The organism is Klebsiella grimontii, assembly GCF_042137965.1.
GTDB lineage: Bacteria > Pseudomonadota > Gammaproteobacteria > Enterobacterales > Enterobacteriaceae > Klebsiella > Klebsiella grimontii.
In genome coordinates, this window is the sequence record NZ_CP169721.1 from 791,131 (window position 1) to 1,020,770 (window position 229,640).

The following is a 229,640-nucleotide window of genomic DNA, read 5'->3' on the forward strand; positions in this document are numbered from 1 at the left end:
TCCAGCGGTTTGAGGATGATATCGCCGTGTTTTTCCCAGAAGGCTTTCAGCTGCGCCTTATTACGGGTGACCAGCGTTTCCGGGGTCAGCTCGGAGAACCAGGCGGTAAACAGCTTTTCGTTACAGTCGCGCAAGCTCTGCGGCTTATTGACGATAAGCGTGCCTTGTTCTTCGGCGCGTTCGAGGATGTAGGTCGCGTAGATAAACTCGGTATCGAATGGCGGATCTTTACGCATCAGAATGACGTCAAGGTCCGCGAGAGGCAGATCCTGCTCGCCGTTGAACGCGTACCATTTGTCGTAGTTCTGCTCGACGCTCAGCTTGCGCGTACGGGCGCGGGCTTCGCCGTTGATTAAGTACAGATCGTTCATCTCCATATAATGGAGTTCATAGCCGCGACGCTGCGCTTCCAGCAACATGGCGAAGCTGGTGTCTTTCTTGATGTTGATGGTTGCGATGGGGTCCATCACGATGCCGAGCTTAATCATTGTTCTTCTCCGTTAACGCTTCAACCTAAGTCGCCAAAACGCACCTGCAGGGCGGTTATGGCAGTGAGCGCAGTTGTCTCTGTACGCAGAACGCGCGGTCCCAACAGGATATCAGTAAACTGGTAGCGAGCGGTCATCGCTATCTCTTCTGCCGACAGGCCGCCTTCCGGGCCAATCAGCAGCCGGATGCGTTCGACCGGCAGGGGCAGCGTGTTAATGCTGGCGCTGGCGCGAGGGTGCAAATTAAGCTTCAGACCTTCGTCCTGCTCCGCACACCAGGCTTCAAGCTGCATGGCCGGGCGGATCTCCGGCACCACGTTGCGGCCGCTTTGCTCGCAGGCGGCAATGGCGATTTTCTGCCACTGCTGGATCTTTTTCTGCAAACGTTCGGCGTCCAGTTTAACGCCACAACGCTCGGAAAACAGTGGCGTTATGAGGCTTACACCAAGTTCGATCGATTTCTGGATGGTGAATTCCATTTTTTCGCCGCGGGACATCACCTGGCCCAAATGGATATGCAGCGGGGATTCACGGTTATCAACTTTGCTGCTCTGTACTTCAACCAGAACATTTTTCTTACCGGCCTCGACAATGACCGCCTCGAAGATCTGATTGCTGCCGTCAAAAAGCTCTATTGCCTGGCCTTTACCCATCCGTAAAACGCGACCGACATGGTTGGCCGCGTCGTCGGAAAGCGCTATCTGGCTACCCGTGGTAATACGTTCCGGGTGATGGATGCGAGGAATGCGCATGCTTGATGTTCCGTTCTTAGCGCAGATATCTCTTCCCCCAGTCAAGGGGGAGGAGTGAAGCTGCAAATTAACAATTGCCGCTAGTGTAGGTTAGCTCTTTTGCGCCTGGCAAGCCTGCAGGACATAAGGATTATGGTTGCCCTGAACTTTGGCAATACGCGCGTCGCGTTCGCACTCCCAGGTCGTGACCGGGTACATCTTATCCCAGGCGGTAAACAGCTGGGTTTGCTGGCGGGAAAGATTGAGCTGGTAGCGGTCGCGCATATAGAAGTAGGTACGGGCGATGGCGCCACGCGCGCGCGCCGGCGGCTCGGCAACTTTATCTTTAAAATCAACCTTCATTGCGCACTGGCCGTACTGGCCTTCGCCGCCGTTCCACTGGCTGTACATAAAGTTGGCGCGGTCGCCGTTGACCTCGCCGACCGCCGGCTGCAGGTTATGCATGTCGCTTTCCATCTTGCGGTATTCCGGATCTTTGGCGCAGTTTTTGCGCCCGCCGTCCTGCCAGCACTGCCGCTGATGGCCAAACTGCCATGCGGGAACCACATGCTCCCACTCGACCCGGCTGGCGCGATTTTCATTTTTACGCACTTTATAGCCACAAGATTCCAGGTCGATAACCCCCTTTTTTCCCTGCCAGTTGATTTTACAGCCGCAGTAGAAATCGCCAGGGGCGTCGGCATTGACCTTGACCCCAGCGGTCTTGGCCTGAGAAAAACTGTTGATTCCTTCCGCTGCAAGCGGGGCGCATACCGCCGCGCTAAGAAACGCGGCAGCAAAAGTATGAATACGGGACATCGTTAACTCCGTGTCAAAACGAGCCCGCAACGTAACGAATGTGATTGCCAGACGCAATCAGTCAGATCAGAAAATTTCCAATTATTTCCGGAGATTACTTTTCCGCCACCAGAACATCTCCGCAGCGCACGCAGCGATAGGTGGCCTCCCCGCGCATCACGCGATTGTGGCGGCGGACGGTAAGCTGGTGCTGCTGGCATTGGCAGCGGTAGGGGAAGGTATTTTTACGGACTGAATCGAGTTCGAAACGATGGGTGCGCAGAGCCGGAACGCCCAGCACGCTTTCCATCATCCATTTCCACTCTTTACCGTGCGGCGCGACGCGGCCAAAGTGTTTCCACACCAGCAGGTGGGCCAGCTCGTGCGGCACGACTTCATCAATAAACGCCTGCTGGTTTTCCAGCAGCAGCACCGGGTTAAGGCGGATTTCGTTTTTCTCCAGCCAGGCGGTACCGGCGGAGGTTCCCCGCTGCTGATAAACCAGCGCCGGTTCAGGGTAATGGCGTCCCAGCTTGAGGTTCGCTTTGGCCAGATTCTCCCGCAGGCTGCGCATAACGGCCTGTTGAAGGGCAATGGGAATTCGGGGTGTTTTCATAGCGCCAGAGGATAGTGCGGCGGGGTGAGGAGAGCAAGAAGAAGCTTCCTCCCGGGCGGGAGGAAGCGTATCAGGCTAGTCGCGCGCGCCGATTTCGCGCAGCTTGCGGCCTTTCATCAGGTTACGTTCGATATGCTCCAGCGAAACGTTTTTGGTTTCCGGGATCAGCCACAGGGTCAGGAAGATGAACAGGATGTTCAGGCCGCCATAGACCCAGAAGGTGTTGGCGCTGCCCAGCGAGTTCAGCATGGTGAGGAACGTCGCGCCGACGATCATGTTGGCAATCCAGTTGGTGGCCGTCGAACAGGTGATACCGAAATCACGCCCTTTCAGCGGCTGGATTTCGGAACACAGCACCCAAATCAGCGGGCCGGCGCTCATGGCAAAGCCAACGATAAACATCAGCAGCATCAGGACGGCAAAGTACTGCGCCGTGGCGGAGTGGATGCCGATATGCATCATGCTGCCCAGAATGCCCATGCCGAGCGCCATGACGATAAAGCCGAGGATCAGCGTCGGCTTGCGACCCCAGCGGTCGACCAGCCCGATGGCGATAAAGGTCGCCAGCACGTTGGTCAGACCGACGATGACGGTGCCCCACATCTGTTCGGTGGTGTTGGCATAGCCTGCCAGTTCAAAAATCTTCGGCGCGTAGTACATGATGACGTTCATACCGGTGAACTGTTGCATCACCTGCAGCAGAACGCCGAGGAATACCGCGCGGCGGAAGTTGCTGTTTTCTTTAAACAGCGACCAGCCGGACTGTTTTACCTTCAGGCTTTCGCGGATCTCATCCAGCTCGCGTTTCGCTTCAGCGCTGGTGTCACGCAGGCGCAGCAGAACGCGTTCAGCATCGACAAAGCGGCGCTTGGCGGCAAACCAGCGCGGGCTGTCCGGCAGGAAAACCACGCCAATCAGCAGCAGCACCGCCGGGATAATAATCACCCCGAGCATCCAGCGCCAGGCGCCGCTGTAGCTGAATGCCGTATCGGAAAGATAGGCGCCGAGAATACCAATGGTAATCATCAGCTGGTACATCGAAATCATGCTGCCGCGGATTTTTTCCGGTGCGATTTCAGACAGATACAGCGGGGCGGTGTAGGAGGCGACGCCCACGGCCAGGCCGAGCAGCACGCGGGAGATCAGCAGCACTTCTACGTTCGGCGCGGCGGCGGAGAACAGCGAGCCGGCAACGAACAGGATGGCGCCAATCATCAGGCTTTTTTTACGCCCGAGTTTGAAGGAGAGCCAGCCGCTGCCCACCGCGCCGACGGCGGCGCCGAACATCATAGAGCTGACCACCCATTCCTGAGTGTGGGCGCTTATCTGGAACTCATTGGCAATAAAGGGTAAGGCACCCGCAATAACACCGATATCAAGGCCGAACAGCAGGCCAGCCAGTGCGGCGAGGAAGCAGACAAAGAACGTCATCGTCTTGTTCGAACGCCCTTGTTTTTTGTTGTCAGGCATAACGCCCTCCGGTTGAGTTATTGATCCTGTCGATGCGTAGGGTAGGTAAATACGTAGTAAAAAAATGTGATAGTAATCACGGCTGTGTAATCGGTTACACTAGAGTAAAGAAACGTAATTACTATAAATGTATTTAAATCAGTGCATTAATTGAGTTTAGCTTAAGAAATTAAAAGCGCTAATCAGACTTTGCTGAAATATTGTGTAACAAAGTGAAGCGTTATTACATTTCGCACGTATTTAAGGGAAATATTTGCTCTGTATATGATGTAATCGCTTCCATTTTGAGCGGGCGTAGGCAGGATTCGGCGTCAGCGAAGGGGAGCTAAAGTAAAAAGGCCAGCGCGGGGCTGGCCTTGAAATCGAGGGAGTGCGGAGATTATTTCAGACCGGACGCTTCGCGCAGCTGGGCTGCCTTGTCGGTTTTTTCCCATGGGAAATGTTCGCGACCGAAGTGACCGTATGCCGCCGTCTCTTTGTAGATCGGGTGCAGCAGATCCAGCATCTGAATCAGGCCGTACGGACGCAGGTCAAAGAACTCACGCACCAGCAGGGTCAGCTGCTCAGAAGGCACTTTTTCGGTACCGAAGGTTTCAACCATGATTGAAGTCGGCTCTGCCACGCCGATGGCGTAGGAAACCTGAATTTCACAACGATCGGCCAGGCCAGCGGCAACGATATTTTTCGCTACATAGCGCGCCGCGTAGGCCGCGGAACGGTCCACTTTAGATGGATCTTTACCGGAGAACGCGCCGCCGCCGTGACGAGCCATGCCGCCGTAGGTGTCAACGATGATTTTACGCCCGGTCAGGCCGCAGTCGCCCATTGGTCCGCCGATAACAAAACGGCCGGTTGGGTTGATAAAGAATTTTGTGGCGCTGTTCAGCCACTCGGTCGGCAAGACCGGTTTGATGATCTCTTCCATCACTGCTTCCTGCAGCGATTTCTGGTCGATATCTTCCGCGTGCTGGGTCGACAGGACTACCGCGTCAATCCCGACGATTTTACCGTCGTCGTACTGGAAGGTGACCTGGCTTTTCGCATCCGGGCGCAGCCACGGCAGGGTGCCGTTTTTGCGTACTTCGGCCTGACGCTGCACCAGACGGTGGGCATAGGTGATCGGCGCCGGCATCAGCACGTCGGTTTCGTTGGTGGCATAGCCAAACATCAGGCCCTGGTCGCCCGCGCCCTGTTCCAGCGGATCGGCGCGGTCAACGCCCTGGTTGATGTCCGGAGACTGTTTACCGATAGCGCTCAGGACCGCGCAGGAGTTGGCGTCAAAGCCCATGTCGGAATGCACGTAGCCAATTTCACGGACCGTGTTGCGGGTGATCTCTTCAATATCAACCCATGCGCTGGTGGTGATCTCGCCACCGACCAGAACCATGCCGGTTTTGACGTAGGTTTCACAAGCTACGCGCGCCTTCGGATCCTGTTCGAGGATCGCATCCAGCACGGCGTCGGAGATTTGGTCAGCAATTTTGTCGGGATGCCCTTCTGATACGGACTCTGACGTAAAGAGGTGTTTTGCCATGTTTTATTTCACCTGTGGACGATTCGGGTAGCTCATACTGTTGTGTAGAATGGCTTTGACGGATGACTCTACCAAAGCTTGCAGGTAGCGACACGAGCAGTCTGAGTGTTAATCAGTATAGATGGATTAACTTCTGGACGGCTATTTTAGGGCAGTTCTTGACCCCATTTCCAGCCTTTTTTGATATTCGTCGCATTTATAGAAAAAGGGCGGTGGCAATTTTTCCTGACAATCCCCGGCAACGCGCATATTTTTATTTTGCTTTTTACCCCGCTTCTCGGTATAAAACGCCGCGCGCGGCTCATTAAAACAGCGCACGAGCATTTGCTTCGTGACGCCACTTCCAGCCGGGTTAAGCAGTCTGTATTGACAGAGTCCCGCGGCGGCGTTTTCGCTGGCTGTCTGGAACGTATAGCTTTGGCTTGTCGCTGGCCCGTCTCGGGGCAGTGTGGAGGTGATACCAGATAATGAACCCACGTTTTTCGCCTGATTCGTCGCGTCGTTCCGTCGCGCGTCACTATCCCGCAACCCGCATCTCTCTCATGCAAACCAGCCGATGTTCTACCCATCTCGGCGCTTCTCAGGATTCCCGGGCCGGCAGGCTGCTGGAACACTGAACAAGGGCGCTCTTGCGATAGCAAGGGTTTTCTCGTGGTTTCTCCGGACTGTCATACTCCGTTCGGGTACGTGTTTTACGATGATATGAATAAGAAACCGGTCGCTCAGCCGCAAGACCAGCACTATCTACTGGGATTTCGGACTGTTTATGGGTTGTTATCGCTTCTTCGGATTGCGATAGTAGTCAACTGTTTTACACTTGTTACTAAAATTTGAGGTTCGCTATGTCTGACGACATGTCTTTATCTTCGCCTTCGTCAGCAGGCGATCACGGTGTACTACGTTCCATGCAGGAGGTTGCGATGAGCTCCCAGGAAGCCAGCAAGATGCTACGTACTTACAATATTGCCTGGTGGGGTAATAACTACTACGACGTTAACGAACTGGGCCATATTAGCGTCTGCCCGGATCCTGACGTCCCGGAAGCGCGCGTTGACCTTGCCGAGCTGGTGAAAGCGCGTGAAGCTCAGGGGCAGCGCCTGCCTGCACTGTTCTGCTTCCCGCAGATTTTGCAGCACCGCCTGCGTTCGATTAACGCCGCCTTTAAACGGGCGCGCGAATCTTATGGCTATAACGGCGACTACTTCCTGGTTTATCCGATCAAGGTTAACCAGCATCGCCGCGTGATTGAATCGCTGATCCACTCCGGCGAACCGCTGGGTCTGGAAGCCGGCTCGAAGGCCGAGCTGATGGCGGTACTGGCGCACGCCGGTATGACCCGCAGCGTGATTGTTTGTAACGGTTATAAAGACCGTGAATATATCCGCCTGGCGCTGGTGGGCGAAAAAATGGGCCACAAGGTCTATCTGGTCATCGAGAAGATGTCGGAAATCGCCATCGTGCTCGAAGAAGCCGAGCGGCTGAACGTGGTGCCGCGTCTTGGCGTGCGTGCGCGTCTGGCTTCGCAGGGCTCTGGCAAATGGCAGTCCTCCGGCGGCGAAAAATCCAAATTCGGTCTCGCGGCGACCCAGGTTCTGCAACTGGTTGAAATTCTGCGCTCAGCCGGGCATCTGGACAGCCTGCAGCTGCTGCACTTCCACCTTGGCTCGCAGATGGCCAATATTCGCGATATCGCCACCGGCGTGCGTGAATCGTCGCGCTTCTACGTGGAGCTGCATAAGCTGGGCGTGAATATTCAGTGCTTCGACGTTGGCGGTGGTCTCGGCGTTGATTATGAAGGCACCCGCTCCCAGTCCGACTGTTCGGTGAACTACGGCCTGAACGAATATGCCAACAACATCATCTGGGCGATTGGCGATGCCTGCGAAGAGAACGGTCTGCCGCATCCGACGGTGATCACCGAATCCGGTCGTGCGGTCACGGCGCACCACACCGTGCTGGTATCGAACATTATCGGCGTTGAGCGTAACGAATATACCGAGGCGACTCCGCCTGCGGAAGACGCCGCGCGTCCGCTGCAAAGCATGTGGGAAACCTGGCTGGAGATGCAGGAAACCGGCAACCGCCGCTCGCTGCGCGAATGGCTGCACGACAGCCAGATGGATCTGCACGATATCCACATCGGCTACTCCTCCGGCACCTTTAATCTTCAGGAGCGCGCCTGGGCCGAGCAGCTGTATCTGAATATGTGCCATGAAGTGCAGAAACAGCTCGACCCCAGCAACCGCGCGCATCGTCCGATTATCGATGAGCTGCAGGAGCGCATGGCGGATAAGATTTACGTCAACTTTTCCCTGTTCCAGTCGATGCCGGATGCATGGGGTATCGATCAGCTGTTCCCGGTGATGCCGCTGGAAGGGCTGAACATGGTGCCGGAACGCCGCGCGGTGCTGCTGGATATCACCTGTGATTCCGATGGCGCGATTGACCACTATGTGGATGGCGACGGTATTGCGACCACCATGCCGATGCCGGAATACGATCCGGAGAATCCGCCTATGCTGGGCTTCTTTATGGTGGGCGCCTACCAGGAGATCCTCGGCAATATGCACAACCTGTTCGGCGATACGGAAGCCGTAGACGTGTTTGTCTTCCCTGACGGCAGCGTGGAAGTTGAGCTGTCTGATGAAGGGGATACCGTTGCGGACATGCTGCAGTACGTGCAGCTCGATCCGAACACGCTGTTGACCCAATTCCGCGATCAGGTGAAAAATACGGACCTGGACGCCGCCCTGCAGCAGCAGTTCCTTGAAGAGTTCGAAGCGGGTTTATACGGCTACACTTATCTGGAAGACGAGTGATATACGCCCTCTCCGTAATGGAGAGGGAAGAGGAAGGCGAAGCCGATTGCGCCATTCGCCAAACTTGCTTGAACCCGTAGAAATTTGCGGCGATAATTCGCCCAATTAAGCAGTAAACTCATTCAAAACCCTTCCTCGTCGGGCCTAACGACGCGGAGGGGTTTTTTTATATTTGTATTTCAATACAACGACGGTAAAAGAGGTCATATCCATGAGCACCTTAGGTCATCAATACGATAACTCCCTGGTATCCAACGCATTTGGTTTTCTGCGTCTACCGATGAATTTCATGCCGTATGACAGCGATGCGGACTGGGTCATCACCGGCGTACCGTTTGATATGGCGACCTCCGGACGCGCGGGCGGCCGTCATGGCCCGGCGGCGATCCGTCAGGTGTCGACGAACCTTGCGTGGGAGCATAACCGCTTCCCGTGGAATTTTGACATGCGCGAGCGCCTGAACGTCGTGGACTGCGGCGATCTGGTTTATGCCTTCGGCGACGCGCGTGAAATGAGTGAAAAGCTGCAGGCCCACGCGGAAAAACTGCTGGCGGCAGGTAAACGCATGCTCTCCTTCGGCGGCGACCATTTTGTGACGCTACCGCTGCTGCGCGCGCATGCTAAGCACTTCGGCAAAATGGCGCTGGTACATTTCGATGCCCACACCGATACCTACGCTAACGGCTGCGAATTTGACCATGGCACCATGTTCTACACCGCGCCGAACGAAGGCCTGATCGATCCGCATCATTCGGTGCAGATCGGTATCCGTACCGAGTTTGATAAGGACAACGGCTTCACGGTGCTGGATGCGGGCCAGGTCAACGATCGCAGCGTTGACGACGTGATCGCTCAGGTGAAACAGATCGTCGGCGATATGCCGGTGTATCTGACCTTTGATATTGACTGTCTGGATCCGGCGTTTGCCCCGGGTACCGGTACGCCGGTGATCGGCGGGCTGACCTCCGATCGGGCGATCAAGCTGGTGCGTGGCCTCAAGGATCTGAACATCGTCGGCATGGACGTGGTGGAAGTCGCTCCGGCCTACGACCAGTCTGAAATCACCGCCCTGGCGGCGGCGACCCTGGCGCTGGAAATGCTGTATATCCAGGCGGCGAAAAAAGGCGAGTAAGCGGACTATTTTACTCGCCATTTTGCAGCCGGGCAGCGCTCGCTATCCTTACGTACGACGTGTACGCTCCGGTGGCGGTGCGCTGTCCGGAGCCCGCCCATAACGTCCGATTTGTTACAAACCGGGGCGAGAATTATTTGATGCCGTCCGCCGCCATGCGATCGCGGATATGCTGAGCGCGTGCTTCCGATGCCGGGTGATCGTCAAACATTGAGCTTTGGCGTCCGGCTTCCAGCTTCGCCAGTTTCTCGAAGCTGGTGGCGAGACCCGCCGGATTGATTCCGCGCTTGCGCAGCAGATCGTACGAGTAGTCGTCCGCTTCCGATTCCTGACGCTGGGAGAACTGCGAGTTCACCAGCTTCTCGCCCAGATCGCCCAGCTGCGATTGCGACAGACTGCCGACGATGCCACCCGCGGAGGCCGCCGCCGCGCGTACCGCGTTAGTGCCCAGCGCTACCTGCATCCCTTTCTTCACGTGGCCCAGCGCGACGTGACCCATTTCGTGGCCGATGACCGCTTCAACTTCATTATCATTCATCAAATCCATCAGCCCGCTGTAAACGCGGATGCAGCCGTTAGCCATGGCGAAGGCGTTAACGTCTTTGGTCTGGTATACCTTATAGTTCACCGGCTGGCCGTTGATGTTGTCCCCCAGCGCGGCGGCGATTTTACTCAGACGTTTGCTGTATTCACTGCTGGCAGGCGCGATAGTCGCCTTCGCATCCATCTCCTGACAGGCTTTGTCGCTTAAGGCTTTCACCTGCTCGTCGCTGAGCGAGTAAGCCTGGAAGGCCTCCGCGCCGGAGCTAAGCAGGCCGTTGGAATCCATGTTCTGGCATCCGGTTAGCGTTGCTGCGATCCCAAGGGCAAGAATAGCTGAACGAAATTTCATTTTTTATCTTCCACAATCTTATGGTTATTTATCCGAAAAAACGGCGATGGCTGCCTGCCGTATCCTGTGCAAATTATAAATACTATATGAGAATGCGGGCGAGAGGATTACGCCGTAGCACAACGTGTTCCAGAGATTTCTTAAACGGCAAAAGGATGCTCCATGTACATGCTTTGCCGCTTAGGTTACATTGTTCACACTTTTTTCCGGCGTAGCCCAAAACGCGCTGTCGTCAAGTCGTTGCGGGCATGGCCTTCATTATCCGATCTGGAGTCAAAATGTCCTCACGTAAAGAGCTTGCTAACGCTATTCGTGCGCTGAGCATGGACGCAGTACAGAAAGCCAAATCCGGCCACCCGGGTGCCCCGATGGGTATGGCTGACATTGCCGAAGTCCTGTGGCGTGATTTCCTGAATCATAACCCGCAGAACCCGTCCTGGGCCGACCGCGACCGCTTCGTGCTGTCCAACGGTCACGGCTCCATGCTGATTTACAGCCTGCTGCACCTCACCGGTTATGATCTGCCGATTGAAGAGCTGAAGAACTTCCGTCAACTGCACTCTAAAACGCCGGGTCACCCGGAAGTCGGCTACACCGCGGGCGTGGAAACCACCACCGGCCCGCTGGGTCAGGGTATTGCGAATGCGGTCGGTATGGCCATTGCGGAGAAAACTCTGGCGGCGCAGTTCAACCGTCCGGGCCACGACATTGTTGACCACTTCACCTACGCGTTCATGGGCGACGGCTGCATGATGGAAGGTATCTCCCACGAGGTATGCTCCCTGGCCGGTACCCTGAAGCTGGGCAAGCTTGTTGCGTTCTATGACGACAACGGCATCTCCATCGACGGTCATGTAGAAGGCTGGTTCACCGATGACACCGCGAAGCGCTTTGAAGCCTACGGCTGGCACGTGGTGCGCGGCGTTGACGGTCACGATGCTGACTCGATTAAACGCGCGGTAGAAGAAGCGCGTGCGGTCACCGACAAACCGTCCCTGCTGATGTGCAAAACCATTATCGGTTTCGGTTCGCCGAACAAAGCCGGTACCCACGACTCCCACGGCGCGCCGCTGGGCGACGCGGAAATCGCGCTGACCCGCGAAGCGCTCGGCTGGAAACATCCGGCGTTTGAAATCCCGTCTGAAATCTATGCCCAGTGGGATGCCAAAGAAGCCGGCCAGGCGAAAGAGTCTGCGTGGAACGAGAAATTTGCCGCCTACGCCAAAGCCTTCCCGCAGGAAGCCGCTGAGTTTACTCGTCGTATGAAAGGCGACATGCCGGCTGACTTCGACGCGAAAGCGAACGAGTTCATCGCTAAGCTGCAGGCTAACCCGGCGAAAATCGCCAGCCGTAAAGCGTCCCAGAACGCCATTGAAGCCTTCGGCCCGCTGCTGCCGGAATTCCTCGGCGGCTCCGCTGACCTGGCGCCAAGTAACCTGACCCTGTGGTCCGGTTCTAAAGCGATCAACGAAGACACTGCCGGTAACTACATTCACTACGGCGTGCGCGAATTCGGTATGACCGCGATTGCCAACGGCATCGCCCTGCACGGCGGTTTCCTGCCGTATACCTCCACCTTCCTGATGTTCGTCGAGTACGCGCGTAACGCGGTACGTATGGCGGCGCTGATGAAACAGCGTCAGGTGATGGTCTACACCCACGACTCCATCGGTCTGGGCGAAGACGGCCCGACTCACCAGCCGGTAGAGCAGGTGGCTTCCCTGCGCGTCACCCCGAACATGTCCACATGGCGCCCGTGCGACCAGGTGGAATCCGCCATCGCGTGGAAATACGGCGTAGAGCGTCAGGACGGCCCGACCGCGCTGATTCTGTCCCGTCAGAACCTGGCGCAGCAGGAGCGTACCGAAGAGCAGCTGGCGAACGTTGCCCGCGGCGGCTACGTGCTGAAGGATTGTGCCGGTCAGCCGGAACTGATCTTCATCGCCACCGGCTCTGAAGTTGAGCTGGCGGTCGCCGCTTACGAAAAACTGACTGCCGAAGGCGTGAAGGCGCGCGTGGTTTCCATGCCGTCCACCGACGCGTTCGACAAGCAGGATGCCGCTTACCGTGAAGCCGTGCTGCCGAAAGCCGTCTCTGCGCGCGTGGCTATCGAAGCGGGTATCGCTGACTACTGGTTCAAATATGTGGGCCTGAACGGCGCGATCGTCGGCATGACCACCTTCGGTGAGTCTGCGCCGGCGGAGCTGCTGTTTGAAGAGTTTGGCTTCACCGTGGACAACGTGGTCGCGAAAGCGAAAGCGCTGCTGTAGTCCATTCACTCTTCCGGCGCGGTAAAGCCGCGCCTTGTCCGAGCTACGGGGCCTGTGCGGTCGGGTAGCCCGGCCAGGTGCGCAGCACCGCCTCCGGGTAAAGACTTTAGTTGTCACCGTAAAAAACGGGTCGCTCAGGCGGCCCGTTTCTTTTTCAGGAAATACTCAGTAGCCTTCCCTTTTCCAGGCGCACCATGCGGGAAAAGTTGCGCTGTATAAAAGCCGGGTCATGGCTGATAGCCACTACGCTGGTCCCCCTTTTGCGGCAAACCGCAAGCCACTCCTCAAATATCGTCAGCCAGTGCTGGTCAAAATCGCGGCTGGGTTCGTCGAGCAGCAGAACTGCTGGCGCCATCGCTTCCAGACAGGCGACGGCCACCATGCGGCGCTGGGCGGTATGCAAATCCAGCGGATGCGCATCGGCGACGTCCTCTAACTGGCAAAGCTGCAGCGCTGCCGCGGTGCGTTGCGCAACCTCTGCGGCAGACCGTTTCTGTAGCCGCAGCCCGAAGGCGACTTCTTCAGCCACCTTGCTGTGAAAGATTTGATTTTCAGCTTCCTGAAACAGGACGCCGAGCATACCGGCGCGATGGCGATTTTTATAATGCGCCATCGGCTTATCCAGCAAATTGACGGTACCGGACGTGGCGGGTAGCAGTCCGGCCATCACCCGCAGCAGGGTGGATTTCCCCGCGCCGTTATCGCCGGTGAGCGCCAGCCATTCGTTTTCACCGAGGTTTAGCGAGATGTTTTGCAAACAGTCTGCCGCCGCGCCGGGCCAGCGATAAGTCACCTGATTCAACGTCAGCATAGCGGGGAAAGCGCTCCATCATGCAGTCGCCATCCCTGCTGACACCAGGCAAGAAAAGGCGAGGGAGTTCGTTCAAAAAGGATAATCAAGGAACGCTGCGCCTGCGCCCAGTGCCGCAAGCGCTCCAGAAGCATGGCGCTAGCCTGCGCCGTCAAACGGCTAAACGCTTCATCCAGTATCAATATCCTGGGCTGCATGGCAAGCGCGCTGGCAATGACTACCCGCTGGGTTTCTCCGCCGGAGAGCGTGGCCGGGTGGCGATGACGTAACGCCTGGCATACCGTCAGCGTCAGCGCTTCATCAATACGACGCATAATCTCGTCTTCGCTGAGGCAGAGATTTTCAGGACCAAAAGCGACCTCTTCTTCGACGCTGAATGTACAGCCGGAAAGCTGGAGATAGGGGGATTGTTGAACCAACTGGACGGTGCTCGCCTGTTCGACGAGCGACAACTGTCCGATAGGGTTCCCGAGTAACGTTCCTTTACCTTCAATTTCTCCGGGGAGGAAATCCGGATACCAGCCCGCCATCAACTGCGCAAGCGTACTTTTTCCGCTGCCGTTATCGCCAAAAATCGCCACCATACCGGGCTCGGCGTAGTGAAAATCGAAGCAGGCAGGTGGGCGCGTGGCATGGGTTGGAAGATAGCGAAACTGTTCTAATGTAACCATATCCAGACTCCGGTCTCGGTGACTATCAGCGCCACCATGGCGTAGCGTGCCCAACGCTGTAAGGTGCTGTCCGGTGGTGCCCACAGCGTGGTGCGTGTCCGATGCAGGCGAAATCCTCGCATATCCAACGCCGCACCGCGTACGGCTAAATCGTTGAGCGCATTATGGGTAAGCGGCACAATCAATGCAGGCATCGCGCGTAAACGATGATACCAGGCCTCATCCAGCGGGACGCCCCGTGCGCACTGGGCCTCATGAATAATCGCCAGCTGGCGTTTGAGCTGCTCGACAACCAGCAACGGGCCGGCAAACAGATAGGCGAGACCCGGCGGCAAGCGGGAGGCAAACAGGGCGCGCATAAACCGCGAAACCGACACGTAGTGCATCCACAGCTGCGATGTTGATACGATGGCCAGGATCCGCAGCCAGAGCGTGACGGCATTGGCCCAACGTTCAGGTTCACGCGCTTGTCCAGCGATCCATTCGCTCAACCAGCCGCCGTGCACCAGCCACAGGCCTAACCCTAAAGGGATCATCAGCCAGAGTACGTATTTTGCCCGTGGTCGCGTGGCCTTGATTCCCAGTAAACAGATGAAAGTCAGCGCGCTGTAAAGGCTTAAGGGCGCACCCGCGGGTAGCAGGAGCGTGGAGCAGGCGGCGAGCGCCCACAGGCTTAATGAGGTAAAGGGATGCATTTAGCGTACAGCAGACATGGTTGGGAAATGGCGCGTTGTGCGTAGCGGAAGCTGGCGCAACAGGACCCAGACGATGGCCGCCGTCAGGATTTTATCGACCAGGTTCGCGCCCAGCACGGTGATCGCGACGGACTCCACCAGATTCTGGCCGACCGAGTGCATCCAGGCGACAAAGAGATCGGCACCGCTGCCGGTGACGCCGCCAAACAACGTAGTGCGAATAGGCACGGCGACAAGCGTGACGGCGAGAGTAATGATGACACCGCTGGCCACCACTTTCGGTAAGGTGCGAAACCATCCCGCCCGCGCCAGCCATCCAGCCACCAGCCCGATAACCATCGCCACCGGAGCGAAGGCGGCGGCGATAGGATCGGTCAATAACCCCCACAGCAGGTTAGTGAGTAGGCCAGTCAGCATTCCGACCACCGGGCCTAACAGCACCGCGCTGATTAAGGTGCCAATAGAGTCGAGAAAAATCGGTAATTTCAGCATGCTGATCAGCTGACCGCCGACCATATTGATGGCGATAGCAATGACAATCAGGACCAGAGACTGGCTGGAAAATTGGCGACGCGCCATAGAAGACCTCGTTTAAGTGAAACGTTAGCGGGATGAAATGACCAATTCGTCATAGCCGGACACCGCACACGGCTGACGGCTAAACGCCACGGAGGTCAGTTCGCCGATCACCAGCTCAAGGGTGGTGCGGACGGTACAGCCGGGCATCATATGGCCGCCGAGCATGGCGCCTTGCGGATCGGATAGGGATAAATGGAGATGTTCTCCGGCTAATTCCAGCGTGCCATTCAGAGAAATCACCTCATATATTCCGTTCAATAAGGCGGTTTGATCCTGACCGGCAAAGCGTAACGCTACGTTGCTTAGGCTGCCGGTGCAGCCAGCTATCCAGCCGGCCTGAATATGGTGTTGCTGCACAAACGCGCGCAGGCGGGAAAAAACCTCCTCGCCCGGAAGTAAGCGAAGCGCATAGTAACGTGCCGCAGAGGGCTGAATGTGGGGAATTGTCATGATTTTAGAGGGACTCCGAAACTCGGACGTAACGGTAATAATATCGCCGCTCTTCAGTATAGTTTCTGATATAAATCAGTATTAGCGGTCCGGCAACGAAAAGATATTGCTACGCTTATTCGTCATTCTGGAATATGGAATAAATTCCCCAGCAGATAGCGTGAAAGTGTGATGTAAGTCAGATAAATGCTTTCTCCAGCTGGACAATCATTCCTTTTATTCCTTGTTTGGCTTATTCTAGCTGAAGCGTTTCAGTCGTCTAAATGTTCGACAATTAATCAATCAGTCGCAGTTTGCGACAGGTAAGGTTTCCCTTAGAGCGTTGCTGCATTACTCTGTCAGCCACCTCTTATCATGGACAGCCTTGCAGGAGACCTATGACCATACGCATTGCGATTAATGGCTTCGGTCGCATCGGGCGTAACGTGGTTCGTGCTTTGTATGAATCCGGGCGTCGTGCGGAAATTACCGTGGTGGCAATCAATGAACTGGCGGATGCTGCCGGCATCGCGCATTTATTGAAATATGACACCAGCCATGGGCGCTTTGCCTGGGATGTGCGTCAGGAGAGAGAGCAGCTGTTTGTTGGCGATGATGCCATCCGTCTGCTGCATGAACCTTCCCTTGAGGCGTTGCCCTGGCGGGAACTGGCGGTTGATGTGGTACTTGACTGTACCGGCGTTTACGGCAGCCGCGAACATGGCGAAGCCCATCTTCAGGCCGGCGCCAGGAAAGTGCTTTTTTCACATCCTGGCGGCAACGATCTCGACGCGACGATCGTTTTTGGTGTAAACCATGACGAATTAAGAACCGAGCACCGTATCGTCTCCAACGCCTCCTGCACCACCAACTGCATTATTCCGGTCATTAAGCTGTTAGATGATGCCTATGGCATTGAGTCGGGTACGGTAACGACGATCCACTCATCAATGAACGATCAGCAGGTCATTGATTCCTGGCATCCGGATTTACGCCGGACGCGAGCGGCCAGCCAGTCGATCATCCCGGTTGATACTAAGCTTGCTGCGGGGATCACGCGTATTTTCCCTCAGTTTAACGATCGTTTTGAAGCGATTGCGGTCCGGGTACCGACGATTAATGTGACGGCAATCGACCTTAGCGTCACGGTGAAAAAACCGGTAAAAGCAAGTGAAGTCAACCAGTTGCTGCAAAAAGCAGCGCAGGGTGTATTTCATGGTATAGTTGACTATACGGAATTGCCGTTAGTCTCGATAGATTTCAACCACGATCCCCATAGCGCCATCGTCGATGGCACGCAAACGCGGGTAAGTGGCGCGCATTTGATCAAAACGCTGGTCTGGTGCGATAACGAATGGGGCTTTGCTAACCGGATGCTCGACACCACGTTAGCGATGGCCGCACAAGGTTTCAGGTAAGGCGCGCAGGCGCCTGCAAAACTTTATCAAGAATCAACGAGAGGATTCACCATGTCTGTAATTAAGATGACCGATCTGGATCTGGCTGGTAAACGCGTTTTTATCCGTGCGGATCTGAACGTACCGGTTAAAGAAGGGAAAGTAACCAGCGACGCGCGTATCCGCGCTTCTCTGCCGACCATCGAACTGGCCCTGAAGCAGGGTGCGAAAGTGATGGTCACTTCCCACCTGGGTCGTCCTACCGAAGGCGAGTACAACGAAGAATTCTCTCTGCTGCCGGTTGTTAACTACCTGAAAGACAAACTGTCTAACCCGGTACGTCTGGTTAAAGATTACCTGGACGGCGTAGAAGTCGCTGCCGGTGAGCTGGTGGTTCTGGAAAACGTTCGCTTTAACAAAGGCGAGAAGAAAGACGACGAAGCGCTGTCGAAAAAATACGCTGCGCTGTGCGATGTATTCGTCATGGACGCGTTCGGTACCGCTCACCGCGCGCAGGCTTCTACTCACGGTATCGGCAAATTCGCTGACGTCGCTTGCGCAGGTCCGCTGCTGGCCGCTGAGCTGGACGCCCTGGGTAAAGCGCTGAAAGAACCGGCCCGTCCGATGGTCGCTATCGTGGGCGGTTCTAAAGTTTCCACTAAGCTGACCGTTCTGGATTCCCTGTCTAAAATCGCTGACCAGCTGATCGTTGGCGGCGGCATCGCCAACACCTTCGTTGCCGCTCAGGGCCACAACGTGGGTAAATCCCTGTACGAAGCCGATCTGGTTGACGAAGCGAAACGTCTGCTGACGACCTGCGATATCCCGGTTCCGACTGACGTTCGCGTGGCAACCGAGTTCTCTGAAACCGCAACCGCGACCCTGAAATCTGTTAACGACATCAAAGATGAAGAGCAGATTCTGGACCTGGGCGATGCTTCCGCAGAGAAACTGGCTGAAATCCTGAAAAATGCGAAAACCATCCTGTGGAACGGCCCGGTCGGCGTGTTCGAATTCCCGAACTTCCGCAAAGGGACTGAAATCGTGGCTAACGCCATCGCAGACAGCGAAGCGTTCTCTATCGCCGGCGGCGGCGACACTCTGGCAGCAATCGACCTGTTCGGCATTGCTGACAAAATCTCCTACATCTCCACTGGCGGCGGCGCATTCCTCGAATTCGTGGAAGGTAAAGTTCTGCCGGCAGTAGCTATGCTCGAAGAGCGCGCTAAGCAGTAATTCAGTTCAGGCGGGGAGACCCGCCTGTTTTTCAGCGCGCGTAAAAGCTCGCGAACCTTCTTCAACGGTCGAAGATACAGATACAGGACTACGTAACATGTCTAAAATTTTTGATTTCGTAAAACCGGGCGTCATCACTGGCGACGACGTTCAGAAAGTGTTCCAGGTCGCTAAAGAAAACCAATTTGCTCTGCCAGCGGTAAACTGCGTGGGTACTGATTCCATCAACGCCGTTCTGGAAGCAGCTGCAAAAGTTCGTTCTCCGGTTATCGTTCAGTTCTCTAACGGCGGCGCTGCGTTCATCGCGGGTAAAGGCGTGAAAACTGACGTTCCTCAGGGCGCAGCCATCCTGGGCGCTATCTCTGGCGCGCATCACGTTCATCAGATGGCTGAGCACTACGGTGTTCCGGTTATCCTGCACACCGACCACTGCGCGAAGAAACTGCTGCCGTGGATCGATGGTCTGCTGGACGCCGGTGAAAAACACTTCGCTGCAACCGGCAAACCGCTGTTCTCTTCTCACATGATCGACCTGTCTGAAGAGTCCCTGCACGAAAACATCGAGATCTGTTCTAAGTACCTGGCGCGTATGGCCAAAATGGACATGACTCTGGAAATCGAACTGGGCTGCACCGGCGGCGAAGAAGACGGCGTGGACAACAGCCACATGGACGCTTCTGCGCTGTACACCCAGCCGGAAGACGTTGATTACGCGTACACCGAGCTGAGCAAAATCAGCCCGCGTTTCACCATCGCCGCTTCCTTCGGTAACGTACACGGCGTTTACAAGCCGGGCAACGTAGTACTGACCCCGACTATCCTGCGCGACTCTCAGGAATACGTTTCTAAGAAACACAACCTGCCGCACAACAGCCTGAACTTCGTATTCCACGGTGGTTCCGGTTCTTCCGCTCAGGAAATCAAAGACTCCGTAAGCTACGGCGTGATCAAAATGAACATCGATACCGATACCCAATGGGCAACCTGGGACGGTATCCTGCAGTACTACAAAACTAACGAAGCTTACCTGCAGGGCCAGCTGGGCAACCCGAAAGGCGAAGACCAGCCGAACAAGAAATACTACGATCCGCGCGTATGGCTGCGCGCTGCACAGACTTCCATGGTGACGCGTCTGGAGCAGGCATTTAAAGAGCTGAACGCGATCGACGTTCTGTAAGAAAATTTCGTTTCTTACCCGGAAGCCCGCAGAAATGCGGGCTTTTTTATTATCTGAACAATATGAAATGTTGCTAAATAAATGTGATCAATTTGGCAAAACGCACTGTTATTGTTTACCCTTAACCAGGCTGACATTACAGGTTTGGTTATTTTATTTCCCGTCCGGGTATCCATAAGGAAAGTTGAATGGAAGATTTGAACGTTGTCGATAGCATAAATAACGCCGGTTCATGGCTGGTGCGCAATCAGGCATTACTGCTGAGCTATGCCGTCAACATCGTCGCGGCTCTCGCGATTATTATTGTCGGTTTGATCGTGGCGCGCATTGTTTCCAATACTGTGAATCGCCTGATGCGGGCGCGGCATATTGATGCCACCGTTGCCGATTTTCTTTCTGCGCTGGTGCGCTATGCCGTTATTGCTTTTACGCTGATAGCCGCTCTGGGCCGCGTGGGCGTGCAAACCGCCTCGGTCATTGCCGTCCTCGGCGCCGCGGGTTTAGCCGTTGGTCTGGCGCTGCAGGGCTCGCTGTCTAACCTTGCCGCTGGCGTTCTGCTGGTGGTCTTCCGCCCGTTCCGCGCCGGTGAATACGTTGACCTTGGCGGCATCGCGGGAACCGTGCTGAATGTGCAGATATTCTCCACGACCCTGCGCAGCGCGGATGGCAAAATCGTGGTGGTGCCGAACGGCAAAATCATCGCCGGGAATATCATCAACTTCTCCCGCGAGCCAGTGCGCCGCAACGAGTTTATCATCGGCGTGGCCTACGATGCTGATATCGATAAAGTGAAGCAGCTGCTCACCAATATTATCGAATCGGATGAACGTATCCTCAAAGATCGTGAAATGACCGTTCGTCTGAATGAACTGGGCGCGTCATCGGTGAACTACGTGGTACGCGTATGGAGTAAAAGCAGCGATCTGCAAAGCGTTTACTGGGATGTTCTGGAGCGCATTAAGCGCGACTTTGACGCCAACGGCATCGGCTTCCCGTATCCGCAGATGGATGTGCATGTGATTCGTCCGCAGGAAAAAGCAGAGTAGTTTCCCCTCTAAAAGGCCGGTACGCCCGGCTTTTTTTCGAATCTGATCATTAGATTGGCTTATTAATGATTAATATTTTAAATTTCCTCTAATGATATTTGCGAGCTATATTCCCCGGCATTGACTCTTTCAGTGGAAATCACTCCCCATGTTATCTTATTACTTTCAGGGCCTTGCTCTGGGAGCGGCCATGATTTTGCCGCTTGGCCCGCAAAACGCCTTTGTGATGAATCAGGGCATTCGCCGTCAGTACCATCTGATGATCGCGCTGCTGTGCGCCATCAGCGATCTGCTGCTGATCTGCGCCGGGATTTTTGGCGGCAGCGCGCTGCTGATGCAGTCGCCGTGGCTGCTGGCGCTGGTGACCTGGGGCGGCGTCGTTTTTTTATTGTGGTACGGTTTTGGCGCGCTGAAAACGGCTTTTAGCAGCAATCTGGAGCTGGCCAGCGCGGAAGTGATGAAGCAGGGGCGCTGGAAAATTATCGTCACCATGCTGGCGGTGACCTGGCTGAATCCCCACGTCTATCTGGATACGTTTGTGGTTCTTGGTAGTCTCGGCGGCCAGCTGGCGATGGAGCCAAAGCGCTGGTTTGCGTTAGGCACCATCAGCGCGTCGTTCTTATGGTTCTTTGGCCTGGCCCTGCTGGCCGCCTGGCTGGCCCCGCGCCTGCGTACGGCGAAGGCGCAGCGAATAATTAACATGCTGGTGGGTCTGGTGATGTGGATCATTGCTCTGCAACTGGCGAAAGATGGCCTGGCCCACGTGCAGGCGCTGCTTAACTAAGCCTTGTCCGATGGACTTTCTCCGCGTAAGCGCTAAGCTTGCTGGCATGCGTCTGTGTATAGACGACCAATGTAATATGGAGAAACGACAGTGAAGTTAAAAGTCATGGCCCTGGCGGCGGCACTCGGATTTAGCGCAATGGCAGCTCAGGCAAATGAGTTGCCGAACGGCCCACATATTGTCACTTCAGGTACCGCCAGCGTTGCGGCGGTTCCTGATATCGCTACGCTGGCGATTGAAGTTAACGTCTCCGCGAAAGACGCAGCATCCGCTAAAAAACAGGCCGATGAGCGCGTGGCCCAGTATCTCTCCTTCCTGGAGAAGAGCGGTATTGCGAAGAAAGACATTAACTCTGCCAACCTGCGTACCCAGCCTGATTACGACTATCAGAACGGCAAAAGCATTCTTAAGGGCTACCGCGCGGTGCGTAGCGTTGAAGTGACGCTGCGCCAGCTGGATAAGCTCAACGGTCTGTTAGATGGCGCGCTTAAAGCCGGTCTGAATGAGATCCGTTCCGTCTCACTGGGCGTGGCGCAGCCGGACGCTTATAAAGATAAAGCGCGTAAAGCGGCGATTGATGATGCCATTCACCAGGCTCAGGAGCTGGCTACCGGCTTCCACGGCAAACTGGGGCCCGTCTATAGCGTTCGCTATCATGTCTCCAACTACCAGCCAAGCCCGATGGTGCGGATGATGAAAGCCGATGCGGCGCCGGTTTCTGCCCAGGAAACCTACGAGCAGGCGACCATTCAGTTTGATGACCAGGTGGACGTGGTGTTTGAGCTGCAGTCGACCCAGCCTGCGCCAGCAGCTGCGGAGCCGGCGAAACCCGCCGAACAACCCAAAGCGGCGCAGTAATCCTATCGCCCGGCCTTCGCGCCGGGCTTTTTTCTGTGACTATCTGTAAAAGTGAGAGCGCGACACAAGTCTTTTCCCTGAATGAGGTAAGGATATATCCCTGTTCTACTATGAGGTGAGCATGGATATCTTTATTTCGAAAAAGATGCGCAATTTCATTTTGTTGGCGCAGACTAACAACATCGCCAGAGCGGCGGAAAAAATTCATATGACCGCGTCTCCCTTCGGCAAAAGCATTGCTGCGCTCGAGGATCGGATAGGCTATACGCTATTTACCCGCAAAGATAACAGCATCAGCCTCAATAAAGCGGGGCAGGAGCTCTATCAGAAGCTGTTTCCCATTTATCAGCGCTTATCGGCCATCGATAACGAAATTCACTTTTCCGCGCGCCGCTCGCGCAACGTTGTTATCGGCATCGATAATACCTATCCGACGATTATTTTCGATCAGCTCATCAGCCTGGGCGATAAATACGATGGGGTGACCACCCAGGCCGTGGAGTTCAGCGAGAACGGGGTGATTGATAATCTGTTCGACCGTCAGCTCGATTTTATTATCTCGCCGCAGCACGTTTCGGCCCGCGTGCAGGAGCTGGAAAATTTGACCATTAGCGAACTCGCGCCGCTGCGGCTTGGGTTTCTGGTTTCCCGCCGTTATGAAGATAGGCCGCCGCAGGAACTTTTACGTGAGCTGCCCTGGCTGCAGATGCGCTTCCAGAACCGGGCCAATTTTGAGGCGATGCTGGACGCGTATATGCGCCCCAGCGGGATCAACCCGACGATTATCTATCGTCCCTACAGCTTTATGGCCAAAATTAGCGCCGTAGAGCGGGGGCAGTTTTTGACGGTTATTCCCTACTTCGCCTGGCGTCTGGTCAACCCGGCGAAGCTGAAGTACTTCGATGCGCCCGGCAGCGCGATGTATATGCAGGAGTATCTCTATTCGCTGAAAAACCATCGCTATACCGCCACGATGCTTCAGCACATTACGGAAGATCGCGACGGTACGGAGGGCTAGCCGAGCATGGAGCCGTGCTCAAGCAGATTACGATGCAGGTCGAACGCGTGGGTGAGGTCGTGATGAATATGCCCGCCGGGCGCGTTATCCAGGTAGCGGTGTAAATAGTCCCGATAGAGCGGGTGCGCGCAGTTATCAATGATGACGCGGGCGCGTTGCAGCGGCGATAGCCCGCGCAGGTCGGCGATCCCCTGCTCGGTCACGATCACCTTCACGCTGTGCTCGCTGTGATCGACGTGGCTGCACATCGGCACGATGGTGGAGATTTTCCCCTCTTTGGCGATGGAGGGGGCCATAAAGATGGAGAGCCAGGCGTTGCGCTCAAAATCGCCGCTGCCGCCGATACCGTTCATCAGATTCACCCCGGCCACGTGGGTGGAATTGGCGTGGCCGTAGATATCAAACTCCAGCCCCACGTTGAGGGCGATAACCCCGAGGCGGCGGATAATTTCTGGATTATTGGAGATCTCCTGCGGGCGCAGGACAATACGGCTGGCGAAGAAATCCATATTGTCGTAAATCTTGCGCAAAGCATCGGCGGATACCGTCAGGCTGGAGGCGCTGACGCCGGTAATTTTCCCGCTTTCCAGCAGATGGACCACCGACTCCTGCAATACCTCCGAATACATCATAAAAGCGGGAATATCCGGATTCTCACCCAGCCGCGCCATGACCGCGTTATTGATATTGCCCACGCCGCTTTGCAGCGGCAGAAATTCAGGCGGGATGCGCCCGCGAGCCATCTCATCCAGCAGAAAGGTGACCACGTTATCGGCGATTTGCTGGCACACGGGATTGATTTTATCAAGCGCGTTGCCGGCGTCGGGCAGTTCGGTCTCCACGACCGCGACAATCTTTTGCGGATCGATTTGCACGTACCGGCTGCCCACGCGATCCATGGTATGAAAGATGGCGATGCTGTTGCGCCGCGGCGGCGCGCCGGGGATCATGATATCAGCCAGCTCGGCGACGCGCGGATTGTGGTAGTGATTCAGCTCGATGATCACTTTCTTCGCCCGCAGCAGCCAGGTTGGGGCGTTGCCGATGCCGCTGGTGAGCCAGACCCGTCCATCCGGCGCGAGCGCCGAGGCTTCGATCACCGCGACATCAATCTCGCCAAAGAAGCCGTAGTTGACCATTTGCGCCACTTCGCTCAGGTGCAGGTCGACAAAATTCACCTTCCCCTGGTTGATTTTTTGCCGCAGGCCGGAGGCGGTCTGATACGGCGCGCGCCACGAGACGGCATCGGCCGCCGAGAGCGCATCATCGGCGGCAGCGCTGATGGAGGCGCCGGTCAGCAGGCGGATCTGGAATGGCTGCTGCGCCTGATGTAATTCACCGGCGCGGCGAGCGATGGCCGCGGGCAGCGCTTTAGGCGAACCGGCGGGCGTGAACCCGCTGAACGCCACCATCTGGTCATGCTGGATAATCTCCGCCGCTTCATCGGCGCTCATCCGTTTCATTTTGCACTCCTTAACCCGGCGTGATTAATGGCCGACGAACTCAGGTTTACGTTTTTCCATAAACGCGCTCATGCCTTCCTGATAATCCTCGCTGTCGTAGACGGCGCGGCGCATCCCCTGAATACGTTCGAACTCATCGGAATTCATGGTGTGCGCTTCGCCAAGCACGCGCAGCTCTTCCTTAATGACCGCAATCGCCAGCGGCGCCTTCTCGGAGATGTGGTGCGCCATCTGTAAGGTAAAATCCTCCAGTTCGTCGGCGTCCACCACATGATTGAGAATACCGACCGCCAGCGCGCGCTGGGCGGTAATCGGCAGGGCGGTGAAAATCAGCTCTTTGACGATGTGAAAACCGGCGTCGCGGGTCAGGTTGTGAATGCCGACCAGATTGTAGGGCACGCCGAGATTCACCGGCGTCATGGAGAAAGTGGACGTGCTGGCGGCGATGATCAGATCGGAACTCATGATCATCTCAAACGCGCCGCCCCAGACGCTTCCTTCGACCATGGAGATCACCGGTTTCGGATATTTTTGGATCATGCGGGTGATCTGACGCAGCGGATCGTCATAGGAGAGCGGATCGCGGCGCCCACCGGGCAGTTCATGGATATCATGGCCGGCGGAGAAGACTTTTGCGCCCCCGGGCGCGCGTAAAATAACGCAGCGTATTTCCGGCCGGTTGAGGTCGCTCAGCGCCTGCATCAGATCGTCGATGAACACCTTGCTTAAGGCGTTGAGCTTGCGGCTATAGTTGAACTCAATGACCGCAACCTTCCGGATAATTTCGACATTAACATATTGATAAGACATAAATATCCTTTTACGCAAAGTAATGATTCTGAAGGAATTCGCTAATCTGCCGCAGGCCGGTGCGCGGCGAGAGGCCGTTGTTTTTCACCGCCTGTAGCGTTTGCTGGAAGTAGCGCTCGAAGTCGGTTCGGGCAAACAGCAGGTGCAGCGCCTCGGTTTCGGTCTGCTTTTGCAGCCACTCCAGCGCCTGGCGCTGGCGCAGTTTTTCAAGATCGCCGCTGTCAGTCAGGGTTGTTTTGAAATCCAGAACAGCGAGCCAGATGGCTTCGATGCCGCGCCGCTCCAGCGCGCTACAGCTCAAAACGCGCGGCTGCCACGCGGCGTGCTTGCGGCGCAGAATATGCAGGGCGGATTCATACATATGCCGGGTGATGGCGACGCTGGCGCGGTTCTCGCCATCATCCTTATTGATGACGACGATATCCGCCATCTCCATGATCCCTTTCTTGATGCCCTGCAGATCGTCACCGCCGCCGGCGATCTGCAGCGAGATAAAGCAGTCCACCAGGCGGGATACCTCCGTTTCCGACTGGCCGACGCCGACGGTTTCGACAATCACCACGTCGTAGCCCGCCGCTTCGCACAGCAGTATCAGCTCCCGCGCGCGCAGGCTGGTGCCGCCGAGATGGCCGCTGGAGGGCACCGGGCGGATAAAGGCCGAATCCGATCGCGCCAGGTCGATCATGCGCGTTTTGTCGCCAAGGATGCTGCCGCCGCTGACCGGGCTGCTCGGATCGACCGCGATCACCGCAACCCGCAGGCCATGGCGAATCAGCAGCATGCCGAAGGCTTCCAGAAAGGTACTCTTTCCGGCTCCCGGCGTGCCGGTGACGCCGAGGCGCAGGGCGTTGCCGGTGAAGGGCATAATCGCATCCAGCAGCTGGGCGCTCAGCGCCTGGTGGCGAGGATGCTGACTCTCTACCAGCGTCATGGCCTGGGCGAGCGTGGCCCGCTCGCCCAAACGTAATCGCCGAACGGCGTCGCTCAGGGTGGATGAGTTAATCATGATGCTGGCTAATCCTCGTCAGGACGTCGCGCACGCTCTCCAGCATCGGCGTGCCGGGGCCGTAAATGGCGGCCACGCCGCGCGCCTGCAGAAAGGCGTAATCCTGCGGCGGGATGACGCCGCCGGCGATGACGCAGATATCTTCCCGCCCCCATTTTTTCAGCGCGGCGACCAGTTCGGGGATCAGGGTTTTGTGGCCTGCCGCCAGCGATGAGGCGCCAACCACGTGCACGTCGTTTTCTATCGCCAGACGAGCAATCTCTTCCGGCGTGGAAAACATCGGGCTCAGGTCAACGTCGAAGCCGAGATCGGAATAGGCGCTGGCGATCACCTTGGCGCCGCGATCGTGGCCATCCTGGCCCATTTTGGCGATCAGAATGCGCGGGCGGCGGCCGTTATCCATCAGGAACCGTTCGGTTTGCGCAACGATGGCGTCAAATTCGCCGGCGGCTGTGTCTGACTGATGGTAGCTTTGCGCAATCACGCCGGTGACGCACTGGCTGGGTACCAGATAGCGGTCAAACGCCGCCTCCAGCGCGTCGGAGATTTCCCCCAGGGTGGCGCGAACGCGGGCGGCGTTGATCGCGGCGGCCAGCAGATTTTCATGATGCTGCGCGGCGTGGGTGAGGGCGTTCAGCGCGGCTTTTACCGTCACATCGTCACGCTGAGCGCGGATTTTTTCCAGCGAGGCGATCTGCTCGTTGCGCACCTTGACGTTGTCGATCTCCAGCACCGCCGTTTCATCCTCTTTTTCCAGCTTGTACTTATTAACGCCGACGATGACGCGCTTGCCCTGATCGATCAGCGACTGTTCGCGGGCGGAGGCCTCTTCGATCATCCGTTTCGGCAGCCCGGCCTCGATCGCCTTAGCCATTCCGCCCGCCTCGGCGATCTGTTGAATAATGGCCCGCGCCTGCTTGACGATTTGATCGGTCAGCGACTCCACATAATACGATCCGGCCAGCGGATCCACGGTGCGGCAGATCTCCGACTCCTCCTGAATGATGATCTGCGTATTACGCGCGATGCGGGCGGAAAAGTCGGTGGGCAAGCCGAGCGCCTCGTCAAAGGCGTTGGTGTGCAGCGACTGGGTGCCGCCAAGCGTGGCGCCGAGGGCTTCGATGGTGGTACGGATCACGTTGTTATACGGATCCTGCTCGGTGAGGCTCCAGCCGGAGGTCTGGCAGTGGGTGCGCAGGGCTAAGGATTTCGGATTGGTGGCGCCGAAGCCGCTCACCGCTTCGCTCCACAGGTAGCGTGCGGCGCGCAGCATCGCAACGTTCATAAACAGATCCATGCCGATGCCGAAGAAAAACGACAGGCGCGGAGCGAAGTCGTCAATTTTCAGCCCGGCGCAGAGCGCGGCCTTGATATATTCGATACCGTCCGCCAGCGTAAAGGCGACCTGCTGCACGCAGTTAGCCCCCGCCTCACCCATGTGGTAGCCGCTGATGCTGATGGTGTTAAAGCGCGGCATGTAGTCCGAACACCAGGCAATGATGTCGGCGATAATGCGCATGGAGGGCTTCGGCGGATAAATGTAGGTGTTACGGCACAGGTACTCTTTCAGAATATCGTTCTGGATTGTCCCGGTGAGCTGCTCCGACGCAACCCCTTGTTCTTCCGCCGCGACGATATAAAACGCCATCACCGGTAGCACCGCGCCGTTCATGGTCATCGACACGGACATCTTATCCAGCGGGATCCGATCGAACAGAATTTTCATATCTTCGACGGTATCGATCGCCACGCCCGCTTTACCGACGTCGCCCGCCACGCGCGGGTTATCGGAGTCATAGCCCCGATGGGTCGCGAGGTCGAAGGCGACGGAAAGCCCTTTCTGCCCGGCGGCGAGGTTGCGGCGATAGAAGGCGTTGGACTCTTTGGCGGTAGAGAAACCGGCGTACTGGCGGATGGTCCACGGCTGTGCGGTGTACATGGTGGCGCGCGGGCCGCGAACGTAAGGCGGCAGGCCGGGCAGGGTGCCGGTCACTTCCAGATTATCAAGATCGGCTTCGGTATACAGCGGCTTAACGGCAATGCCCTCTGCCGTCTGTTTGACCAGGTCGTCGACGGTTTTTTCTCGCCGGCTAAGCTCTTTGTTGGCGAGCGTTTGCCACTCCTGCAACTCAGACATGTTGTGCTCCGTATTCGCAATAAAATGGGGTATTGCGAATACGGTGAGCTTTTTCATCGGCCCTGTCGCCAGCAAAAAACAGCCATCGATGCGTCGTTTTTTGCCGGATAGAATGTTTTATTTTGTGATGTATTTCAAAGATATGAGAAGAGGATAGTGGGTCACACGGGCCGGATGACTCCGGCCTGCTTGCGGGGGTTAATCTTGCCTCAACACCTTGTGGCCGTAATCGATCAGCGCATCGGTCACCCGGCGCATCATGCGGCTTTCCGGCGCAAAACGGTGCCAGTAGAGCATCCGGCGCTGGAACAGGCCCGGCGTGAGGTTGATAAGCTCGCCGCTGTTCAGCTCTCTTTCAATTTGCAGATGCGGGATCATACAGCAGGTCGTTCCCTGGCGGGCCAGCTGCACGAAGGCTTCAGACGAGTTGACGATATGGCAGGGCACGCTGCCCGGCGGCAAATCGAAGTTCTGCTGCAAAAAGGCCTGATGCATATCATCGAGATGATCGAATGCCACCACCGGCGCTTTCAACAGCGCCGAGCGGGTCACCCCATTAGGGAAATAGCGTTGGGCAAACTCCTTCGAGGCGACGAACAGATAGTCGAGGGCGCCGAGCTGATCGACCAGGCAGCTTGGCAATGCCTGCGGCTGGATACTGACCGCGCCGACCACTTCACCGCGGCGCAGGCGTTCCTGGGTCCGGGTCTCGTCTTCCACCTGCAGGTTCAGGCGAATCGGGGAGTCGGAAAGCACGCTTGAGAGCGCGGGCAGCAGCCAGGTGGCCAGACTGTCGGCGTTGACCGCCAGCGATAGCAGCAGCGGCGTGGAGCCGGTTTGCTCATCGCCCAGCCACTCCTCTTCCAGCAGCTCAACCTGACGCAGCAGGGCCAGCAGCTTTTGCCCCTGTTCGGTGGGACGCGGCGGTACGGTTCGCACCAGCAGCGGTTGTCCAAACATGTTTTCCAGCTGTTTGATGCGCTGAGAGACGGCGGACTGCGTAATACAAAGCTTCTGCGCGGCGCGCTCAAACCCTCGTTCCCTGATTACCGCGTCCAGCGCCTGTAGTGTTCTGTAGTCCGGTCGTTTCATTGCTCTGGCGTGCCCCCTAATACTTTTCGTTAACTCGCACTATGACATAAATTTGTTTTTGATGAAGATGAAAAATTGGCGACTGCGTTGTGTGATCGTCGTCGCAGGGACAATGGCACCCCGGATGTTCTATAATGCGCCACAGGAATTCACATCTCGGACCATAATCATGACGCAAGATGAACTGAAAAAAGCAGTAGGCTGGGCGGCATTGCAGTATGTACAACCGGGCACCATCGTTGGGGTCGGCACGGGCTCGACGGCGGCGCACTTTATTGATGCGCTGGGTACCATGAAAGGGCAGATTGAAGGAGCGGTTTCCAGCTCCGACGCCTCTACTGAAAAACTGAAAAGCCTCGGTATTACGGTTTTTGATCTGAACAGCGTTGACCGTCTTGGTATTTATGTGGACGGCGCTGATGAAATCAACGGCCATATGCAGATGATCAAGGGCGGCGGCGCCGCGCTGACGCGCGAGAAAATTATCGCCTCGGTCGCCGATAAATTTATCTGCATCGCCGATGCTTCCAAGCAGGTGGATATTTTAGGTAAATTCCCGCTGCCGGTAGAGGTGATTCCGATGGCGCGCAGCGCCGTAGCGCGTCAGCTGGTTAAGCTGGGCGGCCGTCCGGAGTATCGTCAGGGCGTCGTGACCGATAACGGTAACGTGATCCTCGATGTGTTTGGTCTGGAAATTCTGGACGCTATTGCGCTGGAAAATACCATTAACGGTATTCCGGGCGTCGTGACCGTCGGCCTGTTTGCGAATCGCGGTGCGGACGTCGCGCTGATTGGTACCGCTGATGGTGTAAAAACTATCACTAAATAGTCTGATCCGAGGGAGCGAATCGCTCCCTCGCAAATATTTTTTCTCCAGGCCTATTTTGGTGACTTCTGTCACATTTATGCGCCTTGTCTCAGTAACAATCTACCTTTCTTTTACTTTCTGGTGTTTTGTCCTGCTATTTCCCGCTGATTGATATTTCTTCAGGATGCCGACGCAAACGTTCATATTGCCGCAATAGTTTTTTTTGATATGTTGCTGAGAAGAACTTTCGTTCCGCACGACATCAGTTAAGACAAAAACAGGACGGGGAAATGGCTAAGGTATCACTGGAAAAAGACAAGATTAAATTTCTGCTGGTTGAAGGTGTGCACCAAAAAGCGGTGGACAGCCTCCGCGCAGCGGGCTACACCAATATCGAATTTCATAAAGGCGCGCTGGATAGCGAAGAGCTGAAAGCGTCCATCCGTGATGCCCATTTCATCGGCCTGCGTTCCCGTACTCATCTGACGGAAGAGATCTTCGCGGCGGCGGAGAAGCTGGTCGCGGTCGGCTGCTTCTGTATCGGCACCAACCAGGTTGATTTAAACGCGGCGGCAAAACGCGGTATCCCGGTGTTTAACGCCCCGTTCTCCAATACCCGTTCCGTTGCTGAACTGGTAATCGGCGAGCTGCTGCTTATGCTGCGCGGCGTACCGGCGGCAAACGCTAAAGCGCACCGCGGCGTATGGAACAAGCTGGCGGTCGGCAGCTTTGAAGCGCGCGGTAAAAAGCTGGGTATCATCGGCTATGGTCATATCGGCACGCAGCTGGGGATTCTGGCTGAATCGCTGGGGATGCACGTCTATTTCTACGATATTGAAAGCAAGCTGCCGTTAGGTAACGCGACTCAGGTCCAGCATCTTTCTGATTTGTTGAACATGAGCGATGTGGTGAGCCTGCACGTGCCGGAAAACGCCTCGACGAAGAACATGATCGGCGCGGAAGAGCTGGCGCTGATGAAGCCCGGCGCTCTGCTGATCAACGCCTCTCGCGGCACCGTGGTGGATATCCCGGCGCTGTGCGATGCGCTGGCGAGCAAGCACCTGGCGGGCGCGGCGATCGACGTATTCCCGACCGAGCCGGCCACCAACAGCGATCCGTTCAACTCTCCGCTGTGCGAGTTCGACAACGTTATCCTGACCCCACACATTGGCGGCTCAACTCAGGAAGCGCAGGAGAACATCGGCCTGGAAGTGGCGGGCAAGCTGGCGAAATACTCGGATAATGGTTCAACGCTCTCTGCGGTTAACTTCCCGGAAGTGTCGCTGCCGCTGCACGGCGGGCGCCGTCTGCTGCATATCCATGAAAACCGTCCGGGCGTTCTGACCGCGATTAACCAGATTTTCGCCGCGCAGGGCATTAACATCGCGGCGCAGTATCTGCAGACCACTCCGCAAATGGGCTACGTGGTCATTGATATCGAAGCCGAAGAAGATGTGGCGCAGGCTGCGCTGCAGGCGATGAAGGCTATTCCTGGCACCATCCGCGCCCGTCTGCTGTTCTAACTCCTTTTATGCCAGCGGGCAGGTCATCGACCTGCCCCTTTTCTCCTGATAGACCCTTCTGCAATTTCCCGTCGCCACCCAAACGCTTTGCGAGGCTTGCCGCAAACGACGATTAAAACCGTCGGATGTCGTTGTGCCTGAAAGAAAGGGATTTACGATAAAGACTCAGCGTGGGGCTGAAACGGGAAAGCCCCTACCGAGGCAGGGGCTCTAAAAGGAAAGGGACGATGATGAGACTCTTCATCATGCTGCTTATCCTGTTAATCATCGCCTGGCCAGCATATTAACAGAGAGAATGCAGGAGGGAGGTTCGCCTCCCTCACCCTTTACCCAGGAATTTAGGTGAAAAAATCAGCAATGTCAATTGTTCGGACGTTTTACCAGAGCCAGGTTTTTGACGGCGTGATGACCGCAGGCAGCGGGATATCCCACTGCTCCGTCGGCAGCGCGTCGACCTGCTGGCAATCATGGGCGTAGCCGACCGGCTGCAGGCGATGCTGCCGCCAGTTTTGCAGCGTCCGGTCGTAAAATCCGCCGCCCATTCCCAGACGCTGTCCGGCGGCATCAAACGCGACCAGCGGCGTAACCAGTACATCCAGCTGGCTAAGCGGGAGAACATCGCGCACGTCGAGCTTCGGTTCGCGGATTTTCAGGCGATTCACCACCAGATCGCTGCTCGGGTGGTAGTGGAGAAACAGAAGATTGCCGGGGCTGAACGGATGCAGCACGGGGAGATACACCCGTTTGCCCGCCCGCCAGAGCTGATCAATCAGCGGCCGCGTATCCAGCTCGCCATCAAACGACAGAAATACCGCGACCGTATGCGCGAGCAGAACCGGCGGGTACGCCATCATTCTGTCCGCCGCCAGGAGGGCGAACTGCGTTTGCTGCTCCGGCGTTAACGCGCGTCGGCGCAGGCGGATCTGCTGGCGAATTTGCTGTCTGGTATAGGGGGGATCTGACAGTAGAGTCATACCTGAGTCTCATCGGTAAGCAAACGATACAAACAGGCGTAGTTTAATACACGATGGCAAAAGCCGAAAATTAACTTAGAGGGGATGAAACGAAAAAGGAAGGGAATCTCCGAGATGCCGCCGCAGGCTGTAACCCTTGAACCCTTGGTTCAAGGTGAATGTGTCGTCACAGTTTTAAGGCTTCTCGGACGGGCCGAGCATGCTCACCAACCGTGGAGCGCCACATTCTTGTGGTATGAAATATCGGCTCAGGGGACTGGCCCGCTTGCAAACATCTCAGAGAAATTTTGTTCTTGCAATTACTCTAACACAGTTAAATGCAAAGTGTTATTCAAACTTCTGCCCGGGTCTTTCGCTTATGCGACCTTGCTCAAGCAACGCTTGTTCGATGGTCTGCTGAAGCATCCGAATACGCTGCTCCATGCTGGCGGCGTAGTCGCGGGTTTTCGCTTTTTCCTGAGTCAACTCATAGCTGATGTTCAACGCGGCGATGAAGACCAGCTGCTCAGTATTTGTGACTCTAGTGCGTTCTTTTAAATCTTGCAACCGCTGATTCAGGTCGTCAGCTGCCTGGTTTAAGGCATCCCTTTGTTCAGGCGGGCAATTCACTCGTAGTGAACGGCCAAAAATTTGGAGATCTACGGGTTGTGCAGACATGCCACCTTCCTGCTGATTGACTGCGCGGCCTTCACGCCCTGGGAGGGTCTGCGAAGGGGCGACACTATAGCTACCCTGGTTTTAAGATACAAGCCCTATTCTGGTTCACCAGGGTCCAAAGTGGTAGCATATCATGAATATTCCTCCCAACGATGACGAATGCGCATGTCTATACAGAACGAAATGCCTGGCTACAACGCTGTAGACCAGTTACTGAACCAACAAGGGGTGGGATTAACCCCTGCCGAAATGCACGGTTTGATCAGCGGGATCCTGTGCGGCGGCAACAAAGACAGCAGCTGGCAGCCGTTGGTGCACGATCTGACCAACGAAGGTTTGGCCTTTGGTCACGAGCTGGCGCAGGCGCTGCGTAACATGCATTCCGCCACTAGCGATTCGCTGGAGGATGACGGTTTCTTATTCCAGCTCTACCTGCCGGATGGCGACGAGGTGAGCGTGTTCGATCGCGCCGATGCGCTGGCGGGTTGGGTAAACCATTTCCTGCTGGGGCTGGGCGTGACGCAGCCCAAGCTGGATAAAGTCAAAGACGAAACCGGCGAAGCTATCGACGACCTGCGCAATATTGCTCAGCTTGGGTATGACGAAGACGAGGATCAGGAAGAGCTCGAAATGTCTCTGGAGGAGATTATCGAATACGTACGCGTTGCCGCGCTACTGTGTCACGACACCTTCTCTCTTCAGAAACCCACTGCGCCGGAAGTGCAAAAGCCGACGCTACATTAATTATTCATTAAATCGTTCAGGGGGCGTCATGACTCAGCAGGAATTTCTCTCTCGTCGCCAGGCTCTACTGGCGCAGATGCAGCCGGGCAGCGCAGCGCTTATTTTCGCCGCGCCGGAAGCGGTACGCAGCGCAGATTCGGAATATCCCTACCGGCAGAGCAGCGACTTTTGGTACTTCACCGGCTTTAATGAGCCCGAAGCGCTGCTGGTATTGATTAAAAGCGATGAGACGCATAACCACAGCGTGTTGTTTAACCGCGTGCGCGATCTGACCGCTGAAATCTGGTTTGGCCGCCGCCTTGGGCAGGAAGCTGCCCCCGCGAAGCTGGGCGTCGATCGCGCGCTGGCGTTTAGTGAAATTAATCAGCAGCTGTTCCAGCTCCTTAACGGCCTCGACGCTATCTACTTTGCGCAAGGCGAATATGCCTACGCCGACGAAATTGTGTTTAACGCGCTGGAAAAACTGCGCAAAGGCGTGCGGCAGAATCTGCAGGCGCCGAACTCGGTCATTGACTGGCGGCCGATGGTGCATGAGATGCGCCTGTTTAAGTCGCCAGAAGAGCTGGCGGTGATGCGCCGCGCAGGTGAGATTTCCGCGCTGGCCCACACCCGCGCTATGGAAAAATGCCGTCCTGGAATGTTCGAATATCATCTGGAAGGCGAGATCCTCCATGAGTTCAACCGTCACGGCGCGCGCTTCCCTTCTTATAACACTATCGTGGGCGGCGGCGAAAATGGCTGCATCCTGCACTACACCGAAAACGAATGCGAGCTGCGCGACGGCGATCTGGTGTTGATTGACGCAGGCTGCGAATACCGCGGCTACGCGGGCGATATCACCCGAACCTTCCCGGTTAACGGCAAGTTCAGCCCGGCGCAGCGCGAGATTTACGACATCGTCCTTGAATCTCTGGAAACCTCACTGAAGCTCTATCGCCCCGGAACCTCGATCAACGAGGTTAACCAGCAGGTGGTGCGGATTATGATTACCGGCCTCGTGCGCCTGGGGATCCTGAAAGGCGAAATTGATGAGCTGATTGCTAATAACGCCCATCGTCCTTTCTTTATGCATGGCCTGAGCCACTGGCTGGGGCTCGACGTGCATGATGTCGGCAGCTATGACGTTGAACGTTCGCGTATTCTCGAACCGGGAATGGTGCTGACCGTTGAGCCCGGGCTGTATATCGCCACGGATGCTGACGTTCCGGCCCAGTACCGCGGCATTGGCATTCGTATTGAAGACGACATTGTCATTACCGAGGACGGCAACGAGAACCTCACCGCCGGGGTAGTGAAAAAGGCTGATGATATTGAGGCGCTGATGGCGGCGGCGCGCCAGCTATGATCGTCCTGATCGTTGGCGGCGGAATGACCGGCGCGACGCTGGCGTTAGCGATATCTCGCTTAACCGGCGGTAAGCTGCCGGTGCATCTGGTTGAAGCATCCGCGCCGGAGTCCGCGCAGCATCCGGGCTTCGACGCGCGCGCCATCGCCCTGGCCGCCGGTACCTGCCAGCAGCTGGCGCGCGTGGATATCTGGCAAGAGATAGCCGACTGCGCCACGGCCATTCGGCGCGTGCACGTTAGCGATCGCGGCCATGCGGGGTTTGTCACCCTCGAGGCTGAGGACTATGGGCTGGCGGCGCTGGGTCAGGTGGTTGAGCTGCACGATGTCGGCCAGCGCCTGTTTGCGCAACTGCGTAAAGCGCCGGGCGTGACGCTGCACTGCCCGGCCAGGGTAGAAAATGTCAGCCGCAGCGAAGAGAGCGTGAGCCTGCAGCTGGATAACGGCGAAACGCTCCGCGGTAAGCTGCTGGTCGCCGCCGACGGTTCGCGCTCCACTCTGGGAGCCCGCTGTGGTATCAGCTGGCAGCAGCAACCCTATGAACAGCTGGCGATTATCGCTAACGTTAGTACCGCTCAGCCGCATAGCGGGCGCGCATTTGAACGCTTTACCCCACACGGCCCGCTGGCGATGCTGCCCATGTCGCAGGGCCGCTGCTCGCTGGTGTGGTGTCATTCGCAGTCGCGGCACGAAGAGGTTCTGAGCTGGTCGGATGAACGCTTCTGTCATGAACTTCAGCAGGCGTTTGGCTGGCGTCTTGGCCGGATCGTTCAGGCCGGAAAGCGCAGCGTCTATCCGCTGTCGCTGACCTCGGCTGCCCGCACGGTTGCGCATCGGCTGGCATTGGTCGGCAACGCGGCGCAAACGCTGCATCCTATCGCCGGACAGGGGTTTAACCTCGGTCTGCGGGACGTGATGAGCCTGGCGGAAATGCTGGCGCAGGCGCATGCTGACGAAGAGGATCCGGGTAGCTATTCGCTTTTAAGTCGCTATCAGGCCCGGCGCGCCGAAGATAAGGCCGCCACTATCGGCGTCACCGACGGGCTGGTGCATCTGTTTGCCAATCGCTGGGCGCCGCTGGTGGCGGGGCGCAACCTGGGCCTGATGGCGATGGAATTATTTACCCCGGCGCGCGATGCGCTGGCGCAGCGTACCCTCGGTTGGGTTCCCCGTTAAGGAGTGAAACGTGCAAAGTGTTGATGTCGCTATTGTTGGCGGTGGAATGGTGGGGCTGGCGGTTGCCTGCGGTTTACAGGGCAGCGGGCTGCGCGTTGCGGTGCTGGAACAGGCCGCGCCTCAGCCTTTGAGCGAGGATGCGCCGCCGGCGCTGCGGGTGTCGGCGATTAACGCCGCCAGCGAGAAGCTGCTGAACAAACTGGGCGTCTGGCAGGATATTATCGCCCAGCGCGCCAGCTGCTACCACGGTATGGAGGTGTGGGACAAAGACAGTTTTGGCCGCATCAGCTTTGATGACCAGAGCATGGGCTTTAGCCACCTTGGGCACATTATTGAAAACGCCGTGGTGCATCATGCTCTGTGGCAAAAAGCGCAGCGCTGCGCGGACGTCACCCTGCTGGCTCCGGCGCAGCTGCAGCAGGTCGCGTGGGGAGAGAATGAGGCCTTTCTTAGCCTGCAGGACGGCGGCATGTTAACCGCCCGGCTGGTGGTTGGCGCCGATGGGGCCAATTCGTGGCTGCGCAACAAAGCCGATATTCCGCTGACCTATTGGGATTATCACCATCATGCGCTGGTTGCCACTATTCGCACCGAAGAGCCGCACGAAGCGGTGGCGCGTCAGGCGTTCCACGGCGAAGGGATCCTCGCGTTCCTGCCGCTGAGCGATCCGCACCTTTGCTCTATCGTCTGGTCGCTCTCTCCTGAAGAGGCGGAGCGGATGCGGGCGGCGGACGATGCCGCTTTCAACCAGGCGCTGAATATTGCTTTCGATAACCGCCTGGGTTTGTGCGCCGTGGAGAGCGAGCGTCAGGTTTTCCCGCTGACCGGCCGCTACGCGCGGCAGTTTGCCGCCCATCGTCTGGCGCTGGTTGGCGATGCCGCCCATACCATTCATCCGCTGGCCGGGCAGGGCGTCAATCTTGGCTTTATGGATGCTGCTGAGCTGATCGAGGAGCTCAAACGCCTGCATGCGCAGGGCAAGGATATCGGTCAGCATCTGTATCTGCGTCGCTATGAGCGCAGCCGCAAGCATAGCGCCGCGGTGATGCTGGCGGGGATGCAGGGCTTTCGCGACATGTTCTCCGGCAGCCATCCTGCGAAAAAACTGCTGCGCGATATCGGCCTTAAGCTGGCGGATACATTGCCCGGCGTGAAGCCGCAGCTTATTCGTCAGGCGATGGGGCTCCACGACCTGCCTGCCTGGTTACGTTAAGTCCATCACACTTCTCTCACCCGGCCTCGCGCCGGGTTTTCTCCTCTCATTTGAAATAATCTAATTTCACCTCGTTTTTCGCATTAGTTTTATTAATGTTACCTTTTTTTTGTTATAGAAATTAGGCTCGTCATTTCGCAGAAAATATCATCATGCGCTGCTTTTTTACCTTATTTGTTTAATTTTATGCGGCTTAACTCGCTTTATTGTAGCTAAAAACTCTGTAGGCTCTTCGGCTGATTTTAGTCATAAGCTAATGTGATGTCCTGACCGGGCTTATGGTTTAGTGCGGATATCGGTGGTAAGTTCAGGCCAAAGAGAACGTTTGCGTCGGTGTCCGTTAGCGATGCCGGCGGCGTTTTTCGCGGCGCAAAAACGCCAAAAATAGTGGCTGGTTCCGTTTTATTCGATGAGGAAAAGATGGCTCAACAGACTCCGTTGTTTGAACAACACACGCTATGCGGCGCGCGCATGGTGGATTTCCATGGCTGGATGATGCCGCTGCATTACGGATCCCAGATTGATGAGCATCATGCGGTGCGCGGCGATGCCGGAATGTTCGATGTGTCGCACATGACCATCGTCGATTTCCACGGCAGCCGAATCCGCGAGTTTCTGCGCTATTTGCTGGCTAACGACGTAGCGAAGCTCACCGTGCCAGGCAAAGCGCTCTATAGCGGCATGCTGACCGCCTCCGGCGGCGTCATTGATGACCTGATTGTTTATTTCCTTTCTGAAGACTATTTCCGCCTCGTTGTTAACTCCGCCACCCGTGAAAAAGATCTCGCCTGGATCGCCCAGCAGTCTGAATCTTATGGTCTTGAAATAACCGTGCGCGACGATCTTTCCCTGATCGCAGTCCAGGGGCCCAGGGCGAAAGAGAAAGCGGCGACGCTGTTTACCGACGCGCAGCGTCAGGCCGTGGAAGGCATGAAGCCTTTCTTTGGCGTGCAGGCGGGCGATCTGTTTATTGCGACCACCGGCTATACCGGCGAAGCGGGTTATGAAATCGCGCTGCCGAACGAGCAGGCGGTAGATTTCTGGCGCGGCCTGCTCGATGCGGGCGTTAAGCCATGCGGCCTCGGCGCGCGCGATACGCTGCGCCTGGAAGCGGGCATGAACCTTTACGGCCAGGAGATGGACGAAGGCGTCTCTCCGCTGGCGGCTAATATGGGCTGGACCATTGCCTGGGAACCGACTGACCGTGACTTCATCGGGCGTGAAGCGCTGGAAATGCAGCGCGAAAAGGGCACCGAGCAGCTGGTGGGCCTGGTCATGACCGAGAAAGGCGTTCTGCGTGGCGGCCTGCCGGTGCGCTTTAGCGATGCCGACGGCAATCAGAAAGAAGGCATTATCACCAGCGGCACCTTCTCCCCGACGCTGGGCTACAGTATTGCGTTAGCGCGCGTACCGGAAGGCATCGGTGAAACCGCCGTAGTGCAGATTCGCAACCGCGAAATGCCGGTCAAAGTGACTAAACCTGTTTTTGTACGCAACGGCAAAGCCGTGGTGTGATTTCCCTTTTGGAGATGAATTGATGAGCAACGTACCAGCAGAACTGAAATACAGCAAAGAACACGAATGGCTGCGTAAAGAAGCGGACGGCACTTATACCGTTGGTATCACCGAGCACGCGCAAGAGCTGCTTGGCGATATGGTTTTCGTCGACCTGCCGGAAGTGGGCGCCGCCGTTGAAGCGGGCGCAGACTGCGCGGTTGCCGAATCCGTCAAAGCGGCTTCCGATATCTACGCGCCGATCAGCGGCGAAATCGTTGCCGTCAATGACGAGCTGAACGACTCCCCCGAGCTGGTCAACAGCGAGCCGTACGCCGGTGGCTGGATCTTTAAAATCAAAGCCAGCGACGAAGCTCAGGTTGACGCGCTGCTGGATGCGACCGCATATGAAGCTCTGTTAGAAGACGAATAAATACGCTTCATCCTTCACGCTGCAGGGGCGTTAGCTTCCTGCAACGCCAATGATTTTGCGTATTCTGGCCCGGCAAGCATCAGCGCTCGCCGGGCAAACCAGTCAGACAATCACGATTCACCGCACGTTCAGGAACCATCGCTCATGACCCAGACTTTAGGCCAGCTTGAAAACCGTGACGCCTTTATTGAACGTCACATCGGCCCGGACGCCCTGCAGCAGCAGGAGATGCTGAAAACCGTTGGCGCCGATTCGCTTAACGCCCTGATTGGCCAGATTGTGCCGCAGGATATCCAGCTGGCGACGCCGCCGCAGGTGGGCGAGGCAACCACGGAATTCGCCGCGCTGGCGGAACTGAAAGCGATCGCCGGTCGTAACAAGCGCTTCAAGTCGTACATTGGCATGGGCTACACCGCCGTGCAGCTGCCGCCGGTGATTCAGCGCAACATGCTGGAAAATCCGGGCTGGTATACTGCCTATACGCCTTATCAGCCGGAGGTTTCTCAGGGCCGTCTGGAATCGCTGCTGAACTTCCAGCAGGTGACCCTCGACCTGACCGGTCTCGATATCGCCTCAGCCTCGCTGCTGGACGAAGCTACCGCCGCCGCGGAAGCGATGGCGATGGCCAAACGCGTAAGCAAACTGAAAAACGCCAACCGTTTCTTCGTCGCCGCCGACGTTCACCCGCAGACCCTGGACGTAGTGCGCACCCGCGCGGAGACCTTCGGTTTCGATGTGATTGTCGATGATGCGGAAAAAGCGCTCGACCATCAGGACGTCTTCGGCGTACTGCTGCAGCAGGTGGGCACCACCGGCGAGGTTCATGATTACAGCAAACTGATTGCTGACCTGAAAGCGCGCAAAGTGATTGTCAGCGTCGCCGCCGATTTTATGGCGCTGGTTCTGCTGACCGCACCGGGTAAGCAGGGCGCGGACATCGTTTTTGGCTCCGCCCAGCGCTTTGGCGTACCGATGGGCTACGGCGGCCCGCACGCGGCTTTCTTTGCCGCCAAAGATGAATTCAAACGCTCCATGCCGGGCCGTATTATCGGCGTATCGAAAGATGCGGCGGGCAATACCGCGCTGCGCATGGCGATGCAGACGCGCGAGCAGCATATTCGCCGCGAGAAAGCGAACTCCAATATCTGTACTTCTCAGGTGCTGCTGGCCAACATTGCCAGCCTGTACGCGGTATTCCACGGTCCGGCTGGCCTGAAGCGTATCGCCAGCCGTATTCACCGTCTGACCGATATTCTGGCCGATGGTCTGCAGAAAAAAGGCCTTAAGCTCCGCCATGCGCACTACTTCGATACCCTGTGCGTTGAGGTTGCCGATAAAGCCGCTGTGCTGGCGCGGGCGGAAGCGCTGCGCATTAACCTGCGCAGCGATATTCATCATGCCGTCGGGATCACCCTTGACGAAGCCACCACGCGTGAAGACGTCCTGAACCTGTTCCGCGCCATCCTTGGCGACGATCATGGCCTGGATATCGACACCCTGGATAAAGACGTGGCCCTCGATAGCCGCTCGATCCCTGCCAGCATGCTGCGCGACGATGCGATCCTTACTCATCCGGTGTTTAACCGCTACCACAGCGAAACCGAGATGATGCGCTATATGCACGCGCTGGAGCGTAAGGATCTGGCGTTGAACCAGGCGATGATCCCGCTGGGCTCCTGCACCATGAAGCTGAATGCCGCCGCCGAGATGATCCCGATCACCTGGCCGGAATTCGCCGAACTGCATCCGTTCTGTCCGGTCGATCAGGCTGAAGGCTATCATCAGATGATCGCTCAGCTCTCCGACTGGCTGGTTAAGCTGACCGGCTACGATGCGGTCTGCATGCAGCCGAACTCCGGCGCGCAGGGCGAATACGCGGGCCTGCTGGCGATTCGTCATTACCACGAAAGCCGCAACGAGGGGCATCGCGATATCTGCCTGATCCCAAGCTCCGCTCACGGCACCAACCCGGCTTCCGCGCAGATGGCGGGAATGCAGGTGGTGGTGGTGGCCTGCGATAAAAACGGCAATATCGATCTTGCGGACCTGCGGGCGAAAGCCGAGCAGCATGCGGCGAACCTCTCCTGCATCATGGTGACCTATCCGTCCACCCACGGCGTTTACGAAGAGACCATTCGCGAAGTGTGCGAAGTGGTGCATCAGTTTGGCGGCCAGGTTTACCTCGATGGCGCGAACATGAACGCCCAGGTCGGCATTACCTCTCCGGGCTTTATCGGCGCGGACGTCTCGCACCTTAACCTGCATAAGACCTTCTGTATTCCGCACGGCGGCGGCGGCCCGGGTATGGGGCCGATTGGCGTGAAATCGCACCTGGCGCCGTTTGTGCCGGGCCACAGCGTGGTGCAAATTGAAGGCATGCTGACCCGCCAGGGCGCGGTTTCCGCCGCGCCGTTCGGCAGCGCCTCCATCCTGCCAATCAGCTGGATGTATATCCGAATGATGGGCGCAGAAGGGCTGAAACAGGCGAGCCAGATGGCGATTCTGAACGCCAACTACATCGCTACCCGTTTGAAAGACGCGTTTCCGGTGCTGTATACCGGCCGCGACGGTCGCGTGGCGCACGAATGCATTCTGGATATTCGTCCGCTGAAAGAAGAGACCGGCATCAGCGAGCTGGATATTGCTAAGCGACTGATTGATTTTGGTTTCCATGCTCCAACCATGTCCTTCCCGGTCGCCGGTACGCTGATGGTTGAACCGACCGAATCGGAAAGCAAAGTGGAGCTGGACCGCTTTATCGATGCGATGCTGGCGATTCGCGGCGAGATCGACCGCGTGAAAGCCGGCGAGTGGCCGCTGGAGGATAACCCGCTGGTGAACGCGCCGCATACCCAGGGTGAACTGGTGAGCGCGTGGAACCATCCGTACGCCCGCGAACTGGCGGTCTTCCCGGCAGGGCTGAACAACAAATACTGGCCGACCGTTAAGCGTCTGGACGATGTTTACGGCGACCGTAACCTGTTCTGCTCCTGCGTACCGATGAGCGAATACCAGTAATCTGCTGATTAGACTATCTTTTAAAGGCGCTGCGGCGCCTTTATATTTTGGGAGAATGGTATGACGATAGCATTGGTGACGGGCGGCAGCCGGGGAATAGGTAAAGCGACGGCGCTGCTGCTGGCGCAGGAAGGCTATACCGTGGCGGTGAATTACCACCAGAATAGCGCCGCGGCGACCGGCGTGGTGAACGAGATTATCGCCAGCGGCGGCAAAGCCGTTGCGTTACGGGCGGACGTCAGCGATGAAGCGCAGGTGATGGCGATGTTTGCCTCGATCGACCGTCTCGGCGAACCGCTCTCCGCGCTGGTCAATAACGCCGGGATTTTATTTACTCAGGGGACGATTGAAAGCCTTAGCGCCGACCGGATTAACCGGGTGCTGGCCACCAATGTGACCGGTTACTTCCTCTGCTGCCGGGAGGCGGTAAAGCGGATGTCGCACAAGCACGGCGGTAAGGGTGGGGCGATTGTGAATGTGTCGTCCGCGGCATCGCGCCTCGGGGCGCCGGGGGAGTATGTGGATTACGCCGCGTCGAAAGGTGCGGTTGATACCCTGACCACCGGCCTGTCGCTGGAAGTGGCGGCGCAGGGGATTCGGGTCAACGGCGTGCGCCCCGGCTTAATCTATACCGATATGCACGCCAGCGGCGGTGAGCCCGGGCGCGTGGATCGCGTCAAGTCGATGCTGCCGATGCGGCGCGGCGGGCAGCCGGAGGAGGTGGCTCAGGCCATCGTCTGGCTGCTAAGCGATAAGGCTTCCTACGTTACCGGCAGCTTCCTCGAGCTGGCGGGCGGGAAGTAATCCGTAAATCTTTCCCGGAGGCGGCGCTGCGCACCTGTCCGGGCTACCAGCCCGCAGACAACTGTGAACTTGTAGCCAGGTCAGCGCAGCGCCACCGGGAGTTTTGTGATCCATTACACTGTGGATTTCCGGGTTACCAGACCTTTAGACCGCATCGACCCGTAGCTCAGCAAGCAGGGAAATTCCCTACGACGCCATCCACAGCCGCAGGCGCATTCCCCAGTTGCTGGTCCAGCCGGTGGTGACTGACTTCACCTCGCCGCGCGAGATAACGATAAGGGTCGGCGTGACCTGTACCTCCCACCGTTGGGATAGCTGACCGCTGGCGTCATTAATCGTCGGCAGCGCCGTTTTTTTATGCGCCAGCCAGCGCGTCAGGGTGGCGTTATCGCCCGAACGTAACGCTACCGTCATAACATTACCGCCATCGTCGGCTAAAGCAGCCACCGACGGGGTGGTATAGCGGCATACGCTGCACCAGGTCGCCCAGACGTACAGCAGCAAGGGGCGTTCGTGGCTCATGGCCGCCAGATCGACCGTTCGGCCATCAAGCGTTTGCAGCGGCGTGCTGGAGAAATTCTGCGGCAGCGCCGGTTTGCGCAGATAATCCACAGCCAGGCTGACGGCGGCAACGATCAGCAGCCATGTCAGGATCTGTCTAAAGACGTTTAGCATCATTTTTCTACATGGTGATGCGCCGGAAAAGCCGGCAGCGTGCGGCGTTGATTTGCGGAGTAAGGGTCAGCGGCTCAACGATTGATGGGGTTTATCTTATCGGCTGAGCGCGCGTTAGCAATGCTAAAGCTGTAAAGAAGTGTCTGTTTTGTGGGAAGTTTTACCCCCTTCCGACTGAAAAGGGGCAAGATGCTTACAGTTTCTCGCCGTTGCTGGCGATAACGTCTTTGTACCAGTTAAAGCTCTTCTTGCGCGAGCGGGACATATCGCCGGTACCATCGTCATGTTTGTTGACGTAGATAAAGCCGTAGCGCTTGCTGTATTGACCGGTAGTGAAGGAGACGCAGTCGATGCAGCCCCACGGGGTATAGCCCATTAGCTCAACGCCGTCGTAAGTCACCGCTTTGATCATCTCTTCGACGTGAGCGCGCAGATAGTCGATGCGGTAGTCGTCGTTGATGCTGCCGTCTTCTTCGACTTTATCGTACGCGCCGAAGCCGTTTTCGACGATAAACAGCGGTTTCTGATAGCGCTCATACAGTTCGCACAGCGCATAGCGCAGGCCCACCGGGTCAATCTGCCAACCCCAATCGGACGCTTTAACGTGCGGGTTGGGCACGCTGCCCTCGAAGCCGGAAATTGCGTCGCCGCTGCCGCCTTCCGCTTTCACCGCGTTGGTCATGTAGTAGCTGAAGCCGAGATACGCGCAGGTGCCTTCGCGCAGGATTTGCGCATCGCCATCCTCCATTTTGATACTGAAGCCGCGGCGCTCCCACTCGTTCAGGACGTAGCTCGGGTAGTAGCCGCGCAGCTGGACGTCGGTAAAGACGTAGCGTTCGCGCATCGATTCCTGGGCAAACATCACGTCTTCCGGCTTACAGGAGTACGGATAGAGAGGGACCATTGCCAGCATGCAGCCAACCTGCATCTGCGGATTGATTTGACGTGCCGCCTTCACCGCCAGCGCGCTGGCGACAAACTGATGATGCAGCACCTGGTACATGGTCTCTTCCGGGTTTTCATGCTCGGTATAGACCACGCCGGAGCAGCAGTAGCCAAACAGCGGCGCGCGCCAGTTACGCTGGTTATTGATCTCGTTAAAGGTCATCCAGTATTTCACTTTGTGCTCATAGCGCTCGAAGACCACTTCGGCGAAGCGCACAAAGAAATCGACCACTTTGCGGTTGGTCCAGCCGCCGTACTGCTGAACCAGATGCAGCGGCATCTCAAAGTGGGAGAGGGTGATTACCGGCTCGATGTTGTACTTCAGCAGTTCATCGAACATATCATCGTAGAATTTCAGCCCCTTTTCATTCGGCTGGCTTTCGTCGCCCAGCGGGAAAATGCGCGTCCAGGCGATGGAGGTGCGGAAGCACTTGAAGCCCATCTCGGCGAACAGCTTGATGTCTTCTTTGTAGCGGCCATGGAAGTCGATGGCTTCGTGGTTTGGATAGTACTTGCCCGGCTCTACCTGCTGGGTTATCTCGCGCGGCACGCCGTGCGCGCCGCCGGTAAGCACGTCGCAGATGCTCGGACCTTTACCGTCTTTATTCCAGCCACCTTCAACCTGGTGCGCGGCGACGGCGCCGCCCCATAAAAAGTCTTTTGGTAAAGAAATTTTCTTCATCTTTGCTCATCTCGTCATAATTACTTGTTGGTTTCGAGTCTAACAAAGGCGATATAAATGTCACGATATAACAATTTGTCCTGGATGGAATTTGTTACATCGAAAAAACATCCTGTTATTTTCAGCGGAGTTTGCGCGCTAATTTACGCCCCAGCGTTTCCAGAATATAAATGACCGGGATCTGGGTGGTAATGTCGTAGACGCCGCCGATGCGCGTTTGCGGAACGTGCCAGGAGAGATTGAAGTCGGCAAGCTTTGCCAGCCGCGAGTGCTCGTGGCTGGTGATGGACATCACTTTACAGCGATGCAGGCTGAACTGGCTGGCAAAGCGCAGGATCTCTTCCGTTTCACCGGAGACCGACAGTACAATCGCCAGCGCATTACGCGCCATATCATTGGTCACCGGGAAATAAGGATCGTCGATATGATTGCTGAATTTCCCGACGTTAGAAAAGAAGCGTGCGCCATATTTTGCCAGCGCGCCGGAAGTGCCGGCGCCGACGAAAATAATACGTTCTGACGACAGAATAATATCGACCGCCTGCTCGAGCAGTTGGTCAAATTCATCGTTATTAACGCTTTTAAAAAAGCTCATTATTTCGCTGGCGCCGATATTTGCCTGTTGAGGCTCATTCTGCTCCAGATATAATTTAAAGCGTACGCGAAACTCCGAGTAGCCTTCGCACTGCAGCTTGCGGCAGAAGCGCAGGACGGTGGTCGTGGAGACTCCGGCCGCTTCCGCCAGTTCGCGGATGGTCATGTACATCACTTTGTCGCGATTTTTAATGACATAGTGATAGACCATCATCTCAAGATTATTGAGACTGGCGATAGCGGCGTGGGAGAAGATACTCACAGTGGCAAACTCACAATTCATAATGACCAGGACGGAATGATATCATGCAGCCAAATAACATAACCTTTTTTCAGCGTTTTCAGGACGACATCCTCGCCGGACGCAAAACCATTACCATCCGCGATGCTGCGGAATCGCACTTTAAAGCTGGCGATGTACTGCGCGTTGGTCGCTATGAAGATGACGGCTATTTTTGCACCATTCGCGTAGTCGCAACCTCGACGGTGACGCTGGATACGCTGAACGAACGGCACGCGCAGCAGGAGAATATGACCCTGCCGCAGCTGCGCGAAGTGATAGCGGAAATCTACCCTGAAGAAAAGCTGTTTTATGTTATTGAATTCGAAAGGCTTTAATAAAATAATGAACGAGTGTAAGTTGAAATTTTAATTTAACTTATTGATTTTATTATATTCATAAATATTCATCCTTTTATTTTAGCTAACAGGTGTTCACTGGAATCATTCTCAGTTAACCTAAGTGTGCTATTGAAAGCGTACTTGTTTTCGGAGTCAAATATGGTTCGCAAATCGTTAATCACGCAGGGATATTCTCTGGCAGAGGAAATTGCCAACAGCATCAGCCACGGGATTGGGCTGGTGTTCGGTATTGTCGGTCTGGTGCTGTTGCTAGTACAGGCGGTGGATAGTAACGCCGGCGCAACGGCCATCACCAGCTACAGCCTGTACGGCGGGAGCATGATTCTGCTGTTCCTCGCCTCTACGCTCTATCACGCCATTCCGCATCAGCGGGCAAAGCTGTGGCTGAAAAAATTCGACCACTGCGCGATCTACCTGCTGATTGCCGGGACCTATACGCCGTTTCTGCTGGTAGGGCTAAATTCGCCGCTGTCGCGCGGGTTGATGATCGTCATCTGGAGCCTGGCGCTGCTGGGGATCCTGTTTAAGCTGACGATTGCGCATCGTTTTAAGATCCTCTCTTTAGTGACCTACCTGACGATGGGCTGGCTGTCGCTGATTGTGGTTTATCAACTGGCGATTAAGCTGGCGGTGGGCGGCGTAACGCTGTTAGCCGTTGGCGGGATTATTTATTCGCTGGGGGTTATTTTCTACGTCTGCAAACGTATTCCATACAACCACGCTATCTGGCACGGTTTTGTCCTGGGCGGCAGCGTGTGCCACTTCCTGGCCATTTATTTGTACGTCGGGCAGGTTTAAATTTTGAGAAATCTCCCGGCTCGCGCTACGCTTAGCCGGGCTACAGGTTCACCGTCGTCTGCGGGCTGGTAGCCCGGACAGGCGAGTCGCGCCGCCTCCGGGGAGAAGGCGGGCGGGAATATCGCTTTAACGCTCTTCCAGCGTATACGGCAGCGGCTCGATGCTCAGGCTACCGGCATCGTCGCGCACGCGGAACACGCTGTCCGGTTCCATATCATTATTCATCACCACCTGCACCAGCAGACGGCCGTCGTCCAGCTGTACGGCGGCTAAAACGGTGCCGGTACGGCGCCAGTTTTCACCCATTTTCAGCTCCAGGTCTTCCCCGGCTTCCGGCACGCGGCTGGCGGTCCCGGCCAGATACCACAGGGCGCGCTTGTTGGCGCCGCGGAATTTAGCGCGGGCCACCATCTCCTGGCCGGTATAGCAGCCTTTTTTGAAGCTGATGCCGCCCAGCGCCTGCAGGTTGGTGGCTTGCGGAATAAACTGCGCGCTGTTGGCGCTGTCGATAACCGGCAGACCGGCTTCAATATTCAGCGCCAGCCACTGCTGACTATTGTTAAGCTGCGCTTCGCCGCGCAGGGCATCGGTGATGCGGGTGGCGGTTGCCGCATCGGTCACCAGCAGGAAGCGCTCGGCCGGATGCTCAAACCACAGCACGCTGGTAGCGCCTTCGCTGACCACCTGTTTCTCGGCGTTCGGCAGTTCGCCCAACAGCGGCGTCAGCGCGGCGCGCGCCTGGAAACCGGCAACGCCCAGCAGCACGGATTCATCATCGGCGGCGATCGTCACCTTAGAGAACACCGCGTACTTTTTCAGTTCGGTCAGCTGCGCATCACGCAGGCTGCGGCGTTCAATCCATGCAAAACCCTCATTGCGGCGGAAAACGCGCAGGTTGCTCCACATCTTGCCCTTGGCGTCACAGTGCGCGGCAAGCAGATGCTGCTCGTCGGTCAGGTGGCTGACGTCGGCGGTGATCTGCCCCTGCAGATATTTTTCGCCATCCGGACCGGTAATCGTCGCCAGCGCCCAGTCGTCCAGCGTCATCAGCGTTAACGGCAGACGAGCGGAAGAGGAGGGCTGACGCGGAGGAAAAGGTGTAAAAGCCATAGTCATATCCTGAATAGCTTAACGCAGAGTGTGTGACTAATGGTAAAAGAGCTATGGTGCAATGCAAGCGCTTTTGACAGGCCATTCGTGCCCTAAAAAACGGGGAGCTAAAACGAGCGAAATAACCAATAACCTGATTATTTTAAGGATTTCATGGAATAGCGCTCGCGAATCTTGATATTCCAGTGAAGTCAGCGCCGAAAACGGGTTAAACTAAGAGATATTTATAAGCAGGAAGTAAAACATGGACATTAACAATAAAGCCCGTATCCATTGGGCATGTCGTCGAGGTATGCGTGAACTCGATATATCCATCATGCCGTTTTTCGAGCATGAGTACGATACGCTAAGCGATGGCGATAAGGCGTTATTCATCCGCCTGCTGGAAAACGACGATCCGGATCTCTTCAACTGGTTGATGAATCATGGCGAGCCGGCTGATGCTGAACTGCAGCGGATGGTAAAATTAATTCAGACTCGGAATCGGGAACGTGGTCCTGTGGCAATCTGATTTACGCATCTCATGGCGCGCGCAGTGGTTTTCACTGCTGATGCACGGCGTGGTGGCGGCGCTGGTGCTGCTGATGCCCTGGCCGCTGAGCTATACCCCGCTGTGGCTGATACTGCTGTCGCTGGTAGTGTTCGACTGCGTACGCAGCCAGCGGCGGATCCACGCCCGTCAGGGCGAAATAAAGCTGCTGATCGATTCGCGTCTGCGCTGGCAAAAGGCGGAGTGGGAGATTATCGGTACGCCGTGGGTAATCAACAGCGGCATGCTGCTGCGCCTGCGGAATACGGAAAACCAACGTACCCAGCATTTATGGGTCGCGGCGGATAGCATGGACGCGGGAGAATGGCGCGACCTGCGTCGGCTGGTGTTACAGAAACCGACGCAAGAGTAGGCAAAGGCTCAGGAGAACTGCTCAGCCATTTCACCGAGGATTTGCTCGCACCAGTTCTGAATGCGCTCATCGCTCAGATCGTACTGGTTCGTTTCGTCAAGCGCCAGGCCAACGAACAGCTGGCCGTCGGCGATGACCGGTTTCGGGCTGGTGAATTCATAGCCTTCGGTAGGCCAGTAGCCAATGAACTTAACCCCTTTGGTCGCCAGCTTATCGTGCAGCATACCGAGCGCGTCGAGGAACCATTCGCCGTAGCCGAGCTGGTCGCCCATGCCGTACAGCGCGACGATTTTATCCTGCAGATCCAGCGTATCAAGCTGCTGCCAGACGGCTTCCCAATCTTCCTGGATCTCGCCGAAATCCCAGGTCGGAATGCCGAGGATCAGCACGTCATACTGCGTCATCAGGGCAGGGGAATCATCTTTCAGGTTGTGCAGCGTGACCAGTTCAGGGCCGATAATATCGCGGATTTTTTCCGCCGCCATTTCGGTGTAGCAGGTGCTGGAACCGTAAAAAAGACCTATGTTCATCGCGGAAACGTCTCAATTCTTGCTGTGACTTTGCGCTTAGTGTACCAGAAAGGCCGCGCCCGCCTGCAACTCGAATTATTTAGGGTATAATGGCGCCGTTTTAATAAGCAAAGAGGCCGGAGTGGAACAGGATCTCGCACGAATCGAGCAGTTTCTTGATGCCTTATGGCTGGAGCGTAATCTGGCGGAGAACACGCTAAGCGCCTACCGCCGGGACCTGACGATGGTGGTGGAATGGCTGCATCATCGTGGCCTGTCGCTTGCCAGCGTCAGCGGCGAAGATCTCCAGTCGCTGCTGGCGGAGCGGCAAACCGGCGGCTACAAGGCCACCAGCACCGCGCGCCTGCTAAGCGCCGTGCGACGCTTCTTCCAGCATCTTTACCGGGAGAAAATTCGTCCGGACGATCCCAGCGCGCTGCTGGCCTCGCCAAAGCTGCCGCAGCGGCTGCCGAAGGATCTGAGTGAGGCGCAGGTGGAGCGGCTACTCCAGGCTCCGCTGGTTGAACAGCCGCTGGAGCTGCGCGATAAAGCGATGCTGGAAGTGCTGTACGCCACCGGTCTGCGCGTTTCCGAGCTGGTGGGCCTGACCATGAGCGACATTAGCCTGCGCCAGGGCGTGCTGCGCGTGATTGGTAAAGGAAATAAAGAACGTCTGGTACCGTTAGGCGAAGAGGCGGTGCTGTGGGTTGAGAATTACCTTGAATACGGCCGCCCCTGGCTGCTGAACGGCGTGGCGTCCGATGTGCTTTTCCCCAGCCAGCGCGCGCAGCAGATGACGCGCCAGACCTTCTGGCATCGAATTAAGCACTATGCCGTACTGGCGGGGATTGATAGCGAAAAGCTCTCCCCGCACGTGTTACGCCATGCGTTTGCTACACATTTACTTAACCATGGCGCCGACTTACGCGTGGTGCAGATGCTGTTAGGACACAGCGATCTCTCCACGACGCAGATCTACACCCACGTGGCGACCGAGCGTCTGCGACAACTCCATCAACAGCATCACCCGCGTGCGTGAGTGCTGAAAAAAAGGACTGAGTATGAAAAAAGGTTTACTGATGTTCACTCTGCTGGCGACCACCTTATCCGGTGCGGCGCATGCGGATAGCGCGGCGATTAAGCAACTGCTGGCGAAGCTGGGTGTGCAGAGTTCGGACGTGCAACCTTCGCCGATCAAAGGCATCAGCACCGCATTGACGGACAGCGGCGTGATATACGTTACCGATGACGGTAAGCACATTATCCAGGGGCCGATGTACGACGTCAGCGGCGCGCAGCCGGTAAACGTCACCAATACGCTGCTGGCCGGTAAGCTGAACGCGCTGGAAAAAGAGATGATCGTCTATAAGGCGCCGCAGGAAAAACACGTCATCACCGTCTTCACCGATATTACCTGCGGCTACTGCCATAAACTGCACGAACAGATGAGCGACTACAACGCGCTGGGGATTACCGTGCGCTATCTGGCCTTCCCGCGCCAGGGGCTGCAAAGCGAAGCCGAGCAGAACATGAAGGCTATCTGGTGCGCCAAAGATCGCAACAAAGCCCTGGATAACGCGATGAGCGGCAAAGGCGTGCAGCCGGCCAGCTGCGATGTTGATATCGCTAAACACTACACGCTGGGCGTGCAGCTTGGCGTTAACGGCACGCCGGCGATGGTGCTGAGCGACGGCACCCTTATGCCCGGCTATCGCGATCCGAAAGACCTGAAAGCGCTCCTCGATGAGCATCAAAAACAGACAAGCGGTAACTGATTCGCGTGAAACAACAGATACAACTACGCCGCCGCGAGGCGGTTGACGGCGTCGATTTACCTGCCGATCTCCCGCCGCTGCTGCAGCGGCTGTACGCCAGCCGCGGCGTGCGCAGCGCGCAGGAGCTGGAGCGCGGGGTGAAAGGCATGCTGCCGTGGTCGCAGCTGACCGGCGTCGAAAAAGCGGTAGAGATACTTTACGGCGCATTTAAGCAGGGGCTGCATATCGTGGTGGTCGGCGACTTTGACGCTGACGGTGCCACCAGCACCGCGCTGAGCGTGCTGGCTCTGCGCGCGCTGGGTTACGGCAACGTTTCGTACCTGGTGCCAAACCGTTTTGAAGATGGCTACGGCCTGAGTCCGGAAGTAGTCGATCAGGCTCACGCCCGCGGCGCGCAGCTGATTATGACCGTCGACAACGGCATTTCTTCGCACGCTGGCGTCGATCATGCCCACGCGCTGGGTATTCCGGTGCTGGTAACCGATCACCACCTGCCGGGGGATTCGCTGCCCGCGGCGGAAGCGATTATTAACCCGAACCTGCGCGACTGTGAGTTCCCGTCGAAATCGCTGGCCGGGGTGGGCGTAGCTTTTTATCTGATGCTGGCGCTGCGCACTTTTCTGCGCGATAAAGGCTGGTTTGAGGAGCGCGGCATCGCGCCGCCGAATCTGGCTGATTTACTCGATCTGGTGGCGCTTGGCACCGTGGCGGACGTCGTACCGCTGGATGCCAACAACCGGATCCTGACCTGGCAGGGGCTGAGCCGCATTCGGGCGGGGAAATGCCGTCCGGGCATTAAAGCGCTGCTGGAAATCGCCAACCGCGATCCGCAAAAGCTGGCGGCAAGCGATCTCGGCTTTGCGCTCGGCCCGCGTCTGAACGCGGCGGGGCGGCTGGACGATATGTCCGTCGGCGTGGCGCTGCTGCTGTGCGACAACACCGGCGAAGCCCGGATGCTGGCCAATGAGCTGGACGCGCTGAACCAGACGCGTAAAGAGATAGAACAGGGGATGCAGGCGGAAGCGCTGACCCTGTGTGAAAAGCTGGAACGCAGCGGCGAGACGCTGCCCGGCGGCCTGGCGATGTACCACCCGCAGTGGCATCAGGGCGTCGTCGGCATTCTGGCCTCGCGTATCAAAGAGCGCTTCCATCGCCCGGTTATCGCCTTTGCGCCCACCGGCGACGGTACGCTCAAAGGCTCCGGTCGGTCGATTCAGGGGCTGCATATGCGCGATGCGCTGGAGCGTCTGGATACGCTCTATCCGGGGCTGATTATGAAGTTTGGCGGCCATGCCATGGCGGCAGGGCTATCGCTGGAAGAGGCGCGCTTTGAAGAGTTCCAGCAGCGCTTTGGCGAGCTGGTGACCGAGTGGCTCGATCCGGCGCTGCTGCAGGGCGAAGTGGTCTCCGACGGTCCGCTGACGGCGGCAGAAATGAGCATGGAGGTCGCGCAGATGCTGCGCGACGCCGGGCCGTGGGGGCAGATGTTCCCCGAGCCGCTGTTTGACGGGCGTTTTCGTCTGCTGCAGCAGCGGCTGGTCGGTGAGCGTCATCTGAAGGTGATGGTTGAACCGGTCGGCGGCGGCCCGCTGCTGGACGGTATCGCGTTCAATGTTGATACTTCCCTTTGGCCGGATAACGGCGTTCGCGAAGTTCAGCTTGCCTATAAGCTGGATATCAATGAGTTCCGCGGCAACCGCAGCCTGCAGCTGATCATTGACCACCTCTGGCCAAATTGACAACAGTATATTAATGAGAGCGCGAATCCGGTAGAATTCCGCTCTTATCACCGCATTTTGACGAATCCATTAAAAGAAACCGACCATGTTTGAAATAAATCCGGTAAAAAACCGCATTCAGGACCTCACGGAGCGCTCGGGCGTTCTTAGGGGGTATCTTTGACTACGATGCTAAGAAAGAGCGTCTCGAAGAAGTAAACGCCGAGCTGGAGCAGCCGGACGTCTGGAACGAACCCGAGCGCGCACAGGCGCTGGGCAAAGAGCGTTCCTCGCTGGAAGCCATCGTTGATACGCTGGATCAGATGTCTCAGGGGCTGGAGGACGTATCCGGCCTGCTGGAGCTGGCCGTTGAAGCCGACGACGAAGAGACCTTCAACGAAGCCGTCGCTGAGCTCGATGTGCTGGAAGAGAAGCTGGCACAGCTGGAATTCCGCCGCATGTTCTCCGGGGAATACGACAGCGCCGATTGCTACCTCGATATCCAGGCCGGTTCCGGCGGTACGGAAGCGCAAGACTGGGCCAGCATGCTGACGCGCATGTATCTGCGCTGGGCTGAAGCGCGCGGCTTCAAGACCGAGATCATTGAAGAGTCTGAAGGCGAAGTGGCGGGCATTAAGTCCGTGACCATCAAGATTATCGGTGACTACGCCTACGGCTGGCTGCGTACTGAAACCGGCGTTCATCGCCTGGTGCGTAAGAGCCCGTTCGATTCCGGCGGCCGCCGCCACACCTCTTTCAGCTCCGCGTTCGTTTACCCGGAAGTGGATGACGATATCGATATCGACATCAACCCGGCGGATCTGCGCATTGACGTTTACCGCGCCTCCGGCGCGGGCGGCCAGCACGTTAACCGTACGGAATCCGCGGTGCGTATCACCCACATTCCGACCGGCTTAGTGACCCAGTGCCAGAACGACCGTTCGCAGCACAAGAACAAAGACCAGGCCATGAAGCAGATGAAAGCGAAGCTTTATGAGCTGGAAATGCAGAAGAAAAATGCCGAGAAGCAGGCGATGGAAGATACCAAATCCGACATCGGCTGGGGCAGCCAGATCCGTTCTTACGTGCTGGATGACTCCCGCATTAAAGATCTGCGCACCGGGGTAGAAACCCGCAACACTCAGGCGGTGCTGGACGGCAGCCTGGATCAATTTATCGAAGCAAGTTTGAAAGCAGGGTTATGAGGAACCAACATGTCTGAACAACAAGCACAGGGCGCTGACGCGGCAATTGACCTTAATAATGAACTGAAAGCCCGTCGTGAAAAGCTGGCTGCGCTGCGTGAGCAGGGTATCCCGTTCCCGAATGATTTCCGTCGTGACCACACCTCAGACCAACTGCACGCTGACTTCGATGCTAAAGAAAACGAAGAGCTGGAAGCGCTGAATGTTGAAGTCGCCGTCGCTGGCCGCATGATGACCCGTCGTATCATGGGTAAAGCCTCCTTCGTTACGCTGCAGGATGTTGGCGGCCGCATTCAGCTGTACGTCGCCCGTGACGATCTGGCGGAAGGCGTCTACAACGAGCAGTTCAAAAAGTGGGACCTTGGCGACATCATTGCCGCGCGCGGTAAGCTGTTCAAAACCAAGACCGGCGAGCTCTCTATCCACTGCACCGAACTGCGTCTGCTGACCAAAGCCCTGCGCCCGCTGCCGGACAAATTCCACGGCCTGCAGGATCAGGAAGCGCGCTATCGTCAGCGCTATCTGGACCTGATCTCCAATGATGAATCGCGCAACACCTTTAAAGTGCGTTCGCAGATCCTGGCGGGCATCCGTCAGTTCATGGTCGGCCGCGGCTTTATGGAAGTTGAAACCCCGATGATGCAGGTGATCCCCGGCGGCGCTTCCGCGCGGCCGTTCATCACCCATCACAACGCGCTCGATCTGGACATGTACCTGCGTATCGCGCCGGAGCTGTACCTGAAGCGTCTGGTAGTCGGCGGCTTCGAGCGCGTGTTCGAAATCAACCGTAACTTCCGTAACGAAGGCATCTCCGTTCGCCATAACCCAGAGTTCACCATGATGGAACTCTATATGGCCTATGCGGACTACAAAGATCTGATTGATCTGACCGAATCCCTGTTCCGCACCCTGGCGCAGGACGTTCTGGGCCACACTGAAGTGCCTTACGGCGATCAGACCTTCGATTTCGGCAAGCCGTTTGAAAAGCTGACCATGCGCGAAGCGATCAAGAAATACCGTCCGGAAACCGAGATGGCCGATCTGGATAACTTCGATTCTGCAAAAGCCATTGCGGAAAGCATCGGCATTCACGTTGAGAAGAGCTGGGGTCTGGGCCGCATCGTGACCGAGATCTTCGAAGAAGTGGCGGAAGCGCATCTGATTCAGCCAACCTTTATCACCGAATATCCGGCAGAAGTCTCTCCGCTGGCGCGCCGTAACGACGAGAACCCGGAAATCACCGACCGTTTTGAATTCTTCATCGGCGGGCGTGAAATCGGTAACGGCTTTAGCGAGCTGAACGATGCGGAAGACCAGGCGCAGCGCTTCCTCGATCAGGTTAACGCGAAAGCCGCCGGTGATGACGAAGCGATGTTCTATGACGAAGACTACGTTACCGCGCTGGAGCACGGCCTGCCGCCGACCGCGGGCCTCGGTATCGGTATCGATCGTATGGTGATGCTGTTTACCAACAGCCACACCATCCGCGACGTGATCCTGTTCCCGGCGATGCGTCCGGTAAAATAAGCATTACGCGAATAAACGAAACCCCAGCGCTGCTGGGGTTTTTTATGCCTGACGGCTAAAGTTTATCAACGCATTACGCGCATTGTCGTCCGCTGCCTGCATCACCATCCACGGGCTAAACGCCCACGGCGTCGCGCGAATCCCGCTCAGAACATCCGCAAGATTGCTCCACTGAACATCCATCACTTCGTCAGGATTTATCCGTAACGCGCTGGCTATTCGTGCCGCATAGACCGGACAGACCTCGTTTTCGACGATGCCATTCGGCGCGACGGCCCGATAGCGAAATGCCGGAAAGACTGGGGCGATGCGGGTAATCTCAACGCCAAGCTCAAAGCGGCAGCGGCGCTCAACGGCCTGTTCGAAGGTTTCGTCGGTTTGCGGATGCCCGCAGACTGAGTTCGTCCACACGCCAGGCCAGGCTTTTTTGCCCAACGAGCGGCGCGTGACCAGCAGTTGGCCTTGTTCATTGAACAACCAGCAGGAAAACGCGAGATGCAAAGGGGTATCGAGGGTGTGAGCGGCATACTTCTCCAGCATACCTGAAGGCTTATCTTGCTTGTCCAGCAAAATGACATGTTCCCCGGCCATGACAACTCCTGAAATGAAAAATGACCCGGCACAAACCCGCCGGGTCATGTACTCAGGCCACTAGGGTAGCCCATAAATGGGACAAAGGCATTACCAAAACAAGCCCTGGCAACATGTTGGCCACTGGAAAGAGCTTAATGTTACAGATGCGCAGCCCGGTCGCCACCATCAGCAGTCCGCCGGCGCAGGAGAAATCCGCCATCATATCAGGCGAGATCGACGGCAGAATAACCACCGCCAGCATCGCCAGCGCAATCTGAATAATGACCTGCGGGATAGCAATGGCCATCACCGCGTAGCCCAGCAGCGTCGCGAAAATCCCGGCGGTAAACAGATCGAGAATCGTTTTGATATACAGAATTGACGGATCGCCGCTCATGCCTTCGGTCATCGCGCCGAAAATACCGGTGCCGCTGGCGCAAAACAGAACCAGGATGGCGACAAATTTCTCGGTAAACTCTTCATGGCCAAGGCCATTGACCGGCGGCAGCACTTTGTTGATCAAACCGCGCGTGGAGCCTGCGGCTTTACCGATGCCCTTTTCCAGATGCAGCAGTTCGCCGAGGATGGCGCCAATCACCATTGCCAGCACGACGGCGGGCATATATTTCACTTTGAGCACCAGCGTAATACCAAGACCAACGGAGCACAGGCCGAAGGTCATCGGCAGCGCCGTTTTGACGCGCTCGGGGAGCTTGCCGCCCGCCGCAGCGCCGATGAGTCCGCCGATAATCACGGCGGCTCCGTTTACATATGGGCCGATTAACATTGAATGATTTCCGGTTAATTAAAACGTAGCTCGCCTTCACCCCAGCGGGGGATGTTGTTGACCTGCAGGTCAAACAGATCGAGCGCGCGATTGACGCTATGGGTAACGATGTCGTCCGCCGTTTGCGGACGCTGGTAAAGCGCCGGGACCGGCGGAAAGATAATCCCGCCCATTTCGGTTACAGCGGCCATATTGCGGATGTGGCCGAGGTTCAGCGGCGTTTCCCGGGCCAGCAGCACCAGGCGACGACGTTCTTTCAGCACCACGTCCGCCGCGCGGGTGAGCAGGTTGTCGGTCAGGCAGTGGGCGATGGCGCCCAAAGAACGCATTGAACACGGTGCGACCAGCATCCCCAGCGTTTTAAATGAACCGCTGGAGATAGCTGCGCCAAGATTGGCGATGGGATGCACCACGTCGGCCAGCGCCATCACCTCGTCCAGGCGGTAATCCGTCTCCAGCTCGCAGGTTTTTTCCGCGCCTTTAGAGACGACCAGGTGGACTTCAACGGGATGCGGGCGCAGTAGCTCCAGCGCCTTAACGCCGTACTGAAACCCGGATGCGCCGCTGATACCAATGATGATGCGTGCCGTCATGAGGTTCTCCTTTTATTCGAAATCTGCCAGGAAGCGCTTCACGTCCACTTCTTTAAATCTGGATCGCTGGAAGTTGTGCTTCAGATGGAACGGCACCGTGCAGTCGAATATCGTTTTGCAGGACATTCCCTGCTGCAGGATGCTCGGGCTGTATTCCGGTACCTGCGACGGATCGAGCGGATGGCAGCGAACGCCGGGAATAGTGATTGTATCGACATCGCCCTGATAGCGGGTTTGCATGGCCCAAAGCACGTCGTCGCTGTCGAAAATATCGACGTCTTCATCAACCAGAATGACGTGCTTCAGTTCCGGGAAGGCCGAGAACGCCAGCAGAGCAGCCTGACGCTGACGCCCTTCGTCCGCCGGGGAGGACTTTTTGAACTGCAGCACCGCCAGCAGCTTGCCGCCGCCCGCCGAATGGGCAAAGACGTTCAGCAGCTTGCCCGGCATCGCGCGTTCGACCATATCCAGGATGCTGGCTTCGGTCGGGATACCGGCCATATTGACGTGTTCTTCGCCTGGCCCTACGGTGGTGCGCCAGATAGGGTTAATGCGATGGGTGACGGCTTTCACCTTGATAACCGGAATGGCTTCTTTCGCTTCGCCGGTATAGCCGGGGAATTCCGGCATCGCGCGCCCTGTATCGGTGTTCTGGTCTTCGCGTACGCGGGCGTGGGGCAGCAGTTCGCCTTCAATCACGATCTCAGCGTGGGCGATCGCTTTCTCGTTGATGGTTTTACACTGCGTCATCTCCACCGCTTTGCCGCGCAGCGCGCCGGCGATACTTAACTCGTTGAAGCCCAGCGGGGTGGTCGGCGGCTCAAAGCAGGCGGCAATTTCAATCGCCGGATCGACGCCGATGCTGATTGAAATCGGCAGCGGCTGGCCTGCGGCTTCCGCCTTCATGCGAAATGCGTCGATGTGGCGGCCGGGCGTTAGCCACATGGAGAGTTCGTCGCGGCTCTGGACGCACAGGCGATGAATGGTGATATCGGACTCATGGGTTTCTGGATCGGAGGCGTAGCACAGGCCCATCGTAATATAGGGGCCGGCGTCTTCTTCGGTATTCGTCGGCGCCGGCAGCAGCTTGCGCAGATCGAAATCGGCATCGCTCGCCAGATGAATCACTTCCTGGCAAACCGCTGTGCCCTGGGTCATCACCGGGGCTATCGCCTTCTCCACTGAATCCTTCAGCAGGTGCCCCAGTTTTGCCGGTTCACACTGGAGAAAATGGCTGACGCGCTGGCGGGAGCCATTCAGGCCAATCGCCACGCTGATATTTTCAAAGCCTTTGATTTTCTTGAAGACCATGACCGGGCCATTCTTGCGGGTTGGACGCTGGCAGGTGCCGCCGGCGCCTACGTAACGATAGACGCCGGAGAGTTCGGCGTGCGGGTCGACTTCGGTATCGGTTTCAACATACTCGCCGGGTAGGGTTTTCAGTAGTTCCAGCGCGGAGCGTAAATCATGTACCGATGAGGGTGTTTTGTTATCACTATTTGCCATGGGATGTTCCTTCGGAAAAGAAGTTTTGCTCCCAGCACAATATTTTTACTGCGGCGGATAAACAAATACCGTTTACCGGATGGTCAGTAGATCAAAAAAGTTTATTTTAAAAAGGTGTTAAATAATGATTAATTAATATGAGGAGCAACGCTGCGGCTTTTTATTTCTCCGTCTAAGTGTGATACTGGTGATAAATTACACTGCGGATAATGATGATGGATTTAAAGCGCTTACGCTATTTTTGTCGGGTGGTGGAACAAGGTTCGGTTAGCCAGGCGGCGAAGTCTCTGAACATGGCGCAGCCGCCGCTCAGCAAGCGAATTCAGGAGCTGGAAGAGGAGCTTCAGGTATCGCTTTTTGTTCGCCGGGGAAACCGCATTGAGCCTACGGAAGCCGGTTTTTTTCTCTATCGAAAAGCGTGTGAAATATTACGCCAGGTAGAGGATACGGCGCGGGAAACGACGGATATTGCGCACAAAAACAGAACTGAATTGAGAATCGGCTTAACTCATCTCTATCAGAATTATTTTAAAGCATTGCTGATGGAGGTATATCGACGTCATCCCGACACTTCCATAAATATTTCCGTTACCGACTCCAGCCACCTCGAGACGTTATTAACCGAGGGCGCAATTGATTTAGCCTTAATCCAGCGCCCCTACCGTAGCGAAGGTTTTGATTATGTCTCTTTTGATCCGATTAAGCTGGTCGCGGTGATCAATAAAAAATGCTTGCCGGAGCCGCCGTCTAATCCCTATAGCTACACGTCGCTGGCGGCGCTGCCATTAGTGTTGTTGCATCGTGCAAAAGATTCAGGGACTTACGAGATGCTGATGGATCTATTTCGTAAATCTGGGGTCAATGCGAAGGTTATCATGCATATCACGCAGCCAGGGGTTATCCTCGACTGGCTGGACTCCGGCCTTGAGGCTGCGACGTTACTACCGTCTTCAGAAGTGGATGCCGATAAACTTAGCCACTGCTACGTGGTCGATGTTTTTCCCTCGCCGCAAATATTCTACCCGGCGCTGGTAAAATTGCCGTCTATGCCTTATCTGCCCGCGCTGATGGATATTATTACGCATGGCTATCCGTTTAATACTTCTGTATGAAGGGTAGCGATTGGGGATTGCCTTACGGGCTGGTATGATAATCGCCCCTGGTTTTGAGGTGAATGTTTGTGTTAAGCGCAGGACGCCTGATGAGAAAACGCTTTGTTATCGCAATAATGTTGCTGAGCAGCCTGATCGTCGCGGGGTGTTCCAGCTCATCCGATTCCGGTTCCACCTATACCGTGAAGCGCGGCGACACGCTGTACGCTATTTCACGTTCCACTGGCACCAGCGTCAGGGATCTTGCCCGTCTCAATAATATTTCACCTCCCTATACCATCGAAGTCGGGCAAAAGCTGAAGCTGAACAGCGGTTCAGGAACCACGGCGAAGGCGGGGGCATCCGGCAAGAAATCGTCAGCGAAACGTACCGCCGCCGTGACGCCCTCTTCGGCGGTGCCGCAGTCCTCCTGGCCGCCGGTCGGGCAACGCTGCTGGCGCTGGCCAACCAGCGGTAAAGTCGTGCTGCCATACTCCACCAGCGATGGCGGCAATAAAGGTATCGATATCGCCGGTAAGCGCGGCCAGCCGGTGTATGCGGCAGGGGCGGGCAAAGTGGTGTACGTGGGCAACCAGCTGCGCGGCTACGGCAACCTGATTATGATTAAACATAATGAGGACTATATCAGCGCCTATGCGCACAACGACAAGCTGATGGTGAACAACGGCCAGAGCGTGAAGATTGGCCAGCAGATCGCCACCATGGGCAGTTCGGACGCGGATTCCGTGCGCCTGCACTTCCAGATCCGCTACCGGGCGACGGCGATCGACCCGCTACGCTATTTGCCGCCACAAGGCAGTAAGCCTAAGTGCTAAAAGGTTATTTTATCGGCAGTTAGCCCGGTTTGGGCTTGTCAGCGGGTGCGTAAGGTCTATAATGACACACGCACCTCTTCGCGGGCGTAGTTCAATGGTAGAACGAGAGCTTCCCAAGCTCTATACGAGGGTTCGATTCCCTTCGCCCGCTCCAAACTCAAGTCTCCTGAAGTCTATCAAACTCAATTTTCCCTTGATAAATCAGCAGTTATAGCATCCTATTAGTCTATTGAACTCAATTGTACTCCCCCAGGGTCAAGCTCAATGTGGGGGTATGGATGGGGGTATAATTGTACCCCCTGCTGAGAGGTACCCCCAATGAAGCTGACTGCTCGTCAGGTTGAAACTGCGAAACCCAAAGAGAAGCCCTACAAACTGGCCGATGGTGGTGGGCTTTACCTGCTGGTTAATCCCAATGGTAAAAGATACTGGCGTCTCAAATACCGTTCGTTAGGTAAAGAGAAGCTGCTCGCTATTGGCGTTTACCCCGATGTTTCTTTAGCTGAAGCCAGAAGCAAGCGAGAGGATGCTAAAAGGACATTAGCGGCTGGCAACGATCCTTCTCTTGAACGGAAAATTGAGAAACTTAGTCGTCAACAAGACGCAGAAAACTCTTTTGAGGCTATCACGCGGGAGTGGTATCAGCGTCGCTATGACCGCTGGTCTGTCTCCTACCGCGAAGAGATGCTGAGAACCTTCGAAAAGGATGTGTTCCCTTATATCGGTCACCGGCCAATCAAAGATATCAAGCCGATGGAGTTGCTTGCTGTTCTTTCAAAAATAGAAGCACGAGGAGCAACTGAGAAGGTCCGTAAGGTTCGCCAGCGTTGTGGAGAAGTCTGGAAGTATGCCGTGGTGACTGGCAGGGCCGAGTACAATCCAGCACCAGATCTAGCCAGCGCCGTGACTCCTCATGAGAAAGAGCACTATGCTTTTTTAACCCAGGATGAATTGCCAGAGTTTCTTCGGACTCTGAACACCTATGCCGGTAGTGTGCTTGTTAAGATTGCGATGCAATTGCTTATTTTAACGGGAGTAAGGCCTGGGGAGTTGAGGCAAGCGGAGTGGCAGGAATTTGATTTTGAGAAAAAGGTTTGGAATGTACCAGCGGAACGCATGAAAATGCGCCGCCCTCATCTGGTTCCGTTATCAAGCCAGGCAATTGACCTACTTAATCAGCTTAAACCCATGACGGGAGCAGGAGCGTTGCTGTTCCCAGGACGTAATAATCCTAAGAAACCGATGAGTGATATGGCATTGACTGTGTTGGTCAGGCGTATCGGCTATGCCGGGCGCGTTACAGGGCATGGATTCCGCCACACGATGAGTACCATTTTGCATGAGCAGGGTTTCAATTCGGCCTGGATTGAGTTACAGCTGGCTCACGTCGATAAGAACTCAATTCGTGGGACGTATAACCATGCGCAGTATCTGGACGGGAGGAGGGAGATGATGCAGTGGTATGGCGAGTTGTTATCTTTTATGTGTGATGTAAGCACATAAAAATAATATATTTAGAATGTACAATGTCTTTTTATTTGTCTGCGAAAAAATTTTCGCAGACAAATCTAAAAGGATATTCATCTTTAAAAGTTAAATAGGGATGTTGTATGAAAAAATATGATCAGGTTGATAAGGCTTTTGATTTTTTAGTAGGAAAGGAAAATCGGCAAGAATTTTTTACTATTGCTGATTTAGCAGTGGCTACTGGTTGGAAAGTTCAGACATGTAAAACATATCCAACTAAAAGATGGAGTAAATATATATCAAGGGATGGCGCTCAATATACCACACTTGGATTAAAATACTTAAGTAAGGAAGACTTCAGAAATCTTCATAGTCAGAAGAGCGTTGAACCGGCCAAAAGTGAGCGAAGCATTAATTTAAAAAAAGCAAGAGAGTTCGCTATGCTTGCTGTTTCTGTTTACAATAATCCATTTACAGAGTTTAAAACTCATGGTTTTATAGTTAATGTAGTTATAGCATATACATCATTATTTCATGCTATATTCGCAAAAAGAGGTGTTGATTATTTTTACTTGAATGATGATGGCTCTCATAAAATTGTTGATGGTGACAAAAAAGCGTGGGAACTGAAAACCTGCTGTGAAAAATATTGGCTTGGAAGAAATACCCCAGAAAAATCGAATGTATTTTTTTTAATAGGTTTACGTAATATCATTGAACACCGAGGTCTCCCTGAAATAGATACACTAACTTTTGGTGAGTGCCAGGCTTCAATAAATAACTTTGAAGATATTCTCATTAACGAATTTGGTGATGAAAATGCTTTAATGGTAAACTTATCTCTTGCAATGCAACTTACAAGGATGTCTCAGCAAGCGCAGATCGACGCTTTGAAGAAAGTCCAATCAAAAAATTTCACTATTGTTAAGAAATATATCGAGGATTATAAAAGAGACTTGGAGCAAGAAATATTAGAAAGTCAACAATATCGACTCAGAGCTTTGTTAGTCCCCTTGATTGGTAAAAAGGCATCAAGTTCTGATATTTCTATAGAGTTTATCAATGTTAATAATCTCACCGAAGATGAACTTGAGAAATTTGATACTGGAATTGCTTTCATCAAAGGAGTGGAAAATCAATTTAAGTTGAAACCTAAAAAGGTAGTTGAGTTGGTTCAAAAAAAACATAAGTCTTTTAATCTTAGTACTCATGCAAAGTTTTGGAAGCATTTTGATGTCAGACCATCTCATGTAGATAAAACTCTAAAAGGGAAGTACTGTGGTTATATCGAAGGTTTTGATGGGTATTTATATAATCAGGAATGGGTGCGTAAAATACTAAGTGTTTATTCTGATAGTAAAGAGTTGGATAAGGTTTTAGGCTGACATTAAAATAATATTTTTTTGGATTTTGCATTTAACTTCAGCGAGGCTTTTTATGAAAGATGATTATTATTGGTGGGATCTGGAGGGGACTGCTTTCAAAGGGGTACTTTATGATTCGATTAATACATATTTTCTGTATGATCATTCCTACGCTGATTGGAATGAGTTCTCTAAAGCAGATCCCCATATGGCATATGCGCATTTGACCTATATTAGATTTAACGCATTAGAACAACAATTCGTAGATTTAAGAGTCATCCCTCAAATGCTAGGGGTTAATAATTTGCCATTGGTTTCAAAAGTAAGAAATATAAATCGATATGATTGGCTTAAGGCAATTGTTGATTTGGCATTATTTAGATTTTCAAGCCTTCGCGATATAACCTTTCATTTTGTTAATGAGGTTTTAGAACTTAATATCCCAGATTACTCTTTAAATATTAAACAATTCGGTAAGATTATTAAAGACACTCATTCTGATATTTTGAGTAACTTAAAAATAATTGATTCCTCTGGTGGTCCTCTACGTACAGATAGAAATACAAGAGCTCATAAGGGATTCTGTAATTTATACACCGATGATGATGAGATGTTTAAGAATATGTCGTGGATAGAGGGCTATGGTTCACACTTAGAAGGATATGATTTAAATGTAATATATGAAAAATCAAGAGATAAAATATACGATCTTGTAGTTAATGAAATACAAAGTGCTCTCTCTTCTTGTAAAAATATTGTCGATGAGCTTTATTTTTATTATAGAGATAGGCATGAAGAGCTATCTATAAATTCCAGGAGTGGTGTATCTGCACATTTCTATAATTATCATGGAAAGAAGGAGTAAATAAATTATTTCACCTGCACAAAAATCCGCTGAAGATGCCACCTGGAGTATCCTGCCCGCGCAGCAACATCCTCTATCTTCAGCGGTTTATGTAAGTTTGAATCAATCCATTGAGTTATCTCATCGATGATGTCTTCTCTTCTGAACATAGAACGACGCTCACTATAAGAGGGCTGTGACACATCCTGTCGGGATGCTAATGATTTACTTATAGATTTCAGCAACCCCGTGCAGTCGATTATTCCCCGTGGTTGACAGAATTTTGAACGACGTTGCTCCTTGCTCATCAGCCTTACGAGAGAGCGCATCCGATAACTCATCAAGTGTATAGGCATTGCTTGCCGAGACGACACCGATCTTTTCTTTCCCATCTGCATGATTAATTTCTTGAGCAGCAGAAACGGAATTCACAGAAATAAACCCCATGACCAATGTAGTAATAAGTAGTGTTTTCATATCTAGTACCTCTTTAACAATATGCTTGAAACTGGATTTGTATCAGGAGTAACTTCCTCCATCTGTGTATTCAAATATACAGACTTAAACTGTCATGAGGCTGACGGCTATATGACAAAATTGTCAGGGTTGTCGATTGGTTAATTTTTTTGAATACAAATTCAGCTCGTTAATAATGCAGTCAGGTTCTTCACGGAGAGGCATATTGTCTATGTCCAGAACCCCATCACTTTTTTGTGGATCATCAGCCTGCAGGTCTGCAAACAGTGGGTTAAGATCCTGCTGTGCTTCACCTCGTTCAGCCACCAGCTCGAACGTTTTATTTTTTGCCTCGTCGTGGGTCAGTGCACTGACCAGAACCTGGGCGATTTGCTCCCGGGATATCACACCATCTTCCGGTGTTCCTGCATGGCGACGATCTCCCTGAAGCATAACGATTCGGTGTTCATCATCATTGTTGTAATCAAACCAGCCGGGCCTGACGATGGTATAGGGGTGACCAGTGGCCCTGACCAGACGCTCGGCACGTCTTTTCCAGTCATGAACCTCAGTGCGTTGATTCCAGGTGCTGAGTCGTTCAGTCACGCCAATCGTGGTCATCAGGCTGATACGAACAGACACATCCCTGAATATTCGTAAAATATTGCGCACTCCGCCATAATCTATCGCCCTGGCACCAATACGACCCTGACCATCGGAACCGAGAGTGAAGATGATGGCATCAATATCTTTCGGTAATTCGGTGAGTGTTTCAGGCAATGAAACATCGCCGTAAAAAATATCTGTTTCCCGGGGAAGCAATTTTACTTTGCGTTTATTTCTGACTAGCGCCACGGGCTGATGGCCCATTTTGATAGCGGTATTGACGACATGAAGGCCAATACTTCCTGTCGCCCCTGCAACGAGTATTCTCATGATAAACCTACTGATAATTCAGACTTATTTTCGATACGGTCAGAATATCAATTATCATTAATGTCAGTAATGGGGCTAAAATGATTGTGTCTATGAACACCCTTCATGAGTGTGCGATGAAGGGAATGCCTCCATAAGGAAATCGCCGATGCTCAAAGAAAATTTCAACGAACTGCAAATCTTTCTTGTGGTGGCAAGGGAGCGAAGTTTTACCAAAGCAGCGGGCAAACTGGGCGTTTCTCAGTCTGCACTCAGCCACGCGATGAAGGCTCTGGAGGAAAGGCTGAATATCCGCCTCTTGACCCGCACGACCCGAAGCGTTGCCCCTACGGAAGCCGGTGAGCGAATTATTGCCTGCCTTGAACCCCGTATTGCCGATCTCGAGCAGGAACTGGAATCGCTGGTTCAGCTGAACGGCACTGCCTCAGGTAATATCCGTTTATCTGCCGGGGAGCATGCCGTGCGAAGTCTAGTATGGCCGAAGCTAAAACCCTTCCTCAGGGAATACCCGGAAATCAATGTTGAACTGGTCGTTGATAACGGCTTTGTCGATATTGTTGAGGGGCGTTTTGATGCCGGGATCCGTCTGGGGGAAAGCGTGGATAAAGACATGATTGCGGTAAGAATTGGGCCGGACATGAGAATGGCCGTCGTAGGAGCGCCGTCTTATTTCGCTGCAAACCCGGCCCCTGAAACGCCGCACGAGCTACAAAATCATCGGTGTATCAATATGCGCCTGCCGACAGCCGGTGGGCTTTACCACTGGGAGTTTGAGAAGGAAGGGAAACCGTTAAGGGTCAGAGTGGAAGGGCAGGTAACGTTTAATCTGCAGGCGGAAAGAATTGATGCGGCGTTATCCGGTTTTGGCATCGCCTGTATACCTGAAGATAGAGTGCAGGATTATATAAAGTCAGGAGAGCTTATTCAGGTTTTGCAGGACTGGTGCCCATCTTTCCCCGGATATTACCTCTACTACCCGAGCCGCAAGCAGCATCCGCCAGCTTTTGCGCTGATGATCGATGCACTTCGCTACCAGGAATAACGGGTCCCCCATTCGCAGAGGGCCCGTTCGAGTGTTAACGGCCCACGCGAGCCTGATGCTCAGGAGAGTAACGCTCGCCGACGATTTTAATCGTTTCAAGCGCCTGGGTTATCTGCCATGAGTCATCCTGCGAAAGAATGATGTCGGCAGCCCTCAGGTTTTCCTCCAGCCGATGTAGTTTGGTGGTGCCAGGGATAGGAACAATCCACGGCTTTTGTGCCAGCAACCATGCCAGCGCGATTTGTGCAGACGTCACGCCTTTCTCTGCCGCCAGTTCACCCAGCAATGAGACCAGCTTTTCATTGGCTTCAATCGCCTGCCCGGCGAAACGCGGTACGGTGCTGCGATAATCATCTTTCCCAAAAGTAGTTCCTGGCTTAATCGAGCCCGTCAGGAAGCCTTTGCCTAATGGGCTGAAGGGCACAAAACCAATACCCAGTTCCTCCAGCAACGGCAGGATCTCCTGCTCAGGCTCGCGCCACCACATTGAATATTCGCTTTGCAGGGCAGTGACAGGTTGTACGGCATGCGCACGACGAATGGTTTGCGCGCCCGCTTCGGACAGACCGAAATGTTTAACTTTACCTTCAGCGATCAGGTCCTTCACTGTTCCCGCAACATCTTCAATCGGGACGTCCGGATCGACACGGTGTTGATATAGCAGGTCAATGACATCAGTGTTAAGACGGCGTAATGATCCTTCCACCGCTTCACGGATATGCTCCGGACGGCTGTTTAAAATCTGCTGCTTGTTGTCGTCGCCAAAAGTAAAACCAAACTTGGTGGCGATGACTACGCGGTCACGAAATGGTTTTAAGGCTTCACCGACAACCTCTTCATTGAGGAAGGGGCCATACACTTCAGCGGTATCGAAGAAGGTGACGCCACGTTCAACCGCAGCGCGAATGAGCTCGATAGCCTGACGGGTATCGGTGGCCGGGCCATAGCCGTGGCTTAAACCCATGCAGCCGAGCCCAAGCGCGGAGACTTCGAGTCCGGATTGACCCAGATAACGTTTTTGCATTGAATGAATACCTCTTTTATCGTGACTTAAACATCCAGTTTGCGGCCAGTCAGCCATTCCACCATTGCCGGGTCACGGTGAGAGAAGAAGGCGCTGGTAGCGGTGTCGAGGGCGGCAATTTGCAGCATATCTTCAGCGCTGAGTTCAAAATCGAGTATGTTGATGTTCTCTTCCATGCGTTCTTTGCGCACCGATTTCGCCAGCGAAACGATACCTCGCTGGAAGATCCAACGCAGCACAACCTGGCCCACGCTTTTGCCGTACTTCTGGCCTATTGCCGTTAACACGGGATGCTGGAACAGACCATTTTTTCCCTCAGCAAACGGTGCCCAGGCTTCCGGCTGAATGTTACGGCTCTGGTTCCATGGAACGGCATGCAGCTGCTGATTGAAGGGGTTAACCTCAATCTGGTTCACCGCAGGGGCCACTGTGTTGAAGGCGATAAGGTCGGCCAGTCGGTCAGGATGGAAATTGCTGACACCAATGGCGCGAATTTTGCCTGCCTGCTGCAGTTCTTCCATAGCACGCCATGCTCCATGGACATCGCCATAAGGCTGGTGAATCAGATACAGGTCGACGTAATCAAGTTGCAGCCGATTCAGGGAACGTTCGAACTGGGCTTTAGCGCCTTCGTAATTGGTATCCTGTAGCCAAAGTTTGGTCGTTACAAAGAGCTCGTTACGGGCGATACCGCTTTGTTTTAGGGCATTCCCGACCTGGGTTTCATTCTGGTAAGACGCGGCGGTATCGATCAGGCGATATCCCGTATTGATGGCATCAATAACTGCTCTTTCGCATTCAGCGGCATCAGACATCTGAAATACACCAAAGCCCAGCAGGGGCATTTCAATCCCGTTGTTCAGTTTTACAGTTTGCATGACGTTATCCTTCAGCTGTTGTGTAGGAAAAGCATAACGCAAAGTGATTTATTCGATTAGATGGGGTAATTAGCTAGGGTTTATTAGATGTGTTCATTAATTTGGAGGGAGGTTGATGGTCAGCTTTGTGCCAAGAACGGAATTTAGACTCTTTGTATGGACTCAAGTTCATGGAAAATGGATAAGGTTATCAATTCAAAGTAAATAATTGATTTTATTTGATATTTTTTGTTTTGGTCATCCATGTTAGAAAACAGGTAGATACTTTTTTGTGACCTTAGGCTCAAATTTTAACGACGCAGGTTGCGTTATTTATGTGGTTAGGGGTAACTTTCAAACAAGTTGAATATAGTTGTACATAGACAAGTATACCTGTCATCTGTTTGCATATTTAAACATTGACAGCCATTATGAGGCCAACTGTTATGTTTTTGAATTCTAGACTTGAACCTGAACTCATTCTCCTGAATGAGCCCCCCCTGGATAGAAACATTCTTTTCAATTCTGTCAGTAAGTTATTGCTTTCAAAAAACTATGTTGAACAAAGTTACCCCGAGGCATTAATCGCCCGGGAAGAAAATCATCCCACGGCAATGCAGTTGGAAAAAATGGGGGTCGCGATCCCTCACGTCGATGTTGAGCATGTCCGGGAAGAGAAACTGGTTGTGGTCACCTGTCCTGAGGGGATCGTATTTAATCAAGCAGAGGATCCCGACTCCACCATGAAGGTGAATGTCATTTTCTTTTTACTGCTGAAAGAAAAAAATGCGCATCTGGAATTTCTGATGAAGCTCATTTCGCTTTTTCAGCGCAGCAATGAAATGGATCAAATTCTTTGGGCGAAATCAAAGGATGACGTTATGGAACTTCTGGCAAAGAATCTTTATTAAAAACCCTAAGCATGAATTTTTTCTTACCTCATTACCCTCATTAATATCTGGAGTCTGAAATGAACAAAAAAATCATCTTCGCTTGTACTAGTGGTATTGCGACTTCTGCGGTAGCAACTGAAAAAGTAGTTCAGTACTGCAAAACTCAGGGAATTAATGTTGAACCGATGCAGTCGAATATTGGCACCATTGGTAAACAGGATGGCATGGCTGATTTAATTATCGTGACATCAGCGGTTAAAACGGAACTGAAGACACCTGTTCTTAATGGTCTTCCTCTGCTGACTGGATTTGGCGAAGAAGAGTTACTTGAAAAAATCGTAGCCATCCTTAAACAATAAAGGTAAGCATGATGGATAAAGTATTTTCCGCCATCCAGTATATTCTGGGGCTTGGTCCGACGGTCATGTTGCCGATAATTATATTTATCATGGCAATGTGTCTTCAGACAGGTTTTAGCCGGGCAATACGCTCGGCGCTGACCATCGGTATGGGTTTCATCGGTATCTTTCTGGTCTTTGGCTTACTGGTCGACAGTCTGGGGCCAGCAGCCAAGGAAATGGTCAACCATACTGGAATCGATTTGCCGGTTGTAGACCTGGGCTGGACTCCGCTGGCAGCCATTGCATGGGCTTCTCAGATCGCGCCATTTGTTGTGCCGATGACTATCGGTATTAACGTGTTAATGCTAACCCTGAACTGGACTAAGACGGTTGATATTGATGTCTGGAACTTCTGGCATTTCTCGATGGTTGGGGCGATGGTTTACGGGGTAACCGGTAACTTCTTCTTTGGGTTGCTGATTGCAGGTGTCACCGCTGCGATCACGTTTGTGATGGCAGACTGGTGTGCCCCGATGATTCAGAAGTACTTCAATCTACCAGGTATTTCGCTGCCAACGCTATCGTCGGTTATTTTCTTCCCGATAGGTGTGTTGGGAAATATGGTGCTTGATAAAGTTCCCGGCATTAACAAACTGAATGCCGATCCAGATCAGATTCAGAAGCGTTTTGGTGTCTTTGGCGAACCGATGATGTTAGGAGTCATTCTGGGGGCGGGGATTGGTCTGCTGGCAGAATATGATCTCAAAGGCGTTCTTAACCTGGCGATGAGCCTTGGTGCGGTGATGCTGATTATGCCTCGCATGGTTAAGTTGCTGATGGAAGGTTTACTTCCATTGTCAGACGCGGTGCGTAGTTTCCTTAAAAAACGTTATCCTGACCGCCACGACTTATACATTGGACTGGACATCGCGGTTGCAGTGGGGCATCCGTCAGTATTGTCCACTGCACTCTTGCTGATCCCGGTTGCTGTATTGCTCTCGGTAGTTCTGCCGGGTAACCGCTTGCTGCCACTGGGTGACCTGGCGAATATCTGGGTACCAATTTCCATGGTAGTGCTGGCTTGTCGTGGCAATATTGTCAGAGCGTTTATCATTGGCATTCCATGCCTGGCAGTGAATCTGTATGTGGCTTCAGCTGCAGCGCCGATTCTGACGAAAATTGCCAAAGATATGAATTTCCCAGTAAAAACTGGCGGTGAAATTTCCAGCCTGCTGGATGGCGGTAATCCGTATCGTTTCTGGGCAGTCAAGATCTTTGAAGGAAATAGTATTGCCCTGGTGCTTATTCCTGTCATCTTCCTGCTGTGTCTGTGGCTATATCGTGTGACTAAAAAACAGCTGAAAGCAGAAGAGGCAGCAGAAAATGAAGTTACTTCGGCAGATATTCCAGTAGCAAAATAATCCTGTCTATTCAGAAGCAGAGAGATCTGCTTCTGAATTAAACAAACGTAGTCCCTTGCAAAAAGGGGAGAGTGATGTATACGATCGGAATCGATATTGGTACGACCAATTGTAAGGTGTGTTTGTTTACAATTCCTTCTCTGGAGTTAATTAATCAGTATAGTTTTGGAACGCCCAAAATTGAGGACGGAGAAAATACTGATTTTGATGTTCACCTCATCTGGGACGGGGTACTTCATGGTCTCAAAACGATAACGAATAATCTGGATAATGCTGAGCAAATCAGCGCAGTGGCGGTTGCCAGCGTGGGAGAATCTGGTGTCTTACTTGATAATAATGATAATGTCGTTGGCCCAGTTCTAACCTGGTATGACACGCGCCCCAAACAGCAGTTGGAAAATATTATTTCCGCAATGGATATTGAACATATCTATGAAATAACAGGTATTCCTGCTCATTCTAATTACAGCGTCAATAAAATTAAGTGGTTGCAGGAGAATAATAGTAATGCCCGTGAAGGCTGTAAATGGTTATGCCTTGCGGAATTCATTGCTTTCAAATTATCGGGCGTGAAACGCTCAGAATATTCTCTGGCATCACGGACGATGGCATTAAACATCGCTGAAATGGACTGGGATGAACAGCTCATACATGCGGCTGAACTTTCTCCATCTTTGTTCAGTCCGCTGGTCCAGGCCGGTGTTGCGATTGGTACCGTTACGTCTGATGTTTCTGAACGGACCGGATTGACAATGGATACCCGTGTCGCCATTGCAGGGCATGATCATATGTGCGGCTCCGTGGCTGTCGGTCTGACCCGTGAAGATCAAATCCTGAATTCCACTGGGACGACCGAAGGATTACTGGTAGTCACCGAAGCGGTCAATAACACCGGGCGTTTTTTCCGCGCCAGAGTGTCAAATGGCGTGCATGTGCTTCCGGGGCTTCATTCCCTGTATGCCTCACTGCCTTCTGCCGGGTATGCCATCGAATGGTTCAGAAACCTCTTTGAACTCGATATGCCTGGATTTCTGCGAATGGTGGATACCCTGCGTAACGAGCGAGACATGGCAGTGGCAAGTGCGCTTGACGGCATCTTCATTCCCCATCTGCGGGGTAGTGGCCCTCCGGACAGAAATACCTGGTCCCGTGCATTAATTTACGGTCTTGATGATAAGTCACGACCGGAGGATGTTCTGCGCTTTGTGTTCCAGGGATTGTGTTTCGAACTTCGCAATCTGCTGGATTTATACGAAACGCTGACAGGGAATAATTATCCGGTTGTGAATGTGATTGGCGCTGCCTGCAAAAACCCATACTGGTTACAGCTTAAGGCCAATATTCTTAACCGGGAAATCGTGGCATGTAATGTCAATGAGGCCGTGAGCAAAGGGGCCGCCATGCTGGCTGCGAAAGCTGTCGGTGTGGAAGTGGAGTGTCTGTCCGGAACAAGTGAAGAACAGACCCGACGCTACCTGCCGGAGAGTGATGCCGTGACCCACTATCAGGCAATTTACACTCAGGTCTACAAACCGCTTTATGAATCCAAGATGCGTACTGAGCGTCTCTGCAATGGAGTTAACTAATGAAAGCCAGCGTTTACTACAGTAAAAATGATATCCGATATGAAGATGTTGAGGAGCCAGAAATTGGCGACGGTGACATACTCATCAAAATGCATTCCTGTGGCCTGTGCGGTACTGACATTCATAAAGCGCAGCACCAGACGGTGACCGGCCCGATAATCCTCGGCCATGAAGTGTCGGGGGAAGTGGTGAAAGTTGGCAAGGATGTTACCCGCTACCGGGTTGGTGAGCGTGTGGTAACCGCTATTCATGTTCCCTGCTTTAACTGCCATTACTGCGACCGGGGGTTCTTCACCCTGTGCGATCAGTTCAAGCAAACAAATCTGGAACCCGGTGGGTTTAGTGAGTTTATTCGTATCCCGCGCCAGCATGTTGAACATCTGACGCACCGAATTATTGACAGTCTTGATTGGGACCGGGCGGCAATGATTGAGCCTGTCGCCTGCTGCTTACATGGACTGAAATCATCCAATATTCACCCAAAAGATACGGTACTGGTTCTGGGATCCGGAACCATTGGCCTGGTCAGCGCACAGCTGGCGGCGCTGAAAGGTGCCTCGACTGTGATTGTTTCCGACCTTTCCCGGTTCAAGCGTGAACTGGCGCTGAAGGTAGGGGTAACCCACGCAATCGACCCGGCAAACGAAGATGTTGAAACCCGCGTGGCAGAAATCACGCAGGGGAAAGGACCTGATGTGGTGATCATTGCCGCCGGGGTCTCGTCCCTGGTTTCTCAGGCAGTGAATGTTGTACGTCGCGGGGGAAGAATTGTTGTGTTCTCGCCATTTGATAAAAATCCGGTGGTGGAAATTGATGCAGGCAGACTGTTCCGGGATGAAATTTCAATCGTTGGCACCTACTCATTGACTCCTTATGACATGAAAGAAGCGATTGAGATTGTGGAAAAAGACAAAATCAATACGAAGGACATGATCACCCATACCTGGCCGCTGTCTCGGATGGCTGAAGCGATTGAATTTGCTTCCAATCCAGATAATGACGTACTGAAAGTCATCATTAAATCTGACGTATAAAGGTTGTGCCCCCGCTTTCTATGCGGGGGCCCTCTTGAGCATGGGAAGCGTTGCCGTACGAGCATCAGTATGTGGGGCTGAAACTGTGAAGTTGGTCATATAGTTTAATTTTTGAAAACGCTGTATTATCAAGAGTTGTTCATACTTGTATACAGATGATCCACACAGGAGAAGCATCACATGAGTACCATACTGCAAGACTCTGAAATTCCTTTATATATGCAAGTTTCTGAGTGGGTTCGCGGAAAAATTTATAAAGGCGAATTGAGTAAAGGAGACAGGATTCCCTCTGAAAATCAGATCATGGAAATCCTACAGGTCAGTCGTGGCACGGTAAAGAAAGGTGTCACCATGCTGGTAAATGAGGGTTTGCTGGTTCAGGTTCAGGGAAAGGGGACCTTTGTGAAAAAAGAGAATATCTCTTACTCACTGGGGGAAGGGTTGCTTTCTTTCGCAGAGTCGCTTGAAAGTCAGCACTTATCTTTTACAACCGAGGTGATTGACTCCTATATCGAGAAGGCCTCAAAAGGAGTGGCGGAAAAGTTGCAGATCGATCCCGGTACACCCATTTTTTTCCTTAAACGGATCCGTAGTGTGGATGGGGAAAGAGTCATGTTAATTGAAAACAGAATCAATATGGCGCTGTGTCCGGGAATAACCGAGGTTGATTTTAATAAGCATAACCTGTTTCAGACCGTCGAAACCATGACGGGAAGAACAATTGAATACTCTGAAAGTCGCTATGCCGCGAAAATTGTGGGTAGTGAACGGGGACACTATCTGGAAGTAAATGAAGAAGCACCGGTGCTTCATCTGGAACAGCTGGTTTTCCTCGATAATCATATGCCATTTGATTTTGGCAATGTCTGGCTGAAATCAGATAAATATTATTTGGGTACAGTACTTCAACGAAGAAAGAGGTAAATATCATGCCATTAGTAAACGGTAATATCCTGCTCGATCGTATCCGTGAAAAACGTGTCCTGGCGGGTGCCTTCAACACCACTAACCTGGAAACCACTATCTCGATTCTGGACGCGATTGAGCGTTCAGGATTGCCTAACTTTATTCAGATAGCACCGACAAACGCAAAACTGTCGGGTTATGACTATATCTATGAAATCGTGCGTAAACGCGCTGCGACCATGGATGTGCCGGTCAGTCTCCATCTTGATCATGGTAAAGAGCTGGATGATGTTAAGCGAGCTGTTCGTGCAGGCTTCACCTCAGTGATGATTGACGGTGCAGAGTTGCCGTATGAAGAAAATATTGCGTTTACTAAAGAAGCTGTAGATTTCTGTAAATCGTTTGGCGTACCTGTAGAAGCGGAACTTGGCGCGATTCTGGGTAAAGAAGATGACCACGTCAGTGAGGCTGACTGTAAGACGGATGTCAATCAGGTGCGTCGTTTTGTGGAAGAGACTGGATGTAGCATGCTGGCAGTTTCCGTCGGCAACGTTCACGGCCTTGAAGATATTCCGCGCATTGATATCCCTTTATTACAAGAGATCGCTAAAGTATGTCCGTGTCCGCTGGTTATCCATGGAGGGTCCGGGATCGATGAAGCTATCATCCGTAGTTTTGTGAACTATAACGTCGTGAAACTTAATATTGCCAGCGACCTGCGTAAGGCATTTATTACTACCGTCGGACAGGCATGGACTAAAAATAACAATGAAGCAAACCTGGCAAAAGTAATGTCGGGAGCGAAAGATGCGGTGGAAGCTGACGTCTATAGTAAAATTCTGATGATGAACAAGGCCTCCTGATTTATATTTTACTTTTATTCATTATTCAGAGTTGGATATAAAAATGATTCGAGAAAATATTCGTGTTGTAAATAGCACAGGCCTGCACGCACGTCCTGCAGCCACGTTTATTAAAACGCTAAAAAAATATGAGTCTTCTGTTACGCTTATCAATAATGGCAAAGAGACTGCTATTAAAGGCCTGATGAGTGTATTGGGAGCCGGAGTTAAAGGAAACTCCAGTATAGAGATAATCTGCGAAGGACCTGACGAACAGGTTCTGATGGATGAAATTAAAGGGTTATTTGCCAGCGGCTTTGGCGAGAAAGAAGAATAATCCATTTTATTCCCGGTAAGTTATATATCCTGGACTGGTCTTTATTTATCCCTGAAAGGGAGGTAATCCTGTGGCTCAAAAATGGTTACAACGAATCTTACTTGTCAATGATGACGGTATTGACGCGCCGGGAATTAAATTGCTTGAGGATGTGGCACAACAGCTTGCCGATGAAGTCTGGGTCGTGGCACCTGCAACTGATAAAAGCGGCGTGGCTAACTCTGTTAGCCTCAGAGAACCGGTTCGAGTGGAACAGCGGGAGGAGCGCCGATATGCCGTGCATGGTACTCCGGCTGATTGTGTCACGATGGCTGTTCAGCATTTAATGAAGGAGCAACTTCCGCAACTGATACTGTCAGGCATTAACAATGGTTCCAATATCGGTTTTGAAACCGTGCTTTCTGGAACTGTGGGAGCGGCCATCACTGGCCTCTTGCTTGGCGTTCCGTCGGTCGCCCTGAGTCAGGACAAGCGACCTGAAGATCCGGTGAACTGGCGAACCGCAGAAACATTTTGCCTGCCCGTCCTGGACACGTTAATCAGTCGAGGATTACCAACTGATTGCTGCCTTAGCATTAATTTTCCTGACTTGCCTGCGGACAAGATTAAGGGAATTAAAGCCACGCGTCAGGGGATTGGCAAAGTGAAAGGATTACAGGTTATTCCCACAACAGACCCACACGGAGAAGATTATTACTGGATCCGTGTGGAGCATGGGATCGCCGAGTTTCCTGAGCATAGCGAGGCAGGGGCGGTTTCAGAGGGATATATCTCTGTCACGCCTTTAATGTTTGAGAGAACGGCCACGGAAAGCTGGCATCAGCTTTCCGTGGATCTGAGTGCGTCGCCCTTGTGAGGGCGACATTTTTTCACATTCGAGTTTTCAACCCTGATGCCGAAGAGTGAGGTTACGATGAAGGCACTGAATTTGTATGGTGTACAGGATGTCCGCTATGAAGATGTGCAGAAGCCTGAAATTGAAAATGCAAATGATGTTCTGATTAAAGTACATACGGCGGGTATATGTGGGTCGGATATATCGCGCTTTGGTAAAATTGGATCATATAACCCCGGTCTGACCTGGGGGCACGAGTTTTCCGGCACCGTAGAGAGTACGGGGAGTGGGGTCACCTCGGTAAGTAAAGGCGATCGCGTCACGGCTTGTAACTGCTTCCCCTGTTTTCATTGTGACTACTGTAAACAGGGAAATTATGCCCGATGTACGCATATGAAGGTGCTGGGAGGCCAGGTCAACGGTGCTTTTGCTGAATACATTCGGATGCCAGCTGAGAATGTCCTCAAGTTACCCGACTCTATGGACTTTGCGACAGCAAGCTTTATTGAGCCATCCAGCGTGGTTGTGCATGGCATGCGGCAAGTTGATATCAAGCCTGGTAGCAGTGTGGCCATTGTTGGGTGCGGTACTATTGGCTTACTTGCCGTTCAATGGGCAAAAATCTGCGGAGCGGGGGACGTATTTGCCTTTGATACCGACGAAGATAAACTCGCAGTAGCGACGAAAACAGGGGCAACGGCAACCTTCTGCGTCAAAGATGAAAACTATTTATCCCGGTTCCATGAAATCACCTATGACAAAGGTGTCGATATCGTTTTTGAATCATCTGGTAATGCTGCAGGGATCGGCTCATCCCTGCTTCTGGCGGCGAAAGGCGGCGCGGTGGTTCTCATGGGTATCCCGTACGGTGATGTCGCTTTACCCCGGTTGAATTTTGAAAAAATTGTGCGTAATGAATTGAACGTCATTGGTTCCTGGAACTCGATTTCTGCACCGTTTCCTGGAAAAGAATGGCAGACATCCATCCATTATCTCAGTTCTGGAAAGATTGATGTCTCTCCACTGATAACCCGGCAGGTTCGAATGGAAGATGTTCCGTCGCTTTTGCCAGATCTTTATAACCGAAAAGCGTTTTTCGTTAAGGTTCTGATCAACGTCGAAGCGTTGCCCTGAGGAATGTATGGAAGATTGTGTTTCTTATCATCACTCTTGTTTTACCTGGGAGTATCATGAAATCGTTGCATGAACTTCTTATTCTGAATCATTTTTATTACTGCTTTCTTCTGGCTATTAAACTTAACAAATTCAATCTTCCCTCTGTGAATAGTATCAATCAGAAAGTATTTATAAAACAGTGGCTTTGTTCTGCGCAGAAAAAAAGACTATTTGACAAATTGGTCTATGAAGAAATTCAGTGGTTACTTGAAATCCTTTCGGATAAGGCAACAACCCTTCAACAATTCGAGTTTAATATTGAGCTGATTTACCATCGCTCTTTCGAAATGATTAAAGAAAAGGAAGTTATGGTGCCCCCTGTTAGTTGTATTAGTGCTAACCGAACGGACTCGCCATTTTTACCTTCATAAAATTGATAAGTCTATGCACTTTCTCTGGTAACAAGCTACTTTCGGCCACTGTTCATACATACTGAAGGCATCATGCCATTCCAGGGACGCTTCAACTACTTCATATTAGAGAATGTCCTTATAAATAAGATATTGGATCTGAGCCCTCAGTATTGAGGGCCCACATTTTCTTATGCTACTGTAGATTCTTATCTTTCAAAAATTGACTCACCAAATCAGCAATCTGCACATTATTTAAATCAGAGAACGGGAAGTGGGTATTCCCTTTGATTCCCACTTCAGGCAGATGCGTCACAGTCACATCCCCGCCATGCTTGTTCACCACATCACGCCACTCGCGAGCCATCGCCAGACGTACGCGCCAGCTGTCCTGCGCGGGCATGGCGACAGGTTGATCAGGTATGTTATCGCCGTAGATAATCAGAATCGGGATTTTGGTCAGTGCCATAAACTGCTCCATCGGCACAGGCTCACCCTTCAGCGTGTCAAACGCGCTTGGCATAGGGGCTGGGAGTTCTTTTTCAGGGAAGACAAAGCTGCTGCCAGGCTCGAAGGCGATAATGGCTTTGACCTTGTTGTTTTTCATCGCCGTGTACCAGCCTGGTCCGCCGCCCTGAGAGTGGGTGAAGAGGATTGCCGGGCCGGATTTATCCACGACGGCGGACATCGCATCAGAGATAACATTGATATCAAACGGCCCGGTATTTGGGGTCATCTGACGGAAATACTGATTCAGTGTTTCTTGGTCGTGAGAGAACTGAACGCCCTTAAAATACTCTGGCCACACGCCAACGCGGAACTGGTTGAACCACATCTGTTCATCCGGTTTAGGCGTAACAGTACCTTCTACAGTCGTGCGTCCGGCGCTGCCCCGACGCGGCTGATCGACAAGATAAGTTGAGAACCCGCGACGCAGGAAGATGTTCTGGAACCCTTCGCGACCATCCGGGGTACTTTCCCAGGTACGGGAGAACTGACCTGCGCCGTGCAGCATGACGATAGGGTATTTATGCGGATTCTCCGGGATTTGGTAGAACACTGAGGCATGATCGCCATGCCAGGTTTGGCCAGCTGAATCCAGCGGCTTTTTCGCATCAAATGTTCCTGGTGCGGTGATGATAGTGCCACCAGCAGAAAAGCTTCCCTGTTCCTGAATGACCAGCGGCTCGGCATAGACCGACTGAGCCACCAGGCCACCCGCCATTACGCAGATGGCCAGCGTTTTTAAGATTGTCTTCAAGATTACATCCTCTGTTATGTTTGCCGTTCAATCATATCTGAGTAGTCAGCGTTAATTATTTAGCACCCCTGATTGCCCTTATTGGGCAGACTCATGAATGCGGACGATTAACTGCGTATTGTCTCTAACCAACTTGTTACCGTTTCAGTGGTTCTTCGCTCCTGGTCGCATTCAATAACCAGCGGTTTTTCCCGACGCGCAGTTGGGGCGAGACTGGCAAGGATGTCGTCGCTGTCTCCTTTACCGTAGCCACCGTGAGTAATAAAGGGGATGAGTAATTTGCCCGCAAGGTTGTGGCTGCTGAGAAATGCTTGCACTACAGGCGGCACGCTGGTCCCCCAGATCGGAAAGCCTAAATACACGGTCTCGTAGCGTGAGATATCTGCAACGCTATTTTTTAATGCCGGTTTTACGCCTCGCTCACGCTCTTTTTTCGCCTGTTCAACGGTCTGAAAATAGTCTTCCGGATAAGGCGTAGCCGGTTCGATTTCAAACAGATCGGTATTCAGGCTGCGGTGAATGACGCCCGCAATCACCCGTGTATTTCCGCTGCGGGAAAAGTACGCCACCAGAACACGGCTTTTACCCTGCACGTTTGCGGTTCCGGTCGCAGCTGAGGCAAAAGAAACGTTCGCCAGCGTCAGCCCGGCAAGTGCGGTGATTAACATTCTGCGGTTGGGATCATGCTCCATAATCCACTCCTAATTGTTTGCGAGCGCCTGCTGCAGCGCCTTTTCAGCTCGCGTTGCTGCATCACTTTCGCCATGTTCACGCAGAACCTGTGCCAGCTGGCGCAGCTGCGACGCCGTCAGGCCGACCCGCATGCTTGCTCGCGTATGCGACAGCAGTTGTGATTCGACGCCCGGCGTGGCCGCTAATGCGCCAACCGTTGCCAGCTCGCGGCTTTGCCAGTCGAGGTTATCACGGGCGAAAATGTCGCCGAAAAGGTGCGTTTGCAGGAACTGGTTAATCACCGGGGCAAAATCAAACAGTGGGCCCTGGACGGGAGCGCCTGAGATTTTTGTCTGGTTTGCGGTACCGACACGGCGAAGCTCATCCCCGACAGGGATCGGGGCAACCGGTTCTTTACCCTTAACGTCTTTGATACCACGTTGTTTACGTGCTTCGACGACCTTCATCAGTTCACTAAGCGCATTCAGGCTACGGGGGAAGCCCGTATAGGCATAAAGCTGGACGAGAATCTCTTTGGTTTCGTTTATCGTGAGCCCTGCGTCAAGACCCTGATTCAGGGCTGCATTCAGCTTATCCATCTGGCTGCTGGCCATCGATGCCGCAATCAACGGGATGGCCTGTTGGCTGGCTGACAGCGTATCTGAAACCGTTTGTTCGTGGTTCATTTCTGAGGCTCCTTTATTGACGGACGCAGCATGTGCCGCGAGACCAAAACCAAAGGTCAGCAGTACCGCTGCCGCTAATGTTTTAATGGGCGTGGTATTGTTCATCTGTCACTTTCTCCATCCAGTTAACGCTTTTGCCATCCACAATCCCAGTTATCGCCAGATGCGTCATCGCGCTGCCGGGGGCCGCCCCGTGCCAGTGTTTGACGCCCGCCGGGCAAGAGACAACGTCACCAGCGCGGATAACCTGCACCGGCTGGCCTTCTTGCTGGGTGAGCCCAACACCCGAGGTCACAATCAGCCGCTGACCTGCCGGATGCGTATGCCAGGCGGAACGAGCGCCGGGTTCAAACGTGACATAAGCCCCGGAAACAGGGATGTCGTTATCCGGTTTGAAGAGAGGATCAACCCTGACAAGACCGGTAAAGTTCTCGGCTGGCCCGAACACCGCATTCTGACTTCCTGCGGGGGCGATATGGACAGCGGGATTTTGTTCCGCTGCCCAGGATGAAAATGTGAAGAAGGGCAGTAACAGCCCGAGGTAACGTAAATGTCCGATCATGCAAAGCGTCCTTATCAATGAAGAGGGGATTGCCTGCGATGATTTTATCGGGAGGGTAATGACGTCAGGCTGACGCCCCCCTGACAATTCTGTCAGCTAACCCGGGTCCCGGCTCAGTACCGGATTGAGCATTGTCTGCCGCTTTATCCGCTTGTAGCGCAAAGGTGAGGCCAAAAGTATTGATGCCTCCTTCACTACGGGCAAAGACATCTCCCCGGTGCATAATGGCGACGGCACGCACGATCGACAGGCCCAGCCCATGATGGGTATCACTCCTGGCCCGGGAGGTGTCAACGCGATAGAACCGCTCGAAAAGCCGGTGTAAGTGCTCTGGTGCTATTGGATCGCCCGGGTTTGACACTTCAACACAGGCCTGATGACCGGTTTCGCTTAACCGCACCGTAACCGTACTGTTGGAGGGGGAGTGTTTTGCGCTGTTTTCCAGTAAATTGGCCAGTGAACGGTGGAACAGTCGTCGGTCGATGTCCGCGGTGACGTCGCCCTGAACATCGAGAGAGAGCTGTTTTTCAGCAAAAGAGGGTTCCACATACTCCGCTGTTTTTAGGGTTTCTTCGCGCAGGGACACATGCGTAAGCTGGGAAGCATGTTCACCCGCATGGGCATGGGACAGGAACAGCATGTCGTTAACGATAGACGTCATGCGTTCAAGTTCTTCCAGATTGGAACCCAGTAACTCTTCCAGTTCATCCTGCGAGCGTCGGCGCGAAAGCCCCAGCTGCGTCTGGCCGATCAGGTTAGTCAGCGGAGTCCGGAGTTCATGCGCAACATCGGCATTAAAGCTTTCGAGCTGCCGCCAGGCGACCTCCTGCCGTTCCAGCACGCCATTAAAAGATGATGCTAACTGCTGTAATTCGTCAGGTAATGCTTCGGTATTCAGGCGCTGACCATGGTCCCCAGGAGCGAGTTGCCGAGCCTGTTTACTGAGCGCCCCAACGGGACGAAGACCGATCCTTGACACGACGTATCCCAGTAAGGCGACAATCACGACGCCCAGTGCGGTAATGATCAGCAATGTCCGCGTGAACGCATCGAGTGTGCCCATATACGGCGTGGAGTCGATGGCAACCACATAGCGCAGCTCAGGCCGCTCACCGTTGGCGGGGATCGTTTTCACTAACAGAAACAGCGAGCATGCACCTTCTGATGCGCCGGGCACTTTATTAAAGCCTTCCCGCAAAGAAGACCACTGAACACCTACCGGTGGTGTTCCCCCCATGCTAAAGCGTGGGTTATCGCTCACTATCCAGTAGCGAACGCGTTCGCCTTCAGAATTGGTTAATACGGTAAATTTATTGGCAAGCAGTGACCAGCCGTCAGCAGAGGTTTGTGCGGTGATCCACGGACTCATTAATGATTCGCGGAACAGCAGCTCGTTGTGCATCTGCTTTTGCAAAGAGTCATGCAAGGAGCTTCTGAGCAGGATGCCGATAACGGAAACAATCAGTAGCGCGGATAAGGCAAACATCAGCGCCAGGTGAACGGAGATGGAACGCTTAAGCATGCTTATCCCCTTCATTTATTCGGACCGGACTTCGAGGACATACCCCATGCCACGAACGGTATGTAACAGCTTGATATCGAACGGCGCATCCACTTTGGCCCGAAGTCGTTTAATGGCCACTTCAACCACGTTGGCATCGCTGTCGAAATTCATGTCCCATATCTGCTCCGCAATCATCATTTTTGACAGAATCTCTCCCTGATGCCGGGCCAAAAGGCTCAACAGGGAAAACTCTTTCGCGGTCAGCTCCAGCCGTGTTCCGGCGCGAAATACGCGACGAGCCAGCAGGTCGAGATGCAGATCGTGAATTTGCAGCTGGGTGATGTCTGCGCCATCCGTAGCGCGGCGGCGCACCAGTGCCTGAATACGCGCCACCAGCTCAATCAGCGAGAAGGGCTTGGGCAGATAATCATCCGCGCCAAGGCGAAGCCCTTTAACGCGTTCATCGACCGAACCCCGAGCCGAGAGCATCAGCACCGGCGTCTGTTTGGCTGCTCGCACACCCTCAAGTACCCGGTAACCATCCATCCCCGGCAGCATTACATCCAGTATTATCGCGTCGTAGTCGAACTCCAGCGCGTAATGCAGTCCTTCCGCGCCATCTGCAGAGACATCTACCGTAAACCCGGACTCACCCAGCGCACGGGAGAGATAGGTTGACGTTTTTTCTTCATCTTCGACTAACAACAGGCGCATAACGGGACTTCCTCTTAACTTTTCATTGGTGCTTCAACATCGGAATAAACCTGCACGGCATCCGGCAGACGTTGCCCCTGGATAGTGATCGCATCCAGTGAGCGGGTGAGCTCGGTCATCTCAGCGGAAGTCAGCGATACGCCGGTAGCCGCTGTGTTTTGCAGCATATGGTCTTTATTGGTGGTGCCAGGGATGGGGACAATCCAGGGTTTACGCGCAAGGAGCCATGCCAGAGCAATCTGTCCCGGTGCCGCATTTTTTCGTATTGCCCAGGATTTCAGTAGTTCAACCAGCTGTAAGTTGTGTGGCAAGTTTTCAGGCGAGAAACGCGTTTCTGTCGCGCGGAAATCACCGGTAGCGAACCGGGTACTCTCATCAATCCAGCCCGTTAAAAATTGCACGCCGAGTGGGCTCCATGGCACGAACCCAATGCCCAGTTCTTCACACACCGGAAATACCTGCTTTTCAGGGCCACGCCAGAGCATGGAGTATTCACTTTGTACGGCGGTAACGGGTAATGCTGCATGAGCGCGTCTCAACGTGTTGATGCCCATTTCAGACAGACCCCAGTGCAGGACTTTCCCTTGATCCATTAAATCTTTCACCACACCGGCGACATCTTCGATCGGGATCTGTGGATCAACCCGGTGTTGATACAGTAAGTCAATACGATCGGTACGCAGGCGTTTGAGCATATTGTCGACGACCTGTCGGATATGCTCAGGTCTGCTGTTAAGGCCCGGCAGACGCTTACCCGTCTGTTGGTCAATGTTCCAGCCAAACTTGGTGGCGATAACGATTTTGTCCCTGAACGGGGCGACGCCTTCCCCGAGAATTTTTTCGACTTCAAACGGGCCGTAGGCTTCAGCAGCGTCAAAGAATGTTACCCCTTCATCAAATGCCCGGTGGATAACATTGATCATCTCGGGACGCCAGGGAACGGAGGTGTCGTATTTACGACTCATGTTCTGCACGCCCAGACCGACGGCAGAAACTTCCAGCTTCCCGAGTTTACGCTTGCCCGGAGCAGCATTGCGTTGGCTGGGTTGTCTGGATGAATCGACCTGAGAGGATTGGCTCGCCGCTGATACGTGCGGAATCAGCGAGGCGGCGGCAATACCGGCCCCGGCGACTAATAGCTTGCGCCGCTCTGGCATTGTTGGGGCATTCTGTCTTTTCATTGATCGCTCCGTTTCTCAGAAAATTGAACATGAATCTCATTTAAGCGAGACCATTCTGCCTTTGGATTGCCAACATAAAGCTGACGGCTACCTGACAGCGCTGTCAGAAATGCTTTCCCATCCCAGCCTGTTTCCTGACAAAAATGTTATTTCCCTGTCACGATGCTGACAGCCCTCTCCGCCTAATCTGAGCCTGCAAATTTGATTCTGCGGGCCTGTATAACCAGGCCGACACTCATCGGGAGAGACCATGAAATTCACGCTTATCAGTGCAATGCTACTCACGGCAATGGCCGGAGTGACCTCAGTCAATGCGGCTGATTACAAAAAAAATCCATTCACACTCGTCTATGACGGTGCCATAACTGAGAACGTCACAGGCAAGGTCAACATTCATCCCGTGAAATACGATCTGCATGGCATCCAGATTGCTGCGAATGTCTATACCCCTGCTAACTACGATCCCGCCAAAAAATACCCTGCTGTAGTGGTGGCACATCCTAATGGCGGCGTAAAAGAACAGGTCGCCGGGTTGTATGCTCAGCGTCTTGCCGAGCAGGGATACATCACGATTACCGCCGATGCGGCGTATCAGGGCGCTAGCGGTGGGATGCCGCGCAGCGTGGATAAACCTGCTAATCGTATCGAGGACATTCACGGCATGGCTGACTACATCAGTCAGTATCCTGGTGTAGATACCGCCCGCCTTGGTCTGCTGGGTATTTGCGGAGGCGGCGGGTATTCACTTGTTGCGGCTGAAACTGACAAGCGGTTCAAATCGATAGCAACCATCAGCATGTTTAATTCAGGCCTTGTGCGCCGCAACGGTATGCAGGATTCACAGCTGGATACTATCCAGCAGCGTCTTCAGCAGGCTTCTGACGCACGTGCTCAGGAAGCAGCCGGAGGAGAGGAGCTCTACTCCGGCGATGCCAACCTGACTGATGAACAGATTGCTAAATTACCTTTTGCCTTGTATCGCCAGGGCTACGAGTACTACTGGAAAACCCACGCGCACCCGAATTCCACGTTTAAATACACCACCAGCAGTCTTCTGGATTTGATGAGCTTTGACGTAACGGACCATATCAATCTCATCAATAAACCGCTGCTGATGATTGCCGGTACAAAAGCGGATACGCTCTATATGACTGAAGACGCGTTCGCGAAAGCCACTGGTACGAAGGACAAAGAACTCTTCCTGATCGATGGCGCTACCCATATCGAGACGTATTGGGTGCCCAAATACGTTGACCAGGCAATGCAAAAGTTAGACGTCTTCTTCAATAAGAATATTTAGTTAGCCTCCGATGATGCCCCAGCCGCGCAGGCTGGGGTATGTCCATCAGCTGTAGCCATTTTCCGCTTGCGTGTTCACGCGATAGACCCAGATTAACGAAGTTGCGGTTAAAGATAATTACGCTGCTTAAATAGGCGCTATGAATAGAATTCATAGACCTAATCTGGAACCGGGAATGAAAACGATGAGACTGATGTGACAGGATGGATCTGGATAGAGTGAATCATTCACTTCAAATTACTTTCAGGCGGAGAAGCAAATGAGTTCGCAAGAGCCAACATTTAGTGAGGTAGTAAAAAACAGATACTCGGCAAGAGCCTTTCTTCCAACTCCTATCCCCAGAGAGATCCTCAAAGACATTTTGCTCGAAGCGCAATGCGCACCATCCAACTGCAATACTCAACCCTGGTCCCTGCATATTGTTGCAGGAGATAAACTTCGTGAATTAAGCCACGCACTGACGGAAGATCTGAGGGCGGGGAACTACAGTCTTGATTTTACCTTTGATAAAGAAGCTTATCCCGAGCCATTCAGGCAACGGGCTTCGGAGCAGGGGCGCTCGTACTATCAGGCACTGGGCGTTGCGCGGGGGGATAACTTAAGTCGCTCAGAAGTGGTCGAGCGTAATGTGAGATTTTTCGGCGCGCCTCATGTTGCTCTGCTGTTCATTCCTGCTGTAGGGGACAACGTTCGCGTAGCCTCGGACGCCGGTATGTATGCCCAGACATTCCTGCTTTCTCTGGCAGCTCGAGGTTACGCAGGCGTTCCACAGGCAGTGCTGAGTTATTTTGCCCAAACGGTGCGTCGAATATTAAATGTTCCTGAGAGTTTCAGGCTGCTTTACGGTATTTCTTTTGGGATCCCAGATAAAACGCATCCCTTCCTGAGTTACAGGGAAGGGCGGGTATCTCTGGACGAAAGTGTCGTCTGGCATCAATAACTACGTTTTATTTTTTTATCTGAACGGTCAGTGCCATCAGGGCGCTGGCTGCTGTAAACAACGCAATTATCCAGCCCATCGTCCATGGTGTGCCATCACTGAACAGGGCAAGAAGAAGTGAAGAGATGATGCCGCTGCCGTATTGTAACGCGCCCATTAGCGCCGATGCGGAACCAGCCACATTAGGCACTGCGTCCAGAGCGCAAGCCGTGGATGTCGCCGCGATGATGCCATTCATAGAGAAGAACACGAACACAGCGCCGACAATCACGATAATTCCACCCATACCCAGACCGGTGGTGACTGCCAGCACTATTGCCGCAATAGCGGCGATGAATACGGCATTCCTGAGCAACGCTTCCAGTGGATAGCGGTGAACCAAACGTCTGTTGACCATGCTCACCGCCATCAGTCCAACAATGTTTACTGCAAACAGCCAACCGTAATGCTGCGGGTCAACGCCGAAGTATGTGATGTACACAAATGGGGAACCGGTGATAAAGGCGTAGGCTGCAACGTAGTAGAACGTCAGGCACAAAGTAAATCGCATGTATCTGGCGTTGGTGAGCAAGGCATAGTAGTTGTGAAATGCTCTGGTTACGGAGGCGTGCGAGCGTTTTTCAGCAGGTAATGTCTCCGGCAACCAGAATAAAGACATCAGCATTAATGTCCCGATAATCGCCAGCAGCCAGAAAATGGCATGCCACGAGGTGACTTTAATCATCTGCCCGCCGATCAGGGGCCCGGCAATCGGCGCGATGGCCATGATGATCATCAGAGTCGAAAGCATTTGTGCTGCACGAGTGCGGCTAAACAGGTCACGGATCATTGCTCGAGCCAGCATCTGCCCGGTACAGGCACCTAACGCCTGAAAAACTCGCCAGAAGACAATTTGTACAATATCTGTTGATAACGCGCAGCCCACCGAGCCGATGATAAATAGACCTAAACCGATAAACAGCGGTAGACGGCGTCCATAACGATCGCTAATTGGTCCCCAAATCAGTTGTGCAATGCAAAAACCGATAAGGAACCCTGTGATTGTCAGCTCTGCGTCACCCTGTAAATCTTTTGCCATGACCGGCATAGCCGGAAGATAGATGTCGGTTGATAACGAAGTAACAGCCATTAACGCGCTGAGAATGAGTAGAAACGAGAGACCGGTTTTTTTAGCTGTAGCTGACTGTGTTTTTGCCTGTTGATTAAGCATGGTGATCCGTTGGACATGAAGAGATAAGGGTATGTTAACGGGTTTGTGCTTGTTGATAATCACAGGCAGGAGGATTGGGACTATGAGTGATATTCATTAATCGAAAAGATTATTGCAGGTTTTTTGGGGCCAGCGATAAGCAGTATTCTCATAGTGTTACCGAACTGCAATGCCAGTAGAAATGGGTGGCAATAACTACGTTGTCGGAAAACTCTTGGCAAAAGCAACTGGCGAGGCCATTTGCAATGCCGTATCTCGTAACTCAGCATAACGCTTATCGAAATCTGCTGGCTTATTTCTCTCTATCCGATGGACTTTTATTTCCTTTAACTCCCCGTCCGGTTCGACTTCACGCCATGCAGCCGCCAGCAATGACATTACTTCCTGAATTTCATCCGATGCAGAAGAGTCATATCGGGGATGACTGCAAACACCCAAATTGAATAGCATCATCATCCGACATGTTGAAATACTTTCAGCCTCCCACAACCAGCGAAGAAGCGCAGGTTGCGATGGTTTACCCGCTTCAATACGCCTCTTTGAATATTCGCCAATTCTGCAATAGGCTTCAGCGTGAAAACGTAGCAACTGGGCATTACTTTGTTGTTCGTTGTCGCAGGAGTGGCAATTCGCATACTGTAGAGTAAACCCCAGCGCAGCCAGTCGTGGGTAATGATCAGTCGCCTGCTGCAACACTCTACGAATAAGCATGACATTGTTACCATCAGAGTTCGTCTTTAACGCTTCATTTTCAGCGCAATTGTTCATCAATTTCTCTTTCAATAATGGAAATAAGGGGCGTGTGTAAAAGGGGACGTTGTGGCCGAAAAAGTCGTTTTCTGCTTTTGACGCGGGTTACTGCGGTTAGGAACATTCCACGTTCGGGCATGCCATGAAATCGGCTGATACCATAAAGGTTTCATCATGCAGAAAATGCGATACCTGCCCGTTCGGGGCAAGAACCAGTACTACCGGACTCTTGCAGTAGAAGCAGTACAGTTTCCAGAATGAGGGATAGCGAAAATCTTCTGCATTGACCAAATTCCCCCATTCATCGATCGCGAATTTAGTCGGTTGTTGTTTCATACAGATACCTCAAAATTTTGCCTGCATCCCCTGCCCAAACAAATCACCGCACCACTGGCCTTCTGGTAAAACTCTGCTGATGTGTTGCTGGAGACCTTCACAGGCCTGTTGAAACTTGCAGGTATCGGCAGAACTTGCCCGTCGGCAGTAGAGCAGTGAGGCTTTACTTAACTGCTCAAGAGCTCTCAAACGCCAGCCACGCCGCTCGGCATCACTGCAACATCCAGCCAGGCTATCCCGGCAGATCCTTAGCCGGGTGATGTGTAAACGGTATTCCGCCACTTTTACCGCGATCGTGTTCTCTGGCTGTTTCATTTTTGATGTCCCTTGTTTGACAGATATGAGAAATACCCGACAGGAGAGCTGCCGGGTATAAATGGAGTTGTGGAATTGTTGATTCACTACAGGTCGGAACGTCAGGGTTCCAGCGGCAGGTCCAGTCATGTCCGCGAGGACATTATTTGTCGCCGTAATAACGGGGTTTGTACAGGATGCAGAGCCAGTTGCGTAGCCGTAGGATCAGGGGCCTGGCTTACGTGGACGCCCTGCCGCTGATCGTGGAGAAACGTCATTACAGCCGTATGCACACAAACCTTCTTTTTGTTCTTCCTTAGCCAGATAGCTCAGAACATGACGGATATTGTTAATGCTTTCCGGATCGTTATACCGAACAGGTATATTGATATTTCTAGAATACTGCGGCCGATATTCACATCGGTGCGATACGCCGTCCCGGTGCGTTATTTCCTCCCAAAGTGTATTTGCTGTAAGGGCAAAGGGATAAGAGTGCTGTGTTTTTTGTCTGTCCAGCCAGAATACGACATGCGCATGGTATCTATGTCGTTCAGTCCATTCGACAACCCAGAAATAGCCCACCACACCTTTCTCTTTTGTCATTTTCTCCATTAGTTCACGCAAATCATGTTCAAGTGTTTGGTGATTTAAGTGTGAATGCCTGGCACTTTTCTTTTTGTAGAAAAAATCCATACGTAATGCCAAAAGGCATGAGTATCTGTTTATCATTTCATCGATGTGTGCATTGAGAACTGAAGCCAGGAACCAGTCTTCATTAAAATTTCTATCTGAATTTTTTAGCATGATTATTCCACTGCTGATGATGAGAGAGGCCAGTGCAAGCACTAAGTTAATGATGTTTCATGCAAGACTTTTCTTTAAGGCAATGCTGAGCTGATACTTAAATTAATTATTGCTTTAAAGGCGAGGCTGGTTGTTCCAATAGTATTTGCGAGGGTGTTTAAAAGAGACATTGACAGTAAGCGGTGAATATAAGAACAAATGAGAGTGAGTATAATTATATTAAAAAACCTATATTAAATTACGTAACCTTCCTGTGTAAAACACCAACACTAAAGGTTCTAACCTCGAGATGCTTGTATTCTATCCAGCATCCATTTTTCCACTTCGCTTTTTAGCCAGCGTGAACTGCGACCCAGTTTAATTGGTGCAGGGAACGCATTCTCTGAAATTAATCGGTAGAACCATTTGTCTGTCATGTTTGTATAGGCGGTGATGAACGTCATATCAACGAGCTGATCATTCAGTAAAGATGTGGTTGTCTGGGTGCTGGATGATATCGGATGAGTTTTGTTTGTCATGGAAATGCTCCCGCAATGTAGTGTGAGTTCGGGAGGCGATGTGTGGTACCCAGTGGTACCTTGGATATTCACCTCACACCATGGTACTCAACAGTAAAAAAATACAGTTAATATCTTTTATGCTCAGTATGTGCCCTTTGTTAGGGTTGTACTTAAGAGAGTCCTATCGAGCCGCCTGCAAGCAAATTTTAGACTGTGTAAAGCTATGTTGATTTTCCAGAAGTACCTCTCAAGGTTGAGATTCACAGCTCTGCGCGTTTAGCGCATAGCAAGCTATGTCATAGCACTAACGAGGCTTTCACCACCATGATCGATTTTTTCGCACATGCTAAAAAAACGAAATTTACAAATGAGAATGACAATCACTATCAGATTTGTTGGTGTTAGACACCTTTAATTTTTAAATTCCAGGTTGGTATTCAAAAGGGAGTGTTTCTTTCTTACCTGACGCCCATAGCAATATATTATCTTTGATTTTGATTACATCCGTACTAAAGAAAGAGTTGTAAAACCCCAATAATTCAGAATAAGAATCCAAATCCAACTCAAGCATCATGAAGATAATCATTACGGACCTGTACAAATGACCATTTTTATCAAACTTACTTGATAAAAATGAATAAACTTCGGGGGTGCCATTTCTTGCCATGTTAAAAATAACATGAATTGCTATTAACTCTAACGTAAAGGATTCATTTTTGTATTTTTTAGCGAGTTTTAACATCGAATCATTCACGCCAACGACATTCAGTCTTTTTAGTTCATTTAATAAGAGGCCAAATAATGGAGGGACATCGCCAGGGCTAAGATACGGTAGATTATTACTATATTGGTGAGGGTGTACAGATGTCTCAATTGTTAATTGGAGTAATTTTAATGCCACAACCCGTTCATCCTCTAACTCAATCAAAGATTTGTACAGGCTGAGTGGTTTTTTTACGTTAGTAGTCCCCCTGGAATTGCGGTTTTTTGCGAGTTGATTAATTACTTTGTTTTTTAAAGTAATAGGTGTGATAATGTTTTGTTGGTGTGAGGAATCTCCTATCTTACTTGGGGAAGGAAGTTTATAAAGTTGCAATTTTAAATTTCCCTCGCCGCCACCAAGATAATTTATTGCATAAAGCTTGCTGTTTTTACAAAAATTAATCCAGGAGTAGATACTATACAGTTCCGTTACTTCATTTAATGAAACAGGAATATCCGGCCCGATTCTTATACGGCGTACATAGCTTTCTGTGTTTCTCCAAGCCGGTGTTTTTCGTATTAATACAAGCTTCTATCTGGCCTGTCTTATTAATCCAGCATTTTCAATTGAAGATATCTTTCTGACATATCCCCTCCTGCTATTGAATGCGCAATAGTAAATGCGCCCCTTCTTTAATCGTTTTATTTTACGAGGGATATATTTATTAATCCGATAAACAAGGTCTTTTTCCTTGCGCTCACTCAGTTCGCAGAAGCGCAAATAATGTTTTTTACAGAGCCTTTTACGTTTTGCTTCAGGTAATGGGGACACTAAACGATTGCAGTTTTTTCGTACACATTTAGCCATTTCATATTCCCTCATTCCAGAAAAATTTAAACCTATATTACTCCTTTGAACAGACGGTTAACCATTTTCCGGCGCTATTTTTTCACAGGAGTAAATCATGCCTCAAATCCCCGACCCGCAGGATACAAGCAATGTTCTGCGCACCTGTCTTAATCTCTTACCCCCGCATTCTGCTGAACGTATTCTTTCCCGCCTCCAGGAGGCGATTCGCTATGAACCCATGATAGGCATCATGGGCAAAAGTGGTGCGGGCAAGAGTTCATTATGCAACGCGCTTTTTCAGCAACCCATCTGTCTGACCAGTGATTTGCTGGGCTGCACCCGGGAACCCCAGCGTCTGTTACTCACCGTTGGTGAGCGCAGCATGACACTGGTGGATTTGCCTGGGGTGGGCGAGACACCGGAATACGACGAGGAATATCTGGCGCTCTATAAAGCGTTGCTGGCAGAGCTGGATTTGATTATCTGGGTACTGCGTGCCGATGACCGTGCTCGGGCAACGGATATCACGGCATACAGGGCACTGATGGAAGCCGGTGCCGACCCTTCACGTTTCCTGTTTGTACTGACTCAGGCCGACCGCATTCCACCCCTCAGGGATGGTGAGCCCTGGCAGGCATCACCTTCTTCTGAACAATGCCTTTCATTGGCTTCAGTCAGTGCGCAGGTTGCCGGTCAGTTGCCGTCCTCTTTCCCGGTCATGGCTGTCTCTGCACATACCGGCTATAACCTGCCCGCCCTGGTGGAGTTGATTGTGCATGCCTTGCCCGTACAGGCCAGCAGTGCCGTGTATTGCCAGCTGAAACCAGAGCATCAGACCCCGGACACTGACGCCGCTGTACGGCAGCAGTTTGGTGAGGCTGCGGGTAAGGCTTTTGACACGGTGATTAATCCTGACCACCTGCCTTCTGTCTGGACTGCTCTGTTAAGGAGTATCCGACAAAAGTTAGTGCAACTTGCCACGGCATTATGGGACCGAATATTTGGCTAAAATCCGCCGCTTTACCCCTCAATTACCACATTCAAAAAACAGTATATTGATCTGTAAAAACGATCGATAATAGAATATCGATCGTTTTTATCTATTAAAATGTCGATGTATAAGCCCCCTATTGATCGCTTTTACCTATCAAAGCAAAGGGATATTTCTTTCTCAAAAGTGTTCATGAGCACGACGAACAGGGACGTTGACGTGATGGTCCGGATACAAAGGTGCATCAGGTTCTGTGTACCGCGTCCTCCGTTGCCGCTTCTGATTCATTAATAAGGTGACATATGAAAATTCAGACCGTGATTGCACTTGTTTTGTCAGCCATTTCGGTTTCTGCTCAGGCGGGTAACTGGGCTGTGAAAAACGGCTGGTGCCAGACGCTGACCGATAATGGTCAGGTACTGGTGATGCTGAAAAACAACACCATTGGCATCTTTGGTCAGTTGCAGGGCTGCCCCAATGGCCCGCAGGAGCTGATGGGGAGTCGCATCAGTGTAAACGGCAATCTGGTACCCACATCTCAGTTGTGCAACCAGCAAACAGGATTTAAGGCTGTTGAGGTTGAAGGTGGGCAGGCACCTGCAGCCGCCAGAAAGGCAATTGCTTCGATTGCAGGTCAGGAAACATCGACCCTTCAGGTCTTTGGTGCGCAACTGACATTCACCCGTGGGGACATGATGACGGTCTGCCCGAAATACGTATCTGCCCTTGCTGCCAGTGCCGGGAGTCGAGCGCCGGAGATTAACAAAGGCTCAGTCATGAAAGCGGCCAAAGAAGCGTACACGAAAGAGTATGACCGTGACACGGCTGAGGCCGCTGATTTCGGCAGCTACAAAGTGGAGGGAAATACTGTGGTTTATGAGGTCTACAATGCCGGGTATCGTACCTACGATAAGGTGGTGGTGACCGTTGGTGCTGATGGTAAGGCCACCAGTGCCAGGGTTGAATATATGGGGCAATAACGTCTTATCCGCCACGCCATTTTTAATGTTAAAGGCCATGTTCCTTCGGGAGCGTGGCCTTTTCTTTTTATACCGATAAACACACAAAGGAGTGAATTATGCGATTAGCATCCCGCTTTGGTGCGGTGAACCTTGTTCGCCGTGACCGTCCCTTAACCCGTGATGAACTTGCTCACTATGTTCCCAGCGTGTTCAGTGAGGAAAAGCATGAATCGCGCAGCGAGCGCTATACCTGCATCCCGACCATCACTCTGCTGGATAACCTGCAGCGCGAAGGTTTTCAGCCGTTCTTTGCCTGCCAGACCCGTGTGCGTAACCCCGACAAGCGGGAACACACCAAACATATGCTACGTCTGCGCCGCGAAGGGCAGATTACCGGTAAACAGGTACCGGAAATTATCCTGCTTAACAGCCATGACGGTTCCAGTTCATACCAGATGCTGCCGGGACTGTTCCGATCGGTCTGTCAGAACGGACTGATTTGCGGCGAGAGCTTTGGAGAGGTGCGAGTGCCCCATAAGGGCAACGTGGTGGAAAAGGTTATCGAAGGGGCTTACGAGGTGCTTGGGGTGTTTGACAGGGTGGAGGAAAAACGCGATGCCATGCAGTCACTAATGCTTCCGCCGCCTGCACAACAGGCACTGGCAAAAGCTGCACTGACATATCGCTTTGGCGAGGAGCATCAGCCCGTGACGGAATCACAGCTATTGGCCCCTCGTCGCTGGCAGGATGAGTCCGGAGATCTCTGGACAACTTATCAGCGTATTCAGGAGAACCTAATCAAAGGTGGTTTGAACGGTCGCAATGCAAAAGGAGGACGCACACATACACGTGCAATTAAAGGTATTGATGGTGATGTGAAGCTGAATCGAGCGCTGTGGGTGATGGCAGAAAATATGCTGCAACTCGCCTCATGAACGATATCTCCGTGTTTGTTTATAGCCCTGTAGCTGGTTGTTACGGGGCTTTTTCTTTTAAGGAGCCACCATGTCCGAGCTGAATTTACCTTCGGTCTTCCCGATGAATGAGCAACGTACCATCCGTCGTGCCCTGCGATTACTGGAGAAATATCAGCGGCAGCCCAGTGAGTCGTTCCTTGCCGCTAGTTTCGCGAAAAAATGGTTACAGCTCTATTTGGCAAAGCAGGAGCGCGAAGTCTTTGTTGTTATCTATCTCGATAATCAGCATCGTCTGCTGGAGCATGAAACGCTCTTCCTCGGCACGATTAACCATACCGAAATCCATCCTCGCGAAATTGTGAAATCTGCACTGCGTCATAATGCAGCTGCGGTAATCGTCTCTCATAACCACCCATCTGGCATTACCGATGCCAGTAAAGCTGACAGAGCTATTACGTCCAGGATTATAGAAGCTCTGGAGCTGGTCGATGTCCGGCTATTGGATCATTTCATCATTGGTGATGGTGAAGCGTTGTCGTTTGCTGAGCATGGATGGCTATAAGAAGAGGAAGGCTAATGAAAATTATCAGTAAGCGTCAGGCGATGGCAATTTATCGTCTGCATCCTGAATCCCGATTGTTTCGCTTCTGTACCGGGAAATATAGCTGGTCCGGAAGCGTCTGCCATTACTATGGTCGTGAAGTTCAGGATATCAAAGGTGTTCTGGCTGTCTTTGCCGAACGACGCCAGGACCGGAACGGACCTTATGTTTGTCTGCGCAGCGTCACTCTAAATTAACCTTATAAAAGGAGCTTAAGATGTCGAATAAGACACTGACAGCGAATGACGATACTGCTGAGCCCTGGTGGGGCTTGAGTCGTAACGTCATCCCTTGTTTTGGCGCACGTATGGTCCAGGAAGGTAATTGCCTGCATTACCTGGCTGACCGCGCCAGCATAACAGGTCAGTTCAATGAAGCGGATTTACTCCATCTTGACCAGGCATTCCCGGTACTGCTGAAGCAGGTGGAGCTCATGCTTACCAGCGGCGAACTAAATCCCCGACACCAGCATTGCGTTACGCTCTATGCAAAGGGGCTGACCTGCGAAGCTGATACGCTGGGCTCCTGCGGTTACGTTTATATCGCCATTTATCCCACCCAAAGCTAACCGACTTTTAGTACTCATTTTTAAGAGAACAACTCATGAATACTTTACCTGCAATAAACCAGCGGGCTGTTCAGCCATATCCATCGCCCGTGGTTGTCTGGCAAATGCTGCTTGCTCGGCTACTTGAGCAACACTACGGCCTGACGTTAAATGACACGCCGTTCAGCGATGAAGCTGTTATTAAGGGACATATCGAAGCTGGCATCACGCTTGTCGATGCCGTTAATTTTCTGGTGGAGAAGTACGAGTTGGTCCGTGTCGACCAAAGGGGATTTAGCTGGCAGGAGCAAGCGCCTTACCTTACGATTGTTGATATCATGAGGGCTCGTCGCTATCTTGGTATCACTAACCGTAGCTAGTTTAGAACAATTGCATTTCTACCTTTGAGTATGAAAGCATTTTGCTATCATCGCGCTATCTGCTGATTTATCAATACGAGGGAAGAGGTGGGATTTCAAACATCCTTGCTTTGGGGGTATGTATGGGGGTATAAATTCACTTATAACTTAAAAAATTGTTTAAATTCAATTTAATATATTGATTGTTCTAATCCCTTCGCCCGCTCCAGACTTCTGAATTCTGCTCTTCCCCTATAAATTGATCTGGTTAACCCGCCTGGCATACTTGCCTCTTGTTTTTTGTTACTTAACACATATGATTTTTCATATGTGGTGTTGAACTTATATCTCTGTGGAGTATCCTGTCCATCGACGATCGGGAGGAATGATGTCATTAACACCCTTACAGCTTTTCAAAAATCTGTCCGATGAAACCCGCCTGGGTATTGTGCTGCTGCTTAAAGAGATGGGGGAGCTGTGCGTGTGCGATCTCTGCGCGGCGTTGGATCAGTCGCAGCCCAAGATCTCCCGCCATCTGGCTATGCTGCGGGAAAGCGGATTATTGCTGGATCGCAAGCAGGGTAAGTGGGTGCACTATCGCTTATCACCGCATATGCCTGCATGGGCGGCACAGGTAATAGCGCAGGCCTGGTTAAGCCAACAGGAGATCGTACAGGCCATCGCCCGCAAGCTGGCATCAGCAAACTGTTCTGGAAGCGGTAAAGCGTTCTGCCTTTAAAAATTTGCCGTAATATATATGTTTTTTCGAATGTGATCTTCAGGGAGGGGGTATGCTACTGGCAGGTGCTATTTTTGTCCTGACCATTTTTCTGGTTATCTGGCAGCCGAAGGGGTTAGGCATCGGCTGGAGCGCGTCGCTGGGCGCGGTACTGGCTTTGATTGCTGGCGTTGTACATGTCGATGATATCCCGGTGGTGTGGAATATCGTCTGGAACGCGACGGCGACCTTTATTGCGGTAATTATTATCAGCCTGCTGCTCGATGAGTCCGGCTTTTTTGAATGGGCTGCGCTGCACGTAGCTCGTTGGGGAAACGGTCGTGGCCGTTTGCTGTTTACGTATATTGTTCTGCTCGGCGCAGCGGTGGCGGCGTTGTTTGCCAACGATGGCGCGGCATTAATATTGACGCCCATCGTGATTGCCATGCTGCTGGCATTAGGATTCAGCAAGGGCACGACGCTGGCCTTCGTAATGGCTGCCGGGTTTATTGCTGATACTGCCAGCCTGCCGCTTATTGTGTCGAATCTGGTGAACATCGTATCGGCAGATCTCTTCGGGCTGGGATTCACTGGATATGCCTCGGTAATGGTGCCGGTCGATATTGCCGCCATAGGCGCTACGCTGGTGACGCTGCACCTGTTCTTTCGCAAAGATATCCCGCCGGCCTACGATTTGGTCCTGCTTAAATCGCCGGCAAACGCCATTAAAGATCCGGCTACGTTCCGCACCGGCTGGATAGTTTTGATTCTTCTGCTGGTCGGTTTTTTCGTCCTCGAGCCGCTTGGCATTCCGGTCAGCGCGATTGCCGCGGCAGGGGCGATCATTCTGCTTGCGGTCGCTAAGCGCGGTCATGCCATCAATACCGGCAAAGTGCTGCGTGGCGCACCCTGGCAGATCGTCATCTTCTCATTGGGGATGTACCTGGTGGTCTACGGTCTGCGCAACGCCGGGCTAACCGAATACCTTTCAGGGGTATTGAACGTGCTGGCGGATAAAGGACTCTGGGCCGCGACGCTGGGTACTGGCTTTTTGACGGCTTTCCTGTCTTCCATCATGAACAACATGCCTTCCGTGCTGGTGGGGGCACTGTCTATCGATGGAAGCACCGCAACCGGCGTGATCAAAGAGGCGATGATCTATGCCAACGTGATTGGCTGCGATCTGGGGCCGAAAATTACACCTATTGGTAGCCTGGCAACGCTGCTCTGGCTGCACGTACTTTCACAGAAGAACATGACCATCTCCTGGGGCTACTACTTCCGCACCGGGATCGTCATGACTCTGCCTGTACTGTTTGTAACGCTGGCCGCGCTGGCGCTACGTCTCTCTTTCACTTTGTCATGAGATACACAAATGACCAACGTTACCATTTATCATAACCCGGCCTGCGGCACGTCGCGTAATACGCTGGAGATGATCCGCAACAGCGGTACTGAACCCACCGTTATTCATTACCTTGAAAATCCACCGCCACGCGATGAGCTGGTCAAACTCATTGCCGATATGGGGATCGCGGTACGAGTGCTGCTGCGTAAAAATGTTGAGCCCTATGAAGAACTGGGCCTGGCGGAAGATAAATTTACCGATGACCAGTTAATCGATTTCATGCTGCAGCATCCAATCCTGATTAACCGCCCGATTGTGGTGACGCCGCTGGGAACGCGCCTGTGCCGCCCATCGGAGGTGGTACTAGATATCCTTCCTGACGCGCAAAAGGGCGCGTTTGCAAAGGAAGATGGCGAGAAAGTGGTGGATGATGAGGGCAAAAGGCTTAAGTAAATTGCCTGCGGGACGGTATCACTATCACTGAACGTTGCCCTGGACGTGACGATTATCTGCAGACGCCTCCTGATGCCGCTTCAGCCAGTATTGAATATTAATCATACCTGACTGAATAAGATCCGTGTTCAGGTAAGCTGGAAAATCATCAATAATCATCACCAGCGGAAACAACATGACGCTGTCGTCTCTATGTTACTGATCTTTGGTGGCCTGCCCGGTACCGGGAAATCAACCCTTGCTCGCCTGCTGGCCGCCAGCCTGACTCTGGATACCTCCGTACTGACCGCCGAAGAGGCGGTCGAGAGGATCCTTCAACATATCCAGTCAGGCACGCCGGTAAGCGCATAAAGAGCCGCCAGGGAATCACGGGCGGCATCGGCTGCAAGAACCTACATAAAAAACTTCACGGCCTGCTGTAACGTGGTGCCGACGCCCCATAACAGCGGCACGCTCACCGCCACCCAGCTTACGGTTAGCAGCAGCGTGGACGGACGGGCCTCCCACGTAAGCTGAGCATTCTTGTTGATGGTGTACAGACCTTTCGCCTGCTGCTGCTGTTCCGCGGTCATCGCATGCTCTTCCGTCAGCGGACGCACCAGCTGATTACAGATAAAACCCATCACCAGCAGGCCGGTCAGCACCATCAGCGTAATATCATAGACGCGCTCGGGCGGGACCCCGTGCGTCAGCTGATACTCGCGTAGATAGTTGACCAGCACCGGGCCGCTGATCCCTGCCGCAGACCAGGCGGTTAACAAACGCCCGTGAATCGCGCCGACCATTTGTGAGCCAAAGACGTCGGCCAGATAGGCGGGAATACTGGCAAAGCCTCCGCCGTACATCGAAATGATAATGCACATCGCGCAGACATACAGCGCGATATAGCCGCCGTGATTCACCAGCGGCAACGTCCCGTACAGCGCGGCGCCCAGGCAGAAAATAATCGCAAAGGTCATTTTGCGCCCGCACAGGTCGGATACCGATGCCCAGAAAAAACGTCCCAGGATGTTAAACAGGCTGAGCAGGCCGGTAAATCCTGCGGCCATGGTAGCAATGCGTTTCAGCTGCTCGCCGTTCAGCTCATGCCAGCTCAGATCGAGCGACAGCAGTTTACCGGCAAAGATCTCCTGCAGCATCGGCGAGGCCATACCGAGAATGCCGATCCCCGCGGTGACGTTGAGCCACAGCACCATCCACAGCAGCCAGAACTGCGGAGTGCGGCAGGCGACGCGGACGTGCACCTGGATCGTGGGATTATTGCGGATCGTTTTTTGCGCCTTCTCACCCGAAGGATGCCAGCCCATGGGCGGCAGGCGATAGCCAAAGGTACCGGCGAGCATAAACAGCGCATAAATCGCCGCCAGCGCCAGAATGCTTTGCCATACCCCGTTGCCGGCCGGACCGGCGAAGTAATTCATCAGTCCGTTTGCCAGCGGCGCCCCCACCAGCGCGCCTCCGCCAAAACCCATGATCGCCATTCCGGCCGCCATTCCGCGCTTATCCGGAAACCAGCGCAACAGCGTCGAAACCGGTGAGATATAGCCCAGTCCGAGACCGATTCCGCCGATGACCCCGGCTCCCAGCCACAGCAACCAAAGCTGGTGGAAATAGATAGCGATGCTGGATAGCAACAGGCCGCCGCACCAGCACAAGGTGGCAATAAAGCTCACCAGCCGTGGTCCAACCTTCTCAAGCCAGCTGCCCCACAGCGCCGCCGAACAGCCGAGAAAAACAAAAAAACAGCGTGTAGGTCCATCCCAGCATGGAGATCTTCCAGTCGCAATCGCGGGTAAACAGCTGCTGCCAGAACGACATCGTGACGGGGCATTGTAAGGACTCGCTTCCTCCTATTAGCTGCGACATAGGCAACCAGTAAACCGAAAATCCGTAGGCCATACCTATGCAGAGATGAACGGCCAGCGCGGCCGGGGGCACCAGCCAGCGGTTAAAACCGGGCCTGGCGATGATGCGTGGTTTCGCGAAAAAATCGCGTAAGGGAGAGACCGGTGCGGTCGCGACGTTTTCATTCATTTGCGCCATTTTCCTGTCCTTTTTATCTATATTGACCGACGAACGCCGCCGTCGGGGAACGTAGATAAAAGGCAAGAAAGGTGCCATTTGATTAAATTATGTACAGAAATGGCGACTGAAGCGAGCAAGCTTCGCCGAAGGGATGAGGCGAAAAGCCCGCCATCGGCGACGGGCGCCCCGCTCGCGATAAAAACGCCGGGCGCGCTATTATTTTGATAAACGTCGATCTCAGAGTGATACACCGCGACCGGTAACGTTCGGGCCGCTTCCTCCCGGACATGGCTGTGGGGTATTTCCCCTGCAGGGCGGGCGAGAGCACCCGCCGCTCTCTAGCTTAAGGTATCAATCCATTCGCTCTGGCGCGGGTTCTGCCGACGATAGCAGTGTACCGACACCGCCAGCTGCGTCAGGTCGGTGAAGACCATCGGATCGAGCTGAATATGCTTTTTAATCTGCTGCAGCCGGTAGGTGAGCGTATTGCGATGAATCCCCAACAGCAGCGACGTTTTGCCCGGCTCGGCGTTATTGGCAATAAAGCTGCTCAGGGTATCCAGCAGCACTTCGCCGGAATCATGCTCAAGCAGCTGGCGTACGTTATTGATAAAAAAATTCACCATATAGCTGTCTTCCAGCACCCGGAACAGGCAGAGCATCGCCATCTCGCGAAAGTAGTAGATTTGTCGCTGCGGCTGCACTTTGCTCCCCACCTCAATCACCGAACGGGCGAATCGGATAGCCTCGCGAATATCCGGGGCGTTGTCCGCCTGCACGCCAATCCCGATATGGTAATGGCTGATCTGATTGCTGAGAACAAACTCGATGCCCCGCAGCATCGTCTCCTGGGGTTCGCATAGCGTATTGAGGATAAGTATTTCATTGCTGCCCAGCAAAATGACGTCTCTTACCCCGGACAGCTGCGAGAATTCCCGCAGCAGCGTACTCAATACTTCGCTTAGCTGGTGCTGTTCGACCTGCACGGTCACCACAACCGGCATCAGCGGGGCATTAAAATTAAAGCCAAGCTCCACCAGGCGATGAAGCGCTTCCTGTCCGGCGGGCGCGGCTCCCTGCTCAAGGTACTGACAAAACAGGGTGTCGCGCAGACGCTGTCGCCAGTTGGTTTCCCGCATCTCTATGGCCTGGCGGACCAGTAGTTCGGCGGTAAGCACCGCCAGTTCAGCATAGCGGCTTATTGCCGCCGGGTCGCCGCTGATGCCCACCACCATCACCACGCGATCGTCATACATAATGGGATGATTAATCCCGGGATGCACATTCTGAAAACGCGCGGCTTCCGCGGTGTTATTAATACAAATACGTTTACCGGTGCGTATCACCTCGCGGGCGATTTCATGCTGCTCGCCGATACGATGACGTTCACCTGAGGCAATAATCTGTCCATGATGGTCAATCACGTTCACGTTATGATGAATTATCGCCATTGCCCGGGCGACAATTTCATTAGCCAGCGCCGTCGTAATAATCATACAGTTATCCGCTTATGTGCCTCTCCGCGCCGTCCGCTCAGAAAGGTTCGTAGAACATTCTCCGCTGCGTCGGCGAGGAGCTGTTCGCATGTGTTCATCGACTCCGCCAGCGGCATAGGGCGCTGGCAGATAGACCACATCGCGTCAATATGGTGTTGATACAATTGCCGACTGCTCTCATCGCGTCCGCCGCAAAGGGCCACAACCGGTACGCCGTGGCGCGCCGCTTTGCCCGCCACGCCCACCGGGGCTTTACCAAAGGCGCTCTGACGATCGAGCCAGCCTTCCCCGACGATGGTCAGCGCGGCATCGCTAAGATGGCGGTCGGCATTAAGCAGTTCCAGCACCAGGTCAATGCCCGGACGCAGCGTGCCGCCCGCATAGGCGATCAGCGCAGCTCCCATACCGCCCGCGGCCCCGGCGCCTGGTGCTTCGCTGACGTCGTAGCCGAGCGTTTGCGTAAGCTGCCGGCTGTAGTGCGCCATACCCGCCTCCAGCTCGCTCAGCGCCGCCTCATCCGCCCCTTTCTGCGCGCCATAAACCCAGGTGGCGCCATCGGTTCCAAGCAGAGGGTTGGTGACGTCGCAGGAGGCCTGAATTTCGGCCTGTCGTAAACGCGGGTCCAGTTCGCGTAAATCGATGCGCTGGATATGCGCAAGATCCTGGCCCGCGGCGGGAACCGGCAGCAGCGTGCCGTCCTTGCGCAAGAATCGTGCGCCAAGCGCCTGGGCGAAACCGATGCCGCCATCGTTGGTCGCGCTGCCGCCCAGCCCGATAATCAGACGCCGGCAACCGGCATCCAGCGCCGCTTTTACCTGTTCGCCCAGCCCAAAACTGCTGGCCAGACGCACATCCCGCTGCGCTTTCGGCGTAAGCTCGAGCCCACAGCTTTGCGCCATCTCAATAATGGCCCGCTCGCCGGGCAGGATCAGAAACGCGGCCTGTACGGCGAGGCCGTAAGGCGAGGTACAGCGCTGCTGCTGCCACCTCGCGCCCTTCAGCTGCGGACTTTCCGCAAGGGTCGAAAGCAGTCCCTCTCCGCCGTCCGACACGGGCATTTCGACCAGCTCCAGCGCCTCGTCAACCCGGCGCAATCCCCGTGCGACCGCTGCGCAAGCGGCCTGCGCGCTACAGCTGCCCTTAAACGAATCCAGCGCGATAACAATCTTCATGCGTTCTCCTGCGTTAATGCGCTTTGCGCGGCGTTTTATCGGTGGTCATCAGCTGCAACAACATCCCCAGCAGCGCGCATCCCGCCATGGTAAAGAAGGCGTAGATATAACCCGCCGGATTTTCCCATCCCCCACCGAACTGGATGAGCCAGCCCATAAGCAATGGCGAAAGGCCGCCGCCGATAAACATCGCCGTGGTGATAATTCCGTTGGCGGTAGAGGTGGCGCGTTCTTCGGCGGAATCCGAGGCCATTGCGTAGTAGATAGGCCACACGGCGTTGGCCACCAGGCCAAAAAAGAGCTGAATGGCGATAAGACGCGGCATATTGGTGGCGAAATAGAACAGCGCAATGCCGATACTCATCCACAGACCGCAGACGATCAGAGTACGTTTACGACCAAAGCTATCGGATAGCCAGGGCCAGATTATCTGGCCCAGAGTACCGGTCAGCGTGAAGATAATACTTAGCCCGGCGGATGCCGCCAGCGACAGGCCGGAGACGTGATAAAGATACGGCGGCAGCACAACGTTAATGCCCATATAGACAATTTGCGTCAGCAGGGTATTGCCCGCCGTTAGCGAAATATTGCGGTTGCGCAGGGTACGTAAAAAGGTCTTCATCCCTTCGCCTTTGGCAACATGGCTGCTTTCCTGGGTCGCCGGGCGCGTCATCCCCTGGCTATCGATATGCTGATAAAGCGTGTTGATGCGATCGGCGGTGGAATATTTCGCCCAGAAAATCATCAGCGGGATGGCGACGATCAGCGCCAGCAGGAAGCAGTAGCGCCAGCTGCCTTCGCCAAATGCGGAAAGCACCAGACTTGCCACCACGCCGCTCAGCAGCGCGCCAATCGGATAGCCGGTATGATGCACCCCCAGCGCGAAGCCGCGCTTCTCTTTCGGCCACCACTCCGCGGTGTTGCTGACGCCGACGGGCTCGCCCCAGCCGGCCCCGAGGTTGACGCCAACGCGCAGCAGCACAAACGCCGTCAGCCCGTGGCTGATCGCTTTAATCCCGGAAATAAAAGAGAGGGCGGTATAGCCCAGCACCAGCGGTACCTGAAAGCGCGCCCGCTTCCAGCCTGAACCGTAGCGATCGCTCCAGATGGAGCCGGGGATATCCAGCACCGCCAGGGCAACCATAATCAGCGCGACGACGTTGCCCCACTGTTCCGGCGAGAGCGAGAACTCCTTAGAGATGACCGGGCCAAGGCGCAGGATCATCTCGCGGTCGTAGGCGTTAAGCACCCAGATTAGCCAGCAAACCAGCAGCGAAACCCAGGAGAAACGATGTACCAGCCGCTTTTTTGCGCCTTGTTCGCCGGCAGGTGTTTGATTGATTGTTGTCATAGTCGTGTTTACTCCGCGGCGTCGCGACAGCATGGCGCGCGCCGCCAGGTATCAGGGTCAGAGTGGGTTCGCCGGGTATTATTGTTATCGCGGCGAGCCGGATATTCGTTTAACCGGCAAAGCGCCGTTCCGCTACGCCGGTGACGCCCAGGTCGTAAATGGCGAACAGGCTGCCGCGTAGCTGATTATCTTCCGGGAAGCGCGGTAGCGGCGGCTGCGCCATTGAGGTGACGTACAGCACGTCGAGGTTTTCGCCGCCGAACATCACGCTGGTGACTTTTTTCACCGGCATCTCAATGATGCGATCGACCTCGCCCTCCGGCGTGTAGCGCACCAGCTTGCCCGCATAGACCAGCGCGTTCCACAGATAGCCTTCGCTGTCCACGGTGGCGCCATCCGCCGCGCCGCCTTCGCTGCGATCGACGTGGCAAAAGACACGTTCGCCAGAGAGATCGCCGGTCGCGGTGTTGTAGTCCCAGGCACAGATTTCGCCCGTCCAGGTATCGGCAAAGTAGAACGTTTCGCCGGAGGGGCTCCAGCAGGGGGCGTTAGAGACGATGATATTTTTCTTCAGCACGTGCAGTGACAGATCGGCGTCCAGGCGATATAGCGCGCCGCTTGGCTCCTCTTCGCGCATATCCATCGACCCGAACAGAAAGCGTCCCTGACGATCGACTTTACCGTCGTTGAGCCGGTTAAAGGGCCGGTCCGCTTCCGGATGGTGCAGCAGCGTCAGCCCGCCGCTGGCGAAGTCGAGCAGATGAACGCCATTCTGTAGCGCTACCACCGCGCCTTCGCCGTTCTGGCGCAGGGCGAAAGAGCCAATTTTCTGCCGCACGTCCCAGCTCTTAATCGCGCCGCCCTGCGCGTTACAGGCGAACAGGCGCCCGTCGAGGCTATCTACCCACCAAAGACGTTGCTGCTCGATATCCCATACAGGGCTCTCGCCGAGGCGAGTTTTTAAATCCAGTAACACTTCGATACGCATAAGGCGCTCCTGATTAAGCGTTTTCGCCGCGGGCCTGTTTTGCCGAGGCGGGGGTAGAGGATGACGAACTTTTAATCAACAGAGATGCCAGCGCGCCGACAATCAGTAGCGCGACGGCGAACCATAAGCCGGACGTCGCCGCGCCGGTGCGGTCCTCAAACGCGCCGAGGATAAACGGCCCGAGAAAGCCGCCGCACAATCCGAGGCAGTTAAGCAGGCCGAAGCTGCCCGCCAGCATATGCCCGCTCATGATCGAGGGGAGCCAGTTAAAGATGATGGATTGCATGGCGAAGAACATGAAGGCGGCCAGCGAGAAGCCAAGCAACGCCACGCCGTGGCCGGCAATCGCGCCAATCGCCATGCCGGTCGCCATGACCAGATACCCGGCCATCAGCATGCTGCGCGAACGCTGTTCCGTCCGGGCGAAACGCGGCAGCAGGATCCCGCCAGCGGCGGCGGCGATCCATGGGATGGCGGTCAGCAGACCGATCTGCAGCGGGGTAAGCTGGCCCCAGCTTCCGATGATCCCCGGCAGGAAATAACTCAGGCCGTAAACCGAGAACTGGTGGGTAAAGTAAATCAGCACCAGCAACAAAAATACGCGGGTGGTGAGCGCGGTTTTCAGGGAAAAGCGGCTTGGCGTATGGCGCGTCTCCTCGGCTTCTTTCTCCAGCACCGCAGTGATTGCCTGTACGTCGTGGCTGTCCAGCCAGCGGGCGTCGGCGGGTTTATCCGGCAGCCTGCGCCAGACGACGAACGCCAGCGCTATCGCGGGCAGCCCTTCGATAAAGAACATCCACTGCCAGCCGTGCCAGCCGGACATTCCATCAAGGCTTAATAACAATCCGCCCAGCGGCGCGCCGATAATATTGGCCAGGCAGACCCCCAGCAGGAACAGGCCGGTGGCTTTAGCGCGCTCTTCACGGCCAAACCAGAGGGTCAGGTAGTAAATAATGCCCGGATACAGCCCCGCTTCGGCGGCGCCGAGCAAAAGGCGCATCACGTAAAAGGACGTAGGCCCGGTGACGAACGCCATACCGCAGGAGATGATCCCCCAGGTGATCATGATGCGGGCGATCCAGCGCCGCGCGCCAATCCGGGTTAAAAACAGGTTGCTGGGGATCTCCAGCACCGCGTAGGTGAGAAAAAACAACCCGGCCCCGAGGCCGAATGCGGTTGCGGAAAGGCCGATATCCACCGACATGGTCGCTTTCGCCATGCCAATATTGGTACGATCAATAAAGCTGATGATGTACGCCACGATAAGTAGCGGCATCAAATGGCGGTAGATCTTTTTATGGGTGCGCTGTAGCTGCGTCCCGTTTACCGCCTTTTCATTTATTGCGGACATGGTTATTATTTCCCCGTATTCGTGGTCAGAAGCCTTGCCGGGATCGCGTCGATCCCGTTCGTCAGCTCACAGGTTGTCGCCGGGTGCTGACCCGAACGACGCCCGGCCCGAAGCCCCACTTCGGGCCGTCTTTTCCTAAGCGCCTTCGCGCTCGAACAGCATAGAAATCCCCTGGCCGCCGCCGATGCACATGGTGACCAGACCGGTGCGCGCGCCGCTGCGCGCCATTTCATACATCAGTTTGACCGGCAGGATCGCACCGCTGGCGCCCACCGGATGGCCGAGAGCGATCGCGCCGCCGTTGACGTTGACGCGGGCCGGATCGAGACGCAGATCGTTCATCACCGCCAGCGCCTGGGCGGCGAAGGCCTCATTGAGTTCAATTAAATCGATGGCGTGAACATCCATATTGAGACGGTCCATCAGGCGTCGGGTAGCGGGAGAGGGACCAAACCCCATAATCTCCGCGCCGCAGCCGGCAACCGCCCAGCCGCGAATTCGCATACGCGGGGTGAGGCCGCGCTTTTCCGCCTGCTGGCGGGTCATCATCACCAGCGCGGCCGCGCCGTCGTTAATGCCGGAGGAGTTGGCCGCCGTCACCACGCCGTCGGCTTTAAATGCCGGACGCAGCGCGGCAAGCTTTTCGCGCGGGGTGTCGCGCGGGTGTTCATCGGTCGCGAACAGGCGGGTCGCTTTTTTGCCGTCCGGCACCTCAAGAGCCAGAATCTGCTCGCGGAAGCGCTCCTCAGCGATCGCCTTCAGCGCCTTCTGCTGGCTCGACCAGGCGAAATCGTCCATCGCTTCGCGGGTGATACCGAAACGTTGCGCAACGTTTTCCGCCGTGATGCCGTTGTGATAAGGCCCTTCCGGCCAGGTGAGAATGGAGATCAGCCCATCTTCCAGCTCGCCGTGGCCCATGCGATAGCCATCGCGCGCTTTACGCAGGTAGTAGGGGAGCTGGGTCATATTTTCCGTTCCGCAGGCGACGACCACCTCGGCCTGGCCGCTTTGCAGCTGCATCATGCCGTCCGCGAGGGCCTGGAGCCCGGATCCGCACTGGCGGTTAACCGAATACGCGGTGCTCTCCTGTGGGATCCCCGCCCGCAGTTGGCAGATGCGGGCGATAAAACCGCTTTCGGCGATTTGCCCGACGTTGCCGACGATCGTTTCGTCGATATCCTGCGGCGCAAGTCCGGCGCGGTTGACCGCTTCGCGAATAACCGCCGCCCCGAGGTCATGCTGGTGGGTATGCTTAAGACTGCCGTTAAACGTGCCAATAGCGGTACGGACGCCGCTGACAACCACAATATCATTAGCCTGTGTCATCGTTTTTCTCCTTACAGCACCATGCCGCCGCCGACGTTAATCACTTCACCGTTGATATAGCGCGCGCCGTCAGACGCCAGAAACGCCACGCACTCGCCAACGTCTTTCGCCTCCCCGGCGTAACCCGCGGGTATTTTATTGATCATGATTTGCCAGACGTTTTCCGGGACGCCGCGGGTCATATCGGTATCGATAAAGCCCGGGCAGATGGCGTTGACCGTGACGCCTTTCTTCGCCAGTTCGCGGCAGGCGGTTTTGGTCATCCCCACCACGCCGGCTTTTGACGCCGAATAGTTGGTTTGTCCGACGTTGCCAAGCCAGCTGGCGGAAGCGATATTGATAATGCGGCCCGCGCCGCGCTCGCGCATACGGATGGCGGCCTGCTGCATACAGAGAAAAGTGCCCTTCAGATTGACATCGATCACCGTATCCCAGTCCGCTTCGGAGAGTTTGTGCAGCATGGCGTCGCGGTTGATTCCGGCGTTATTCACCACAATATCCACCGCGCCAAACGCCTCTTCGGCCTGGGAAAACAGCGCTTCGACCTGCGCTTTGTCACCGATATTGCAGCTGATAAACAGCGCCTGTGCGCCCGATTCGCGCAGGGACGCGGCGGCGGCTTCGCCGTGCGCGTCGCGATCGGCGATGATCACGCGCGCGCCTTCCCGCGCAAGCACCTGAGCAATGCCAAAGCCGATACCGCGCGCGGCGCCGGTGACAATGGCGGTTTTACTGGCAAGTTTCATAGCTAATTTCCTTGTGAGTCAGAGGATGAATTCCGGGACAGATGTTCCGCGAGGCCGCAGGGCTGCGGGGTGAACAAGCGGCTGTCCATAACCTGAAGATCCGCGGCGATCGTCGGACGAAAATCCATATGCGCCAGGATGTCGCGCTCAAGATCGATACCGGGGGCGATTTCCGTCAGCACCGGCCCCTCCGGGCGTAGTTCGAAAACCGCCCGTTCGGTGACGTAATGCATGGTTTGTCCTTTGGCGCGGGCCAGCTCGCCGTTGTAAGAAATCTGATTAACCCCGGCGACGAATTTACGTACCTCGCCTTCGCGGCGGATATGCAGCGCCCCTTGTTCACAGGCGATCTCCAGCCCTTTGGCGGTAAAAGAGGAGCAGAACACGACGTGGCGGGCATTCTGGGTGATGTCGATAAAACCGCCCGCGCCGGGGCAGGATGCGCCGAGCCGCGTAGCGTTGACGTGGCCGTGCGGGTCCATCTCGCCGGCGCCCATAAAGGTGATATCGACTCCCGCGCCGTTGTAATAGAGCATTTGATCCTGGTGGCCTATCATCGCGCTCAGATTACGACCGATGCCGAAATCAACGCCGCCCGCCTGCTGGCCGCCGTAGATCCCCGACTCCACGGTGATGGTGACCTGCTCGCCGAGCCGTTCTTCGTGAATGATGGCGCCAATAACGTCGTTGGGAATGCCGGTGCCGAGATTGATGACGCAGCCGGGCGTCAGATAGCGGCAGGCTATCCGCCCGATAAGTTTGCGCAGGTCGAGCGGCAGCGGCGCGCTCTGCGCGGCGGGCAGTTGGATATCGCCGCACAGCGCCGGATCGAAGTCCCAACTGGAGGTCTGGCGGTGATCCATCTGCGGCTCTTCGCACACCACAATGGCGTCAATCAGGTTGCCGGGAACGGTGACGCTTTTCGGATGCAGCGAGCCTTTCGCCACGCGATATTTCACCTGCGCCAGCACCTTCGCCCCATAGCGTCTGGCGGCGAGAACCGCGTGCAGAACTTCCAGCTTCATCACCTCTTCATCGGTCGTGAGGTTGCCGTCTTCATCAGCATGGGTGCCGCGCACAATGACCACGTCCAGGGGAATGGCCGGGTAAAACAGATATTCGGCGCCGCGAAACGTCACGTGCTCGATCAGATCGGGCCGTTCGCGGGTGCGGGCGTTCATCCGCCCGCCTTCCATGCGCGGATCGACAAAGGTACCGAGCCCGACGGGGGAAAGCCTCCCCGCAAGTCCGGCGGCCATCGCGCTATAGAGATGAACGATCTGCCCCTGCGGCAGACACCAGGCTTCCACTTCGTTGTTGTTGATCATCGCCATCCAGCGCGGCGCCAGGCCCCAGTGCGAGCCGATAAGGCGCGTCACCATACCCGGATGGGCGAAGTGCTGGATGCCGCGCTGGCGATCGCTTTGCCCAGCGGCATGCAGCAGCGTCAGGTCGCGCGGTTCGCCCGCGGTCAGAAAGCGCGCTTCGATAGCGCTTAAAATGGACTCCGCCGCGCCGATAAGCGTCATCCCGACGGTGCAGACGGTGTCGCCGCTGGCGACCCACTGCGCCGCTTGATGGGCGTCGATAAATTTGCTGCTCACTTTTTATCCTCCGTTGATAGCGTGATGATGGATTCCGCGAGGCGCGCTTTGAGCTGCTGCTTGCTCACTTTTCCGTTATGGGTACGCGGTAAAACGCGGGTGAAAATAATGCGCGCCGGCAGCTTAAAGCGGGCGATTTTGACCTTCAGCCAGCCGAGGATCTCTTCGCTGGTCAGGTGGTGCTGACCGTCCGGCACGATAAACGCCACCGGCTCTTCGCCATAGACCGGGCTGGGGGTCGGGATCACGGCAACTTCCCGCACTCCCCGATAGGTAGAGAGGATGTTCTCCAGCTCCAGCGAGTAGATCTTCTCTCCGCCGCGATTGATCATGTCCTTGCTGCGGTCTTTGATGTACAGCCAGCCTTCGTCGTCGAGATAGCCCAGATCGCCGGTACAAAACCAGCCCTGCGCATCGCAGCTCGGCCGTCGTTCGCTGTGCTGCCAGTATTCGCGGATCACCACATCGCCTTTGAGCCAGATATGCCCGATTTGCCCGGCGGGGAGGGGCTGCTGGCGATCGTTGCGGATCGCAATGGCGAGGCCGGGGATCGCCTGCCCCGAGCTGCCGCATTTATCGCTGCCCCAGACATCGGCTGGAAAGATGGTGGCGGGCGAGGTCGTTTCGGTGAGACCGTAGATCGGCTGAATCGCCGTATGCGGAAACAGGGTTTTTAGCTCAGCGATCAGTCCGTCGCTCAGGTGGCCCGCGCCGCAGGCAATCGTGCGTAGCGCGGGGAAATCGCCTGGATGGCTGGCGCTCTGCTCGCGCGCAGCCTGGCACAGCAGGATAAAAATGGTTGGCGAGCCGTGCAGAAAGGTAATGTTCTGCTCGCGCAGGGTGTTGATTACCTGCGGGGCGTTAAACCGGTGCTGTAGCCAGAGGCTCGCGCCGAGGCTAATAAACAGCGCCAGCAGCGCCGACAGGCCGGTGATGTGATAGATAGGCACCGCCAGAATGGTGCTATCCGCGGCGGTGAGATTCAGTTTTTGCGCGTAAGCGTCAATCGCGCAGAGCAGGTTGTGGTGCGTGATAATCGCCCCTTTCGGCTCTCCGGTGGTACCGGAGGTAAACATCATCACCGCCGTATCATCGCGGTTAACCGGGGTCGGCAAACAGGTTAGCGGATCGGGAAGAGAGAGCGCCTGCCATTCGCTGAGCGAAACGCAGAGGGCGTCGGGAGTCTGTTTCAGCCAGTCCTGCACGGTCGCATCGAACAGCACGGCCCGCGGGGCGATATGGCCCACCAGCTCCTCGCTTTCGGCCTGCTTAAGCTTAGTGCTGAAAGGCACCACTTCGATGCCCAGACCCAGCGCGGCAAATAGGACTTCGCAAAAAGCGGGATGATTCCCCCAGGCCAGCAGGATTCGGTCGCCTTTGCGCAGCGACCAGATGCGGTCAAGCTGCGCCATCGCTCGCTGTACCCGCAGGTGAAAATCGCGGTACAGATAGCGCCGATCCTCAAACGCCAGCGCCAGGGCATCCGGGCTGCGGGCGGCGCTGCGGCTCAGGGCCTGGTAAAGATTCTGGAAGTCGGCGGAGGTGCTGCTCATTTGTCTCTCCTGATATTGCGTATTGACTGGAAGTAGTCTGGGGAAATTCAGGAGAGGAAATTGCCGAATGGCTCACAATAGAAAATCAACAAAACGGAAGCAATTTTGTAACATTGCACAATAGGCAGGAGAGGCCGGGTAGGGGGGAGAAATACTGGAATCAGGCAGGCTTTTGTAAAGCCTGAGGAAGCCCGCTTTTAGACCCGTATTAACCGGGTCTAAAAGGGAGAAGGGGATCAGCCCTGCCGCTTAGCGTTTAAAGGCATCGAACTCGAGCCGTTCGCCGTCGGGGCCGCGAATAAGCAGGAAGCGCACATTTTCTTCCTCAATCGGCCCTTCATCGAGCGGATAGCCGAGCGCCGCCAGCCGCTGCTGCACCGCATCCAGGTCGCGGACTTCCAGCGCCAGATGATCGATACCGCAGCGAGGAGCGTCAAAGGGCGTTCCTGCGGGAAGCTGATACAGCTCGAGGACGGCGCCCGCCATTTCCAGGAACGCGACTTCAATAGTGCCCTGCGGCGACGGCTTGCTAAACCGCTGCTGGCGCTGAAAGCCCAGCGGTTCATAGAAGGCAAGCGAACGCGTTAAGTCGCTGACCTGATAGCCAATATGAGCAATCGTGTTGATAAGTTCGCGCATGTTATACCCCCTTACGCACGCACCAGAAACCGTAGAAAGCGACATACACAAAGCACAGGAGCGGAGCGATAAAGGCGATTTGCATATTGCCGCCGTTCATATCCGAGATAATGCCCATCACCAGTGGAATAACGGCCCCGCCGATAATCGACATCACTACGATCGAGCCTGCGGTCTGGGTATCTTTCCCCATGCCCTTAATGACCAGGCCAAAGTTGGTCGGCCAGCATGGCGCCATACAGAAGCTGACCAGAATGAGCGCATAGACCGCCAGCATTGAACTGCTGAATACGGCAATCAATAAAAGGACGGTGGCGGCCAGGGCAAAGGTGCCGAGCAGCAGCGCCGGATTGAGGCGGTTCATCAGCCAGGTGGCGACGGTTTTACCCACGGCGTAAATCACCAGAGAAGCCAGCAGCCAGTAGGTCGCGGAGTGCTCGCTGGTGCCCTGCTGCACGAGCTGCACAAAGCGGATCGTGAAGCTCCATACGCCAACCTGGGCGCCGACGTACAAAAACTGCGACAGGATGCCGAGGCGAAAGCGCGGGATAGCAAACAGGCGTTTCAGCGTTGACCCCATGCTTTCTGTCGGGATCTGCTGCTGTTGTGACGGCGTGCCCTTGCACGACGGGAATTTAATAAACACGAACACCAGCGCCAGCACCACCAGCACGGAGCCGATAATCAGATAGGGCCCGACCACCTGGCCGACCATTTGATGGCGCGCGGCGTCCGCGGCGGCGGCGGGCATCGCCAGCAGCTGTTCATGGCTCGGATCGTTCTCGCCAAAGACCATCACCTGGCCAATCAGCACGCCGGAAATCACCCCCAGCGAGTTGAAGATCTGCGAAAAGTTAATGCGCTGGGTGGAGGATTGAATCGGGCCCAGCAGGCTTGAGTAGGTGTTTGCCGACGTTTCCAGAAAAGAGAGTCCGCAGGCGATCACCCCCAGGCAGGCGAGGAACGCGCCGTAGGTCATGATCTGCGCGGCCGGAACGAACAGGAAACAGCCGAGGGCGTACAGGCACAGCCCAATAATAATCGCCGCTTTATAGGAATAACGCTTAATCAGCGCCGCCGCAGGCAGGGCGACAAAAAAATAGCCGAGGAAAAAAATCGACTGCACCAGCGCCGTCTGGGTATCCGTTAAATCGAAGCCCTTTTTAAACTGGGCGATCAAAATATCATTCAGGTTGCCCGCCATGCCCCATAGCGCAAACAGGCAACAGACCAGTAAAAATTGCAGCCAGGGGGGGTGCGGTAAATACGCGCTGGTATCCAGTTTTTCATTGTGGACCGCCGCTTTATCGACCTTATCCGTTATTAGCGTACTCATTGAGCTATCCTCTTAATGGTTTTTATACAGTAGGGTTTATGCCATTTCATAATCAGAGGCGGCACGCAAAAGCCGTTCTCGTGCCTCTTCGTAGTCAGGTAAGGATGACGCGCCCTGCTTTTCGACGCTGACGGCGGCATAGGCCGCCGCAAATCGGGCCGCGGTATGCAGCGGTTCGCCGCAGGCCAGCCGCGCCGCCAGCGCGCCGTTGAAGGCATCGCCCGCGCCGGTGGTATCGCGGGGATGAGAAGGGAAGCACGGGATAGGGGATTTCACGCCCTGCTCGCTCAGCAGGGCGCCCTTTGCGCCAAGGGTGATAATGACGTTGCGCGCGCCCTGGGCATGCAGCGCATCGGCGGCCTCGGCCGCGGCCGCGAGACTATCGACCTGACACCCGGTCATTAACCCGGCCTCCGTCGCGTTCGGGGTAAGCAAATCCACTTTACTCAGAAATGCGTTATCAACGGGCTGCCAGGGGGCGGGATTGAGCACCACGAAGGCCCCGGCTGCTTTAGCGGCGTCAACGACCCGTTCAATCGCGGAAAGATTGTTCTCCAACTGAACCAGAACCACATCCGCGCAGCCGATAGCGGGGACGCAGCCGGCGATTTCATCATCGCTCACCGTCATATTCGCGCCGGGATCGACGGCGATCATGTTTTCAGCATCGTTGCCGGCCACATAAATCAGCGCATTGCCGGTGGGGATATCTTCGGCGACCAGCAGCGTCACGGCGTTAAACCCCACGCCTTTCAGATGGCGGCGGGCAAAATGGCCGAAGGTATCATTGCCAATCTTGCCGATGTAGTGGACATTCGCTCCCGCTTTTAGCGCAGCGGTGGCCTGGTTCGCCCCTTTTCCGCCGGCGCTGGTCATACTCCCGCAGGCCACTAACGACTCGCCCGGTACGGGAAAGCGCTCCACTCTGGCCACCATGTCGAAATTGAATGAACCAAAAACGCAGACTTTTCCTGACATCATTCGCTCCTTTATACGCGCTCGGGGGAGTGCAGCGCGGCGGACAGATCGCGGGACATTTTTTCCCAGGCCTGCTCGAGCGGCATATCCGGGCGGAATAAGCCGCTGCTGCCCATCACCAATACCTGCGCTCCGGCGCCCAGCAGCTCACGGTAGGTGGTGCGGTTGCATGAGCCGTCGACTTCCAGCAAGAAGTGGAGGTCGCGGGTCTCTTTTAGCTGATGAAGCTGCGCGATTTTGGCGGTCATTTCGGGAATAAACGGCTGACCGGCATAGCCCGGATCGACGGTCATCACCGTGACCTTATCGAGCAGATGCAGATAGTGCTGGATGCTCTCAACCGGCGTGGCGGGATTGAGCACCATGCCCACCGCTTTCCCCGCCTGGCGAAGCATATTGATGAGCCGGAAGGCTTCGCGGCAGATGGTTTCCGGATGCAGTGAAATAGCGTCAGCGCCGGCTTCTATTAGCGCCGGGATAAACGAGGCGGGCTCTTCGACCATCAGGTGGACATCGATGGGAAGCGATGTGTAGGGACGAATCTGCGTCACAAAGCTGGCCGATAGCGCCAGATTTTTGACATAGTGGCCGTCCATTATGTCGACATGCAGCCTGTCGGCTTTGCCGTTTAAAAAGCGCAGCTGTTCCGTCACTTTCATCATGTCCATGCACATGAGCGAGGGAGAAAGGTAATAACGCATAAGGCCTCATTTATTCCGGTAGTGGCTGATTTCAGGCAAAGTCTGGCCCTGCCGCATGAAGCGGCGTTTCGACATTGCGCGTATTGACCGTCACGTCATGACGGCGTACTCAGGCGATTTGTAGGCCGACGTTATGCCAGGTCATCTCTTTTTCCAGCAGCGGATCGGCAAACTTTTCGGTAATTAAACAGTCCAGTTCGCCTAAGCCGCCGATGCGCGCGACGCCTGTTCGCCCCAGCTTGCTGCCGTCGACTAATGCCACCGTCTGACGGGCGGCCAGCATCATCTGTTTCAGCAGGGCGGCGTGGGCTTCCGTACCCGCATATAAGCCGCTATCGCGCTCCAGACCCTGGCAGGAGAAAAAGAGCGTATCGATGGCGTACTCGCGCAGCGTTCGTGAGGCGGTTTCACCGAAGAACGACTCCTCGGTCGGGGAAAAATCGCCCCCCAGTCCTACGAGATGCAACGAGCGTCTGCTCATCAGCGTTTGCAAGATGCGGATGGAGGGCGTAATTACCGTTAGCGCCATCTCCGGCATCTGCCGGGCCAAAAACCAGCTGGTGCTGCTGCCGTCCAGGACGATGGTCTGTCCCGGCTGCAGAAACTGCAGCGCTTTACGGGCAACGCGCATTTTTCCTTCGCTGTGCAGCAGCGTTCTCTGCTGAAAGCTTCCCTGGCTATCTTCGACCGGCAGGGCGGACGCTGCCGCTCGGGTCGTCGGCAGCGGGTTTTCCGCCGCCAGCGCTCCGCCGTGGCTCCGATTTAAGATCCCTTTCCGTTCCAGCTCGCTCAGATCGCGGCGAATCGTTTCCCTTGAGACCCGAGTCGCTTGCGCAATCTCATTCACCCGCATCACGCCGCGTTGGCCCAGCAGTTCAACAATCAAACGATGACGTTCCAGCGGCAACATAGCTCTCTCCTGAAGTACATGATCAGATTACCTTTCCCTTGCGCAGGGCGTTGAGACCTCGGGAATGTCCGACGAAGGCGAGCTTTTCGCTGCCGGACAGTGTGATAGCGCACGCATTTCGGCTGCACTGCCGCCAGCGTTTTTGCTATCTCGCCCGTTATTCAGGCATAAACAAAAACAAACAAAAATAAATGCAACATTGCCTTTGCGCCCGTTTATGACCGTTTACGCCCGCTCTGCGAGGGCACTGTTCATTTCTTGCCTGCTAATTAAAAACAAATGAAAATAAAAAAATGCTAATTTGATCACGTTATTTTCATTTGATGCGTTTTTAAATGGATTTAAGCCGATTAACAGCATTAAATGAAAGTAATTAAAAACAAAGAGCAGGATGAAACCATGAATGAAACAACCCGTCGTTTTGCACGTTTAGTCGACCTGAGCGCAGTCCAGGCCACCAGTACCGAAGCGGACGTTCGCGCCTGCGCTGAGCTGGCCGCCCGCTACAACATTATTTCCGTCCACGTGCTGCCCTGCTGGACGCGGTTTCTCAGTACGTTGCTGCCGCAGCAGGGTACGGGAGAGGTGATGATCGGCGGGCCGGTCGGCTTTCCCGGCGGCGGGCATGCTACTGATACCAAGGTTCAGGAAGTGCGGCAGCTGATTGCCGATGGCGCCCGCGAAGTCGATATGGTGGTGAACATCGGCAAAGTGTTATCCGGCGATTATGACTATGTGCGCGAAGATTTACGCCGCGTGGTGGACGCCGCCGCGCCGGTACCGGCGAAGGTGATCCTCGAAACGCACTATCTCAATGAGGAGCAGATTCGCCGCGTGTGCGATATCGCCGTAGAGGTGGGGATGAAGTGGGTCAAAACCTCCACCGGCTGGGCGCCCACCGGCGCGACGGTGGAAAAAGTCAGCATCATTGCCGACCAGCTTAAAGGCCGAATCGATATCAAAGGCGCAGGAGGCATTCGCGATCTGGCAACGGTGCGCGCGCTTTACCAGCTTGGCGTCCGCCGCTTTGGCATGAGTCACGGCGCGGTCAGCAAAGTGCTGACTGAACTGGAGCAGCACCCGGAACGCTTTCCCGAGCTGAACGCCGATTAAACTGAGAGACCGCGGGCCTGATGGCCCGCCATAAAACGTCACCGGAGTCAGTGATGAAAGATAAAATACTCACGATTGATGTTGGCACTGGCAGTACCCGCGCCGCTATTTTGCGCGTTGATGGCACGATGGTCGGCTTTGCGCAAAGGGAGTATGAGCAGACCACTCCGCGTGCGGGCTGGTCAGAACAGGCCCCTTCTCTATGGTGGCGGGCCGCCTGCGAATGCATACGCGAGGTGCTCTACCGCTATCCTGAAACGGTTACGCAGATTGCGGTCATTGGCGCCTGCGGACAGATGCACGGCACCGTCCTGCTGGACGACTGCGGCGAGCTGGTGGAGGACCGGGCGCTGCTGTGGAATGACAAGCGTAGCCAGCCGCAGGTGGATGCCTTTGCCGCGCGCGAAGGGCGGGAAAAGTGGCTGGCACATTTAAATAATCCGCCCGCGGCGGCGTGGCCGGCTTTCAAATTAGCCTGGTGGCGTGAACATCATCCAGAACGTTGGCCAAAGCTCGCCAAAGTGTTAATGCCGAAGGACTATATTAATTTCATGCTCACCGGCGCCCTGGCGACCGACTATAGCGAGGCGTCCTGCTATTTCCTGATGGACAGCGAAACCCGCGCCTGGTCTTCGCAAGCCTGCGAAACGTTTGGCCTGCGGGTCGATCAGCTACCGGAGCTTAAACTTTCCAGCGACATTATCGGCCAGGTGACGCCGCGCGCATCCGATACCACGGGGCTGCCTGTCGGTATCCCGGTGGTGGCGGGTACGTCGGATATGGCGGCCTCTCTGCTCGGTTCGGGCGTGTATGAGCCGGGTATGGCGTCCGACTCCACCGGCACGTCGACGCTGATAACGGTGGTATCGCAGCGGCCGTTACGCCATCCGCTGGTCAATAACCTCCATCTCGCCAACGCGGCCTGGGGCGGATTTACGATTCTGGATGCTGGGGGCGATGCCGTCCGCTGGGCGCGGCTGGCGCTGGCCGATAACCAGATAACGCACCCGCAGCTTTTGCAGGAAGCAGCCGCGGTGCCGGCCGGCGCGGAAGGGCTACTCTTTCTTCCCTATCTGACGGGAGAGCGCCTGGCCGAGCACACGAACTCGCGGGCGCAGTTCTTCGGCCTGCAGCGCAAGCATCGCCGCGGCCATTTATTCCGCGCGGTCCTGGAAGGGGTGGCCTTTGCGTCCTGGCGCAATCTTCGCCAGCTGCAGGCGTGCGGGCAATATCCGCAGCAAATGATCGCTTCCGGCGGCGGCGCGCGCAGCCCGCTGTGGCTTGAAATCAAAGCGGCGGCGTACAATCTTCCGATATTATCCACGCGCAATCAGGAGAATGGCGTCACCGGATGCGGTATTATCGCCGGGGTTGGCGCGGGGCTGTACGCGGATTTTGCCAGCGGCGTGCGGCAGACGGTGCAGTTCGACAAGCTGATTTCGCCGGATCCCCGTCTGCGGGATTATTACCAGGCCTGCAGCGAGCTTTTTGATACGCTCTACCGGCAATCCGCCGCCTTATACGACAGGCTGGATGCGCTGAGCGCGGGGCCAGACTGAAGGTATGCTATCGCGCGGAGAGCGCCGTAAATATAGAGAGAGGCAGAATGTTTGCAGAAGAAAGACAGGAGAAGTTGCTCAGTATTCTCAGGGAAAAACGCAAAGTGGCTGTTTCTGAGATGTGTGACGTCTTTAATGTATCTGGCGCCACCATTCGTGCCGATCTCCGCCAGCTGGAAGAGGAGGGGCTGCTGACCCGTACCCACGGCGGCGCCGTTCTTCGCACGCGGGCGAGCTTTGAACAGGCCTCTGACGCGCGCGAAATCGTTAATCTCAGCGCGAAAGAGCGCATCGGTCAACGCGCGGCGGCGCTGGTTGAGGATGGTGACATTATCGTGCTGGATACCGGCACCACGACCCTGCATATCGCGCGCAATATTCGCGACAGACAAAACGTCACGGTGGTGACCAACGATTACCAAATCGCCCGCGAGCTGGAAGCCAGCCCCTCTATTCAAACCATTCTGCTGGGCGGGATAGTCAAGAAGGGGTACCACTGCGTGGTGGCGATCAATGGACGCTCCATTCTCGATACGCTGAACGTCGATAAAGCGTTTATGGGCGCCAATTCGCTGTCGCTGAAACACGGCGCCTGCGTGGCCGATATCATGCTGGCAGAAACGAAACGCGGCATGGTTGAACACGCCAGCCAGGTGATTATCGTCTGCGACTACAGCAAGCTGAATAACACCTCCCTTGCCCAATTTACCGCCGCGGATCGGATTGATACCGTGGTGATCGATCGTCTGCCCGATGACGTTCAGGCGTATCGCAACGCCGGCATTCAGGTGATCTCGTTGGATGAAGAGGCGCCTCGGTAGTGGGATTTGATTTTGCCTCCACCTGCTGTACAGACGGAGGCAAGATATCAGAAAGAAGCGATAGATTGGCTCCCATTTTTGGCATCGTTACGCAGCAGGGAGCCGACCGTATCTATCCGTTCAGGGCAGCCCCCGGGTTATTGGAGGTCGCTGGCGCAGTTGCATCCTGACACCACAGTTTGTCATAAGCGTAACCGGTAAGATCTTCCACAACATGGCGGGCTTCAGGCGTCACATCCTGCTTGCGACCATGCGCTTTCAGGCGTTCGATCTCGTCGACTAAAATTTTGTGCGTACGCTTGTTCAGATGGAAAGTCAGCGCTTGCCATAGCGCGATGATCAACAGCCCGGCGGTGCCGACAAATAGCAGCATAGCAATCGTGGTGATGGCTTCCTGAGGCTGAACCTGGCTACCTTTCATGAAACCACCGCTCTGTAACAGCAGGCCTACCGCAAAGGTCGCAATGGCAACCGTTGTTTTACGGGAGAAGGTCATCACCGCAGCAAACAGACCTTCGCGGCGTTGGCGGGTTATCATTTCATCAATATCCGGAATAAACGGGAATACGTTCCACGGGGTAAATTCCAGTACGCAGCGGCCGACCTGATAAACGCCCGCGAGGATCACCAGCAGCATTACTTTGTTATCCGTCGGGAACTGATAGACCAGGAAGAATCCGCCGAGACACAGCATCATCAGGGTATAGGCGAAAACATAAAGCCGGGAGGGGCCGTATTTAATGATCGCGACGCCCGCCGCCAGCGTGACCGGCAATCCAACGATACTCATCGACAGCAGCGTTCCCGCCAGAGAGGATGACACATTCAGGCAGTAGACGCAGAAAAAGACAAACACCGTGTTGTAGATATCCTTCGCGGTGAAGGAAAAGAGATAGATAGCCAGGTGTTTACGGAATGCGCGCACCTTCAGGGTAGAGGCGTACTCTTTAAACAAGTTACCGAAGGCTGTGATTTTCTCTCCGAAGGTCGTAGGCTGCGTCTCTTTCTCGATTTCTGCCTGCATTTCCGGCGTTAACTCGCGCTCCCAGGTGACTTTCCAGGAAATGAATACGCAGAGGGTAAACATAACGGCAAAGACTACCCCGTTGATTAAATAGGCATCGGCGTTGTTCTCGCCCAGCCAGCCGATCAACAGGCCTGGAATAAAGGTGGCGAGAAAGGTGCCGGAGGCCGACAGGAACATTCGGCAAGTGGAGAGTTTGGTACGATCGTTAAAGTCTTTGGTCATCTCAGAGGGCAGCGTTTCCCATGGGATAAGCACCATTGCCGCGATAACTTCAAACGCCAGGTAGACCGCGAGATAGAACCAGAAATTCATACCGTTCATCCACAGCAGGATATAAACCAGCATGAGCGGCGCGCCAATCAGCAGGAAGAAGCGACGACGGCCAAATTTTTTACCCAGATAATTTTTATAGAAATGATCGGTGAAGCTGCCCATAAACAGGCTAACGATAGCATCAACAATACGGGCAATCGCCACGATTGAAGCCGCTTCAATCGGCGACAGACCGACAAAAGTGGTATAAAAAAAGAGAAGCCACGCGCCAATGACGGTAAAGGCGCCGCCGCCCATAATATCCGTCAGACCGTAGCCGATACTGACAGGAATGGTTACTTTTCTGTTTTTAAGGGTCATGGTTTATACCTGTCTCAGGCTTGTGAAAAACGGAAATAGCGGCGTGCGTTTTCTACGCAAATATCCCGAATCATTGAGGTAAGAATGTTTTTATCGTCAGGAACTTCTCCATTTTCCACCCATCCTCCAATCAGATCGCAGAGGATCCGGCGGAAGTAATCGTGTCGGGTATAGGAGACGAAGCTGCGGGAATCGGTGAGCATACCGACGAAATTGGCCAGTAAACCCTGATCGGCGAGCGTATTGAGCTGATTGACCATGCCGCGGCGAGTATCGTTAAACCACCAGCCGGATCCAAACTGCAGCGGGGATTTCACGCCATCTTCGCCGCTCTGGAAGTTAGCGATCGCAGAGGCCACTACATCGTTATAGCCGGCATTGAGGTTATAAAGGATGGTTTTGGGCAGGCCATTGTTCTCGCCCATGGCGTTGAGGAGCGCATTCAGGCTTCCGGCGAGGAGCGTTTGATCGCCAACGGAATCAAAGCCGCAGTTGATGCCCACCTTCTTAAACATCGGTTTGTTATTGTTGCGAATTGCGCCAAAGTGAATCTGCATAGCCCACTCGCGCTGCTTATACATTTTGGCGAGTGCGATAAAAATTGCGCTATCCCACGCCTGCTGTTCGTCTTTTGTCAGGGCCTCGTTCTTCAGACGGCGCTGGAAAAGCGCGGCCAGAGCGGCTTCATCCAGAGGGTTGTAAACGATTTCCAGAGGACCGTGATCGGATATGCGGCACCCTACAGTGTGGAAAAAATCGATACGTGATTCCAGAGCGGCCAGCAAGTCTTGCAAAGAAGCGATACGAATTTGGGTTTTCTCCGCCAGACGGGAAATAAACGTCTGAAAGCTTTCTGGATCGGTATCAAAGAGTTCGTCAGGGCGGAAAGTCGGTAGAACAAGCGGAGAAAAATCACTATTTGCCGCCAGCCGCTGATGATATTCCAGATTATCCAGCGGCCCATCCGTTGTGCACAGGGCCTCGACATTTGAACGGCGTATTAACGCCTGAGGTAAGAATTCTTTGCGGCGTAATTGCTCATTACACCGCGTCATTATTTCATGCCAGTTACGGCTATTTAACGTGTCATCAATGTTAAAATAGTATTTAAGTTCCAGATGGGTCCAGTGATAGAGAGGGTTACCGAAGCAGGCCTCAACGGTTTGCGCCCATGCCGCAAATTTTTCTTCAGCGGTAGCGTTACCGGTGATTTTTTCCTCGGGAATACCATTTGCCCGCATCGCGCGCCATTTATAATGATCGCCTTCCAGCCATAACTGCGTAATGTCGGCGAAAGGTTCATTTTCCCAAATAGCCTTCGCCTCAAGATGGCAATGGTAATCGATAATAGGTTGCTCTCTCGCTATCTCAAGATAGAGTTTTTTTCCTGTCGGACTGCTGATCATAAAACTATCATTTATCAATGGCATAAGTTCTCCAGTAGACGCTGAACACGGTTTTTTTAGCCTAAAGCGCTGTCTGATTTAAATGGATATTGCTTTCTGATAGTGCCTGTGAGCGCCGACATTAAACCCTGTGTATAATCTTAGTCTACTACCATACAAGTGCAAATAGGAAATATGTGACTCAACTCATATTATTTAATGTCGGGCCATTGTGATAACGGTAAGGGGGAGGGCTAATTTATAACTGATGGTAAAAAAGAGGGGCGTAAATGAATTAAAATAGGCGCCATGCGCATTTTATTTCACATATAAATAACAAGTTTTAATAGTGGTTCGCTTATTAAGATGATGCCTAAAACGTGTGGGACGTCAGAGAGATTTATTTTTTTTAAAATAACTATTGATCTAATAAAACTTACTGAATACTCTTTTTACTACTAGTATGGTAACTATCTCAATGATGAAGGCAGAAGTTAAAATGCAGATGACAATGCGCTGGTTCGGGCCGCAGGAAGATAAAATCCCGCTGGAGTATATTCGACAGGTGCCGGGGGTAGAAGGCGTCGTCGGGGCGCTTTACGATGTTGCCCCCGGCGAAGTCTGGCCGGTAGAAAAAATTAAGGCGTTGATTGAGCAGGCCCACGCCGCAGGCCTGAAGATGGAAGTCATCGAAAGCGTAAACATTCACGATGACATCAAAATTGGTTCAGCGGAACGCGATCGCTATATTGACAACTACAAGCAAACTATCCGTAACCTGGCGGGGTTTGGCGTAAAAGTCATTTGTTATAATTTCATGCCGGTCTTCGACTGGATGAAAACCGATATGAATTATGTGCTTCCGGATGGCTCATTAACCATGGCCTTTGAAAAGCGCGGTATTGATAAGTCTCTGGAAGACGTCGTTAAAGAGGTACTGGAGAACGCGAACGGTTTTGCTTTGCCGGGTTGGGAACCTGAGCGTCTGGCGAAGGTTCAGGAGCTGTTCGCGCGCTATCGCGATGTCGATGATACCAGGCTTCGGGAAAATCTGTTCTATTTCTTACGTGAAGTCATTCCGGTATGTGAAGAAGTGGGCGTTAAAATGGCGATCCACCCGGACGATCCGCCGTATTCTATTTTTGGCCTGCCGCGTGTGGTAAAAAATCATGCCGATCTGGCGTTGATTTGCGATACGGTTGATTCACCCGCGAACGGTATCACCCTTTGTACAGGGTCGATTGCCGAAGATCCTGACAATAATGTCTATGAAATTCTGGCTGAATTTACCCGGCGTAAGCGTCTTCACTTTGCGCACGTACGCAATATTAAGCTTATTAAAGACAAGGATTTTTATGAGTCGGCGCACCCTTCCGCGTACGGCTCTCTGGATATGTACCGCATAATGCAGGCTCTCCATGATAATGGTTTTGATGGTTATATTCGTCCGGACCATGGTCGCTTTATTTGGGGAGAAACCGGGCGTCCGGGATACGGTCTGTATGACCGCGCATTGGGCGTTACCTACCTGATGGGTCTGTGGGAAGCGCTGGAAAAGCAAAAGTAATTGATTGAAAAACCGGGGCGAATGTCCCCGGTACTCACCTTGCACGGATAATACAAAGCCCCTTGAGGCTTAGAGGCAGCTGATACTGGCTTGCCGTTGCTCTCTGCTCACCCTTTCTTCACAACTTCAATTGTTAGATTTATCGGTCTTTCCTGGCATTGTGCCTATCAGACATGGATTTATTAAGGTTATAGATAGGTTACCACCCCCTCGGGTTTCGCCCGCTAATGATAAAAATAACTATTATTAACTATCTGTTTATTAAGATAAATTTTACATAACGTGCTCGGTTTTATGATGTCAATCACATTTCCCCTATCGCCAACTTTAAATCTGTAAAAGTAGACGTTTGTCGACTTTTCATCTAAAAAGTTGGGGGAAGGGACTAGACAGGACCATTTTTAGGTTATCAAATGGTTAAATAACGTCATATTAAATGTGAATGATTGACCTTATGTATAAAAGGCCAACACGCTTTCCGCTGCGTTAAAGCGCGGCGGACATCCTGGGAGAAGTTATGCATTCCTCTGTTAATAAAAATGAAACTCGGACCTTTTTTGGTCATCCGTACCCGCTTGGTTCGCTGTTTTTCACCGAAATGTGGGAACGGTTCTCGTTTTACGGCATTCGTCCGTTACTGATCCTGTTTATGGCAGCCACCGTTTATGACGGAGGGATGGGGCTGGCGCGCGAGAACGCGTCGGCCATCGTCGGGATCTTTGCCGGGACCATGTATCTTGCCGCTCTGCCGGGCGGCTGGCTGGCGGACAACTGGCTCGGACAACGAAAGGCAGTCTGGTACGGCTCAATTCTGATCGCGCTGGGCCATCTCTCCATCGCCCTGTCGGCGGTGATGGGCGATAGCCTGTTCTTTATCGGCCTGATGTTTATCGTGCTCGGTTCCGGCCTGTTCAAAACCTGTATTTCGGTGATGGTCGGTACCCTGTACAAAAAAGGCGATGCGCGCCGCGACGGCGGCTTCTCGCTGTTTTATATGGGCATCAACATGGGGTCGTTTATCGCCCCGCTGATCTCCGGCTGGCTGATTAAATCTCACGGCTGGCACTGGGGTTTCGGCATCGGCGGCATCGGGATGCTGGTCGCGCTGATTATCTTCCGCGTCTTTGCCGTTCCGGCGATGAAACGCTATGACCGTGAAGTCGGTCTCGATTCCACCTGGAACAGTCCGGTAGTGAAACGAAACGGCGTCGGCGCATGGCTGCTGGCGCTAACGGTGGGCGTGGCGGTTATCATCGCGCTGATTGCCCAGGGCGTTATCGTGATTAACCCGGTGGCGGTCGCCAGCGTGCTGGTCTACGTGATTGCGGCGTCGGTGGTGCTCTATTTTATCTACCTGTTCGTCTTCGCCGGACTGAGCCGCAAAGAGCGCGCCCGCCTGCTGGTATGCTTTATCCTGCTGATCTCCGCCGCCTTTTTCTGGTCGGCGTTTGAGCAGAAACCGACCTCGTTTAACCTGTTCGCTAACGACTATACCAACCGTATGATCGGCTCCTTCGAGATCCCGGCGGTGTGGTTCCAGTCGATTAACGCCCTGTTTATTATTCTGCTGGCGCCGGTATTTAGCTGGGCGTGGCCTGCGCTGGCGCGCAAAAACGTGCGTCCGAGCAGCATCACCAAGTTTGTTATCGGTATTTTATGCGCGGCGGCGGGCTTTGGCCTGATGATGCTGGCGGCGCAAAACGTCCTGAGCAACAACGGCGCGGGCGTCTCGCCGATGTGGCTGGTGGGCAGTATTCTGATGCTGACGCTGGGCGAGCTGTGCCTCAGCCCGATTGGCCTGGCGACCATGACGCTGCTGGCGCCGGAAAGAATGCGCGGCCAGATGATGGGGCTGTGGTTCTGCGCCAGCGCCCTGGGCAACCTGGCGGCGGGCCTGATTGGCGGTCACGTGAAGGCCGATCAGCTGGATATGCTGCCCGATCTGTTCGCACGCTGCTCCATTGCGCTGCTGATCTGCGCCGCGGTGCTGTGCCTGCTGATTGTTCCGGTTCGCCGGATGCTGGAAAACACCCGTAGCGACAAGCCGCAGGAGCCCGCGGCTAACGCGTAATCCCGCAAAAACCCGGCGCGTTCTGCGCCGGGTTTATCCCTTAACGGTAAACAATACCGCCATCGATCAGAATCGACTGACCGGTAACATAATCGGAATCCGGGCCTGCCAGATAAGAGACCAGGCTTGCCACATCGTCCGGCGTTTCGGCGCGGCCAAGGGCGATACCTTCAACGTATTTTTTATAGGTTTCACCCACCGGCGCACCGGTAATTTCCGCGAAGCGCTTATCGATTTCGGTCCACATCCCGGTTCCCACAATCCCCGGACAGTAGGCGTTAACCGTAATGCCGCGGCTGGCATACTCTTTCGCCGCCGCCTGCGTCAGGGCGCGTACGGCAAATTTGGTGGCGGAATAAACGCCCAGCAGCGCGAAACCATCGTGACCGGCGATAGAGCAGGCGTTGATGATTTTCCCTTTCTGCTGACGGTCGATGAATTTTTTCGCCGCCGCCTGAATGCCCCACAGGGTACCCTGAACGTTGATGCGCATGATGCGGTCTACTTCTTCAGGCGTCACATCGGCCAGCGCCTGAACCTGGGCGATCCCGGCGTTGTTCACGATAATATCAAAGCCGCCGAGCTGTTTTTCCGCTTCATCAATGGCGGCGTACACCTGCGCGCGATCGGCGATGTTAGCGACGAAGGTGGCCGCTTTACGTCCCAGCGCTTCCACTTCGGCGGCGACGGCGGCAATCCCTTCAGGGTTCACGTCGACCAGCATCAGCGATGCGCCGTCTTTGGCCAGACGCAACGCAATACCGCGGCCAATGCCCTGACCGGCGCCGGTTACCAGCGCAACTTTATTTTCGATAGCCATGTCTGTACTCACCTTGTACTGATTAATAAACTAGGGAGGCCCGCGGCCGATGTCGTCGTAGCCGCTGCGGCGAATGGCACTACTCTATCGGGCGCGATAAGCGTGGCCTACCCCCCTGATGGGGGGGATAATGAGCGTACGGACTGGATTAAGGAGTAATCGCAGTATGGCTTTTTTATCCTCGGCGGATGATGCGCTGACAGCGCTTGTTCATCAGGAACCTTTACGCTTCACGGGGACGCTGCCGCTTATCTCCACGCGCTTTACGCCGCCCCGTACGCCGGAAAGCCTGCTGTCGCGGGAGCGCCTGCTGCTGCGCCTCGACGCCGCCGTCTCCCGCCGTTTAACCCTGGTGCGCGCGCCCGCCGGATTTGGCAAAACCACCCTGCTGGCGCAGTGGTACCGGCATCGCCTTCGACAAGGGGATGCGCTGGCCTGGCTGAGCCTTGAAGAGGATGACAACGCGCCGCTGCTGTTTATACGCTATCTGCAGGAGGCGCTGCGGCCATTGTGGCAGGGGTGGAGCCCGTCGTTTCTGCAGCTGCTGCAAGGCGAGCTTCCGGCCGACCTCCCCCTGTTCTTTGCTGAACTCGTTAATCAGCTTAATCAGTGCCCGCATCCGCTGTACCTGATCCTCGACGACTATCAATGTATCAGCGACCCGGCGATTCATCAGGGAATGAGCTGGCTGCTGCACCATGCGCCGCCGGCGCTGCACCTGATTATCGGCAGCCGCAGTCAGCCGCCTTTAGCCCTGAGCCGTCTGCATATGCAGGATCAGCTGCTGGAGGTGTACGACCCCGAGCTGCGCTTTAGCCCCAGCGAAGCCCGCGCCTGGTTCGCCGGCGCGTCGGGGCTGGATCCGCAGGCGATCCCCCGGCTTATCGCGCTCACGGAAGGGTGGATCGCGGGAATGAAAATGGCCGCGCTCTCTGCGGACGCTTCCGCGGCGATGGGCCTCAGCGCTGGCTCACGGTCAATCTCCCGCTATCTGGATGAAGTCATTTTCGCGCCGCTGCCGCCCGAGGTGTTCGACTTCCTTCTGCAGACCTCGATGCTTAATCGCCTGCATCCGGACCTGTGCGACGTCGTCTGCGGCCGCAATAACGCCAGGGCGATGCTGGCGTGGATAGAGCGGCATAACCTGTTTCTTTCCGCGCTGGATGAAAGCGGCCTTTGGTTTCGCTATCACCCGCTGATGCGCGACGCGCTGCTGCACCGCCTGCGGCACAGCGGTGAGATTGATATTCGCCAGCTGCACGACCGCGCCAGCGGCTGGTTCGCCTCACAGCAGCTGTGGGCCGAGGCGATACGCCATGCGCTGGCCGCCGGGAAGTCGGCGGCGAAGGATGCGGAAGCCGGCGCGCAGTCGCTGGCGGAAGAGGGGGATATCGATACCCTGGTGCAGTGGATCCGCTATCTGCCTGCGAATCCTGACCCGTCGCGCATTGCGCTGCAGCTGAACCTGGCCTGGGCGCTAGCCCACCGCTTCCGGTTCAGCGAAGCCCGCCAGCTGCTGGACGCCATTGAGATGCAATCGGCGGCGCATGGCGAGGCGCTGGCCCACAGCGCGTGGGTTAAGCTGCGGGTGGTTCGCGCGATCTGCGAAGCCTTTGCCGACAATATCGACCGCAGTATCGCCATTGTCGAACCGCTGCTGCGCGAGGTGCCCTGCGGCGATATCTGGGTCGATGGTCTGGTGTGCAATATCCTCAGCTACTGCCATCTGGCGGACTCCCGGCCGCAACAGGCGCTGGAGGTGCAGCAGCGGGTATCCGGCGTTAGCCTCGCTAACCGCAACCTGTTCGTGACGGTTTACCGGGCGTTCGTCATGGCGCAGAGCTATCTGCGTCAGGGAAATCTCGCCGAAGCGGAACGCCAGGCGGCACGGGCGCTGCGCTACGCGGAGCGGCACGCCGGCGAGAACGCCAGCAGCGGCGCAACCCTTGCGCCCATCCTGGCGGAGATCGCCTGGGAGCAGGGGAAGGGAGAGCAAGCGCAAAGCCTGCTGGTTCCGCGTCTGGAGACCATCGACAGCTTTTGTCCGCCCGATGGCCTTAGCCGCAGCTACATCGTTCTGGCCCGCCAGGCCCGGGAAACGGGGCGGCTGGCGGAGGCCGAATCACTATTACTGCATGCCGAAGGACTGGCGGCCCAACGCGGCTGGCTGCGGGCGCAGGCACCGCTGCTGGCGGAGCGGATCGCCGTCGCGCTTCACGCGGGCGACAAACAGGCCGCTGAGGCGCTGCTGCTTCGTCTGCAGAGCCTCAGCCAGACGGAATCCGTCGGCGGATATATCGCCATCGGCCAGAGCCGCCTCCTTATCGCCGCCGGCGAACCGCTGGCCGCCGCGCGGCTGCTGGATACGCTGGCCGGCGTGCGGGAAAGCAGCGGCGAGCGGCTGTTCGCCGTGCGTTTGCGGCTCAGGCAGGCGCTGGCCCTCTGGCGTGCCGGCGAGCGGGAGCTGGCGATGGCTATCTGCCGACCGGCGCTTGCGCGCGCGCTGCATCAGGGGCTATGGCGCAGCCTGCTGGAGGGGAGGGAAGAGATGGCTGCGTTGCTGGCTGAAATACACAAGCGCGGCGCGGCGGATGATGCGCTGACCGCCGATATCGCCGTTTTGCTGTCGCGCTTCGCCGCCGCCGGGATCGTGATTGATAGCGCCCGCCCGCAGCCGCTCGCCCTGCGGTTGACCGAACGGGAGCAGCAGACCCTGAGTTTGATTGCCGACGGCTATTCCAATAAGGGCGTCGCGCGCGAGCTGGGTATTTCGGCGGAAACCGTCAAGTGGCACCTTAAGCAGCTGTATGAAAAGCTGCAGGTGAAGGGGCGCATCCAGGCGGTAAACCAGGCGCGCGAATGGCGCCTGTTAGGCTAGCGCAATGGGGCGTTCTCGCTCAGCGCCGGGCCGCGGTAATCGCCGCCCAGCGCTTTAATCAGGGTGATATCGGTGCTGAGCCGTTGGGCCTGGATATCCAGCAGCAAAAGCTGCTGCGCGATAGCCGGGCGACGCGCCTCCTGCGCCGCATAGTAGCTGACCAGCCCGCGCTGATGGTGCGCGCTGGCGCTGCGGGTGGTCACCATCGCCGCCGTCACTTTCTGCTGCTGCAGCGCGGCCTGCTGGTTCAAATCGTTCAGCTGGCTGGAGCTAATCGCCACGTCGCGCACTGCGTCCAGCACCGCCTGGTTGTACTGCTTAATCAGGATATTGCTCGCCGTACGCGTCGATTTCAGGGTGGCGTTTAAGCGCCCGCCGTCAAACAGCGGTAAATAGAGCCCCGGCAGTATGTTGATCTGCTGGAAGGAGGACTTAAACAGGTCGCCGACGCTCAGCGCGTTGTAGCCCCAGAAGGCCTTGATATCAAAGTGCGGGTAAAAGGCCGCTTTTGCCGCGTCCACCTGGCTCATCGAGGCGCTGACGTAGCCGCGCAGAGCCTGGAGATCCGGGCGGCGGGCCAGCAGCTCAAACGAGAGCGAGTCCGGGAGCGTTTCCTGCAGCGCCGGCAGCGCCACCGGGTGGATCTCCGGCATGCTATGCGCATCAGCGCCGATCAGCGCCCGCAGGGTTTCCCGATACTGCGTTATCGTTCCCTGCGCCGTAATCACCTGCTGCTGCGCCGCCAGCAGTTCATCCTGGGCGTTGGCGACATCGACGCTATCCTCGACGCCGCGCGCGGTACGATGCTCATGGGCCTGCACCGAGAGACTGGCGATGGCCTCCAGTTGGTTGAGTAATTCGATTTTCTGGAAGGTTGCCTGCATCGCGAAATAGAGCTGGGCGACGCTGCTGGCGAGATCCAGCTCGATACCGGCGGTCTCCGCCTGGCGGGCGTTCTTTTTGCCAATCGCGGCGGCGACGCGGGCGCGGTCGGCGCCCCATAAATCGATATTCAGCGTTGCCCCGACACCGACCGTATTCAACGTGTACCAGGGGCCGTTTTTATCCACCGGCAGGGAGAAGGAGTAGGGCCAGGTGAACTGTTTATTGGTCACCCGCAGGCGGTTTTGCGCCGCCACGGCGGTAGCCTGAACGCCCATTGCCGACTGCGCCAGCTCCACCGTGGACTGCGATTGTGAAATACGCAGCCGCGCAGCCTGCATAGTGGGTGAATTCTGCAACGCGCGGTTGACCAGCATATTGAGCTGGGGATCCTGATAGCCTTCCCACCATCGCGCTGTCGGCCAGCCGCTGTTCGCGAGGTGGATCACCTGCGCCAGCTCGGCCTGCTGCGGGTTGACCAGCGGCACCTGGCCGGGATCGTCCTGGATTAACGCGCACCCGGTTAACAGCGTCAGGGCGAAGGCAAGCGCCGAGGTACGCCAGACGCGCGGAGGAGGAGTGATTTTTATCATGAGCGGGTTGCCTGTCGCGGAATAACGGAGGATGCAAAGGGCCACGTTGGCAGCGCTGCCAACGCGTTGACCAGCGGCGCGCCAAACGGATTCGCCGGGTCCGGGAGAAGCGCCTGAGAGCATTCTGCGGCGGTTTGCTGCGCGTCGATACCGGCGGCGTAGTCCTCAAGCCGCGGGGCGCAGCGGGCTAAAAAGGTATCCCCCGGCGCCGCGTACAGGCGATAGCCTTCACTGAGGCGCAGGATCTCTTCTGCCTGACGAAAACTCGTCCGCGTCGGCCAGTTTTTGGCTTCCGGCCACGGGTGGGCGTAGGTTCCCAGCGGCTCGGCGGACACCCGGTTGATTAAGGTTTCGCTCTCGGTCAGCGCGGCAAAGAGCGGTACCAGTTGAACCTCATCGTCGCGGGCGGCGAGGGTCTGCGCCAGCTGGCGATAGAGCTGCGCCAGACGCGCTTTAAGCCGCGGCGCTTCGCTATCGGGCCATAAATAGAGGTGAACAATCGAGGAGACCAGCACGCCGAGCAGGATACCGATAACCCGGTCGCGCAGTTCGGTAAGGTTGCTGAGCGGGCCAAACCAGCTGAGGAACGCCAGCGCGAAGGTAAAGCCTATCTGAATGCCGGCGTAGGCGATGCGCTCTGAGCCTGCCGCAATCCACGCCGCCAGCGCGAAAACCGGCAGGGTCATCGCCAGCAGGCCGCTCAGCGAGTCGGTCCAGGGCTGCACAAAGATGATCAGCAGTAGCGCAATCAGCGTGGCCAACAGCGCGCCGCCGATGCGTAGCCACGTTTTCTGCATGGTGGCGCCCAGGCCCGGCTGGGCGACGATCACGCAGCTCAGCATGATGGTGTGGATGCCCTGCCAGTCTGCGGCGGTGTAAAAGACGTAGCACAGCAGCGTCGCCAGCAGCGTTTTCAGGGCAAAGTGCAGATAGGCCGGGTTGGACCACGCGTCCGGCAAAAGCAGCGGCGCTTTTTCCACTTCGCCCCGCGGCAGCGGAACGGCTTCGCCGCGCGCCAGCCGCGCCAGCACCTCGGCGATTTCCTGCAAAATGGCGCTGTTATCACTATCGCGTGGGACCACCAACGTCTGAATATCCGCCGCTGCCGTCGCGGGCAGATTGTCCGCCAGCGCGTTAAGTTCGCGGGCTATCCGCCGACGCGCATCGGGATGGTCGTCGCCCGGCTGGAGCAGCGCCGTCAAATGGTAGCAGCGCAGCGCGGCGGCCATCAGCGATTGCCAGGCCTGCGGGCTGGCGGCGATCTCCGGCGTGGCGCGCGCGGCCTGCTGATACAAGGACTGCAGCTGGTTAAACTGCCCGGCGATCTCGGTAAAGGTAGGCTGCGGCTCTCCTTCATCCGGTTGGCTAAGCACCTTCGCCGTCTGGCGCAGCATCACCACCAGCCGGGCTTTAAACTGATAGCCGGGAAAGGCCTGCTGGAAACAGGCGTTGACCAGCAGCGTCACCAGAATGGCGGTATTAATCGCCACCCATAGCCACAGCAGCAGGCGTACCAGAATTTCGCTCTGGCTGGTCATCGACGGGAAGGTTTGGGCGTAGATGACCGCCAGCGCCACCACGAAAAACGCCAGCCCCAGCTTGCCGAGCACCCGCATCAGGTAAATGGCGCAGAAGAACAGGATCACCGAGGCGACCAGGCGAATTAGCGGATAGTCATAGGTCCACTTGATAATCAGCAGCACGCCGCCCAGCGCGACGCTGACGGTGAGCACGAAAACCACGCTGACCAGCTTAATCATCAGCACGTTAGGCTGGCTGACGTAAAACACCACGATCAGCGCCACGGCGAGGAAGGGAATATGCAGCGTCATAAACAGCACGATCAGCACCGCGCAGCTGAGCGTCAGGCGCAGGGTGTAGTTCGCCCGCCCCGGCGCATCGCGGAGTTCACGGGTGAGAAATGGCCACAGGCTCTGCATCCCGTCTCCTTATTGCGGCTGGAGAACGGCGCTGGCGGAGGCGCCCATACGGAACAGGGCCGGGTCGGGGTCTTTGACGGCGATTTTGACCGGGAAGCGCTGGGAGACGTGGACCCAGTTGATACTCTTCTGGATGACCGGCAGGCCCTCGATGACGCTGCCGCCGTCGGGCAGAACGCCGGTGCCGACCGAGTCGACCACGCCCTCGAAGGTGCGGCCGTGGTTGGTCATGACGGTGATTCTGGCCGGAACGCCGGGCCGCACGTTCTGCAAGTCGGTTTCGCGGAAGTTCGCCACCACGTACCAGTGGTCGTCATCCAGCAGGGTAAAGACCGGCTTAAGGGCGGAGGCGTACTGGCCGATCGTCGTTTTCAGCGCTACCACCACGCCGTTAAAGGGCGCGCGGACTTCGGTAAATTCGAGATGCAGCTCGGCCAGCGCAATCTGCGCGAGGATCCCCGCCCGCTGCGCCACCATGGCATCAACGCCGGTCACGGCGGCGGAAGCCTGTTTCGCCTGCAACAGGGTGGCCTCCAGTTCGGCGCGCGCCGCTTTTTCGGCCGTTCGCGCCTGATCAAGATCTTCTTGTGAGGCAAACCCTTGCGGCACCAGCGGTTCAAGACGAATGCGTGAAGAGGTGGTCTGCTTAACCAGCGCTTTAGCGCGTTCAACGGCGGCGCTGACCGACTGCGCGTTGTACTCCTGCGCTTTGATCGTGCGCTGGGTCAGCATAATCTGCGCATCAAGCGTGGTCAGCCGCGCCTTGGCATCATCAAGCATCGCCTGGTAGGGACGCGGGTCGATGCGGAACAGTAGATCGCCTTTTTTCACCCGCTGATTGTCGCGAATCGGCATCTCGACGATCCGCCCGCTCACTTCCGGCACCACGTCGATGGTGTCGGCATACACGTAGGCATCGTTGGTTTCCGGCGAGGTTTGCAGCTGCCAGATAACCACAATCAGCGCCACGATAGCGGCGAGAACGAGCGCCAGCAGGGGCCATTTTTTGCGGATAACGCTTGAGCGGGATTGAGTCATAGGTATCTAGTTTACGAAGAACAGGAACCACAGAATCGTGGCGAACAGGAACATCAGCGCCAGATAGCTGAAGACCAGCGGAGAAAATCGCGACTGCCATCCTTGACGCACAATCAGGATATGGCAGGGAATAAGTAATAGCGAGGCGCCTAATAAGCAGAAGAACCAGCCTGGAAAGGCGGCGCCTAATACCGGAATCGCCGGGGATAATGAGCAGCCGGTGAGCGTAAATAGCGAGAATAAGAGCGAAGGGCGCGCCAGCTTTACAATGCGATTCAAGACTAAATACCTGAGTGCTCGGGTTAGGATGGAATGAGTTTAATCTCACTGCCGGGGAAATTAAAGATGGATATAACAGAAGTGTCCGTATTTTATCGGCAATCAGAACATTTTCTTTGGCTAAAGAGTGCATAGAAAATCATTCATTCTGCATTAACGGCGTGCGGCTACCGAAATAAAATTTCACCCGTCGCCGATAGTCAGCGGTTGTTGGCAGGGCTATGCTTAAAGACAAAGCTATAAAAAATAGTCAGAACTGAGGCAATGTCATGGATAAAGAACTACTGGAAGCGGGCTATCGCGCCTATACCGGCGAGAAGATCGATGTCTACTTTAACACCGATATCTGTCAGCACTCGGGCAACTGCGTGCGCGGCAGCGCGAAGCTTTTCAACCTGAAACGCAAACCGTGGATCGTCCCCGATGAAGTGGACGTGGCCACGGTGGTTAAGGTTATTGATACCTGCCCGAGCGGCGCACTGAAGTATCGCCAAAAATAAGCGAGGAAACGATGGAAATACTGGAAGGTCATAATAAGTTTTACGTCAATGACGCCGACGGGAATCAGGTGGCGGAAATTGTTTTTGTGCCCACGGGCGAGCACCTCAGCATTATTGAGCATACCGATGTCGACCCCAGCCTGAAAGGCCAGGGAGTAGGGAAAAAGCTGGTGGCGAAAGTGGTGGAAAAAATGCGCGGCGAGCAGCGTAAAATTATTCCACTATGCCCGTTTGCCAAACATGAATTTGATAATACCCGCGAGTACGATGATATCCGCGCCTGAAATAAATGCGCCAGCGCGCTGGCGCAACTATTTTAGCCTGGTGCGGCTGGCGACGTATTCTGGCGATTTTTCATCCGTCGATAAGGCTCAGATTGCGACCGGATAAAAGCTGGTGGATAAGGTCACTGACGTTTTCCCGCTCCACCGGCGGCGAGATGAGATAACCCTGAAAACGATCGATTCCCAGCGCTTTCAGTCGGTTGAATTTATCCAGGCTGTCCACGCCTTCGGCAACACAGCGGCTACCGGTTAGCTGGCAGTAGTAAAGCAGGCTTTTGATCAGAGCCAGGGCGTGAGGATCGCGCTGCATATCGTTGACGATGCTCATATCCAGCTTATAGGCGCTGAAGCTGACCGATCTCACCGGAAACATGACGCTACTTTGTGAAAAGCAGTCATCGAGCATAATGGCAAAGCCCTGCTTGCGTAGCCGGGAAATATTGTCGGCAATTTTACTCTGCAGGTTGAGGTCCAGGGTTTCAGCAAATTCCAGTACCAGCCTCGAGGACAGATGGGGCTCGCGCAGCTGCTGGCGCGCGGTCTCCAGCATGCGGATCAGGTTGTCATTGCTGGCGATAGCGGCGGGAATATTGACTGAGAAATAAAACTCACCTGGATGTAAATTGATATTCTCCACGGCCTCGCGAAGCACAAAGGCCGTCAACACCAGCCAGGCGTACGCGGAACGTATCTGCGGTAAAAACTCGCCGGGAAGCAGAACCTGTCCTTTTTGCCGCCAGCGAGAGAGGATCTCTAACCCTTTTAGCCGCATCCGATCGTCAGTGATGGGCTGGAAAACCGGGAAAATTTGCCGACAGTGAATCGCGTGGACAAATTCGCGCTCAAAGGCGGAAAGCGCGGCATCCGGCTGGCTCTTCTGCCCTTTTGTCTGGCTCCCGGGGAAACGGGTTGCCAGCTGAGGATAATGTTCCACCATTTTTTTCAGTCCTGCGGTTCGCTGGTTATAAAGCGTTTTGTGACTAATGCCGCGGCGCTTTGCCTGGGCGTTGACGCTGTATCCGCTGAGTAGACCGAGAATGGCATTGAGCTCCGGCCGGGTGAGCCCGCCAGGGCGCTTTCCGCCGAGGCGTATCTCTTCGTCGGCAAGCTGCTTAAGCGAAGGATATCTTTGCAGAATGTAGTCCTGGAGCACTGCGGTCAGGCTGGGGACGGGCAGGTCCGAGGCGGCGGATCGCACTTCAGAAAGTAAATGGTGATCGATGACCTGATGCAGCAGCGTATGCCACAGCCAACTGGCCGGGCTGCGGCTAAGGATCAGCATCGGCAGCGGCGTTGCCGAATGTTCGAGAAACGCAGCGGCTTGCTGTAGGGTGGCGAGCAGCCTGGCCGGGGTTTCCGGCAGAAAAACGATGATGCGGCGAATGTCCGCGTCGCCGGGAAGCGTCGTCGCATCCGACGGCAGCACAACGGGCTGCATGCTGTTGGCCATCATCACTTTGACTAATCCATCGGCGACCAGCGAGCAGGGCGAAAGAATATAGTCCATTCCCGTTCTATCACGCGCCGCTGGCGCGTTACTGGTAAACAAAGGTCACCCCAATAATGGATTGCACGTTGCCCGCGGTGACCTGGCCGCTGGTACGCGCATAGGTTGCGGTGAGTCCCAGGTTGACCGCGGAGGTGCCCACGGTTCCCATGGAGACGGTACTGTTTGAACGCAGGATGGTGCCATTGCGCAGTAGCTGAACGCCAATGCCCTGAGCCGGTGAGGCGGAGGAGGTATTGGTGAAAACGGTGTTGGCGCTATCCGCCGTGGTGCCGGAGAGGTAAAAACCTATCTTTTGATTTTGCCCGCAGCGTACCGTGAGCGGAACAGCGGTCGAACCCGGGTACTCAGGCAGCGTTACCGTGACGTTGCGAGCGGAAACATCGCAGCCGCCCGTCGGGATGATCACGCTATTGTTGGCATAGATGTTCCAGGTAAATTTTGAGGTACGAACGTTACCGCCGCCGTTGATATCGGAGCCCACCTGATACATCACCAGCGTAGCGATATGCGAGCCGGCGCTTATCGCCAGTCCGGAGGCGGTGGATATTGGCGTCAGGTAGAGCTGGGTATTCCAGCTCGTGTAGTTACCGGAAGTAAAGTTGTGGCTGGCAGTTGGGGAATTTAGCGGGAAACTGTAGCTAACCCCGTAATATTTTAAAGAGCCCGTGAAGTTGGTAAGCAGGCCGCTATAGGCCGATCCCTGTAGCATGCTTACCATGTCGTTGCGCCTGTCCGGTGCGTCATTTTTACAATAAATCGAACTGGATAAGTCGACGACCAGGTTCTGCCCGGCCCCGAGGCTTGGCTGCAGGTTAACGTAGACGTTGGATACTTTTCCGCCGGAATCGCTATTTAATATGGTGCCGGTGGAGTCGTAGCAGGTATAAGCTCTGACGCTGGTGGAAAAGCCCGCTAACACAAGCGCCAGCCACAGCGCCTTGACCAGCGCCATACGACATCTAAGGGGGGCGGTAATCCGCTGATTCATAACGTTCTCCTGCCTTATAGCCAGGTGTAGGTGACGTTAATCACCGCCTGGATTGTTCCTTGCGTTGGCCCGCCGTTAACCGTCAGCGCTCTGACGCGCAATGGAAAGCGGGTGGATTGCGTGGCATCGTTGATGGCCACCGTTTTGCTTGTGCCGTTGTTAAACCGGGCTCCGCTGGTGTCCTGCAACTCCAGCTGGAGGTTGCCCGCCGTTCCCTGATTTTTGTAGTAGCCCGTGCTGTCCGCCGTTCCGTTGAAGGTGGCGGTGACCCGCGAGGTGCCGACCGGACAGTTGCTGAGATCGAGGGTGACGTCATGCCAGCCTGATGCCGAGCCGGGTGAAAGCATATTAAAGGTGTATAAATCACCGAGGTCGACGGTGGCCTTCGGGGTGGCGATGGTGCAGGGTTTGGCCACCACTTTGCCGTTAACGGTAATGGTCACATCGGCGGCTTGGGGGGCGCTGGCGAAAGTCATGATTACCGCTAGCAGCCAGGGTGCATGAGTCCATTTCATTTCAGCCTCCGGTTACTGAAATTCAAGCGTGAAGGTTGCGGTGGCATTAACGTGTCCTGCCGTAATCGGGACGCGCGCGGCCATCAGCCGGGCGTAAAAGTTCAGGGTGTTGGTCTGCCCGGGTTTCAGCGTGGTCCACGCGATGTTTGACGAGGGGGCGTTGAGCAGCAGGGGGGCCCGGCTGCCGTTAAGGATCTGCACGCCGATGCCGGACGCTGCCGATACGCCGCTGTCCAGCTTAAGCAGGCTGGTGTTGTCGCTATCCGCTATGCCGGTAAAGCCGACTTTAACCGCGGTGACGGAGCCGCCGCAGGGCGACAGCACGATGCGAAACGGCACCAGCGGCGTGGTCGTGCCGACGGCATTAAACTGTTTGGCGGCGTTATTCATCAGATCGACGGTAAAATCTTTTGACTCACCTGCGACGGCGCAGGTGTTATCCCTGACATATCCGCTAATCGTGATGGTGCTATCGGCGGCAGGAGTGCTGAAGGAGACCAGAGAGAGTATGGCGCCCAGCAGATACAGGTTTTTTCTCATCATCATGGTTTCCTTAGCGGCACGCTGCCGACAGCTGGCTTAACGCCTGGTTCTGGCTTTCCGGCGGCAGACGGTAGTCGGCTTCACAGCTGGCATCGGGCCCGTCTCCCCACTTCGCGCGCACCTTGCCCGCCATCGGCATTCCGCTCAGATAGACCTGACCGTTATCGGCGACGATGCTGCTATTCTGGCTATCGACAGCGGCGGCTATGGCGCCAAAAGGAACCGGTTTACCGTTGTGGGTCAGCGTCATCAGCAGTTTCATGCCGACGCTGGCCTTAAATTCAGCGCGCGCAATCGCCCCGTGGGTGGGCACAATACTGACCACCGCATCATCAAGGTCGACGTTGTTGGCCAGCGTATTGGTGTTCAGCGCCACCCGGTTTTCCCGGTATTCGGTGGCGTAGGGCAGAACGGCGTAGCCGCGCCAGTCGGTCCGTACCCCGGTCTGGTTTTCTACCTTCACGCCATCCGCTCCGGGGGCTTTGATCAGCACCACCGTGTCGTTCATCGGCTGGCTCAGGGTGATGCCATCAGCGTGGGCCAGCACGCCGCCGCTCAGGCCGTAGTAGAGCTGTTTGATACCGTCGCTGCGGCTGTAGCCGACGTTGGCGTTACCGTAGCCGCCGCGGTAATTCAGCGCCGCGTATCCGGTGCCGCCGCTGTTGCCATCGCCGCCGCCGGCGTAGCCGGTCTGTACGCTGTAGCTCAGGTTGTTGTCCTCCAGCAGTGTGCCGTACAGCCCCGCCAGGCTGGTGGTCCTGCCGTTCAGATCGTTGGACATGCTGTAGCTGGCGTTTCCGTTTCTCCAGGCGGAGGTGCTGTCGGAGCGCATCCAGTGGCTGAACGGGATACTGATGTTGAGCGCCAGCATCTGGTCACGACCCTGCTGCCAGGCGTTTTTGGTCAGGCTGTAGCTCAGGGTCCAGTTGATATCGTCGACGGCGGCGTTAAGCCCGGCCTGGAGCTGCTGGTCGGCGCTGTTGGTTCCCCAGTAGGTCTGGTGGCTGCCGCTCAGGTAAAGCGTGGCGGTACGCCCCAACTGCTGGGTAACGCTGAGCTGTACTTTGCCGCGCTTGTTGTACGCGAGGTTGTAGTAATCGGTGAACTTCGGCTTCATCTGCATCACACCGTCCTGGGTCTCGACGTTGTAGCCGCTCATCCGGCTGTAGGTGGTGTCGGCGAAGCTGAAATAGCCGCGCGTCGAGTAGCGGTAGCCCACCAGTTGAATATTGGTGCCGGTATCCGTCAGCGACTTGTTATAGAGGAAACGTACCGACTGCCCCTGACGCTCGCTGTCATCGGGCAGGGTGGCGTTGGCCTGGGTGATATCCAGCGACAGCGCCCCCAGCTCCCCCATATTTTTGCCGACGCCGAGGTTAAAGGCGCGGTAGCGGTCCGCCAGCTGGGTGCCGCCGTACAGCGTCCAGCCCCCCGGGAGACCACGCATTACGGTGCTTTGGAAGAACTTTGGTTTGTCCTGCCGATCGTTACCGCTGCGGTACTCCCCGGCGGTGACGGCATAGCGGGTATGGCCCTCGCGCTGGAGCACCGGAACGGACGAGTAAGGGACGGTGAAGACCTGGCTGCTGCCGTCGGCCTCTTTGATGGTCACCTGCAGGTCGCCGCCGCTGCCGGCGGAGTAGAGATCGTTGATGGTGAACGGACCGGGCGGCACCGTGCTCTGGTAAATCTCATAGCCGTTCTGCTTCACCGACACCTGAGCGGTGCCGCGGGCAATGCCGTGGATCACCGGGGCAAACCCCTTCTGGCTGTCCGGCAGCATATTGTCGTCGGAGGCAAGCTGCGCGCCGCGGAAGTTGATGCCGTCGAAGACGTCGCCGTTGGTGTAGCTGTCGCCGAGGGTCAGGCGCGAGCGCAGCAGCGTAATATCACGTTCAAGCCAGGTATTGATGTGCTGCCACTTGTTTTCACTGGTCGACGAGCTGCCGCCGCTGCTGTAGCTCCAGGTGGTGTTGTCGCGCAGGCGCCAGGCGCCAAGGTTCAGCCCGCTCTGCAGGTTCAGGTACGCGTAATTGCTGCTGCCGCCAACGTCGTTGTGCACGTTGTTGCCGGTGAAGTTGTAGTTCAGCAGGCCGGCGTTAATCCCGTGGTCCCAGAGCTCGGGCGGAATATAGCCGCGGGCGCGGTTGCCCATAAACGCCTGGGGTACGGTCAGATACAGCCGCTGCAAGCCGACATCGAAGCGGGTAGTGGCGTCCTTGATGGTTTTGGTTAACGGTACGCAGGCATCGGATGCCAGAGCGCCGATCCCTTCAATGGATAACGTGTTGACGCCCATGCTGGCCAGCTGTCCGCGCGTCAGGCAAGGGACCAGCGAGCGATCGTTTTCTCCGCTATTAAAAGTGACATCGCGGGTGGTCATAAACCCGTCATTGAGGTAAATATCGACGCGATAGGTTCCCGGAGGGACCTCCTGGCCGCTGGCGAATCCTGATAAATCCGCCACGGCGGCAGGGTCATCCGCTAAAAAACGCGGATTAAAATAGAGCTCCGCCTGCACAGAAAAGATCGGTGCGGCAAGTAACAGAGCCAGCGTGATTTGAGCGAAAGCGCGCGTATTCCCCGGCCCGTGGCTGCTTTTACGCTCGGAGTCCAGGTCGTCGAGTCCATATTTCAGATGTGACATAGTCCCTCCGGTCCAAAGTCGCCCGGCTGTCAGTTCTTATTTTTATTTCCGGGAGGACGTGGCCTCCCGTCAGTTATTGCGTGGCGCCCTGTATCCGCGGGGTCAGCGCGCCGTAGTCGTTAATCGTCCGGTATGTAATTTCGCGACCGGCATCGGCGGGCAATTTAACGCTGGCTTCACCCATCGGCGGAACCAGCGCATTTTCCAGCACTCGGGTACCGGCGTTGAGTTCGGTGACCGTCAGGTAGTAGGGGGTGGGATTGATCAGCGTAAGCGTGCCTGCGCCGCGGCGAAACCTCAGCTTTTCCGCAGCCTGATCCGGCGGCAGCGCCAGCTTTGCCGGGCGGTAATAGAGCTTGATGCGGCTGATGATCGCCAGCTGTAGGGTGTTGTCGCTGAGCTTTGATTTGTCCATCGACGGGATCGCCTTGACGTTCATCCAGAACAGCGTTTCCCGATCCTGCGGCAGCTGGTTGTTGGTGGCATCAATGATGCGCAGGGTGTTCTCTTTTTTCCCCTGCATGGCGAACAGCGGCGGGGTGATGACAAAGCGGCCATCCTTCGCGCCGTCGGCATTCTCCACCCATGACTGGATTAAATAAGTGCTCTTTCCGTCGTTGTTGGTGACCGCCAGCTGAACCTGCTTTTGTCCGGCAGGATAGATGACGCGGGTCGCCCCCAGCGCCACGCCAGCCTCGGCGCGAGCGGTAAATCCCATGGTGGCTATCATCAGCGCCCCCGCCAGTAAACCGCGCGTTATCGCCCGTGTTGTTCTCACGTTTACCCCTTTTATCGTCACCGTCTTTTCCTGTTTTCGGTTCGTCTGCTGATTCATTACTGGTAGGTCAGGGAGAACCAGGCCTGAGCGTTGGCTGCGCCTCCGGTGACCTGATGCCCTGTTGCCCGGTATTTCGCCACGAAGTGCAGCGTGGTTGGCCCGGTATACAATTTTGTCCACGCGGCGGGAGGGCTATTTAGTGGGATCAGATGGTCATCTTTATCAAACAGAGCAACGCCCACGCCGGTTGCGATTCCTGGTCCTTCACCGACCGAGAGCACGTCCGGGTTTTTACCATCGGCGACGCCGTGAAACGCCACGCCAACGCGCTCGCTGACTGCGGTGCTGCACTCCTGCAGGTGGATATCGAAGGGAACCGGATTCGTATCTTCCCCGGCTGAATGAAGCCGATTACTGCCGATCTGTCCCATATTGACCGTCATCTGCTGGTCGCCAGCTTCAACGCGGCAGGACTCGGCAATGATGATGCCCTGAAAGCGCATATTTCCGCCGGGCAGCGTGACGTTCCATTGATTACCGGCCAGCGCCAGCGATGGGAGCAAAAATATCAACAGACCTGACTTCATCCTTTGCATCGTTATCACCCGAGTTCCGTTATGGATAACGGGCCTTCCTGGCCCGATATGCTTCCCTGCCTGATGAATGAATTACTGGTATTGCACTTTGAAGGTCGCGTCAGCGTTAGCGGTACCGGCAGTGGCTGCAGCGGTCGCATAGTAGCGCGCCTGGAACGGGATGACGTTGGTGCCATCGTTTAGGGTGGAAGCTGCGCTGAAGGTCGCGCCATCCAGCACCAGCGGCGTACCGGTACGGTCCAAAATCTGCACGCCGACGTTATTCGCGCTGCCTGCCGCGGAGCTTTGCAGCGCCAGTACGGTGGTGTTGGTGCTGTCAATTGCGGTACCGGTGAAAGCGACGGCGGCCTTGGTGGCCACGGTGGTATCACAATCGTTCAGCTGAATATTGAAACCGACAGCCGTACTGGTGCTGCCTGGAGTAGCAAGTTTTGCCGAACGAACCTGGCCCATTGGAACGGTCTGATCGATTGAACCCGCGTCAATGGCGCAGGCTGCGTTGACGACTTCCCCTTTAAAATGCACCGTGCCGCCATTAACCGTGGTGTCGGCCAGCGCCGCCGCGGAGCTCAGAGACAGGGCTGACAGAACAACCATTGCCAGTGTTTTGATCTTCATGTTGTTTTCCTTTGTACAATATCGGGATTACGAACCGATCTGGCCGTCATCATGACCTCCAGGTATTTCATGTATCAGCCGAAGTTTTCGGCTGCGGTTCTGCATGTTTTTCACCCAAACAATGAGACATTTGGGGCCATTTTGACTCATTGGTGAATTTGACTTAAATTTTGATATTGAGGTTACGTATTTAGAGTTTTAAGCTTATTTTTTAAATTTTACCGATATAATAAGTTGAAATAATAAGGCATGAACGAGCCATGGATGGCTATCGGCAACGCATCGTCAGAAAGGATGGCCAGCGAAGAGAAGAGAGATTCTGAAAAAGAATTAAAATAAAAAGTCATGATTAATCAATGTGATATTGATTTTCATGCTCTGTTTGATACATTCGGTGGTTGCAAAAGGTTACTGAATATTTTTATGATGCACACAGTTTGGCCCCAATTGACCTGTTCGGTAAGTTATTTTCCCTTATTTATCAAATTCTTATTTTCAACTTTCTGATTTTGTAAATTCAACTCCATCAGGTTATGGCGTTCCCAGAGTCCGGCAAATCGCGCGGCGTTGCTGGCCGTATAGCGTACGGTATGGCGAATGTTTCGATGGCCGAGGTAGTCCTGGATAAGGCGGGTATCCGCTCCTCTCTCCGCCAGCTCGTAACCGCAGGCATGGCGCAGCATATGCGGGTGAGTATGCGTTGCCGTCCCTGCGTCTATGCCGGCGGTTCGGATAATTCGGTAGGCTTGTTGACGGGAAAGCGGGGTACCGCGTCGCGATATAAACAGCGCATCGGTTTTTTGCGCGCCTTTCCAGGCGGCGCGTAACTGGCTCCAGCACCTGATGGCGTCACATTCATCGATCATCAGGGGATGTACGGTGGAGAATCCATTCTTCAGCCGTCGAATATTGATGCGGCCTTCGACCAGATCGAGGTCGCGATAGTGCAGATCGAGTAATTCACTAATCCGCATACCATGACGAAAAGCGAGCAGGATAAGACAGTAATCCCTCTCTCCCGTTGGCCCATGACGGGCTGCCTGCATCATCGCCTGTACTTCTTTACCGGTAAGAAAACGACGTCGGTTCACAATAAATAACTCCTGATATGATCTTGAAAATTAACACGACCCAGCTGACCGCTGGGGGCGCTCACAAATAATCCGTAAGGTTAATCACGTATTATATGAAGGGGATTATCATAGTTGAATAATGACATTATATAGCGGCTGCGGCGCAGAATATTGTCAGATAGTAAATCTTATTCTTATAGATTTTATTGATAGCCACAACATCGGCGTCGTGGTTCTCTTTCAGGTGTATAAAAATAAAAGGAAAAAATATGGTTGCGAGTATTTTAAACGGATGAGTGTTGATGCATTTATATCCAGGGTTATGCGTGGGGTGTTAATAAGATAAATCATCACTGAACTGTGAACTTGCCGGAACAATAATCATAAACAGCGTATGGTTATCTTTTTAATGTTTGCCGCTGCCAGTTGGTTATTTTGACGCCATCCTTGGCATCGAGTGCTACGGCAGAACAGGGCTCCGCTGTCTGTCTCTGCTTTCGTCCCAGATACCATAGAAACGGCCAGCGTTGCTGGCGGTATACCATACGGTATGGCGGATGTTGCGGTGACCCAGGTAGTCCTGGATAAGACGAGTATCAATGCCCATATTGGCCAGGGCGAAGCCACATGAATGGCGGAGCATATGCGGGTGAATTTCGAGCGATAGCCCGGCATTATCGCCAGATGCGGAAATAATCTGATAAAACTGCTGGCGAGACAGAGGATTACCTTTTCGCGAAAGAAATAGCCATTCACTGTCGGATTGCGGGTATGCGGCGCGGACCTGTAGCCAGTTTTTTAATGCACGGATTTCTTTATTCAACAAAGGATGCGTTGTCGAAAATCCATTTTTGAGGCGGTGAATATAGATGCATTTAGAACTGAGGTCGATATCGGAAATTTGCAGGCGGCATATTTCACTGGCGCGTAATCCGTGAATAAAACACAATAATGTCAAACAATAATTACGCGTGGCATGTGCGCCACTGTTGGCCGCTTTGAGTAATGACTCAATTTCGTTGTGAGTCAGGAAGTTCCTTTTTTTTAAAATAGCATTGCTTTTCATTGAGTTCCCTTTATTATGCAGTCGGCTAACGCATTTTTTGGCCGTTATCAGGTAATGATTAAGCTCGTCTGCATGTGCATTATTTATTGCTGCTGCGGGCAATATTTAAGCGATGTGACTTCTTTTGGATAGGCAGTTTTTATATTTATATTTTTGTTTGGCGTTACTCTTTGGGATAGGGCCCATATCCTGCTCATTGTTTTCTCCTTAAGTGGGTATACAGCAGTATATAACTTCTAATATTGTTAACCATACTGCAAAAACCTTCTTATGAATAGGGGAAACAGGAAGCGCAAGAATTCTGGCGGATGGTAAGAGTTATTTTATTTAAAGTGAGATAAACCTTAGCTGCTGCTAAGAGGATTATATCGGAAGGACGCATAATCAAAAATGAGGCTGATAAGGATCCCGGAGTCGCGTGTGGGCTAATTTAAAGTGAGGTTATGGCTGATGAAAAAATAGCCGTGAAGCGGGGCGTTTTTTTAATAACGCAGTGGCGCGAGCAGACCGGCCGCTCACGCCTTATACTTCCCCCTACCTCAACTGCTCCACGAACAGCAGGGCGGCTACGGCGACCATCATCACGCCGGAAGCCATACTGACCTTTCGTGCGATTTGAGGCCGGGTCGCCAACAGCGCTCTGGCGCCGTAGCCGACCAGTAAATAGACCAGCGTGCAGGTCACCAGATGAATACCGCCCAGCGCCGACATCTGCTGGGCCAGAGACCAGCTCCCCTGGGGGTCGGTAAACTGCGGCAGCAGGGCCAGAAACAGAAGAAAGACTTTTGGGTTCAGACCGCTAATGCATAGCCCCTTAATCGCCCAGCGATTCCAGCTATCCGCGCTGTATTGCTGGCTGCCTGGCGTTGGCGGATGGCGCAAAACAGCGATCCCCAGCCACATCAGATAGCCTGCGCCCAGCAGGGTAATCGTCGACAGCGCCAGCGGGTGGCCGGCGATTAACACGCCGATTCCGGCGACGACGATCAGCGTGGCCAGCAGGTGGCCAGACATGAGTCCCGCGACGGCGGGTATCACGCTGCGTCCGTTGATTCCCGCGCTGATGGTATAGGCCCAGTCAGCGCCCGGCGTGATGATCAGCAGAAAGGAGACCAGCCAAAAGCTGGCGATAAAGCTCATTTCCATGGTCAGCGCACCTCTGCGTGGTAACGGCAGTTTCTCATCATTTTCCCTCGTTAAGCGGCGGTTGTTTGAGGGAAAGAATATCGAGTTTATTGCGCAATGAGCTTTCAATGTTATGCTCTTAAGCGGTCTTCTGAGGGAAAATATTCCAAATGGATAGCATCGATCGAAAAATTCTTGCTGAGCTCCAGGCCGACGGGCGACTGTCGATAACCGAGCTGGCCGAGCGGGTGAATCTCAGCCTTTCGCCCTGTCATCGACGGCTGCGGACGCTGGAGCAGGAAGGCGTCATTACCGGCTACCGGGCCAATCTGGATCCGGTCAAAATGGGCTTCAACTTCCTGGCGATTGTCTTCGCGACGTTAAAAGAAGGCGATAAGAAAGCGGTGAGCGCGTTTGAGGACGCGGTAGAAGAGATCCCGCAGATCGTGCTGGCGCAGCGCCTGTTTGGCGATCCGGACTACCTGATGCACGTGGTGACGCGCGATCTCCCGGCGTTCCAGAAACTGTATGATGACAAGCTCTCGGCGATGCCGGGCGTGCAGCACCTGCGCTCTACGCTGGTGATGAAGACGGTTGTGCAGGATCGCCCATTTCCGCTCGGTAAGGGGTGAGCGTAACACGGAGGACAGATGCAGCATCGCCTCCGGGAAAGTAATGGCAACAATGTCAGCGACTTATTCCAGGCCGGCGTGGATTAACCCTTTTCCAGCAGGCGCATAAAAACCGTCAGCGCTTCATCCAGCTGCTGGCGCTGCGTTGCGGAAAGCCCGCTCAGCAGCTGCCGTTCATTCTCCACGTGGCTTTCCACCGCCTTATCGATAAGCTCTCGTCCCGCTGGCGTTAGCGCCACCAGCATACTGCGGGCATCTTCCGGGTTCGGCTGGCGGCTTATCAAGCCCCGTTTTTCCAGCGCCTTCAGACGATGGGTCATGGTGCCGGAGGTGATCATTAACGTTGAAAAGAGCTGGGTTGGCGACAGCATGAACGGATCGCCCGCCCGGCGTAACGTCGCCAGCATATCAAACTCCCAGCGCACCAGATCGTGGCGCACAAAGGCCGCTTCGATGCGCGGCTCCAGCAGCATCGTGCAGCGTTTCAGGCGGCCGATCGGCCCCATCGGGCTGCAATCGAGATCGGGGCGCTCCCGTTTCCACTGTTCAAGAATGCGATCCACGGCGTCGGTCTGCGGTGATTTGTCCATTAATGCTCACTTGTCTTGATATCAAGATAATTGTCGGTACATACTTAGGCCACAATTTACCTTGATGTGAAGATAAAATCATGGCCTTTGTTTCACGTAATTTGATCGTTGATTTACTGCTGACCGCGCTGGCGCCCGTCATCTGGGGCAGCACCTATATTGTGACCTCGCAGTTTCTGCCGCCCGATCGGCCGTTTATCGCCGCGCTGCTGCGGGTTCTGCCGGCCGGGATCGCTCTGCTGATCTGGAGCCGCCGTCTCCCGCTGCGCGCCGAGTGGTGGAAGCTGATCGTCACCGGGATCCTCAATATCGGCGCGTTTCAGGCGCTGCTGTTTATTGCCGCCTATCGGCTGCCGGGCGGTCTGGCGGCGGTGATTGGCGCCATTCAGCCGCTGCTGGTGATGCTGCTGGCCTGGTGCGTCGATCGTCAGCGATCGCCCTGGCTGGCGGTGCTCTCGGCATTGATGGGGATCGCAGGGATGGCGATGCTGCTGCTGTCTCCGCAAACCACCCTTGAACCGCTGGGGATTACCGCCGCATTTCTGGGGGCGATGAGTATGGCGCTGGGAACCTGGCTATCGCGCCGCTGGGCGATCGCTTTGCCGGTCGTCGCGCTAACCGGCTGGCAGCTGCTGATTGGCGGTATCGTACTGGCGCCGATGGCGTTTCTGGTCGATCCGCCGCTGCACCATGTGACGCTGACTCAGGCGGCGGGCTATCTCTGGCTGTGCGTTGCCGGGGCGATGCTGGCATACGGCCTGTGGTTTCGCGGCATCGGCCGCCTTTCCCCGGTGGCGGTGTCGGCGATGAGCCTGCTGAGTCCGGTGACGGCGGTGCTATTAGGCTGGATCTTCCTTGGACAAAAAATTGAGGGAATGGCGCTGGTAGGGTTGGTGATTGTGCTGCTCAGCGTGCTATCGATTCAGCGTGCGTTATCGAATAAGAGAGCCGTAGTGGATCGCAGACTGTAATGAACCTGTAGCCCGGGCAAGGCGCGTCAAGCGCCGCCCCCGGGTTCAAAGCGCAGAGCCGCTGAATTTCCCGGAGGCGATGCTGCGCATCTGTCCGGGCTACCGGATCGCAGACGGTAATGAACCGGTAGCCCGGGCAAGGCGCGTCAAGCGCCGCCCCCGGGAGCAGAGCGCAGAGTCGCTGAATTTCCCGCAGGCGATGCTGCGCATCTGTCCGGGCTACCGGACCGCAGACGGCGGCGAACTCGCCGCCCGGGCTGTGGGTTCACTGTTCGCCAGCAACAAAAAAAGCCCCATTAAGGGGCTCGACATTGCTGCGTGCTTATTATGTGGCGGGAGCCAGACCAGCCGCCGTCAGGCGACCTGTCCGGCAGCTCCCTCTGCAACCATTCGGTTATTTAGACAGCTCGGCGGTCATATGAACCTGGTTACCGGTATACGCTTCGGTAATGTGGTATGACTGGCCCTGATCTTTAGCAATGGCGGCGATTTTGGCTTCGGCGTTGTCCAGAGTGTCTGCGGTTACGCTAACAGGCTGAGCGAAGCTAGCGAAAGAGACCAGAGACAGCATACCGGCAGCGGCAAGTAATTTTACGTTTTTCATGGTGTTTATCCTTTTAACTTTTATGGTGGAAAGCGTGTTTGCTTTCGATGGACTTATAATAAGGCTGCTAACTATAACGTGCGTTGCAAAAAGTGCGATTAAGATCACATTTTTATGACAACACGATGACGGGTGACTAAATTTTTGTTTTTTATTTTCAATAAAAACAAATGGATGAGTTAGCATGAACGTGTTTTTCGTCACGGAAAATAATCTGACCAGAAACGCAATTTTCCTGCTTCGGCTCATTAATCATTGTTTTTGTGAATGCAATGGGCGCTTTTTGAGCGAATAGGGCGGCTATATTTCGCCCGTCAACGAAGCATTGGGCTCGGGTAAAAAGCTACTGTGACTCTCACACTGATTGCGTGAGGACGACGAATGATTGCAGTACTCTTTGAAGCCGAGGTCACTCCGGCGAGCCAGGAGCGTTACCTGGCGCTGGCGGCAGAGCTGAAGCCGCTGCTGAGCAACATTGACGGCTTTATCGCCATTGAGCGTTTTCAAAGTCTGAGCACGGCGGGGAAAATTCTGTCGCTCTCCTGGTGGCGGGATGAGGACGCGGTGCTGGCATGGAAACGCAACCTTTGCCATCAGGCTGCGCAGAAAGAGGGGCGGGAGAGTATTTTCGCCTGTTATCACATTCGGGTGGCTCAGATGCTGCGCGAATACCGTTCTTCCCATTCCGATCCCCTGTAATATGGCTACGGTTTGCGGTGGGAAAATAAGCGAGGCGCTATGTTAAAACCTGTTGAGCTGATTGAAGACGACGAGTCGCTGGCCGAGGCGATGGCGACAGTGGCGTCGGCGATGGCCGATGCCTCGCGGCTAAAGATCCTTTGCGCCTTAATGGATGGCCGGGCGTGGACGGCCACCGAGCTTTCCGCCGTGGCGGATATTTCCCCCTCGACCGCCAGCGCGCATCTTAGCCGCCTGGTCAACAGCGATTTATTGATTTGCCTGGCCCAGGGCCGCCATCGCTACTACCGTCTGGCCGGTAGCGACGTCGCCGGTTTGCTGGAGAATATGATGACCATGGCCGGCAAGCGCGCGGTGACGCTCTCAACCAGCACGCCGGTGAATTTGCGCGTTGCGCGCACCTGTTACGATCATCTGGCCGGAGAAGTGGCGGTATCGCTATATGATTTTATGCTGCGCGAAGCGTGGATAGCGCCTGACGGTACGGCCCTGACGCCCGCCGGAGAAACGCATTTTGCCCGCCTGGGGGTGACGGTGAAGCGCACCTCGCGGCGTAAAGCGTGCTGCGGCTGTCTGGACTGGAGCGAACGCCGCTTTCACCTTGGCGGGGCGGCTGGGGCGGCGCTGCTGCAGCACGGTCTGCAGAAAGGCTGGTTTACCACCACCGCGGGATTTCGCGAAGTGACGATTACGCCGGCAGGGTGGCGCGCGTTGCATCTGCATTTTCAGCTGGCGGAAAGATCGTCGCGGATGATTAATTAAGCGTGTTCTCTATGGGGAGAAATAGCCTTTTATGGCAAGATAAGTTGCTGTTTTGTTAATTCCATATCGCCTTTCTCCGTTCAATGTAAATAACAATGCCTTTGTTTCTTGCTATCAATCCCCCACAATTAATAGTTGTGAGCTATCTGTTACATTGATTAACAGCTCGTGAACATATGTATATTTGTCAGCGAAAAATAGCATTCTTTGACGCCGACAGCCTCGACGAATTCTTTCATTGAATTCGTTCCTGACGCCTTAAATATTGCGGCTTCCGGTCAGTCGAAGTTTCTATTAACAGTTGCACAAGTGAGCATCGCAAATCGCTTCTGACTTTTGTGCGAATTAACTGTTTGCTCATTGATACTTAATTCACTCTGACAAGGAAATGGCAATGAAAAAGGTTCTTCTCTCTGCTGCAATGGCGACTGCGTTTTTTGGTATGGCTGCAAATGCTGCTGATACCAATGTAGGCGGCGGTCAGGTTAATTTCTTCGGTAAAGTTACCGACGTATCTTGTACTGTTTCCGTAAACGGCCAGGGCAGCGATGCGAACGTATACCTGTCTCCGGTTACTTTAACTGAAGTTAAAGCCGCCGCGGCGGATACCTATCTGAAACCGAAATCTTTCACCATCGATGTTTCTGACTGCCAGGCTGCTGATGGTACTAAACAGGACGATGTGAGCAAACTGGGCGTGAACTGGACCGGCGGTAACCTGCTGGCTGGCGCAACCGCTAAACAGCAGGGCTACCTGGCTAACACTGAAGCCGCTGGCGCGAAGAATATCCAGCTGGTTCTGTCTACCGACAACGCGACCGCGCTGACCAAAAAAATCATCCCGGGCGACAGCACTCAGCCTAAAGCGGTCGGCGACGCATCTGCCGTTCAGGATGGCGCGCGCTTCACTTACTACGTCGGCTACGCGACCAGCACCCCGACGACTGTTACCACCGGTGTGGTTAACAGCTATGCGACTTACGAAATTACCTACCAGTAATATCGACTGAGAGATAAAGCCGCCTCGCGCCGGGGCGGTTTATACCCGTCATTCAAATTATTCAGGGTATACAACAATAATAAAGCGGCCACTGCTGCCGCTTATTTTTTATTCTGAGGTCAGCATGAAGCGTATTGCCCTTTTTTTCTGTTTCATTTTTAGTTTTGCGGCCCACGCCAATAATATTATTGTCAACGGCACCCGCTTTATTTATCCAGGAAATGAAAAAGAAATAACGGTGCAGCTCTCTAACACCGCCGACCGTCCGGCGCTGGCGCAAGCCTGGCTGGACAACGGTAATGCCGACGCGACGCCGGATACCATTACCACGCCATTTATTATCACGCCGCCTATTTCCCGCGTAGATGCGAAAAGCGGTCAGACTCTGCGTATTAAACTCGGCAGCAGCGCGGGTCTCGCGAAAGATAAAGAGACGCTGTGGTGGCTGAACCTTCTGGAAATACCGCCGGTTGAGGCCAGCCAGAAGAATGAAGGGCAAAATATTCTGCAGCTGGCGATTCGTTCGCGCTTTAAGTTTATCTATCGTCCCAGCGGATTAGGCAATCGCGACGCCGCGGCAGAGAAATTAGCGCTCTCCGCTAACGGCAGCAGCCTGTCCGTCAGTAACCCGACGCCCTTTTATATCACCGTAAGCCGTATCTCCCGTAACGGCGGCAAAGCGCTCAACAGCAAAACGGTCATGTTTGCCCCACAGTCCAGCCAGACCATCGCCCTCTCTTCCGCAGTGAGCAAAGGCGAGATCCTGACCGTTAACAACATTAATGATTATGGCGCAGATGTCGCAGTGAAAGTTACCGTCAAATAAGGGAAACGATCATGAAGCAGAGGTCAATCTGCCCGGGAAGATTAAGCACGGCTATCGCGGTTGCGCTGTGCTGCTTTCCGCCATTTTCCAGCGGACAGGAAAACCCGGGAACGATCTATCAGTTTAACGATGGTTTTATCGTCGGCAGTCGCGAAAAGGTCGACCTGTCGCGTTTCTCGACCAGCGCGATTAGCGAAGGCGTCTACTCCCTTGATGTGTATACCAACGGCGAGTGGAAAGGGCGCTACGATCTGAAAATCACCGCCGGTAAAGATGGCAAAATGGGCATCTGCTACACCAAAGCGATGCTGATGCAATATGGGATCTCGCCGGAAAAGTTTAACCCGCAGCTCAGCGAAAAAGCGGGATTCTGCGGACGCCTGCAGGAGTGGCGCAACGAGGCCAACGTCAAAGACACGCTGATTCAGTCCTCCCTGAGACTGGATATTGCCGTACCGCAAATCTACGAAGATCAGCGCCTGAAAAACTTTGTCAGCCCGGAATTCTGGGATAAAGGCGTTGCGGCGCTGAATTTAGGCTGGATGGCCAACGCCTGGAACAGCCATATATCCTCGGCCAACGGCTCCGATAACAGCAGCGCGTATCTTGGCGTTAACGCGGGCCTGTCGTGGGACGGCTGGCTGCTCAAGCATATCGGTAACCTGAACTGGCAGCAGCAGCAGGGGAAAGCGCACTGGAATAGCAACCAGACCTATCTGCAGCGGCCGATTCCGCAGATTAACTCGATAGTCAGCGGCGGGCAGATTTTTACCAACGGCGAGTTCTTTGACACCATCGGCCTGCGCGGGGTTAACCTGGCGACCGATGACAATATGTTCCCCGACGGGATGCGCTCCTACGCCCCTGAAATTCGCGGCGTGGCGCAAAGCAACGCCCTGGTGACGGTGCGTCAGGGCAGCAATATTATCTATCAGACCACGGTGCCGCCGGGGCCGTTTACCCTGCAGGATGTCTATCCTTCCGGCTACGGTAGCGACCTTGAAGTGTCGGTTAAAGAGGCCGATGGCTCGGTCGAGGTATTCAGCGTGCCTTACGCCTCGGTGGCGCAGCTGCTGCGTCCGGGGATGACCCGCTATGCGCTCTCTGCCGGTAAAGTCGACGATAGTTCGCTGCGTAATAAACCGATGCTCTACCAGGGAACCTGGCAGCACGGTATCAATAACTTGTTCACCGGCTATACCGGCGTCACCGGATTTGATGACTATCAGGCGTTCCTGCTGGGGACCGGGATGAATACCGGCATCGGCGCGCTGTCATTCGACGTCACCCATTCGCGGCTGAAGAGCGATACCCTCGACGAGCACGGCCAGAGCTATCGCGCCACCTTTAACCGCATGTTTACCGAAACCCAGACCAGCATCGTGCTGGCGGCGTATCGCTACTCCACCAAAGGCTACTACAACCTGAACGACGCTCTGTACGCCGTCGATCAGGAGAAGAACTACAGCAGCAACTACACCGTATGGCGGCAGAAAAACGGGATGACGTTTACCGTCAACCAGAACCTGCCGGACGGCTGGGGCGGCTTTTACCTGAGCGGTCGGGTAGCGGATTACTGGAACCGTTCGGGGACGGAAAAGCAGTATCAGTTTAGTTACAACAACATGTACGGTCGGCTCTCGTGGTCGGTCAGCGCCCAGCGCGTCTATACCCCGGATAGTTCCGGCCACCGCCGCGACGATCGCGTTTCTCTCAACTTTAGCTACCCGCTGTGGTTCGGTGAAAACCGCACCGCTAACCTGACGTCGAATACCTCGTTTAATAATTCGCGTTTCGCCAGTTCGCAGATTGGCGTCAACGGTTCGCTGGATAGCGAAAACAACCTCAACTACGGCGTGTCGACGACCACCTCCACCGGCGGCCAGCACGATGTGGCGCTGAACGGCAGCTACCGTACCCCATGGACGACGCTGAACGGCAGCTATAGCCAGGGTGAAGGCTATCGCCAGAGCGGCGTGGGCGCCAGCGGGACGCTGATCGCGCATCAGCACGGCGTCGTATTCTCGCCGGAAAGCGGCACCACCATGGCGCTGATCGAAGCGAAAGACGCCGCGGGCGCGATGCTGCCTGGTTCGCCGGGGACCCGTATCGATAGCAACGGCTACGCCATTCTGCCGTATCTGCGGCCTTACCGGATTAACGCCGTTGAGATTGACCCGAAAGGCAGCAACGACGATGTCGCCTTCGGCAGTACCGTGGCGCAGGTTGTGCCGTGGGAAGGCAGCGTGGTCAAGGTCTCCTTCGATACTACGCTGCAGAACAACATCACTCTGCAGGCGCGCCAGGCAAACGGCCTGCCGCTACCGTTCGCCGCGACGATTTACAACCCGTCCGGGAAAGAGATCGGCGTGGTGGGGCAGGGCAGCATGATGTTTATCAGCGACGCCAGCGCGCCGAAGGCCACGGTTAAGTGGAGCGGCGGACAGTGCTCGGTGGAATTAAGTCAGGAAAAAACAAAGGAAACGCTATGTCGCTAATGAAAAAAATGACGCTTTTTATTGGCTTAATGGCGATGGGGACCACGTCGGCATGGGCGTACTGTACGCGCCTGTCGCAGCCGACGGTAAGCCTCGACATGGTAGTGGGCCGGGTGGTGGTTCCACCGGATCTGCCGGTAGGGTCGGTGATCGTTTCCCGCGACTGGACAATGTCGGCGCCGGGCGGGGCCAGCTATAGCTGTAGCAGCGGCACTAACCGCTTTGTGGCCAAAATCGTCGCCCCCGGGGCGACCGATCTGGGCAATAAAATTTATTCCACCAACGTGCCAGGTATCGGCCTGCGGTTTAGCCGCGGCGGGGCGACGGTCAATATCATCTATCCTGGCGCTTACTCGAGCTACGTTAGCAGGACCACGAATTATTCGCTGGAAGGCTCCCGCTTTACGCTGGAGGTGATTAAAACCGCGAGCGTGACCGGCAGCGGTACCCTGGCGGCAGGTAAGTACACCTCTTATGACTGGGAGAACGGCAATAACCCGATCCTCGAAACCCGCCTGAGCGCCAACGCCATCACCGTGGTATCGCCCTCATGTACCATCCTGAGCGGCAAAAATATGAACGTCGATGTCGGCACCATCAAGCGCAGCGATCTTAACGGCGTCGGCACCACCGCGGGCGGGAAGGATTTTAATATTGAGCTGCAGTGCAGCGGCGGGCTAAGCGAGTCGGGATACGCCAATATCCAGACCTCTTTCTCCGGTACGCTGGCGAGCGGCACTACGGTGAGCCGGGGCGCGCTGCTGAACGAAAAAGCCGGCTCCTCGCTGGCGAAAGGGATTGGTATTCAGGTTCTGAAGGATGGCGTACCGCTGGAGTTCAATAAGAAATACAGCGCCGGGACGCTGCGCACGCAAGAAACGCGCTATATCATCCTGCCTCTGCACGCGCGCTTCTATCAATATGCGCCGACCACCAGTACCGGTGAGGTGGAGTCGCATATGATCTTTAACCTGACGTACGATTAATTCGGGAGGCGGGTATGCGTGATTCAGCACAATTGAAAAATAGCAAACGACTCATTCAACTGGCCCTGATAAGCGGGATGCTGATTACCTCCCCGGCGTCGGCTTTTGAGACCAACTACGATCGGGGACGGGTGGATTTTGCCGGACGGGTTACCGATATCTCATGCAGCGTGGCCCTTAACGGCGGCAACAACGCCGGGAGCGGTAGCGTCTGGCTGGCGCCGGTCAGCCTGGCGGAAGTCCACGAACGGGGTGCCGGGGCATTTATGAAACCGCAGCCCTTCACGCTGGAGCTCTCGAACTGCCAGCTGCGACACGACGGCGGCGCGGCGGATAAAAACGCGATCCGCCTGGTTAACGTGCGCTGGGTTGACGGATTTACGGTCAATGCGGTCAGCAATGAAAATGCTGGTTATCTGAGGAATACGCGGGCGGACGGCGCCAGCCATATTTTCCTCGCGCTGTCGACTAATGACAATAATACGCTGGATAAAAGCAATAAAATTGTTCCCGCCGACCCCTTACAAAACCGGGTGCCGCTGGTAGAAAAAGCGGTGGATGGCGGCGTATTTACCTATTACATTGGCTACGTTACGCCAGCGCCGGAAAAAGCAACCAGCGGTCCGTTGACCAGCTGGGCGACCTGGGAACTTGTTTATAATTGAAGGGTTGATGGTCTTGCGCAAATGTTACAATAAATGCCGGAATCATCCGGCATTTATTTAAACGGTGAGATCTTCTTTGACCAGTTGTTCAATGCTGACTTCTTTCCAGTAGTGTCCCTGAATAGCAAACCACTCCATCCCCTGTAACCACGCCTTATGCGCTTCGCTTTCTACGCCTTCAATAATTACGTTATGGTGGTTGCGGGCAAGAAAGGTGACCAGCGCATCCATTAACGGTCGGCCGGAATCTTTTTGCATTAAAAGCCAGAAGAAGTCTTTATCGATTTTGACATAATCGAAATGATAGTCGCGAATGGCGCTAATACCGGCGTTGCCAGAACCGAAATCATCAAGCCAGAGCGTGGTGCTTTGCGGATTGCTCCAGGCGGCGAGCGCATTATTTAATAATTTATTGGAGTTCTCGGTAACTTCAAAATGGACGCAGCCGATATGGTTGACGAGCGCTTTAATCTCCGGGCGTAGCAATACGTTAAGTATATGGTCATCAACGTTGATAGTCGCCGAGATGCGATTTTGCTTAAACCACTGTTTATGTTTTTCAATGAGTGCCAGCTGTTCCATAAAAATGCTTTCACGTAATCCGGTATTGGCGTAGCGAAAGAAGTTTTCCGGCGATATGGACATGCGGTCAAAACGGCTCAGGCACTCCACGGCGACGAGCGTACCTTCTGGGGAAAACATTTTTTGAAAGACATAACGAACGGATATATCGCTACGTGATAAATTATGGTCGGAAAACAGAGTGGCGTTCATTATCTCTCGTCAAAAATATGGTCAGAGGTAAAGAGAGGAGGATATTATAGGTGACCTTTCTGCCGATGGGAATGATTATTAATGGCTTGTTGCCAATAAATTATCGGCTTTGATTGGTCACCCACATATTTTTAGTTTTAACACTGATACATATTGACTATGCTTTTGTTCATTATCCGCGAACTATTCATTCCTAGTTTTTTCATAATATGTACCTTATGGCTGTGGACCGTTTTATGATCGATGTCGAGAAGTACTGCAATCCTTTTATTGTTGTTGCAGGCAATTATTAACTCCAGCACCTGAAGCTCCCTGGCGGTTAGCTTTCTGCGGGTGCACAGACCCTGGCAGCCCTCGGCGGTTAAGGGCCTGCTGAGGATGGCTGAATACGCTGACAAAGAGGATTTTTCTGTGAGAATCAATAGGTTTTCCAGATCAAGCAGTTCCCGGAACAGGCTGGAAAGCTCGCTTTTGACTATCAGAACCAGCATGGCGCAATGCGCGAGGCGATTGCGCAAAGTGTTCAGTAAGGCAACCGTTGTGGCCGCTGAGATATCTTTATGGATGATATTGATAATAACGGTCGCTGTCGGGGGAGCGCAGACTCCTTTCACTATATCCTGAAAGTTCAGGGTCGTGATGTCCGTGGCGTGATCGATCAAGTAATCATGAACTGATTGTCCGATGATATTATCATCAGTGTAAAGCAATATACTGTCCAATGGTTCAGACTCTCTTTTTTCTCTTGGCTTCCATAATCAAGTCGAGCAGCACTTTCTCTATTCTCTTCTTGTTATCAAGATGACGAAATTTAAACTGGCAGGAAATTTGGTAGTAGCTATCCGACTCCTCGTTATCATCTAACGTCACCATGACAACGTTTTTTATAACTAAATCTACGGTCACTTCGCCATATTCAGCGAGGGCCAGAATGGCGTTCTTAAGGATGGCGTTATGGCTGAGGAATTTCAGATTGGGGCTCTTGGTCATCAGAGCACAACCGCCATCCGAAATGTCTTTGATTTCGAATAGATAGTTTTCTCCATTTTTATGTCGACCGTGACAGAAGAATTCGTGCTCGTGGCGCAAACGGAATCGGGGATCGCGCCGACGTTGTACCACCTGGATACATTCCGGCAAGGTGAAAGCGACCTTGCGGCATTTTCCTTCGCCGCCGGCGTAGCTTTTCTTTAGCGTGGAGCAAAACTCGATTTTTCCTGAATCGCTATGCAGAATAAATTTAACTTTATGCCCGGTGGGGATTTTGCTGGTAGTTAAGATATGAAACTCGGCAAAATCCACCCGCGCTAGCTGGGTTATAGTGCTTTTGTTATTAACAAAAACTTCTATCTCCGCCTGCTTTCGGAGCTCTTCCCTGAAAATAGCAATGATTTCATACTTACTGGTCTTTATCGTTCCCTCTGTCATGTGCAATCCTTGTAAATTGTTATTGTGTGTGGTTGATTTTTTATATAGCAATGCAAACATTCTGATTGTGTTAACCAGATGTTTTTATGAGCGTTTGATGTTGTTAGCTATCTTTGCAGCTAAATTGATTTGTATAATCTTTGAATGAGATATTGTTTTTCCTGTAATCAAGACTCCGAAAATTTTGGCGAGACAAAAACGACAGAAGCCTCCAATTAGGAGGCCAGTCGGAAAAGTATAAAGCTATGCTTTGCATAGGGTTATCCGCAAGAGAATAAAGCAGATAACGCCTAATTTGTAGGATGTATAGTGCCAGCGGCGTTAAGGTAATTCCAGGCAAATATTGAGATGAAGGCTTCTGCGAATATCCATCCGCAGAAGCCTGAAATCAGGCGTGGGGCTGGAGATTATCGAGGGTGGCCAGCGCTTCAGGCGGAAGCGTTAATTGCGCGGCGGCGAGATTTTCATGCAGATGCGCTAGCGAAGAGGTGCCCGGAATGAGCAGGATATTCGGCGAGCGCTGAAGCAACCATGCCAGCGCCACCTGCATCGGGGTCGCGTCCAGCGAAGCGGCGACATCGTTAAGCTCCCGGGCCTGTAGCGGCGTAAAGCCGCCGAGCGGGAAAAAGGGCACCCAGGCGATATGCTGCGCCGCCAGCTCGTCGATAAGCGGGTCATCCTGACGGTTCGCCACGTTGTATTGGTTCTGAACGCAGACGATGGGCGTCATTTTTTGCGCATCGCTCACCTGTCTGGCGGTAACGTTGCTTAGCCCGATATGGCGAATCAACCCGCGCTCTTTAAGCTCCAGCAGGGTGGATAAAGGCTCCTCCAGCGACCCTTCTGCCGGGCCGTGAGTGCCGAGCATACTGCGTAGATTCACCACCTCGAGCACGTCAAGGCCCAGATTGCGCAGATTATCTTCCACCGCCTGAGTGAGCTCCGCGGGAGACATCGCGGGGAGCCAGTTGCCTTTTTCATCGCGGCGAGCGCTGACTTTGGTCACGATGCACAGATTGTCGGCATAGGGATGCAGCGCCTGGCGAATGAGCTGATTCGTGACGTGCGGGCCATAAAAATCGGAGGTATCGATATGATTGACGCCCGACTCGACCGCTTCCTGCAGGACGCGGATAGCGGTTTGCGGATCTTTTGGCGGGCCGAAGACGCCGGGCCCCGCAAGCTGCATCGCCCCGTATCCCAGACGATAAACCTGACGATCGCCTAACGTTGCGGTACCGGATAATTTTACGCTGGACATATAAACCCCTGCTCTAATGGTATGCAAGGGATCAGTGTATGTCCGTCAGGGAGATTGGGGGGATGAGAATGTTGGCAGAACGTGCGGCGAGCAAGACACTCGCCGCAGAGAAAGGATCAGCTAAAAAACATCACCGATACGCAGAGCAAACCGACAACCAGGGTAATGAAGTTACCCACCGAGCGGTAGGGCTTCAGCGTCGGAATAAGGTACGTGGAGAGGGTCGGCATGATGAACAGGATCATCGCAATAAGCGGGCCGCTAATGGCGTAAATCATTGAAATGGCATTGGGATTGATAAAGCACACCACGAAGGTCAGCGTCGATACCAGCAGGATCGACATCGCCCGGTTGAACGCGCGGCTTTTACGAATACCCGCCTGGGCGAGCGAGGTTTTGACGATTTCGCTGGCCCCTTCAATCACGCCAAAATAGGTACCGAGGAACGATTTCGACATCGCCACCACCGCTACAATAATTCCGGTGACCGCCAGCCACGCCGGCGACCCCGGCATCATCGACAGGGCGGAAAGAATGGTGACCCCCTGATTGCGCGCGGTTTCGATATAGCCCGCCGGTATCGACAGCAGGCAGCTGAAGACGAAAAACAGCACGCTGGCGCAGATGAGGGTGTAGGCCACCTTCATGATTTTTTTGCATTTACCCATGGCCTGCTCGCCGTATTTTTCCTGCTGATCGATAGCAAAAGTCGAGATGATCGGCGTATGGCTAAAGGCGAAAACCATCACGGGAATGGAGATCCAGATTTGGTGGAACGTGTGCGGGGTCAGCTGCATCTGGCTGGTCAGGTAAGCCGGCTGCCAGCTACCCATTAAATAGATGGAGAGGAACAGGAAACAGGCGATCAGCGGGAAGACTAAAAAGCCCATCACCTTGATGGTGACGTGGCGGCCCATTAAAAAGATCAGATTCAGCACCAGCACGACGGCCAGGCTGAGCAGCGCCCGTACCTGCGAGGTGATGGGGACATGCCGGGATAGCTGCTCCGCGAGCGAGTTAGTAATGGCGACCGCGTAGATCAGCACGACCACGAAAAAGGCGAGGAAATAGAGACCGGTAATCAGGCTGCCGATCTTTTTACCGTAGTAGTGGTTAACGGCGCCGGTAATCCCCTCGCCCGGGGCGATGTTGGCGGAGAGAATAAACTGGCTCAGCGCTTTATGCGGCCAGTAGGTCAACGGCCAGGCGACCAGCGCGGTGATGAAAAGAACAATGGCGCCCGCGGATCCCAGTTGGATCGGCAAGAATAACGTGCCAGCGCCTACAGCAGTGCCATATAAGGCGAAACTCCAGAGAGTTTCTTCTTTAGACCAAATTTTAGACATTATGCGACTTTATCAACCAGAAAACGAACAAAAAGGAGTGCAATTTATCACATTTATGAATGGGCTGCGGCGATAGTTTCTGGCTAATAAGTGAAGCGGCGGGGCGCCCGTCAATCAATCGGGCGATCCGTGCAGGATGAGCGGCGGGCGGCGATTCGCTGCTGGCGAACCTTCATCACGCGCTCGCGCAGCGTATCCCACGCCCAGTTGAAGGCCATGGTGTAGGGCAGGAAGAACAGCATAAAGCCGATTTCCAGCATAAACGCCTGCATCAGCGAGACGCCCAGCACCAGCGCGACCATGGTGACGCCAATAAGAATAAAGCCTGACTCAAAGCCGATCGCGTGCAGCGCGCGGACCCGCAGGTTGCGGACGACACGGGAAACCGGCCACAGGCGGTCAAACAGGGCGTTATAGATAATGTTCCAGACCATCGCCAGCGTCGCGAGCAGGATACTGAGCCCGCCCATTTCGACCACCGAACGCTGCATTAGCCATGCGGCGGTCGGGGCGAGGATCAGCGTCGCCAGACCTTCAAAGCTGATAGCGTGAATGACCCGTTCCGTCAGCGTTTTGCGCTGGGCGTTGACTTGTTGCATGGCTTGTTGCCTCCGGACTTTATAAGAAATTACCCGGCATTTTATGGATAAATATGATAAACAAAAGATAGTATCCATCGATAAAGTAGATAGTTCATGCGCTATTCTCCCGAAGCTTTAACCGCTTTTGTCGAATCCGTGGCCTGCGGTTCGTTCTCTGGCGCGGCGCGGCGGCTGCGTAAAAGCCAGTCCACTATCAGCACCGCAATCGCCAACCTGGAAGCCGATCTTGGCGTGACGCTGTTCGATCGCACCTCCAGGCAACCGACGCTGACGCCGCAGGGCGAACAGGTGTTGAGCTATGTGAAGGCGATTCTGGCGGCCAGCGACAGGCTGGATGAACTGGCCATTTCGCTGTCTGGCAACACCGAAGCGCGCCTGACCTTTGTGCTCTCCGATACGCTGCATCCCGATGTGCTAGAAGATCTGCTGGCGCAGTTCGATCGCCGTTTTCCGCATACCGAATTTGAGTGCCTGATTGGCGAAGATGACGACGTTATCGACCTGCTGCAAAAGGAGCGGGCGCAGGTAGGGCTGATTGAGGCCAGGGAGAGCTACCCGACAGAAATAGGCAGCATCCGCCTGCCGATGCAAACCGAAATGGCTATTTTCGTGGCGCCCCGGCACCCGCTGGCGGCTCAGGGTAGAGTCACCCGTGACGAGCTGTTCAGCTGGCGCGAACTGCGCCTGAGCACCTATCTGGACAATTCGGCTGAACCGGCGCGCGGCCTGGTCTGGTCAGCGCCAAACTATCTGCTGCTGTTCAGCATGGCGGCTCAGGGGCTGGGATGGTGTATTTTGCCCAGCGCGCTGGTGGAGGAGTTTGCCGGCAGCGGAAGCCTGGTGGCGCTGGATATTGCCGGCTGGCCGCGGACGATCTCTACCGATTTGCTGTGGAATAAAAAAGCGCCGCCGGGCGAAGCCGGAAGCTGGCTGCGTCAGCATCTGCAGGGGCATGGGCGCAAATAGGGGCCATTTTTGCCATCGCCGACGATCTTTGTGATTCCCCTCACTTTTTTTAAACAATTGCGAAATTTTTTGATAACAATTCACTACTATGATGCTGTTTCTTTGCGCAGAGGCGGAGCAGAGGTAGAGGATGAAAGATGTCGTAATCGTCGGCGCGTTGCGAACGCCAATCGGCTGTTTTCAGGGCACGCTATCGCGTCATTCTGCGGTGGAGTTGGGCAGCGTGGTGGTAAAGGCGTTAGTGGAGCGCAGCGGCGTCGATCCGCAGAGTATTGATGAGGTGATCCTCGGCCAGGTTCTGACGGCAGGAACCGGACAGAATCCGGCGCGTCAGTCGGCGATACGCGGCGGGCTGCCTAATACCGTTTCTGCCATTACCATCAACGACGTCTGCGGTTCCGGGCTGAAAGCGCTGCACCTGGCGACTCAGGCGATTCAGTGCGGCGAAGCGGACGTGGTGATCGCCGGAGGGCAGGAGAATATGAGCCGCGCCCCGCATGTGCTGACCGATAGCCGGACCGGCGCGCAGCTGGGTAATAGCCAGCTTATCGACAGCCTGGTCCACGATGGCCTGTGGGATGCGTTTAATGACTACCATATGGGCGTGACGGCGGAGAACCTGGCGCGCGAGTACGGTATTAGCCGTGAATTGCAGGACGCGTGGGCGCTTAGCTCGCAGCACAAAGCGCGGCGGGCGATTGACTCCGGCCGTTTTCGCGATGAAATCGTTCCGGTGACCAGCGAACTCAACGGTATTCCGCGGCTGGTGGATACCGATGAGCAGCCGCGCGTCGACCCCAGCGCTGAAGCGCTGGCCAGCCTGCTGCCGACTTTTGACCAGCAGGGCTCGGTCACCGCGGGCAATGCCTCAAGCATTAACGATGGCGCGGCGGCGGTGATGATGATGAGCGAGACCAAAGCCGAGGCGCTGGGGCTGCCGATTCTGGCGCGGATCCGCGCCTTTGCCAGCGTGGGCGTCGATCCGGCGCTGATGGGCATCGCCCCGGTCCATGCTACCCGCCGCTGCCTTGAGCGCGCGGGCTGGAAGCTGGATGAAGTCGATCTTATCGAAGCCAACGAAGCCTTTGCCGCCCAGGCCATTTCGGTGGGTAGGGTGCTGGAATGGGACGAGCGGCGGGTGAACGTCAACGGCGGCGCCATTGCGCTGGGCCACCCGATCGGCGCTTCCGGCTGCCGGATCCTGGTTTCCCTGGTGCATGAGATGATCAAACGCGACGCCCGCAAAGGGCTGGCCACGCTGTGTATCGGCGGCGGCCAGGGCGTGGCGCTGGCGGTTGAACGTTAATAAGCCCTTTCTGATATCAGTTTAGTGAGCCTCCGCGCGGAGGCTTTTTTGTTTTTGTCGCCTGGCCTTTTTCCCTCACAAAATCCCTCCCTGGCGCGCTATTTTGTTGAGCGTTGTCACGTCTTTCTGTGCCACCTTTTTTGAAACAAATAATTACGATCGCGATCACTAAAACATTATTGCCTAAAAAATAAAATACGGTTTTATAAAAACGAAACGATATTTTAATTATGAGGGGTAATTTATGTTCGCAAGATCTCTGGCCCTTGCTGCACTCTGCGGCATGTCTTTCGCGGCTTCAGCTGTCACGGTAGATTTACGTCACGAATTCATCGATGGGGGGAAGTCGGACAAGAGCAACGCCGACCGCGTTTCCGTCTCCCATCGTTTTGATAACGGCTTTGGCTTCTCCGTTGAAGCGAAGTGGAAATCGGGTGGCGATAACGCCAGTCAGCCTTATTCGGATGTTGTCGGTAATGGTCATGAAGAGACCATTAGCTGGCGCTGGAAGGCGGATAAGAACTTCGCGGTAACGCCGGGATTTGTTATTGAAAGTAACGATAGCCGTTCAATCTATAAGCCTAATCTGCATGTGCAGTACAGTTTCGATAATGGTTTCTACGTTGCCGCCCGCTATCGTTATGAATACACGCGCTATCCGGCGAGTGCAGGAAAAGATGACGATAAGGTTAACCGTGGTGATGCCTGGGCCGGTTTTGTTTTAGGCGACTGGCGTACCGAGCTGAACTATGTTTATGCGCGTAGTTCGGAAGGGGTTAATCGTAACGACAATAAACCGTACTCGCAGGAGTACAACCTTAAGGTTGCCTATAAGCTGGATAAAAACTGGGCGCCGTACGGCGAGCTCGGCAACGTTGGCGTCAACGATCGCAGCGACCGCCAGACCCGTTTCCGCGTAGGTGTCGCCTACTCGTTCTAACTTAAAAAATATCCTCATCGTTTTCCCCCGGAGCGGTCAGCCGGGGTTTTCTGTTGGTATGAATCCCTCTTCCCGGAGGCGGCGCAATGCGCCTCTCCGGGCTACCCCCTATGCACGTCATGTAGCCCGGATAAGCGCAGCGCAATCCGGGGAAAACGGCGGGCACAAAAAAGCCCTCCAAAAGGAGGGCAAGGCCAGTTACAGAAACACTAACTCAAACAGTGGCTAACGCTATGCCTTCAGCATCTCAGGCTGTGACGGCAGCTTCGCGATATACACGGCAGGTTTACCGTCTTTATCGGAACTGAACAAAATGGCGCTATCGTCCGGCGTAAAGGACGGGTGCGGGTGGGTCACCTGGCGACTATTGGCTACCGTTGCCCAGGAGGTATCGTGATGCGCGACGCGGAAATAGGCCTGCTTCGCGACATCGAAAGCGTACAGATACGGGTCGTTATCAATGGTGTAGCCGCTGGTGTCTTTGACGTCCACCGGGGTACCGGAGCCATCGCCAACCAGCATCGTGCCGTCAAAATTACTCATCAGATGCGAACAGGCCGGCATCTGCATCACCGCTTCATTGACGCCGGTATCGGGGTTGAAGCTATAGATAGTTCGCCCCTGCTGGCCCTTCAGATAAGAGACGTACACCAGCGCGGAGCCGTTCGGGACCCAGAATTCGTGGGTGCAGCTTTCGCCCTCAGCATGCGCTTTGACTTTACGCACGTTGCTGCCGTCTTCATTCACCATCCACATCCGCGCATCGACCAGGTCGTGCGGGCCTTCATGGCAGAAGGCGACGGTATTGTCATCGAACGGACGATAGATCGGGTGGCCCAGCCATTTTTTCTCTTCGTGGATCACGCGGCTTTCGCCGGTTTGCAGATCGACGCGCAGCAGGCGGCAGCGGGGGCCTTTGTGGAAGAAATCGTGGAAAATCTGCCAGTCGTTAAGCGGCGTCCAGTCGCTTTTGGCAATCTCGATGCCGACCAGCTTGGTGCAATCGCTGTTGGCCACCCAGGTGCCGTAGCCAACCCAGTCATCGGCGACGCGATACACTTCGCGCTCTTGCAGCGTCGTGAGGTTAACTTCCAGCAGCGTCCTGTCGTTCTTCACGTAATAAAGGGATTTATCATCCGGGGAAAGGAAACCGCCAAACGTGTTATCACCGGCGCCTTCCGTTAGCTGCACCGCCTCGGCTTTTGCGAGGTCCAGCAGATAATAGTTCCAGTTGCCGTCGAACTCGCCGGCAAACAGCAAATGGCTGCCATCGTTAAAAAAACACTTCTGATAGAAATAGTTACGATGACAGGTCACTTCCGGTGGGGTTAAACGGGTGATCTCCGCGCCGGTGTCCGGATCGCGGCTGACTTCATAATTCAGTTTAACCCGCATGCCTTTAGCCATGATGTACTCCTTTGCCTTCCTGAGATGCCGCTCGCCTGCGTTGACCGGCCAGTGGAAGTAGAATTAAAAGATGGGTGTTAATTTATCAAAACATCGTTTCATTATTTGTGATGGCGGACGCAATTCGCAACAACTTCTTGCTGCAGATCGCGTTTTTTGCGCGACGTGCGGCACGCATCCCGGCGGTCTTTGATTTCTTGTCGATTTTCTTCAATCTATGGTCTTTTTTTAAAGTTAACTATAACTGACTGTATTTTAATGAATTAAATCAACATTTCCGGATTAATCCTCCGGCGCTTCGTGATCTGTTTTGCATTTTTAACATTTATCAGTCTTAAAATTGAAACGATGTTTTAATAATAATTGAAAATGACTTTAGCCGGGGCTAAGATGTGCTCACAGTAAAACGGAACTCTGTTTTATTTTTAGAAGGGTCAATCCCTGAGAGTTCTTCAAACCATAAGGGTCTGCACAAGCAGCAGGCTGGACTATCAGAACCTTGCCTGTACCTACACAGGCTCTGAAAGATTAAGGAACCAAGTATGATTCTCGACGCATTCTCCCTGCAGGGCAAAGTGGCCGTGGTCAGCGGCTGTGATACGGGTCTGGGCCAGGGTATGGCGGTGGGCCTGGCGGAAGCCGGCTGCGATATCGTGGGTATCAATATTGTTGAACCGACGGAAACCATTGAGCGCGTCACGGCGCTGGGCCGCCGTTTTCTCAGCCTGACCGCCGATCTGCGCCAGATTGACGGCATTCCACAGCTGCTGGAGCGTGCGGTAGCGGAGTTCGGGCATATCGATATCCTGGTTAACAACGCCGGTCTGATCCGTCGCGAAGACGCGATTGAATTCAGCGAGAAAAACTGGGACGACGTGATGAACCTGAATATTAAGAGCGTGTTCTTTATGTCTCAGGCGGCGGCGAAGCACTTTATCGCTCAGGGTACCGGCGGCAAGATTATCAATATCGCCTCGATGCTCTCTTTCCAGGGCGGGATCCGCGTACCGTCCTACACGGCGTCTAAAAGCGCGGTGATGGGCGTGACCCGCCTGCTGGCGAACGAGTGGGCGAAGCACGGCATCAACGTCAACGCGCTGGCGCCGGGCTATATGGCGACCAACAATACCCAGCAGCTGCGCGCTGACGAACAGCGCAGCAGCGAGATCCTCGACCGTATTCCGGCGGGACGCTGGGGTCTGCCGAGCGACCTGATGGGGCCGGTAGTCTTCCTGGCCTCCAGCGCTTCTGACTACATCAATGGCTACACCGTGGCGGTGGATGGCGGCTGGCTGGCGCGCTAACGTTTTCCGCGTTATCAGCGCAAAATGGAACCCTGCTGCGGCAGGGTTTTTTTATAGCTCAATATCAATTGTCCATATGATGAAATTGAAATAGTCCATATGGTTTACTTGTTTCCTGACAGAGTATCTATGTTTAGCAAGGGCCGATGAAGTTGAAATGCTTATTTTCTGTTCTTTGGAAAGTTGAATGTCCATCACAAAACCATTGCCTGTAGCAACTTAATCCATATCTTTGGCTTGTCACGCCTGACACCTTGCGCCGCCGATCCCGTAGTTTCATCGTATCTCTTACTTCGTCTGGCGGGAAAAAAATGACCTCAATCAGTCACGACTCTACAACCATGCCGCGTACGCAGCGCGATACCCGGCGCATGAATCAGTTTGTCTCGGTTGCCGCCGCGGTGGCAGGATTGCTGTTTGGCCTTGATATCGGCGTAATTGCCGGGGCGCTGCCCTTTATTACCGATCATTTCGTTTTATCCAGCCGCCTGCAGGAGTGGGTGGTGAGCAGCATGATGCTGGGAGCCGCTATCGGCGCGTTATTTAACGGCTGGCTCTCTTTTCGCCTCGGGCGCAAATACAGCCTGATGGTGGGCGCAGTGCTGTTCGTGGCCGGTTCCGTGGGCTCCGCTTTTGCCGGCAGCGTCGAAATGCTGCTGGCGGCGAGGATCGTTCTCGGGGTCGCTGTGGGGATCGCCTCTTATACCGCGCCGCTGTATCTGTCGGAAATGGCGAGCGAAAACGTACGCGGCAAGATGATCAGCATGTATCAGCTGATGGTGACGTTGGGGATCGTGATGGCGTTTCTCTCCGATACCGCGTTCAGCTACAGCGGCAACTGGCGAGCGATGCTTGGCGTACTGGCGCTGCCGGCGCTGGTGCTGATTATTCTGGTGATCTTCCTGCCGAACAGCCCGCGCTGGCTGGCGGAAAAAGGGCGTCACGTAGAAGCGGAAGAGGTGCTGCGGATGCTGCGCGACACGTCCGAAAAAGCCCGCGACGAGCTGAATGAGATCCGTGAAAGCCTCAAGCTGAAGCAGGGCGGCTGGGCGCTGTTTAAGGTCAACCGCAACGTGCGGCGGGCGGTATTCCTTGGCATGCTGCTGCAGGCGATGCAGCAATTTACCGGGATGAATATCATCATGTACTACGCGCCGCGCATCTTCAAAATGGCCGGCTTCACCACTACCGAGCAGCAGATGGTGGCGACCCTGGTGGTCGGGTTAACCTTTATGTTCGCCACCTTTATCGCCGTCTTTACCGTCGATAAGGCCGGGCGTAAACCGGCGCTGAAAATCGGCTTTAGCGTGATGGCCATCGGCACGCTGGTGCTGGGCTACTGCCTGATGCAGTTTGATAACGGCACCGCCTCCAGCGGTCTCTCCTGGCTGTCGGTGGGGATGACCATGATGTGTATCGCCGGCTATGCGATGAGCGCCGCGCCGGTGGTGTGGATCCTGTGTTCGGAAATTCAGCCGCTGAAGTGCCGCGATTTCGGTATCACCTGCTCAACCACCACCAACTGGGTGTCGAACATGATTATCGGCGCGACCTTCCTGACGCTGCTGGACGCTATCGGCGCGGCGGGAACCTTCTGGCTATATACCGCGCTGAACGTCGCCTTTATCGGCGTGACTTTCTGGCTGATCCCGGAAACCAAAAACGTCACCCTTGAGCATATTGAACGCAAGCTGATGTCCGGCGAGAAGCTGCGCAATATCGGCAATTAACTATAAGGACTCGCGCGGCAGCCACGGGCTGGCAACCCGTACCGTCTCCCGGTGGCTGTCGCCGTTAATAATATGCAGGGCGCTCAGGCGCCCAATATCATAGTGCGGGAGCTGCACCGTTGAGAGCGGCGGAAAAAACAGATCGCCGATCCCCACCATATTGTCGTAACCCACCACCGCCACATCCTGCGGAATGCGCAGCCCCTGCGCCAGTAGCGTCTGATAGACCATAAACGCGATGCGGTCGTTGCCGCAAATCACCGAGTCGAATGGCAGCGTGGGTTGCTGAATATGCGCCAGCACGACAGCGGGAATATCGCGATAGTGCTCATCGCCATAGGCCATATAGCTGTGGTCGAGCGTATCCGGGTCAATCCCCGCTTCCCGGCAGGCGCGTTCCAGTCCCTGACGGCGGCGGACGGTCGCCAGATGATTCGCCGGCAGATGCAGGCACAGCGGACGGCGGTAGCCCGCGGCCAGCAGGGCCTGCACCGCCGTATACTGACCCTGTTCGTCGTCCGGGATATAGCTGGCCACCGGATCGTGCAGGCTTTCGCAGTTGGCCAGCACGCAGGGGAGGGTTAACAGCTTGGCCGGAAGCGGCACCTGGCGCAGGCCCATCGTGGTATAAATAATCCCGTCCGGACGGTGGGAGAGCAGCAGGTCGACAATGGTTTCCGGGCTATCGTCAGAGAACATGTTGACCACGAAGCTGTTCCAGCCGTGCGCCCGCGCGGTCTCTTCGATGGAGAGCGTAATCTCCACCGAGAACGGCGTGGTGACGGTATCCAGCGCCAGCACCCCGATGGTGTTTGGCGTCGCGTGGGCGCCGCGAATTTTCTTCGCCGACAGGTCGGGGACGTAGTTAGTCTCTTCGATAGCCGCCTGGACCCGAGCCAGGGTTTCCGGCTTGAGTCTTTCCGGGCTGTTTAGCGCCCGGGAGACCGTCATCAGCGACACATTCGCCAGCTTTGCCACATCTTTCAGAGATGCCATATTAAGTGCTCCACCCCTGCCGTCGGCAACGGGTTTTACTAAGTTACTGATGTAAAAGGATCATACGATATTCTATCGTACACCCGGTGCCGATGCAGACGAGGAATATTTGATCGCGATCGCACTCTCGTTATGTTAACGTTAACTTTTGTGATTAACATCATGAATCTCAGCAAAACGACATGAGATTCGTTTTTTGTTAACGTTACCATATCAGCATTACTCCTACATGAGAATGTCATGATGAAAGCGCACCCCTCACAAAGCTATCCGTTACTCAGCGCGTTACTGTTTTTCTTTTTCGTGACCTGGTCCTCTTCAGGTTCGCTGCTCTCGATCTGGCTGCACCAGGAAGTGGGCCTTAAACCGGGGGATACCGGGATTATCTTCTCGGTGCTTTCCGTCTCGGCGCTTTTCGCGCAGGTGTGTTATGGCTTTATACAGGACAAACTCGGCCTGCGTAAAAATCTGCTCTGGTACATTACCGTTCTGCTGATCCTCTCCGGCCCGGCCTATATGCTGTTTGGCTATCTGCTCAAAATTAACGTCTTGCTCGGCAGCATCTTCGGCGGGATTTATATCGGACTGACCTTCAACGGCGGTATCGGCGTACTGGAGTCCTACACCGAGCGCGTCGCGCGCCAGAGCCAGTTTGAATTCGGCAAAGCGCGGATGTGGGGCTCGCTGGGCTGGGCGGTGGCGACATTCTTCGCCGGTTTGCTGTTCAATATTAACCCGCATTTAAACTTCGCGGTGGCCAGCTGCTCCGGACTGGTCTTTTTTATACTACTGGCGCGACTGCGGGTCTCTTCCGCGCCGCACGCCATGCAGGAGGCGGTATCGGGCGGTAAAGTGACGCTGGAGGATGCTCTGCGTCTGCTGACCCTGCCGCGCTTTTGGGCGCTGGTGTTCTTCGTCATCGGCACCTGTATCTACGGCGTTTACGATCAGCAGTTCCCGGTCTACTTCTCTTCCCAGTTCCCGACCTTACAGGAAGGCAACGAGATGTACGGCTACCTGAACTCGTTCCAGGTGTTCCTGGAAGCCGCCGGTATGTTCTGCGCGCCGTGGCTGGTTAACCGTATTGGCGCGAAAAACGGTCTGATCTTCGCCGGGATGGTGATGGCGATGCGGATGGTGGCGTCCGGGCTGGTGGAAGGGCCGCTGCTTATCTCCATTACTAAACTGCTGCACGCGGTCGAGCTGCCGGTGCTGCTGGTCTCCATCTTTAAATACAACAGCCTGAACTTCGACAAACGTCTCTCCTCAACGCTGTATCTGGTGGGCTTTGCCTGCACCAGCTCGGTTATCGCGACGGTGCTGTCGCCGCTGGCTGGCTATAGCTATGAGAAATACGGCTTCGCCCAGTCCTATCTGATTATGGGACTGCTGGTGTTCTGCACCACCTTTATCTCCATCTTCTTGTTGCGTTCCAGTAAGTCCTCTTCGGACCCGCTGATGCCGCAAACTTCCGCTATCTGAATCAAAAGAGTAATCAATATGACGTATTCCATTCCCCGGGCCGAGCAAGAACTGCAGGCCAAACATGAAGAGCTGAACCTGCGCTGGTATCCGCGCTATCACCTGGCCGCCCGCGCGGGTTGGATCAACGATCCCAATGGCCTGGTCTGGTTCGACGGCTGGTATCACGCTTTTTACCAGCACCATCCGTATTCCACCCAATGGGGACCGATGCACTGGGGTCACGCGCGCAGTAAGGATCTGGTGCACTGGGAGCATCTGCCGGTAGCGCTGGCCCCGGAAGGCCCGGAGGATAAAGACGGCTGCTTCTCCGGCTCCGCGGTGGTGGATGGCGATACGCTGGCGCTGATTTATACCGGGCATAAATTCCACGGCGATCCCAGCGATGAAGCCAACCTGTATCAGGTGCAGTGTCTGGCGACCAGTCGCGACGGGATTCACTTCGAGCGCCAGGGGATCGTGGTCGACACCCCGCCGGGCATGCACCACTTCCGCGACCCGAAAGTGTGGCGAGAAGGGGACAGCTGGTACATGATCGTCGGCGCTCGCGATGGCGATACCGGCCAGGTGCGGCTGTATCGCTCAGCCGATCTGCGCCAGTGGCAGGACGCGGGCGTGCTTGATGAAGCGGAAAAAGAGATGGGCTATATGTGGGAATGCCCGGATTTCTTCGCCCTCAACGGCAAACATATCCTGATGTTCTCCCCTCAGGGGCTGGCGGCGAAAGGCTATCGCAACCGCAACCTGTTCCAGAGCGGCTATCTGCTCGGTGAGTGGCAGCCGGGGCAGGCGTTTGTACGCGAGGGGGAGTTTGTCGAAATGGATCACGGGCACGATTTCTACGCCCCGCAGAGCTTCCTCACGCCCGATGGTCGCCGCATTGTCATCGGCTGGCTGGATATGTGGGAATCGCCGCTGCCGGAGCAGCAGGACGGCTGGGCGGGCATGCTTTCGCTGCCGCGGGAGCTGAGCCTGAGCGCCGATAACCGTCTGCAGATGCGTCCGGCGAAAGAGGTTGAGAGTATGCGCGGCGCCAGCTTCCCGTGGCCGGTCACGACGCTGAAGAACCAGCAGACCACGACGGTGGAAAACTGCGAGGCGATGGAGGTGATCCTGCACTGGGACTGCGCCAGCAGCAGCGCTGAACAGTATGGCCTGAGCTTAGGCGATGGTCTGCGCGTTTACGTGGATGCGCAGATGCAGCGCCTGGTGCTTGAGCGACACTATCCGCAGTATGGCCTCTGCGGCACCCGCAGCGTCCCGTTGACCGAAGGCGCCGATCTGAAGCTGAGGATATTCTTCGATAGCTCTTCGGTAGAGGTGTTTGTGAATGATGGCGAGGCCTGTCTCAGCAGTCGTATATATCCTGACGCCGCTCGCCGTGAATTAGCGTTATTTTCCTGGAGCGGCTCTGCATATTTAAAAGAAGCAGGAGCCTGGCAGCTGGAATAAGTTTTACTGAATAGTTGTTAATAACCCGTCTTCGACGGTGGACGGGTTATTATTGTCGAGCTTTACCCATAAATAAAAAATACTATTTAACTAAATAATAAAGGGTTTTCCGATGAATAAAATCTGGGTCGGTTGTGTTCTGACGTCTTTATTTACCCCTCTGGCTAATGCTCAGGCGCCGTTATCCCTTGAGGAGCGGCTGGCACAAATGGAACAACGCCTGAAGGCGACCGAACAGCGGGCGGCCAGCGCGGAGGCGGAGATTCGCGCGTTGAAAAACCAGGAGGCGCCGGGGACGGTGGCGAGCGTCGCGCCGGCTAAGCCCGCTTTGCAGCTTAATGATTATGGTGAGTTAAAATTCTATGGCGACGTTGAGTTTAATATGGACGGCGCCAGCCGTACCGGTAGCCTGACGTCGGTAAAAACCAGCGCCAATAAAAACTGGGCGCCGGGGGATAAAGAGCGCTGGGATATTAACGGACGTATTCTTCTCGGCTTTGATGGATTACGCAAAGGGGCTAACGGTAAATATGCCGGATTCAGCGTGCAGCCGCTGGCGGATATGAATGGCAAAATGAATCTTGATGACGCGGCCTTTTTCTTTGGTCAGCAGGATGACTGGAAAATTAAAATCGGTCGCTTCGAAGCCTACGATATGTTCCCGCTTAATCAGGATACGTTTATTGAATATTCCGGTAATACGGCGAACGACCTGTATAGCGACGGCTACGGCTATATTTATATGATGAAAGAGGGGCGCGGACGCAGCAGCAGCGGCGGCAACTTCCTGCTCAGTAAAAATCTTGATAACTGGTACTTTGAGGTCAATACGCTGGTGGAGGACGGCAGTTCGCTGTTCGTGGATCAGCGCTATCACGGCAACGCGCTGGATAACAGCAAAAACGTGGTTTATGTGCGCCCGGTTGCTGCCTGGCAATCCGGTCCCTGGTCGGTGGCCGCGGCGATGGAGAGCAACCTCGTCAATAACGCTTATGGCTATGAGACTCAGAACGGTCGCTGGGTCGATCAGTCCAGCCGTACCGGCTACGGTATGACAATGAGCTGGAATACGCTGAAAACTGATGCCGAGGACGGGGCGGTGGTGAACGTAAGCACCGCGTATCTGGATGCGGCGGACGAAAAGGATTTCAGCGCCGGTATCAATGCGTTATGGCATCGCGTGGAGCTGGGCTACATTTACGCGCATAACAAAATCGACCAGTTTAATATGTCCGGCGTCAACGCGGAGTGCGATGGCGACTGCGCCATTCTGGCGCCGGGGCGCTACGACATTCACACCCTTCATACCTCATGGCATCTGCCGAATATTATGGATATGCCGAACTTTAATATCTATCTCGGGGCCTATGCGTCATGGCTCGATTCATCGGCGGCGAAAAGCGGCAATACTGATGAACGCTACGGCGCGCGGGTGCGGTTTAAATATTTCTTCTGACGATTTTTCCCGGGTCGCGGCGTAAACGCCTTACCCGGGCTACGGGATCGCAGGCTGCGGTGAACTCGTAGCCCGGGCAGGCGCTTTGCGCCGCCCCCGGGGAAGCAGGGTGATAATTCCCGGAGGCGATGCCGCGTATTTGTCAGGGGCTAGGGGATCGCACACGGCGCTGAACCTGTAGCCCGGGCAGGCGCTTTGCGCCACCCCCGGGGAAGCAGGGTGATAATTCCCGGAGGCGATGCCGCGTATTTGTCAGGGGCTAGGGGATCGCACACGGCGGTAGCCCGGCTAAGCACCGCGCGAGCCGGGACGTTGCCGAATCACTACACCTCCGCCAGATACAGCGCGGGCATGCCCTCTTTATCGGAGGTAAACAGCACCCAGCGGTTGTCCGGTGAAAATGACGGATGCGGATGCGTCGCCTGGCGCTCGCCCTCAATCACTTTCCAGGTGGAGTCGTGGCGGCACACCGCGGTCTGCTTATCGGCGGCAATATCAAACACCCAGATAAACGGATCGTTAAACTGGATATCGCCGGTGCTGTGCGGCGCGCCGTCACCGACCACCAGCGAGCCATCGTGATTGCTCATCAGATGCGAACAGGGAGGAATCGCCATCAACTGGCGATTTTCCAGGGTTGCCGGGTCGGCGCGATACAGATAGCGATGCGGATCGTTTTCCTGATGCGCGACATAGTAAAGCGCGGAGCCATCCGGTACCCAGAATTCGTGCGTAAAGCTCTCACCCGGCTGGTGCTGGCGCACCTTGCGCATGTTGCTGCCGTCAGCGTTGATAAGCCACATTCTGGCATCGATAGCATCGCGCGGACCTTCATGGCAGAAGGCGATGGTGCTGTCGTCTAACGGGCGGTAAATCGGGTGGCCGAGCCAGCGTTTTTCCTGCAATACCACGCGCTGTTCGCCGCTGCGCAGATCGATATTAATCAACCGGCACTCCGGCTCGGTGAAGTAGAATGCGCGGAACTTGCCCCAGTCGGTCAACGGCTGCCAGTCGCTTTTTTTGATTTCGATTCCGACCATCTGACTGCAATCGCTATTGGCGACCCAGGTTCCGTAGGCTACCCATTGGTCATCCACCTGATATACGACCTGTTCCTCCAGCGAGGCCAGATCCACGCGGCGCAGCTGCTGGTTGTTTTTCACATACCACAGCGACCGGTCGTCGGCGGAAAGGAAACCGCCAAAGGTGTTATCGCCCGGCCCGTCGGTGAGCTGGGTCGCCTGCTGGCCGGCGATATCGAGTAAATAGTAGTTCCAGTGGCCTTCAAACGCGCCGCCGAAAATCAGCTTGCCGCCATCCTGGGTAAAGCATTTTTGATAGAAATAGTTGCGATGGCAGATAACATGCGGTGGCGTCATCCGGATCACCTGGTGACCGGTTTCGCTGTCCTGCGTGTGCAGAAAGCTCAGCGGGATGATTTTGCCTTTCATGATTCACTTCACTCCTTGCTAAAAAAATACCCCGCAGCCGGAGCTGCGGGGTAGGTTCCGATAACAGGCAATTAGCGCATCGCGCGGCGCAGGATGCGGTCAGACTGACGCTGGAAGTCAATTGCCGTCTCTTCCACGGTTTTCTGCCCGTAGTCGATGTACTGCAGAGAGGTACCGAACTGGGCGACGATCTGCGGGTCGTCAAAGTACGGCGACACCGAGAGTTTGGCCGGCAGGGACTGCGCCAGACGCAGGCCAGATACCGCCGGATCGTCCTCTTTGATCGCGCCGTTTTCGGTCAGGTACTGCACCGCGACTTTGCTCAACGGCACGCCGCGCTCCAGGCCCAGCGTCTCAACCCCTTCTTTGCTGTTCAGCAGGAAGTTGATCACCTTCGCCGCCGCTTCCGGGTTTTTAGTCGATTTACCAATCGAGAGCATTTGCGCAGGTTTAAAGAACAGACCCGCGTCGGTGGCGCCCGGCAGCATCGGATAGCTGCCCAGTTCCAGCTTCGCCGGCGGCTTCAGGTTGTCGGAGTATTTGTTAATAGTGGAGTTCCACATATAGGTCCCCGCCCACTCACCCTGAATCCACGGCTTCATTTCATACATGTTGCTCTTACCGAACGAGGCATAGTACTTGGTGTCCGGCATGACGTGGCTGTCGATAAGCTTTTTATACATCTGGAAAAATTCGACCCACTGCTCTTTGCTGTAGGAGAATTTTTTGGTTTTTTCATCGATAGCCGGCTGGTTGTACTTCTGAATCATATATGAATTCAGCAGCGCCAGGGTATCCTGGTGCTCCAGCACGACCGGGTAATACTGTTTACCCAGCTTGCTCTCGAAGGTTTTACCCGCCGCCATCAGCTCGTCCCAGGTTTTCGGGTACTCGACGCCCGCTTTTTTCCAGGTCTCGTCGTTGAAGTAGAACACGCGCGCGGTGACGGAGATCGGAATACCGTTAAGCTTGCCGTCCACCGTAGTGGACTGCAGCTCTTTGGCGTCAAACTGGCTCAGGTCGATCACGTCCTTCATCTTATTCAGATCGTAGAAGCCTTCGCCGTTTTTCGAGAAGATCGGCAGCCAGTTCCAGTTGGTTTGCATCACGTCCGGCTCGGTGCCGCCGGCGATTTGCGTGGTCAGACGCGAAAGGTGACCGTCCCAGCCGGTATATTCCGCCTTCACGTTGATATCCGGATTGAGTTTATGGAACTCTTCCAGCGCCTTCAGGGTCACCTGGTGGCGGCCGTTGCCGCCCCACCATGACATACGCAGGTCGACATCCTTCGCCATGGAAGGTAACGCGGTAAGGGCCAAAGTTGCGGAGATTGCGGCGCTTAAAAGCACTTTTTTCATTTTAATACTCCAGGGTTCACAGAGAGATGTTCTGTTCAGTTTTGGCGTCAAAGATATGACACTTGTTGAGATCGAATTTGAAATGCACCTTGCGATGCAGCCCTTTCTCAATCATGGGCTTCGCTTCATCTGACGGCACGCGGGCGGTCAGTTCATAATCGGCGACCTTCAGATAGACGAAGAATTCATGGCCCATGTTTTCCACGCGTACCATTTCGCCGGTGCATGAACCTTCGGCGAACGGTTCATCGGAGATGGAGACAAACTCCGGGCGCACGCCGAAGAACACCTGCTGGTTCTTGTGGGTGTCGACCTTGCTCTGCAGCCTGTCGTTGAGCGGCAGCAGGCCATCGCCAACGGTCAGATGCAGGCGTCCCGCTTGCTCAACCAGCTGGCTGGGACGAATATTCATCTCCGGCGCGCCGATAAACCCGGCCACAAACATGTTTTTCGGCTTGTGGTAGAGGTTGTCCGGGGTATCCACCTGCATGATATGGCCCAGCTTCATCACGCAGATGCGGTCGCCCATGGTCATCGCTTCGGTCTGATCGTGGGTAACGTAAACGGTGGTCGCCGGTTTACCGGATTTCTTCAGCTGCTTGTGCAGGTCGGAAATACGGATACGCATCGAAGCGCGCAGCTTGGCGTCGAGGTTGGACAACGGTTCATCGAACAGGAATACGTCCGGCTTCTTCACAATTGCGCGGCCAACCGCCACGCGCTGGGCCTGGCCGCCGGAAAGCTGGCGCGGCAGGCGGTCCAGCAGCTCTTCCAGCTCAAGGATTTTCGCCGCTTCGTTAACCTGGGCTTCAATTTGATCCTTCGGCAGCTTGCTCAGCTTGAGGCCGAAGGCGAGGTTCTCGCGCACCGTCATATGCGGATAGAGCGCGTAGTTCTGGAACACCATCGCGATACCGCGCGCTTTTGGCGCGAGGTTGTTCACGATTTTCTCGCCGATCCGCACTTCGCCGCCGCTGATGGTTTCCAGACCGGCCAGCATGCGCAGGGTGGTGGATTTGGCGCAGCCGGACGGCCCAACGATAACCATAAACTCGCCGTCCGCGATTTTCAGATCGATACCATGTACCGCCTTGAAGCCGTTGGAGTAGACCTTTTCCAGTTTGTTGAAAATAACTTCAGCCATGATATTTCCCTCTTAACCTTTAATTCCGCTGCTGGTAACGCCCTGTACGAAGTAGCGTTGTGCCAGGAAGAACACGATGATGGACGGCAGAATGGAGATGCTCGCCATTGCCAGAATTTCGTTCCACGGAGCGCCTTCCGTGACGTCGATGGACATTTTCAGCGCCAGCGCGATCGGATATTTATCCACGCTGTAGACGTAAATCAGCGGACCGATAAAGTCGTTCATCGACCACATGAACTGGAACAGCGCCACCGAGATAATCGCCGGTTTCAGAATCGGCACCACCACGTACCACAGCACCTGAATGGAGTTACAGCCGTCGATCTGCGCCGCTTCTTCCATGTCGCGCGGAACGCCGCGCAGGAACTGAATCAGCATGAAGACGAAGAACCCCTGGGTGGCGAAGGCCAGCGGCAGGTACAGCGGCAGATAGCTATTCAGCATGCCCATTTCACGGAACATCAGGTACTGCGGGATCAGCAGTACGGTGCTCGGCAGGAGCATGGTGGTGATCAGCGTGGCGAACCAGAATTTCTTCCACGGAATTTCGAAGCGGGCAAAGCCGTAGGCCACGATGGTAGAGGAGATAATGGTCAGCAGCACTTTCGGGATCACATACTTGAAGGTGTTCAGCATGTAGTGGCCGAAGTTGTACTCGGTGCCGGTTTTCCAGCCGTTGATAAAGCCATCCCAGGTCGCGTGGGCAGGCCACAGGCTCAGGGTGGTGAAGATCTCGTGGTTCGGTTTGAACGACGCCGAGAACATCCAGACCAGCGGGTAGAGCATCAGCAGGCCGACGAACAGCAGGATCACATAGCGAATACTGGCGTTGATTTTCTCACGACGCAGCGTCCGCGCGACTTCGCGTTCGGCGATGTCCCTTGCTTCAGACATGTGTTGGATATCAGCCATTTTTGCCTCCCTTATCGGCGGAGTAGAACACCCAATATTTCGAAGACTTAAACGCGATGGCGGCAAAAACCGCGACCACCAGGAACAGCACCCACGCCAGCGCCGCGCCGTAGCCCATATCGAAGTACTTAAAGGCGGTGTCGTAGATATAGAGCGAGAACAGATAGGTGGAGTAGGTCGGGCCGCCGCCGGTAATGACGTACGGGCCGGTAAACTCCTGGAACGCCTGAGTGGTCTGCATGATGAAGTTGAAGAAAATCACCGGCGTGATCAGCGGCACCGTGACCTTCATAAACATCTGCCATTTTGACGCGCCATCGATCATCGCCGCTTCATATTGTGATTGCGGAACGTTCTGCAGCGCCGCGAGGAAGATAACCATGGCCGAACCGAACTGCCAAACGCGCAGCAGGGTAACGGACATCAGCGCCAGCGAGGGCTCGCCGAGCCAGTTGACCGGATCGAAGCCGAGCACGCCAATAAAGCTGTTCAGCAGGCCATCGATAGCAAACAGCGCTCGCCACAGAACGGCAATCGCCACCGAGCTACCGAGGATGGACGGGATATAGTAGGCGGTACGGAAAAAACCGATGCCGCGCAGCTTAAAGTTGAGGACAAAAGCGATCCCCAGGGCGAAAGCCAGTTTTAACGGGATGGTTAAAAAGACATACGCGAACGTCACGCCCATGGATTTCCAGAAGAGGCCATCTTCGGTCAGCATGTAGCGATAGTTTTCGATGCCGTTAAACACCGGTGGACTCATCAAATCGTACTCAGTGAAACTGAGGAAGAAAGATGAAACAAAGGGAAAGGCGGTAAAGACTATCAGCCCTATGATATAGGGCGATATCCATGCCAATCCCAGCATTTTGTTTTCATTCATACATACCTACCTGGCTTGCGAGTTTGTAATACGGATTCGGGGTTACTGCCTTTCCCGCGGCCCGTGCCGCCGGAAAGTTAATGCGTTCCTGGTATGTCAGCGGTAAATCCTTCCCTGGCGATGGTTGATTGGTTGAAACTTTTCTTTCTTCTTATCCCTGAAGAACATGTGTTTTTTGATTTTGTCTTACCCGGCGTCCTGATTTTGTAAAACGCCGTTTTAATTTTATTTTATTGCTATTTATTACGGAGTCATTCGGTTGATCGCGGAAATGTGATCAAAGTCGAAACGATGTTTCAAAAAGGTGCTGGAGCGCGCATTTTGCAGAGATGAGAGGTCAGAGATACGGATGAGAGTCCGACGGAGAGAGGCTAGTCAGGCGAGATTGCTTGCGCTGCTAATCATTGCGGTGCGACATACTTTATGACAATTATTTGTAGCGGAAAAGTTCAGAAAATGGTGGGCATGCGCGGCATGCCCCGGGGAGGAGAGATTACTGTTGCAGAAAATCCTGACGAACGGGGGTAAAGGTATCAAGCAGCGTACCCGGCTTCAGGCACACGCAGCCGTGCATAATGTTCGGTTTCTTGTAGAGCGTATCGCCGGCGCTGACCACGTGCTTTTCATCGCCGATGGTGAACTCAAATTCGCCGGAGAGCACATAGGTGAGCTGCTCGTGCGGGTGATTGTGCATCGGCCCGATAGCGCCTGCTTCAAAGTTCACTTCAACCGCCATCATCTTGCCATCGTGCGCAAGGATGCGGCGGGTGACGCCATTGCCCAGATCTTCAAGGGTGGTCTCTTTATGAAAAATAAACATCCGCTGGTCCTGTAATTAAATGAAACAATGTTTCATTTAATCTATCGCATAATCTTCTAAAAGGAAACGATCGCCTGGAGAAGTGGAAAGTCGATCACAACTTTGTTTTACTGAAACTTCACGCACGGAGGGATGATGAAAACGATTGGTCTGTTAGGCGGCATGAGCTGGGAATCGACGATTCCTTACTATCGTCTTATTAACGAAGGGATTAAAACGCGCCTCGGCGGGCTGCACTCCGCCAGCCTGCTGCTGCATAGCGTGGATTTCCACGAAATTGAAGTCTGCCAGTCCAGCGGCGACTGGGAGCGGGCGGGCGAGATCCTCGCCCGGGCGGCGCTCGGGCTACAGCAGGCGGGCGCCGAGGGGATTGTCCTGTGCACAAACACCATGCATAAGGTCGCGCAGGCCATTGAAACGCGCTGCGATGTGCCGTTCCTGCATATTGCCGATGCGACCGGTCGGGCGATTACCGCGAAGGGCCAGCGCCGCGTGGCTCTGCTGGGGACGCGCTATACCATGGAGCAGGATTTTTATCGCGGCCGCCTGCAGCAGCAGTTCGCTATCGACACGCTGATTCCAGAGGCGGAAGATCGTGAACGTATCAACCAGATCATCTTCGACGAACTGTGTCTGGGAACCTTTAGCGCAGACTCGCGCGACTACTATCTTCAGGTTATTGAGCTGCTGGCGGAGCAGGGGGCGGAAGGGGTGATTTTCGGCTGTACCGAAATCGGCCTGCTGGTGCCGGAAGAGAGCAGCCCGCTGCCGGTATTTGATACGGCCGCGATTCATGCGGCGGACGCGGTGGAATTTATGCTGTCGTAAGTACCGCTTCGAGCGGGGTGAGGATGCGCGGCATGCTCTCTTGCAGATGGCGAGCGAAAGCATCGACCAGCGCGGAGCCGGGACGGTGCAGCGGGCGCACCAGGCTAACGGTAAAAGGCACTTCAACGCTAAAACGGCGTACCACCACGCCGTTCCCGGCATAATCGAGGGCGGTGAGCGGGTTAACCACCGAAATGCCGACCCCGGCCCGCACCATCGCGCAAATGGAGGCGGCGCTGTGCGTCTCCACCACCATCCGCCGTTTGACCTGATGTTCGACAAACAGGGCATCGAGCAGCTGGCGATAGCTATCGGTGCGCGACAGGCTAATGTAGTTTTCGCCGTGAAAATCCGCCGGCGTCAGCGCCGGCTTTGCCGCCAGCGGATGGCCCTGCGGCAGTACGCACACTTCATTGAGGGTCAGCAGCGGCGTACGCTCGGTTCCGGCGGGGGTATGCAGGGTTTCCGTTAATCCCAGATCGTGGCGCTGGGCCGATAGCCACTCCTCCAGCAGCGGTGACTCCTGAGGGACGATTTGCAGGCTGACGTCCGGGTAGCGGGCTAAAAACGGCGCCAGCAGTAGCGGCAATAGCGATTGGGAGAAGACCGGCAGACAGGCTATCGACAGCTCCCCCTGGCGGAACTCGCGCAGGCTTTCCGCGGCGCTGACGATTCTGTCCAGGCCATACCAGGAGCGCTGGACCTCTTCAAACAGACGTAATCCCTGAACCGTAGGCTGCAGGCGCCCGCGGGTACGGGAGAATAGCGTCAACCCCAGCACCTTTTCAAAACGCGCCAGCTCGCGGCTAACGGTGGGCTGCGAGGTATGCAGCATGCGTGCGGCCTCGGTCAGATTGCCGGTGGTCATCACCGCATGGAAGATTTCAATATGGCGCAGGTTGACGGCGGGCATGGGTGTTCCTTAAGTGGCGCAAGCCATATCATTTTTGCATAGACTGGCAATAAAACGATATTTTTTATTACGTACGCGCTGTGGCGTAATCGTAAAAAACAGAGATAACGCACACACACAGCACCGGAGTTCTTTATGCCACACTCGCTTTACGCCACCGATACCGACCTGAGCGCAGAAAACCTGCTGCGTCTGCCCGCCGAGTTCGGCTGCCCGGTTTGGGTTTACGACGCGCAGATTATCCGCCGCCAGATTGCCCAGTTGAGCAAGTTCGACGTGGTGCGTTTTGCGCAGAAGGCCTGCTCCAATATCCACATTCTGCGCCTGATGCGCGAGCAGGGCGTGAAGGTCGATTCGGTGTCGCTGGGCGAGATCGAGCGCGCGCTGGCGGCGGGGTACGATCCGCATCAGCATCCGGACGATGTCGTCTTTACCGCTGACCTGATCGACGACGCGACGCTGGCGCGGGTTAAAGAACTGCAGATCCCGGTCAACGCCGGATCTATCGATATGCTGAGCCAGCTGGGCGAAGTTTCTCCTGGCCATCGCGTCTGGCTGCGCGTTAACCCGGGCTTCGGCCACGGCCATAGCCAAAAAACCAATACCGGCGGCGAAAACAGCAAGCACGGGATCTGGCACAGCCATTTAACGGCGGCGCTGGAAGTGATGCGCCGTTACCAGCTCCAGCTGGTGGGTATTCATATGCATATCGGTTCTGGGGTCGACTATGGCCACCTGGAACAGGTTTGCGGCGCGATGGTGCGACAGGTGGTTGAATTCGGCCAGGATCTGCAGGCGATCTCCGCCGGCGGTGGGCTGTCGATCCCGTATCACGAAGATGAAGAGGCGATCGACACCGATCACTACTTCGGCTTGTGGAACGCCGCGCGCGAGCAGATCGCTAAACATCTGGGTCATCCGGTGAAGCTTGAGATCGAGCCGGGTCGTTTCCTGGTGGCGGAATCCGGGGTGCTGGTTTCTCAGGTTCGCAGCGTGAAGGAGATGGGCAGCCGCCACTTCGTGCTGATTGACGCCGGGTTTAATGATTTGATGCGCCCGGCGATGTACGGCAGCTATCACCATATTACCGCTCTCGCTGCGGATGGCCGCGATCTGCGCGCCGCGGCGCAGATTGAAACCGTGGTGGCCGGGCCGCTGTGCGAATCGGGCGATGTCTTTACCCAGCAGGAAGGGGGGAAAGTGGAAACCCGCCTGCTGCCTGCGGTGGCGCCGGGGGATTATCTGGTGCTGCACGATACCGGCGCTTACGGCGCGTCGATGTCTTCTAACTACAACAGCCGTCCGCTACTGCCGGAGGTGCTGTTCGACAACGGCAAAGCGCGGCTGATTCGTCGTCGCCAGACCATTGAAGAGCTGCTGGCGCTTGAGCTGCTGTAAAGTGGTACCCGAAGGCCTTTTGCGTTTCTGTCGGGTGGCGGCTGGCGCCTTACCCGCCCTACAGGGGATTGCGGATTTTTGTAGGCCCGGTAAGGCGTTAACCGCCACCGGGCGATTCCAGCTAATTATGTGTAATACGGGCCGGTTGTCACCGACTCGCGCAGCACCAGCTTGCCGGTAAACGGCGGTATGGTCTCGATCGGCTGACCGTTGGCAAGCTTAATGGCCTGATCGATAGCGGTGGTGATCATGTTGTCGATCGGCAAATAGACCGTCGATAGCCCCGGCTCCAGCCATTTCGCGCTCGGCGCGTCATCAAAACCAAACAGCGAAATATCCTGCGGGATCCGCAGCCCTGCCTGATGCAGCGCTTTCGACGCGCCCAGCGCCATATCATCGTTACAGGAAAACAGCGCGCTAAACGGCGTCTTCTCTTCCAGCAGCTCGCAGCACAGCTCATAGCCGCGGCTCATGGTGGAGTCACCGTATTTCACCTTCGCCGGATCCCACTTGATGCCGTGCTTTTTCAGCGCGTTACGATACCCTTCCAGGCGGGCTTTGCCCGTCGGCGTGTGCATCGGCACGGTTAAACAGGCAATATCGCGATGGCCCTGGGTAATCAGGTACTCCACCGCCTGGAACGCCGCATCCTGCTGTTCGAAGAACACGCAGCGCTCCCGCGCCTGGCTAACGTCGCGGTTAATCACCACCAGCGGCATGGCGATGGACTCAATCAGCGACATGATCTTCTTTTCGCTCATATGGCGGGTGTAGAGCACGATGGCGTCGCACTGGCGATCGGCCAGCATCTGCACCGCCTCTTCTTCACGCTCCGGCGCATCGTGGCCGTCGGTGACGATCAGCTGTTTGCCCCAGGCTTCCGTCTGGCGGGAGGCCTGCTGCAGCAGGCGACCAAAATAGAAGCCGTCAAAGGTGGAAACCACCAGACCGATGCTGTTGCTGGTGCGGTTCGCCAGCGAGCGGGCGAGAAAGTTAGGCCGATAGCCCAGCTCTTCCATCGCCTTAAAAACCTGTTGGCGGGTGCTCTCTTTCACCTGACCCGTGCCGTTCAACACGCGGGAAACCGTCGCTTTAGAGACGCCTGCGCGAATTGAGACATCCAGCATTGTAGCCATTCATCCGATTCCTGATATCACGTGGTAACCCGCAGTTTATCACAGACATTCAGGGGGATATGGCCTCATGGCGCGGCAAAAAAACCATCGCGATCACGCTTTTACAGGAATTGATCGGGTGGAAAGTAAAACCGCCAATGCGGTATGCCAATTATCGCCTTTCTGGAATACCAATGAGCGGGTTGGGAGCTTAATCACAGAACTTATTTTCACCAGTCGCTATTTTTTGGTATGCCAATAGGTGTTTGGCTGTACACCTGGTGCGCTATAAGCCCTTAAACCTGAGGTATCCTCTATGGCATTGCAGGACAAACTGATCGACTCACTGGGGAGTTTCGCCACGAAATTCAACAGCTACCGCTATATCATGGCGATAAAATCCGCTTTTATTACCCTGATGCCGGTGATCATCGTTGGCGCCTTTTCGGTGCTGATTTCCAATATGGTGCTGGATCCGAAAAACGGGCTCGCCAGCTTTCAGGCGCTCTCGTTTCTGGCGGCGCTGAAACCCATTACCAGCGCCATCAATTACGCCACCCTTAACTTTCTCAATATTGGCGCGGTCTTTCTTATCGGCATCGAACTGGGGCGGATTAACGGCATCAAGAGCCTGTTCCCCGGTCTGCTGGCGGTGATCTGCTTTATCTGCGTCACGCCGACCACCGTCGAGATGATGGTCGACGGCCAAATGCATGAAGTGAAAGATGTGCTGCTGCGCCAGTTCTCCGATACCCGCAGCCTGTTCCTCGGTATGTTTATCGCCATTCTGTCGGCGGAGATCTACTGCTGGCTGGAGGGCCGCAAGGGGCTGAAGATCAAGATGCCGGATACCGTGCCGCCCAACGTCTCGGCGTCATTTTCCGCGCTGATCCCGGCCATTATCACCACCACGGTGATTGCCACCTTTGGCTTTATTTTCCATCAGGCCACCGGCATGTACCTATATGACGCGGTCTATCAGGTGGTGCAGCAGCCGCTGGAACGCGTGGTGCAAAGCCTGCCGGGGATCCTGCTGCTGATGTTTGTCGCGCAGCTGTTCTGGGTTATCGGCATCCACGGCAACCAGATGATCAAACCGATCCGCGAACCGCTGCTGCTGGGAGCGATCGCCGTCAATATGAGCGCCTTTGAGCAGGGCAAAGAGGTGCCGAATATCATCACCATGCCGTTCTGGGATGTTTATATGAGCATCGGCGGATCGGGGCTGACGATTGGCCTGCTGATCGCGGTAATAATCGCCACCAAACGCAAAGAGATGAAAGAGATCGCCAAGCTGTCGATTGGACCGGGCCTGTTCAACATCAACGAACCGGTGATTTTCGGCATGCCGATCATGCTCAATCCGATCCTCGCGATCCCCTTTATTATCACACCGCTGGTGACCGGCAGCATCGGCTACTTCGCGACCGCCGCCGGTTTTGCCGGTAAAGCGGTGGTGATGGTGCCGTGGACCACGCCGCCGCTGATCAACGCCTGGCTCTCCACGGCGGGTTCGATGGGGGCGGTGGTGACGCAGCTTATCTGCATCCTGACCGCGGTGCTGATCTATCTGCCGTTCGTCAAAATTGCCTCCCGCCGCGCGGAAAACGCCCAGCGCCAGGCGAAAAACACACCCACCAGCCAACAGATATGAGGACACGATGACGACAGTAAGGATGGCGATCCCCCACGACTTTATCCTCGGTGCCGCCGCTTCGGCGTGGCAAACCGAGGGCTGGAGCGGCAAAAAAGAGGGCCAGGACTCCTGGCCGGATCTGTGGTACAAAAACGACCGCCACGTCTGGCATAACGGCTACGGCCCGGCGGTGGCGACCGATTTTATCAACCGCTTTCGCGAAGACGTGCAGCTGATGAAGCTGGCGGGGCTGACCCACTACCGCACGTCGATTAACTGGTCGCGCTTTCTCACCGATTATGAAAACGTCACGGTCGATGAAGACTATGCGGCGTACTACGACCAGCTCTTCGATGAACTGCTGGCCAACGGCATCGAGCCGATGATCTGCCTTGAGCATTATGAACTTCCCGGCTATTTGCTGGAGCAGTACGGCGGCTGGGCGTCGAAAAAGGTGGTTGAGCTGTTTGTGCAGTACGCGGAGAAAGTGTTCGCCCGCTATCACCACCAAGTCACGCGCTGGTTTACCTTCAATGAACCGATCGTCGTGCAGACCCGCGTTTATCTGGATGCGCTGCGCTGGCCTTACGAGCAGAACACCGGCACCTGGATGCAGTGGAATCACCACAAGGTGCTGGCGACGGCAAAAGTGGTCCGGCTGTTTCGCGAGAAAGGCTATCGCGGCACGGTCGGCTGCATTCTTAACCCGGAGGTCACCTACCCGCGTTCAAACGCGCCGCACGACGTGCGCGCCGCCGAACGCTACGATCTGTTTTATAACCGGGTTTTCCTCGATCCGCTGGTCCACGGCGTCTACCCGCCCGAGCTGTTGACCCTGCTCGAACAGCACCACGTCTCATGGGATTATGACGCGCAAGAGCTGGCGCTTATCCGCGAAAACACCGTCGATGAGCTGGGGATTAACCTTTACTACCCGCATCGCGTCAAAGCCCCCTCGCGCGCCTGGCATCCGCAGACGCCGTTCCACCCGGCTTACTATTATGAGCCCTTTGAGCTACCGGGGCGGCGGATGAATAGCTCTCGCGGCTGGGAAATTTATCCGCAAATCGTTTTTGATATGGCGATGCGGATCAAGCAGGACTATCGCAATATTCCGTGGTTTGTGGCGGAAAGCGGCATGGGCGTGGAAAACGAAGGGCAGTTTCGCAATCGCGAAGGCGCCATCGCCGACGATTACCGGATCCGTTTTATCAGCGAGCATCTGTGGCAAACGCTGCGCGCGAGGGAAGCGGGGGCCAACTGTCACGGCTACATGCTGTGGGCCTTTACCGACAACGTTTCGCCGATGAACGCGTTTAAAAATCGCTACGGGCTGATTGAAATCGATTTACAAAATAATCGTGCCCGGCGGCCCAAGGCTTCCGCCAGCTGGTTCCGTAAGCTAGGCGAGAGTCGCGAATTGACGCTGGATATTGACGATGAGTGGCGCTAGGCGGACGGAAATTTTGCTAAGATAGCGGCCGATATTGACTCGCAGGTTCATAACGCACAGGTGATATTGTGGAGAAGGCTATCATTCCGCCGGAAAAGAAACCCTACCAGGAAATAGGTGATGATTTACGCGTACAGATTGCGCAGGGGCGCTACCCCATCGGGTCGCGCCTGCCGCCGGAACGCAATATCGCCGAGACCTACGGCGTGAGCCGGACCATCGTCCGCGAAGCGCTGCTGATGCTGGAGCTGCAGGGGACGGTCGATATTCGCCAGGGCTCCGGGGTGTACGTCATGCGCATCCCGCACGAGGACGATAGCGAGGAAGAACAGATGCTGAGCAGCGACGTCGGGCCGTTCGAAATCCTGCAGGCACGCCAGCTGCTGGAGAGCAATATCGCCGCCTTTGCTGCCAAAATGGCGACCCGCGCCGATATCGATAACCTGAAGCGCATTATCGAGCAGGAGCAGCGGGCCATTGCCGCCAACGATACCAGCCAGGATAACGCCCGTCTGTTTCACCTGGTGCTGGCCGGGGCGACGCAAAATCAGATGCTGCTGGCGACGGTCGAGCGTATCTGGCTGCAGATGGACAGCAGCCCGCTGTGGCAGCAGTTCAACGTGCATATCGCCAGCCGGGCGTACCGGCTGAAGTGGCTCGGCGACCGGCAAACGCTCCTCGCCGCTCTGCGCCGACGCGATGTGATGGGGGCCTGGCAGGCAATGTGGCAGCATCTTGAAAACGTCAAAAACAGCCTGCTGGAGCTCTCCGATGAAGACGCGCCGGACTTTGACGGCTATCTGTTTGAATCGGTCCCAATTTTTCAGGGGAAGCTGGTGTGATCATTCAGCCCCTCCACGCCGCGCCGCAGCACGCTTCACGGGTGACGGAATGGCTATGGCAGGCTTTTGGCGGTGAAACGCTGCCGCAGGCGTTCTTCGCCAGCATTGTCGGGCATAGCCAGACCCCGGGGGCGCTGCCGATAACCTTTATTGCCGCTGAAGGGGAGATGCTGCTGGGCACCGTCGGCCTGTGGCGCTGCGATTTAATCAGCCGTCAGGATCTCTATCCGTGGATGGCGGCGCTCTACGTGGCTCCTGAGGCGCGCGGGCGGGGGCTGGCGGGGAAACTACAGCAGCACGTTATCGGCTATGCCCGAACGCAGGGCTATAGCGAGCTGTTTCTCTACTCCGCCTGTCGCGATTTTTATGAACGTTTCGGCTGGCAGTATATCGGCGAAGGCCTGGATTATCCGGCCGTCGCCGTCAGTTTATACCGCTACGATTTATCGCTATCGAGAGGCGCAATCACCGAGTGACGGCGGACCAGCGTGGGGCTGAAAAGGTGGGTAATCTCCGGCGGCGGGCGATGTTCCGCCAGCGCTAACGCCAGCTCCGCGGCCTGCGTCGCCATGGTGACAATCGGATAGCGTACGGTGGTCAAACGCGGGCGCACGTAGCGCGAAATCAGCACATCATCAAAGCCAATCAGCGAAATCTCGCGCGGCACATCAATCCCGTTATCGTTTAATACGCCCATTGCGCCGGCGGCCATTGAGTCGTTATAGCAGGCGACGGCGCTGAAGTTTCTGCCGCGGCCCAGCAGCTCGGTTATGGCCTGTTCTCCGCCGCTCTCATCGGGTTCGGCAAAGGTCACCAGGCGATCGTTACACGGCAGATCGCTCTCTTTTAACGCCGCGTAGTAGCCCTGCAGGCGGTCTTCTGCATCGGAAATAGCGTGGTTTGAGCAGAGATAGCCGATGCGGGTGTGCCCCTGCTGAATCAGGTGGCGGGTCGCGAGCCATGCGCCGTAGCGGTCATCCAGCGCAACGCAGCGCTGCTCGAAGCCGGGGAGGATGCGGTTAATCAGCACCATGCCGGGAATTTGCTTCATCAGCGAGGCCAGTTCGTCATCGGGGATGATTTTGGCGTGGACCACCAGCGCGGCGCAGCGGTGGCGAATCAGCTGTTCGATCGCCTGGCGCTCTTTATGGAGGTTGTGATAGCCGTTACCGATCAGCAAAAAATTACCGGTATTGTAGGCGACCTGCTCGACGGCTTTCACCATCGCGCCGAAGAAGGGGTCGGAGACATCACCTACCACCAGGCCGACGGTTTCCGTTGACTGCTGCGCCAGCGCGCGGGCGTTGGCGTTGGGATGATAATTTAGCGTTTCCATCGCGGCGCCTACCGACTGGCGCGACGCTTCGCTGGCTTTCGGTGAATTGTTGATAACGCGGGAGACGGTAGCGACGGAAACTCCTGCGAGCCGGGCTACATCCTTAATAGTCGCCATACCAGGCCTTTTTTAGGGTAAGCGTTTACATAACGTTTATGTTACGGGAAAGCGCGGCAGATTCAAGGCTTGCGACTTTTGGGTTCATGCAATTGTGACGCAGATTAGCGTTGCGGGTGAAATAGTTACCCACAGGCGAGCGGAGAATGATTCCGGGAAACGACAATTCACACCTTTGCTTACACTTTGCGATTGGCTGTTGCGAATGTTCGCTGGTTTACCCATTCATTGCATTGATACTCTGGCTATCCCAGAGGTATTGATAGGTGGAGTCAACTTCAGGTTGACCACTTAATTACACCAGCCTGCGCAGATGCGCAGGTTTTTTTTTGCCCGCCGTTGGCCATTGTTACAGTTCGCGAAAAAAGTAATAACTGGTTGCACTTAGGCTCATTCACTTGCGTTTTATGGCTGGCGCCAGCGGCGGAAAAAACGAGACAATCAGGATCCCAGAGGTATTGATTGGTGAGTTTTTTAAGTACGCTTTTCGTACTGATTATCTTGCACCGACCTGCGCGGATGCGCAGGTTTTTTTTGTCCTGAATTCCGCTCCTCCTGGTGCATTTTCCGCCCCTTCTCATGTAACCTGCTTTGACTGATTAACCGGTCAAACGGAGTTGTTATGCTTTTGGGATTTTTTAGACTGCTTTTCAAAGGATTGTATCGGGTAAGGCTTACCGGTGACACGCAGGCGTTGTACCAGCAAAAGGTACTGATCACCCCAAACCATGTCTCTTTTATTGACGGCGTACTGCTGGCGCTTTTCCTGCCGGTGCGCCCGGTCTTCGCGGTCTATTCCTCAATCAGCGATCGCTGGTTTATGCGCGCGCTAAAGCCGATTATTGATTTTGTGCCGCTGGACCCGACCAAACCGATGTCGATAAAGCATCTGGTCCGCCTGATTGAGCAGGGGCGTCCGGTGGTGATTTTCCCGGAAGGGCGAATCTCGGTGAGCGGTTCACTGATGAAAATTTACGACGGCGCCGCCTTTGTGGCGGCGAAGTCACAGGCGACTATTGTGCCGCTGAGAATCGAAGGTGCTGAATTAACTCCCTTCAGCCGCCTGAAAGGGCTGGTCAAACGCCGTCTGTTCCCGCGCATTCAGCTGCACCTGCTGCCGCCGACGCATCTGCCAATGCCCGATGCGCCTCGCGCCCGCGAGCGGCGTAAAATTGCCGGTGAAATGCTGCATCAGATCATGATGGAAGCGCGGATGGCGGTGCGCCCGCGCGAAACGCTGTATGAGTCGCTGCTGGCGGCCCAGGACCGCTTCGGCGCGCGCAAAAACTGCGTGGAAGATATCAATTTTCAGCCGGACACCTACCGTAAGCTGCTGACCAAAACCCTCTTCGTGGCGCGCATTCTGGAAAAATACAGCGCCCAGGGCGAAAAAATCGGCCTGATGTTGCCGAACGCCGGAATTAGCGCGGCGGTGATTTTCGGCGCGATTGCCCGCGGGCGGATCCCAGCGATGATGAACTATACCGCCGGGGTCAAAGGCCTGAGCAGCGCCATTACCGCCGCGGAAATCAAAACCATCTTTACCTCACGCACCTTCCTCGATAAAGGCAAACTCTGGCACCTGCCGGAGCAGCTGACCCAGGTGCGCTGGGTGTTCCTCGAAGATTTAAAAGGCGACGTCACCGCCGTCGATAAGCTGTGGATTTTTGCTCACCTGATGATGCCGAAGCTGGCTCAGGTTAAGCAGCAGCCGGAAGACGCGGCGATGATCCTCTTTACCTCCGGCTCGGAAGGCAATCCGAAAGGGGTGGTGCATAGCCATAAAAGCCTGCTGGCCAACGTCGAACAAATTAAAACCATTGCCGACTTTACCGCGAATGACCGCTTTATGTCGGCGCTGCCGCTGTTTCACTCCTTTGGCCTGACGGTTGGCCTACTGACGCCGCTGTTTACCGGCGCGGAAGTGTTCCTCTATCCCAGCCCGCTGCATTATCGCGTGGTGCCGGAGCTGGTGTACGACCGAAACTGTACCGTGCTGTTCGGCACCTCCACCTTCCTTGCCAACTACGCCCGCTTCGCAAATCCGTATGATTTTTACCGCCTGCGCTACGTTGTCGCCGGGGCGGAGAAGCTGCAGGAGAGCACGAAGCAGATCTGGCAGGACAAGTTTGGTCTGCGCATTCTTGAAGGCTACGGCGTCACCGAATGCGCGCCGGTAGTCTCGATCAACGTGCCGATGGCGGCGAAAGTGGGCACCGTTGGCCGAATTCTGCCGGGGATGGATGCGCGTCTGCTGGCGATGCCGGGAATTGAAGAAGGGGGCCGTTTGCAGCTTAAAGGGCCAAACATTATGAACGGCTATCTGCGGGTGGAAAATCCTGGGGTACTGGAAGCGCCAGCGGCGGAAAATCAGCACGGCGAAGTTGAGGCCGGCTGGTACGACACCGGAGATATCGTCAGCTTTGACGAGCAGGGCTACGTGCGGATTCAGGGCCGCGCGAAGCGCTTTGCCAAAATCGCCGGTGAGATGGTGTCGCTGGAGATGGTCGAACAGGTGGCGCTGGCGGTTTCGCCGGACAAAATGCACGCTACGGCGATTAAACAGGATGCCAGCAAAGGCGAGGCGCTGGTGCTGTTTACTACCGATAATGAACTGAATCGTGAAAAACTGCTGCGCTATGCCCGTGAACACGGCGTACCGGAGCTGGCGGTACCGCGCGACATTCGCTGGCTCAAGCAGCTCCCGGTTCTGGGCAGCGGCAAGCCGGACTTTGTCACCCTTAAAGGCATGGTTGAACAGACGGAAGATTCGGATGAGTGAGTCAGTACACACTAACGGTTCGCTGTATTCGAAAGGGATGATGGCGGTTATCTGCGCCCAGTTTCTTTCGGCGTTTGGCGATAACGCGCTGCTGTTCGCTACCCTGGCGCTGATGAAGCAGCTGTTCTATCCGGAGTGGAGCCAGCCGGTATTACAGATGTTGTTTGTGGGCGCTTACATTCTCTTCGCGCCGTTTGTCGGACAGTTTGCCGATAGCTTTGCCAAAGGGCGGGTAATGATGGCGGCTAACGGCCTGAAGCTGGTCGGCGCGGGCTGTATCTGCTTCGGCGTGAATCCGTTTATTGGCTATACGCTGGTGGGTATCGGCGCCGCCGCCTATTCTCCGGCTAAATACGGCATTCTCGGCGAGCTGACCACCGGCGATAAGTTAGTGAAAGCGAACGGCCTGATGGAGTCATCGACCATTGCGGCGATCCTGCTCGGCTCAATGGCGGGCGGTATCCTCGCCGACTGGCACGTCGTGGCGGCGCTCAGCGTCTGCGCGGTGGTGTACGCCGGGGCGGTGGTCGCCAACCTGTGGATCCCGAAGCTGCCGGCGGCTCGTCCCGGACAGTCGTGGCGCTTCAGGCCGATGACCCACAGCTTCTTTAGCGCCTGTACGACGCTATGGCGCAACGGTGAGACGCGCTTTTCGTTAGTCGGCACCAGCCTGTTCTGGGGGGCGGGCGTGACGCTGCGCTTTCTGCTGGTGCTGTGGGTCCCGGTGGCGCTGGGCATTACCAGCAACGCCATGCCGACTTACCTTAACGCGATGGTGGCGGTGGGGATCGTACTGGGGGCCGGCGCGGCGGCGAAGCTGGTGACGCTGGAAACGGTGTCGCGCTGTATGCCTGCCGGGATATTGATTGGCGTGGCGGTTATCTTTTTCGCCATCCAGCAGGCGCTGCTGCCGGCGTTTGCTCTGCTGCTGCTGCTCGGGGCGTTCGGGGGCTTCTTTATCGTGCCGCTGAACGCGCTGCTTCAGGAGCGCGGCAAACATACGGTCGGCGCGGGTAACGCTATCGCGGTGCAAAACCTCGGTGAAAACGTGGCGATGCTGCTGATGCTGGGCCTCTATTCGCTGGCGGTGAGCATCGGCATTCCTGTCGTCGGCGTGGGGATTGGCTTTGGTACGGTGTTTGCTCTGGCGATCGCCGCCCTGTGGATTTGGGGACGGCGTAAATAATCTCCCGGAGGCGGCGCGTTGCGCCTGCCCGGGCTACAAAACCGCACGAACGTGTAGCCCGGACAGATGCGCAGCATCGCCTCCGGGAAAGCGGCCAGCGCGGTTGCGCAATTTCGTCGCCCGGGTACGGGAAATATCCCCGGCTAAGCGCAGAGGGAGTAGCCCGGATAAGGAGTTAGCCGCAATCCGGGCGCTTTTACGGCCTTACGGCGCCGGGTAGGTATAAACCTGATGCACCGCTTCAATCTCGGCTAAAACCTCTGCGCTCAGATCCAGATGCAGGCTTTCGACATTGGTCTTAAGCTGCTCCATGGTCGTTGCGCCGAGCAGGGTGCTGGCGACAAAAGGCTGACGACGCACGAAGGCCAGCGCCATCTGCGCCGGATCAAGATTGTGCCGCCTGGCGATATCGACATAGGCCGCCACTGCTTTTTGCGTTTGCTCGCCGCTGTAGCGCGTAAAACGGCTGAACAGCGTATTGCGCGCGCCCGCCGGTTTCGCGCCGTTGAGGTATTTCCCGGTCAGCGTACCGAACGCCAGACAGGAATAGGCCAGCAGCTCAACGCCCTCATACTGGCTGACTTCCGCCAGCCCCACTTCATAGCTGCGGTTCACCAGGCTGTACGGGTTCTGAATCGTCACGATGCGCGGCAGATCGTGCTTATCCGCCAGATGGAGATAGCGCATCACGCCAAACGCCGTTTCGTTGGAGACGCCAATATAGCGAATCTTACCGGCGCGCTGGAATTCGGCCAGCGCGTCCAGCGTATCCAGCAGGGTGACGACCGGCGCGGAATCGGCCCAGGTGTAGCCCAGCTTGCCGAAACAGTTGGTCGGGCGCTGCGGCCAGTGGACCTGATAGAGGTCGAGATAATCAGTCTGCAGACGCTTCAGGCTGTCGTGCAGCGCATCGCGGATGTTTTTGCGATCCAGCTTGTGGTCAGGACGAATGCTGCTGTCGTTATTGCGGGCAGGGCCGCTGACTTTAGAGGCGACAACCAGCTTTTCGCGATTGCCGCGCTTCGCCAGCCAGTTGCCGACGTAGGTTTCCGTCAGGCCCTGGGTTTCCGGGCGCGGCGGGACGGGATACATTTCAGCGACATCAATCAGGTTAATGCCCTGACTAACCGCGTAATCGAGCTGCTCGTGCGCGTCTGCCTCGCTATTCTGCTCACCAAACGTCATTGTGCCCAGCCCCAGCGTGCTGATCTCAAGAGAACTGTGTGGGATACGGTGATACTGCATAGCCGGCTTCCTTTTTTTATCAACAAGGTCAGGCGTTCCCCGACAAAGGAATATAAAAATGGCAGAGGGGGAGAAAAAGGGGAAGTAAAAAATCAAAAAAGCCGGGTTGACGCGCTCCGGCCCGCTTAATCCTGGCGGGCAGATCCGGTATGTCCCGACTCTTTTCTTAAATCTGAAGAATAATGAAAGCTGCTCAACCCGGCGATAAAGGAGACATCGCTGCCTGTCGGCGGGTCTTAACGTTTAATAATCTGCGAAACGTCGTCACGATTGATCTGCATTTTATTACCCTGCTGATCTTCGTAGCTGATAAGGCCGGTATCGTCATCTATGGCGGGCTTACCGTCGGTCAGAATCATGCGACCATCTTTGGTTGCCATGACGTAATCGCTGCTGCAACCGGAAACCGAGAACGCCAGTCCTACGGCGGAAATCAATACTGCCCATTTTTTCATCGTTATCACCCCTATTATAGCCGCACCTCGTACCAGTATATTAATAGCCTGATTTATGAGACATAAAAAGCAGTTAAGTCTTAAAAAAGGATTGCAGCCCGTTTCAGGGCTGCATTTTAGCGGGCTACAGCGGATTTTTTTTATTGCGCAGCAGGTTGAGACTTTCAACCGCAATCGAAAAGAACATCGCGAAGTAGATGTAGCCTTTCGGTACGTGCACGTCGAAACTTTCGAGCATCAGCGTGAAGCCGACGAGGATCAAAAACGACAGCGCCAGCATTTTCACCGAAGGATGGCGGTCAACAAAATCGCCTATCGGACGGGCGGCGACCATCATCACCAGCACCGCGATGACCACTGCCGCCATCATGATAAACAGATGGTCTGACAGCCCGACGGCGGTAATCACCGAATCAAGACTGAAAATAATATCCAGCAGCATAATCTGCACGATGGCGCCCATAAAGGAATGGACGTTGGTTTTCAGCCCTTCTTCTTCACCTTCGATCGATTCGTGAATCTCTTTACTCGCCTTCCAGATCAGGAACAGCCCGCCCAGCAGGAGGATCAGATCGCGAAACGAGATCTCCTGGCCTAGCACGGTAAAGAGCGGATTGGTGAGCTTGACGACCCACGCGATTGACGCCAGCAGCGCCAGACGCATGATCATCGCACCCATTAGCCCAATGCGGCGAGCGTGAGCCCGTTGCGCCGTGGGCAGCTTAGCGACCACCAGAGAGAGGAAAATAATATTATCGATCCCGAGCACTATCTCCAGCAGCGTCAGCGTACCAAGCGCCAGCCAGGCGTTAGGATCGGTTACCCATGCAAATAACATCGTTCAAAGTCCTGCAAAATAGAAAGATGCGATTATATGCAACCGTCACGACAGAACAAAAAAATAATCATCTGCAGGCCGTTATTTAGGAGGAGAGAAGAAAATGGCGGGCCAGCAGGGCGGCGGTAAAGTTTTTCTTCAGGTAGAAACCGCGCGGTAAGGTGAGGATCGGCTCGCCGCGGGCGCCTACGGCCTCGGTCAGCGCTTTGCTGTTTGCCGCTTTCGGGCGCAGCTGCAGCACTTCGCCGTGGCGGGCGGTAATGCGTTCGACCTGGCCAAGCACGATCAGATCCATCAGCTCTTCCCAGTCCATCCGCAGTTGGCGATCTTCTTCTTCGCTGGGGCTCCACAGCAGCGGAGCGCCGACGCGGCGATCGGCCAAAGGGATCGTACGCTCGCCCTCTACCGGCACCCACAGCACGCGCTTGAGCTTATGGCGCACGTGGCTGCTCTCCCAGGTCACGCCGCTGTTGCCGGTGAGCGGCGCGACGCAGACGAAGGTGGTTTCCAGCGGGCGGCCTGAAGAATCGATGGGGATCGTTTTCAGCTCGACGCCGAGGGCGGCGAAATCCTGCTCCGGCTTGCTGCCTGCGCTGGCGCCCAGCCATATCTCCAGCAGAATGCCGATCCAGCCTTTATCGCGTTTTAAATCGAGCGGAATCGGAATCCCGGCAAGCTGGGCCAGTTCACCCAGCGAATAGCCTGCCAGCTGCTGCGCCTGAGCCAGAAGCTGCTCCTGGCTTTGCGGAGGGGATAAGAGCGGCGCGATGGTCGGCATAACGTAAAACCTCTGACTAAAAAGTGAGCAGTAATTTCATCCGTTGTGGATAGAGTTTACCTTTTCTTGAGTAAGTATGACAATTTGATGATTCGTATGACTTTTTTTTCGTTTTTTTGCCGCGGTGAAAATGGTGAAACGGGGTTTTCCAGAACTGGTCACCGACAATGAACAGGATCTTACACCCTGTTATCCACAGAAAAATGGGATAACTGGGGAAAAGCCCCACTACTGTTTCCATTTACAGCCTTGACGTGAGAGGAAAATCGAGTTTTTAGACAAAATATGCCCAGCTCGCTTGCGTAATCTGTGGATAAAACCAACATTGCTCGATCTTTCATCAGTTCCAGGATCGCTTATGTGATGATCATCACGTTATACTGTGAATTATGAAATTTAAACATGCTAACATAATGAAAATTAGGTCATTATTATTAAGGGTTATGACTACGCCGTTCGGATGATTCCGGGTTTTCCCTGGTTAATTCCATACTTCTTCACAACTCTATCCACAGAAAAAGTGAATAAAATCGTCCGGGTATGGCTTTCGCTGTTTATAACTCTGGGTATTACTGTGAGTTATTCAAATGTTATTCGAACTCATCGCTCTCACAGAGTGGTTTACCGTTTCCAGCGAGTGTGAAACAATCATTCACATTGAAGCTTATTTTGAGGTAGTCCGGTGATTGATGACGATGGCTACCGCCCAAATGTCGGTATTGTAATCTGTAATCGCCAGGGCCAGGTTATGTGGGCCAGGCGCTATGGTCAGCACTCGTGGCAGTTCCCGCAAGGGGGCATAAATCCAGGAGAATCAGCAGAGCAGGCGATGTATCGGGAATTGTTCGAAGAAGTGGGGTTAAGCCGTAAAGATGTGCGGATCCTTGCTTCAACCCGTAACTGGTTGCGTTACAAATTGCCTAAACGTTTGGTGCGTTGGGACACAAAGCCGGTATGTATCGGCCAGAAACAGAAGTGGTTTCTCCTGCAATTGATCGGCAGCGATGCGGATGTCAATATGCAAACCAGCAGTACACCTGAGTTTGATGGCTGGCGATGGGTAAGCTACTGGTACCCGGTGCGCCAGGTGGTGTCGTTTAAGCGCGACGTATACCGCAGGGTGATGAAAGAGTTCGCCAGCGTCACAATGGCGCTGGCGGAAAGCACGCCTAAGCCGCAAAGCGCGCCTGCATATCGACGTAAAAGAGGTTAAGCCACGCACATTATGCTCACTCGGTTGCGAGAAATAGTCGAGAAGGTCGCGAGTGCGCCGCGTTTAAACGAGGCGCTGGATATCCTGGTCACCGATATCTGCGCCGCGATGGAGACGGAAGTCTGTTCGGTTTATCTGGCTGACAATGACCGACGCTGTTATTACCTGATGGCGACGCGCGGGTTGAAAAAGCCCCGCGGGCGCATCGTTGCGCTCGCTTTTGACGAAGGTCTGGTGGGTCTGGTGGGCCGCCTGGCGGAACCCATTAACCTCGCCGACGCGCAAAAGCACCCCAGCTTTAAATACATTCCCGCAGTAAAAGAGGGCCGTTTTCGCGCCTTCCTCGGCGTGCCGATTATCCAGCGGCGTCAGCTGCTCGGCGTGCTGGTCGTACAGCAGCGCGAACTGCGCCAGTTTGACGAAAGCGAAGAGTCATTTCTGGTCACCCTGGCTACGCAAATCGCCGGCATTCTCTCTCAGTCCCAGCTAAACGCGCTGTTTGGTCAATATCGTCAGACCCGCATCCGCGCGCTGCCCGCTTCGTCAGGCGTGGCGATTGCCGAAGGCTGGATGGACGTCAGCCTGCCGCTGATGGAGCAGGTGTATGAAGCCTCGACGCTCGATACCGCTTCCGAGCGCGAGCGGCTGACTGGCGCGCTGGAAGAGGCGGCGAACGAATTTCGCCGCTACAGCAAGCGCTACGCTGCCGGCGCGCAAAAAGAGACGGCGGCCATCTTTGACCTCTATTCGCACCTGCTTTCCGACGCGCGTCTGCGCCGCGAACTGTTCGCCGAAGTCGATAAAGGCGCGGTGGCCGAATGGGCGGTGAAGAAGATTATCGAGAAGTTTGCCGAACAGTTTGCCGCGCTCAGCGACGGCTATCTGAAAGAGCGCGCGGGCGATCTGCGCACGCTGGGCCAGCGGCTGCTTTTCCATCTTGATGATAGTATTCAGGGGCCAAACACCTGGCCGGAGCGTATCGTACTGGTGGCGGATGAACTGTCGGCCACCACCTTAGCGGAGGTTCCTCAGGATCGTTTAGCCGGCGTGGTGGTGCGCGATGGCGCGGCCAACTCGCATGCCGCGATTATGGTGCGCGCGCTGGGGATCCCGACGGTAATGGGCGCGGATATTCAGCCTTCGCTGCTGCACGGGCATACCCTGATTGTCGACGGCTATCGCGGCGAGCTATTGGTCGACCCGGAGCCGGTGCTGCTGCAAGAGTATCAGCGCCTGATCAGCGAAGAGAACGAGCTTAGTCGCCTGGCTGAGGACGATCTTGAACGCGCTTCTGAACTGAAAAGCGGCGAGCGGGTAAAAGTGATGCTCAACGCGGGCCTCAGCCCTGAGCACGAAGAAAAGCTCGGCAATTTCGTCGACGGTATCGGCCTTTACCGTACCGAAATCCCCTTTATGCTGCAAAGCGGCTTCCCGTCTGAAGAGGAGCAGGTTGCCCAGTATCAGGGCATGCTGCAGATGTTCAACGAGAAATCGGTCACCCTGCGCACGCTGGATATCGGGGCGGATAAACAGCTGCCGTATATGCCGATCAGCGAAGAGAATCCGTGCCTTGGCTGGCGCGGAATTCGGATCACGCTCGATCAGCCGGAGATCTTTCTGGTGCAGGTCCGCGCGATGCTGCGCGCCAACGCGGCGACCGGAAACCTCAGTATCCTGCTGCCGATGGTCACCAGTCTCGATGAAGTGGATGAGGCCCGTCGCCTGATCGATCGCGCCAGCCGCGAAGTGGAAGAGATGATCGGCTACGCCATTCCCCGTCCGCGTCTCGGCGTGATGCTGGAAGTGCCGTCGATGGTGTTTATGCTGCCGCAGCTGGCGAATCGCGTCGATTTTATCTCCGTTGGCACCAACGACCTGACCCAGTACATTCTGGCGGTGGATCGCAACAATACCCGGGTCGCCAGTATGTACGACAGCCTGCATCCGGGCGTTTTGCGGGCGCTGGCGATGATTGCCCGCGACGCCGAGCGTTTTGGTATCGACCTGCGCCTGTGCGGCGAAATGGCGGGCGATCCGATGTGCGTGACGATCCTGATCGGGATGGGCTATCGCCATCTGTCGATGAACGGTCGTTCGGTGGCGAGGGTGAAATATCTGCTGCGGCGTATCGATATTAATGAGGCTCAGGAGCTTTCCCAACGTAGCCTGGACGCGCAGATGACCGCCGAAGTGCGCCATCAGGTCGCGGCTTTTATGGAGCGACGCGGACTCGGCGGCCTGATTCGCGGCGGCCGGTAGCGGAGTCTACAGTTTGCGGGTTGGGTAGCCCGGACAGGCGCAGCGCGCCGCCTCCGGGAATGCTCAGCCGCGTATTCGCATTCGTATACATATCTTTTACATGTCCGGCGCGGATCGCCCTTCGCGCTTATGCTATCATTCGCAGCCTTTGGAGCGCCCGTTTCAAACGCGCGCGAACGATCCCCGCTGTCCACTTTCGGCGGAATAACAAGTGTTTATGGTGACAGATGAATAGTGGCTACCTGCATTTTCCGGAGTTTGATCCGGTAATTTTTTCCATTGGACCGGTCTCCCTCCACTGGTACGGCCTGATGTACCTGGCCGGGTTTATTTTTGCGATGTGGCTGGCCACCCGTCGGGCCAATCGTCCGGGCAGCGGCTGGACAAAAAACGAAGTGGAAAACCTGCTGTACGCCGGCTTCCTCGGGGTTTTCCTCGGCGGGCGTCTTGGCTATGTCTTCTTCTACAACCTGCCGGTGTTCCTCGACGATCCGCTCTATCTGTTCCGCGTCTGGGACGGCGGTATGTCCTTCCACGGCGGCCTGATCGGCGTGATTCTGGTGATGATCATTTTCGCCAAACGCACCAAGCGCACCTTCTTCCAGGTTTCCGACTTCATTGCGCCGCTGATTCCGTTTGGCCTCGGCGCCGGGCGTCTGGGCAACTTTATTAACGGCGAACTGTGGGGCCGCGTCGATCCGAACTTCCACTACACCATGATTTTCCCCGGCTCTCGGGCGGAAGATCTGGCGCTGCTGCCGTCGCATCCTGAGTGGCAATCGCTGTTCGATACCTACGGCGCGCTGCCGCGTCACGCTTCGCAGCTCTATGAGCTGGCGCTGGAAGGCGTCGTGCTGTTCCTGATCCTGAACCTGTTTATCCGCAAGCCGCGTCCGGCCGGTTCGGTTTCCGGTCTGTTCCTGATTGGCTACGGTTTGTTCCGCATCATCGTGGAGTTCTTCCGCCAGCCCGATGCGCAGTTCACCGGCGGCTGGGTACAGTACATCAGCATGGGGCAGATTCTTTCGATCCCGATGGTGCTTGCGGGTATCATCATGATGGTCTGGGCGTACCGTTGTCGTCCGCAGCAACAAAATTCTTGAGGAACCATGAAACAGTATCTTGATTTGATGCAGAAAATGCTCGACGAGGGCACGCAAAAAAATGACCGCACCGGTACCGGCACCGTCTCTATCTTCGGCCACCAGATGCGTTTTAACCTGCAGGAAGGATTCCCGTTGGTGACGACCAAGCGCTGTCATTTACGCTCCATCATCCATGAACTGCTGTGGTTCCTGCAGGGTGACACCAACGTGGCGTATCTGCACGAAAACAACGTCACCATCTGGGACGAGTGGGCGGATGAAAACGGCGATCTGGGGCCGGTCTACGGCAAGCAGTGGCGTTCCTGGCCCGCGCCGGACGGCCGTCATATCGACCAGATTAGCACGGTGATGGAACAGCTGAAAAACGACCCGGATTCGCGTCGGATTATCGTCTCGGCATGGAACGTCGGCGAGCTGAACAAAATGGCGCTGGCCCCGTGCCACGCGTTCTTCCAGTTCTACGTCGCCGACGGCAAGCTCTCCTGCCAGCTCTATCAGCGCTCGTGCGACGTGTTCCTCGGCCTGCCGTTTAATATCGCCAGCTACGCGCTGCTGGTGCATATGGTGGCGCAGCAGTGCGACCTCGAAGTGGGCGACTTTGTCTGGACCGGCGGCGACACGCACCTGTACAGCAACCACATGGAGCAGACGCACCTGCAGCTGAGCCGCGAACCGCGCGCGCTGCCGAAGCTGGTCATCAAACGCAAGCCGGCTTCGATTTTCGACTACCGTTTTGAAGACTTCGAAATCGAAGGCTACGACCCGCACCCGGGGATTAAAGCGCCAGTGGCGATTTAACCCGGAAGTGACGACGAAAACCGGCGCCTGCGAGCGCCGGTTTTTTTATGCGCCAGCCAGGCCAAACGGTGCGGTAACCCACTGCCAGACGGCGTTTTTGCGAGCAGGTTTCCTGCGTCTCTGCAACCCGTTGCAATACCATAAATACTCTCCGAAGCGCGACGCAAACCCGTATTTTACCGTTCGAATAAAGCCTCAATGCTGCGCATACTCGGGCCATGAACAGAGAACATGGCTACACCCTGATTGAAACCCTGGTCACGATGGTCGTGGTCGTCATTCTTGGCGCCAGCGGGCTGTACGGCTGGCAGAGCTGGCAACGGCAGCAGCGCCTGTGGCAAACCGCCTGTCAGGTCCGCGACTACCTGGTGCTGCTACGCGATGACGCCAACTGGCACAACCGCGATAGAGTGTTAAGCATCGGCCAGGGCGCGGCGGGCTGGTGCCTGAGCGCCAGCGGGCCGATGGCCGACTGTAGAGTCAGGAACGCTTTCACGCTGCAACCGCTCTGGCCGGAGGTTTCGCTCAGCGCGATGACGCCGGGGCTGGGATTTTATGGCCTGCGTAATACCGCCTGGGCCGGACATATCCGCCTGCAAAGCGCGGCCGGCGGCTGGAACATAATCGTTTCAAATTGGGGACGAATCCGCCTCTGTCGCGGCGAGGAGACGGCATCATGCCTGTAACATGCCGCGGTTTTTCGCTACCGGAAACGCTGATCGCGATGGCTATCAGCTCCGTGCTGCTGCTCGGCAGCGCGCGTTTTCTCCCGGCGCTGCAGTGGGCTACGCTTCGCCAGACCCGCCAGCAGTCGCTGGAAAACGAGCTCTGGCAGCGAATCTACACCGTAGCGAAGCATCTGCAGCGCGCCGGCTATTGCCGTGGCTTCTGTCGCGGGCAGGCGCTATATATCGCAGGCGGCGGTGATTGCCTGCTGGTGAGTTGGGACGGCAACAGCGATGGCGTCTGGAATAGCGCGCCGCCGTCGGAAGCGGATACCACCGGGTTCCGCCTGCGCGACGGCGCGCTGGAAACCCTGCGCGGAGCTAGCGCCTGTAGCGGTAAGGGCTGGGAGAAAATGACCAACCCGGCGGCGATTCAGGTCACCGCGTTTCAGGTGACGCGCCTGGAGAGGGCGGGCTTCTCGCCGGAATTATCGATTACGCTGGCGGCGCACTCGGTCGCCGACCCGCAAATCCGCGCGCGGGCGGAATACGCCGTGACGGGATATAACCTGTGAATCGCCAGCGCGGGCTCTCTTCGCTACTGATGGTGCTGCTGCTGTTAGCGCTCGGCAGTTTATTACTCCAGGGGCTGAACCAGCAGCAGCGTTCGCTGTTAGCGCAGACGGCCAGCGAAACGCAGGCGCTTCGCGATGCCGCCGGCGCGCATTCCGCGCTGCAGTGGGGGAAGGGGCTCTCCTGGCCGCTGCGGGAAGCGGTGAGCTGTCAGCAGGAGGTCGCGCTCGGCTGGCGCGCCTGCCTGCGGATCTTCAGCGACGCCTCGGTGTTGCTGATCGGCGGCAGCGGCGACATGCTGCTGTGGCAAACCGGCGCGGTTGAACAAAACCGGGTCCGCTTTTCGCCTCACGGCTGGAGCGATTTTTGTCCGTTAAAGGAGGCGAGCTTATGTCAGATGCCCTGAGGCGGCAGAGAGGGTTTAGCCTGCCGGAAACGCTGCTGGCGCTGGTGCTGCTGATCGTGACCGTGACCGCGCTGGCGGGCTATCAGCGCGGGCTGGCCAACGGCTTTATGCAGCTCAACCAGTACCGTCAGCTGTGGCGCGATGCGTGGCGATTCGCTCAGCTTAGCCCACCGGTGATTCCCGCGAATCGCCAGATATCCCGTATGCAGACATCGGTGCAAAGATGTGTCAGCATCACGGTAACGATCACCATGCCCGCAGCCAGGCGGGCGCAGATGACCCGGCTGCATTGCCCGGTCAGTCAGTAGCCAGGAGCGAATATGTTAAGGGTGTACCACTCAAACCGTCTGGATGTGCTTGAAGCGTTGATGGAGTTTATCGTCGAGCGCCAGCGGCTGGATGACCCTTTTATGCCGGAAATGGTGCTGGTGCAGAGTACCGGGATGGCGCAGTGGCTGCAGATGACGCTGGCGCAGCGCTTCGGCATCGCGGCCAACATTGAGTTCCCGCTGCCCGCCAGCTTTATCTGGGATATGTTCGTGCGGGTACTGAAAGATATTCCCGGAGAAAGCGCGTTCAGCAAGCAAAGTATGAGCTGGAAACTGATGACCCTGCTACCGCAGCGGCTTGATGATGAATCCTTTACGCTACTGCGCCACTACCTGCACGACGATAGCGACAAGCGTAAGCTGTTCCAACTGGCCGCCAGAGTCGCCGATCTCTATGACCAGTATCTGGTTTATCGCCCCGAGTGGCTGATGCGCTGGGAGGCCGACCAGCGCGTGGACGGCCTGGGCGATGCGCAGGAGTGGCAGGCGCCGCTGTGGAAAGCGCTGGTGGAATATACCGCCGAGCTGGGCCAGCCGCTGTGGCATCGCGCCAATTTGTACCAACGCTTTATCAGCGCGCTTGAAGCGGCCGAAGAGCCGCCTGCCGGGCTGCCGTCGCGAGTCTTTATCTGCGGGATTTCGGCGCTGCCGCCGGTATACCTGCAGGCGCTACAGGCGTTGGGTAAGCATGTCGACGTCTATGTCCTCTTCACCAACCCGTGTCGCTATTACTGGGGCGACATTAAAGACCCGGCATTTCTCGCGAAGCTGCTGTCCCGCCAGCGGCGCCACCACCGCGAAACGACGCGGGCGCTGCCGCTGTTTCGCGATACGGAACAGGCTCCGGGGCTGTTCAACGACGCCGGGGAGCAGGATGTGGGTAATCCGCTGCTGGCCTCCTGGGGCAAGCTGGGGCGCGACTATATTTATCTGCTGGCGGGTCTTGAGCGCTATGAAGAGCTGGACGCCTTTGTCGATATCGCGCCGGATAACCTGCTGCATAATCTGCAGGCGGATATTCTTGAGCTGCGCAATGCGGCGGTGGCCGGTCGCAGCGCCGAGGAGTTTGCCAACAGCGGCAGCAAGCGGCTGCTGGCCGCGGACGACCGCAGCCTGACGATTCATGTCTGTCACAGCCCGCAGCGCGAGGTTGAGGTGCTGCACGATCGGCTGCTGGCGATGCTGGAAGAGAATCCCGAACTCACCCCGCGCGATATTATCGTCATGGTGGCGGATATCGATAGCTACAGCCCCTATATCCAGGCGGTCTTCGGCAGCGCCAGCGGCGAGCGCTGGCTGCCGTGGGCGATATCCGACCGGCGCGCCCGCGAATCGCATCCGGCGCTGCAGGCGTTTATCACTCTCCTTTCGCTACCCGACAGCCGCTTCGCCAGCGAAGACGTGCTGGCGCTGCTCGACGTTCCGGTACTGGCCGCGCGCTTTAACATCGACGAAGAGGGGCTGCGCTACCTGCGCCAGTGGGTTAACGAATCCGGCGTACGCTGGGGAATGGATGACGACAACGTGCGTGAGCTCGACCTCCCGGCGACCGGCCAGCATACCTGGCGCTTTGGTCTGACGCGTATGCTATTGGGCTACGCCATGGACAGCAGCGAAGGGGAGTGGCGCTCGGTTCTGCCTTATGATGAGTCGAGCGGGCTTATCGCCGAGCTGGTGGGCAACCTGGCGTCGCTGCTGATGCAGCTCAATCTCTGGCGTCGCGGGCTGGTCCAGGATCGCCCATTAGCCGAGTGGCTGCCGGTATGCCGCGACCTGCTAAACGACTTCTTCCTTCCGGACAGCGAAACGGAGGCCGCGTTGGCGCTGATAGAACAGCAGTGGCAGGCGGTGATTGACGGCGGCGTCGACGCGCAGTATGGCGAAACGGTACCGCTGTCGCTACTCCGCGATGAGCTGTCCCAGAGGCTCGATCAGCAGCGTATCAGCCAGCGCTTTCTTGCCGGCCCGGTCAATATTTGTACCCTGATGCCGATGCGTTCGATTCCTTTCAAGGTGGTCTGCCTGCTGGGGATGAACGACGGCGTTTATCCGCGCACCCTGGCGCCGCTGGGCTTCGATTTAATGAGCCAGAAGCCGCAGCGCGGGGACCGTAGCCGTCGCGATGACGACCGCTATCTGTTTCTTGAAGCCCTGATGTCGGCCGAGCAGAAACTGTACATCAGCTATATCGGCCGTTCTATTCAGGATAACAGTGAACGCTATCCCTCCGTTCTGGTCCAGGAGCTGGCGGACTACATCGGCCAGAGCCACTGCCTGGAAGGGGACGAAGAGCTGGACTGCGATGCCAGCGAACGGCGGGTCAAAGAGCACATCACGCATCTGCATACACGCATGCCTTTCGATGCCGCTAATTTTCTGGCCAATGAAGATCAAAGCTATGCCCGGGAATGGCTGGCGGCCGCAAGCCAGCAGGGGGAAGCGCACGGCGCGTTCATCCAGCCGCTGCCGACGCCGGACATCGATCACTTACCTTTCGAACAGCTGCTGCGCTTCTGGCAGCACCCCGTTCGCGCCTTCTTTCAGCAGCGGCTGCGGGTGAATTTCCGCTCGGAGGAGAGCGAGATCCCCGACGATGAACCTTTTATCCTCGAAGGGCTGAGCCGCTATCAGCTGAACCAGCAGCTGCTCAACACCCTGATTGAAGAGCAGGACGCCTCGGTGATGTATCGCCGTTTCCGCGCCGCCGGCGAGCTACCCTACGGCGCTTTCGGCGAGCTGGCCTGGGAAACCCAGCGTCAGGAGATGCAAAACCTGGCCGAACGGGTAATCGCCTGCCGCCAGCCGGGGCAAAGCATGGAAATCGATCTGCAATGCAACGGAGTCAACATAACTGGCTGGCTGCAGCAGGTACAATCCGACGGTTTGCTGCGCTGGCGGCCTTCGCTATTAAGCGTGGCCCAAGGGATGCAACTTTGGCTGGAGCATCTTGTCTATTGTGCTAGCGGCGGTACCGGCGAAAGTCGGCTGTTTGTGCGTAAAGAGGGCGAGTGGCGTTTTCCTCCGCTGGCGCAGGAGCAGGCCCAGGGCTACCTCAACGATCTGGTTGACGGCTACCTGCAGGGAATGTCCAAACCGCTGCTGCTGCTGCCGGAAAGCGGCGGCGCATGGCTAAAAGTCTGTTATGACGCCGAAAAGGATGTCATGTTAATGGACGAAGAGACGCAGCAAAAAGCGCGCAGTAAATTTCTTCAGGCTTATGAAGGGAACATGGTGGTCAGCGGTGAAGGCGCCGACGTCTGGTATCAGCGCCTGTGGCGCACCCTGGAACCAGAATACTATGAAGAGATCCTGACGCAAACGCAGCGTTATTTGTTACCGGTGTTTCGTTTCCATCAGTCCGAATAACATTGTAATAGTATAAAAATTGCGCACTGGACGGCTGTTCATTTATGATGCGCAACGAATCACGGACTGATGTTTTATAAAGGCTGCCTATTGTGCAGCGCCAGGTTTGTTAATGATGAGGTCCGTGAATGCCCCGCAGTTTATGGTTCAAGGTTATTGTTTTACTGGCCGCCCTCTGGGCGCCGTTAAGTCAGGCAGACACCGGATGGCAACCGATCCAGGAAACCATCCGTAAAAGCGACAAAGATACCCGTCAATATCAGGCGATTCGCCTCGATAACGGCATGGTGGTTTTGTTGGTTTCCGATCCCCAGGCGGTAAAATCGCTGTCGGCGCTGGTCGTTCCCGTGGGATCGCTGCAGGATCCCGCCGAGCATCAGGGGCTGGCCCACTTCCTGGAGCATATGACGCTGATGGGGTCGAAAAAGTATCCCCAGCCTGACAGCCTCGCCGAGTTTCTCAAAATGCACGGCGGCAGCCACAACGCCAGCACCGCGCCGTATCGCACCGCCTTCTATCTTGAAGTGGAAAACGATGCCCTCGACGGCGCGGTCGATCGCCTGGCCGACGCCATCGCCGCGCCGCTGCTGGATAAAAAATATGCCGACCGCGAGCGTAATGCGGTCAACGCCGAGCTCACGATGGCGCGTACCCGGGACGGGATGCGGATGGCGCAGGTTAGCGCGGAAACCATCAACCCGGCGCACCCCGGCTCGCAGTTTTCCGGCGGTAACCTTGAAACGCTGAGCGACAAGCCCGGCAAACCGGTGCTTGATGCCCTGCACGCTTTCCGCGATAGCTGGTATTCCGCAAACCTGATGAAAGCGGTGATCTACAGCAACAAGCCTTTGCCGGAGCTGGCGAGCATCGCGGCGGCCACCTACGGTCGCGTACCGAACCACGATATCAGCAAACCGGAGATTACCGTTCCGGTGGTGACCGATGCGCAAAAGGGCATCATCATTCACTACGTCCCGGCGATGCCGCGCAAAGTGCTGCGCGTGGAATTCCGCATTGATAACAATAGCGACAAGTTCCGCAGCAAAACCGATGAGCTGGTGACCTACATGATCGGTAACCGCAGCCCCGGCACGCTCTCCGACTGGCTGCAAAAGCAGGGGCTGGTTGAAGGCATTCGCGCGGACTCCGACCCGGTGGTCAACGGCAACAGCGGGGTGCTGGCTATATCCGCGACCCTGACGGACAAAGGGCTGGCGCACCGCGATGAAGTTACCGCGGCCATCTTCAGCTACCTCAATCTGCTGCGCAGCCAGGGGATTGATAAACGCTATTTTGATGAACTGGCCCACGTGCTGGCGCTCGACTTCCGCTACCCGTCCATCAACCGCAATATGGATTACGTCGAATGGCTGGCGGACACCATGATCCGCGTGCCGGTCGAACATACCCTGGACGTGGTCAACATTGCCGATCGCTACGATCCGCAGGCGATAAAAGACCGCCTGGCGATGATGACGGCGCAAAACGCCCGCATCTGGTACATCAGCCCGAAAGAGCCGCATAACAAGACCGCCTACTTTGTCAATGCGCCCTATCAGGTGGATAAAATCAGCGAGCAGACCTTTGCCGACTGGCAGCAGAAGTCCAGCGCCATCGACCTCAAGCTGCCGGTGCTGAACCCCTATATTCCGGATGATTTCAGCTTAATCAAAAGCGACAAGGCTTACCCGCATCCGCAGCTGATCGTTGATGAACCGACGCTGCGGGTGATTTACGCGCCGAGCCAGTATTTCGCCAGCGAACCGAAAGCGGATATCTCGCTGGTGCTGCGCAACCCGCAGGCGATGGACAGCGCCCGCCGCCAGGTGATATTTGCGCTCAATGATTACTTGGCGGGTATCGCGCTCGACCAGCTCAGCAACCAGGCGGCGGTCGGCGGCATCAGCTTCTCTACCGGCGCGAATAACGGCCTGATGGTTAACGCCAACGGCTATACCCAGCATCTGCCGGAGCTGTTTAACGCCCTGCTCGACGGCTACTTCAGCTATACGCCAACCGAAGAACAGCTGGAGCAGGCCAAATCCTGGTACGCCCAGATGATGGATTCGGCGGATAAAGGCAAAGCCTACGATCAGGCGATCATGCCGATTCAGATGGTTTCGCAGGTACCGTACTTCCAGCGTGAAGAGCGGCGGGCGCTGCTGCCGTCGATCGCCCTGAAAGAGGTGCTGGAGTACCGCGCTAATCTCAAAGCGAAAGGGCGACCGGAGCTGATGGTCATCGGTAATCTCACCGCCGATCAATCCACCGCCATGGCGCGGCAGATCCAAAAACAGCTGGGCGCCGACGGCAACGAGTGGTGCCGCAACAAAGATGTGCTGGTCGACCGCAAACAGCTGGCGATTTTTGAAAAAGCGGGCAACAGCACCGATTCCGCGCTGGCCGCCGTCTTCGCGCCGCCGAACGTTGACGAATACGCCAGCTCCGCAGCCAGCTCGCTTCTCGGGCAAATCGTCCAGCCGTGGTTCTATAACCAGCTGCGTACGGAAGAACAGCTGGGCTACGCGGTCTTCGCCTTCTCGATGAACGTTGGCCGCCAGTGGGGGATGGGCTTCCTGCTGCAAAGCAACGATAAGCAGCCGGCTTACCTCTGGCAGCGTTTCCAGGCCTTCTTCCCCACGGCGGAAGCCAAACTGCGGGCGATGAAGCCGGAAGAGTTTGCGCAGATTCAGCAGGCGGTGATTGGCCAGATGCTGGAGGCGCCGCAGACTCTCGGCGATGAAGCATCGAAGCTGAGCAAAGATTTCGATCGCGGTAATATGCGCTTCGATTCACGTGATAAAGTAGTGGCTCAGATTAAACTGCTGACGCCGCAAAAGCTTGCCGACTTCTTCCATCAGACGGTGGTGGATCCGCAGGGCATGGCAATTCTCTCCCAGGTTTCCGGTAGCCAGAATGGCAAGGCGGAGTACGCGCATCCGCAGGATGGCAAAGTCTGGGAGAACGTCAGCGCATTGCAGAAATCCTTACCCCTGATGCGAGAGAATGAATGACCGACACCGCTGAGTCTCTTGACCCCCTGCGCTTGCCCCTGACGGGCGAGCGTTTGATAGAAGCCTCTGCGGGCACCGGAAAAACCTTTACCATCGCCGCGCTCTATCTGCGGCTGCTGCTGGGGCTGGGCGGTGAATCCGCTTTTCCCCGGCAGGTCAGCGTGGAAGAGCTGCTGGTGGTGACCTTTACCGAAGCGGCGACCGAAGAGCTGCGCGGGCGTATTCGCAGTAACATCCATGAGCTGCGTATCGCCTGCCTGCGCGACAGCGCCGACAACCCGCTTTACGCCGGGCTGCTGGCGGAAATTGCCGATAAAACCCAGGCCGCGCAAACGCTGCTGCTGGCCGAACGCCAGATGGACGAAGCGGCGGTGTTTACCATTCACGGCTTCTGCCAGCGAATGCTGAGCCTCAATGCCTTTGAGTCCGGCATGCTGTTCGAACAGCAGCTGATTGAAGACGAATCCCGCCTGCGCTATCAGGCCTGCGCCGACTTCTGGCGTCGCCACTGCTACCCGCTGCCGCGCGAAATCGCGGCGGTTATCCACGAAGCGTGGAAAGGACCGCGCGACCTGCTGAAATCCATCGACCGCTGGCTGCAGGGGGAGGCGCCGCAGCTTAAATCTCCACCGTCGGCTGATGAAACGCTGGCCGAACGCCATCAGCAAATTATCGAGCGTATCAACGCGCTGAAGCAGCAGTGGCTGGCGCAGGCGGGCGAGGTTGAGGCAGTGCTGGAAAACTCGGGCCTCGACCGGCGCAAATTCAATCGCGGCAATCAGGGGAAATGGCTGGAGAAAGTGACCGCCTGGGCCGAGGAAGAGACCCTGAGCTACCAGCTTCCGGATGCGCTGGAAAAGTTCTCCCAGGCCTTCTTGCTTGAGCGTACCAAAGCCGAGGGCGCGCCGCCGGTACACCCGCTGTTCAGTGCGGTAGAAGCGCTGCTGGCGTCACCGTTAACCTTGACCGATCTGGTGATCGCCAGGGCGATGGTTGAAATCCGCGAAGCGGTCGCGCGGGAGAAGCGCCGCCGCGGCGAGCTGGGCTTTGACGATATGCTCAGCCGCCTGGATGACGCTCTGCGCGGGGAGAGCGGCGAAGCGCTGGCCAGCGCGATTCGCCAGCGCTTTCCGGTGGCGATGATCGACGAATTTCAGGATACCGACCCGCAGCAGTACCGCATCTTTCGCCGCATCTGGCGGCGTCAGGCGGACACCGCGCTGCTGCTGATTGGCGACCCCAAACAGGCTATCTATGCCTTCCGCGGCGCGGATATTTTCACCTATATGAAGGCGCGCGGGGACGTCACCGCCCATTATACGCTCGACACCAACTGGCGATCCGCGCCGGGGATGGTTGACAGCGTCAATCGCCTGTTTAGTCTCAGCGATAATCCCTTTATGTTCCGCGAAATCCCGTTTATGCCGGTGAAGTCGGCCGATAAAAACCAGGGGCTGCGCTTTACCGTCGATGATGCTGCGATACCGGCGATGAATATCTGGCTGATGTCGGGCGAGGCCGTGGGCGCGGGGGATTACCAGACGTTTATGGCTCAGCTCTGCGCGGCGCAAATCCGCGACTGGCTCAGCGCCGGCCAGCAGGGCAAGGCGCTGCTGTGGCGCGGTGAAAAAGCCGAGCCGGTGCGGGCTTCAGACATCACGGTGCTGGTGCGTAATCGCCAGGAAGCGTCTTTAATCCGCGATGCCCTCCAACTGCTGTCGATTCCTTCCGTGTACCTCTCCAATCGCGATAGCGTGTTTGAAACGCCGGAGGCGCAGGAGCTGCTGTGGCTGCTACAGGCGGTGCTGGCTCCTGAGCGCGAAAATACGCTGCGCAGCGCGCTGGCGACGTCGATGTTTGGTCTTAACGCGCTGGATATCGAAAATCTCAATCACGACGAACGGGCGTGGGATGAGCTGGTTGAGGAGTTTAGCCGATACCGGCAACTCTGGCGGCAGCGGGGCGTCATGCCGATGCTGCGCGCGCTGATGAGCGCGCGCAGCATCGCTGAAAATCTGCTGGCGACCAACGGCGGCGAGCGACGCCTGACCGATATTCTGCATATCAGCGAGCTCCTGCAGGAGGCGGCGAACCAGCTGGAGAGCGAACATGCGCTGGTGCGCTGGCTGGCGCAGCATATCGCCGAACCGGACAGCAACGCCTCCAGCCAGCAGATGCGGCTGGAAAGCGACAAGCATCTGGTGCAGATCGTCACCATCCATAAATCGAAAGGGCTGGAGTATCCGCTGGTCTGGCTGCCGTTTATCGCGCGGTTCCGTAAGCAGGATCAGGCGTTTTATCACGACAGAAGCTCCTTTGCCGCCGTTCTTGACCTGGGCCAGGATGAGGGCAGCATGGCGCTGGCGGAGGCCGAGCGTCTGGCCGAAGACCTACGTCTGCTTTACGTCGCGCTGACCCGCGCGGTCTGGCACTGTAGCCTTGGCGTGGCGCCGCTCAGCACCCGACGCAGCGACAAACCCGGCGCCAGCGATTTTCATCACAGCGCGCTGGGCCGCCTGCTGCAGGATGGGGAAGCGATGGATGCCGCGGGGCTGATGGCGCGCCTGCAGGCGTTCTGCAGCGGGGACATTGCACTGCAGCTGCCGGATATGGCGGCGCAGACGCCGTGGCAGGCTCCGCAGGCGGCGCTGCCGCCGCTTTCAGCCCGTATGCTCGAGCGGTCGGTGACCGATGACTGGCGGGTCACCAGTTACTCCGGCCTGCAGCAGAATGGACACAGCGCGGCGCAGGATCTTCTGCCGCGACTGGACGTCGATGCCGCCGGCGTCGGTGAGGTCGTGGAGGAGCCGCAGCTTACGCCGCACCAGTTCCCGCGCGGCGCGTCGCCGGGGACGTTTCTGCACAGTTTGTTCGAAGATCTCGATTTTACCCAGCCGGTTCCCGCCGACTGGATGGCGGAAAAACTCCAGTTGAGCGGCTTCGAGGAAAAGTGGACGCCGGTGTTGACCGCATGGCTCGACGGCGTGCTGCGAACCCCTCTGCCTGGCGCGGAGATCGCCCTCAATCAGCTTAGCGCGCGCGATAAACAGGTGGAGATGGCGTTTTATCTGCCCATCGAACAGCCGCTGGATCCCCTGCGTCTGGATGCGCTGATTCGGCAGTACGATCCGCTCTCCGTCGATACCCCCACGCTCGATTTTCGCCAGGTGCGCGGTATGCTGAAAGGCTTTATCGACCTGGTGTTTCGCCACAACGGCCGCTACTACCTGCTGGATTACAAATCCAACTGGCTTGGGGAAAACCGCGAGGCCTATACCCAGGAAGCGATGAGGCAGGCAATGTGTTCGCATCGTTACGATTTGCAGTATCAGCTCTATAGCCTGGCGCTGCACCGCTATTTACGCCACCGTATTGCCGATTATGATTACGAACGCCATTTCGGCGGCGTTATTTATCTCTTTTTGCGCGGCATGGACGGGCAGGACGGCGGGCAGGGGATCTTCACCACCCGACCGGCGCTGCCGCTGATTAACGGCCTCGATGCGCTGTTTGCCGGGGAAACCCAGGAGGTTGTGCTATGACCATGGATGAACTGTTGCTGCAGGCGGTTGAGCAGCGCCTGCTGCGCCCGCTGGACGTTCAGTTTGCGCTCATGGTGGCGCAGGAGGCGCACCCGGCGGTGAAGCTGACCGCCGCCATTCTCAGCCGCGATGCCGGAGAGGGGCACGTCTGCCTGCCGATTTCACGTCTTGCCGACGATGAGCTCCTGAGCGCAAAGACAACGGCTCTGAGCGAGCAAATCCTTGAACTAACCGGCGCTGCGGAGAGCTGGTTGCCGCTGCTGCTCGATTCGGAAGCGGTGAGCCGCGGTGAGCGGCCGACGCCGATGATCCTCTGCGGCGAGCGGCTCTATCTCAACCGCATGTGGCGCAACGAATTAACCGTCGCGCGCTTCTTTAACGAAGCCAATCAGGTGCTGGAGGTAGATGAAGCCCGGCTGGCCTCGACGCTCGACGCGCTGTTTCCGCCAGGGGATGAAATCGACTGGCAAAAGGTCGCTGCCGCGGTTGCCCTGACCCGACGGATTTCGGTGATCTCCGGCGGCCCCGGGACCGGTAAAACCACCACCGTCGCCAAACTGCTGGCGGCGCTGATTCAAACCAACGCCAGCCCGCGCTGCCGTATTCGTCTGGCGGCGCCGACCGGTAAAGCCGCCGCGCGCCTGACCGAATCCCTCGGCGCGGCGCTGCGCCGCCTCCCTCTTACCGACGAACAAAAGGCGCTGGTGCCGACCGAAGCCAGTACCCTCCATCGCCTGTTGGGCGCGCAGCCGGGGAGCCAGCGGATGCGCTATCATGCCGGGAACCCGCTGCATCTTGACGTGCTGGTGGTGGATGAAGCCTCAATGATTGACCTGCCGATGATGTCGCGTCTGATCGACGCGCTGCCTGAACACGGGCGGGTGATTTTCCTTGGCGACCGCGATCAGCTGGCTTCGGTAGAGGCCGGCGCGGTGCTGGGAGATATTTGCGCGTGGGTTAATGCAGGGTTCACCCCGGCGCGGGCGGCGCAGCTTGGCCGCTTGACCGGTCAGCCGGTGCCGGCAGGCGAAAGCGAGATTGCCGGCGCCCTGCGCGACAGCCTGTGCCTGCTGCAAAAAAGCTACCGTTTTGGCCGCCACTCCGGTATCGGCCATCTGGCCTGGGCGGTGAACAGCGGTGAACGCCGCGCGGTCAGGGAGACGCTGCGTCAGTCGTTCGACGATATCGCCCTGCATCCGCTGAGCTCCACCGAGGAGTATGAAGCGATGCTCGTTCAGGCGCAGGCGGGCTACGGCCGTTTTCTGCAGCTGCTGCGTGAACGGGCCGAGCCCGCAGAGCTGATTGCCGCCTTTAGCGAGTTTCAGCTACTGTGCGCGCTGCGCGATGGCCCTTATGGCGTCAGCGGCGTGAACGAACAGCTGGAGCAGATGCTGAACCGCAAGCGGGCGATTGCTCTGCCGCGCCATTCGCGCTGGTATGAAGGCCGTCCGGTGATGATTTCCCGCAACGACAGCGCGCTGGGGCTGTTTAACGGCGATATCGGTATCGCGCTGGAAAGAGACGATGGCCTGCGGGTGTGGTTCCCGATGCCCGATGGCAGCATCAAGTCGGTACAGCCAAGCCGTCTGCCGGAGCACGATACCGCCTGGGCGATGACGGTGCATAAATCGCAGGGGTCGGAGTTCGATCACGCGGCGCTGATTCTGCCATCGCGCAGCGTGCCGCTGGTGACCCGCGAGCTGGTTTATACCGCTATTACGCGTGCCAAACGGCAGCTGTCGATCTATGCCGATGAGCAGGTGCTGACCCAGGCAGTTGTCGCACGTACCGAACGGCGCAGCGGCCTGGCGGATATCTTTTCCGCCCGGTGATGTTATCCCCGGTCAGCCGTGCGCTTTCCGGGGGAGAGAATCAGGCCAGGTCGGCCATCAGCACCTTGGAGCGGCGCTGATAGTTGTACATCTCTTTTTTGCTTTCCGGCAGCAGGTCGACGTCGACCGGCGTAAATCCGCGCTCCTGGAACCAGTGAATGCTGCGGGTCGTGAGCACAAACAGCTTGCTGAGGCCCATTTGCTTCGCCTGCGCGGCAATACGCTCGAGCAGCACTTCGCCGCGCGATGAGCTGCGGTAATCCGGATGCACCGCCACGCAGGCCATTTCGCCGATCTTCTCTTCCGGGAAAGGATAGAGCGCGGCGCAGGCGATAGTGGTGTTGTCGCGCTGAATAATGGTGAATTTATCGATTTCCATCTCCAGCTGCTCGCGCGAGCGCCGCACCAGAATACCCTGCTGTTCCAGCGGGCTAATCAGCTCAAGGATGCCGCCGATATCGTTAATGGTGGCGCGGCGGATCTGCTCGGCGCTCTCCATCACTATCTGGGTGCCGATACCGTCGCGTGAGAATAACTCCTGCAGCAGGGTGCCGTTTTCCTGGTAGCTGATCAGGTGGCAGCGACGCACGCCGCTGCGGCAGGCTTTTACCGCGCCGCGCAGGAAGCGCACGGTGCCGGAGCTGTAGTCTTCGTCCGCTTCCATCTCTTCAACCCGCGCCTGGGCTTCGTTGGGGAACAGCTCGGGGACGATCTCGCCATCCTGGTTGTAAACGCCCTGCGATGAGCAGAAGCCAATCATTTTTTCGGCTTTCAGCTTAATCGCCAGCTGGGTGGCAATCTCTTCGGAGGTCAGGTTAAAGCTTTCGCCGGTGACCGACACCGCAACCGGGCCCATCAGCACGATCGCGCCGTTATCCAGCTGGCGGTGAATAGCTTCTTCATCAATGCGGCGAATGCGCCCGCTGTGGCAGTAATCCACGCCGTCATCCACGCCTAACGGCTGCGCGATAATGAAATTGCCGCTGACCACGTTGATGTGGGCGCCCTGCAGCGGCGTATTGTTGAGGCTCATCGACAGGCGCGCGGTAATTTCCAGCTGCAGCATACCCGCCGCCTGCTTAACCAGCTCAAGCGTTTTGGCGTCAGTCACTCGGGTTTGTTTGTGATAAACCGGCTCATGGCGATGCTCCGCCAGGTTGGCGTCAATCTGCGGACGAGCGCCATAGACCACCACCAGGCGAATGCCCAGACTGTGAAGAAGACCAATGTCGTTGACAATACTAGAGAAATTATCATGCTCAATGGCTTCTCCGCCCAGCATGATGACAAACGTTTTACCCCGATGGGCGTTAATATAGGGGACAGAATGGCGGAATCCCTCTACCAGTTCGGTGCGACGTTCCTTCACCATGACACAACCTCAATGCATGATTATTCGTAATTACTGTATTTTTATTCTGTTTTACCGGCAAACGCAAGCCCCAATTTTGGGCGGAGCCAGGAAAAAGGTGTGAGCCAAATCAGGGTGTCAAAGATTGTTTACCCTTTTATTGATGACAGGTTATACGCCTTTCGTTAAAGTTTCCGGTCAATCTGTTTGTTTTCAATACGAATGATTTCTTACTGCTTGGGAGTGGCATGTCGGGATACAAGTCAGGATTAAGCCGCCGCCGTTTTTTACAAGGGGCGGGCGCCATGTGGTTAATGAGTGTGAGCCCGGTTGGCCTGGCTGCCGCGGCGCAGGTGGTTGCCGTACGCGTCTGGCCATCGTCGACCTACACCCGCGTGACCGTGGAGTCCAACCATATCCTGAAATATCGGCAGTTTGCGCTCAGCAATCCTGAACGTCTGGTGGTGGATCTGGAAGGGGTTAATCTCAATTCCGTACTTAAAGGCATGGGGGGGCAGATTCGCGGCGACGACCCCTATATTCAATCCGCCCGCGTGGGGCAGTTCGATCCGCAAACCGTACGCATGGTGTTTGAGCTAAAACAGAACGTGAAACCGCAGCTGTTCGCGCTGGCTCCGGTCGCCGGGTTTAAAGAGCGTCTGGTTATGGACCTCTATCCCGCTAACGCCACCGACGTGCAGGATCCGCTGCTGGCGCTGCTTGAAGATTACAACAAAGGCGATCTTCAGCGGCAGGTTCCGCCGGCGGAGAGCGGGCCTAAACCGGGTAAAGCCGGGCGCGATCGGCCCATTGTTATCATGCTCGATCCCGGCCACGGCGGCGAAGACTCCGGCGCGGTGGGGAAATACCGCACCCGCGAGAAAGACGTGGTGCTGCAGATTGCCCGACGGCTGCGCGCGCTGATCGAGAAAGAGGGTAATATGAAGGTCTATATGACCCGCAACGAGGACGTCTTTATCCCGTTGAAGGTGCGCGTCGCCAAGGCGCAGAAGCAGCGCGCCGACCTGTTTGTCTCTATTCACGCCGATGCCTTTACCAGCCGTCAGCCCAGCGGATCGTCGGTGTTTGCCCTGTCAACCAAAGGGGCCACCAGTACCGCGGCTAAGTATCTGGCGCAGACCCAGAACGCCTCGGATCTGATCGGCGGCGTCAGCAAAAGCGGCGACCGCTACGTCGACCACACGATGTTCGACATGGTGCAGTCGCTGACCATCGCCGACAGCCTGAAGTTCGGCAAGGCGGTGCTGGAAAAGATGGGCAACATTAATAACCTGCACAAGAATCGGGTTGAGCAGGCGGGCTTCGCGGTGCTGAAGGCGCCGGATATTCCATCGATTCTGGTGGAAACCGCGTTTATCAGTAATGTCGAAGAAGAGCGTAAATTGAAAACGGCGAAATTCCAGCAGGAAGTAGCAGAGTCGATTCTGGCAGGGATTAAAGCCTACTTCGCCGACGGCGCGACGCTGGCAAGGCGAGGGTAACGCAACAGGAAAAGTACATGGCTCTACTGAAGAGCGCCCACGGCGGCAATATCCGCGAGGCCGCCGCGCTATTGGGCATCTGTGCGGAACAGCTGCTGGATTTTAGCGCCAATATCAATCCGCAGGGGATGCCGGAAAGCTTAAAGCGCGCCATCATCGACAATATGGCCTGCGCCGAACGCTATCCTGACGTTGAGTATCAGCAGCTGCACCTCGCGCTGGCGGAACACCATCACATCCCCGCCTCGTGGATCCTCGCCGGAAACGGCGAAACCGAAGCGATCTTTACGCTGGTTCAGGGCCTGAAGCCGCGCCAGGCGATGATCGTCACCCCCGGCTTTGCCGAATACCGCCGGGCGCTGCAGTCGGTGGACTGCACGGTGCGGGAGTTTCTGCTGCGTGAAGAGGATGGCTGGCAGCTCACCGGGACGATTCTCGACGCTCTGACGCCGGATCTGGACTGTTTGTTTCTCTGCACCCCGAACAACCCAACCGGTCTGCTGCCCGAGCGCCGTCTGCTGGAACTGATTGCTGAACGCTGTAAGTCGCTGGGAATCGCCCTGATTCTCGATGAAGCGTTTATCGATTTTATCCCCGATGAGACAGGATTTATTCCGCTACTGAGCCACAATCCGCACGTGTGGGTGCTGCGTTCGCTGACTAAGTTTTATGCTATTCCCGGTCTGCGCCTTGGGTATCTGGTCAATGGCGATGCGCGGGCGGTAGCGCGAATGCGCGAGCGCCAGATGCCGTGGTCAATCAACGCCTTTGCCGCGCTGGCGGGGGAAATCATTCTCCAGGATAGCGTCTATCAGCAGAAAACCTGGCGGTGGCTGGCGGAAGAGGGGCAGCGCTTTTACCATCAGCTGCGCCACGTTCCCGGTCTGACGGTCTATCCCGGGCAGGCAAATTATCTGTTTCTGCGCTGCGAGGTGCCGGATCTGGATCTGCAATACGCAATGCTGCAACAGCGCATCCTGATCCGCAGCTGCGCCAACTACCCGGGGCTTGACGGGCGCTACTTCCGCGTCGCGATCCGCAGCCAGCAGGAGAATACGCAGCTGCTGACGGCTTTCAGGCGGGTTTTTAACGGGTAGATGTTCCGAGCGTCTGCCGCCATTGTTCGTCTGCAGTTCTTCCCGGTGGCGCTGCGCTGACCGGGCTACGGGTTCACCGTCGTCTGCGGACCGGTAGATACTGTGAACGCCTGCAACTCTTTTCACCATTGTCATCTTCTCCGGCTCCCGGATGACAGGCACAACAACGACAGCGACATCCCGCGCTGTCGTTTCAGCCGGCACGCTTTCTTACGCTATCAACAGCTCATGCTGTGACGCATCGAACGCCTTTCCTGACTTCAGTACACCGTACGCCACCTGCGCCAGCTTTCGCATCATCGCCCCTATGATGACTTTCGCACGCTTACCATTCCCTTCCAGCCTTTTCCTGAACGCTTTTCCCCACGCCGTATGGTACAGCGCCGATAACGCTGGCATGTATAGCGCTTTGCGCAGATGAACCGGTCCCGCTTTGCTCATCCGGCTCGCCCGCATCACGCTGCTGCCTGACTCATGCTGCACCGGCGTCAGTCCTGCATACGCCGCGAACTGCCGCCCTGTACCGAACTTCAGCTTCAGGCCCGTATACGCCAGCAGAACCGCCGCCGTTTTCTCTCCGATGCCCGGGATACTGTTCAGCAGCTTCCGCCGTTGTTTCATATCCGGGTCATTATCCGTCAGGTCTTTTATCTGTTTTTCGATACGCGCCAGCTCCGCGCTCAGACACCCCAGCAGGATATCAATGCTGGTCAGCTGAACTTCCGGCGCGGTTTCCCGCCGGTTTTTCTCCTGTGTCTGCATCTCTGTCAGCGCCTGATGGCGTAACACCAGGGCTTTCAGTGCCCGCTCTGTCGGATGGGGGGCCTCCCAGGCTGGCGGGCGTTTTTCCCGGCAGAAGTGAGCCAGCATACGGGCGTCCACTTTGTCGGTTTTACTGCGCAACCCCTCACTCTGTGCGAAAGCTTTACTGAGGGCGGGGTTGATGACGGACACGGTATACCCGGCATCACTCAGATGCGCGGCCGCGTCTTCCATGTAGGTGCTGGTGGATTCCATGCAGACATGGGCACGGTTCACATCATGGCCGCGAAGCCAGCGGACCAGCGCTTCGTGCCCGGAGAGGGTATTGTCAAATTTTTTACAACGATGCCGGCCATCAGGGCGAAGAATATCGACATCCAGTTTAGCTTTGGCGACATCAATACCGATGAAGTGGAGTTCATTTTCCATAGTGAAACCAACCTTGCGAATACGGGTTACCGGTGAAAGCCGGTCCATGATACTGTCCGGTTTATCACATGAGAAAGAACGGCGGTCCGGTGCAAAGGATCTACGGAACAGGCGCGAAAGCCTAAGCCCGGACACGGCATCCGGACCGCCATCAGAGAGAACTGGCCGGTTCTTTCTGACGGGTTAATCATACAAGCCCGGACAGATGCGCAAGCATCGCCTCCGGGGAGGTATGGCTGCGGCAGAGTTAGCGCAGTTCGACGCCGCCCTGCACCATGCGCAGCAGATGCTGCCGGGGCCAGAGCTCGCTAAGCCTCGTTTCCTGCAGCCGCCGCTGCAAATACTCAATATCGTGACGCTGGCGGTCGAGCATCAGGCCGACCACGCTGCCGCTGTGCGCCACGTTAATGCCGTATAAATCGCACTCTTCCACCAGCGCCCGCAGCGTATCAAACCCCGGCTTCGGCAGCAGATGCTGGCTGGCGATGGCGCTAAGCGTCGCCGCCTCGCCCATCCGTCGGGGGTCATTGGTCTGACAGGCCTGCTGAACTTTCTCCCAGGCCTGATGCAGCGCGGCGGAATGGGCGTGCAGCTTTTCAAGACGGGGAAGGCGGTGGTAATCGGTGGTCAGCAGCGTGGCGGGGCTTTCCAGCACCAGCAGATCGAGCTGAGGCTGGCAGCCGCAGGTAATTTGCGTGGCGGCGGTATTGTGATCGAATAGCGTCAACTGGCGGAACAGGGTGCTGTCGGTGGGCTCCAGGGAAACGCAGAGCCGGGCGAGGGTGGTTTCATCCAGCGGATGGCCGAGATGATGCGCGGTGGCCACCGCCGTCGCGGCGATATCCGCGGTGCTGCTGGCCATCCCTTTGGCGACCGGAATCGTGGAGCAAATATCGATCCGAATCTCTTTGCCTAGCTCCGCCGGATAGCGCCAGTAGCCCAGCAGCCGGTCGACCATCGCCCGCGACAGCGGGCGTTCATCTGCGCGAGGCGAACCGTAGTCCACCTCGACGGTGCTGTACCAGTCAACGGGGCAGGAGACCAGCTTCTCGCTGCCGAGGATCCAGCCCTGGATGAGTTCCCCACAGGAGGCGGGGCATTGCGCTACGGCCACATATTCACCTATTGCTCAGGTTTCCAGGGCGCATAGTGTCATGCCGATCCCGCTATTACCATGATTCACCGCAACTTGCCGGGCGGCGAAATCAGGCTGAAACGGTTAAGGTTTCCGCCGCGGGCAGCGCGAGGCGCATCACGTCGCGGGCAATCATCAGCTCTTCATTAGTATTAATGACCGCCACTTTGACCAGCGCATGCTCGGCCTGGATAAAGGTGGCGTTGTGCTGGTTTTTCTCTTCATCGACCGACAGTCCGAGGAAATTCAGGTTATGGCAGATGGCGCTCCTGGCGCGGGCCGAGTTTTCGCCGATGCCGCCGGTAAAAATTAGCGCATCAATTCCGCCCATCTGCATGATATAGCTGCCGATGGTAGCGCGAATGCGCTCGGCAAACAGCGCCAGCGCCAGCGCCGCCCGACGATTACCGCCGTCCGCCGCCTGTTCGACATCGCGATAATCGTGCGAGACGCCGGAAACCCCCAACAGGCCGGATTCGTTATTCAGCAGCTGATTCAGCTGCTCCGGCGTTTGCCCCTCATGCAGCGCCAGCCACGGTAAAATCGACGGATCGATATCGCCGCTGCGGGTGCCCATCATCACCCCGGACTGCGGCGTAAAGCCCATTGAGGTATTCACCGAACGCCCGCCTTTGATTGCGCAAACGCTGCTGCCGTTGCCGAGATGGCAGCACACCACGCGCAGGGCGCTCAGCGGCACGCCCAGCTTTTCCGCCAGCGTCGCGCTGACGTACTTATGGCTGGTGCCGTGGAAGCCGTAGCGGCGAATGCCCAGCTCGCTGTAGTAGCGCCACGGCAGCGGATAGATAAACGCGCGCTCATCCAGCGTCTGGTGAAAAGCGGTATCAAACACCGCTACCGATGGCGTATCGGGCAGCAGCTGGCGGAAAACTTTGATTCCCAGGGCGTTAACCGGGTTATGCAGCGGAGCCAGTTCGGCCAGACGCTCGATTTCCGCTAAGCTTTCATCGGTTACCGGCGTCGAATCTTTAAAGCGCTCGCCGCCGTGCGCCACGCGGTGGCCAACGCCGTCAATATCCTGCAAACTCTCGATAATGCTGTAGCCGAGGAGCTTTTCCAGCAGCAGCGTGACGGCTTCGCGATGATCGGCGATCGGCGCCGACTCCTGCCATTTCTGCGCCGGCGTTTTGAGGGTCACCTGAGCGTTTGCCATGCCGATACGTTCAATCAATCCCTGGCAGAGCGTCTCGCCCTGCGGCATCTCCAGCAGCTGGAATTTTAACGATGAGCTGCCGGCGTTAATGGCCATTATTTTGTAAGACATAAGGGTTCCTTCGAATTCAGAAAATCCAGCACCGCGTCGAGACCCGAATTGTTCAACGCGCTGGTAACAAAAATCTGCCCGGCGCCTGCCTGCGTAAGCCACTCCGCGATGAGCGATATCCGCTGAGGGTCGGCGAGGTCGGCTTTGGTGACCAGGCCAATCGTCGGGCGATTCATCGGGGCGGTAAACCCCGGAGAAAACGGCGACCACTGGGCGTCGGCATTCAGTACCAGCGCGATAACGTCAGCCTCGCAGGCGCTGGTCAGCAGGGCGCTATACAGGCAGCG

At 55.6% G+C, this 229,640-nt stretch carries 214 protein-coding genes, 1 tRNA gene, 1 other RNA gene and 3 pseudogenes (2 of these 219 only partly in view); 109 read left to right on the forward strand and 110 right to left on the reverse strand.

Annotated elements, in window-relative coordinates; genetic code table 11:
- The 7 genes from gshB to ACE3MN_RS03860 all read right to left on the reverse strand — a co-directional run.
- On the reverse strand, positions 1 to 488 hold the 5' portion of the coding sequence (gene gshB / locus ACE3MN_RS03830; RefSeq protein ID WP_024358648.1) for a glutathione synthase. The gene continues 460 nt to the left of window position 1, outside the view; 488 of the gene's 948 nt are visible here — the first part of the coding sequence; it begins with the start codon at positions 486 to 488; the stop codon falls past the left edge of the window.
- 20 nt (positions 489 to 508) lie between these two features.
- Entirely contained in the window at positions 509 to 1,240 is a 732-nt protein-coding gene (gene rsmE, locus ACE3MN_RS03835; RefSeq protein ID WP_024358647.1) for a 16S rRNA (uracil(1498)-N(3))-methyltransferase, read from the reverse strand.
- A 90-nt stretch (positions 1,241 to 1,330) separates the two neighbouring features.
- Positions 1,331 to 2,038, reverse strand: a complete 708-nt coding sequence (gene endA, locus ACE3MN_RS03840; RefSeq protein ID WP_024358646.1) for a deoxyribonuclease I — start codon at positions 2,036 to 2,038, stop codon at positions 1,331 to 1,333.
- Between the two features lie 94 nt (positions 2,039 to 2,132).
- Positions 2,133 to 2,633, reverse strand: a complete 501-nt coding sequence (locus tag ACE3MN_RS03845) for a SprT family zinc-dependent metalloprotease (RefSeq protein WP_004135858.1) — start codon at positions 2,631 to 2,633, stop codon at positions 2,133 to 2,135.
- 75 nt (positions 2,634 to 2,708) lie between these two features.
- Positions 2,709 to 4,103 (reverse strand): sugar porter family MFS transporter, encoded by a 1,395-nt coding sequence (locus ACE3MN_RS03850; RefSeq protein WP_004125138.1) that lies wholly within the window; start codon positions 4,101 to 4,103, stop codon positions 2,709 to 2,711.
- Positions 4,104 to 4,482: 379 nt separating this feature from the next.
- Complete coding sequence (gene metK / locus ACE3MN_RS03855) at positions 4,483 to 5,637, reverse strand: methionine adenosyltransferase (protein ID WP_004125136.1); 1,155 nt, start codon at positions 5,635 to 5,637, stop codon at positions 4,483 to 4,485.
- Between the two features lie 141 nt (positions 5,638 to 5,778).
- Positions 5,779 to 6,114, reverse strand: coding sequence for a hypothetical protein (locus ACE3MN_RS03860; RefSeq protein WP_138110033.1), 336 nt, complete (start codon positions 6,112 to 6,114; stop codon positions 5,779 to 5,781).
- Positions 6,115 to 6,339: 225 nt separating this feature from the next.
- Here ACE3MN_RS03860 and yqgB point away from each other — a divergent pair, with 225 nt between their 5' ends.
- The 3 genes from yqgB to speB all read left to right on the forward strand — a co-directional run bounded on the left by yqgB (position 6,340) and on the right by speB (position 9,588).
- Positions 6,340 to 6,471, forward strand: coding sequence for an acid stress response protein YqgB (gene yqgB, locus ACE3MN_RS03865; protein ID WP_075210876.1), 132 nt, complete (start codon positions 6,340 to 6,342; stop codon positions 6,469 to 6,471).
- Between the two features lie 8 nt (positions 6,472 to 6,479).
- A complete protein-coding gene (gene speA / locus ACE3MN_RS03870) occupies positions 6,480 to 8,456 on the forward strand; it encodes a biosynthetic arginine decarboxylase (RefSeq protein WP_024358645.1) in 1,977 nt (658 codons plus the stop codon).
- 211 nt (positions 8,457 to 8,667) lie between these two features.
- Positions 8,668 to 9,588 (forward strand): agmatinase, encoded by a 921-nt coding sequence (gene speB, locus ACE3MN_RS03875; protein WP_004105690.1) that lies wholly within the window; start codon positions 8,668 to 8,670, stop codon positions 9,586 to 9,588.
- Between the two features lie 133 nt (positions 9,589 to 9,721).
- Here speB and ACE3MN_RS03880 read toward each other — a convergent pair whose 3' ends face one another.
- Positions 9,722 to 10,480: a M48 family metallopeptidase gene (locus ACE3MN_RS03880; protein WP_102650109.1), complete on the reverse strand. Its 759-nt coding sequence runs from the start codon at positions 10,478 to 10,480 to the stop codon at positions 9,722 to 9,724.
- Between the two features lie 278 nt (positions 10,481 to 10,758).
- Here ACE3MN_RS03880 and tkt point away from each other — a divergent pair, with 278 nt between their 5' ends.
- A complete protein-coding gene (gene tkt / locus ACE3MN_RS03885; protein ID WP_024358643.1) occupies positions 10,759 to 12,750 on the forward strand; it encodes a transketolase in 1,992 nt (663 codons plus the stop codon).
- 154 nt (positions 12,751 to 12,904) lie between these two features.
- Here tkt and ACE3MN_RS03890 read toward each other — a convergent pair whose 3' ends face one another.
- From ACE3MN_RS03890 to ACE3MN_RS03910, 5 genes are read right to left on the reverse strand one after another with little or no spacing between them, the layout of a single operon-like run.
- Positions 12,905 to 13,561, reverse strand: coding sequence for an ABC transporter ATP-binding protein (locus tag ACE3MN_RS03890; protein WP_049090232.1), 657 nt, complete (start codon positions 13,559 to 13,561; stop codon positions 12,905 to 12,907).
- Positions 13,555 to 14,232: an ABC transporter ATP-binding protein gene (locus ACE3MN_RS03895; RefSeq protein ID WP_082237646.1), complete on the reverse strand. Its 678-nt coding sequence runs from the start codon at positions 14,230 to 14,232 to the stop codon at positions 13,555 to 13,557. The genes ACE3MN_RS03890 and ACE3MN_RS03895 overlap by 7 nt, the downstream gene beginning before the upstream one ends.
- Positions 14,220 to 14,927, reverse strand: a complete 708-nt coding sequence (locus tag ACE3MN_RS03900) for an energy-coupling factor transporter transmembrane component T (RefSeq protein ID WP_102650110.1) — start codon at positions 14,925 to 14,927, stop codon at positions 14,220 to 14,222. Before ACE3MN_RS03900 ends, ACE3MN_RS03895 begins: the two co-directional genes overlap by 13 nt.
- On the reverse strand, positions 14,928 to 15,506 hold the full coding sequence (locus tag ACE3MN_RS03905) for an ECF transporter S component (RefSeq protein WP_004133556.1): 579 nt from the start codon (positions 15,504 to 15,506) through the stop codon (positions 14,928 to 14,930).
- A 24-nt stretch (positions 15,507 to 15,530) separates the two neighbouring features.
- Positions 15,531 to 15,956 (reverse strand): PPC domain-containing DNA-binding protein, encoded by a 426-nt coding sequence (locus ACE3MN_RS03910; RefSeq protein WP_024358639.1) that lies wholly within the window; start codon positions 15,954 to 15,956, stop codon positions 15,531 to 15,533.
- 377 nt (positions 15,957 to 16,333) lie between these two features.
- Here ACE3MN_RS03910 and epd point away from each other — a divergent pair, with 377 nt between their 5' ends.
- From epd to srsR, 7 genes are all read left to right on the forward strand, one after another.
- Positions 16,334 to 17,353 (forward strand): erythrose-4-phosphate dehydrogenase, encoded by a 1,020-nt coding sequence (epd, locus tag ACE3MN_RS03915; RefSeq protein WP_102650111.1) that lies wholly within the window; start codon positions 16,334 to 16,336, stop codon positions 17,351 to 17,353.
- 51 nt (positions 17,354 to 17,404) lie between these two features.
- The gene (pgk, locus tag ACE3MN_RS03920; RefSeq protein WP_004125049.1) at positions 17,405 to 18,568 is read left to right on the forward strand and encodes a phosphoglycerate kinase; all 1,164 of its coding nucleotides are present in this window, start codon (positions 17,405 to 17,407) and stop codon (positions 18,566 to 18,568) included.
- Between the two features lie 97 nt (positions 18,569 to 18,665).
- On the forward strand, positions 18,666 to 19,745 hold the full coding sequence (fbaA, locus tag ACE3MN_RS03925; protein ID WP_004125043.1) for a class II fructose-bisphosphate aldolase: 1,080 nt from the start codon (positions 18,666 to 18,668) through the stop codon (positions 19,743 to 19,745).
- A gap of 188 nt (positions 19,746 to 19,933) precedes the next feature.
- Positions 19,934 to 20,791 (forward strand): small-conductance mechanosensitive channel MscS, encoded by an 858-nt coding sequence (locus ACE3MN_RS03930; RefSeq protein ID WP_024358637.1) that lies wholly within the window; start codon positions 19,934 to 19,936, stop codon positions 20,789 to 20,791.
- Positions 20,792 to 20,939: 148 nt separating this feature from the next.
- Positions 20,940 to 21,575 (forward strand): arginine exporter ArgO, encoded by a 636-nt coding sequence (gene argO / locus ACE3MN_RS03935; RefSeq protein ID WP_024358636.1) that lies wholly within the window; start codon positions 20,940 to 20,942, stop codon positions 21,573 to 21,575.
- Positions 21,576 to 21,665: 90 nt separating this feature from the next.
- Entirely contained in the window at positions 21,666 to 22,433 is a 768-nt protein-coding gene (locus tag ACE3MN_RS03940; RefSeq protein WP_004133562.1) for an oxidative stress defense protein, read from the forward strand.
- Between the two features lie 121 nt (positions 22,434 to 22,554).
- Positions 22,555 to 23,451, forward strand: coding sequence for a LysR family transcriptional regulator SrsR (srsR, locus tag ACE3MN_RS03945; RefSeq protein ID WP_004133564.1), 897 nt, complete (start codon positions 22,555 to 22,557; stop codon positions 23,449 to 23,451).
- Here the strand turns inward: srsR and ACE3MN_RS03950 are convergent.
- The 5 genes from ACE3MN_RS03950 to argP form a co-directional block, all read right to left on the reverse strand.
- Positions 23,448 to 24,914: an acetyl-CoA hydrolase/transferase family protein gene (locus ACE3MN_RS03950; protein ID WP_075210875.1), complete on the reverse strand. Its 1,467-nt coding sequence runs from the start codon at positions 24,912 to 24,914 to the stop codon at positions 23,448 to 23,450. The genes srsR and ACE3MN_RS03950 overlap by 4 nt on opposite strands.
- A gap of 24 nt (positions 24,915 to 24,938) precedes the next feature.
- Complete coding sequence (gene scpB, locus ACE3MN_RS03955; protein ID WP_004133567.1) at positions 24,939 to 25,724, reverse strand: methylmalonyl-CoA decarboxylase; 786 nt, start codon at positions 25,722 to 25,724, stop codon at positions 24,939 to 24,941.
- 10 nt (positions 25,725 to 25,734) lie between these two features.
- Entirely contained in the window at positions 25,735 to 26,730 is a 996-nt protein-coding gene (gene meaB / locus ACE3MN_RS03960) for a methylmalonyl Co-A mutase-associated GTPase MeaB (protein ID WP_049087332.1), read from the reverse strand.
- Positions 26,723 to 28,867, reverse strand: a complete 2,145-nt coding sequence (gene scpA, locus ACE3MN_RS03965; protein WP_004133570.1) for a methylmalonyl-CoA mutase — start codon at positions 28,865 to 28,867, stop codon at positions 26,723 to 26,725. The genes meaB and scpA overlap by 8 nt, the downstream gene beginning before the upstream one ends.
- Before the next feature lie 198 nt (positions 28,868 to 29,065).
- A complete protein-coding gene (argP, locus tag ACE3MN_RS03970) occupies positions 29,066 to 29,959 on the reverse strand; it encodes a DNA-binding transcriptional regulator ArgP (protein ID WP_004105608.1) in 894 nt (297 codons plus the stop codon).
- Between the two features lie 169 nt (positions 29,960 to 30,128).
- On the opposite strand from argP, the gene rpiA reads away from it, so the two are divergent.
- Positions 30,129 to 30,788 carry a ribose-5-phosphate isomerase RpiA gene (gene rpiA / locus ACE3MN_RS03975; RefSeq protein ID WP_004125006.1) on the forward strand — a complete coding sequence of 220 codons (660 nt, stop codon included), beginning with the start codon at positions 30,129 to 30,131 and terminating at the stop codon, positions 30,786 to 30,788.
- Positions 30,789 to 31,057: 269 nt separating this feature from the next.
- Positions 31,058 to 32,290: a phosphoglycerate dehydrogenase gene (gene serA / locus ACE3MN_RS03980; protein WP_004105602.1), complete on the forward strand. Its 1,233-nt coding sequence runs from the start codon at positions 31,058 to 31,060 to the stop codon at positions 32,288 to 32,290.
- Between the two features lie 377 nt (positions 32,291 to 32,667).
- On the opposite strand, the gene ACE3MN_RS03985 is transcribed toward serA, so the two are convergent.
- The 3 genes from ACE3MN_RS03985 to zapA form a co-directional block, all read right to left on the reverse strand.
- Positions 32,668 to 33,264 (reverse strand): 5-formyltetrahydrofolate cyclo-ligase, encoded by a 597-nt coding sequence (locus ACE3MN_RS03985; RefSeq protein ID WP_049131292.1) that lies wholly within the window; start codon positions 33,262 to 33,264, stop codon positions 32,668 to 32,670.
- A 102-nt stretch (positions 33,265 to 33,366) separates the two neighbouring features.
- Positions 33,367 to 33,550, reverse strand: a non-coding RNA gene (gene ssrS / locus ACE3MN_RS03990) — 6S RNA.
- A gap of 41 nt (positions 33,551 to 33,591) precedes the next feature.
- Positions 33,592 to 33,921 carry a cell division protein ZapA gene (zapA, locus tag ACE3MN_RS03995; protein WP_004105598.1) on the reverse strand — a complete coding sequence of 110 codons (330 nt, stop codon included), beginning with the start codon at positions 33,919 to 33,921 and terminating at the stop codon, positions 33,592 to 33,594.
- Positions 33,922 to 34,086: 165 nt separating this feature from the next.
- On the opposite strand from zapA, the gene ACE3MN_RS04000 reads away from it, so the two are divergent.
- From ACE3MN_RS04000 to ACE3MN_RS04035, 8 genes are all read left to right on the forward strand, one after another.
- Positions 34,087 to 34,665, forward strand: coding sequence for a YecA family protein (locus ACE3MN_RS04000; RefSeq protein ID WP_004133578.1), 579 nt, complete (start codon positions 34,087 to 34,089; stop codon positions 34,663 to 34,665).
- 28 nt (positions 34,666 to 34,693) lie between these two features.
- Positions 34,694 to 36,010, forward strand: a complete 1,317-nt coding sequence (gene pepP / locus ACE3MN_RS04005; protein WP_024358630.1) for a Xaa-Pro aminopeptidase — start codon at positions 34,694 to 34,696, stop codon at positions 36,008 to 36,010.
- A complete protein-coding gene (ubiH, locus tag ACE3MN_RS04010; RefSeq protein ID WP_102650112.1) occupies positions 36,007 to 37,185 on the forward strand; it encodes a 2-octaprenyl-6-methoxyphenyl hydroxylase in 1,179 nt (392 codons plus the stop codon). Before pepP ends, ubiH begins: the two co-directional genes overlap by 4 nt.
- 10 nt (positions 37,186 to 37,195) lie before the next feature.
- The gene (ubiI, locus tag ACE3MN_RS04015) at positions 37,196 to 38,398 is read left to right on the forward strand and encodes an FAD-dependent 2-octaprenylphenol hydroxylase (protein WP_024358628.1); all 1,203 of its coding nucleotides are present in this window, start codon (positions 37,196 to 37,198) and stop codon (positions 38,396 to 38,398) included.
- A gap of 420 nt (positions 38,399 to 38,818) precedes the next feature.
- On the forward strand, positions 38,819 to 39,913 hold the full coding sequence (gcvT, locus tag ACE3MN_RS04020) for a glycine cleavage system aminomethyltransferase GcvT (protein ID WP_049087335.1): 1,095 nt from the start codon (positions 38,819 to 38,821) through the stop codon (positions 39,911 to 39,913).
- A 22-nt stretch (positions 39,914 to 39,935) separates the two neighbouring features.
- Positions 39,936 to 40,325, forward strand: coding sequence for a glycine cleavage system protein GcvH (gene gcvH, locus ACE3MN_RS04025; protein ID WP_024358626.1), 390 nt, complete (start codon positions 39,936 to 39,938; stop codon positions 40,323 to 40,325).
- Positions 40,326 to 40,469: 144 nt separating this feature from the next.
- A complete protein-coding gene (gcvP, locus tag ACE3MN_RS04030; protein WP_024358625.1) occupies positions 40,470 to 43,343 on the forward strand; it encodes an aminomethyl-transferring glycine dehydrogenase in 2,874 nt (957 codons plus the stop codon).
- A gap of 60 nt (positions 43,344 to 43,403) precedes the next feature.
- Positions 43,404 to 44,147 carry an SDR family oxidoreductase gene (locus tag ACE3MN_RS04035; RefSeq protein WP_004133590.1) on the forward strand — a complete coding sequence of 248 codons (744 nt, stop codon included), beginning with the start codon at positions 43,404 to 43,406 and terminating at the stop codon, positions 44,145 to 44,147.
- Positions 44,148 to 44,333: 186 nt separating this feature from the next.
- Here the strand turns inward: ACE3MN_RS04035 and ACE3MN_RS04040 are convergent, their stop codons facing one another.
- The 3 genes from ACE3MN_RS04040 to ACE3MN_RS04050 form a co-directional block, all read right to left on the reverse strand.
- Positions 44,334 to 44,825, reverse strand: a complete 492-nt coding sequence (locus ACE3MN_RS04040; RefSeq protein ID WP_082237651.1) for a protein disulfide oxidoreductase — start codon at positions 44,823 to 44,825, stop codon at positions 44,334 to 44,336.
- A 190-nt stretch (positions 44,826 to 45,015) separates the two neighbouring features.
- Complete coding sequence (locus ACE3MN_RS04045) at positions 45,016 to 46,449, reverse strand: 6-phospho-beta-glucosidase (protein WP_102650114.1); 1,434 nt, start codon at positions 46,447 to 46,449, stop codon at positions 45,016 to 45,018.
- A gap of 121 nt (positions 46,450 to 46,570) precedes the next feature.
- Positions 46,571 to 47,299, reverse strand: a complete 729-nt coding sequence (locus tag ACE3MN_RS04050) for a MurR/RpiR family transcriptional regulator (protein WP_024358621.1) — start codon at positions 47,297 to 47,299, stop codon at positions 46,571 to 46,573.
- Between the two features lie 50 nt (positions 47,300 to 47,349).
- Between ACE3MN_RS04050 and yqfB the strand changes: the two genes are divergently transcribed.
- Together yqfB and trhA are read left to right on the forward strand one after the other, a co-directional pair.
- Positions 47,350 to 47,661 carry a N(4)-acetylcytidine aminohydrolase gene (yqfB, locus tag ACE3MN_RS04055; RefSeq protein ID WP_004133599.1) on the forward strand — a complete coding sequence of 104 codons (312 nt, stop codon included), beginning with the start codon at positions 47,350 to 47,352 and terminating at the stop codon, positions 47,659 to 47,661.
- Positions 47,662 to 47,823: 162 nt separating this feature from the next.
- Positions 47,824 to 48,483 (forward strand): PAQR family membrane homeostasis protein TrhA, encoded by a 660-nt coding sequence (gene trhA, locus ACE3MN_RS04060; RefSeq protein WP_004124978.1) that lies wholly within the window; start codon positions 47,824 to 47,826, stop codon positions 48,481 to 48,483.
- A gap of 126 nt (positions 48,484 to 48,609) precedes the next feature.
- Here the strand turns inward: trhA and ygfZ are convergent, their stop codons facing one another.
- Complete coding sequence (gene ygfZ / locus ACE3MN_RS04065) at positions 48,610 to 49,593, reverse strand: tRNA-modifying protein YgfZ (protein WP_024358615.1); 984 nt, start codon at positions 49,591 to 49,593, stop codon at positions 48,610 to 48,612.
- Positions 49,594 to 49,837: 244 nt separating this feature from the next.
- Between ygfZ and sdhE the strand changes: the two genes are divergently transcribed.
- Both sdhE and ACE3MN_RS04075 read left to right on the forward strand, forming a co-directional pair.
- Positions 49,838 to 50,104 (forward strand): FAD assembly factor SdhE, encoded by a 267-nt coding sequence (sdhE, locus tag ACE3MN_RS04070; protein WP_004124953.1) that lies wholly within the window; start codon positions 49,838 to 49,840, stop codon positions 50,102 to 50,104.
- Positions 50,085 to 50,495, forward strand: coding sequence for a protein YgfX (locus tag ACE3MN_RS04075; protein WP_024358614.1), 411 nt, complete (start codon positions 50,085 to 50,087; stop codon positions 50,493 to 50,495). Before sdhE ends, ACE3MN_RS04075 begins: the two co-directional genes overlap by 20 nt.
- A gap of 8 nt (positions 50,496 to 50,503) precedes the next feature.
- On the opposite strand, the gene fldB is transcribed toward ACE3MN_RS04075, so the two are convergent.
- Positions 50,504 to 51,025 carry a flavodoxin FldB gene (fldB, locus tag ACE3MN_RS04080; RefSeq protein WP_024358613.1) on the reverse strand — a complete coding sequence of 174 codons (522 nt, stop codon included), beginning with the start codon at positions 51,023 to 51,025 and terminating at the stop codon, positions 50,504 to 50,506.
- Between the two features lie 121 nt (positions 51,026 to 51,146).
- On the opposite strand from fldB, the gene xerD reads away from it, so the two are divergent.
- The 5 genes from xerD to lysS all read left to right on the forward strand — a co-directional run bounded on the left by xerD (position 51,147) and on the right by lysS (position 57,229).
- The gene (gene xerD, locus ACE3MN_RS04085) at positions 51,147 to 52,043 is read left to right on the forward strand and encodes a site-specific tyrosine recombinase XerD (protein WP_004124942.1); all 897 of its coding nucleotides are present in this window, start codon (positions 51,147 to 51,149) and stop codon (positions 52,041 to 52,043) included.
- A 22-nt stretch (positions 52,044 to 52,065) separates the two neighbouring features.
- Entirely contained in the window at positions 52,066 to 52,779 is a 714-nt protein-coding gene (dsbC, locus tag ACE3MN_RS04090) for a bifunctional protein-disulfide isomerase/oxidoreductase DsbC (protein ID WP_004134425.1), read from the forward strand.
- A gap of 5 nt (positions 52,780 to 52,784) precedes the next feature.
- Complete coding sequence (gene recJ / locus ACE3MN_RS04095; protein WP_049090244.1) at positions 52,785 to 54,518, forward strand: single-stranded-DNA-specific exonuclease RecJ; 1,734 nt, start codon at positions 52,785 to 52,787, stop codon at positions 54,516 to 54,518.
- Positions 54,519 to 54,603: 85 nt separating this feature from the next.
- Positions 54,604 to 55,702, forward strand: a protein-coding gene (gene prfB, locus ACE3MN_RS04100; protein WP_098066859.1) for a peptide chain release factor 2 whose coding sequence is annotated in 2 segments (ribosomal slippage) — positions 54,604 to 54,678 and positions 54,680 to 55,702 — 1,098 coding nt in all. Because the reading frame shifts where the segments join, the coding sequence is not laid out codon by codon here.
- Between the two features lie 9 nt (positions 55,703 to 55,711).
- Positions 55,712 to 57,229: a lysine--tRNA ligase gene (lysS, locus tag ACE3MN_RS04105; RefSeq protein WP_102650115.1), complete on the forward strand. Its 1,518-nt coding sequence runs from the start codon at positions 55,712 to 55,714 to the stop codon at positions 57,227 to 57,229.
- A 42-nt stretch (positions 57,230 to 57,271) separates the two neighbouring features.
- On the opposite strand, the gene idi is transcribed toward lysS, so the two are convergent.
- Genes idi through ACE3MN_RS04125 form a run of 4 tightly spaced genes read right to left on the reverse strand, consistent with a single transcriptional unit; the run spans position 57,272 to position 60,688 of the window.
- Complete coding sequence (idi, locus tag ACE3MN_RS04110) at positions 57,272 to 57,820, reverse strand: isopentenyl-diphosphate Delta-isomerase (protein ID WP_102650116.1); 549 nt, start codon at positions 57,818 to 57,820, stop codon at positions 57,272 to 57,274.
- Positions 57,821 to 57,872: 52 nt separating this feature from the next.
- Positions 57,873 to 58,589 (reverse strand): DUF554 domain-containing protein, encoded by a 717-nt coding sequence (locus ACE3MN_RS04115; RefSeq protein WP_082237659.1) that lies wholly within the window; start codon positions 58,587 to 58,589, stop codon positions 57,873 to 57,875.
- Positions 58,590 to 58,603: 14 nt separating this feature from the next.
- Complete coding sequence (locus tag ACE3MN_RS04120; protein ID WP_023321611.1) at positions 58,604 to 59,182, reverse strand: UbiX family flavin prenyltransferase; 579 nt, start codon at positions 59,180 to 59,182, stop codon at positions 58,604 to 58,606.
- Between the two features lie 12 nt (positions 59,183 to 59,194).
- Entirely contained in the window at positions 59,195 to 60,688 is a 1,494-nt protein-coding gene (locus ACE3MN_RS04125) for a UbiD family decarboxylase (RefSeq protein WP_102650117.1), read from the reverse strand.
- A 215-nt stretch (positions 60,689 to 60,903) separates the two neighbouring features.
- Here ACE3MN_RS04125 and ACE3MN_RS04130 point away from each other — a divergent pair, with 215 nt between their 5' ends.
- From ACE3MN_RS04130 to ACE3MN_RS04155, 6 genes are all read left to right on the forward strand, one after another.
- Entirely contained in the window at positions 60,904 to 61,800 is an 897-nt protein-coding gene (locus ACE3MN_RS04130) for a LysR family transcriptional regulator (RefSeq protein ID WP_049099823.1), read from the forward strand.
- A gap of 89 nt (positions 61,801 to 61,889) precedes the next feature.
- On the forward strand, positions 61,890 to 62,615 hold the full coding sequence (gene actS, locus ACE3MN_RS04135) for an amidase activator ActS (protein WP_004124922.1): 726 nt from the start codon (positions 61,890 to 61,892) through the stop codon (positions 62,613 to 62,615).
- Between the two features lie 80 nt (positions 62,616 to 62,695).
- Positions 62,696 to 62,769, forward strand: a tRNA-Gly gene (locus ACE3MN_RS04140).
- 164 nt (positions 62,770 to 62,933) lie between these two features.
- Positions 62,934 to 64,118, forward strand: coding sequence for a tyrosine-type recombinase/integrase (locus tag ACE3MN_RS04145; protein ID WP_098067260.1), 1,185 nt, complete (start codon positions 62,934 to 62,936; stop codon positions 64,116 to 64,118).
- A gap of 107 nt (positions 64,119 to 64,225) precedes the next feature.
- A complete protein-coding gene (locus ACE3MN_RS04150) occupies positions 64,226 to 65,467 on the forward strand; it encodes a DUF3644 domain-containing protein (protein WP_032694012.1) in 1,242 nt (413 codons plus the stop codon).
- A 52-nt stretch (positions 65,468 to 65,519) separates the two neighbouring features.
- Positions 65,520 to 66,311 (forward strand): Cthe_2314 family HEPN domain-containing protein, encoded by a 792-nt coding sequence (locus ACE3MN_RS04155; RefSeq protein WP_098067259.1) that lies wholly within the window; start codon positions 65,520 to 65,522, stop codon positions 66,309 to 66,311.
- An 8-nt stretch (positions 66,312 to 66,319) separates the two neighbouring features.
- On the opposite strand, the pseudogene ACE3MN_RS04160 reads toward ACE3MN_RS04155, so the two are convergent.
- The 3 genes and pseudogenes from ACE3MN_RS04160 to ACE3MN_RS04170 all read right to left on the reverse strand — a co-directional run.
- Positions 66,320 to 66,460: pseudogene (locus ACE3MN_RS04160) on the reverse strand (DNA-binding transcriptional regulator RamA); the annotation flags it as partial.
- Positions 66,461 to 66,515: 55 nt separating this feature from the next.
- Positions 66,516 to 66,767 carry a DUF1471 domain-containing protein gene (locus ACE3MN_RS04165; RefSeq protein WP_047740926.1) on the reverse strand — a complete coding sequence of 84 codons (252 nt, stop codon included), beginning with the start codon at positions 66,765 to 66,767 and terminating at the stop codon, positions 66,516 to 66,518.
- 123 nt (positions 66,768 to 66,890) lie between these two features.
- Positions 66,891 to 67,682, reverse strand: coding sequence for an SDR family oxidoreductase (locus ACE3MN_RS04170; RefSeq protein WP_098067258.1), 792 nt, complete (start codon positions 67,680 to 67,682; stop codon positions 66,891 to 66,893).
- Positions 67,683 to 67,830: 148 nt separating this feature from the next.
- On the opposite strand from ACE3MN_RS04170, the gene ACE3MN_RS04175 reads away from it, so the two are divergent.
- The gene (locus tag ACE3MN_RS04175) at positions 67,831 to 68,724 is read left to right on the forward strand and encodes a LysR family transcriptional regulator (protein WP_016243455.1); all 894 of its coding nucleotides are present in this window, start codon (positions 67,831 to 67,833) and stop codon (positions 68,722 to 68,724) included.
- Positions 68,725 to 68,758: 34 nt separating this feature from the next.
- Here the strand turns inward: ACE3MN_RS04175 and ACE3MN_RS04180 are convergent, their stop codons facing one another.
- Positions 68,759 to 69,748: an aldo/keto reductase gene (locus tag ACE3MN_RS04180; protein WP_101867808.1), complete on the reverse strand. Its 990-nt coding sequence runs from the start codon at positions 69,746 to 69,748 to the stop codon at positions 68,759 to 68,761.
- Between the two features lie 26 nt (positions 69,749 to 69,774).
- Positions 69,775 to 70,626, reverse strand: a complete 852-nt coding sequence (locus ACE3MN_RS04185; RefSeq protein ID WP_098067256.1) for an aldo/keto reductase — start codon at positions 70,624 to 70,626, stop codon at positions 69,775 to 69,777.
- A gap of 425 nt (positions 70,627 to 71,051) precedes the next feature.
- Between ACE3MN_RS04185 and ACE3MN_RS04190 the strand changes: the two genes are divergently transcribed.
- From ACE3MN_RS04190 to ACE3MN_RS04240, 11 genes are all read left to right on the forward strand, one after another.
- Positions 71,052 to 71,516 (forward strand): PTS sugar transporter subunit IIA, encoded by a 465-nt coding sequence (locus tag ACE3MN_RS04190; RefSeq protein WP_375364254.1) that lies wholly within the window; start codon positions 71,052 to 71,054, stop codon positions 71,514 to 71,516.
- Positions 71,517 to 71,575: 59 nt separating this feature from the next.
- A complete protein-coding gene (locus tag ACE3MN_RS04195) occupies positions 71,576 to 71,857 on the forward strand; it encodes a PTS sugar transporter subunit IIB (RefSeq protein WP_098067254.1) in 282 nt (93 codons plus the stop codon).
- A gap of 8 nt (positions 71,858 to 71,865) precedes the next feature.
- Positions 71,866 to 73,260 carry a PTS galactitol transporter subunit IIC gene (locus tag ACE3MN_RS04200; protein ID WP_098067253.1) on the forward strand — a complete coding sequence of 465 codons (1,395 nt, stop codon included), beginning with the start codon at positions 71,866 to 71,868 and terminating at the stop codon, positions 73,258 to 73,260.
- Positions 73,261 to 73,334: 74 nt separating this feature from the next.
- Positions 73,335 to 74,846: an L-fuculokinase gene (locus tag ACE3MN_RS04205; protein ID WP_098067252.1), complete on the forward strand. Its 1,512-nt coding sequence runs from the start codon at positions 73,335 to 73,337 to the stop codon at positions 74,844 to 74,846.
- Positions 74,846 to 75,880: a zinc-dependent dehydrogenase gene (locus tag ACE3MN_RS04210; protein ID WP_098067251.1), complete on the forward strand. Its 1,035-nt coding sequence runs from the start codon at positions 74,846 to 74,848 to the stop codon at positions 75,878 to 75,880. Before ACE3MN_RS04205 ends, ACE3MN_RS04210 begins: the two co-directional genes overlap by 1 nt.
- 180 nt (positions 75,881 to 76,060) lie before the next feature.
- Positions 76,061 to 76,804 (forward strand): GntR family transcriptional regulator, encoded by a 744-nt coding sequence (locus ACE3MN_RS04215; RefSeq protein WP_064372022.1) that lies wholly within the window; start codon positions 76,061 to 76,063, stop codon positions 76,802 to 76,804.
- Positions 76,805 to 76,809: 5 nt separating this feature from the next.
- Positions 76,810 to 77,649 (forward strand): class II aldolase, encoded by an 840-nt coding sequence (locus ACE3MN_RS04220; RefSeq protein WP_098067250.1) that lies wholly within the window; start codon positions 76,810 to 76,812, stop codon positions 77,647 to 77,649.
- A gap of 43 nt (positions 77,650 to 77,692) precedes the next feature.
- Positions 77,693 to 77,965 carry an HPr family phosphocarrier protein gene (locus ACE3MN_RS04225; protein WP_098067249.1) on the forward strand — a complete coding sequence of 91 codons (273 nt, stop codon included), beginning with the start codon at positions 77,693 to 77,695 and terminating at the stop codon, positions 77,963 to 77,965.
- A gap of 70 nt (positions 77,966 to 78,035) precedes the next feature.
- Positions 78,036 to 78,821 carry a 5'/3'-nucleotidase SurE gene (gene surE / locus ACE3MN_RS04230; protein WP_098067248.1) on the forward strand — a complete coding sequence of 262 codons (786 nt, stop codon included), beginning with the start codon at positions 78,036 to 78,038 and terminating at the stop codon, positions 78,819 to 78,821.
- A 57-nt stretch (positions 78,822 to 78,878) separates the two neighbouring features.
- Positions 78,879 to 79,934 carry a galactitol-1-phosphate 5-dehydrogenase gene (locus tag ACE3MN_RS04235; protein ID WP_098067263.1) on the forward strand — a complete coding sequence of 352 codons (1,056 nt, stop codon included), beginning with the start codon at positions 78,879 to 78,881 and terminating at the stop codon, positions 79,932 to 79,934.
- A gap of 56 nt (positions 79,935 to 79,990) precedes the next feature.
- Entirely contained in the window at positions 79,991 to 80,347 is a 357-nt protein-coding gene (locus ACE3MN_RS04240) for a hypothetical protein (RefSeq protein WP_141522398.1), read from the forward strand.
- 175 nt (positions 80,348 to 80,522) lie between these two features.
- Here the strand turns inward: ACE3MN_RS04240 and ACE3MN_RS04245 are convergent, their stop codons facing one another.
- From ACE3MN_RS04245 to ACE3MN_RS04275, 7 genes are all read right to left on the reverse strand, one after another.
- Positions 80,523 to 81,587 carry an alpha/beta fold hydrolase gene (locus ACE3MN_RS04245; RefSeq protein WP_154944872.1) on the reverse strand — a complete coding sequence of 355 codons (1,065 nt, stop codon included), beginning with the start codon at positions 81,585 to 81,587 and terminating at the stop codon, positions 80,523 to 80,525.
- A gap of 107 nt (positions 81,588 to 81,694) precedes the next feature.
- Complete coding sequence (locus ACE3MN_RS04250) at positions 81,695 to 82,279, reverse strand: flavodoxin (protein ID WP_112924648.1); 585 nt, start codon at positions 82,277 to 82,279, stop codon at positions 81,695 to 81,697.
- 9 nt (positions 82,280 to 82,288) lie between these two features.
- The gene (locus ACE3MN_RS04255) at positions 82,289 to 83,050 is read right to left on the reverse strand and encodes a carboxymuconolactone decarboxylase family protein (protein WP_154944874.1); all 762 of its coding nucleotides are present in this window, start codon (positions 83,048 to 83,050) and stop codon (positions 82,289 to 82,291) included.
- On the reverse strand, positions 83,028 to 83,507 hold the full coding sequence (locus tag ACE3MN_RS04260; protein WP_098067243.1) for a cupin domain-containing protein: 480 nt from the start codon (positions 83,505 to 83,507) through the stop codon (positions 83,028 to 83,030). The genes ACE3MN_RS04255 and ACE3MN_RS04260 overlap by 23 nt, the downstream gene beginning before the upstream one ends.
- A 64-nt stretch (positions 83,508 to 83,571) precedes the next feature.
- Positions 83,572 to 85,029, reverse strand: a complete 1,458-nt coding sequence (locus ACE3MN_RS04265; protein WP_098067262.1) for a heavy metal sensor histidine kinase — start codon at positions 85,027 to 85,029, stop codon at positions 83,572 to 83,574.
- A 15-nt stretch (positions 85,030 to 85,044) separates the two neighbouring features.
- On the reverse strand, positions 85,045 to 85,725 hold the full coding sequence (locus ACE3MN_RS04270; RefSeq protein WP_021571249.1) for a heavy metal response regulator transcription factor: 681 nt from the start codon (positions 85,723 to 85,725) through the stop codon (positions 85,045 to 85,047).
- A 14-nt stretch (positions 85,726 to 85,739) separates the two neighbouring features.
- A complete protein-coding gene (locus ACE3MN_RS04275) occupies positions 85,740 to 86,906 on the reverse strand; it encodes an aldo/keto reductase (RefSeq protein WP_176518996.1) in 1,167 nt (388 codons plus the stop codon).
- Between the two features lie 274 nt (positions 86,907 to 87,180).
- On the opposite strand from ACE3MN_RS04275, the gene ACE3MN_RS04280 reads away from it, so the two are divergent.
- The gene (locus ACE3MN_RS04280; protein WP_223226932.1) at positions 87,181 to 88,206 is read left to right on the forward strand and encodes an alpha/beta hydrolase; all 1,026 of its coding nucleotides are present in this window, start codon (positions 87,181 to 87,183) and stop codon (positions 88,204 to 88,206) included.
- A 259-nt stretch (positions 88,207 to 88,465) separates the two neighbouring features.
- Positions 88,466 to 89,146, forward strand: coding sequence for a nitroreductase (locus ACE3MN_RS04285; RefSeq protein ID WP_098067240.1), 681 nt, complete (start codon positions 88,466 to 88,468; stop codon positions 89,144 to 89,146).
- Positions 89,147 to 89,153: 7 nt separating this feature from the next.
- On the opposite strand, the gene ACE3MN_RS04290 is transcribed toward ACE3MN_RS04285, so the two are convergent.
- From ACE3MN_RS04290 to ACE3MN_RS04320, 7 genes are all read right to left on the reverse strand, one after another.
- Positions 89,154 to 90,356 carry a multidrug effflux MFS transporter gene (locus tag ACE3MN_RS04290; RefSeq protein ID WP_375364256.1) on the reverse strand — a complete coding sequence of 401 codons (1,203 nt, stop codon included), beginning with the start codon at positions 90,354 to 90,356 and terminating at the stop codon, positions 89,154 to 89,156.
- Between the two features lie 195 nt (positions 90,357 to 90,551).
- A complete protein-coding gene (locus ACE3MN_RS04295) occupies positions 90,552 to 91,124 on the reverse strand; it encodes a hypothetical protein (RefSeq protein ID WP_098067238.1) in 573 nt (190 codons plus the stop codon).
- 96 nt (positions 91,125 to 91,220) lie between these two features.
- Positions 91,221 to 91,442: a hypothetical protein gene (locus ACE3MN_RS04300; protein WP_176518995.1), complete on the reverse strand. Its 222-nt coding sequence runs from the start codon at positions 91,440 to 91,442 to the stop codon at positions 91,221 to 91,223.
- A 9-nt stretch (positions 91,443 to 91,451) separates the two neighbouring features.
- The gene (locus ACE3MN_RS04305) at positions 91,452 to 91,757 is read right to left on the reverse strand and encodes a hypothetical protein (RefSeq protein WP_098067236.1); all 306 of its coding nucleotides are present in this window, start codon (positions 91,755 to 91,757) and stop codon (positions 91,452 to 91,454) included.
- Positions 91,758 to 91,961: 204 nt separating this feature from the next.
- Positions 91,962 to 92,540, reverse strand: coding sequence for an inovirus-type Gp2 protein (locus ACE3MN_RS04310; RefSeq protein ID WP_098067235.1), 579 nt, complete (start codon positions 92,538 to 92,540; stop codon positions 91,962 to 91,964).
- 278 nt (positions 92,541 to 92,818) lie between these two features.
- Positions 92,819 to 93,058, reverse strand: a complete 240-nt coding sequence (locus tag ACE3MN_RS04315) for a helix-turn-helix transcriptional regulator (protein WP_004129359.1) — start codon at positions 93,056 to 93,058, stop codon at positions 92,819 to 92,821.
- Positions 93,059 to 93,458: 400 nt separating this feature from the next.
- Positions 93,459 to 94,136 (reverse strand): hypothetical protein, encoded by a 678-nt coding sequence (locus ACE3MN_RS04320; protein ID WP_375364257.1) that lies wholly within the window; start codon positions 94,134 to 94,136, stop codon positions 93,459 to 93,461.
- A 571-nt stretch (positions 94,137 to 94,707) separates the two neighbouring features.
- On the opposite strand from ACE3MN_RS04320, the gene ACE3MN_RS04325 reads away from it, so the two are divergent.
- From ACE3MN_RS04325 to ACE3MN_RS04375, 11 genes are all read left to right on the forward strand, one after another.
- The gene (locus tag ACE3MN_RS04325) at positions 94,708 to 95,601 is read left to right on the forward strand and encodes a GTPase family protein (RefSeq protein WP_209573826.1); all 894 of its coding nucleotides are present in this window, start codon (positions 94,708 to 94,710) and stop codon (positions 95,599 to 95,601) included.
- A gap of 284 nt (positions 95,602 to 95,885) precedes the next feature.
- Entirely contained in the window at positions 95,886 to 96,563 is a 678-nt protein-coding gene (locus ACE3MN_RS04330; protein WP_209573828.1) for a hypothetical protein, read from the forward strand.
- A gap of 95 nt (positions 96,564 to 96,658) precedes the next feature.
- Positions 96,659 to 97,480, forward strand: a complete 822-nt coding sequence (locus ACE3MN_RS04335) for a DUF932 domain-containing protein (protein WP_032437350.1) — start codon at positions 96,659 to 96,661, stop codon at positions 97,478 to 97,480.
- 70 nt (positions 97,481 to 97,550) lie between these two features.
- A complete protein-coding gene (gene radC, locus ACE3MN_RS04340; RefSeq protein WP_209573830.1) occupies positions 97,551 to 98,024 on the forward strand; it encodes a RadC family protein in 474 nt (157 codons plus the stop codon).
- Positions 98,025 to 98,038: 14 nt separating this feature from the next.
- Positions 98,039 to 98,260, forward strand: coding sequence for a DUF987 domain-containing protein (locus ACE3MN_RS04345; RefSeq protein ID WP_098067229.1), 222 nt, complete (start codon positions 98,039 to 98,041; stop codon positions 98,258 to 98,260).
- Between the two features lie 20 nt (positions 98,261 to 98,280).
- Positions 98,281 to 98,631: a type IV toxin-antitoxin system YeeU family antitoxin gene (locus ACE3MN_RS04350; RefSeq protein ID WP_375364259.1), complete on the forward strand. Its 351-nt coding sequence runs from the start codon at positions 98,281 to 98,283 to the stop codon at positions 98,629 to 98,631.
- Between the two features lie 35 nt (positions 98,632 to 98,666).
- Positions 98,667 to 98,990 (forward strand): TA system toxin CbtA family protein, encoded by a 324-nt coding sequence (locus ACE3MN_RS04355; protein WP_029602169.1) that lies wholly within the window; start codon positions 98,667 to 98,669, stop codon positions 98,988 to 98,990.
- A 367-nt stretch (positions 98,991 to 99,357) separates the two neighbouring features.
- Positions 99,358 to 99,708 carry a transcriptional regulator gene (locus tag ACE3MN_RS04360; RefSeq protein ID WP_004134443.1) on the forward strand — a complete coding sequence of 117 codons (351 nt, stop codon included), beginning with the start codon at positions 99,358 to 99,360 and terminating at the stop codon, positions 99,706 to 99,708.
- Positions 99,709 to 99,760: 52 nt separating this feature from the next.
- A complete protein-coding gene (locus tag ACE3MN_RS04365) occupies positions 99,761 to 101,053 on the forward strand; it encodes an arsenic transporter (RefSeq protein WP_064343183.1) in 1,293 nt (430 codons plus the stop codon).
- A gap of 9 nt (positions 101,054 to 101,062) precedes the next feature.
- Positions 101,063 to 101,488, forward strand: a complete 426-nt coding sequence (gene arsC / locus ACE3MN_RS04370) for a glutaredoxin-dependent arsenate reductase (protein ID WP_024358596.1) — start codon at positions 101,063 to 101,065, stop codon at positions 101,486 to 101,488.
- A gap of 192 nt (positions 101,489 to 101,680) precedes the next feature.
- Positions 101,681 to 101,839, forward strand: a complete 159-nt coding sequence (locus tag ACE3MN_RS04375) for an AAA family ATPase (RefSeq protein WP_004134456.1) — start codon at positions 101,681 to 101,683, stop codon at positions 101,837 to 101,839.
- A gap of 41 nt (positions 101,840 to 101,880) precedes the next feature.
- Here the strand turns inward: ACE3MN_RS04375 and ACE3MN_RS04380 are convergent.
- The 15 genes and pseudogenes from ACE3MN_RS04380 to ACE3MN_RS04450 form a co-directional block, all read right to left on the reverse strand.
- Positions 101,881 to 103,531 (reverse strand): annotated as a pseudogene (locus ACE3MN_RS04380) (OFA family MFS transporter).
- Between the two features lie 320 nt (positions 103,532 to 103,851).
- Positions 103,852 to 105,009, reverse strand: a complete 1,158-nt coding sequence (locus tag ACE3MN_RS04385) for a CdaR family transcriptional regulator (protein ID WP_004134458.1) — start codon at positions 105,007 to 105,009, stop codon at positions 103,852 to 103,854.
- Entirely contained in the window at positions 105,006 to 106,181 is a 1,176-nt protein-coding gene (locus ACE3MN_RS04390; protein ID WP_102650119.1) for a glycerate kinase, read from the reverse strand. The genes ACE3MN_RS04385 and ACE3MN_RS04390 overlap by 4 nt, the downstream gene beginning before the upstream one ends.
- Positions 106,182 to 106,194: 13 nt before the next feature.
- The gene (locus ACE3MN_RS04395; RefSeq protein WP_177947705.1) at positions 106,195 to 107,565 is read right to left on the reverse strand and encodes an MFS transporter; all 1,371 of its coding nucleotides are present in this window, start codon (positions 107,563 to 107,565) and stop codon (positions 106,195 to 106,197) included.
- 76 nt (positions 107,566 to 107,641) lie between these two features.
- Complete coding sequence (locus ACE3MN_RS04400; RefSeq protein ID WP_024358593.1) at positions 107,642 to 108,520, reverse strand: SMP-30/gluconolactonase/LRE family protein; 879 nt, start codon at positions 108,518 to 108,520, stop codon at positions 107,642 to 107,644.
- Between the two features lie 13 nt (positions 108,521 to 108,533).
- Positions 108,534 to 109,871, reverse strand: coding sequence for an MFS transporter (locus tag ACE3MN_RS04405; RefSeq protein ID WP_004134464.1), 1,338 nt, complete (start codon positions 109,869 to 109,871; stop codon positions 108,534 to 108,536).
- A gap of 135 nt (positions 109,872 to 110,006) precedes the next feature.
- The gene (locus tag ACE3MN_RS04410) at positions 110,007 to 111,197 is read right to left on the reverse strand and encodes a thiolase family protein (RefSeq protein ID WP_004134465.1); all 1,191 of its coding nucleotides are present in this window, start codon (positions 111,195 to 111,197) and stop codon (positions 110,007 to 110,009) included.
- Between the two features lie 11 nt (positions 111,198 to 111,208).
- Positions 111,209 to 111,943, reverse strand: coding sequence for a 3-oxoacyl-ACP reductase FabG (fabG, locus tag ACE3MN_RS04415; RefSeq protein ID WP_004134466.1), 735 nt, complete (start codon positions 111,941 to 111,943; stop codon positions 111,209 to 111,211).
- Positions 111,944 to 111,945: 2 nt separating this feature from the next.
- Complete coding sequence (locus ACE3MN_RS04420) at positions 111,946 to 113,547, reverse strand: acetyl-CoA--acetoacetyl-CoA transferase subunit alpha/beta (protein WP_004134467.1); 1,602 nt, start codon at positions 113,545 to 113,547, stop codon at positions 111,946 to 111,948.
- On the reverse strand, positions 113,544 to 115,100 hold the full coding sequence (locus ACE3MN_RS04425) for a class I adenylate-forming enzyme family protein (protein ID WP_049087430.1): 1,557 nt from the start codon (positions 115,098 to 115,100) through the stop codon (positions 113,544 to 113,546). The genes ACE3MN_RS04420 and ACE3MN_RS04425 overlap by 4 nt, the downstream gene beginning before the upstream one ends.
- Positions 115,101 to 115,349: 249 nt before the next feature.
- On the reverse strand, positions 115,350 to 115,739 hold the full coding sequence (locus ACE3MN_RS04430; protein ID WP_004134469.1) for a VOC family protein: 390 nt from the start codon (positions 115,737 to 115,739) through the stop codon (positions 115,350 to 115,352).
- 1 nt (position 115,740) lies between these two features.
- Positions 115,741 to 117,075 (reverse strand): L-fucose:H+ symporter permease, encoded by a 1,335-nt coding sequence (fucP, locus tag ACE3MN_RS04435; RefSeq protein ID WP_375364260.1) that lies wholly within the window; start codon positions 117,073 to 117,075, stop codon positions 115,741 to 115,743.
- Between the two features lie 36 nt (positions 117,076 to 117,111).
- Positions 117,112 to 118,053: a ribokinase gene (locus ACE3MN_RS04440; RefSeq protein WP_024358588.1), complete on the reverse strand. Its 942-nt coding sequence runs from the start codon at positions 118,051 to 118,053 to the stop codon at positions 117,112 to 117,114.
- An 11-nt stretch (positions 118,054 to 118,064) separates the two neighbouring features.
- Positions 118,065 to 118,754, reverse strand: coding sequence for a D-allulose 6-phosphate 3-epimerase (gene alsE / locus ACE3MN_RS04445; protein WP_049087428.1), 690 nt, complete (start codon positions 118,752 to 118,754; stop codon positions 118,065 to 118,067).
- Between the two features lie 109 nt (positions 118,755 to 118,863).
- Positions 118,864 to 119,664 carry a DeoR/GlpR family DNA-binding transcription regulator gene (locus ACE3MN_RS04450; protein WP_049087427.1) on the reverse strand — a complete coding sequence of 267 codons (801 nt, stop codon included), beginning with the start codon at positions 119,662 to 119,664 and terminating at the stop codon, positions 118,864 to 118,866.
- 363 nt (positions 119,665 to 120,027) lie between these two features.
- Here ACE3MN_RS04450 and deoC point away from each other — a divergent pair, with 363 nt between their 5' ends.
- Genes deoC through ACE3MN_RS04465 form a run of 3 tightly spaced genes read left to right on the forward strand, consistent with a single transcriptional unit; the run spans position 120,028 to position 123,157 of the window.
- The gene (gene deoC / locus ACE3MN_RS04455) at positions 120,028 to 120,777 is read left to right on the forward strand and encodes a deoxyribose-phosphate aldolase (RefSeq protein ID WP_024358585.1); all 750 of its coding nucleotides are present in this window, start codon (positions 120,028 to 120,030) and stop codon (positions 120,775 to 120,777) included.
- A gap of 53 nt (positions 120,778 to 120,830) precedes the next feature.
- Positions 120,831 to 122,336 (forward strand): xylulokinase, encoded by a 1,506-nt coding sequence (locus tag ACE3MN_RS04460; RefSeq protein WP_098067216.1) that lies wholly within the window; start codon positions 120,831 to 120,833, stop codon positions 122,334 to 122,336.
- A 47-nt stretch (positions 122,337 to 122,383) separates the two neighbouring features.
- A complete protein-coding gene (locus ACE3MN_RS04465) occupies positions 122,384 to 123,157 on the forward strand; it encodes a DeoR/GlpR family DNA-binding transcription regulator (protein ID WP_004134484.1) in 774 nt (257 codons plus the stop codon).
- A gap of 112 nt (positions 123,158 to 123,269) precedes the next feature.
- On the opposite strand, the gene ACE3MN_RS04470 is transcribed toward ACE3MN_RS04465, so the two are convergent.
- Together ACE3MN_RS04470 and uxaC are read right to left on the reverse strand one after the other, a co-directional pair.
- Positions 123,270 to 124,817: an MFS transporter gene (locus ACE3MN_RS04470; RefSeq protein WP_004134486.1), complete on the reverse strand. Its 1,548-nt coding sequence runs from the start codon at positions 124,815 to 124,817 to the stop codon at positions 123,270 to 123,272.
- A gap of 14 nt (positions 124,818 to 124,831) precedes the next feature.
- Positions 124,832 to 126,247, reverse strand: a complete 1,416-nt coding sequence (gene uxaC / locus ACE3MN_RS04475; protein WP_049131313.1) for a glucuronate isomerase — start codon at positions 126,245 to 126,247, stop codon at positions 124,832 to 124,834.
- Positions 126,248 to 126,701: 454 nt separating this feature from the next.
- On the opposite strand from uxaC, the gene uxuA reads away from it, so the two are divergent.
- Positions 126,702 to 127,769 (forward strand): mannonate dehydratase, encoded by a 1,068-nt coding sequence (uxuA, locus tag ACE3MN_RS04480; protein ID WP_024358582.1) that lies wholly within the window; start codon positions 126,702 to 126,704, stop codon positions 127,767 to 127,769.
- 517 nt (positions 127,770 to 128,286) lie between these two features.
- Entirely contained in the window at positions 128,287 to 129,840 is a 1,554-nt protein-coding gene (locus tag ACE3MN_RS04485) for a peptide MFS transporter (protein ID WP_024358581.1), read from the forward strand.
- A 40-nt stretch (positions 129,841 to 129,880) separates the two neighbouring features.
- On the opposite strand, the gene ACE3MN_RS04490 is transcribed toward ACE3MN_RS04485, so the two are convergent.
- Complete coding sequence (locus ACE3MN_RS04490) at positions 129,881 to 130,660, reverse strand: acetoin reductase (RefSeq protein ID WP_004134509.1); 780 nt, start codon at positions 130,658 to 130,660, stop codon at positions 129,881 to 129,883.
- Between the two features lie 166 nt (positions 130,661 to 130,826).
- On the opposite strand from ACE3MN_RS04490, the gene ACE3MN_RS04495 reads away from it, so the two are divergent.
- Entirely contained in the window at positions 130,827 to 133,538 is a 2,712-nt protein-coding gene (locus tag ACE3MN_RS04495) for a LuxR C-terminal-related transcriptional regulator (RefSeq protein WP_049090258.1), read from the forward strand.
- On the opposite strand, the gene ACE3MN_RS04500 is transcribed toward ACE3MN_RS04495, so the two are convergent.
- From ACE3MN_RS04500 to ACE3MN_RS04515, 4 genes are read right to left on the reverse strand one after another with little or no spacing between them, the layout of a single operon-like run.
- Positions 133,535 to 135,013, reverse strand: a complete 1,479-nt coding sequence (locus tag ACE3MN_RS04500; RefSeq protein WP_375364261.1) for an MdtP family multidrug efflux transporter outer membrane subunit — start codon at positions 135,011 to 135,013, stop codon at positions 133,535 to 133,537. The genes ACE3MN_RS04495 and ACE3MN_RS04500 overlap by 4 nt on opposite strands.
- Complete coding sequence (locus tag ACE3MN_RS04505; protein WP_226331422.1) at positions 135,010 to 136,953, reverse strand: FUSC family protein; 1,944 nt, start codon at positions 136,951 to 136,953, stop codon at positions 135,010 to 135,012. The genes ACE3MN_RS04500 and ACE3MN_RS04505 overlap by 4 nt, the downstream gene beginning before the upstream one ends.
- 9 nt (positions 136,954 to 136,962) lie before the next feature.
- The gene (gene mdtN, locus ACE3MN_RS04510) at positions 136,963 to 137,991 is read right to left on the reverse strand and encodes a multidrug transporter subunit MdtN (RefSeq protein WP_004134521.1); all 1,029 of its coding nucleotides are present in this window, start codon (positions 137,989 to 137,991) and stop codon (positions 136,963 to 136,965) included.
- Positions 137,992 to 137,997: 6 nt separating this feature from the next.
- Positions 137,998 to 138,270 (reverse strand): YtcA family lipoprotein, encoded by a 273-nt coding sequence (locus ACE3MN_RS04515; protein WP_004134523.1) that lies wholly within the window; start codon positions 138,268 to 138,270, stop codon positions 137,998 to 138,000.
- 269 nt (positions 138,271 to 138,539) lie between these two features.
- Between ACE3MN_RS04515 and yjdI the strand changes: the two genes are divergently transcribed.
- Complete coding sequence (yjdI, locus tag ACE3MN_RS04520; protein ID WP_004134525.1) at positions 138,540 to 138,770, forward strand: 4Fe-4S mono-cluster protein YjdI; 231 nt, start codon at positions 138,540 to 138,542, stop codon at positions 138,768 to 138,770.
- An 11-nt stretch (positions 138,771 to 138,781) separates the two neighbouring features.
- A complete protein-coding gene (locus ACE3MN_RS04525) occupies positions 138,782 to 139,054 on the forward strand; it encodes a GNAT family N-acetyltransferase (RefSeq protein ID WP_004124777.1) in 273 nt (90 codons plus the stop codon).
- A 70-nt stretch (positions 139,055 to 139,124) separates the two neighbouring features.
- Here ACE3MN_RS04525 and ACE3MN_RS04530 read toward each other — a convergent pair whose 3' ends face one another.
- From ACE3MN_RS04530 to ACE3MN_RS04580, 11 genes are all read right to left on the reverse strand, one after another.
- Positions 139,125 to 140,561, reverse strand: coding sequence for an EAL domain-containing protein (locus tag ACE3MN_RS04530; RefSeq protein ID WP_004134527.1), 1,437 nt, complete (start codon positions 140,559 to 140,561; stop codon positions 139,125 to 139,127).
- 28 nt (positions 140,562 to 140,589) lie between these two features.
- Positions 140,590 to 141,516 (reverse strand): fimbrial protein, encoded by a 927-nt coding sequence (locus ACE3MN_RS04535; protein WP_049087612.1) that lies wholly within the window; start codon positions 141,514 to 141,516, stop codon positions 140,590 to 140,592.
- Between the two features lie 50 nt (positions 141,517 to 141,566).
- Positions 141,567 to 142,067: a fimbrial protein gene (locus tag ACE3MN_RS04540; RefSeq protein WP_004134530.1), complete on the reverse strand. Its 501-nt coding sequence runs from the start codon at positions 142,065 to 142,067 to the stop codon at positions 141,567 to 141,569.
- Between the two features lie 12 nt (positions 142,068 to 142,079).
- Positions 142,080 to 142,610: a fimbrial protein gene (locus ACE3MN_RS04545; protein ID WP_004134532.1), complete on the reverse strand. Its 531-nt coding sequence runs from the start codon at positions 142,608 to 142,610 to the stop codon at positions 142,080 to 142,082.
- Positions 142,611 to 142,620: 10 nt separating this feature from the next.
- Entirely contained in the window at positions 142,621 to 145,257 is a 2,637-nt protein-coding gene (locus ACE3MN_RS04550) for a fimbrial biogenesis usher protein (RefSeq protein ID WP_049103665.1), read from the reverse strand.
- 73 nt (positions 145,258 to 145,330) lie between these two features.
- On the reverse strand, positions 145,331 to 146,056 hold the full coding sequence (locus tag ACE3MN_RS04555) for a fimbria/pilus periplasmic chaperone (RefSeq protein ID WP_049087098.1): 726 nt from the start codon (positions 146,054 to 146,056) through the stop codon (positions 145,331 to 145,333).
- 35 nt (positions 146,057 to 146,091) lie between these two features.
- Entirely contained in the window at positions 146,092 to 146,631 is a 540-nt protein-coding gene (locus ACE3MN_RS04560) for a fimbrial protein (RefSeq protein WP_049131373.1), read from the reverse strand.
- A gap of 72 nt (positions 146,632 to 146,703) precedes the next feature.
- Positions 146,704 to 147,249 carry a type 1 fimbrial major subunit FimA gene (gene fimA, locus ACE3MN_RS04565; RefSeq protein WP_004134540.1) on the reverse strand — a complete coding sequence of 182 codons (546 nt, stop codon included), beginning with the start codon at positions 147,247 to 147,249 and terminating at the stop codon, positions 146,704 to 146,706.
- Positions 147,250 to 147,713: 464 nt separating this feature from the next.
- Positions 147,714 to 148,340 (reverse strand): tyrosine-type DNA invertase, encoded by a 627-nt coding sequence (locus ACE3MN_RS04570; RefSeq protein ID WP_049131371.1) that lies wholly within the window; start codon positions 148,338 to 148,340, stop codon positions 147,714 to 147,716.
- A 442-nt stretch (positions 148,341 to 148,782) separates the two neighbouring features.
- A complete protein-coding gene (locus tag ACE3MN_RS04575) occupies positions 148,783 to 149,388 on the reverse strand; it encodes a tyrosine-type DNA invertase (protein WP_004134544.1) in 606 nt (201 codons plus the stop codon).
- A gap of 534 nt (positions 149,389 to 149,922) precedes the next feature.
- Positions 149,923 to 150,534 carry a LysE family translocator gene (locus ACE3MN_RS04580; protein ID WP_098067214.1) on the reverse strand — a complete coding sequence of 204 codons (612 nt, stop codon included), beginning with the start codon at positions 150,532 to 150,534 and terminating at the stop codon, positions 149,923 to 149,925.
- A 149-nt stretch (positions 150,535 to 150,683) separates the two neighbouring features.
- Here ACE3MN_RS04580 and ACE3MN_RS04585 point away from each other — a divergent pair, with 149 nt between their 5' ends.
- The gene (locus tag ACE3MN_RS04585; RefSeq protein WP_098067213.1) at positions 150,684 to 151,145 is read left to right on the forward strand and encodes an Lrp/AsnC family transcriptional regulator; all 462 of its coding nucleotides are present in this window, start codon (positions 150,684 to 150,686) and stop codon (positions 151,143 to 151,145) included.
- Positions 151,146 to 151,228: 83 nt separating this feature from the next.
- On the opposite strand, the gene ACE3MN_RS04590 is transcribed toward ACE3MN_RS04585, so the two are convergent.
- Positions 151,229 to 151,735: a MarR family winged helix-turn-helix transcriptional regulator gene (locus ACE3MN_RS04590; RefSeq protein ID WP_024358574.1), complete on the reverse strand. Its 507-nt coding sequence runs from the start codon at positions 151,733 to 151,735 to the stop codon at positions 151,229 to 151,231.
- Positions 151,736 to 151,815: 80 nt separating this feature from the next.
- Between ACE3MN_RS04590 and ACE3MN_RS04595 the strand changes: the two genes are divergently transcribed.
- Positions 151,816 to 152,706 (forward strand): EamA family transporter, encoded by an 891-nt coding sequence (locus tag ACE3MN_RS04595; protein WP_102650384.1) that lies wholly within the window; start codon positions 151,816 to 151,818, stop codon positions 152,704 to 152,706.
- A gap of 394 nt (positions 152,707 to 153,100) precedes the next feature.
- On the opposite strand, the gene ACE3MN_RS04600 is transcribed toward ACE3MN_RS04595, so the two are convergent.
- Positions 153,101 to 153,310 carry a YdgH/BhsA/McbA-like domain containing protein gene (locus tag ACE3MN_RS04600; RefSeq protein ID WP_014226701.1) on the reverse strand — a complete coding sequence of 70 codons (210 nt, stop codon included), beginning with the start codon at positions 153,308 to 153,310 and terminating at the stop codon, positions 153,101 to 153,103.
- A gap of 381 nt (positions 153,311 to 153,691) precedes the next feature.
- On the opposite strand from ACE3MN_RS04600, the gene ACE3MN_RS04605 reads away from it, so the two are divergent.
- From ACE3MN_RS04605 to ACE3MN_RS04635, 7 genes are all read left to right on the forward strand, one after another.
- The gene (locus ACE3MN_RS04605; protein WP_024358573.1) at positions 153,692 to 154,009 is read left to right on the forward strand and encodes an antibiotic biosynthesis monooxygenase; all 318 of its coding nucleotides are present in this window, start codon (positions 153,692 to 153,694) and stop codon (positions 154,007 to 154,009) included.
- A 39-nt stretch (positions 154,010 to 154,048) separates the two neighbouring features.
- A complete protein-coding gene (locus ACE3MN_RS04610) occupies positions 154,049 to 154,771 on the forward strand; it encodes a helix-turn-helix transcriptional regulator (protein ID WP_024358572.1) in 723 nt (240 codons plus the stop codon).
- Positions 154,772 to 155,165: 394 nt separating this feature from the next.
- Positions 155,166 to 155,771 (forward strand): type 3 fimbria major subunit MrkA, encoded by a 606-nt coding sequence (gene mrkA / locus ACE3MN_RS04615; protein WP_004124717.1) that lies wholly within the window; start codon positions 155,166 to 155,168, stop codon positions 155,769 to 155,771.
- A gap of 124 nt (positions 155,772 to 155,895) precedes the next feature.
- The gene (locus ACE3MN_RS04620; RefSeq protein ID WP_004135011.1) at positions 155,896 to 156,597 is read left to right on the forward strand and encodes a molecular chaperone; all 702 of its coding nucleotides are present in this window, start codon (positions 155,896 to 155,898) and stop codon (positions 156,595 to 156,597) included.
- A gap of 11 nt (positions 156,598 to 156,608) precedes the next feature.
- A complete protein-coding gene (locus ACE3MN_RS04625; RefSeq protein WP_064343176.1) occupies positions 156,609 to 159,095 on the forward strand; it encodes a fimbria/pilus outer membrane usher protein in 2,487 nt (828 codons plus the stop codon).
- Entirely contained in the window at positions 159,086 to 160,081 is a 996-nt protein-coding gene (locus ACE3MN_RS04630; RefSeq protein WP_375364264.1) for a fimbrial protein, read from the forward strand. Before ACE3MN_RS04625 ends, ACE3MN_RS04630 begins: the two co-directional genes overlap by 10 nt.
- Positions 160,082 to 160,158: 77 nt before the next feature.
- Entirely contained in the window at positions 160,159 to 160,746 is a 588-nt protein-coding gene (locus ACE3MN_RS04635; protein ID WP_224231631.1) for a fimbrial protein, read from the forward strand.
- 57 nt (positions 160,747 to 160,803) lie between these two features.
- Here ACE3MN_RS04635 and ACE3MN_RS04640 read toward each other — a convergent pair whose 3' ends face one another.
- From ACE3MN_RS04640 to ACE3MN_RS04665, 6 genes are all read right to left on the reverse strand, one after another.
- The gene (locus ACE3MN_RS04640) at positions 160,804 to 161,520 is read right to left on the reverse strand and encodes an EAL domain-containing protein (RefSeq protein WP_098067211.1); all 717 of its coding nucleotides are present in this window, start codon (positions 161,518 to 161,520) and stop codon (positions 160,804 to 160,806) included.
- 137 nt (positions 161,521 to 161,657) lie between these two features.
- Positions 161,658 to 162,242: a helix-turn-helix transcriptional regulator gene (locus tag ACE3MN_RS04645; RefSeq protein WP_024358568.1), complete on the reverse strand. Its 585-nt coding sequence runs from the start codon at positions 162,240 to 162,242 to the stop codon at positions 161,658 to 161,660.
- A gap of 4 nt (positions 162,243 to 162,246) precedes the next feature.
- Positions 162,247 to 162,948, reverse strand: coding sequence for a flagellar brake protein (locus ACE3MN_RS04650; RefSeq protein WP_004135026.1), 702 nt, complete (start codon positions 162,946 to 162,948; stop codon positions 162,247 to 162,249).
- Between the two features lie 388 nt (positions 162,949 to 163,336).
- Entirely contained in the window at positions 163,337 to 164,209 is an 873-nt protein-coding gene (locus tag ACE3MN_RS04655) for an aldo/keto reductase family oxidoreductase (RefSeq protein ID WP_024358566.1), read from the reverse strand.
- 116 nt (positions 164,210 to 164,325) lie between these two features.
- Positions 164,326 to 165,555, reverse strand: a complete 1,230-nt coding sequence (locus ACE3MN_RS04660) for an amino acid permease (protein ID WP_024358565.1) — start codon at positions 165,553 to 165,555, stop codon at positions 164,326 to 164,328.
- Positions 165,556 to 165,665: 110 nt separating this feature from the next.
- Positions 165,666 to 166,154 (reverse strand): multidrug/biocide efflux PACE transporter, encoded by a 489-nt coding sequence (locus ACE3MN_RS04665; RefSeq protein WP_049085593.1) that lies wholly within the window; start codon positions 166,152 to 166,154, stop codon positions 165,666 to 165,668.
- A 96-nt stretch (positions 166,155 to 166,250) separates the two neighbouring features.
- Here ACE3MN_RS04665 and ACE3MN_RS04670 point away from each other — a divergent pair, with 96 nt between their 5' ends.
- The 3 genes from ACE3MN_RS04670 (at position 166,251) to ACE3MN_RS04680 (ending at position 169,369) form a co-directional block, all read left to right on the forward strand.
- Positions 166,251 to 167,123, forward strand: a complete 873-nt coding sequence (locus ACE3MN_RS04670) for a LysR family transcriptional regulator (RefSeq protein ID WP_004135031.1) — start codon at positions 166,251 to 166,253, stop codon at positions 167,121 to 167,123.
- 130 nt (positions 167,124 to 167,253) lie between these two features.
- A complete protein-coding gene (locus ACE3MN_RS04675; protein ID WP_004124670.1) occupies positions 167,254 to 168,429 on the forward strand; it encodes an acetyl-CoA C-acetyltransferase in 1,176 nt (391 codons plus the stop codon).
- A 244-nt stretch (positions 168,430 to 168,673) separates the two neighbouring features.
- Positions 168,674 to 169,369 (forward strand): porin, encoded by a 696-nt coding sequence (locus tag ACE3MN_RS04680; RefSeq protein ID WP_024358563.1) that lies wholly within the window; start codon positions 168,674 to 168,676, stop codon positions 169,367 to 169,369.
- 231 nt (positions 169,370 to 169,600) lie between these two features.
- On the opposite strand, the gene ACE3MN_RS04685 is transcribed toward ACE3MN_RS04680, so the two are convergent.
- Entirely contained in the window at positions 169,601 to 170,776 is a 1,176-nt protein-coding gene (locus ACE3MN_RS04685) for an oligogalacturonate lyase family protein (RefSeq protein WP_375364265.1), read from the reverse strand.
- A gap of 542 nt (positions 170,777 to 171,318) precedes the next feature.
- On the opposite strand from ACE3MN_RS04685, the gene kduD reads away from it, so the two are divergent.
- Complete coding sequence (kduD, locus tag ACE3MN_RS04690; protein ID WP_004124661.1) at positions 171,319 to 172,080, forward strand: 2-dehydro-3-deoxy-D-gluconate 5-dehydrogenase KduD; 762 nt, start codon at positions 171,319 to 171,321, stop codon at positions 172,078 to 172,080.
- A 311-nt stretch (positions 172,081 to 172,391) separates the two neighbouring features.
- Positions 172,392 to 173,810, forward strand: a complete 1,419-nt coding sequence (locus ACE3MN_RS04695; RefSeq protein ID WP_004132105.1) for a sugar porter family MFS transporter — start codon at positions 172,392 to 172,394, stop codon at positions 173,808 to 173,810.
- Here the strand turns inward: ACE3MN_RS04695 and ACE3MN_RS04700 are convergent, their stop codons facing one another.
- Complete coding sequence (locus ACE3MN_RS04700) at positions 173,811 to 174,806, reverse strand: LacI family DNA-binding transcriptional regulator (protein ID WP_004132104.1); 996 nt, start codon at positions 174,804 to 174,806, stop codon at positions 173,811 to 173,813.
- Positions 174,807 to 175,046: 240 nt separating this feature from the next.
- On the opposite strand from ACE3MN_RS04700, the gene ACE3MN_RS04705 reads away from it, so the two are divergent.
- The 3 genes from ACE3MN_RS04705 to ACE3MN_RS04715 all read left to right on the forward strand — a co-directional run bounded on the left by ACE3MN_RS04705 (position 175,047) and on the right by ACE3MN_RS04715 (position 179,196).
- Positions 175,047 to 176,288, forward strand: coding sequence for an MFS transporter (locus ACE3MN_RS04705; RefSeq protein ID WP_004124655.1), 1,242 nt, complete (start codon positions 175,047 to 175,049; stop codon positions 176,286 to 176,288).
- An 18-nt stretch (positions 176,289 to 176,306) separates the two neighbouring features.
- Positions 176,307 to 177,740, forward strand: a complete 1,434-nt coding sequence (locus ACE3MN_RS04710; RefSeq protein WP_024358561.1) for a glycoside hydrolase family 32 protein — start codon at positions 176,307 to 176,309, stop codon at positions 177,738 to 177,740.
- A 112-nt stretch (positions 177,741 to 177,852) separates the two neighbouring features.
- Positions 177,853 to 179,196, forward strand: a complete 1,344-nt coding sequence (locus ACE3MN_RS04715; protein WP_064371638.1) for a carbohydrate porin — start codon at positions 177,853 to 177,855, stop codon at positions 179,194 to 179,196.
- Positions 179,197 to 179,519: 323 nt separating this feature from the next.
- Here ACE3MN_RS04715 and ACE3MN_RS04720 read toward each other — a convergent pair whose 3' ends face one another.
- The 6 genes from ACE3MN_RS04720 to ACE3MN_RS04745 form a co-directional block, all read right to left on the reverse strand.
- Positions 179,520 to 180,647 (reverse strand): oligogalacturonate lyase family protein, encoded by a 1,128-nt coding sequence (locus ACE3MN_RS04720; protein WP_077258691.1) that lies wholly within the window; start codon positions 180,645 to 180,647, stop codon positions 179,520 to 179,522.
- Positions 180,648 to 180,718: 71 nt separating this feature from the next.
- Positions 180,719 to 182,005 (reverse strand): ABC transporter substrate-binding protein, encoded by a 1,287-nt coding sequence (locus tag ACE3MN_RS04725; protein ID WP_004124644.1) that lies wholly within the window; start codon positions 182,003 to 182,005, stop codon positions 180,719 to 180,721.
- Positions 182,006 to 182,021: 16 nt separating this feature from the next.
- The gene (locus ACE3MN_RS04730; protein WP_004132950.1) at positions 182,022 to 183,149 is read right to left on the reverse strand and encodes an ABC transporter ATP-binding protein; all 1,128 of its coding nucleotides are present in this window, start codon (positions 183,147 to 183,149) and stop codon (positions 182,022 to 182,024) included.
- Positions 183,150 to 183,161: 12 nt separating this feature from the next.
- A complete protein-coding gene (locus ACE3MN_RS04735) occupies positions 183,162 to 184,064 on the reverse strand; it encodes a carbohydrate ABC transporter permease (RefSeq protein WP_024358558.1) in 903 nt (300 codons plus the stop codon).
- The gene (locus ACE3MN_RS04740; RefSeq protein ID WP_004115132.1) at positions 184,057 to 184,947 is read right to left on the reverse strand and encodes a carbohydrate ABC transporter permease; all 891 of its coding nucleotides are present in this window, start codon (positions 184,945 to 184,947) and stop codon (positions 184,057 to 184,059) included. The genes ACE3MN_RS04735 and ACE3MN_RS04740 overlap by 8 nt, the downstream gene beginning before the upstream one ends.
- 493 nt (positions 184,948 to 185,440) lie before the next feature.
- Positions 185,441 to 185,767, reverse strand: coding sequence for a cupin domain-containing protein (locus tag ACE3MN_RS04745; RefSeq protein ID WP_049131162.1), 327 nt, complete (start codon positions 185,765 to 185,767; stop codon positions 185,441 to 185,443).
- A 135-nt stretch (positions 185,768 to 185,902) separates the two neighbouring features.
- Here ACE3MN_RS04745 and ACE3MN_RS04750 point away from each other — a divergent pair, with 135 nt between their 5' ends.
- Complete coding sequence (locus ACE3MN_RS04750; RefSeq protein ID WP_024358557.1) at positions 185,903 to 186,595, forward strand: aspartate/glutamate racemase; 693 nt, start codon at positions 185,903 to 185,905, stop codon at positions 186,593 to 186,595.
- Here ACE3MN_RS04750 and ACE3MN_RS04755 read toward each other — a convergent pair.
- A complete protein-coding gene (locus ACE3MN_RS04755) occupies positions 186,582 to 187,508 on the reverse strand; it encodes a LysR family transcriptional regulator (RefSeq protein ID WP_049114677.1) in 927 nt (308 codons plus the stop codon). The two genes, ACE3MN_RS04750 and ACE3MN_RS04755, sit on opposite strands and share 14 nt — an antisense overlap.
- Before the next feature lie 135 nt (positions 187,509 to 187,643).
- Between ACE3MN_RS04755 and lysA the strand changes: the two genes are divergently transcribed.
- A complete protein-coding gene (gene lysA / locus ACE3MN_RS04760) occupies positions 187,644 to 188,906 on the forward strand; it encodes a diaminopimelate decarboxylase (protein WP_024358556.1) in 1,263 nt (420 codons plus the stop codon).
- Between the two features lie 125 nt (positions 188,907 to 189,031).
- Here the strand turns inward: lysA and ACE3MN_RS04765 are convergent, their stop codons facing one another.
- On the reverse strand, positions 189,032 to 190,033 hold the full coding sequence (locus ACE3MN_RS04765) for a LacI family DNA-binding transcriptional regulator (protein ID WP_162685340.1): 1,002 nt from the start codon (positions 190,031 to 190,033) through the stop codon (positions 189,032 to 189,034).
- Positions 190,034 to 190,337: 304 nt separating this feature from the next.
- Between ACE3MN_RS04765 and ACE3MN_RS04770 the strand changes: the two genes are divergently transcribed.
- The 4 genes from ACE3MN_RS04770 (at position 190,338) to ACE3MN_RS04785 (ending at position 194,428) form a co-directional block, all read left to right on the forward strand.
- Entirely contained in the window at positions 190,338 to 191,675 is a 1,338-nt protein-coding gene (locus ACE3MN_RS04770) for a PTS sugar transporter subunit IIC (RefSeq protein WP_375364267.1), read from the forward strand.
- 7 nt (positions 191,676 to 191,682) lie between these two features.
- Positions 191,683 to 193,110, forward strand: coding sequence for a glycoside hydrolase family 1 protein (locus ACE3MN_RS04775; RefSeq protein WP_024358554.1), 1,428 nt, complete (start codon positions 191,683 to 191,685; stop codon positions 193,108 to 193,110).
- A 68-nt stretch (positions 193,111 to 193,178) separates the two neighbouring features.
- Positions 193,179 to 193,952: a GntR family transcriptional regulator gene (locus ACE3MN_RS04780; protein ID WP_049099737.1), complete on the forward strand. Its 774-nt coding sequence runs from the start codon at positions 193,179 to 193,181 to the stop codon at positions 193,950 to 193,952.
- On the forward strand, positions 193,949 to 194,428 hold the full coding sequence (locus ACE3MN_RS04785) for a GNAT family N-acetyltransferase (protein ID WP_049087301.1): 480 nt from the start codon (positions 193,949 to 193,951) through the stop codon (positions 194,426 to 194,428). The genes ACE3MN_RS04780 and ACE3MN_RS04785 overlap by 4 nt, the downstream gene beginning before the upstream one ends.
- On the opposite strand, the gene galR is transcribed toward ACE3MN_RS04785, so the two are convergent.
- Entirely contained in the window at positions 194,389 to 195,405 is a 1,017-nt protein-coding gene (gene galR / locus ACE3MN_RS04790) for an HTH-type transcriptional regulator GalR (protein WP_004132976.1), read from the reverse strand. The genes ACE3MN_RS04785 and galR overlap by 40 nt on opposite strands.
- 169 nt (positions 195,406 to 195,574) lie before the next feature.
- On the opposite strand from galR, the pseudogene ACE3MN_RS04795 reads away from it, so the two are divergent.
- The 3 genes and pseudogenes from ACE3MN_RS04795 to lplT form a co-directional block, all read left to right on the forward strand.
- Positions 195,575 to 195,735: pseudogene (locus ACE3MN_RS04795) on the forward strand (hypothetical protein); the annotation flags it as partial.
- A 292-nt stretch (positions 195,736 to 196,027) separates the two neighbouring features.
- Positions 196,028 to 198,187 (forward strand): bifunctional acyl-ACP--phospholipid O-acyltransferase/long-chain-fatty-acid--ACP ligase, encoded by a 2,160-nt coding sequence (gene aas, locus ACE3MN_RS04800; RefSeq protein ID WP_064410861.1) that lies wholly within the window; start codon positions 196,028 to 196,030, stop codon positions 198,185 to 198,187.
- Entirely contained in the window at positions 198,180 to 199,373 is a 1,194-nt protein-coding gene (gene lplT, locus ACE3MN_RS04805; RefSeq protein ID WP_024358551.1) for a lysophospholipid transporter LplT, read from the forward strand. Before aas ends, lplT begins: the two co-directional genes overlap by 8 nt.
- Positions 199,374 to 199,577: 204 nt before the next feature.
- Here lplT and ACE3MN_RS04810 read toward each other — a convergent pair whose 3' ends face one another.
- The 4 genes from ACE3MN_RS04810 to mutH all read right to left on the reverse strand — a co-directional run bounded on the left by ACE3MN_RS04810 (position 199,578) and on the right by mutH (position 202,689).
- The gene (locus ACE3MN_RS04810) at positions 199,578 to 200,618 is read right to left on the reverse strand and encodes an NADP(H)-dependent aldo-keto reductase (RefSeq protein WP_024358550.1); all 1,041 of its coding nucleotides are present in this window, start codon (positions 200,616 to 200,618) and stop codon (positions 199,578 to 199,580) included.
- Positions 200,619 to 200,854: 236 nt separating this feature from the next.
- Positions 200,855 to 201,073 (reverse strand): YgdI/YgdR family lipoprotein, encoded by a 219-nt coding sequence (locus tag ACE3MN_RS04815; protein ID WP_004105255.1) that lies wholly within the window; start codon positions 201,071 to 201,073, stop codon positions 200,855 to 200,857.
- 124 nt (positions 201,074 to 201,197) lie between these two features.
- Positions 201,198 to 201,911 carry a TerC family protein gene (locus ACE3MN_RS04820; protein WP_004132983.1) on the reverse strand — a complete coding sequence of 238 codons (714 nt, stop codon included), beginning with the start codon at positions 201,909 to 201,911 and terminating at the stop codon, positions 201,198 to 201,200.
- A gap of 85 nt (positions 201,912 to 201,996) precedes the next feature.
- A complete protein-coding gene (gene mutH / locus ACE3MN_RS04825) occupies positions 201,997 to 202,689 on the reverse strand; it encodes a DNA mismatch repair endonuclease MutH (RefSeq protein ID WP_098141065.1) in 693 nt (230 codons plus the stop codon).
- Between the two features lie 682 nt (positions 202,690 to 203,371).
- Between mutH and rppH the strand changes: the two genes are divergently transcribed.
- From rppH to recD, 12 genes are all read left to right on the forward strand, one after another.
- A complete protein-coding gene (gene rppH, locus ACE3MN_RS04830) occupies positions 203,372 to 203,902 on the forward strand; it encodes an RNA pyrophosphohydrolase (protein ID WP_004124593.1) in 531 nt (176 codons plus the stop codon).
- A gap of 12 nt (positions 203,903 to 203,914) precedes the next feature.
- On the forward strand, positions 203,915 to 206,161 hold the full coding sequence (ptsP, locus tag ACE3MN_RS04835) for a phosphoenolpyruvate--protein phosphotransferase (RefSeq protein WP_024358549.1): 2,247 nt from the start codon (positions 203,915 to 203,917) through the stop codon (positions 206,159 to 206,161).
- Between the two features lie 227 nt (positions 206,162 to 206,388).
- On the forward strand, positions 206,389 to 207,264 hold the full coding sequence (gene lgt / locus ACE3MN_RS04840; protein ID WP_102650380.1) for a prolipoprotein diacylglyceryl transferase: 876 nt from the start codon (positions 206,389 to 206,391) through the stop codon (positions 207,262 to 207,264).
- A 6-nt stretch (positions 207,265 to 207,270) separates the two neighbouring features.
- Complete coding sequence (thyA, locus tag ACE3MN_RS04845; RefSeq protein ID WP_375364269.1) at positions 207,271 to 208,065, forward strand: thymidylate synthase; 795 nt, start codon at positions 207,271 to 207,273, stop codon at positions 208,063 to 208,065.
- A gap of 218 nt (positions 208,066 to 208,283) precedes the next feature.
- Positions 208,284 to 208,751 (forward strand): prepilin peptidase-dependent protein, encoded by a 468-nt coding sequence (locus ACE3MN_RS04850; protein ID WP_024358548.1) that lies wholly within the window; start codon positions 208,284 to 208,286, stop codon positions 208,749 to 208,751.
- Positions 208,742 to 209,305: a prepilin peptidase-dependent protein gene (locus ACE3MN_RS04855; protein ID WP_004132688.1), complete on the forward strand. Its 564-nt coding sequence runs from the start codon at positions 208,742 to 208,744 to the stop codon at positions 209,303 to 209,305. Before ACE3MN_RS04850 ends, ACE3MN_RS04855 begins: the two co-directional genes overlap by 10 nt.
- Positions 209,302 to 209,709, forward strand: a complete 408-nt coding sequence (locus ACE3MN_RS04860) for a DUF2509 family protein (protein WP_024358547.1) — start codon at positions 209,302 to 209,304, stop codon at positions 209,707 to 209,709. The genes ACE3MN_RS04855 and ACE3MN_RS04860 overlap by 4 nt, the downstream gene beginning before the upstream one ends.
- Positions 209,694 to 210,017 (forward strand): prepilin-type N-terminal cleavage/methylation domain-containing protein, encoded by a 324-nt coding sequence (locus ACE3MN_RS04865; protein WP_004132691.1) that lies wholly within the window; start codon positions 209,694 to 209,696, stop codon positions 210,015 to 210,017. The genes ACE3MN_RS04860 and ACE3MN_RS04865 overlap by 16 nt, the downstream gene beginning before the upstream one ends.
- Before the next feature lie 12 nt (positions 210,018 to 210,029).
- Complete coding sequence (recC, locus tag ACE3MN_RS04870; protein ID WP_098362903.1) at positions 210,030 to 213,404, forward strand: exodeoxyribonuclease V subunit gamma; 3,375 nt, start codon at positions 210,030 to 210,032, stop codon at positions 213,402 to 213,404.
- Between the two features lie 128 nt (positions 213,405 to 213,532).
- Complete coding sequence (ptrA, locus tag ACE3MN_RS04875; RefSeq protein WP_064343165.1) at positions 213,533 to 216,418, forward strand: pitrilysin; 2,886 nt, start codon at positions 213,533 to 213,535, stop codon at positions 216,416 to 216,418.
- Positions 216,415 to 219,960 (forward strand): exodeoxyribonuclease V subunit beta, encoded by a 3,546-nt coding sequence (gene recB, locus ACE3MN_RS04880; RefSeq protein WP_102650379.1) that lies wholly within the window; start codon positions 216,415 to 216,417, stop codon positions 219,958 to 219,960. The genes ptrA and recB overlap by 4 nt, the downstream gene beginning before the upstream one ends.
- Positions 219,957 to 221,792 (forward strand): exodeoxyribonuclease V subunit alpha, encoded by a 1,836-nt coding sequence (gene recD / locus ACE3MN_RS04885; RefSeq protein WP_024358544.1) that lies wholly within the window; start codon positions 219,957 to 219,959, stop codon positions 221,790 to 221,792. Before recB ends, recD begins: the two co-directional genes overlap by 4 nt.
- A gap of 40 nt (positions 221,793 to 221,832) precedes the next feature.
- On the opposite strand, the gene argA is transcribed toward recD, so the two are convergent.
- On the reverse strand, positions 221,833 to 223,164 hold the full coding sequence (gene argA, locus ACE3MN_RS04890; protein WP_004105227.1) for an amino-acid N-acetyltransferase: 1,332 nt from the start codon (positions 223,162 to 223,164) through the stop codon (positions 221,833 to 221,835).
- 227 nt (positions 223,165 to 223,391) lie between these two features.
- Between argA and amiC the strand changes: the two genes are divergently transcribed.
- Positions 223,392 to 224,645 (forward strand): N-acetylmuramoyl-L-alanine amidase AmiC, encoded by a 1,254-nt coding sequence (gene amiC / locus ACE3MN_RS04895; RefSeq protein WP_004124560.1) that lies wholly within the window; start codon positions 223,392 to 223,394, stop codon positions 224,643 to 224,645.
- A gap of 17 nt (positions 224,646 to 224,662) precedes the next feature.
- Positions 224,663 to 225,742, forward strand: a complete 1,080-nt coding sequence (cobD, locus tag ACE3MN_RS04900; protein ID WP_024358542.1) for a threonine-phosphate decarboxylase CobD — start codon at positions 224,663 to 224,665, stop codon at positions 225,740 to 225,742.
- Positions 225,743 to 225,952: 210 nt separating this feature from the next.
- Here cobD and ACE3MN_RS04905 read toward each other — a convergent pair whose 3' ends face one another.
- The 4 genes from ACE3MN_RS04905 to pduV form a co-directional block, all read right to left on the reverse strand.
- Positions 225,953 to 226,933 (reverse strand): IS110 family transposase, encoded by a 981-nt coding sequence (locus tag ACE3MN_RS04905; protein WP_049130515.1) that lies wholly within the window; start codon positions 226,931 to 226,933, stop codon positions 225,953 to 225,955.
- A 247-nt stretch (positions 226,934 to 227,180) separates the two neighbouring features.
- Complete coding sequence (locus tag ACE3MN_RS04910; RefSeq protein WP_004133635.1) at positions 227,181 to 228,047, reverse strand: L-threonine kinase; 867 nt, start codon at positions 228,045 to 228,047, stop codon at positions 227,181 to 227,183.
- A 91-nt stretch (positions 228,048 to 228,138) separates the two neighbouring features.
- Positions 228,139 to 229,353, reverse strand: coding sequence for an acetate/propionate family kinase (locus ACE3MN_RS04915; protein WP_049087292.1), 1,215 nt, complete (start codon positions 229,351 to 229,353; stop codon positions 228,139 to 228,141).
- On the reverse strand, positions 229,338 to 229,640 hold the 3' portion of the coding sequence (gene pduV / locus ACE3MN_RS04920) for a propanediol utilization protein PduV (protein WP_049087291.1). 150 nt of this gene lie beyond the right edge of the window; the window shows 303 of its 453 coding nt (coding positions 151-453); its start codon lies beyond the right edge, outside the window; its stop codon occupies positions 229,338 to 229,340. Before pduV ends, ACE3MN_RS04915 begins: the two co-directional genes overlap by 16 nt.

Bases quoted from the DNA above. Each gene is read 5' to 3' on its own strand.
- ACE3MN_RS04295 (WP_098067238.1), bottom strand. From the start codon at position 91,124: ATGAACAATTGCGCTGAAAATGAAGCGTTAAAGACGAACTCTGATGGT.
- ACE3MN_RS04670 (WP_004135031.1), top strand. From the start codon at position 166,251: ATGCGCTATTCTCCCGAAGCTTTAACCGCTTTTGTCGAATCCGTGGCC.
- ACE3MN_RS04705 (WP_004124655.1), top strand. From the start codon at position 175,047: ATGATGAAAGCGCACCCCTCACAAAGCTATCCGTTACTCAGCGCGTTA.
- ACE3MN_RS04660 (WP_024358565.1), bottom strand. From the start codon at position 165,555: ATGTCTAAAATTTGGTCTAAAGAAGAAACTCTCTGGAGTTTCGCCTTA.
- rsmE (WP_024358647.1), bottom strand. From the start codon at position 1,240: ATGCGCATTCCTCGCATCCATCACCCGGAACGTATTACCACGGGTAGC.
- ACE3MN_RS04710 (WP_024358561.1), top strand. From the start codon at position 176,307: ATGACGTATTCCATTCCCCGGGCCGAGCAAGAACTGCAGGCCAAACAT.
- ACE3MN_RS04600 (WP_014226701.1), bottom strand. From the start codon at position 153,310: ATGAAAAACGTAAAATTACTTGCCGCTGCCGGTATGCTGTCTCTGGTC.
- ACE3MN_RS04260 (WP_098067243.1), bottom strand. From the start codon at position 83,507: ATGATCGGACATTTACGTTACCTCGGGCTGTTACTGCCCTTCTTCACA.
- ACE3MN_RS03850 (WP_004125138.1), bottom strand. From the start codon at position 4,103: ATGCCTGACAACAAAAAACAAGGGCGTTCGAACAAGACGATGACGTTC.
- ACE3MN_RS04285 (WP_098067240.1), top strand. From the start codon at position 88,466: ATGAGTTCGCAAGAGCCAACATTTAGTGAGGTAGTAAAAAACAGATAC.
- ACE3MN_RS04345 (WP_098067229.1), top strand. From the start codon at position 98,039: ATGAAAATTATCAGTAAGCGTCAGGCGATGGCAATTTATCGTCTGCAT.
- argA (WP_004105227.1), bottom strand. From the start codon at position 223,164: ATGGTGAAGGAACGTCGCACCGAACTGGTAGAGGGATTCCGCCATTCT.
- uxaC (WP_049131313.1), bottom strand. From the start codon at position 126,247: ATGCCATTGATAAATGATAGTTTTATGATCAGCAGTCCGACAGGAAAA.
- ACE3MN_RS04425 (WP_049087430.1), bottom strand. From the start codon at position 115,100: ATGAGCAGCACCTCCGCCGACTTCCAGAATCTTTACCAGGCCCTGAGC.
- kduD (WP_004124661.1), top strand. From the start codon at position 171,319: ATGATTCTCGACGCATTCTCCCTGCAGGGCAAAGTGGCCGTGGTCAGC.
- ACE3MN_RS04215 (WP_064372022.1), top strand. From the start codon at position 76,061: ATGAGTACCATACTGCAAGACTCTGAAATTCCTTTATATATGCAAGTT.
- ACE3MN_RS04225 (WP_098067249.1), top strand. From the start codon at position 77,693: ATGATTCGAGAAAATATTCGTGTTGTAAATAGCACAGGCCTGCACGCA.
- zapA (WP_004105598.1), bottom strand. From the start codon at position 33,921: ATGTCTGCACAACCCGTAGATCTCCAAATTTTTGGCCGTTCACTACGA.
- ACE3MN_RS04650 (WP_004135026.1), bottom strand. From the start codon at position 162,948: ATGACAGAGGGAACGATAAAGACCAGTAAGTATGAAATCATTGCTATT.
- ACE3MN_RS04545 (WP_004134532.1), bottom strand. From the start codon at position 142,610: ATGATGAGAAAAAACCTGTATCTGCTGGGCGCCATACTCTCTCTGGTC.
- ACE3MN_RS03845 (WP_004135858.1), bottom strand. From the start codon at position 2,633: ATGAAAACACCCCGAATTCCCATTGCCCTTCAACAGGCCGTTATGCGC.
- ACE3MN_RS04120 (WP_023321611.1), bottom strand. From the start codon at position 59,182: ATGACGGCACGCATCATCATTGGTATCAGCGGCGCATCCGGGTTTCAG.
- lysA (WP_024358556.1), top strand. From the start codon at position 187,644: ATGCCACACTCGCTTTACGCCACCGATACCGACCTGAGCGCAGAAAAC.
- ACE3MN_RS03930 (WP_024358637.1), top strand. From the start codon at position 19,934: ATGGAAGATTTGAACGTTGTCGATAGCATAAATAACGCCGGTTCATGG.
- ACE3MN_RS03900 (WP_102650110.1), bottom strand. From the start codon at position 14,927: ATGCATCCCTTTACCTCATTAAGCCTGTGGGCGCTCGCCGCCTGCTCC.
- ACE3MN_RS04595 (WP_102650384.1), top strand. From the start codon at position 151,816: ATGGCCTTTGTTTCACGTAATTTGATCGTTGATTTACTGCTGACCGCG.
- radC (WP_209573830.1), top strand. From the start codon at position 97,551: ATGTCCGAGCTGAATTTACCTTCGGTCTTCCCGATGAATGAGCAACGT.
- ACE3MN_RS04045 (WP_102650114.1), bottom strand. From the start codon at position 46,449: ATGAAGAAAATTTCTTTACCAAAAGACTTTTTATGGGGCGGCGCCGTC.
- ACE3MN_RS04170 (WP_098067258.1), bottom strand. From the start codon at position 67,682: ATGAGAATACTCGTTGCAGGGGCGACAGGAAGTATTGGCCTTCATGTC.
- ACE3MN_RS04190 (WP_375364254.1), top strand. From the start codon at position 71,052: ATGTTTTTGAATTCTAGACTTGAACCTGAACTCATTCTCCTGAATGAG.
- ACE3MN_RS04735 (WP_024358558.1), bottom strand. From the start codon at position 184,064: ATGGCTGATATCCAACACATGTCTGAAGCAAGGGACATCGCCGAACGC.
- ACE3MN_RS04495 (WP_049090258.1), top strand. From the start codon at position 130,827: ATGGCTTTTTTATCCTCGGCGGATGATGCGCTGACAGCGCTTGTTCAT.
- gcvP (WP_024358625.1), top strand. From the start codon at position 40,470: ATGACCCAGACTTTAGGCCAGCTTGAAAACCGTGACGCCTTTATTGAA.
- ACE3MN_RS04720 (WP_077258691.1), bottom strand. From the start codon at position 180,647: ATGAAAGGCAAAATCATCCCGCTGAGCTTTCTGCACACGCAGGACAGC.
- ACE3MN_RS04865 (WP_004132691.1), top strand. From the start codon at position 209,694: ATGTCAGATGCCCTGAGGCGGCAGAGAGGGTTTAGCCTGCCGGAAACG.
- ACE3MN_RS04375 (WP_004134456.1), top strand. From the start codon at position 101,681: ATGTTACTGATCTTTGGTGGCCTGCCCGGTACCGGGAAATCAACCCTT.
- ACE3MN_RS04115 (WP_082237659.1), bottom strand. From the start codon at position 58,589: ATGTTAATCGGCCCATATGTAAACGGAGCCGCCGTGATTATCGGCGGA.
- trhA (WP_004124978.1), top strand. From the start codon at position 47,824: ATGGTTCGCAAATCGTTAATCACGCAGGGATATTCTCTGGCAGAGGAA.
- galR (WP_004132976.1), bottom strand. From the start codon at position 195,405: ATGGCGACTATTAAGGATGTAGCCCGGCTCGCAGGAGTTTCCGTCGCT.
- ACE3MN_RS04035 (WP_004133590.1), top strand. From the start codon at position 43,404: ATGACGATAGCATTGGTGACGGGCGGCAGCCGGGGAATAGGTAAAGCG.
- ACE3MN_RS04575 (WP_004134544.1), bottom strand. From the start codon at position 149,388: ATGAAAAGCAATGCTATTTTAAAAAAAAGGAACTTCCTGACTCACAAC.
- ACE3MN_RS04745 (WP_049131162.1), bottom strand. From the start codon at position 185,767: ATGTTTATTTTTCATAAAGAGACCACCCTTGAAGATCTGGGCAATGGC.
- ACE3MN_RS04150 (WP_032694012.1), top strand. From the start codon at position 64,226: ATGAAAAAATATGATCAGGTTGATAAGGCTTTTGATTTTTTAGTAGGA.
- ACE3MN_RS04635 (WP_224231631.1), top strand. From the start codon at position 160,159: ATGCTGATTACCTCCCCGGCGTCGGCTTTTGAGACCAACTACGATCGG.
- ACE3MN_RS04855 (WP_004132688.1), top strand. From the start codon at position 208,742: ATGCCTGTAACATGCCGCGGTTTTTCGCTACCGGAAACGCTGATCGCG.
- ACE3MN_RS04220 (WP_098067250.1), top strand. From the start codon at position 76,810: ATGCCATTAGTAAACGGTAATATCCTGCTCGATCGTATCCGTGAAAAA.
- pepP (WP_024358630.1), top strand. From the start codon at position 34,694: ATGACTCAGCAGGAATTTCTCTCTCGTCGCCAGGCTCTACTGGCGCAG.
- metK (WP_004125136.1), bottom strand. From the start codon at position 5,637: ATGGCAAAACACCTCTTTACGTCAGAGTCCGTATCAGAAGGGCATCCC.
- ACE3MN_RS03880 (WP_102650109.1), bottom strand. From the start codon at position 10,480: ATGAAATTTCGTTCAGCTATTCTTGCCCTTGGGATCGCAGCAACGCTA.
- speB (WP_004105690.1), top strand. From the start codon at position 8,668: ATGAGCACCTTAGGTCATCAATACGATAACTCCCTGGTATCCAACGCA.
- sdhE (WP_004124953.1), top strand. From the start codon at position 49,838: ATGGACATTAACAATAAAGCCCGTATCCATTGGGCATGTCGTCGAGGT.
- thyA (WP_375364269.1), top strand. From the start codon at position 207,271: ATGAAACAGTATCTTGATTTGATGCAGAAAATGCTCGACGAGGGCACG.
- lysS (WP_102650115.1), top strand. From the start codon at position 55,712: ATGTCTGAACAACAAGCACAGGGCGCTGACGCGGCAATTGACCTTAAT.
- ACE3MN_RS04185 (WP_098067256.1), bottom strand. From the start codon at position 70,626: ATGCAAACTGTAAAACTGAACAACGGGATTGAAATGCCCCTGCTGGGC.
- ACE3MN_RS04525 (WP_004124777.1), top strand. From the start codon at position 138,782: ATGGAAATACTGGAAGGTCATAATAAGTTTTACGTCAATGACGCCGAC.
- ACE3MN_RS04675 (WP_004124670.1), top strand. From the start codon at position 167,254: ATGAAAGATGTCGTAATCGTCGGCGCGTTGCGAACGCCAATCGGCTGT.
- ACE3MN_RS04560 (WP_049131373.1), bottom strand. From the start codon at position 146,631: ATGCAAAGGATGAAGTCAGGTCTGTTGATATTTTTGCTCCCATCGCTG.
- ACE3MN_RS04665 (WP_049085593.1), bottom strand. From the start codon at position 166,154: ATGCAACAAGTCAACGCCCAGCGCAAAACGCTGACGGAACGGGTCATT.
- yjdI (WP_004134525.1), top strand. From the start codon at position 138,540: ATGGATAAAGAACTACTGGAAGCGGGCTATCGCGCCTATACCGGCGAG.
- ACE3MN_RS04130 (WP_049099823.1), top strand. From the start codon at position 60,904: ATGGATTTAAAGCGCTTACGCTATTTTTGTCGGGTGGTGGAACAAGGT.
- ACE3MN_RS04265 (WP_098067262.1), bottom strand. From the start codon at position 85,029: ATGCTTAAGCGTTCCATCTCCGTTCACCTGGCGCTGATGTTTGCCTTA.
- deoC (WP_024358585.1), top strand. From the start codon at position 120,028: ATGAAAGTAATTAAAAACAAAGAGCAGGATGAAACCATGAATGAAACA.
- ACE3MN_RS04165 (WP_047740926.1), bottom strand. From the start codon at position 66,767: ATGAAAACACTACTTATTACTACATTGGTCATGGGGTTTATTTCTGTG.
- ACE3MN_RS04685 (WP_375364265.1), bottom strand. From the start codon at position 170,776: ATGGCTAAAGGCATGCGGGTTAAACTGAATTATGAAGTCAGCCGCGAT.
- ACE3MN_RS04550 (WP_049103665.1), bottom strand. From the start codon at position 145,257: ATGTCACATCTGAAATATGGACTCGACGACCTGGACTCCGAGCGTAAA.
- tkt (WP_024358643.1), top strand. From the start codon at position 10,759: ATGTCCTCACGTAAAGAGCTTGCTAACGCTATTCGTGCGCTGAGCATG.
- ACE3MN_RS04305 (WP_098067236.1), bottom strand. From the start codon at position 91,757: ATGAAACAGCCAGAGAACACGATCGCGGTAAAAGTGGCGGAATACCGT.
- ACE3MN_RS04395 (WP_177947705.1), bottom strand. From the start codon at position 107,565: ATGCTGTCGCGACGCCGCGGAGTAAACACGACTATGACAACAATCAAT.
- fldB (WP_024358613.1), bottom strand. From the start codon at position 51,025: ATGAACATAGGTCTTTTTTACGGTTCCAGCACCTGCTACACCGAAATG.
- ACE3MN_RS04200 (WP_098067253.1), top strand. From the start codon at position 71,866: ATGATGGATAAAGTATTTTCCGCCATCCAGTATATTCTGGGGCTTGGT.
- ACE3MN_RS04175 (WP_016243455.1), top strand. From the start codon at position 67,831: ATGCTCAAAGAAAATTTCAACGAACTGCAAATCTTTCTTGTGGTGGCA.
- ACE3MN_RS04755 (WP_049114677.1), bottom strand. From the start codon at position 187,508: ATGCCCGCCGTCAACCTGCGCCATATTGAAATCTTCCATGCGGTGATG.
- mutH (WP_098141065.1), bottom strand. From the start codon at position 202,689: ATGCCGACCATCGCGCCGCTCTTATCCCCTCCGCAAAGCCAGGAGCAG.
- recD (WP_024358544.1), top strand. From the start codon at position 219,957: ATGACCATGGATGAACTGTTGCTGCAGGCGGTTGAGCAGCGCCTGCTG.
- ACE3MN_RS04810 (WP_024358550.1), bottom strand. From the start codon at position 200,618: ATGCAGTATCACCGTATCCCACACAGTTCTCTTGAGATCAGCACGCTG.
- ACE3MN_RS04280 (WP_223226932.1), top strand. From the start codon at position 87,181: ATGCTACTCACGGCAATGGCCGGAGTGACCTCAGTCAATGCGGCTGAT.
- mrkA (WP_004124717.1), top strand. From the start codon at position 155,166: ATGAAAAAGGTTCTTCTCTCTGCTGCAATGGCGACTGCGTTTTTTGGT.
- ACE3MN_RS04325 (WP_209573826.1), top strand. From the start codon at position 94,708: ATGCCTCAAATCCCCGACCCGCAGGATACAAGCAATGTTCTGCGCACC.
- ACE3MN_RS04400 (WP_024358593.1), bottom strand. From the start codon at position 108,520: ATGCGTATCGAAGTGTTACTGGATTTAAAAACTCGCCTCGGCGAGAGC.
- ACE3MN_RS04605 (WP_024358573.1), top strand. From the start codon at position 153,692: ATGATTGCAGTACTCTTTGAAGCCGAGGTCACTCCGGCGAGCCAGGAG.
- ACE3MN_RS04715 (WP_064371638.1), top strand. From the start codon at position 177,853: ATGAATAAAATCTGGGTCGGTTGTGTTCTGACGTCTTTATTTACCCCT.
- ACE3MN_RS04000 (WP_004133578.1), top strand. From the start codon at position 34,087: ATGTCTATACAGAACGAAATGCCTGGCTACAACGCTGTAGACCAGTTA.
- scpB (WP_004133567.1), bottom strand. From the start codon at position 25,724: ATGTCTTATCAATATGTTAATGTCGAAATTATCCGGAAGGTTGCGGTC.
- srsR (WP_004133564.1), top strand. From the start codon at position 22,555: ATGGATATCTTTATTTCGAAAAAGATGCGCAATTTCATTTTGTTGGCG.
- ACE3MN_RS04240 (WP_141522398.1), top strand. From the start codon at position 79,991: ATGAAATCGTTGCATGAACTTCTTATTCTGAATCATTTTTATTACTGC.
- ACE3MN_RS04250 (WP_112924648.1), bottom strand. From the start codon at position 82,279: ATGGAGCATGATCCCAACCGCAGAATGTTAATCACCGCACTTGCCGGG.
- ACE3MN_RS04385 (WP_004134458.1), bottom strand. From the start codon at position 105,009: ATGATTATTACGACGGCGCTGGCTAATGAAATTGTCGCCCGGGCAATG.
- speA (WP_024358645.1), top strand. From the start codon at position 6,480: ATGTCTGACGACATGTCTTTATCTTCGCCTTCGTCAGCAGGCGATCAC.
- ACE3MN_RS04145 (WP_098067260.1), top strand. From the start codon at position 62,934: ATGAAGCTGACTGCTCGTCAGGTTGAAACTGCGAAACCCAAAGAGAAG.
- ACE3MN_RS04505 (WP_226331422.1), bottom strand. From the start codon at position 136,953: ATGCAGAGCCTGTGGCCATTTCTCACCCGTGAACTCCGCGATGCGCCG.
- ACE3MN_RS04360 (WP_004134443.1), top strand. From the start codon at position 99,358: ATGTCATTAACACCCTTACAGCTTTTCAAAAATCTGTCCGATGAAACC.
- ACE3MN_RS04365 (WP_064343183.1), top strand. From the start codon at position 99,761: ATGCTACTGGCAGGTGCTATTTTTGTCCTGACCATTTTTCTGGTTATC.
- recB (WP_102650379.1), top strand. From the start codon at position 216,415: ATGACCGACACCGCTGAGTCTCTTGACCCCCTGCGCTTGCCCCTGACG.
- ACE3MN_RS04315 (WP_004129359.1), bottom strand. From the start codon at position 93,058: ATGACAAACAAAACTCATCCGATATCATCCAGCACCCAGACAACCACA.
- ACE3MN_RS04255 (WP_154944874.1), bottom strand. From the start codon at position 83,050: ATGAACAATACCACGCCCATTAAAACATTAGCGGCAGCGGTACTGCTG.
- dsbC (WP_004134425.1), top strand. From the start codon at position 52,066: ATGAAAAAAGGTTTACTGATGTTCACTCTGCTGGCGACCACCTTATCC.
- ACE3MN_RS04905 (WP_049130515.1), bottom strand. From the start codon at position 226,933: ATGGAAAATGAACTCCACTTCATCGGTATTGATGTCGCCAAAGCTAAA.
- fbaA (WP_004125043.1), top strand. From the start codon at position 18,666: ATGTCTAAAATTTTTGATTTCGTAAAACCGGGCGTCATCACTGGCGAC.
- ACE3MN_RS04440 (WP_024358588.1), bottom strand. From the start codon at position 118,053: ATGTCAGGAAAAGTCTGCGTTTTTGGTTCATTCAATTTCGACATGGTG.
- ACE3MN_RS04430 (WP_004134469.1), bottom strand. From the start codon at position 115,739: ATGCGCGAACTTATCAACACGATTGCTCATATTGGCTATCAGGTCAGC.
- meaB (WP_049087332.1), bottom strand. From the start codon at position 26,730: ATGATTAACTCATCCACCCTGAGCGACGCCGTTCGGCGATTACGTTTG.
- ACE3MN_RS04355 (WP_029602169.1), top strand. From the start codon at position 98,667: ATGAATACTTTACCTGCAATAAACCAGCGGGCTGTTCAGCCATATCCA.
- ACE3MN_RS04530 (WP_004134527.1), bottom strand. From the start codon at position 140,561: ATGGACTATATTCTTTCGCCCTGCTCGCTGGTCGCCGATGGATTAGTC.
- ACE3MN_RS04915 (WP_049087292.1), bottom strand. From the start codon at position 229,353: ATGTCTTACAAAATAATGGCCATTAACGCCGGCAGCTCATCGTTAAAA.
- pgk (WP_004125049.1), top strand. From the start codon at position 17,405: ATGTCTGTAATTAAGATGACCGATCTGGATCTGGCTGGTAAACGCGTT.
- ACE3MN_RS04460 (WP_098067216.1), top strand. From the start codon at position 120,831: ATGAAAGATAAAATACTCACGATTGATGTTGGCACTGGCAGTACCCGC.
- scpA (WP_004133570.1), bottom strand. From the start codon at position 28,867: ATGTCTGAGTTGCAGGAGTGGCAAACGCTCGCCAACAAAGAGCTTAGC.
- ACE3MN_RS04725 (WP_004124644.1), bottom strand. From the start codon at position 182,005: ATGAAAAAAGTGCTTTTAAGCGCCGCAATCTCCGCAACTTTGGCCCTT.
- gcvT (WP_049087335.1), top strand. From the start codon at position 38,819: ATGGCTCAACAGACTCCGTTGTTTGAACAACACACGCTATGCGGCGCG.
- ACE3MN_RS03910 (WP_024358639.1), bottom strand. From the start codon at position 15,956: ATGACAATTCCCCACATTCAGCCCTCTGCGGCACGTTACTATGCGCTT.
- lplT (WP_024358551.1), top strand. From the start codon at position 198,180: ATGAGTGAGTCAGTACACACTAACGGTTCGCTGTATTCGAAAGGGATG.
- ACE3MN_RS04700 (WP_004132104.1), bottom strand. From the start codon at position 174,806: ATGGCATCTCTGAAAGATGTGGCAAAGCTGGCGAATGTGTCGCTGATG.
- ACE3MN_RS04275 (WP_176518996.1), bottom strand. From the start codon at position 86,906: ATGAAAAGACAGAATGCCCCAACAATGCCAGAGCGGCGCAAGCTATTA.
- ACE3MN_RS04195 (WP_098067254.1), top strand. From the start codon at position 71,576: ATGAACAAAAAAATCATCTTCGCTTGTACTAGTGGTATTGCGACTTCT.
- ACE3MN_RS04500 (WP_375364261.1), bottom strand. From the start codon at position 135,013: ATGATAAAAATCACTCCTCCTCCGCGCGTCTGGCGTACCTCGGCGCTT.
- ACE3MN_RS03950 (WP_075210875.1), bottom strand. From the start codon at position 24,914: ATGAAACGGATGAGCGCCGATGAAGCGGCGGAGATTATCCAGCATGAC.
- ACE3MN_RS04640 (WP_098067211.1), bottom strand. From the start codon at position 161,520: ATGAACGCCACTCTGTTTTCCGACCATAATTTATCACGTAGCGATATA.
- fimA (WP_004134540.1), bottom strand. From the start codon at position 147,249: ATGAAGATCAAAACACTGGCAATGGTTGTTCTGTCAGCCCTGTCTCTG.
- ACE3MN_RS04610 (WP_024358572.1), top strand. From the start codon at position 154,049: ATGTTAAAACCTGTTGAGCTGATTGAAGACGACGAGTCGCTGGCCGAG.
- ACE3MN_RS04695 (WP_004132105.1), top strand. From the start codon at position 172,392: ATGACCTCAATCAGTCACGACTCTACAACCATGCCGCGTACGCAGCGC.
- argO (WP_024358636.1), top strand. From the start codon at position 20,940: ATGTTATCTTATTACTTTCAGGGCCTTGCTCTGGGAGCGGCCATGATT.
- gcvH (WP_024358626.1), top strand. From the start codon at position 39,936: ATGAGCAACGTACCAGCAGAACTGAAATACAGCAAAGAACACGAATGG.
- ACE3MN_RS03895 (WP_082237646.1), bottom strand. From the start codon at position 14,232: ATGGTTACATTAGAACAGTTTCGCTATCTTCCAACCCATGCCACGCGC.
- ACE3MN_RS04770 (WP_375364267.1), top strand. From the start codon at position 190,338: ATGGCATTGCAGGACAAACTGATCGACTCACTGGGGAGTTTCGCCACG.
- ACE3MN_RS04815 (WP_004105255.1), bottom strand. From the start codon at position 201,073: ATGAAAAAATGGGCAGTATTGATTTCCGCCGTAGGACTGGCGTTCTCG.
- ACE3MN_RS04775 (WP_024358554.1), top strand. From the start codon at position 191,683: ATGACGACAGTAAGGATGGCGATCCCCCACGACTTTATCCTCGGTGCC.
- actS (WP_004124922.1), top strand. From the start codon at position 61,890: ATGAGAAAACGCTTTGTTATCGCAATAATGTTGCTGAGCAGCCTGATC.
- ACE3MN_RS04850 (WP_024358548.1), top strand. From the start codon at position 208,284: ATGAACAGAGAACATGGCTACACCCTGATTGAAACCCTGGTCACGATG.
- ACE3MN_RS04625 (WP_064343176.1), top strand. From the start codon at position 156,609: ATGAAGCAGAGGTCAATCTGCCCGGGAAGATTAAGCACGGCTATCGCG.
- ACE3MN_RS04740 (WP_004115132.1), bottom strand. From the start codon at position 184,947: ATGAATGAAAACAAAATGCTGGGATTGGCATGGATATCGCCCTATATC.
- ACE3MN_RS04155 (WP_098067259.1), top strand. From the start codon at position 65,520: ATGAAAGATGATTATTATTGGTGGGATCTGGAGGGGACTGCTTTCAAA.
- ACE3MN_RS04410 (WP_004134465.1), bottom strand. From the start codon at position 111,197: ATGACACAGGCTAATGATATTGTGGTTGTCAGCGGCGTCCGTACCGCT.
- ACE3MN_RS04450 (WP_049087427.1), bottom strand. From the start codon at position 119,664: ATGTTGCCGCTGGAACGTCATCGTTTGATTGTTGAACTGCTGGGCCAA.
- recC (WP_098362903.1), top strand. From the start codon at position 210,030: ATGTTAAGGGTGTACCACTCAAACCGTCTGGATGTGCTTGAAGCGTTG.
- ACE3MN_RS04300 (WP_176518995.1), bottom strand. From the start codon at position 91,442: ATGAAACAACAACCGACTAAATTCGCGATCGATGAATGGGGGAATTTG.
- ACE3MN_RS04580 (WP_098067214.1), bottom strand. From the start codon at position 150,534: ATGGAAATGAGCTTTATCGCCAGCTTTTGGCTGGTCTCCTTTCTGCTG.
- ACE3MN_RS04655 (WP_024358566.1), bottom strand. From the start codon at position 164,209: ATGTCCAGCGTAAAATTATCCGGTACCGCAACGTTAGGCGATCGTCAG.
- ACE3MN_RS03985 (WP_049131292.1), bottom strand. From the start codon at position 33,264: ATGACTCTACTGTCAGATCCCCCCTATACCAGACAGCAAATTCGCCAG.
- ubiH (WP_102650112.1), top strand. From the start codon at position 36,007: ATGATCGTCCTGATCGTTGGCGGCGGAATGACCGGCGCGACGCTGGCG.
- argP (WP_004105608.1), bottom strand. From the start codon at position 29,959: ATGAAACGACCGGACTACAGAACACTACAGGCGCTGGACGCGGTAATC.
- ACE3MN_RS04310 (WP_098067235.1), bottom strand. From the start codon at position 92,540: ATGCTAAAAAATTCAGATAGAAATTTTAATGAAGACTGGTTCCTGGCT.
- yqgB (WP_075210876.1), top strand. From the start codon at position 6,340: ATGAATAAGAAACCGGTCGCTCAGCCGCAAGACCAGCACTATCTACTG.
- ACE3MN_RS04750 (WP_024358557.1), top strand. From the start codon at position 185,903: ATGAAAACGATTGGTCTGTTAGGCGGCATGAGCTGGGAATCGACGATT.
- aas (WP_064410861.1), top strand. From the start codon at position 196,028: ATGCTTTTGGGATTTTTTAGACTGCTTTTCAAAGGATTGTATCGGGTA.
- ACE3MN_RS04330 (WP_209573828.1), top strand. From the start codon at position 95,886: ATGAAAATTCAGACCGTGATTGCACTTGTTTTGTCAGCCATTTCGGTT.
- endA (WP_024358646.1), bottom strand. From the start codon at position 2,038: ATGTCCCGTATTCATACTTTTGCTGCCGCGTTTCTTAGCGCGGCGGTA.
- ACE3MN_RS04485 (WP_024358581.1), top strand. From the start codon at position 128,287: ATGCATTCCTCTGTTAATAAAAATGAAACTCGGACCTTTTTTGGTCAT.
- cobD (WP_024358542.1), top strand. From the start codon at position 224,663: ATGGCTCTACTGAAGAGCGCCCACGGCGGCAATATCCGCGAGGCCGCC.
- ygfZ (WP_024358615.1), bottom strand. From the start codon at position 49,593: ATGGCTTTTACACCTTTTCCTCCGCGTCAGCCCTCCTCTTCCGCTCGT.
- ACE3MN_RS04585 (WP_098067213.1), top strand. From the start codon at position 150,684: ATGGATAGCATCGATCGAAAAATTCTTGCTGAGCTCCAGGCCGACGGG.
- ACE3MN_RS04490 (WP_004134509.1), bottom strand. From the start codon at position 130,660: ATGGCTATCGAAAATAAAGTTGCGCTGGTAACCGGCGCCGGTCAGGGC.
- fabG (WP_004134466.1), bottom strand. From the start codon at position 111,943: ATGAAACTTGCCAGTAAAACCGCCATTGTCACCGGCGCCGCGCGCGGT.
- ACE3MN_RS04405 (WP_004134464.1), bottom strand. From the start codon at position 109,871: ATGTCCGCAATAAATGAAAAGGCGGTAAACGGGACGCAGCTACAGCGC.
- ACE3MN_RS04620 (WP_004135011.1), top strand. From the start codon at position 155,896: ATGAAGCGTATTGCCCTTTTTTTCTGTTTCATTTTTAGTTTTGCGGCC.
- yqfB (WP_004133599.1), top strand. From the start codon at position 47,350: ATGCAGCCAAATAACATAACCTTTTTTCAGCGTTTTCAGGACGACATC.
- arsC (WP_024358596.1), top strand. From the start codon at position 101,063: ATGACCAACGTTACCATTTATCATAACCCGGCCTGCGGCACGTCGCGT.
- serA (WP_004105602.1), top strand. From the start codon at position 31,058: ATGGCTAAGGTATCACTGGAAAAAGACAAGATTAAATTTCTGCTGGTT.
- ACE3MN_RS03905 (WP_004133556.1), bottom strand. From the start codon at position 15,506: ATGGCGCGTCGCCAATTTTCCAGCCAGTCTCTGGTCCTGATTGTCATT.
- ACE3MN_RS04290 (WP_375364256.1), bottom strand. From the start codon at position 90,356: ATGCTTAATCAACAGGCAAAAACACAGTCAGCTACAGCTAAAAAAACC.
- ACE3MN_RS04180 (WP_101867808.1), bottom strand. From the start codon at position 69,748: ATGCAAAAACGTTATCTGGGTCAATCCGGACTCGAAGTCTCCGCGCTT.
- ACE3MN_RS04125 (WP_102650117.1), bottom strand. From the start codon at position 60,688: ATGGCAAATAGTGATAACAAAACACCCTCATCGGTACATGATTTACGC.
- fucP (WP_375364260.1), bottom strand. From the start codon at position 117,075: ATGAGTACGCTAATAACGGATAAGGTCGATAAAGCGGCGGTCCACAAT.
- ACE3MN_RS04270 (WP_021571249.1), bottom strand. From the start codon at position 85,725: ATGCGCCTGTTGTTAGTCGAAGATGAAGAAAAAACGTCAACCTATCTC.
- ACE3MN_RS04210 (WP_098067251.1), top strand. From the start codon at position 74,846: ATGAAAGCCAGCGTTTACTACAGTAAAAATGATATCCGATATGAAGAT.
- epd (WP_102650111.1), top strand. From the start codon at position 16,334: ATGACCATACGCATTGCGATTAATGGCTTCGGTCGCATCGGGCGTAAC.
- amiC (WP_004124560.1), top strand. From the start codon at position 223,392: ATGTCGGGATACAAGTCAGGATTAAGCCGCCGCCGTTTTTTACAAGGG.
- alsE (WP_049087428.1), bottom strand. From the start codon at position 118,754: ATGCGTTATTACCTTTCTCCCTCGCTCATGTGCATGGACATGATGAAA.
- ptrA (WP_064343165.1), top strand. From the start codon at position 213,533: ATGCCCCGCAGTTTATGGTTCAAGGTTATTGTTTTACTGGCCGCCCTC.
- idi (WP_102650116.1), bottom strand. From the start codon at position 57,820: ATGGCCGGGGAACATGTCATTTTGCTGGACAAGCAAGATAAGCCTTCA.
- ACE3MN_RS04465 (WP_004134484.1), top strand. From the start codon at position 122,384: ATGTTTGCAGAAGAAAGACAGGAGAAGTTGCTCAGTATTCTCAGGGAA.
- ACE3MN_RS04820 (WP_004132983.1), bottom strand. From the start codon at position 201,911: ATGTTATTTGCATGGGTAACCGATCCTAACGCCTGGCTGGCGCTTGGT.
- ACE3MN_RS04205 (WP_098067252.1), top strand. From the start codon at position 73,335: ATGTATACGATCGGAATCGATATTGGTACGACCAATTGTAAGGTGTGT.
- ACE3MN_RS04350 (WP_375364259.1), top strand. From the start codon at position 98,281: ATGTCGAATAAGACACTGACAGCGAATGACGATACTGCTGAGCCCTGG.
- rpiA (WP_004125006.1), top strand. From the start codon at position 30,129: ATGACGCAAGATGAACTGAAAAAAGCAGTAGGCTGGGCGGCATTGCAG.
- ACE3MN_RS04630 (WP_375364264.1), top strand. From the start codon at position 159,086: ATGTCGCTAATGAAAAAAATGACGCTTTTTATTGGCTTAATGGCGATG.
- lgt (WP_102650380.1), top strand. From the start codon at position 206,389: ATGAATAGTGGCTACCTGCATTTTCCGGAGTTTGATCCGGTAATTTTT.
- ACE3MN_RS04470 (WP_004134486.1), bottom strand. From the start codon at position 124,817: ATGACCCTTAAAAACAGAAAAGTAACCATTCCTGTCAGTATCGGCTAC.
- ACE3MN_RS04535 (WP_049087612.1), bottom strand. From the start codon at position 141,516: ATGGCGCTGGTCAAGGCGCTGTGGCTGGCGCTTGTGTTAGCGGGCTTT.
- ACE3MN_RS04730 (WP_004132950.1), bottom strand. From the start codon at position 183,149: ATGGCTGAAGTTATTTTCAACAAACTGGAAAAGGTCTACTCCAACGGC.
- ACE3MN_RS04040 (WP_082237651.1), bottom strand. From the start codon at position 44,825: ATGATGCTAAACGTCTTTAGACAGATCCTGACATGGCTGCTGATCGTT.
- ACE3MN_RS04540 (WP_004134530.1), bottom strand. From the start codon at position 142,067: ATGAAATGGACTCATGCACCCTGGCTGCTAGCGGTAATCATGACTTTC.
- ACE3MN_RS04765 (WP_162685340.1), bottom strand. From the start codon at position 190,033: ATGCTGGATGTCTCAATTCGCGCAGGCGTCTCTAAAGCGACGGTTTCC.
- ACE3MN_RS04235 (WP_098067263.1), top strand. From the start codon at position 78,879: ATGAAGGCACTGAATTTGTATGGTGTACAGGATGTCCGCTATGAAGAT.
- uxuA (WP_024358582.1), top strand. From the start codon at position 126,702: ATGCAGATGACAATGCGCTGGTTCGGGCCGCAGGAAGATAAAATCCCG.
- ACE3MN_RS04680 (WP_024358563.1), top strand. From the start codon at position 168,674: ATGTTCGCAAGATCTCTGGCCCTTGCTGCACTCTGCGGCATGTCTTTC.
- mdtN (WP_004134521.1), bottom strand. From the start codon at position 137,991: ATGACTCAATCCCGCTCAAGCGTTATCCGCAAAAAATGGCCCCTGCTG.
- ACE3MN_RS04590 (WP_024358574.1), bottom strand. From the start codon at position 151,735: ATGGACAAATCACCGCAGACCGACGCCGTGGATCGCATTCTTGAACAG.
- ACE3MN_RS04390 (WP_102650119.1), bottom strand. From the start codon at position 106,181: ATGAAGATTGTTATCGCGCTGGATTCGTTTAAGGGCAGCTGTAGCGCG.
- ptsP (WP_024358549.1), top strand. From the start codon at position 203,915: ATGCTCACTCGGTTGCGAGAAATAGTCGAGAAGGTCGCGAGTGCGCCG.
- ACE3MN_RS03890 (WP_049090232.1), bottom strand. From the start codon at position 13,561: ATGCTGACGTTGAATCAGGTGACTTATCGCTGGCCCGGCGCGGCGGCA.